The sequence below is a fragment of the Bacillus songklensis genome, from assembly GCF_042649685.1.
Lineage (GTDB): Bacteria > Bacillota > Bacilli > Bacillales > Bacillaceae_H > Bacillus_BA > Bacillus_BA songklensis.
Window position 1 is genome coordinate 1 of record NZ_JBHRZT010000007.1, and the last position, 230,686, is coordinate 230,686.

Annotated in this window: 219 protein-coding genes, 1 tRNA gene, 12 pseudogenes and 1 riboswitch (1 of these 233 cut by a window edge); of the genes and pseudogenes, 66 read left to right on the top strand and 166 right to left on the bottom strand. The window is 40.3% G+C overall.

What is annotated here, in order from left to right:
- Nucleotides 1-931 precede the first annotated feature (931 nt).
- Nucleotides 932-1,144 (bottom strand): annotated as a pseudogene (locus ACFOU2_RS00590) (LytTR family DNA-binding domain-containing protein); the annotation flags it as partial.
- A 362-nt stretch (nt 1,145-1,506) separates the two neighbouring features.
- Between ACFOU2_RS00590 and ACFOU2_RS00595 the strand changes: the two are divergent.
- On the top strand, nt 1,507-2,139 hold the full coding sequence (locus ACFOU2_RS00595) for a recombinase family protein (RefSeq protein ID WP_377911266.1): 633 nt from the start codon (nt 1,507-1,509) through the stop codon (nt 2,137-2,139).
- Between the two features lie 355 nt (nt 2,140-2,494).
- On the opposite strand, the gene ACFOU2_RS00600 is transcribed toward ACFOU2_RS00595, so the two are convergent.
- The gene (locus ACFOU2_RS00600; protein WP_377911268.1) at nt 2,495-3,961 is read right to left on the bottom strand and encodes a serine hydrolase; all 1,467 of its coding nucleotides are present in this window, start codon (nt 3,959-3,961) and stop codon (nt 2,495-2,497) included.
- A 356-nt stretch (nt 3,962-4,317) separates the two neighbouring features.
- On the opposite strand from ACFOU2_RS00600, the gene ACFOU2_RS00605 reads away from it, so the two are divergent.
- A complete protein-coding gene (locus ACFOU2_RS00605) occupies nt 4,318-4,524 on the top strand; it encodes a hypothetical protein (protein ID WP_377911270.1) in 207 nt (68 codons plus the stop codon).
- A 51-nt stretch (nt 4,525-4,575) separates the two neighbouring features.
- On the opposite strand, the gene bla is transcribed toward ACFOU2_RS00605, so the two are convergent.
- The gene (bla, locus tag ACFOU2_RS00610) at nt 4,576-5,520 is read right to left on the bottom strand and encodes a class A beta-lactamase (RefSeq protein ID WP_377911272.1); all 945 of its coding nucleotides are present in this window, start codon (nt 5,518-5,520) and stop codon (nt 4,576-4,578) included.
- A 233-nt stretch (nt 5,521-5,753) separates the two neighbouring features.
- Here bla and ACFOU2_RS00615 point away from each other — a divergent pair, with 233 nt between their 5' ends.
- Nucleotides 5,754-7,526, top strand: a complete 1,773-nt coding sequence (locus ACFOU2_RS00615; protein WP_377911274.1) for a BlaR1 family beta-lactam sensor/signal transducer — start codon at nt 5,754-5,756, stop codon at nt 7,524-7,526.
- Nucleotides 7,527-7,546: 20 nt separating this feature from the next.
- Nucleotides 7,547-7,930 carry a penicillinase repressor BlaI gene (gene blaI / locus ACFOU2_RS00620; RefSeq protein ID WP_377911276.1) on the top strand — a complete coding sequence of 128 codons (384 nt, stop codon included), beginning with the start codon at nt 7,547-7,549 and terminating at the stop codon, nt 7,928-7,930.
- 483 nt (nt 7,931-8,413) lie between these two features.
- Here blaI and ACFOU2_RS00625 read toward each other — a convergent pair.
- A pseudogene (locus ACFOU2_RS00625) lies at nt 8,414-8,571 on the bottom strand (helix-turn-helix domain-containing protein); the annotation flags it as partial.
- A gap of 1,750 nt (nt 8,572-10,321) precedes the next feature.
- Here ACFOU2_RS00625 and ACFOU2_RS00630 point away from each other — a divergent pair.
- Nucleotides 10,322-11,110 (top strand): hypothetical protein, encoded by a 789-nt coding sequence (locus ACFOU2_RS00630; protein WP_377911278.1) that lies wholly within the window; start codon nt 10,322-10,324, stop codon nt 11,108-11,110.
- Nucleotides 11,111-11,114: 4 nt separating this feature from the next.
- A complete protein-coding gene (locus ACFOU2_RS00635) occupies nt 11,115-11,579 on the top strand; it encodes a hypothetical protein (RefSeq protein WP_377911280.1) in 465 nt (154 codons plus the stop codon).
- A gap of 500 nt (nt 11,580-12,079) precedes the next feature.
- On the opposite strand, the gene ACFOU2_RS00640 is transcribed toward ACFOU2_RS00635, so the two are convergent.
- The gene (locus ACFOU2_RS00640; protein ID WP_377911282.1) at nt 12,080-12,583 is read right to left on the bottom strand and encodes a DinB family protein; all 504 of its coding nucleotides are present in this window, start codon (nt 12,581-12,583) and stop codon (nt 12,080-12,082) included.
- Nucleotides 12,584-12,817: 234 nt separating this feature from the next.
- Entirely contained in the window at nt 12,818-13,267 is a 450-nt protein-coding gene (locus ACFOU2_RS00645) for a hypothetical protein (protein WP_377911284.1), read from the bottom strand.
- A gap of 490 nt (nt 13,268-13,757) precedes the next feature.
- Here ACFOU2_RS00645 and ACFOU2_RS00650 point away from each other — a divergent pair, with 490 nt between their 5' ends.
- From ACFOU2_RS00650 to ACFOU2_RS00660, 3 genes are read left to right on the top strand one after another with little or no spacing between them, the layout of a single operon-like run.
- Nucleotides 13,758-14,381 (top strand): YhbD family protein, encoded by a 624-nt coding sequence (locus ACFOU2_RS00650; RefSeq protein WP_377911286.1) that lies wholly within the window; start codon nt 13,758-13,760, stop codon nt 14,379-14,381.
- A gap of 12 nt (nt 14,382-14,393) precedes the next feature.
- Nucleotides 14,394-15,116, top strand: coding sequence for a polymer-forming cytoskeletal protein (locus tag ACFOU2_RS00655; protein WP_377911288.1), 723 nt, complete (start codon nt 14,394-14,396; stop codon nt 15,114-15,116).
- Nucleotides 15,117-15,149: 33 nt separating this feature from the next.
- Complete coding sequence (locus ACFOU2_RS00660) at nt 15,150-15,854, top strand: cytoplasmic protein (protein WP_377911290.1); 705 nt, start codon at nt 15,150-15,152, stop codon at nt 15,852-15,854.
- A 69-nt stretch (nt 15,855-15,923) separates the two neighbouring features.
- On the opposite strand, the pseudogene ppk1 reads toward ACFOU2_RS00660, so the two are convergent.
- From ppk1 to ACFOU2_RS00675, 3 genes and pseudogenes are all read right to left on the bottom strand, one after another.
- A pseudogene (ppk1, locus tag ACFOU2_RS00665) lies at nt 15,924-17,513 on the bottom strand (polyphosphate kinase 1); the annotation flags it as partial.
- A gap of 371 nt (nt 17,514-17,884) precedes the next feature.
- Complete coding sequence (locus tag ACFOU2_RS00670) at nt 17,885-18,193, bottom strand: hypothetical protein (RefSeq protein ID WP_377911292.1); 309 nt, start codon at nt 18,191-18,193, stop codon at nt 17,885-17,887.
- A gap of 121 nt (nt 18,194-18,314) precedes the next feature.
- On the bottom strand, nt 18,315-18,476 hold the full coding sequence (locus tag ACFOU2_RS00675) for a Spo0E family sporulation regulatory protein-aspartic acid phosphatase (protein WP_377911294.1): 162 nt from the start codon (nt 18,474-18,476) through the stop codon (nt 18,315-18,317).
- Between the two features lie 760 nt (nt 18,477-19,236).
- Here ACFOU2_RS00675 and ACFOU2_RS00680 point away from each other — a divergent pair.
- The 4 genes and pseudogenes from ACFOU2_RS00680 to ACFOU2_RS00695 all read left to right on the top strand — a co-directional run.
- Nucleotides 19,237-19,860, top strand: a pseudogene (locus ACFOU2_RS00680) (DUF2278 family protein); the annotation flags it as partial.
- 45 nt (nt 19,861-19,905) lie between these two features.
- Nucleotides 19,906-20,901 carry a S8 family peptidase gene (locus ACFOU2_RS00685; protein WP_377911687.1) on the top strand — a complete coding sequence of 332 codons (996 nt, stop codon included), beginning with the start codon at nt 19,906-19,908 and terminating at the stop codon, nt 20,899-20,901.
- Between the two features lie 594 nt (nt 20,902-21,495).
- Nucleotides 21,496-23,061, top strand: a complete 1,566-nt coding sequence (locus ACFOU2_RS00690) for a sensor domain-containing diguanylate cyclase (RefSeq protein WP_377911296.1) — start codon at nt 21,496-21,498, stop codon at nt 23,059-23,061.
- Nucleotides 23,062-23,318: 257 nt separating this feature from the next.
- Nucleotides 23,319-23,498 (top strand): DUF6454 family protein, encoded by a 180-nt coding sequence (locus ACFOU2_RS00695; RefSeq protein ID WP_377911689.1) that lies wholly within the window; start codon nt 23,319-23,321, stop codon nt 23,496-23,498.
- A gap of 124 nt (nt 23,499-23,622) precedes the next feature.
- On the opposite strand, the gene ACFOU2_RS00700 is transcribed toward ACFOU2_RS00695, so the two are convergent.
- The 3 genes from ACFOU2_RS00700 to ACFOU2_RS00710 all read right to left on the bottom strand — a co-directional run bounded on the left by ACFOU2_RS00700 (nt 23,623) and on the right by ACFOU2_RS00710 (nt 25,964).
- On the bottom strand, nt 23,623-23,916 hold the full coding sequence (locus ACFOU2_RS00700) for a lytic murein transglycosylase (protein ID WP_377911298.1): 294 nt from the start codon (nt 23,914-23,916) through the stop codon (nt 23,623-23,625).
- 67 nt (nt 23,917-23,983) lie between these two features.
- Nucleotides 23,984-24,835, bottom strand: a complete 852-nt coding sequence (racE, locus tag ACFOU2_RS00705; RefSeq protein ID WP_377911300.1) for a glutamate racemase — start codon at nt 24,833-24,835, stop codon at nt 23,984-23,986.
- 424 nt (nt 24,836-25,259) lie between these two features.
- A complete protein-coding gene (locus ACFOU2_RS00710) occupies nt 25,260-25,964 on the bottom strand; it encodes an ImmA/IrrE family metallo-endopeptidase (protein ID WP_377911302.1) in 705 nt (234 codons plus the stop codon).
- A 205-nt stretch (nt 25,965-26,169) separates the two neighbouring features.
- On the opposite strand from ACFOU2_RS00710, the gene ACFOU2_RS00715 reads away from it, so the two are divergent.
- Together ACFOU2_RS00715 and ACFOU2_RS00720 are read left to right on the top strand one after the other, a co-directional pair.
- The gene (locus ACFOU2_RS00715) at nt 26,170-28,200 is read left to right on the top strand and encodes a penicillin-binding transpeptidase domain-containing protein (RefSeq protein WP_377911304.1); all 2,031 of its coding nucleotides are present in this window, start codon (nt 26,170-26,172) and stop codon (nt 28,198-28,200) included.
- Between the two features lie 76 nt (nt 28,201-28,276).
- Entirely contained in the window at nt 28,277-28,705 is a 429-nt protein-coding gene (locus ACFOU2_RS00720) for a cell wall hydrolase (protein ID WP_377911306.1), read from the top strand.
- Nucleotides 28,706-28,901: 196 nt separating this feature from the next.
- On the opposite strand, the gene ACFOU2_RS00725 is transcribed toward ACFOU2_RS00720, so the two are convergent.
- A complete protein-coding gene (locus ACFOU2_RS00725; protein WP_377911308.1) occupies nt 28,902-29,522 on the bottom strand; it encodes an aminotransferase class I/II-fold pyridoxal phosphate-dependent enzyme in 621 nt (206 codons plus the stop codon).
- 140 nt (nt 29,523-29,662) lie between these two features.
- On the opposite strand from ACFOU2_RS00725, the gene ACFOU2_RS00730 reads away from it, so the two are divergent.
- On the top strand, nt 29,663-30,277 hold the full coding sequence (locus ACFOU2_RS00730) for a LysE/ArgO family amino acid transporter (protein ID WP_377911310.1): 615 nt from the start codon (nt 29,663-29,665) through the stop codon (nt 30,275-30,277).
- A gap of 141 nt (nt 30,278-30,418) precedes the next feature.
- Here ACFOU2_RS00730 and ACFOU2_RS00735 read toward each other — a convergent pair whose 3' ends face one another.
- From ACFOU2_RS00735 to ACFOU2_RS00760, 6 genes are all read right to left on the bottom strand, one after another.
- Nucleotides 30,419-32,224, bottom strand: coding sequence for an IucA/IucC family protein (locus ACFOU2_RS00735; protein WP_377911312.1), 1,806 nt, complete (start codon nt 32,222-32,224; stop codon nt 30,419-30,421).
- A gap of 473 nt (nt 32,225-32,697) precedes the next feature.
- Nucleotides 32,698-33,990: a lysine N(6)-hydroxylase/L-ornithine N(5)-oxygenase family protein gene (locus ACFOU2_RS00740; RefSeq protein ID WP_377911314.1), complete on the bottom strand. Its 1,293-nt coding sequence runs from the start codon at nt 33,988-33,990 to the stop codon at nt 32,698-32,700.
- Entirely contained in the window at nt 33,969-34,574 is a 606-nt protein-coding gene (locus ACFOU2_RS00745; RefSeq protein WP_377911316.1) for a GNAT family N-acetyltransferase, read from the bottom strand. The genes ACFOU2_RS00740 and ACFOU2_RS00745 overlap by 22 nt, the downstream gene beginning before the upstream one ends.
- On the bottom strand, nt 34,564-36,366 hold the full coding sequence (locus ACFOU2_RS00750; RefSeq protein WP_377911318.1) for an IucA/IucC family protein: 1,803 nt from the start codon (nt 36,364-36,366) through the stop codon (nt 34,564-34,566). Before ACFOU2_RS00750 ends, ACFOU2_RS00745 begins: the two co-directional genes overlap by 11 nt.
- Nucleotides 36,344-37,867 (bottom strand): pyridoxal phosphate-dependent decarboxylase family protein, encoded by a 1,524-nt coding sequence (locus ACFOU2_RS00755; RefSeq protein ID WP_377911321.1) that lies wholly within the window; start codon nt 37,865-37,867, stop codon nt 36,344-36,346. The genes ACFOU2_RS00750 and ACFOU2_RS00755 overlap by 23 nt, the downstream gene beginning before the upstream one ends.
- Nucleotides 37,868-37,879: 12 nt before the next feature.
- Entirely contained in the window at nt 37,880-39,244 is a 1,365-nt protein-coding gene (locus tag ACFOU2_RS00760; RefSeq protein WP_377911323.1) for an aspartate aminotransferase family protein, read from the bottom strand.
- Between the two features lie 304 nt (nt 39,245-39,548).
- Here ACFOU2_RS00760 and ACFOU2_RS00765 point away from each other — a divergent pair, with 304 nt between their 5' ends.
- The 5 genes from ACFOU2_RS00765 to ACFOU2_RS00785 all read left to right on the top strand — a co-directional run bounded on the left by ACFOU2_RS00765 (nt 39,549) and on the right by ACFOU2_RS00785 (nt 42,506).
- A complete protein-coding gene (locus ACFOU2_RS00765) occupies nt 39,549-39,755 on the top strand; it encodes a heavy-metal-associated domain-containing protein (protein WP_377911325.1) in 207 nt (68 codons plus the stop codon).
- 185 nt (nt 39,756-39,940) lie between these two features.
- A complete protein-coding gene (locus tag ACFOU2_RS00770; protein ID WP_377911327.1) occupies nt 39,941-40,759 on the top strand; it encodes a TrmB family transcriptional regulator in 819 nt (272 codons plus the stop codon).
- A 55-nt stretch (nt 40,760-40,814) separates the two neighbouring features.
- Nucleotides 40,815-41,534 carry an AzlC family ABC transporter permease gene (locus tag ACFOU2_RS00775; RefSeq protein WP_377911328.1) on the top strand — a complete coding sequence of 240 codons (720 nt, stop codon included), beginning with the start codon at nt 40,815-40,817 and terminating at the stop codon, nt 41,532-41,534.
- 2 nt (nt 41,535-41,536) lie between these two features.
- Nucleotides 41,537-41,842 carry an AzlD domain-containing protein gene (locus tag ACFOU2_RS00780; protein WP_377911691.1) on the top strand — a complete coding sequence of 102 codons (306 nt, stop codon included), beginning with the start codon at nt 41,537-41,539 and terminating at the stop codon, nt 41,840-41,842.
- Between the two features lie 73 nt (nt 41,843-41,915).
- Entirely contained in the window at nt 41,916-42,506 is a 591-nt protein-coding gene (locus ACFOU2_RS00785) for an LOG family protein (RefSeq protein WP_377911693.1), read from the top strand.
- 162 nt (nt 42,507-42,668) lie between these two features.
- Here ACFOU2_RS00785 and hxlB read toward each other — a convergent pair whose 3' ends face one another.
- The 11 genes from hxlB to ACFOU2_RS00840 form a co-directional block, all read right to left on the bottom strand.
- Complete coding sequence (gene hxlB / locus ACFOU2_RS00790; RefSeq protein WP_377911330.1) at nt 42,669-43,220, bottom strand: 6-phospho-3-hexuloisomerase; 552 nt, start codon at nt 43,218-43,220, stop codon at nt 42,669-42,671.
- 22 nt (nt 43,221-43,242) lie between these two features.
- On the bottom strand, nt 43,243-44,175 hold the full coding sequence (locus ACFOU2_RS00795; protein ID WP_377911332.1) for a sugar phosphate isomerase/epimerase family protein: 933 nt from the start codon (nt 44,173-44,175) through the stop codon (nt 43,243-43,245).
- Nucleotide 44,176: 1 nt separating this feature from the next.
- Nucleotides 44,177-45,628, bottom strand: a complete 1,452-nt coding sequence (locus tag ACFOU2_RS00800; protein WP_377911334.1) for a PTS transporter subunit EIIC — start codon at nt 45,626-45,628, stop codon at nt 44,177-44,179.
- The gene (locus ACFOU2_RS00805) at nt 45,628-47,751 is read right to left on the bottom strand and encodes a BglG family transcription antiterminator (protein WP_377911336.1); all 2,124 of its coding nucleotides are present in this window, start codon (nt 47,749-47,751) and stop codon (nt 45,628-45,630) included. The genes ACFOU2_RS00800 and ACFOU2_RS00805 overlap by 1 nt, the downstream gene beginning before the upstream one ends.
- A 111-nt stretch (nt 47,752-47,862) precedes the next feature.
- On the bottom strand, nt 47,863-49,368 hold the full coding sequence (gene xylB, locus ACFOU2_RS00810) for a xylulokinase (RefSeq protein ID WP_377911338.1): 1,506 nt from the start codon (nt 49,366-49,368) through the stop codon (nt 47,863-47,865).
- A 163-nt stretch (nt 49,369-49,531) separates the two neighbouring features.
- Nucleotides 49,532-50,578: a zinc-dependent alcohol dehydrogenase family protein gene (locus tag ACFOU2_RS00815; RefSeq protein ID WP_377911340.1), complete on the bottom strand. Its 1,047-nt coding sequence runs from the start codon at nt 50,576-50,578 to the stop codon at nt 49,532-49,534.
- Nucleotides 50,579-50,592: 14 nt separating this feature from the next.
- A complete protein-coding gene (locus tag ACFOU2_RS00820) occupies nt 50,593-51,696 on the bottom strand; it encodes an NAD(P)-dependent alcohol dehydrogenase (protein WP_377911342.1) in 1,104 nt (367 codons plus the stop codon).
- Nucleotides 51,697-51,932: 236 nt separating this feature from the next.
- The gene (locus tag ACFOU2_RS00825; protein WP_377911344.1) at nt 51,933-52,772 is read right to left on the bottom strand and encodes a carbohydrate ABC transporter permease; all 840 of its coding nucleotides are present in this window, start codon (nt 52,770-52,772) and stop codon (nt 51,933-51,935) included.
- Nucleotides 52,773-53,705, bottom strand: coding sequence for a carbohydrate ABC transporter permease (locus ACFOU2_RS00830; protein WP_377911347.1), 933 nt, complete (start codon nt 53,703-53,705; stop codon nt 52,773-52,775).
- Between the two features lie 59 nt (nt 53,706-53,764).
- Nucleotides 53,765-55,315 carry an extracellular solute-binding protein gene (locus tag ACFOU2_RS00835; protein WP_377911349.1) on the bottom strand — a complete coding sequence of 517 codons (1,551 nt, stop codon included), beginning with the start codon at nt 55,313-55,315 and terminating at the stop codon, nt 53,765-53,767.
- Nucleotides 55,316-55,890: 575 nt separating this feature from the next.
- The gene (locus ACFOU2_RS00840; RefSeq protein ID WP_377911351.1) at nt 55,891-56,088 is read right to left on the bottom strand and encodes a hypothetical protein; all 198 of its coding nucleotides are present in this window, start codon (nt 56,086-56,088) and stop codon (nt 55,891-55,893) included.
- 398 nt (nt 56,089-56,486) lie between these two features.
- Between ACFOU2_RS00840 and ACFOU2_RS00845 the strand changes: the two genes are divergently transcribed.
- Together ACFOU2_RS00845 and ACFOU2_RS00850 are read left to right on the top strand one after the other, a co-directional pair.
- Nucleotides 56,487-56,825 (top strand): DMT family transporter, encoded by a 339-nt coding sequence (locus ACFOU2_RS00845; RefSeq protein ID WP_377911353.1) that lies wholly within the window; start codon nt 56,487-56,489, stop codon nt 56,823-56,825.
- A 26-nt stretch (nt 56,826-56,851) separates the two neighbouring features.
- Nucleotides 56,852-57,130 carry a hypothetical protein gene (locus ACFOU2_RS00850; RefSeq protein ID WP_377911355.1) on the top strand — a complete coding sequence of 93 codons (279 nt, stop codon included), beginning with the start codon at nt 56,852-56,854 and terminating at the stop codon, nt 57,128-57,130.
- A 240-nt stretch (nt 57,131-57,370) separates the two neighbouring features.
- Here ACFOU2_RS00850 and ACFOU2_RS00855 read toward each other — a convergent pair whose 3' ends face one another.
- The 3 genes from ACFOU2_RS00855 to gltB all read right to left on the bottom strand — a co-directional run bounded on the left by ACFOU2_RS00855 (nt 57,371) and on the right by gltB (nt 64,743).
- Complete coding sequence (locus ACFOU2_RS00855; RefSeq protein WP_377911695.1) at nt 57,371-58,366, bottom strand: zinc-dependent alcohol dehydrogenase family protein; 996 nt, start codon at nt 58,364-58,366, stop codon at nt 57,371-57,373.
- Nucleotides 58,367-58,671: 305 nt separating this feature from the next.
- Complete coding sequence (gene gltD, locus ACFOU2_RS00860; protein WP_377911357.1) at nt 58,672-60,150, bottom strand: glutamate synthase small subunit; 1,479 nt, start codon at nt 60,148-60,150, stop codon at nt 58,672-58,674.
- 15 nt (nt 60,151-60,165) lie between these two features.
- Nucleotides 60,166-64,743 (bottom strand): glutamate synthase large subunit, encoded by a 4,578-nt coding sequence (gltB, locus tag ACFOU2_RS00865; protein WP_377911359.1) that lies wholly within the window; start codon nt 64,741-64,743, stop codon nt 60,166-60,168.
- Between the two features lie 168 nt (nt 64,744-64,911).
- Between gltB and ACFOU2_RS00870 the strand changes: the two genes are divergently transcribed.
- Nucleotides 64,912-65,814, top strand: a complete 903-nt coding sequence (locus ACFOU2_RS00870; protein ID WP_377911361.1) for a LysR family transcriptional regulator — start codon at nt 64,912-64,914, stop codon at nt 65,812-65,814.
- Between the two features lie 76 nt (nt 65,815-65,890).
- On the opposite strand, the gene ACFOU2_RS00875 is transcribed toward ACFOU2_RS00870, so the two are convergent.
- A complete protein-coding gene (locus ACFOU2_RS00875; RefSeq protein ID WP_377911363.1) occupies nt 65,891-66,124 on the bottom strand; it encodes a hypothetical protein in 234 nt (77 codons plus the stop codon).
- A gap of 232 nt (nt 66,125-66,356) precedes the next feature.
- Here ACFOU2_RS00875 and ACFOU2_RS25660 point away from each other — a divergent pair, with 232 nt between their 5' ends.
- Nucleotides 66,357-66,680, top strand: coding sequence for a hypothetical protein (locus tag ACFOU2_RS25660; RefSeq protein ID WP_449237045.1), 324 nt, complete (start codon nt 66,357-66,359; stop codon nt 66,678-66,680).
- Nucleotides 66,681-66,793: 113 nt separating this feature from the next.
- On the opposite strand, the gene ACFOU2_RS00885 is transcribed toward ACFOU2_RS25660, so the two are convergent.
- The 26 genes and pseudogenes from ACFOU2_RS00885 to ACFOU2_RS01005 all read right to left on the bottom strand — a co-directional run bounded on the left by ACFOU2_RS00885 (nt 66,794) and on the right by ACFOU2_RS01005 (nt 96,173).
- Nucleotides 66,794-67,162, bottom strand: a complete 369-nt coding sequence (locus ACFOU2_RS00885; protein ID WP_377911365.1) for a hypothetical protein — start codon at nt 67,160-67,162, stop codon at nt 66,794-66,796.
- A gap of 137 nt (nt 67,163-67,299) precedes the next feature.
- Nucleotides 67,300-68,769, bottom strand: a complete 1,470-nt coding sequence (locus ACFOU2_RS00890) for an aldehyde dehydrogenase family protein (protein WP_377911699.1) — start codon at nt 68,767-68,769, stop codon at nt 67,300-67,302.
- A 186-nt stretch (nt 68,770-68,955) separates the two neighbouring features.
- Nucleotides 68,956-70,461 (bottom strand): D-alanyl-D-alanine carboxypeptidase/D-alanyl-D-alanine endopeptidase, encoded by a 1,506-nt coding sequence (gene dacB / locus ACFOU2_RS00895; RefSeq protein ID WP_377911367.1) that lies wholly within the window; start codon nt 70,459-70,461, stop codon nt 68,956-68,958.
- 217 nt (nt 70,462-70,678) lie between these two features.
- A complete protein-coding gene (locus tag ACFOU2_RS00900) occupies nt 70,679-71,188 on the bottom strand; it encodes a YfiT family bacillithiol transferase (protein WP_377911369.1) in 510 nt (169 codons plus the stop codon).
- A 278-nt stretch (nt 71,189-71,466) separates the two neighbouring features.
- A complete protein-coding gene (locus ACFOU2_RS00905) occupies nt 71,467-71,649 on the bottom strand; it encodes a hypothetical protein (protein ID WP_377911371.1) in 183 nt (60 codons plus the stop codon).
- Nucleotides 71,650-71,892: 243 nt separating this feature from the next.
- Nucleotides 71,893-72,669 (bottom strand): SDR family oxidoreductase, encoded by a 777-nt coding sequence (locus ACFOU2_RS00910; protein WP_377911373.1) that lies wholly within the window; start codon nt 72,667-72,669, stop codon nt 71,893-71,895.
- 517 nt (nt 72,670-73,186) lie between these two features.
- Entirely contained in the window at nt 73,187-73,936 is a 750-nt protein-coding gene (gene nfsA / locus ACFOU2_RS00915; RefSeq protein WP_377911375.1) for an oxygen-insensitive NADPH nitroreductase, read from the bottom strand.
- Between the two features lie 436 nt (nt 73,937-74,372).
- Nucleotides 74,373-75,515, bottom strand: coding sequence for a toxic anion resistance protein (locus ACFOU2_RS00920; protein ID WP_377911377.1), 1,143 nt, complete (start codon nt 75,513-75,515; stop codon nt 74,373-74,375).
- A 62-nt stretch (nt 75,516-75,577) separates the two neighbouring features.
- Nucleotides 75,578-76,240 carry a 5-bromo-4-chloroindolyl phosphate hydrolysis family protein gene (locus ACFOU2_RS00925; protein WP_377911379.1) on the bottom strand — a complete coding sequence of 221 codons (663 nt, stop codon included), beginning with the start codon at nt 76,238-76,240 and terminating at the stop codon, nt 75,578-75,580.
- Between the two features lie 295 nt (nt 76,241-76,535).
- On the bottom strand, nt 76,536-78,422 hold the full coding sequence (locus ACFOU2_RS00930) for a PTS fructose transporter subunit IIABC (protein ID WP_377911381.1): 1,887 nt from the start codon (nt 78,420-78,422) through the stop codon (nt 76,536-76,538).
- A 12-nt stretch (nt 78,423-78,434) separates the two neighbouring features.
- Complete coding sequence (pfkB, locus tag ACFOU2_RS00935) at nt 78,435-79,346, bottom strand: 1-phosphofructokinase (protein ID WP_377911383.1); 912 nt, start codon at nt 79,344-79,346, stop codon at nt 78,435-78,437.
- Entirely contained in the window at nt 79,343-80,095 is a 753-nt protein-coding gene (locus ACFOU2_RS00940) for a DeoR/GlpR family DNA-binding transcription regulator (RefSeq protein ID WP_377911385.1), read from the bottom strand. Before ACFOU2_RS00940 ends, pfkB begins: the two co-directional genes overlap by 4 nt.
- Nucleotides 80,096-80,405: 310 nt before the next feature.
- Nucleotides 80,406-80,579: a hypothetical protein gene (locus ACFOU2_RS00945; RefSeq protein ID WP_377911387.1), complete on the bottom strand. Its 174-nt coding sequence runs from the start codon at nt 80,577-80,579 to the stop codon at nt 80,406-80,408.
- Nucleotides 80,580-80,692: 113 nt separating this feature from the next.
- Nucleotides 80,693-81,605, bottom strand: a pseudogene (locus ACFOU2_RS00950) (MFS transporter).
- A gap of 326 nt (nt 81,606-81,931) precedes the next feature.
- Entirely contained in the window at nt 81,932-83,500 is a 1,569-nt protein-coding gene (locus ACFOU2_RS00955) for an S-layer homology domain-containing protein (protein ID WP_377911389.1), read from the bottom strand.
- A gap of 357 nt (nt 83,501-83,857) precedes the next feature.
- Nucleotides 83,858-84,112, bottom strand: a complete 255-nt coding sequence (locus tag ACFOU2_RS00960) for a (2Fe-2S) ferredoxin domain-containing protein (protein ID WP_377911391.1) — start codon at nt 84,110-84,112, stop codon at nt 83,858-83,860.
- A complete protein-coding gene (locus tag ACFOU2_RS00965; RefSeq protein ID WP_377911393.1) occupies nt 84,109-84,951 on the bottom strand; it encodes a hypothetical protein in 843 nt (280 codons plus the stop codon). Before ACFOU2_RS00965 ends, ACFOU2_RS00960 begins: the two co-directional genes overlap by 4 nt.
- Before the next feature lie 43 nt (nt 84,952-84,994).
- Complete coding sequence (locus ACFOU2_RS00970) at nt 84,995-87,412, bottom strand: heavy metal translocating P-type ATPase (RefSeq protein WP_377911395.1); 2,418 nt, start codon at nt 87,410-87,412, stop codon at nt 84,995-84,997.
- A 177-nt stretch (nt 87,413-87,589) separates the two neighbouring features.
- A complete protein-coding gene (gene copZ / locus ACFOU2_RS00975) occupies nt 87,590-87,796 on the bottom strand; it encodes a copper chaperone CopZ (protein ID WP_377911397.1) in 207 nt (68 codons plus the stop codon).
- 103 nt (nt 87,797-87,899) lie between these two features.
- Nucleotides 87,900-88,238 (bottom strand): metal-sensitive transcriptional regulator, encoded by a 339-nt coding sequence (locus tag ACFOU2_RS00980; protein ID WP_377911399.1) that lies wholly within the window; start codon nt 88,236-88,238, stop codon nt 87,900-87,902.
- Nucleotides 88,239-88,460: 222 nt separating this feature from the next.
- Complete coding sequence (locus ACFOU2_RS00985; protein ID WP_377911401.1) at nt 88,461-90,410, bottom strand: LTA synthase family protein; 1,950 nt, start codon at nt 90,408-90,410, stop codon at nt 88,461-88,463.
- A gap of 351 nt (nt 90,411-90,761) precedes the next feature.
- Nucleotides 90,762-90,920: a hypothetical protein gene (locus ACFOU2_RS00990; RefSeq protein WP_377911403.1), complete on the bottom strand. Its 159-nt coding sequence runs from the start codon at nt 90,918-90,920 to the stop codon at nt 90,762-90,764.
- Between the two features lie 19 nt (nt 90,921-90,939).
- On the bottom strand, nt 90,940-92,910 hold the full coding sequence (locus tag ACFOU2_RS00995; protein WP_377911405.1) for a beta-propeller fold lactonase family protein: 1,971 nt from the start codon (nt 92,908-92,910) through the stop codon (nt 90,940-90,942).
- A gap of 13 nt (nt 92,911-92,923) precedes the next feature.
- Complete coding sequence (locus ACFOU2_RS01000; protein ID WP_377911407.1) at nt 92,924-94,999, bottom strand: hypothetical protein; 2,076 nt, start codon at nt 94,997-94,999, stop codon at nt 92,924-92,926.
- Between the two features lie 282 nt (nt 95,000-95,281).
- Nucleotides 95,282-95,377: pseudogene (locus tag ACFOU2_RS25665) on the bottom strand (YunG family protein); the annotation flags it as partial.
- A 37-nt stretch (nt 95,378-95,414) separates the two neighbouring features.
- Nucleotides 95,415-96,173 carry an SDR family NAD(P)-dependent oxidoreductase gene (locus ACFOU2_RS01005; protein ID WP_377911701.1) on the bottom strand — a complete coding sequence of 253 codons (759 nt, stop codon included), beginning with the start codon at nt 96,171-96,173 and terminating at the stop codon, nt 95,415-95,417.
- A 143-nt stretch (nt 96,174-96,316) separates the two neighbouring features.
- On the opposite strand from ACFOU2_RS01005, the gene ACFOU2_RS01010 reads away from it, so the two are divergent.
- Nucleotides 96,317-97,693 (top strand): MATE family efflux transporter, encoded by a 1,377-nt coding sequence (locus tag ACFOU2_RS01010; protein ID WP_377911409.1) that lies wholly within the window; start codon nt 96,317-96,319, stop codon nt 97,691-97,693.
- A 157-nt stretch (nt 97,694-97,850) separates the two neighbouring features.
- On the opposite strand, the gene ACFOU2_RS01015 is transcribed toward ACFOU2_RS01010, so the two are convergent.
- Nucleotides 97,851-98,231 carry a helix-turn-helix transcriptional regulator gene (locus ACFOU2_RS01015; RefSeq protein WP_377911411.1) on the bottom strand — a complete coding sequence of 127 codons (381 nt, stop codon included), beginning with the start codon at nt 98,229-98,231 and terminating at the stop codon, nt 97,851-97,853.
- A 511-nt stretch (nt 98,232-98,742) separates the two neighbouring features.
- Here ACFOU2_RS01015 and ACFOU2_RS01020 point away from each other — a divergent pair.
- Nucleotides 98,743-99,177 carry an Hsp20/alpha crystallin family protein gene (locus tag ACFOU2_RS01020; RefSeq protein WP_377911413.1) on the top strand — a complete coding sequence of 145 codons (435 nt, stop codon included), beginning with the start codon at nt 98,743-98,745 and terminating at the stop codon, nt 99,175-99,177.
- A 415-nt stretch (nt 99,178-99,592) separates the two neighbouring features.
- Nucleotides 99,593-101,002 carry an amino acid permease gene (locus ACFOU2_RS01025; protein ID WP_377911415.1) on the top strand — a complete coding sequence of 470 codons (1,410 nt, stop codon included), beginning with the start codon at nt 99,593-99,595 and terminating at the stop codon, nt 101,000-101,002.
- 93 nt (nt 101,003-101,095) lie between these two features.
- Here ACFOU2_RS01025 and cspD (ACFOU2_RS01030) read toward each other — a convergent pair whose 3' ends face one another.
- The gene (cspD, locus tag ACFOU2_RS01030; protein ID WP_377911417.1) at nt 101,096-101,296 is read right to left on the bottom strand and encodes a cold-shock protein CspD; all 201 of its coding nucleotides are present in this window, start codon (nt 101,294-101,296) and stop codon (nt 101,096-101,098) included.
- A 251-nt stretch (nt 101,297-101,547) separates the two neighbouring features.
- Nucleotides 101,548-102,627 carry an NAD(P)H-dependent flavin oxidoreductase gene (locus ACFOU2_RS01035; protein WP_377911419.1) on the bottom strand — a complete coding sequence of 360 codons (1,080 nt, stop codon included), beginning with the start codon at nt 102,625-102,627 and terminating at the stop codon, nt 101,548-101,550.
- Nucleotides 102,628-103,165: 538 nt separating this feature from the next.
- Here ACFOU2_RS01035 and ACFOU2_RS01040 point away from each other — a divergent pair.
- Complete coding sequence (locus ACFOU2_RS01040; RefSeq protein ID WP_377911421.1) at nt 103,166-103,810, top strand: YitT family protein; 645 nt, start codon at nt 103,166-103,168, stop codon at nt 103,808-103,810.
- Nucleotides 103,811-103,923: 113 nt separating this feature from the next.
- On the opposite strand, the gene moaD is transcribed toward ACFOU2_RS01040, so the two are convergent.
- The 8 genes from moaD to ACFOU2_RS01080 form a co-directional block, all read right to left on the bottom strand.
- Nucleotides 103,924-104,157: a molybdopterin converting factor subunit 1 gene (gene moaD, locus ACFOU2_RS01045; RefSeq protein WP_377911423.1), complete on the bottom strand. Its 234-nt coding sequence runs from the start codon at nt 104,155-104,157 to the stop codon at nt 103,924-103,926.
- On the bottom strand, nt 104,154-104,624 hold the full coding sequence (locus tag ACFOU2_RS01050) for a molybdenum cofactor biosynthesis protein MoaE (protein ID WP_377911425.1): 471 nt from the start codon (nt 104,622-104,624) through the stop codon (nt 104,154-104,156). Before ACFOU2_RS01050 ends, moaD begins: the two co-directional genes overlap by 4 nt.
- A complete protein-coding gene (mobB, locus tag ACFOU2_RS01055) occupies nt 104,617-105,141 on the bottom strand; it encodes a molybdopterin-guanine dinucleotide biosynthesis protein B (protein WP_377911427.1) in 525 nt (174 codons plus the stop codon). The genes ACFOU2_RS01050 and mobB overlap by 8 nt, the downstream gene beginning before the upstream one ends.
- Nucleotides 105,108-106,400, bottom strand: coding sequence for a molybdopterin molybdotransferase MoeA (locus tag ACFOU2_RS01060; RefSeq protein WP_377911429.1), 1,293 nt, complete (start codon nt 106,398-106,400; stop codon nt 105,108-105,110). The genes mobB and ACFOU2_RS01060 overlap by 34 nt, the downstream gene beginning before the upstream one ends.
- Nucleotides 106,401-106,587: 187 nt before the next feature.
- Nucleotides 106,588-107,604 (bottom strand): thiazole biosynthesis adenylyltransferase ThiF, encoded by a 1,017-nt coding sequence (locus ACFOU2_RS01065; RefSeq protein ID WP_377911431.1) that lies wholly within the window; start codon nt 107,602-107,604, stop codon nt 106,588-106,590.
- A gap of 141 nt (nt 107,605-107,745) precedes the next feature.
- Entirely contained in the window at nt 107,746-108,765 is a 1,020-nt protein-coding gene (gene moaA, locus ACFOU2_RS01070) for a GTP 3',8-cyclase MoaA (protein ID WP_377911433.1), read from the bottom strand.
- 706 nt (nt 108,766-109,471) lie between these two features.
- On the bottom strand, nt 109,472-110,122 hold the full coding sequence (gene modB, locus ACFOU2_RS01075) for a molybdate ABC transporter permease subunit (protein WP_377911703.1): 651 nt from the start codon (nt 110,120-110,122) through the stop codon (nt 109,472-109,474).
- 233 nt (nt 110,123-110,355) lie between these two features.
- The gene (locus ACFOU2_RS01080) at nt 110,356-110,952 is read right to left on the bottom strand and encodes a molybdenum cofactor guanylyltransferase (protein WP_377911435.1); all 597 of its coding nucleotides are present in this window, start codon (nt 110,950-110,952) and stop codon (nt 110,356-110,358) included.
- A gap of 196 nt (nt 110,953-111,148) precedes the next feature.
- Here ACFOU2_RS01080 and ACFOU2_RS01085 point away from each other — a divergent pair, with 196 nt between their 5' ends.
- The gene (locus tag ACFOU2_RS01085) at nt 111,149-111,865 is read left to right on the top strand and encodes a class I SAM-dependent methyltransferase (RefSeq protein WP_377911437.1); all 717 of its coding nucleotides are present in this window, start codon (nt 111,149-111,151) and stop codon (nt 111,863-111,865) included.
- Between the two features lie 81 nt (nt 111,866-111,946).
- Nucleotides 111,947-112,204 carry a hypothetical protein gene (locus ACFOU2_RS01090; RefSeq protein ID WP_377911439.1) on the top strand — a complete coding sequence of 86 codons (258 nt, stop codon included), beginning with the start codon at nt 111,947-111,949 and terminating at the stop codon, nt 112,202-112,204.
- A gap of 178 nt (nt 112,205-112,382) precedes the next feature.
- Here ACFOU2_RS01090 and ACFOU2_RS01095 read toward each other — a convergent pair whose 3' ends face one another.
- The gene (locus ACFOU2_RS01095; RefSeq protein WP_377911441.1) at nt 112,383-113,636 is read right to left on the bottom strand and encodes a S1C family serine protease; all 1,254 of its coding nucleotides are present in this window, start codon (nt 113,634-113,636) and stop codon (nt 112,383-112,385) included.
- Nucleotides 113,637-113,795: 159 nt separating this feature from the next.
- Here ACFOU2_RS01095 and ACFOU2_RS01100 point away from each other — a divergent pair, with 159 nt between their 5' ends.
- Nucleotides 113,796-114,467, top strand: coding sequence for a response regulator transcription factor (locus ACFOU2_RS01100; protein WP_377911443.1), 672 nt, complete (start codon nt 113,796-113,798; stop codon nt 114,465-114,467).
- Nucleotides 114,464-115,828, top strand: coding sequence for a sensor histidine kinase (locus tag ACFOU2_RS01105; protein ID WP_377911445.1), 1,365 nt, complete (start codon nt 114,464-114,466; stop codon nt 115,826-115,828). The genes ACFOU2_RS01100 and ACFOU2_RS01105 overlap by 4 nt, the downstream gene beginning before the upstream one ends.
- Before the next feature lie 85 nt (nt 115,829-115,913).
- Here the strand turns inward: ACFOU2_RS01105 and ACFOU2_RS01110 are convergent, their stop codons facing one another.
- Nucleotides 115,914-116,114, bottom strand: a complete 201-nt coding sequence (locus tag ACFOU2_RS01110) for a hypothetical protein (RefSeq protein ID WP_377911447.1) — start codon at nt 116,112-116,114, stop codon at nt 115,914-115,916.
- 109 nt (nt 116,115-116,223) lie between these two features.
- On the opposite strand from ACFOU2_RS01110, the gene ACFOU2_RS01115 reads away from it, so the two are divergent.
- Complete coding sequence (locus tag ACFOU2_RS01115; protein WP_377911449.1) at nt 116,224-116,619, top strand: thiol-disulfide oxidoreductase DCC family protein; 396 nt, start codon at nt 116,224-116,226, stop codon at nt 116,617-116,619.
- 49 nt (nt 116,620-116,668) lie between these two features.
- Nucleotides 116,669-117,958: an S-layer homology domain-containing protein gene (locus tag ACFOU2_RS01120; RefSeq protein WP_377911451.1), complete on the top strand. Its 1,290-nt coding sequence runs from the start codon at nt 116,669-116,671 to the stop codon at nt 117,956-117,958.
- 355 nt (nt 117,959-118,313) lie between these two features.
- On the opposite strand, the gene ACFOU2_RS01125 is transcribed toward ACFOU2_RS01120, so the two are convergent.
- The 4 genes from ACFOU2_RS01125 to ACFOU2_RS01140 form a co-directional block, all read right to left on the bottom strand.
- Nucleotides 118,314-119,216, bottom strand: a complete 903-nt coding sequence (locus ACFOU2_RS01125; RefSeq protein ID WP_377911453.1) for an AEC family transporter — start codon at nt 119,214-119,216, stop codon at nt 118,314-118,316.
- A gap of 257 nt (nt 119,217-119,473) precedes the next feature.
- Nucleotides 119,474-120,274 (bottom strand): pyrroline-5-carboxylate reductase, encoded by an 801-nt coding sequence (proC, locus tag ACFOU2_RS01130; protein ID WP_377911455.1) that lies wholly within the window; start codon nt 120,272-120,274, stop codon nt 119,474-119,476.
- Between the two features lie 13 nt (nt 120,275-120,287).
- On the bottom strand, nt 120,288-120,953 hold the full coding sequence (gene bshB2, locus ACFOU2_RS01135) for a bacillithiol biosynthesis deacetylase BshB2 (protein ID WP_377911705.1): 666 nt from the start codon (nt 120,951-120,953) through the stop codon (nt 120,288-120,290).
- A gap of 23 nt (nt 120,954-120,976) precedes the next feature.
- Nucleotides 120,977-121,324 carry a YojF family protein gene (locus tag ACFOU2_RS01140; protein WP_377911457.1) on the bottom strand — a complete coding sequence of 116 codons (348 nt, stop codon included), beginning with the start codon at nt 121,322-121,324 and terminating at the stop codon, nt 120,977-120,979.
- Between the two features lie 300 nt (nt 121,325-121,624).
- Here ACFOU2_RS01140 and ACFOU2_RS01145 point away from each other — a divergent pair, with 300 nt between their 5' ends.
- Nucleotides 121,625-122,524, top strand: a complete 900-nt coding sequence (locus ACFOU2_RS01145; RefSeq protein WP_377911459.1) for a 5'-3' exonuclease — start codon at nt 121,625-121,627, stop codon at nt 122,522-122,524.
- Between the two features lie 101 nt (nt 122,525-122,625).
- Here the strand turns inward: ACFOU2_RS01145 and ACFOU2_RS01150 are convergent.
- From ACFOU2_RS01150 to ACFOU2_RS01160, 3 genes and pseudogenes are all read right to left on the bottom strand, one after another.
- Nucleotides 122,626-122,824: pseudogene (locus ACFOU2_RS01150) on the bottom strand (DDE-type integrase/transposase/recombinase); the annotation flags it as partial.
- 47 nt (nt 122,825-122,871) lie between these two features.
- On the bottom strand, nt 122,872-123,120 hold the full coding sequence (locus ACFOU2_RS01155) for a ferredoxin (RefSeq protein ID WP_377911461.1): 249 nt from the start codon (nt 123,118-123,120) through the stop codon (nt 122,872-122,874).
- Between the two features lie 391 nt (nt 123,121-123,511).
- Complete coding sequence (locus tag ACFOU2_RS01160; RefSeq protein WP_377911463.1) at nt 123,512-124,405, bottom strand: LysR family transcriptional regulator; 894 nt, start codon at nt 124,403-124,405, stop codon at nt 123,512-123,514.
- 212 nt (nt 124,406-124,617) lie between these two features.
- Between ACFOU2_RS01160 and ACFOU2_RS01165 the strand changes: the two genes are divergently transcribed.
- From ACFOU2_RS01165 to ACFOU2_RS01175, 3 genes are all read left to right on the top strand, one after another.
- The gene (locus ACFOU2_RS01165; protein ID WP_377911465.1) at nt 124,618-125,628 is read left to right on the top strand and encodes a TRAP transporter substrate-binding protein; all 1,011 of its coding nucleotides are present in this window, start codon (nt 124,618-124,620) and stop codon (nt 125,626-125,628) included.
- Nucleotides 125,629-125,696: 68 nt separating this feature from the next.
- Nucleotides 125,697-126,236 carry a TRAP transporter small permease gene (locus ACFOU2_RS01170; protein WP_377911467.1) on the top strand — a complete coding sequence of 180 codons (540 nt, stop codon included), beginning with the start codon at nt 125,697-125,699 and terminating at the stop codon, nt 126,234-126,236.
- Complete coding sequence (locus tag ACFOU2_RS01175) at nt 126,237-127,511, top strand: TRAP transporter large permease (protein WP_377911469.1); 1,275 nt, start codon at nt 126,237-126,239, stop codon at nt 127,509-127,511.
- 206 nt (nt 127,512-127,717) lie between these two features.
- Here ACFOU2_RS01175 and ACFOU2_RS01180 read toward each other — a convergent pair whose 3' ends face one another.
- The 4 genes from ACFOU2_RS01180 to ACFOU2_RS01195 all read right to left on the bottom strand — a co-directional run bounded on the left by ACFOU2_RS01180 (nt 127,718) and on the right by ACFOU2_RS01195 (nt 132,159).
- Nucleotides 127,718-127,915, bottom strand: a complete 198-nt coding sequence (locus tag ACFOU2_RS01180; protein ID WP_377911471.1) for a Spo0E family sporulation regulatory protein-aspartic acid phosphatase — start codon at nt 127,913-127,915, stop codon at nt 127,718-127,720.
- A gap of 119 nt (nt 127,916-128,034) precedes the next feature.
- Complete coding sequence (locus ACFOU2_RS01185; RefSeq protein WP_377911473.1) at nt 128,035-129,432, bottom strand: hypothetical protein; 1,398 nt, start codon at nt 129,430-129,432, stop codon at nt 128,035-128,037.
- 307 nt (nt 129,433-129,739) lie between these two features.
- Nucleotides 129,740-130,834 carry a zinc-dependent alcohol dehydrogenase gene (locus tag ACFOU2_RS01190; protein ID WP_377911475.1) on the bottom strand — a complete coding sequence of 365 codons (1,095 nt, stop codon included), beginning with the start codon at nt 130,832-130,834 and terminating at the stop codon, nt 129,740-129,742.
- Between the two features lie 44 nt (nt 130,835-130,878).
- Nucleotides 130,879-132,159 carry a Rieske 2Fe-2S domain-containing protein gene (locus ACFOU2_RS01195; protein WP_377911477.1) on the bottom strand — a complete coding sequence of 427 codons (1,281 nt, stop codon included), beginning with the start codon at nt 132,157-132,159 and terminating at the stop codon, nt 130,879-130,881.
- Between the two features lie 265 nt (nt 132,160-132,424).
- On the opposite strand from ACFOU2_RS01195, the gene ACFOU2_RS01200 reads away from it, so the two are divergent.
- On the top strand, nt 132,425-132,667 hold the full coding sequence (locus ACFOU2_RS01200; RefSeq protein ID WP_377911479.1) for a hypothetical protein: 243 nt from the start codon (nt 132,425-132,427) through the stop codon (nt 132,665-132,667).
- 88 nt (nt 132,668-132,755) lie between these two features.
- Here the strand turns inward: ACFOU2_RS01200 and ACFOU2_RS01205 are convergent, their stop codons facing one another.
- The 8 genes from ACFOU2_RS01205 to ACFOU2_RS01240 form a co-directional block, all read right to left on the bottom strand.
- Entirely contained in the window at nt 132,756-133,454 is a 699-nt protein-coding gene (locus ACFOU2_RS01205; RefSeq protein WP_377911481.1) for a class II aldolase/adducin family protein, read from the bottom strand.
- Nucleotides 133,455-133,481: 27 nt separating this feature from the next.
- Nucleotides 133,482-134,459 carry a DMT family transporter gene (locus ACFOU2_RS01210; protein ID WP_377911483.1) on the bottom strand — a complete coding sequence of 326 codons (978 nt, stop codon included), beginning with the start codon at nt 134,457-134,459 and terminating at the stop codon, nt 133,482-133,484.
- A 6-nt stretch (nt 134,460-134,465) separates the two neighbouring features.
- Nucleotides 134,466-134,702, bottom strand: a complete 237-nt coding sequence (locus tag ACFOU2_RS01215) for a hypothetical protein (RefSeq protein WP_377911485.1) — start codon at nt 134,700-134,702, stop codon at nt 134,466-134,468.
- A gap of 158 nt (nt 134,703-134,860) precedes the next feature.
- Nucleotides 134,861-136,132 (bottom strand): Rieske 2Fe-2S domain-containing protein, encoded by a 1,272-nt coding sequence (locus ACFOU2_RS01220; protein WP_377911487.1) that lies wholly within the window; start codon nt 136,130-136,132, stop codon nt 134,861-134,863.
- A gap of 268 nt (nt 136,133-136,400) precedes the next feature.
- Complete coding sequence (locus ACFOU2_RS01225; protein WP_377911489.1) at nt 136,401-137,213, bottom strand: ABC transporter permease; 813 nt, start codon at nt 137,211-137,213, stop codon at nt 136,401-136,403.
- Complete coding sequence (locus ACFOU2_RS01230) at nt 137,213-138,028, bottom strand: ABC transporter ATP-binding protein (RefSeq protein ID WP_377911491.1); 816 nt, start codon at nt 138,026-138,028, stop codon at nt 137,213-137,215. Before ACFOU2_RS01230 ends, ACFOU2_RS01225 begins: the two co-directional genes overlap by 1 nt.
- A gap of 40 nt (nt 138,029-138,068) precedes the next feature.
- Nucleotides 138,069-139,085, bottom strand: coding sequence for an ABC transporter substrate-binding protein (locus ACFOU2_RS01235; RefSeq protein ID WP_377911493.1), 1,017 nt, complete (start codon nt 139,083-139,085; stop codon nt 138,069-138,071).
- 574 nt (nt 139,086-139,659) lie between these two features.
- Entirely contained in the window at nt 139,660-140,427 is a 768-nt protein-coding gene (locus tag ACFOU2_RS01240; RefSeq protein WP_377911495.1) for an IclR family transcriptional regulator, read from the bottom strand.
- A 150-nt stretch (nt 140,428-140,577) separates the two neighbouring features.
- Here ACFOU2_RS01240 and ACFOU2_RS01245 point away from each other — a divergent pair, with 150 nt between their 5' ends.
- From ACFOU2_RS01245 to ACFOU2_RS01255, 3 genes are all read left to right on the top strand, one after another.
- Nucleotides 140,578-140,802 (top strand): hypothetical protein, encoded by a 225-nt coding sequence (locus tag ACFOU2_RS01245; RefSeq protein WP_377911497.1) that lies wholly within the window; start codon nt 140,578-140,580, stop codon nt 140,800-140,802.
- Between the two features lie 131 nt (nt 140,803-140,933).
- A complete protein-coding gene (locus ACFOU2_RS01250; protein ID WP_377911499.1) occupies nt 140,934-141,926 on the top strand; it encodes a PhnD/SsuA/transferrin family substrate-binding protein in 993 nt (330 codons plus the stop codon).
- Between the two features lie 199 nt (nt 141,927-142,125).
- On the top strand, nt 142,126-143,217 hold the full coding sequence (locus ACFOU2_RS01255; RefSeq protein ID WP_377911501.1) for a zinc-dependent alcohol dehydrogenase: 1,092 nt from the start codon (nt 142,126-142,128) through the stop codon (nt 143,215-143,217).
- A 268-nt stretch (nt 143,218-143,485) separates the two neighbouring features.
- Here ACFOU2_RS01255 and ACFOU2_RS01260 read toward each other — a convergent pair whose 3' ends face one another.
- From ACFOU2_RS01260 to cspD (ACFOU2_RS01280), 5 genes are all read right to left on the bottom strand, one after another.
- Nucleotides 143,486-144,802: an ATP-binding protein gene (locus ACFOU2_RS01260; protein ID WP_377911503.1), complete on the bottom strand. Its 1,317-nt coding sequence runs from the start codon at nt 144,800-144,802 to the stop codon at nt 143,486-143,488.
- A gap of 481 nt (nt 144,803-145,283) precedes the next feature.
- Nucleotides 145,284-145,652 (bottom strand): hypothetical protein, encoded by a 369-nt coding sequence (locus tag ACFOU2_RS01265; protein ID WP_377911505.1) that lies wholly within the window; start codon nt 145,650-145,652, stop codon nt 145,284-145,286.
- 45 nt (nt 145,653-145,697) lie between these two features.
- Nucleotides 145,698-146,219 carry an acyl-CoA thioesterase gene (locus ACFOU2_RS01270; RefSeq protein ID WP_377911507.1) on the bottom strand — a complete coding sequence of 174 codons (522 nt, stop codon included), beginning with the start codon at nt 146,217-146,219 and terminating at the stop codon, nt 145,698-145,700.
- 270 nt (nt 146,220-146,489) lie between these two features.
- Nucleotides 146,490-147,371 (bottom strand): cidABC operon transcriptional activator CidR, encoded by an 882-nt coding sequence (gene cidR / locus ACFOU2_RS01275; RefSeq protein ID WP_377911509.1) that lies wholly within the window; start codon nt 147,369-147,371, stop codon nt 146,490-146,492.
- A 397-nt stretch (nt 147,372-147,768) separates the two neighbouring features.
- Nucleotides 147,769-147,969, bottom strand: coding sequence for a cold-shock protein CspD (gene cspD / locus ACFOU2_RS01280; RefSeq protein ID WP_377911707.1), 201 nt, complete (start codon nt 147,967-147,969; stop codon nt 147,769-147,771).
- 462 nt (nt 147,970-148,431) lie between these two features.
- Between cspD (ACFOU2_RS01280) and ACFOU2_RS01285 the strand changes: the two genes are divergently transcribed.
- Nucleotides 148,432-148,743 carry a hypothetical protein gene (locus tag ACFOU2_RS01285; RefSeq protein ID WP_377911511.1) on the top strand — a complete coding sequence of 104 codons (312 nt, stop codon included), beginning with the start codon at nt 148,432-148,434 and terminating at the stop codon, nt 148,741-148,743.
- Between the two features lie 337 nt (nt 148,744-149,080).
- Here ACFOU2_RS01285 and ACFOU2_RS01290 read toward each other — a convergent pair whose 3' ends face one another.
- The 3 genes from ACFOU2_RS01290 to panE are packed head-to-tail and all read right to left on the bottom strand — an operon-like array spanning nt 149,081 to nt 150,711.
- Nucleotides 149,081-149,404: a MerR family transcriptional regulator gene (locus ACFOU2_RS01290; protein ID WP_377911709.1), complete on the bottom strand. Its 324-nt coding sequence runs from the start codon at nt 149,402-149,404 to the stop codon at nt 149,081-149,083.
- On the bottom strand, nt 149,397-149,762 hold the full coding sequence (locus ACFOU2_RS01295; RefSeq protein ID WP_377911513.1) for a hypothetical protein: 366 nt from the start codon (nt 149,760-149,762) through the stop codon (nt 149,397-149,399). Before ACFOU2_RS01295 ends, ACFOU2_RS01290 begins: the two co-directional genes overlap by 8 nt.
- A gap of 28 nt (nt 149,763-149,790) precedes the next feature.
- Entirely contained in the window at nt 149,791-150,711 is a 921-nt protein-coding gene (gene panE, locus ACFOU2_RS01300; protein WP_377911515.1) for a 2-dehydropantoate 2-reductase, read from the bottom strand.
- Nucleotides 150,712-150,970: 259 nt separating this feature from the next.
- On the opposite strand from panE, the gene ACFOU2_RS01305 reads away from it, so the two are divergent.
- Nucleotides 150,971-151,903: a CobW family GTP-binding protein gene (locus ACFOU2_RS01305; protein WP_377911517.1), complete on the top strand. Its 933-nt coding sequence runs from the start codon at nt 150,971-150,973 to the stop codon at nt 151,901-151,903.
- Nucleotides 151,904-152,054: 151 nt separating this feature from the next.
- On the opposite strand, the gene ACFOU2_RS01310 is transcribed toward ACFOU2_RS01305, so the two are convergent.
- Nucleotides 152,055-152,192: a hypothetical protein gene (locus ACFOU2_RS01310; RefSeq protein ID WP_377911711.1), complete on the bottom strand. Its 138-nt coding sequence runs from the start codon at nt 152,190-152,192 to the stop codon at nt 152,055-152,057.
- 207 nt (nt 152,193-152,399) lie between these two features.
- Here ACFOU2_RS01310 and ACFOU2_RS01315 point away from each other — a divergent pair, with 207 nt between their 5' ends.
- Nucleotides 152,400-152,729, top strand: a complete 330-nt coding sequence (locus ACFOU2_RS01315) for a MerR family transcriptional regulator (RefSeq protein ID WP_377911519.1) — start codon at nt 152,400-152,402, stop codon at nt 152,727-152,729.
- Between the two features lie 339 nt (nt 152,730-153,068).
- Here ACFOU2_RS01315 and ACFOU2_RS01320 read toward each other — a convergent pair whose 3' ends face one another.
- The 3 genes from ACFOU2_RS01320 to ACFOU2_RS01330 form a co-directional block, all read right to left on the bottom strand.
- On the bottom strand, nt 153,069-154,472 hold the full coding sequence (locus ACFOU2_RS01320) for an ATP-binding protein (protein ID WP_377911521.1): 1,404 nt from the start codon (nt 154,470-154,472) through the stop codon (nt 153,069-153,071).
- Nucleotides 154,469-155,146 (bottom strand): response regulator transcription factor, encoded by a 678-nt coding sequence (locus ACFOU2_RS01325; protein WP_377911523.1) that lies wholly within the window; start codon nt 155,144-155,146, stop codon nt 154,469-154,471. The genes ACFOU2_RS01320 and ACFOU2_RS01325 overlap by 4 nt, the downstream gene beginning before the upstream one ends.
- A 236-nt stretch (nt 155,147-155,382) precedes the next feature.
- Nucleotides 155,383-155,505 (bottom strand): hypothetical protein, encoded by a 123-nt coding sequence (locus tag ACFOU2_RS01330; RefSeq protein WP_377911525.1) that lies wholly within the window; start codon nt 155,503-155,505, stop codon nt 155,383-155,385.
- A 338-nt stretch (nt 155,506-155,843) separates the two neighbouring features.
- On the opposite strand from ACFOU2_RS01330, the gene ACFOU2_RS01335 reads away from it, so the two are divergent.
- Together ACFOU2_RS01335 and ACFOU2_RS01340 are read left to right on the top strand one after the other, a co-directional pair.
- The gene (locus ACFOU2_RS01335; RefSeq protein WP_377911527.1) at nt 155,844-155,978 is read left to right on the top strand and encodes a hypothetical protein; all 135 of its coding nucleotides are present in this window, start codon (nt 155,844-155,846) and stop codon (nt 155,976-155,978) included.
- Between the two features lie 228 nt (nt 155,979-156,206).
- Nucleotides 156,207-156,587: a hypothetical protein gene (locus ACFOU2_RS01340; protein ID WP_377911529.1), complete on the top strand. Its 381-nt coding sequence runs from the start codon at nt 156,207-156,209 to the stop codon at nt 156,585-156,587.
- Here ACFOU2_RS01340 and rarD read toward each other — a convergent pair.
- Nucleotides 156,573-157,502: an EamA family transporter RarD gene (gene rarD, locus ACFOU2_RS01345; protein ID WP_377911531.1), complete on the bottom strand. Its 930-nt coding sequence runs from the start codon at nt 157,500-157,502 to the stop codon at nt 156,573-156,575. The genes ACFOU2_RS01340 and rarD overlap by 15 nt on opposite strands.
- 143 nt (nt 157,503-157,645) lie before the next feature.
- On the opposite strand from rarD, the gene ACFOU2_RS01350 reads away from it, so the two are divergent.
- A complete protein-coding gene (locus ACFOU2_RS01350; protein ID WP_377911533.1) occupies nt 157,646-157,897 on the top strand; it encodes a hypothetical protein in 252 nt (83 codons plus the stop codon).
- A gap of 169 nt (nt 157,898-158,066) precedes the next feature.
- On the opposite strand, the gene ACFOU2_RS01355 is transcribed toward ACFOU2_RS01350, so the two are convergent.
- From ACFOU2_RS01355 to ACFOU2_RS01440, 18 genes and pseudogenes are all read right to left on the bottom strand, one after another.
- Nucleotides 158,067-158,654 (bottom strand): cob(I)yrinic acid a,c-diamide adenosyltransferase, encoded by a 588-nt coding sequence (locus tag ACFOU2_RS01355; protein WP_377911535.1) that lies wholly within the window; start codon nt 158,652-158,654, stop codon nt 158,067-158,069.
- Nucleotides 158,655-158,658: 4 nt separating this feature from the next.
- Nucleotides 158,659-159,030 carry a bifunctional adenosylcobinamide kinase/adenosylcobinamide-phosphate guanylyltransferase gene (locus ACFOU2_RS01360; protein ID WP_377911537.1) on the bottom strand — a complete coding sequence of 124 codons (372 nt, stop codon included), beginning with the start codon at nt 159,028-159,030 and terminating at the stop codon, nt 158,659-158,661.
- Nucleotides 159,030-159,665 (bottom strand): histidine phosphatase family protein, encoded by a 636-nt coding sequence (locus ACFOU2_RS01365; RefSeq protein ID WP_377911539.1) that lies wholly within the window; start codon nt 159,663-159,665, stop codon nt 159,030-159,032. The genes ACFOU2_RS01360 and ACFOU2_RS01365 overlap by 1 nt, the downstream gene beginning before the upstream one ends.
- Nucleotides 159,617-160,402: an adenosylcobinamide-GDP ribazoletransferase gene (cobS, locus tag ACFOU2_RS01370; protein WP_377911541.1), complete on the bottom strand. Its 786-nt coding sequence runs from the start codon at nt 160,400-160,402 to the stop codon at nt 159,617-159,619. The genes ACFOU2_RS01365 and cobS overlap by 49 nt, the downstream gene beginning before the upstream one ends.
- Nucleotides 160,399-160,971, bottom strand: a complete 573-nt coding sequence (locus ACFOU2_RS01375; protein WP_377911543.1) for a bifunctional adenosylcobinamide kinase/adenosylcobinamide-phosphate guanylyltransferase — start codon at nt 160,969-160,971, stop codon at nt 160,399-160,401. The genes cobS and ACFOU2_RS01375 overlap by 4 nt, the downstream gene beginning before the upstream one ends.
- Entirely contained in the window at nt 160,955-162,052 is a 1,098-nt protein-coding gene (cobD, locus tag ACFOU2_RS01380; RefSeq protein WP_377911545.1) for a threonine-phosphate decarboxylase CobD, read from the bottom strand. Before cobD ends, ACFOU2_RS01375 begins: the two co-directional genes overlap by 17 nt.
- The gene (cbiB, locus tag ACFOU2_RS01385; protein ID WP_377911547.1) at nt 162,021-163,007 is read right to left on the bottom strand and encodes an adenosylcobinamide-phosphate synthase CbiB; all 987 of its coding nucleotides are present in this window, start codon (nt 163,005-163,007) and stop codon (nt 162,021-162,023) included. Before cbiB ends, cobD begins: the two co-directional genes overlap by 32 nt.
- Before the next feature lie 76 nt (nt 163,008-163,083).
- Nucleotides 163,084-163,329 (bottom strand): adenosylcobinamide amidohydrolase, encoded by a 246-nt coding sequence (locus ACFOU2_RS01390; RefSeq protein WP_377911713.1) that lies wholly within the window; start codon nt 163,327-163,329, stop codon nt 163,084-163,086.
- A gap of 91 nt (nt 163,330-163,420) precedes the next feature.
- Nucleotides 163,421-164,392, bottom strand: coding sequence for an ABC transporter substrate-binding protein (locus tag ACFOU2_RS01395; protein WP_377911549.1), 972 nt, complete (start codon nt 164,390-164,392; stop codon nt 163,421-163,423).
- Between the two features lie 165 nt (nt 164,393-164,557).
- Nucleotides 164,558-164,753, bottom strand: a riboswitch (cobalamin riboswitch).
- A gap of 362 nt (nt 164,754-165,115) precedes the next feature.
- A complete protein-coding gene (locus tag ACFOU2_RS01400) occupies nt 165,116-165,472 on the bottom strand; it encodes a thioredoxin family protein (RefSeq protein WP_377911551.1) in 357 nt (118 codons plus the stop codon).
- An 86-nt stretch (nt 165,473-165,558) separates the two neighbouring features.
- Nucleotides 165,559-166,050, bottom strand: coding sequence for a VanZ family protein (locus ACFOU2_RS01405; RefSeq protein WP_377911553.1), 492 nt, complete (start codon nt 166,048-166,050; stop codon nt 165,559-165,561).
- Between the two features lie 356 nt (nt 166,051-166,406).
- Complete coding sequence (locus ACFOU2_RS01410; protein WP_377911555.1) at nt 166,407-166,904, bottom strand: hypothetical protein; 498 nt, start codon at nt 166,902-166,904, stop codon at nt 166,407-166,409.
- A gap of 176 nt (nt 166,905-167,080) precedes the next feature.
- Nucleotides 167,081-168,403, bottom strand: coding sequence for a phytoene desaturase family protein (locus tag ACFOU2_RS01415; RefSeq protein WP_377911557.1), 1,323 nt, complete (start codon nt 168,401-168,403; stop codon nt 167,081-167,083).
- Nucleotides 168,404-168,648: 245 nt separating this feature from the next.
- The gene (locus tag ACFOU2_RS01420; RefSeq protein ID WP_377911559.1) at nt 168,649-169,269 is read right to left on the bottom strand and encodes a histidine phosphatase family protein; all 621 of its coding nucleotides are present in this window, start codon (nt 169,267-169,269) and stop codon (nt 168,649-168,651) included.
- Between the two features lie 249 nt (nt 169,270-169,518).
- The gene (locus ACFOU2_RS01425) at nt 169,519-169,992 is read right to left on the bottom strand and encodes a metal-dependent hydrolase (protein ID WP_377911561.1); all 474 of its coding nucleotides are present in this window, start codon (nt 169,990-169,992) and stop codon (nt 169,519-169,521) included.
- Nucleotides 169,993-170,241: 249 nt separating this feature from the next.
- A complete protein-coding gene (locus tag ACFOU2_RS01430; RefSeq protein WP_377911563.1) occupies nt 170,242-170,409 on the bottom strand; it encodes a hypothetical protein in 168 nt (55 codons plus the stop codon).
- Between the two features lie 220 nt (nt 170,410-170,629).
- A pseudogene (locus ACFOU2_RS01435) lies at nt 170,630-170,974 on the bottom strand (SDR family oxidoreductase); the annotation flags it as partial.
- Nucleotides 170,975-172,315, bottom strand: a complete 1,341-nt coding sequence (locus ACFOU2_RS01440) for a cytochrome P450 (protein ID WP_377911565.1) — start codon at nt 172,313-172,315, stop codon at nt 170,975-170,977.
- A 271-nt stretch (nt 172,316-172,586) separates the two neighbouring features.
- Between ACFOU2_RS01440 and ACFOU2_RS01445 the strand changes: the two genes are divergently transcribed.
- Nucleotides 172,587-173,015: a DUF2621 family protein gene (locus ACFOU2_RS01445; RefSeq protein WP_377911567.1), complete on the top strand. Its 429-nt coding sequence runs from the start codon at nt 172,587-172,589 to the stop codon at nt 173,013-173,015.
- A gap of 94 nt (nt 173,016-173,109) precedes the next feature.
- Here ACFOU2_RS01445 and ACFOU2_RS01450 read toward each other — a convergent pair whose 3' ends face one another.
- The 4 genes from ACFOU2_RS01450 to ACFOU2_RS01465 all read right to left on the bottom strand — a co-directional run bounded on the left by ACFOU2_RS01450 (nt 173,110) and on the right by ACFOU2_RS01465 (nt 175,584).
- Complete coding sequence (locus ACFOU2_RS01450; protein ID WP_377911569.1) at nt 173,110-173,595, bottom strand: CcdC family protein; 486 nt, start codon at nt 173,593-173,595, stop codon at nt 173,110-173,112.
- Between the two features lie 84 nt (nt 173,596-173,679).
- Complete coding sequence (locus ACFOU2_RS01455) at nt 173,680-174,222, bottom strand: DUF2179 domain-containing protein (protein ID WP_377911571.1); 543 nt, start codon at nt 174,220-174,222, stop codon at nt 173,680-173,682.
- A gap of 139 nt (nt 174,223-174,361) precedes the next feature.
- On the bottom strand, nt 174,362-174,721 hold the full coding sequence (locus tag ACFOU2_RS01460; RefSeq protein ID WP_377911573.1) for a response regulator: 360 nt from the start codon (nt 174,719-174,721) through the stop codon (nt 174,362-174,364).
- 155 nt (nt 174,722-174,876) lie between these two features.
- Nucleotides 174,877-175,584: a cytochrome c biogenesis CcdA family protein gene (locus ACFOU2_RS01465; protein WP_377911575.1), complete on the bottom strand. Its 708-nt coding sequence runs from the start codon at nt 175,582-175,584 to the stop codon at nt 174,877-174,879.
- A 214-nt stretch (nt 175,585-175,798) separates the two neighbouring features.
- Here ACFOU2_RS01465 and ACFOU2_RS01470 point away from each other — a divergent pair, with 214 nt between their 5' ends.
- Nucleotides 175,799-175,972, top strand: coding sequence for an aspartyl-phosphate phosphatase Spo0E family protein (locus ACFOU2_RS01470; RefSeq protein ID WP_377911577.1), 174 nt, complete (start codon nt 175,799-175,801; stop codon nt 175,970-175,972).
- Here the strand turns inward: ACFOU2_RS01470 and ACFOU2_RS01475 are convergent.
- From ACFOU2_RS01475 to ACFOU2_RS01485, 3 genes and pseudogenes are all read right to left on the bottom strand, one after another.
- Nucleotides 175,967-177,775, bottom strand: coding sequence for an ABC transporter ATP-binding protein (locus tag ACFOU2_RS01475; RefSeq protein WP_377911579.1), 1,809 nt, complete (start codon nt 177,773-177,775; stop codon nt 175,967-175,969). The two genes, ACFOU2_RS01470 and ACFOU2_RS01475, sit on opposite strands and share 6 nt — an antisense overlap.
- Nucleotides 177,776-177,778: 3 nt before the next feature.
- Nucleotides 177,779-179,524 (bottom strand): ABC transporter transmembrane domain-containing protein, encoded by a 1,746-nt coding sequence (locus tag ACFOU2_RS01480; protein ID WP_377911581.1) that lies wholly within the window; start codon nt 179,522-179,524, stop codon nt 177,779-177,781.
- Between the two features lie 311 nt (nt 179,525-179,835).
- Nucleotides 179,836-179,916 (bottom strand): annotated as a pseudogene (locus ACFOU2_RS01485) (YneF family protein); the annotation flags it as partial.
- A 948-nt stretch (nt 179,917-180,864) separates the two neighbouring features.
- On the opposite strand from ACFOU2_RS01485, the pseudogene ACFOU2_RS01490 reads away from it, so the two are divergent.
- Nucleotides 180,865-181,017: pseudogene (locus ACFOU2_RS01490) on the top strand (DUF3898 domain-containing protein); the annotation flags it as partial.
- 541 nt (nt 181,018-181,558) lie between these two features.
- Here the strand turns inward: ACFOU2_RS01490 and ACFOU2_RS01495 are convergent.
- From ACFOU2_RS01495 to yneA, 10 genes are all read right to left on the bottom strand, one after another.
- Nucleotides 181,559-183,667: a sensor domain-containing protein gene (locus ACFOU2_RS01495; protein ID WP_377911583.1), complete on the bottom strand. Its 2,109-nt coding sequence runs from the start codon at nt 183,665-183,667 to the stop codon at nt 181,559-181,561.
- Nucleotides 183,664-184,032: a PAS domain S-box protein gene (locus ACFOU2_RS01500; RefSeq protein WP_377911585.1), complete on the bottom strand. Its 369-nt coding sequence runs from the start codon at nt 184,030-184,032 to the stop codon at nt 183,664-183,666. The genes ACFOU2_RS01495 and ACFOU2_RS01500 overlap by 4 nt, the downstream gene beginning before the upstream one ends.
- Nucleotides 184,033-184,147: 115 nt before the next feature.
- Nucleotides 184,148-185,254, bottom strand: coding sequence for a diguanylate cyclase (locus ACFOU2_RS01505; RefSeq protein ID WP_377911715.1), 1,107 nt, complete (start codon nt 185,252-185,254; stop codon nt 184,148-184,150).
- Between the two features lie 21 nt (nt 185,255-185,275).
- Nucleotides 185,276-185,584 (bottom strand): phage integrase SAM-like domain-containing protein, encoded by a 309-nt coding sequence (locus tag ACFOU2_RS01510; protein ID WP_377911587.1) that lies wholly within the window; start codon nt 185,582-185,584, stop codon nt 185,276-185,278.
- 197 nt (nt 185,585-185,781) lie between these two features.
- Nucleotides 185,782-185,994, bottom strand: a complete 213-nt coding sequence (locus ACFOU2_RS01515; RefSeq protein ID WP_377911589.1) for a YneF family protein — start codon at nt 185,992-185,994, stop codon at nt 185,782-185,784.
- A gap of 84 nt (nt 185,995-186,078) precedes the next feature.
- The gene (sirA, locus tag ACFOU2_RS01520; RefSeq protein ID WP_377911591.1) at nt 186,079-186,522 is read right to left on the bottom strand and encodes a sporulation inhibitor of replication protein SirA; all 444 of its coding nucleotides are present in this window, start codon (nt 186,520-186,522) and stop codon (nt 186,079-186,081) included.
- A 203-nt stretch (nt 186,523-186,725) separates the two neighbouring features.
- Complete coding sequence (tkt, locus tag ACFOU2_RS01525; protein WP_377911593.1) at nt 186,726-188,732, bottom strand: transketolase; 2,007 nt, start codon at nt 188,730-188,732, stop codon at nt 186,726-186,728.
- 352 nt (nt 188,733-189,084) lie between these two features.
- Nucleotides 189,085-189,318: a DUF896 domain-containing protein gene (locus ACFOU2_RS01530; protein WP_377911595.1), complete on the bottom strand. Its 234-nt coding sequence runs from the start codon at nt 189,316-189,318 to the stop codon at nt 189,085-189,087.
- A gap of 65 nt (nt 189,319-189,383) precedes the next feature.
- Nucleotides 189,384-190,040 (bottom strand): YneB family resolvase-like protein, encoded by a 657-nt coding sequence (locus tag ACFOU2_RS01535; protein ID WP_377911597.1) that lies wholly within the window; start codon nt 190,038-190,040, stop codon nt 189,384-189,386.
- 17 nt (nt 190,041-190,057) lie between these two features.
- Nucleotides 190,058-190,375 carry a cell division suppressor protein YneA gene (gene yneA, locus ACFOU2_RS01540; RefSeq protein WP_377911599.1) on the bottom strand — a complete coding sequence of 106 codons (318 nt, stop codon included), beginning with the start codon at nt 190,373-190,375 and terminating at the stop codon, nt 190,058-190,060.
- 145 nt (nt 190,376-190,520) lie between these two features.
- Between yneA and lexA the strand changes: the two genes are divergently transcribed.
- From lexA to ACFOU2_RS01560, 4 genes are all read left to right on the top strand, one after another.
- Complete coding sequence (lexA, locus tag ACFOU2_RS01545; protein ID WP_377911601.1) at nt 190,521-191,144, top strand: transcriptional repressor LexA; 624 nt, start codon at nt 190,521-190,523, stop codon at nt 191,142-191,144.
- 460 nt (nt 191,145-191,604) lie between these two features.
- Nucleotides 191,605-192,021 (top strand): hypothetical protein, encoded by a 417-nt coding sequence (locus tag ACFOU2_RS01550; RefSeq protein ID WP_377911603.1) that lies wholly within the window; start codon nt 191,605-191,607, stop codon nt 192,019-192,021.
- Between the two features lie 717 nt (nt 192,022-192,738).
- Nucleotides 192,739-193,623 carry a mechanosensitive ion channel family protein gene (locus ACFOU2_RS01555; protein ID WP_377911605.1) on the top strand — a complete coding sequence of 295 codons (885 nt, stop codon included), beginning with the start codon at nt 192,739-192,741 and terminating at the stop codon, nt 193,621-193,623.
- Nucleotides 193,624-193,802: 179 nt separating this feature from the next.
- Nucleotides 193,803-195,155 (top strand): MDR family MFS transporter, encoded by a 1,353-nt coding sequence (locus tag ACFOU2_RS01560; RefSeq protein ID WP_377911607.1) that lies wholly within the window; start codon nt 193,803-193,805, stop codon nt 195,153-195,155.
- Between the two features lie 243 nt (nt 195,156-195,398).
- On the opposite strand, the gene ACFOU2_RS01565 is transcribed toward ACFOU2_RS01560, so the two are convergent.
- From ACFOU2_RS01565 to ACFOU2_RS25675, 4 genes are all read right to left on the bottom strand, one after another.
- Nucleotides 195,399-195,569 carry a hypothetical protein gene (locus tag ACFOU2_RS01565; RefSeq protein WP_377911609.1) on the bottom strand — a complete coding sequence of 57 codons (171 nt, stop codon included), beginning with the start codon at nt 195,567-195,569 and terminating at the stop codon, nt 195,399-195,401.
- 183 nt (nt 195,570-195,752) lie between these two features.
- Complete coding sequence (locus ACFOU2_RS01570) at nt 195,753-196,763, bottom strand: DUF3231 family protein (RefSeq protein ID WP_377911611.1); 1,011 nt, start codon at nt 196,761-196,763, stop codon at nt 195,753-195,755.
- A gap of 127 nt (nt 196,764-196,890) precedes the next feature.
- Entirely contained in the window at nt 196,891-197,283 is a 393-nt protein-coding gene (locus ACFOU2_RS25670) for a flavin monoamine oxidase family protein (protein WP_449237042.1), read from the bottom strand.
- Nucleotides 197,225-197,635, bottom strand: a complete 411-nt coding sequence (locus ACFOU2_RS25675; RefSeq protein ID WP_449237043.1) for a flavin monoamine oxidase family protein — start codon at nt 197,633-197,635, stop codon at nt 197,225-197,227. The genes ACFOU2_RS25670 and ACFOU2_RS25675 overlap by 59 nt, the downstream gene beginning before the upstream one ends.
- Nucleotides 197,636-198,056: 421 nt before the next feature.
- On the opposite strand from ACFOU2_RS25675, the gene ACFOU2_RS01580 reads away from it, so the two are divergent.
- The 4 genes and pseudogenes from ACFOU2_RS01580 (at nt 198,057) to ACFOU2_RS01595 (ending at nt 199,667) form a co-directional block, all read left to right on the top strand.
- Nucleotides 198,057-198,129 (top strand) — tRNA-Arg (locus ACFOU2_RS01580).
- Between the two features lie 248 nt (nt 198,130-198,377).
- Nucleotides 198,378-198,538, top strand: a pseudogene (locus ACFOU2_RS01585) (MFS transporter); the annotation flags it as partial.
- Nucleotides 198,539-198,970: 432 nt separating this feature from the next.
- On the top strand, nt 198,971-199,234 hold the full coding sequence (locus ACFOU2_RS01590; RefSeq protein ID WP_377911613.1) for a hypothetical protein: 264 nt from the start codon (nt 198,971-198,973) through the stop codon (nt 199,232-199,234).
- A 298-nt stretch (nt 199,235-199,532) separates the two neighbouring features.
- Complete coding sequence (locus ACFOU2_RS01595; RefSeq protein WP_377911615.1) at nt 199,533-199,667, top strand: biofilm-forming protein; 135 nt, start codon at nt 199,533-199,535, stop codon at nt 199,665-199,667.
- Between the two features lie 50 nt (nt 199,668-199,717).
- Here the strand turns inward: ACFOU2_RS01595 and ACFOU2_RS01600 are convergent, their stop codons facing one another.
- Entirely contained in the window at nt 199,718-199,933 is a 216-nt protein-coding gene (locus ACFOU2_RS01600) for a hypothetical protein (protein WP_377911617.1), read from the bottom strand.
- A 374-nt stretch (nt 199,934-200,307) separates the two neighbouring features.
- On the opposite strand from ACFOU2_RS01600, the gene ACFOU2_RS01605 reads away from it, so the two are divergent.
- On the top strand, nt 200,308-200,463 hold the full coding sequence (locus ACFOU2_RS01605) for a hypothetical protein (RefSeq protein ID WP_377911619.1): 156 nt from the start codon (nt 200,308-200,310) through the stop codon (nt 200,461-200,463).
- A 129-nt stretch (nt 200,464-200,592) separates the two neighbouring features.
- A pseudogene (locus ACFOU2_RS01610) lies at nt 200,593-200,751 on the top strand (LysE family transporter); the annotation flags it as partial.
- Between the two features lie 116 nt (nt 200,752-200,867).
- Here the strand turns inward: ACFOU2_RS01610 and ACFOU2_RS01615 are convergent.
- Entirely contained in the window at nt 200,868-201,095 is a 228-nt protein-coding gene (locus ACFOU2_RS01615; RefSeq protein ID WP_377911621.1) for a hypothetical protein, read from the bottom strand.
- Nucleotides 201,096-201,768: 673 nt separating this feature from the next.
- Between ACFOU2_RS01615 and ACFOU2_RS01620 the strand changes: the two genes are divergently transcribed.
- Nucleotides 201,769-202,560 (top strand): hypothetical protein, encoded by a 792-nt coding sequence (locus tag ACFOU2_RS01620; RefSeq protein ID WP_377911623.1) that lies wholly within the window; start codon nt 201,769-201,771, stop codon nt 202,558-202,560.
- Nucleotides 202,561-203,245: 685 nt separating this feature from the next.
- Here the strand turns inward: ACFOU2_RS01620 and glnA are convergent.
- The 4 genes from glnA to hflX form a co-directional block, all read right to left on the bottom strand.
- Complete coding sequence (glnA, locus tag ACFOU2_RS01625) at nt 203,246-204,580, bottom strand: type I glutamate--ammonia ligase (RefSeq protein WP_377911625.1); 1,335 nt, start codon at nt 204,578-204,580, stop codon at nt 203,246-203,248.
- A gap of 70 nt (nt 204,581-204,650) precedes the next feature.
- Nucleotides 204,651-205,052: a MerR family transcriptional regulator gene (locus ACFOU2_RS01630; protein WP_377911627.1), complete on the bottom strand. Its 402-nt coding sequence runs from the start codon at nt 205,050-205,052 to the stop codon at nt 204,651-204,653.
- Between the two features lie 113 nt (nt 205,053-205,165).
- The gene (locus tag ACFOU2_RS01635) at nt 205,166-206,434 is read right to left on the bottom strand and encodes a methionine gamma-lyase family protein (protein WP_377911629.1); all 1,269 of its coding nucleotides are present in this window, start codon (nt 206,432-206,434) and stop codon (nt 205,166-205,168) included.
- Between the two features lie 13 nt (nt 206,435-206,447).
- Nucleotides 206,448-207,710: a GTPase HflX gene (hflX, locus tag ACFOU2_RS01640; protein WP_377911631.1), complete on the bottom strand. Its 1,263-nt coding sequence runs from the start codon at nt 207,708-207,710 to the stop codon at nt 206,448-206,450.
- 182 nt (nt 207,711-207,892) lie between these two features.
- Between hflX and ACFOU2_RS01645 the strand changes: the two genes are divergently transcribed.
- Nucleotides 207,893-208,516, top strand: a complete 624-nt coding sequence (locus tag ACFOU2_RS01645) for a trimeric intracellular cation channel family protein (RefSeq protein WP_377911633.1) — start codon at nt 207,893-207,895, stop codon at nt 208,514-208,516.
- Nucleotides 208,517-208,641: 125 nt separating this feature from the next.
- Here the strand turns inward: ACFOU2_RS01645 and spoVK are convergent, their stop codons facing one another.
- The 3 genes from spoVK to miaA form a co-directional block, all read right to left on the bottom strand.
- A complete protein-coding gene (gene spoVK, locus ACFOU2_RS01650; protein WP_377911717.1) occupies nt 208,642-209,604 on the bottom strand; it encodes a stage V sporulation protein K in 963 nt (320 codons plus the stop codon).
- A gap of 344 nt (nt 209,605-209,948) precedes the next feature.
- Nucleotides 209,949-210,173, bottom strand: a complete 225-nt coding sequence (gene hfq, locus ACFOU2_RS01655; protein ID WP_377911635.1) for an RNA chaperone Hfq — start codon at nt 210,171-210,173, stop codon at nt 209,949-209,951.
- 30 nt (nt 210,174-210,203) lie between these two features.
- The gene (miaA, locus tag ACFOU2_RS01660; protein WP_377911637.1) at nt 210,204-211,151 is read right to left on the bottom strand and encodes a tRNA (adenosine(37)-N6)-dimethylallyltransferase MiaA; all 948 of its coding nucleotides are present in this window, start codon (nt 211,149-211,151) and stop codon (nt 210,204-210,206) included.
- 724 nt (nt 211,152-211,875) lie between these two features.
- Between miaA and gdhA the strand changes: the two genes are divergently transcribed.
- Together gdhA and ACFOU2_RS01670 are read left to right on the top strand one after the other, a co-directional pair.
- The gene (gdhA, locus tag ACFOU2_RS01665; RefSeq protein ID WP_377911719.1) at nt 211,876-213,225 is read left to right on the top strand and encodes an NADP-specific glutamate dehydrogenase; all 1,350 of its coding nucleotides are present in this window, start codon (nt 211,876-211,878) and stop codon (nt 213,223-213,225) included.
- Nucleotides 213,226-213,764: 539 nt separating this feature from the next.
- A complete protein-coding gene (locus ACFOU2_RS01670; RefSeq protein WP_377911639.1) occupies nt 213,765-213,920 on the top strand; it encodes a hypothetical protein in 156 nt (51 codons plus the stop codon).
- 193 nt (nt 213,921-214,113) lie between these two features.
- On the opposite strand, the gene ACFOU2_RS01675 is transcribed toward ACFOU2_RS01670, so the two are convergent.
- The 13 genes from ACFOU2_RS01675 to rny form a co-directional block, all read right to left on the bottom strand.
- On the bottom strand, nt 214,114-214,494 hold the full coding sequence (locus ACFOU2_RS01675) for an N-acetylmuramoyl-L-alanine amidase (protein ID WP_377911641.1): 381 nt from the start codon (nt 214,492-214,494) through the stop codon (nt 214,114-214,116).
- A gap of 537 nt (nt 214,495-215,031) precedes the next feature.
- Complete coding sequence (gene mutL, locus ACFOU2_RS01680) at nt 215,032-216,936, bottom strand: DNA mismatch repair endonuclease MutL (RefSeq protein WP_377911643.1); 1,905 nt, start codon at nt 216,934-216,936, stop codon at nt 215,032-215,034.
- 267 nt (nt 216,937-217,203) lie between these two features.
- Nucleotides 217,204-219,864 carry a DNA mismatch repair protein MutS gene (gene mutS, locus ACFOU2_RS01685; RefSeq protein WP_377911645.1) on the bottom strand — a complete coding sequence of 887 codons (2,661 nt, stop codon included), beginning with the start codon at nt 219,862-219,864 and terminating at the stop codon, nt 217,204-217,206.
- A gap of 136 nt (nt 219,865-220,000) precedes the next feature.
- A complete protein-coding gene (locus ACFOU2_RS01690) occupies nt 220,001-220,537 on the bottom strand; it encodes an outer spore coat protein CotE (protein WP_377911647.1) in 537 nt (178 codons plus the stop codon).
- 531 nt (nt 220,538-221,068) lie between these two features.
- Nucleotides 221,069-221,503: a RicAFT regulatory complex protein RicA family protein gene (locus tag ACFOU2_RS01695; protein WP_377911649.1), complete on the bottom strand. Its 435-nt coding sequence runs from the start codon at nt 221,501-221,503 to the stop codon at nt 221,069-221,071.
- A 2-nt stretch (nt 221,504-221,505) separates the two neighbouring features.
- The gene (gene miaB / locus ACFOU2_RS01700; RefSeq protein WP_377911651.1) at nt 221,506-223,035 is read right to left on the bottom strand and encodes a tRNA (N6-isopentenyl adenosine(37)-C2)-methylthiotransferase MiaB; all 1,530 of its coding nucleotides are present in this window, start codon (nt 223,033-223,035) and stop codon (nt 221,506-221,508) included.
- 214 nt (nt 223,036-223,249) lie between these two features.
- Nucleotides 223,250-224,293, bottom strand: a complete 1,044-nt coding sequence (gene tdh, locus ACFOU2_RS01705; protein WP_377911653.1) for an L-threonine 3-dehydrogenase — start codon at nt 224,291-224,293, stop codon at nt 223,250-223,252.
- 181 nt (nt 224,294-224,474) lie between these two features.
- The gene (locus tag ACFOU2_RS01710; RefSeq protein ID WP_377911655.1) at nt 224,475-225,341 is read right to left on the bottom strand and encodes a 2-oxoacid:ferredoxin oxidoreductase subunit beta; all 867 of its coding nucleotides are present in this window, start codon (nt 225,339-225,341) and stop codon (nt 224,475-224,477) included.
- Between the two features lies 1 nt (nt 225,342).
- Complete coding sequence (locus tag ACFOU2_RS01715; RefSeq protein ID WP_377911657.1) at nt 225,343-227,082, bottom strand: 2-oxoacid:acceptor oxidoreductase subunit alpha; 1,740 nt, start codon at nt 227,080-227,082, stop codon at nt 225,343-225,345.
- A gap of 212 nt (nt 227,083-227,294) precedes the next feature.
- Complete coding sequence (locus tag ACFOU2_RS01720) at nt 227,295-228,215, bottom strand: dipeptidase (RefSeq protein WP_377911659.1); 921 nt, start codon at nt 228,213-228,215, stop codon at nt 227,295-227,297.
- 133 nt (nt 228,216-228,348) lie between these two features.
- Nucleotides 228,349-228,609 carry a stage V sporulation protein SpoVS gene (gene spoVS, locus ACFOU2_RS01725; protein ID WP_003181955.1) on the bottom strand — a complete coding sequence of 87 codons (261 nt, stop codon included), beginning with the start codon at nt 228,607-228,609 and terminating at the stop codon, nt 228,349-228,351.
- A 364-nt stretch (nt 228,610-228,973) separates the two neighbouring features.
- Nucleotides 228,974-229,768, bottom strand: coding sequence for a TIGR00282 family metallophosphoesterase (locus ACFOU2_RS01730; protein ID WP_377911661.1), 795 nt, complete (start codon nt 229,766-229,768; stop codon nt 228,974-228,976).
- Between the two features lie 137 nt (nt 229,769-229,905).
- Nucleotides 229,906-230,686, bottom strand: the 3' portion of a protein-coding gene (gene rny / locus ACFOU2_RS01735; RefSeq protein WP_377911662.1) for a ribonuclease Y. Its footprint extends 779 nt past the window's final position; 781 of the gene's 1,560 nt are visible here — the last part of the coding sequence; its start codon lies off the right edge, out of view; it ends in the stop codon at nt 229,906-229,908.

Sequence of the window (230,686 nt, forward strand, 5' to 3'; positions counted from 1 at the left end):
GGCACCAATTAAGATAACGTCTGTTTTTTTCTGTCTGTCGCTCATTTTCCCCATCCTTATCCCCTAAGTTTGCAGAAAGGATGTAGGCGCTCCTGCTTAGGTGTCACAAAAAGCCAGGCGCGACCTAGGAACACACCTTTTCTGCATCAATTATAACCTGATCATAGTATATCACTACCTGCTTTTTAGGCAGGTTGTTCTTTTAAACATTTATGATATAGCTCAGTAATTTCGTTGTCGTCTAATTCTAAGATATCATCTTCTTTTTTAAAGCACTCCTCAATAGAGCATCTTCAATCTTAATTCTCTCGATTTCTTTAAGAAAATAATACTTCAAAACATTATTCATTTCTTGAACCTCTCCTGCATTTTATAATGTAAGTGCTCTCATAACTATGCTCGATGTTAGGATTGAAATCATTTCGTGTAGCCAGCTTAACGGTAAGTAGCGTCAAAGCTTACGCGCGGTAAAAAAAGGGAATTCTATCAAAGGATGAACTCTGCACAAAATGAAGTTGAATTTATTCATAAGTTATTTAGATCAGCCTCTTAATCTCAAGGTTAACAGGATATTACTGTTCTATGATTCTAGTGAATTATTTTTGCACCAGAACCTTAATATCCGTATCAATTGACTTTGAGTGATGATGTTCCTCACGCTTTGCTAACGTAAAGGGTACCGCTTTGACATCAACAGCTCAGGTAAATCCTTTAATCTTAGTGTCATGTCTACCTTTCTCTGTCAGGATCACACGATTTGATAAACAATACTCCCGGATAACATTGTAAGCGTTTTCTATTTTTCATCTCTCTCTCTTGTATCCTTGTAAATTATTTTATCTGATAACGTTCATAAAGGATGAATTCTGGGATGAAATTAGCAAAAATTACGATAAATCAGATTATTCTTATCCTAAAACAGAAGAAATCTTCAAAACCTAGGTAGTTTTTGAAAATAACTGGTGTAGGATTGACTAACAGGAATTTTCTCTCGTTTTTTCATCACCAGCACAAACATCGAGTGGCATCAGGATAACTCTCCTAGATATGATCAACGTTAACGATATAGGATCGATGACATCACACAAAGCAATCCTTTGCTTTGGTAAAAGAAAATCGTATATTTATGGGTACCAGAAGATTCTGGTGCAAGAAATCTATGATTTTCTGAGCAGGATAATAATTGAATCCCCCTATCTAAAAAGATTATGAGGGTATTGTGTTCACATAACCCAGATTATCGGTAGTCAATGTATCTCGGACACTATAAAAACACCCTTCAGACCTTGTGTTCTGAAGGATTTTTTGTTCATATAATAGTGCTATTGGTAGCCCGACCGTGCATAAAAGTATACCTTTGTAAATACAACCTGTGAAGCTATCAAACTCAGTAAAATCAAGTTTAAAAGGGTGGTTAAAATATTTTATAAACGTTTATAACAACGAAACACCTTTATAAACGAAAATGATATAATAAAGGAACATAATATCAGAGGGGAAATTTAATTGGAAAATATTTACGGATACATGCGTGTAAGTACGAAAGAACAGAATGAACAGCGAAAATTACAAAAAATGTTAGAGAAAGGTGTGGAGGATCGACGCATCTTTGTCGATAAAGCAAGTGGAAAAAATTTTGATCGCCCTCAATACCAATTGCTGCGGAAGATACTTGGAAAAGGTGACCTTGTGTATATAGATGCTCTGGATCGGATGGGCCGTAATTATGATGAAGTCATTGCAGAGTGGAAGCATATTACACGAGAACTAAAGGCGGATATCATTGTTCTGGAAAACGAGTCTCTCTTCGACAGCCGTAAGTTCAGGGACATGGGAGATATGGGCCGTCTAATGGAAGATCAGTTTTTATCCTTACTTTCTTACGTTGCAGATCAGGAGCGCAAGAAAATTCGTCAACGCCAAGCAGAAGGAATTGCCGTGGCGAAATCCCAGGGAAGGCATCTAGGGCGGCCTCAGGTAAACTTATCAACCCTCAGTAAGAAGCAGCTATATATAATAGAAGAAACTTATCCAAAATGGAAAAATGGAGAAGTGACTGGAGTCATATTCATGGAAATGTTAGAACTGAAGAAAAACACGTTTTATAAAATCATGAAGGAATATGAAAGAGATATTTAACATATTACTGAAGTTAATAATTTGAATGCCATTTCAAAGGTGGCCGTATAAATAACCCGCAAAAGTTTAATTATAGGAGCTATTTAAACAACGGCTACCCGTTAGCCAACCATGCAGCGCTGATCTTATGCTGCATGGTTGGCTAATAGGTGTGTTGAATTAACATGTACGACAGTAAAGAATGTTATTATCAGTTGATCCCTGAAGGGCTAGTCACCAAAGGATATTCATCTGAAGATCTTTTTTACCCTGACGATAACATGCCTTATATAAATAAAGGATGAAACGAGAAGGAGCATTCTGTCTCATCCTTTATTTTTGTTTAAATTTTGGAATGGTAATGGTATGTTTAATTTTATGAGATTTTATCTGATATTTTACTAAATGTAATCGGTTTCGAGCTTAACATCAGTGGTAAGTGTAATTTAAAATGAGACAAGTTTCCTTCTACGTCTATTTCATAACCTATTAAAATATTCATTTCTGTCCCGAAAAGGTTCCACTTTGTCATAAACATGTTGTAATGATGGTGTTTCATCTCTGTATCAAAGGCTTCCCACCTTAAATATAACGTATTATTTTGTGTATACACGTTGATTTTTCCATATGCAGGATGTTCAAAAATTCCTGTATAATCTTCTAACTTATGTGTAAAAGTTGTTTCTTTTACCTGTGGAAGGGGTTCATCTAATTGTTTCATCATTTCTTTAAACTTAACAGTGTCTTCTATAGCTCGATTATGCCAGTCAATTTTATCCAGATCTAGTAATTCGTCATAAATTTGATTTGAAAGGTAAGTAGGTAGTAACGTAGTCCCAGTATTCGTTAATATAACAAGTCCAACATTTTCTTGTGGTATAAAGGAAACAAGTGCTGAAAATCCATCAATATTCCCACCGTGATGGATTATTTTATAACCACGATATGCACTAATAAACCATCCAAGTCCATAGCAATTTAGTGTTGTTTCTGGTGGAGATAAAAGTGGCTCCTCTGGAATCGGAATATGCGGTTGATACATTTGTTGTAACATATTCGCTGTAATTAGTTCATGTTTGCTCACTTTTCCTTGATTTAAGTGGAATAGCACCCATTTAGCCATATCATCGACATTTGAGTTTATACATCCCGCAGCGCCAACTGTATCGATGTTACGAAATGGCACTTCAATTATTTTTCCGTCTTTTTCAATGTACGGAAGTGCGTGATCATCTGCTTCTTGTGAGGTGGTAACTGAGAAGTTTGTCTGTTCCATATGAAGAGGTTGCAGAATATGCTCAGTTACATATTGTTCCCATGTTTGATGTGTAATTTTTTCTACCATATAGCTAATGGTTGCATACATTAAATTATTGTATAAAAAGGTTGTACGAAAAGGTGCATCTAGCTCCAAGTGTCGGATTTTTTCCATGATATCTTTTCGTCTTAATGATGATCCATACCATAGTAGATCGTGACGACTAACACCAGCACGATGAGAAGCTAAATCACGAGCTGTAATTTCTGAGCTTACTAGAGGATCATGAAGTGCAAAAGTAGGAACGTAAGTTTGAACTGGTGTATCCCATTTAAATTTTTGTTGTTGGGCAAGTAAACTTAGGGAGAGTGTACCAAATGCTTTTGTAGATGAACCAATCGCAAATAGTGTATTTGACGTAACAGGTTTCTTATTTTCAATGTCACGGTATCCAAATCCTTCAGAAAGAATAACTTCTCCATCTTTTATGATTGCGACTGCTGTCCCTGGAACCTTTAAATCTTTCATCATTCCCTTTGTATAATCACGTAAGCGACCTATAAGAGAGGATTCTATTTTTTGCATAAGTCTTTGTCTCCTTTACCATTTTTTTCTATAAATAAGTTATTCCTGATAAGGAAGAGAAAGACCTTGTTATTAACAAAGATGTCATAGTTTTTTTAGAATTTCACTATAAGGTGTGATTGACGTACCCATAAAAGTTTTTTACAAATAATAAATCCGGCATATAAAGTATAGAGGGGTTTACCACTATTATCTAAAATGTTCGTTTTTGCTACAAGTCCTATCGGTACCAATGCATTGGTAAATATTGTATCACTATGATCTAGTTTTACACATATCTCGGCTGAACCTCTACATTCCATTATTAGTATAATGGTGTAAAATAAAAGGAAGATTGTATAAGTGAGGTGTTTATAATGAAAAAACAGAGATGTACCGAACCACAAAATCCCTATATGAAACAAATTAGAGATTTATTCATTGTTACAAGTTGTTATGCTACTTATACTTTCTTCAAGATAGGTAAAAAACGATATATTCATTCAAGCTACGATGGCGAACAAGTCTTTCATGTTTTAGATTTGGAGAAAAAAGAAGTTGAAGTCTCAAAAACTTTCTTGTAGTAAAAAACGACCTTCACCCAAAGAGTCGTACTCTTTCTCTAAAATGTTAATCTATTTGTTGTTAGAAAACGCCTGAACAATCACTTTTGTAGCCTTTGCGATGAGTTCATCATTAAAGCTTGCATTCTCTGCATTGCGACTTGACATGATCGCAATAATAATCGGTTCTCGATTTGGTGGCCACACAATCGCTATATCATTTCGAGTTCCATAGCCACCGGCTCCGCTCTTATCTCCAACCTCCCAACCTTCTGGTACACCAGCTCGAATGAGGGAATCACCTGTAGTATTCCCTTTTAGCCAATTTGTGAAAATTTCTTGCTTATCGGCAGGAAGGTACTCACTGATTCCAAACACCTCAAGGGTAGTTGCAAGTGCTTTAGGGGTACTTGTATCCCGTGAATCCCCAGGAATAGCTTCGTTCAAATCTGGTTCAATACGGTCAGCCATTGTGATAGTATCGCCACTTTCTCGTAACGCCTTTTCAAATCCATCTGGTCCGCCTAATTCTTCGAACAGAAGATTTCCTGCTGTATTATCACTATACTGCATCGCTGCTTCAGCTATCTTTCCTAGACTCATCCCTTTATTCACAAAATCTTCTGTAATTGGAGAATAGGTAACAATATCTTCATTGGTGAATGTCCTTATTTCCTCAAGCACTGATATCGGATTTTGCTTTAATAAAACAGCTGCGGCTAGGGCTTTGAATGTAGATGTGTACGCAAATCGTTCGTCCTCACGAAATTCCACGGTTTCTTTTGTTCCTGTGTCAATGGCATAGACCCCAAGCCTCGCGTCATATTCCTTCTCAAGTTGTTCAAATTTCTCCATTGTGGTTTCTTTTGCCGTTATATTTTCTGACGTTTGGTTAGTTCCCCCCGTATGTTCTGTTTCTGATTGTTGTACAACCTGTTTTTTCTCATCTGAGCAGCCTACAACCATAAGTACCAAGCCTATCGGTGCTAGTATTTGATAAATCCCTCTTTTGTTCATGATGTAAAACCTCCTAATTATTTGATTAGACTCTTATGTACGAATTGAAAAAACAACCTTATTCAAGGAGTTTTAACAGATTACATTTGTAGTCCGATTACATCTGTAGTACAATATTACATATGTAATCAAATAAAGTCAACTCTTTATTTTTTCCCCATCAAGCTACTATAAATATGCTATATACCTGTTTTTAAAAATTTAAAAATTCAAGAGAGCTGGTGTTGAAGGACATGTTTTTAACTCATTTTATAATTGGCCTATTGGTGTCTTCATTTTCCGTTACTGTTATTCTACTTATACGAAAATGGTTTGGAAGACAACTAACAGCAAAATGGCATTATCATTTGTGGATGTTTCTTTTTATCGCTTTAGCACTTCCATTCATACCTACTCATTTATATAATTTTAGTTCTCTCTTTAGCGGTGGGGATACATATCAGACTAATGCGCTCAGCCCTAATACGGAAATAACTGGAACTAATATGATGCAGGGCCTACACTTGATACAAGACTTTTCTGTATCTGTCAATCGGCCGGACCTGTCCTTACTTAATATGGGAGTGATGGGATTATGGATGTCAGGGTTGCTATTATTTATTTTTACTATGGTTCGTGGATGGCTCACACTTAGAAGGATAAAGAATTATTCTTCTACGTTTTCCAATCAAGAAGTTCTCGTGCTTTTCGAAGAATGCAAGAAAAGACTACAGATTAAAAAATCAATAAAGATTGTTATTTCGAAAAAAGTCCAATCTCCAATGATATTCGGACTTTTTCAAACATATATCGTCTTACCTTCTCAGCATGAAAACTGGCTCAGCTTGAAACATTACGAGTATATCTTTCTTCATGAACTGAATCACTATAAAAACAAGGATCTGCTGACAAATTACGTGATATTGTTCTATCAAATCATTTATTGGTTTAATCCCCTTGTCTGGCTTGCTTTTAGAGAAATGAGATTAGATCGGGAAATCGCATGTGATACATCTGTTTTACATTTACTAGATGATAATTCATTTAGTGAATATGGAAATACAATCATTAATTTTGTGGATCTTTCGAAACGGTCAAGTAAGCTACAGTTAGTGACACAAATAAACGGTTCGAAGCGTCAAATCAAAAAACGAATTGAACAAATTTCTGCCTATAAGCCTGGCGCAAAGAAATCAATAAGAAAAAGCGTCTTTATTTATGTGTTGGCCAGTATCATTTTGACAATCCAATTACCTGTCATTTCCGCATTTGCGACGGAGAACGACCGATACTATTTTAATAATGACGGAACAGTTTATGAGGATTTACATCAATTCTTTAAAGGGTATGAAGGAAGCTTTGTTTTATATGATCATAGTGCACAACAATATCGCATTTATAATGAAGAGAAAAGTACGTTGCGGGTATCACCTGATTCCACATACAAAATCTATAGTGCCTTATTTGCACTAGAATCAAATGTGATATCACCCGAAGAATCCACCCTTTCATGGGATGGGACGGAGCAACCCTATGACGCTTGGAATATGGATCAGGATGTCTCATCTGCTTTACAAAAATCTGTAAACTGGTATTTCCAAGAACTAGATCGTAGAACAGGATTTGAAACAATACAATCCAATCTACAAGACATAAACTATGGAAACTCCAATGTATCTGGGGAATTAGGTGAATTCTGGCACGAATCCTCATTAAAAATTTCTCCAGTCGAGCAAGTGCAACTGCTGCAAGCCTTTTATAACAATCAATTGGGATATAAGGAAATGCATATCCAAGCTGTGAAGGAAGCACTACTCTTAGAAAAGAATGAAGAAGCTCGCCTATCAGGAAAAACAGGTACAGGAACAGTGAATGGAAAAAACATCAATGGTTGGTTTATCGGGTATGTAGAGACGAAGAACAATACTTATTTCTTTGCTACCAATATACAAAATGAAGATGATGCATCTGGAAGCAAGGCTGTAGAAATTACTTTATCAATTTTAAAAGATTTAGGAATCTATTAAAGAAAATGGAGGGGATAAATATGGAGAAAAACATTCCTAGTATATCAGAATCAGAATGGGAAATCATGAACGTGCTTTGGGATAAAGCTCCTCAAACAGCGAATGACATCATACTTTCCTTACAGGAGAGTACCGATTGGAAGCCGAAAACCATACGCACTCTTCTCGATCGATTGGTTCAAAAAGGTGTAGTAGGTGTCAATAAAAATCTAAGAGTTTACACCTTTTACCCGCTCTATACACAGGAAGAGTGCCAGCGTGCCGAGACCGAATCATTTATCAAGCGTATCTATGGAGGTACCCTGAAATCCATGCTTGCCCAATTCATTCAGGAAGATGCCCTATCTGATGATGATATCAATGAACTACGCTTTATTTTAGATAAGAAACCTAAAAAGCAATAATATTAAAAAAGACGATTTGGAATTTTTCCAAATCGCTTTTTTTGGTCGAAATCGAAATAGCGGGGGACATATTACTCATGTAATTATCGCTTTCTTCCCTGTAAATACTATGCCCGTTAGTCATAATGAACGAAACGGCCCCAGTTTGCTAAACGTAGGTTACACTTGGTCATAATGTTAGTGTCAAAAACTAAAAACCAAGTGTAGAGCTACACACGAAGGGAGCCATTAACTATGAAGGATGTATTTATTCAACTAAATTGCTTCGATAGTTTAAGTACAACCCTTCACAATCTCATGTATATTTTAAAATAAATATCCAGTTTTCTTTAAAGATGTTGTTCAATTATATAACCCGTTTACGAAACAACTTTATTGTCATTCACACCAGTGTTCGTGCAACCAGGGGCAGAATAAACATCGCTCAAGTACCCCTTGCCCTATTGGTTACTAGTTAGTCTCATTATTGTTTTGCATCTTACGTTACAGAGTCATTCTAGAGATACCAGCTTTCTCTGCAGCATCCGTGCGACTCATCCCTTGATCTATAAGATATAAAGCATAATTAACTTTTCCTCATCGGTTTTCGGTCTTCCAGGGTGTTTCCCTCGTTTTCTTGCAGCCTGAACCCCTTCCTTTGTCGGTCCAGATTCTGGTCGATTATAGAAACACGCATGTAACCAAATTTCATATGTATCCTCTCCTCTGCACATTATTGCACAAAAACACAATGAGGTTAAAATGCTAACCTGTTTTTTTTCAAAATAGGGAACAATATATATAACAAAGGTGTGTAATAATATTGAACTTTAGTTTTTAATCTTATGGATGTGACAAAAATGATTCTTTCTACCTTTTGGAGTTTCTATATAATTTTGCTTATTTCCTACTGTGTCACTAAAAAGAAATTACACTTATTTGAGATACTTTTTATATGGATGATAGTCTGGTTAATAACTCATTCAGTTTTCTCAATCATTACAGTGAATCTTGGTTATTTAAAATTGTCTGAACAACCAGAACATTATTGGCTGCATCTATACAAAAGATTAATACTCTATCCGTTAATAATTGTATGGTTCATCGATATTCAAACCAGATTTAAATATAAGGCTAAAACCATCATAATTTTTTCTTCAATTATTTTATTAACTTTGGTGGAGTATTTTTCTATCTGGAAAGGTGTGCTTATAAATAAAAATTGGAATGTATGGTTTTCACTGATTGAGTGGACTTTTACTTTTGTCTTTACCTACTTTTCGTGGTTTTGGTATAGAAGAATTTTGTGGAGAAAGGATGGTCTCTAATGTTAGACTTTCCTAAACAATTCGATATAAATGAATGGTGTATTATCCTAATTATTCTCATTAACATAATCTTATTTAAGTTACCTAAACGTTTTCCTAATGCCATAACTGTTTTAATTGTCCTTCTAAGCATTTCAATCCCAAAAATTATTAATCATACAATTGCCGTTTTACCTTTTGACCTCTATGATTTGAATGACACAAAGCGGTATGAGCTATTCGATTTAATGCTGTATGCTTGTTATCCCCCTTTTGGCTATTTATGTGTTTATTTCTATAGTAGGCTCCAAAAAAACGGTTTGTTTGTATTGCTTTATATTTTAGCATGGGCTGTTTTTGCAGTGATTTTCGAATATTTTTTGGTTATGATACAGGTTTTTAGATATAAAGGGTGGAATATATTTTACTCATTTCCAACCTATCTAATAGTAATTTCCATATACCTTATTTTCTTTAAATTTGTTTCAAACTACTATTATAAAACAATAACGCGAGAAAATTAACCTACCGATTCTTTAACTATCCTGAAAAAGTTATCTTGCTCAAAATCTAAAAAAGGCCATACAAAAGTAGACCCAGCTAAAATGGTTTTAAAAAAAAGGCTGAGCCTTCTGATTAAACTACAGTATGTAATGAAATACAACTTGGAATTAGATCCTTTCTTATATAGGTATCGAAAAAGGCTAGGCTGGTGCAACAAACCCTATTAAGATTAATCTATCCTGCGTGCTTCTCTTAAAGAGAGCGACAATTTGTGGTGCACCTGGTCGTTGTATGTCAGTCTATCCTGCGGGCTCAAGGCACCATAGTCGAACGACCTTCCTTCGCCAGCCGTATTAGAAGGATTGACAAGAATGATGAAAACTAGACTAGGTCAGTAACCATTTTCATTCATTTGATGGTGCCGCAAAGCGGCATGGTTGGCTACCATGGAAGAACGATAAACCTTCCATAAACTGTGGTGCCTCAAATCGAGGCATGGTTGGCTAACGGGACAGGTTAATAAGAACGTAATCCTTTATAATAATTCAATCGATGGATAAACTATCATTATTATCTACATATAGGAGCCTAGAGATATCGTATGAACAACTATACAAATAACAATACAGCCAGACGCTATAAGGCTCATGTAAGTATTCTCGGAACCACTCAATTGCACCTTAGGAACCCTTATATCATCGGCTGGTGGTCAGCAGCTTTTCCGGGATTTGGGCATTTGCTTTTATCAAAATATTTACGGGGATTTGTTCTATTTATATGGGAAGTGGTAATTAATCTTCAAGCAAATGTGAACTTAGCCATGATTTACTCGTTTCAAGGGAAAATTGATATGGCAAAAGAAGTATTAAACACAAGATGGCTGCTTATTTATATCCCTGTTTACCTATTTGCCATATGGGATAGTTACCGTACTACAGTTGATTTGAATAAAGTGTATCTTTTAGCTGAACGTGAGAACCACCGATATAATTCCTTTAGCATTGGGGCTATGGAGATTAACTACCTGGATAAAAGGAAACCCACTACCGCATTTATTTGGTCCCTATTTATGCCAGGTTTAGGACAACTCTACATCCATAGACTAATCACTGCTTTTTTTGTCATTATATGGTCGGTTGTTTTTTTCTACTATTCCCACACTCTTGAAGCCGTCTCCTTGCTTTTTATAGGAAAAATTCAACAGGCTACATCCGTATTGAATGGAAAATGGTTTCTTTTTCTTCCATCTGTTTACGGTTTTGCTACGTATGATTCCTATGTTAATACGGTAGAAAACAATAAACTTTATGAAGATGAACAACTCAACTATTTGAAAAGGGATTATCAAAATCCCTATTTTAAAATCTTAAAGGGAAAAGTGATGGAGTGAGGATATGCAGGTCTTCTCAACCTTTGATGAATCAACTTATTTAGAATTAGCCATTTCTTCATTAGAGCAAAAGGGAATAAAAAAAGAAGATATATTTGCTGTTCCACTACACAACCGACAAGAAGAACGTAAAATCTTTGATACACTCCATCGTTCGGACGGAATATCTCTTATTGATATAGCAATGGCACTTGCGACCGCTTTTTCAGTAATTGGAGCCAGTGTTGGATTTATTTTGGCTTGGGGTCCCATTTATTGGGGATTAATCGGTGCTTTTATTGGTTTTATTTTAGGATTGGGAATAAAGTTATTTATGGTAAAAGTTGTTAGGAAACAGCGAACCCCTTTGCGTGGTAAAAGTGCCGAAGTCATACTTATTGTTGATTGCGACGACACAAAAGCTGAGTTAGTGGAAGGAATCCTTTGGGAGCATTTGGCTATGGGAGTGGCAAAGGTTATTAAGAAATAGCCTATTTATTCTTCTGGGTCTTATTGAGCTAACGGGAGCTTGAGTTCAAGAGGGGAAGTTGCTGCAGCGACTCCTTTTTTCTTCCTTTCTATTAAAAAACGTTCGCAAAAGTTTATCAAAATCGACGAACGTTCATAAATGTTTTTTTTAGTTTTACGAACGTAAAAAATGACCGTTTTTAAGCAAAAATGAACCGTTCGTAAAAGTGTACTTTTACGAACGGTTAAAATGATGGTCAGTGGAACATGACAATAAAGTTGTTTAATTTTTGAAATAAAACACTCCACCGCACTTAAAAATATAACAATAAAGTCGATTAAATCTAAGTATTATCTCACAATCGCGCCCGATTGCTGAAGATCACTAAAGCTTCTATTAGCTGGTTTGTTCCACAAAAAAACAGCACCCCTTGTTAAAAAAATGCGATCCATCAGTTGAACAAGAAGACCGTTATTGTTCTGTCGATTCCCGTTAATCAATAGTATTTTGTTAGAATTGGATTACATTTTTGGTGCTTCCATACCTATATTAGCCCACTCCTCTTTTGACGGACCATAAATTCCGGGAACAGTTAACCCTGCCTGACGCATAAGAACAGTCATTTGTCCGCGATGATGGTTCTGATGAAGAATCAGAGTCATCAAAAAAATGGCATTTGGCTGCTGTTGTCCAAAAAAGTCATTAAGGACTTTTAGACTATCGTCAGTCCATTGATTTTTCACCGCCTGAATAAATGCATTGCTTGCCTTAGAATAGCTGTCCGCAATAAATTGAGCCGAAGTTGGAACTGGCCAGTCTTCAGACGGAGATTCAAACGTCAGCCCTGTACGCGAAGTCATCACATGAATAGCGGTAACGATATGCCAGGCAATACGTCCTAAAGTCCAATTCTGTAGAGTAATTTCCTGTCTAAGTGACTCATCGGTAAGATTATTTAGTACCCTCTGGGTTGCTCCTGCCTCATACTCCCAAGATTTTAAAAAACCATCTAATGTTTGAAACATATAAACCCCTCCTTAGTTTCATTTCAAATGATAGTTTCGATGTAATCTTGGAATTACCTTCCAAAACTACCCAAATATTTTCACTTATATTGATTAAGATTTGCAAGAAAACAGTATGAAGCTTTGTTATGCTGCTCCGTTAGCAACATAAGAAAAAGACTACCGAAGCAGCTCTGGTTCTCTAACTCTAGCCACCCGTTAAAGAAGACTGTTTTCAATTATGGATATGCCTGTTTAAGAGTAAATTTGAATTGCAGCAATAATCCATAAACTAACTGATAATATGCAAAGAGTAGTTCCTATAATAGTCGAAGTACGTTGGAATGCATTCCTTTCTCTAAAGCTCCTACTCACTTCATCCAAAATATAAAAGGTAAAAGCAATAATGGAAGCAATTATCGCCAAACCACTGTCCCAAAAATATAAAACAAGTGCTGCACCAAGGTGGATAATCATTGAAGAGACTTTTCTTTTTCTTTCATTACCAAGCCCTCTTGTTACTGCCTCAGAAACCAACGAAACAGGAAGAGCATAAAAAAGTAAGCACGGAAAAACAAAGAGTGCATATATGAACCAACCGTCCAAAATGCTTCCGTATCCTTCTGACATAGAATCTCCAACCGAAAAGATAAGTGTAATTATAAAAGCCAATAAAACAGATGTATGTAGTTTTCTTTTAAACATATAAAGAGCTCCTTTGAAGTCTAAATTCTAAGCAATAATAGTTTAATTATAAAGGTATTGGAAACTCATTTTAACGAGGTTTATTTCCTTTTTAATATTCAAGAGAGAACCCAAACCCTTCTTCAACAAACCTGCCAGTTAGCTCAAGTACATTTCTTCACAAATTTCTCTATACTTTAGTATAAATATCCCATTTCCTTATGAAGTGTTATTCAAGAAAATGGCCCTTTAATGGAACATTGACTTTAAAGTATAGCTATTAAAGAGTTAAATCCAAATTAAATAAATTGACTTCCAAGCATCCATTTTTTACTCCCTTTATTACTTATTCTCTCTACTATTCAGTCAAAAACGTTCGTAAAAGTACAATATTATAAACAAAAAAAGTCTTAGATTCTACCAAATCTAAGGCTTTTTTGATCTCCTCTTTAAGGACTTTACAATGTAACAGTGTTATGTTACATTGGTATTCAGAAAGGGGTTTTACAATATGAGTGAGGAGTTAATTTCTAAAAAGGAATTATTAGAACTGGCAGGAATATCGTACGGACAGCTGTACAGATGGAAACGAAAGGATCTCATACCGGAAGAATGGTTTGTAAGGAAGTCCACGTTTACCGGGCAAGAAACGTTCTTTCCGAAAGAAAAAATTTTAGAAAGAATCAACAAAATCCAAACGATGAAGGAAAATTTATCTTTGGATGAGCTTGCTGATATGTTTTCTCCCAATCTGAGCAATCTGGAGTTAGAAAGAGATGAATTAATAGAACGCAACATTGTTTCGGAGACGGTTATGAATTTTTACTTGGAGAATGATCATGGCGGTCTGAAATTTAATTTTTCCAAAATGCTTGAAGTTTATGTTTTAGAAAAGCTTCTGCAGTCAGGGGAAATTAATTTGGATGAAGGGAAAATGCTGCTGCAGTTATTAAAGGATAATACAGCGCTGATTAAGCAAAAAAGCTGTGAGCTGGTCATTACCCGAAAGCTCGGCGTATCATCGTGCCTTTTATTAATTAATGCAGAAGAGATTCATATTGAGCGGGGAACGAAGATGGTCGTCCGTCTTTCTCTGATGACCTGCATGGAAGAAATTAAGGCGAAATTATTATAAAGGAGAATGGCAATGGAACTAAAAAATAACGGAGACTTGGTCATTAATGGCTTGGGTTCATCAAACGGTGGTCAGTTTAACATAGTCACAGTGAATGGCAGAGGGACGATTAACAGCGATTTGGAATGCAGTGAATTTGAATGCAACGGCTCGGGGGCGATCCATGGGGATATTAGAGCGCATACAGCCAAAGTTAACGGAACTGCGAGGTTTAAAGGTACAGTCGAAGGCCAGAAGCTGACAGTGGAAGGGACAGCGAAATTTGAGAAAAATCTGTTTGTGAAAGATTTAAAGGTTTCAGGTAAAGTTACTGTTGGCGGAAGAGTAAAGTGCGAGAAAATCAAATTAAGAGGCTTGTTCAAGGTTGAGGAAGATTGTGAAGCCGAGATTTTTAAAGGTGAATATCGGTTTACGGTTGGCGGGCTTTTAAACGCGGATCAAGTAAATATTAAAATTTATGGGGAATGTAAAGCAAAAGAAATCGGCGGGCAGACGATCATCGTTAAACAACATAAAGGGTCTTTCATTGGCGCATTATTCAAACCCCTTTTTAAAGCGCAATTAGAAACGGATTTAATTGAAGGGGACAAAATTGAGTTGGAAAATACGATTGCCAAAGTGGTTCGGGGGAATCAGGTCCGAATTGGTGCTAATTGCCAGATAGGCATTGTAGAATACACAGATGAATTTTCACAGGATAAAAATGCCATAGTAAATGATGTGAGAAAGGCATAATGGGAGGAGAAGACCATAAAAAAAGGTGATAACTTGATTATCAATGGCTCGGGAAGTTATCCCGGGGGCCGCTATGATAAAATCAGCATCAGAGGCGAAGGGACGATTGTAAATAATGTAGAATGCTCGGTTTTTAATGTATATGGAACGAGTGAAGCGGTTGAAAATGTTAAAGCAGGTTTAGTAAAAATTTTTGGGGAGACAGAAGTTAAAGGCAATATCGAGGCCGAGGAAACGACTGTAATGGGTACAATGATAGTCGGCAGCAATGCACAGATGAAAAAAATAAAGGTATTCGGATTGCTCGAAGTGGGCGAAAGACTTGTTGGTGATCAAGCAACAATCAAAGGAAGTATAGCGGTTAATGGCGATGTGGAGTACGAAACGTTCGATTCCAGGGGCGGTTTTGAAATTAAGGGGCTCCTATCTGCTGATACGATAAAAATTGTCTCGAGCTATGGGGAGAGCTTTGCAGAAGAAATAGGCGGCGGGAAAATTACTGTAAAAAGAGGGGTTTGGCTGATTCCCTTCACAAATATTTCACTCTCAAAGAAGGAAGGTTTCCTTACGACCAAAGTAATTGAAGGAGATGATATCTCTCTGGAAAATACAAAGGCAGATATTGTTCGGGGCAATAAAGTGAGAATTGGGCCCGGCTGCCAAATTGGATTAGTAGAATATCGCGAAAATATGACCCAGCATCCGGGTGCAACGATAAAAACAAAGACAAAGATATAAAGGAGAAACAGGATAGTAACGAAGGAAAGTAACTTAGGATTGGTAGTGGCGGGACTATTATTGGGGATCTCTTATAGCAAATGGCGAGACAGATAAATAGTGATACTGCGGCTTTTCCATATGTCCACTTAAGTAGTTGAAAAAGTTCGTGGCATCAATCCCTATTTTTTCATTAGACGTAATCAAGCCGATGTCCGTATAGATCCTTGCTGTGGCGTTATTATAGTTACCCGTTCCTAAATGGACAAATCGTTCAATTTGTCCATTTTTACGACGCACAACGAGTGTAATTTTACTATGCGTTTTTAAGCGGGTCATACCGTAAATAACGTGGCAGCCTGCTTTTTCTAATTCTTTTGCCCACTGTACATTATTTTCTTCATCAAACCGTGCTTTTAACTCCACCAGGACGGTGACCTGCTTCCCCTTTTCCGCAGCTCGCTCAAGGCTTTTTATAATAGGAGAATCCCCACTTACCCGATAAAGGGTCTGTTTAATGGCCAACACATCTGGATCATCTGCGGCCTGGGAAATAAAATCAACAACCGGTTCGAATGATTCATACGGATGATGAAGTAAAATATCTTGTTTAAGAGCTTTGACAAACATATCTTCCTCTCCTTCTAAATCTTGAGGAGGCTGAGGAATGAATGTTGGTTCGACTAACTGTTCATGAGTGGATTGAATCGCTTTGTAAAATGAAAACAGAAACGTTAAATCGAGGGGAGCCTGAACAAAATACACATCTTTATTATGGATTTCGAGTTCCTCTTTTAAGTAGTCAGTCACCTGCTGGTCATAACCATCGCTTTGTACTTCCAGTCTGACAGCTGCTCCCCACTTGCGTTTTTTCAGTTCCTCTTCAATTTCGTGTAAAAGGTCATCGGCTCCATCTTCATGGATGGTTAAATCGGCATTACGTGTGATGCGAAAGGAAGTCACCGATTTTACTGTATAGCCCTTAAATAATTTGTGAATAAAATGAGAAATGACTTGTTCTAATAGGACAAAGACCCTTGTTCCTTCATCTGCAGGCAGCTCGATATAACGGTTTATAACGGCTGGAACTTGAACAATCGCCAGTTTTTCATTAAAAGGGAACATGCCCTCTGTTTCTACCCTCTTTTCTTCTATGACAATGGCTAAATTTAATGACTTGTTTAACAGCATAGGAAAAGGCCGGTAAGCATCAATAGCCATGGGCGTTAAAACGGGGAAAATTTGGTCATCAAAATACGTTTCTAAAAAAGATAAATCTGTCGGGGCTATTTCTGAAACCGACACCATTTTCACATTTTCTTTTGCTAATAAAGGATTTAGTTCATGTAAGTATGTATAATCTTGTTTGTCAACAAGAGCATGCGTGATCTCAGAGATAGCACCTAGTTGCTCCTTAGGTGTTAATCCTGCCTTATTTTCGGGGCGATTAAATCCGGCCTTTACTTGATCCAGTAAACCTGCTACACGTACCATGAAAAACTCATCTAAGTTGGAACTAAAAATCGCTAAAAACTTGTATCGTTCTAGTAAAGCATTCCGATCATCCTTGGCTTCTTCTAATACTCGCCGATTAAAATCCAACCAGCTTAATTCTCGATTATTATAAAAGGAAGGATCCTCTAAATTGGTCTCTGTGTTGACTTTACTTATTGTTTGCACGATTGTTACATCTCCTTTGTCACGATTACGACTTTATGGTCAAATAGAAAATATTTTCAATTTGTAAATTCAAAGTAAAATTCATGTAAAATTCACATAAATATAAAAGCTTATAAGAGGTGGTTCTAGTTCAAAACTTGGGTCTCTTCGTTTACATAGTTCCTGTTATGAACAATCGATCGTTTTAATAATTAATGAATTTTTACAATTTCTTATCATTTTCTACATAATTACACAACAAATTATTAGTATTTTTATATAGACAAGGTTGGTTTCTGACTGCTGAACTCAGAGTCCGGTTAGGAATTGACCAACTCAATGGAAACTCTGCTTTTGAATACAGACTAAAAAATTTCTAAATGATTAAGGTTTTAATCAATAACGATGTATTGACTGCAAATCAAATAAACGAAAGGTAATAAAAACATCGTAATATTAATGATCAGCCCATATTTACTTATGCTAGCATTTCGAGAATCGAGATAAGCAAGCAATACTCCAACAGGCGCAATGAACATAGGAAGCAAAATGAGTGCAAGACGAATATGTACATTTTGCATAGGGGTTAATTCTGTAAAGCAGCTCATAAAGAGGATCCATTGGCCAATTCCTATTATGAGAGAACATAATCCCCAAATAGAAAAGTCCTTTTCACATTGATGATAGACTGGACTAATCATGATAAGTGACTTTCTTCCTTCCTTGTAGAAGATGTATACAATAATAATATTATTGTATTTGTTATTTAACCTAACTCCATTGGTTCAATAAAAAATGACTAGGGCTTAAGAAGTCCGTGTATTATCTCAGACAATTTTGCAAGCCCATTTGAATGTTAATTAATCGATCAAGAATTTGACTTATTTTTATTGTTTTAGATGAAGTAAAACCTTCGGAAAGTCCGACTGTAATCATTTTTCTCCTTAAAACTTCGATTTCTTTACTTAAGTCCTCAAGGTCCATAATTTTAATTTTATTACCCCTTTCAATACTGATAGAAATATCTTACCAAATGTAAACGTAAACACTTTTCAGTGATTTACGACAAACAAAAACAATTTTCGACTTAATCTGACAAAAACAATGAAATTTTTCCTATTATTTAGACATTAACCTAAACAAATACGTTATCAAAAAAAGGGTGACAAATGACTTCTGTACTCTCCTCGTCACTATTCCTGCTCTGTAGTTGAAGAACAAAGGGTTCTGGTGCGGAAATAATTTGGCGAGAAAATAGAATCGCGAAATCAATAAGGCGGGCGGGCAGCTTCGCCTTTTTTGATTTCGGATTCATCATTCCCTTAAGGAAAAAAGCCCCTTGTAAGCGAAATATTTATTTCTTAAAATAAGAACATACGTTCCTGACAAAGGATGTTGTCTATTTAATTTTTTAATAAAAAAGGAAGGAGAAACTATATGATGTTAAAACGATAAATGTTAACCATGGCGCTTTTATTTTTCAAAAAAGTAAAGATGAAGAAAATGCCCTAAGGTAAAATAACTTTCTCATTTAAATGCAATTTACCGATTTTTAAATCAGGTACTAGAAGTTTCCTTGAGATAACTTATAAAATTCTTACTATCACCTTACTATGCATCCTCTGGAATTTTTATTATCTATAAAATTTCCATCATGATGCAGAGGTTTTTTACCATTTCTTTACCACTTATAGTTACATTTTCTCTTGATAAAAAAGTTATTCACTTAAGGAGGGTACAAGCAATGTCTTTAAATAAATATGGTGTATTAAAAGGAAGAGTACTTGATTCCATACAAGGTAAAAAGGATAGTCCTCATTATCAGGTACTCGTAGAAGACGAACAAGGTACGAAGTATCGAATTGCTATTAACATTAGGTCACAATCCTTCCCCTCTGAAGTATTATATTTTGTCAGTGAAGATTTTCATTCAGAAGATATTATCACATTACCTCAACTACAATCTGGCTTTACAGAAATCTATCATAACAATCCAGATATAGCCCTCGATTATATACGCGGAAACCTATTTGACCCTAAGAAAATGATTCCCCTGCCGGCAGATAATTCAGGACCTGATAACGATTTAAACGAAAAAATTAATGATTATATTCAAAAAGCCATTAACGAAAAAGCCATCATCTACGCTTTTGGTGCTAAATGGGGACCAGAGGATAATAAATCGGATCAGTACTTTAAATTTTCACCTGGAAATGGAATACATGATATACACATGAATCAAGGTAACGTAGGGAAATGGCAAAAAGATAATGGGATATGGCAAGATGGCGGAATCTTACTTTATTTTGAGGAATCCCAAAAATGGATTGGAATATTCCTGGCTTTTCAATCTCAGTCTTGGTGCACAGATGATCAGGGAAATGCGACGCATTCTGTTAAGGAGTGTAATCATATGAATTATAATCAAAAAACAGGTGAGTCTGATTCTACGAAGGTTCGTTTAATCCCCTTTCAAGTAGAAAGCATTAAGGCCCAAACCAATGAAATTCCATCAGGGGTTGAGCTTATTCAAGCTCCTAGTCAGTGGCAGCAAGGGTTTAAAGGGGAAAATGTAGTCGTGGCGGTGATTGATACAGGATGTCAAATCAACCATCCTGACTTACAAGGTCAAATCATCGGAGGATACAACTTCACCAATGATTACGATGGAGATCCTCATAATTTCTTAGATAACAATGGTCATGGGACTCATGTGTGCGGAACCATTGCTGCGCGCGAAAATAATCAAGGGGTTGTCGGAGCAGCTCCTAAGGCGAAGCTATTAATTCTAAAGGTTTTAACAGAGACAGGGGAAGGAAATATCAAAGACATTACTTCAGCTATCCGATACGCAATAAAGTGGAAAGGGCCAAATGGGGAAAGAGTTAGAATCATTTCCATGTCTTTGGGAGGCCCGCAAGATGATCCTTCCTTACATCATGCCGTAAAAGAAGCTGTCCAGCAGAATATCTTGGTGGTTTGCGCAGCAGGTAATGAAGGAGATGCAGATAGTCGCACAGATGAGCATAGTTATCCAGGTGCCTACCCGGAAGTCGTGGAAGTTGGATCCGTCAATTTACAAGAGCGTCTTTCTCATTTTAGTGATTCTAACAATCAAGTGGATGTGGTGGCTCCAGGTGAAAAAATTGTATCTACGTATCTTATGGATCAATATGCCGTTTTATCGGGTACATCTATGGCAACTCCACATGTTTCAGGAGCATTAGCCCTCCTGATCGAACAATACGAACAAGCCTTTGACCGTATGTTAACGGAGCCTGAGATTTACGCTCAACTTATCAAAAAGACAGTTTCATTAGGGTACTCTAAAAAAGACGAGGGAAATGGTATGATCAAACTAAATAGTCAGACTACTGTATCTACTCCACCTCTTCCTAATCTAAACTAATATGAATAAAAAAGGATATAAATTCAATATAGAAAGAGAGCAAATCTTAAGGTTTGCTCTTTTTTGGCTTTAGCCATAATTATATAAACAAATATTATCACTAGTGTTGCGTGAATTTTATTTGAATTTTCAATTTTATCATTCTTTCGATGAAGAGCCAAAAAAGTGAATACCCAAACAAAGGTGGCTTCATCCATTTGGTTTTTATTTACAATTTGACAAAAGGGACAACGACGATTTGCTCATTAAGGGATGGTTTCTCCTTCAATTTTTCGAAGCCGGATACGCGCTGGCTTCCACAAGGCGGCCCTTAACTACCGGCTAAAAGGACTTTTTCTTTGCGCAAAACGAGATTATTGAACATTTTGAGTGTTTTTAAAACTGAAATTATTTTAATGCAACACTAGTGTCTGTAATTATCTTAAAGTTTTTGCACAAGAACCAAATCTATGATTATAACTTTTAATAGTAAACAAAATCATCAAATGTTTACAATTGTTATTTATTAGTTATTGTTAGGCTTACAAAACACATGGTATATTTTATTGGGCTATTCAGAATAGAATAGCACTTTTTATTTATTGGTGAAAAGTTATGAAACCTATTAGATTGAGTATACAATTTCTTGTTTTGTCATTATTAGCTTTTGCCATGGTTGGCACCTTCGTTGGAAGTGTTATTTCTAGTGTAGTAGTAAGTAAAAATAATCTTGAAAAGAATTATTTAATAGAGAATCAATATTATGCTCAAAAGCTGGCAAACACAACGGATTCTCTTTTTAGAAATATGTTTAAAACTCTAACGATGGAGTCACAAGATAAAGAATATTTAACTACAGATTCTAAAGCGATATATAAAGAACTAGAGCATCTGTTACAATCCACTACTTTTTTTAATTCTATATGGTTTGTGAATCAAACAGGACATATCGTTGCAACAGCACCACACATGAATTTAGAAGGTACAAAGGCGAATAGAATTGGTGCAAAGCAAGCTTTAAAACAAAAAGTACCTTTAATATCAGAGCCTTACATAAGTGTGACAGGGAAGATGATATTGCTTGTTTCTGTACCAGTATTTGATGGTAATGGTTCGTATTTAGGGTTTCTTGCTGGAACCATACATTTACATGAGGACAATAGCTTAAGGAAAGTTCTTGGTCAACATCCAAAACATGAAAATGATTCGTATGTATATGTGGTTGATTCTGAAGGTAACATTATTTATCACCCCGACACTAATAGAATCAATGATAACGCCAAAGAAAACAAAGTCGTGCAGCAAGTGATGAAAGGGAATAACGGAAATCGAAAGGTTATCAATACAAAAGGGATACCCATGTTAGCTGGTTACGCTTCTTCTACATCAACAAGCAAGTGGGGGATAATCGCCCAAACACCTAAACAATCCGTAATGGAACCAACTATTGAAATGGCAAAGCAAGTAAGTTTAATCGCTATTCCATTTATGATTTTTGTTTATATACTATCCCTTATATTATTGAAAAAAATTGTGAATCCGATAAGAAATTTAGCCATCTACGCAAAACAAATTACACAAGATCCATCGGTACCGACGCCTCGCATTCCAGACTGGTATTTTGAGTTAAATGAATTAAAGCGTGCTATTTTAGTAGCCGTTGATTTTTATCAGAAAAAACTTACTTATGTTGAGAGTGAATCAAAACTTGACCCATTAACTGGTTGCTATAATCGTCGTTCTTTAGAAAAGACGATTAATGATTTGGAAATGTACTCCATTATCTTGTTTGATATTGACTATTTTAAAACCGTGAACGACCAATACGGACATCAAATGGGGGATGAAGTATTAAAATATCTATCTAAATTAGTTAAGAAAGAAACTAGGGAAAGTGATTTGTGTTTCCGTATAGGTGGAGAAGAATTTTTGATTGTTCTTCCAGGGACCGATATTGGAATTGCTCAAATCATTGCAGAGCGAATAAGAAAAAGGACTGAAACGACCATTAGCCCTATAGGAAAGGCGATTACGGTTTCAATGGGAATAGGAAGTTCACCAAAAACAGCAAATCATTTTTCAGACTTATTAAACGTTACTGACCAAGCTTTGTATAAAGCAAAACAAGGGGGAAAAAATAGAATAATCATTGCAAATAGTTTAAACAATAATAATGATTAAGAAAAACCGTCGAAAGACAGTCTGAGAGGAAATTACTTAATTTCCTCTCTCTTTATCTTTTGTTTCTTGATTTACGCTTCTAATTGCGCTTGCATAAGCTAACATAAAAATGATAAAGATTATTCCCGTAGAAGAACCCACTACGATTAAAAAATCCATTTTATAATCTTCTTTCAAAAATTTAAATTACATAATATCTATTTTGATTCTGATTAAAAGGTTATATACCCTATACATTACTAGTTAACATAATACTGATTCTCGGCAAAAAAGGGGTTGGGTATCTAAATACATATCATCCACAAGGAATGACGAAAATTGGAGACTTGTACTACATGTCGTCTGTAGAAATCATTGAAAAACCTGTAAAATACGACCAGCCCAAAGATGGTTATGATCGCACACCTGGTAAAGGCATCGGCCACCTAATCCTCTGATTTTGCTGGATTTTCAAGACGGGTCCTTTCAGGAGGATGACTCAAAAGGTATGGCTTTTTATACCTTTTGAGTCATCCTCTTTTCTTTACAAGTACTCTCTTTCAGACATAAGTATCACAGCATTTACTGTGTCTTATCATTTCTTATACTAACCTGTCCCCGGTAGTACACAATAAGAAAGCCGGGAACTTCTTCCACATACCAATCCGCGTGATTGTATGCAAACACGGCATCCCGTATTTTCCCTTCAGCTGCATCATTTGCAGCAAGATAATTTGCTGCCGAATAAATTGCATCTTCTAAGTCCATTGGATCAGCTTTTCCATCTTCATTTACATCTATGCCATATCCTCGATATTTGGCTATAACAGCCGGATCAGTTAATCGGGAATCAGGAAGGAGTATTCCCTTTTCCATAACCATCATGTTGCATCAGATAACTATCTAACGTATATAAAATTATAATAGGCGTAAAAAATCCAGATCATATTCCAATAGATCTAAGGATATCATAATTTTCTTTTAGATTGACATACTCGGCAGAAATTGCATGACCTAACCATTTTTCTGCAATATGTTCAAATGTATTGATTGGTCCAGTAGTGAAGTAGCGATGAAAAGGCGGGGATATCAATTGAGATAAAGATCCCTGATGCTGTAAGATAGCACTTAATTCCACCGCTGTTTCCTCTGCAGAACTAATAATCGATACATTTTCTCCTATTACTTCTCTAATATAGGTTTCTAAATGAGGATAGTGCGTACACCCCAATATCAATGTATCTATATCTTTATTATGAAATGGTTTTAAAGCTTGTTCTACTTGCTGCTTTACATAGATTTCATCATCCAAATGGTGTTCTACAACCGTTGCTAAGGTAGGACATGCCAAACTATATACCTTTATATAAGGATGGAGTTCTTGTAACGCTTGAGCATACATATTAGATTGTATGGTTCCGATTGTCCCAATAACTCCTACTTTTTGATGATTAGTTACTTTAATAGCAGCCCTTGCTCCGGGATGAATAACCCCTATAACGGGGATGGAAAGTTCTTTCTGTAAAGAGTCTAAAGCTGCAGCAGAAGCTGTATTACAAGCAATAACAATAGCTTTTAAAGGAAATTGCATAAGAAATTCCACTAATTCATATGTGAATTTCTTCACTTCTTCTCTTTTTCTTGGCCCATAGGGACAACGCTGATTATCTCCAATATAGTAAATGCTTTCTTTAGGCAACTGATGCATAATTTCTCTTGCAACTGTTAATCCTCCTACCCCAGAATCTAACACTCCGATAACTGGTTCTTGGATGGAATTGTACATCTCTTTCATCTCTTTCTCTTCTAATATTTAAATATATAAGTCCAATTATTTATGTGGATTTATATAAATTCCCAATACCACCTATTATACTACCATAATATGATAATGGCATTCTTAACTAGAATTGATTTGCTCTTTTTTTGTGCTGGAGAAATATGCTTGCTGTAAAAAGCAATATATTTATAAAATAAATTTGAATTTTTGTCTTTTCATCGCAGGAACCCCTCACGCTCCCCATCGTTTTCATTTTCCTCCAAGGGACGGTTTAACGGCTTCCCGTGTCATTAAATAACGGCAAAAAACGGTGTTTCCTTACTTAAGGAATCCCGTTTTTTTGTAATCATCCCTCATTTACTTATTAGTAGGCTTTGTTGAATTTCCATGTTGTTTTTTGCCTTTGTTGCAGCTAAAAGAGAGGGATAGAAGTATTCTTTTAAAAGAAATGAATGTTTTTCAAATCATGATTATTGCCAATATCATCGTTTTGTACTCTCACTATTTTACTCATCTTAGCTATTTGGCATTGCTGCGATGTAACGATTGGGGTAACAGAAGGGGATATAGGGAACATTAAATTTTTCCGATCATTATTATGAGCACGATCTCTTCTTCCTATTTGAGAATTAATATACGGACCAGAAGGGTCATCATGAATAAACTTCTTTCGCATTACATTGTAATGGTTAAATAAAACATGTCCGAATTCGTGTGCTAATGTATAACGGCCAGCGGCCTTGTCAGTTAGTAAAACACGTCCAAACAATTTATAATCCGTGCTGTTTTTAAAAGATACCAGCTCTGTTCCACCGACCCCTATAACCTTTCTAGCCCTGCCTTCAGCCAAATAATCGCCGCTCAAATAAAGAACATATATTCCAATTTTATTACCAGTAGCATTTCTGGCAGACTTGATTAAAGGATCGATTTGTCTATTCTTAAAAACTTTATCAGCTGGAATTGAACTAGCATTTACTATTAGTTTGCTTTTTCTAAAATATATACCTTTTAAAACGAATTTTATACAACCTTTCCATGCACGATTAGCATTACTAATATCTTGTTTTACTCTGTCAATATTTGTACGGGAATCAGCACCATTAACAAAAAAAGCATACACATCAACTGTATAGGTAGCCAATTCTGCTATCTCCTTTTTCATTCTTTTCGCTACTAATACAGTTTATTAATGAACAGGACAAACTGTGTGGGTATAAGCCATCATTATATAAAAGATACATTCTCCTTTTCTTCCAAACTGTAAAAACATTGCATTTCATGCACCCCTTTCTTACAATGAGAGAGACTAAGGAATATTCTACCAATCATAAAAGGGGAAACAAAAAATGAGAAAAGTGTGGAAGGTGTTGTTGTTCGCTCTCTTTCTTGTGACAGTGCTGTCAGCATGCTCCAATGAAGAGCAGGCACAGGAACGCTTCAATGAATACGCGAAACGATGGAATAAACAAGATTTTGCGGGCATGTATGAGTATTTGTCGTCAGAATCCAAAAAAGAGATTTCCAAAGAAGAGTTTGTTTCTCGGTATAAAAACATTTATAACGGTGTGGAAGCAAAAAATCTCAAAGTATCCGTGATTAAACCAAAGAAAGAACCGAAGGCAGAAGACGGAAAGCTCCCTCTTTCACTTGATTTGAATATGGATACGATTGCAGGAAACATTGCTTTTACGAAAGAAGTAACACTCATAAACGAAAAACAAAAAGACGAAAAAAGCTGGTATATCCAATGGAACTCAGGCATGATTTTTCCGGATTTAAAAAGAGATGAAAAGATAAAGGTCCAAATCCTCAAAGGGGAACGCGGAGAAATCCTGGATCGCAACAGCAGTTTCCTTGCCCAAAACGGCACAGCTGCCCAAATCGGTATTGTACCGGGAAAACTTGGTGAACAGGCAGACACTACAAAGCAACAATTAAGTAAACTGTTGAATATTTCCGTTGAATCAATCGAGAAAAAACTCGGCGCTTCGTGGGTAAAGGATGAGCTGCTTGTATCGATGAAAACGATCAGTTTAAAGGATAAAGCAACCATCAAAGCAGCCTTGCAATATCCCGGCGTAAAAGTAGGCGAAGTTCCGGCACGCGTGTATCCATGTGAAGAAGCAGGTGCCCATTTAGTCGGGTATGTGGCACCGATTACAGGAGAATTATTGGAAAAGTATAAAGATGAAGGTTACACAGCACAATCCATGATCGGTCATGCCGGATTGGAAAATTTGTATGAATCCGAGCTAAGAGCACGCGATGGAGCTGTCATTTCTATCTATGATAAAGATGGAAATAAAGTGAAGGAAATGGTGAAAAAAGAGGCAGTGAACGGAAAAGATGTGCAGCTGACAATTGACAGCAACACACAGATGGCCCTATATGAGCAGCTGAAAAATGAGGTGGGCACAGCGGCTGCCATTCACCCCAAAACAGGGGATGTGCTTGGATTGGTGAGCACGCCATCTTTTAACCCCAATGATTTTTCATTCGGAATCGACTCAAATACGTACCAATCATTGGTAAAAAATCCAGACCAGCCGTTATTGAATCGTTTTACAAAAACCTTTTCACCTGGATCGACCTTCAAGCTTATTACAGCCGCTTTGATTTTAGATCAACATGTCGTCACACCGCAAACCTCGATCCAAATTACTGGAAAATGGCAAAAAGACAGCAGCTGGGGCGGCTTTTACGTGAATCGCGTAGGAAGCTTGCCAAACGTGAACTTAAGGGATGCTCTTGTGACATCCGATAATATTTATTTCGCCAAAATGGCGGTTGAACTTGGGGCTGATAAATTCGAAAAAGGCGTTCAGGCATTTGGTTTCGGGGAAACTCTTCCTCTTGACTATCCATTTGCCAAATCCAAAATCTCAAATAGCGGAAAAATCGAATCGGACATCACATTGGCCGACTCGGCTTATGGACAGGGACAGATTCAAATGAGCCCTCTCCACTTGGCACTCGTTTACTCATCCATTGTGAATGATGGAAACATTATCGCTCCAAGATTAATAAAGGATGAAAACAAGGAAGCAGAGATTTGGAAAAAACAAGTGATGACACCACAGACAGGCCAAGTTGTGCGTGACGGTTTAATCGGAGTCATCGAGGATCCGAAAGGAACGGCTCATGATGCCAAAATCCCGGGAATGCGCCTTGCCGGTAAAACAGGCACCTCTGAACTGAAACAAGCACAAGGGCAAACAGGCGAAGAAAAAGGCTGGTTTGTGGCGGTCGATGCGCACAATCCAAACCTTTTGGTAGCCATGATGATTGACCATGTGCAAGGCCGTGGCGGCAGCCATTATGTTGTGCCGAAAGTGAAACAAGTGTTTGAGCAGTATCAAAAAATTCCCCAACATTAATTTCATTTAATTAAATAGTCATCGCCCTAACTAAAAAGCAATATTATAAAGGGAAAAACACACTGGAGGTGAAATCATGGCAGTTGTCAAAGCTACAAATTCAGATATTAACCTCTTGGCAAGATTGCTTAGGGCAGAAGCTGAAGGAGAAGGGAAACAAGGCATGCTGATGGTTGGGAATGTAGGTATTAACCGGATCCGAGCGAATTGCAGCGATTTTAGGGGAATCCGTACCATTCCGCAAATGATTTTTCAACCACATGCATTTGAAGCCACTATAAAGGGGTATTTCTACCAAAGGGCAAGAGAAAGCGAAAGACGTTTAGCCCGTCGGGTTATTAATGGAGAGAGATACTGGCCTGCAAAATTTAGTTTATGGTATTTTAAACCACCAGGCAGTTGTCCTCCACAGTGGTATAATCAACCTCATGCAGGACGTTACAAGGCTCACTGTTTTTATCAGCCAACAGGCGAAACGTGTGAAAATGTTTATAACATATTTTAAAGCATGGATCAAGATAAAACAGGACGAATTCTTTTAGGGTGCTAAATAAAGGATAGGTTTAAGCAGATAACTTCTGCTTAAATCTATCCTCTTTTATCTTATATGAGTACCCTTTTATAATGATGATTGGTAATTAAGATTCCAAATCGATTTCCTTATAACTTCAATAAAGTACCTTTACAGCGCGTCTCCTTCCCTACTTTTTCAATCTCTTAATTATTTTCGAGAGCTTGCAAATCCCCTCTTCCAACTCTTCCTCTTTTGCATACCAATAGGAAAGTCTGATGAATTGGTTTGAAAATGGATCGTATACACTTCCCGGGTTAATGAGGATCCCTTCCTGCTTGGCAGTTTCAAACAGTTTTTGCATCGAAATAGACGGAATGATTCGTACCCAAATGTAAAAGCCTCCTGAAGGAATCGTCCACTCGGCGATTTCCGAAAAGTTTGCATCAAGTGCCTGGATAGCCGCTTTTCTTCTAGATCTCAACTCTTTTCTTATCCATTCAAGGTACGAACCATAACGGCCGCTTTCCAGCCATTGTGTCGCTGCCATTTGAGAAAGCGACCATGAGTTATTAATAACTCTTGTCCCCTTCCCCGACCTTCCTTCAATCAATCCGTCAGCTATTAATTCTTCCAAGGCTGAAATGACAGTACTTCGGTTCACCTGGAACATTTCAGCAAGCTGTCGCTGTGTTGGGATTTTCATCCCGACCGTCCACTCGCCGTTTTCAATTTTTGATTGAATGTATTGTTTAATCTGTATGTATAAAAGTTTTTCGGCCGTACGATCTGGTCTCCACTCCGTGTACATATCATCCTCCTAGAACATGTCCTTTTCATCGTTTTTATTATAAAACTTGGTTGGGTTAAAAACAAACCAATTGGTTGAGGACATTTCATCTTAAATTTAATACAATTTCGATGAAGTCATTTGATTCGGGAGTGAAAAATATGATAGCTGCTATTACCCATGGATTTCTCTTAGCGTTAGGCCTTATTTTACCTCTTGGTGTCCAAAACGTTTTCGTGTTCAACCAAGGCGCCCTCCAAAAACATTATTACAAAGCCTTGCCCGTTGTCATAACGGCTTCCTTGTGTGACACAGCTTTGATTTTGCTTGCGATTACGGGTGTATCCGTCATTGTGCTGCAATTTGCCTGGCTGAAAACGATGCTGCTCATTTTCGGGATTGCCTTTTTACTGTATATGGGATGGGTATCATGGAAAAGTATCCCAAGCCCTGTCAAACACGATGACTTTTCCCCGCTCTCTGCAAAAAAACAAGTCATGTTCGCCATGTCTGTCTCCTTACTGAACCCACATGCCATTTTGGATACGGTAGGAGTGATCGGAACAAGCTCTCTTCAGTACAGCGGGGTGGAAAAAGTCATCTTTACTATCGCATGCATTACGGTTTCATGGTGTTGGTTCGCAAGCCTGGCCTTTGCTGGAAAAATGACAAGCCGGCTTGACCAGTCGGGGAAAACTTTATATATTCTCAATAAAGTATCCGCCTTGTTCATGTGGGGAATGGCGGTTTATATGGCCTTTTCATTGGTGAATTAATAATAGACTCAAAGGGTTCTCGTATAAGGCTTCGGCAAGGGCCCGTAAGGGAAATGGGCGAAGCCTTATGCGTAAATCATGTAGCATGGACCGCTTTTGTCCATGCCACATGATTTATGTGGATTTATATATCTACCGCTCTCACATTGTCGTTTGAGCTATTACCGTATGAAGGGCGTTCATGACTTTTCCATGCTCGCTCGCATGCGGACGGTCATCTCCGTCTTCATAGCCATAATCGAACATGCGATTTCGATTGAGCGCCAGCTTCGTGAATGTCGGGCGCAACAAATCAAACAGCTCGAATCGCTCTTGTAATTGCGGAAACCTTTCTTGATATGAAAGGATTTCCTCACGGACAATCCTCCAAAAACGATGTTCAGAAAATTGTTCGTTTTCTTGTAAAATGTTGCTTACATAACGGAAATGACAAATAAACAATCCGGTAAAAATAAACTGTGTCAACCCTTCAGGCGGCTCGCTGCGCAATACTTCTTTCAATTTAGGAGACAATATCTCCAGCTCCGGAAGCGACTGGTCGCTAATATTCACATCATCCACAAAATCCTTCATGATGATCCGTGCCGGTGTGTAACCTTTTAACACGAGCACCGTATTTTGGCCATGCGGTGAAAAAACCGTACCGTACTGATATAAGTAATGAAGCAATGGAGGTAAAACTGCTTTTGCAAGCTCCTTGACCCACTGCTCAACGGTAAGTCCTGACTTTTCAATTAACTTCGAGACGAATGGTGTTCCTTCATGATCGACATGAAGCAATGCCGCAAGTGTAATGGCATGTTCGCCGTCTCGCAGCTCCTTATAGACACTCTCCCTCCAAACCACACCGAGCATTTCAAGATATTGATAAGGAGCACCTTGCAATTTCGCAAATATACGATGGTCGACATTCATCGTCGCTACTTCTCCCAGCAAACCAAGACGGCATTCTTCTTTTAAAAATGAATCGTTTTCAAGTATATTTTTCATAAACTTTGTTACTTCAGGGGCAATCACCGTTCTCTCACCCGGCAGGCCCCGGTACACAAGTGTATTCAAAATGCTCATCGGCAGCTTAACATGATATTTGTCCTTATTCGTCATATTCACAAATGTGCGAATGGACTGTTGCGGAAGATACTCGTCTTCCCCTTCTCCCAATGGAATCAGCTCGTTGTTAGCAATTTCAGCAGCGAACATGGATACAACCACATTGTCCCATTGCCATGCATGGATCGGCATAAAGTAATAATCCTTTACTTGCACTCCCCTGTCCTCCAGCTTTTTCACAAAACGCTGGCGTGTTTTTCCATCAAGCTCTTGCTCTATCACACGTTCATAAGCCAACCCCTCTACTGAATGAAATGTCCCAATATTTTTATGGATGGCAACCCACGACAACTGCACTTTTTTCTTTTGCTCGGGCGCATATTGAATATAGTCATCATATCCAAAGCCAATCCGGCCTTTGTTATAAGTAATCCACGGATGTCCTGTCATTTCGCCCTCCAACTCCGCATAATCCAATTCAATCAACTCATCGGACGTTGTTGTTTTTGCTTTTAAGTGAGTATCTGCCACTAATGTGTGCAAATACTCTTTTACTAAATGTCCTGCCGTGGAACTCGTCATGGTTCCCTCTTCCTGTATGCCTAACAAAAGAGCAAGAGACAGCGGTATATCGTTTGTCCCGTCTCTTATTATTTGAACGCTTTCGGGCAAAACATAAACGCTGTCAAATAAGCGGGGCTTTGCTTGAAAGCAGTACACCGTCCCTTTTTTATCCGTCCATTCATACAATCGAATGCCCTCTGTTTCACTCAGCAGCTTTGGCATGATAATTTCTTCATACATGAACTCTTGAATCATTTTCGCCAACAGCTGTTGATCCGCTTCTTTCCAAGCTTTGTCTGTCAACGCATGTAAAGGTGCATCACAAATTTTCACGATGTCCAACTCCCTTTTTTATCATTTTAGGCGAGAAGACTCCCACTTCAAATTTTGTGCAGGGCAACGCCCAAAAATAAGTGGGAGATGAATCGCCTTTTTGCGTAGCGAAACACTCGTTCGCGTGGTATAATTTTCCTGTACAAGTTGTTCTTTGAAAACTGAAGATAGAGGGCTCTAGCAGGAAAACGTCTGCTAGGTAAAATCTTCAACGTTCTTTCGTCCCACACGTACCGAAGTTGCGAAAACCAAGCTCAAGTCGGGTGTGTGGCGAGTCAACGTACAGGATATTTAAGTAATAACCGTCGGGACGACGGGGCTAGCCTGCTAAAAAACTGGTGGATACACGGGTGTTCGCAGGAATCCTCCACTTCAAACTTTCGTTAGAAAATTAAGTGGTAGGTAGTTCAATTGTAAAGTAACAGCAAACAACTATGTACAAACCCTTTATTGCCCTTCACCATTTCTTTCCCCTATAGTCCAAACTGCTGGAATACGTTTTTTTCATATGTTCTATATACTTCTTTCCTGGCTATCCGGTTAATAATTGTCGCGTTTCGAAATGCGCCGAGTCCTAAATCAGGCGCCCCGACACCATGCGTGTGAAGCTCGCCGTTTTGAATGAATAAATGATTTTGGCCTTCCGTGTTTAACTTCATTTTATAGTCTTCTTGAAAGACAAGCTGCCCATCCTCATTCCACTCAAGCAGATGCTTCACTCCTTTTAAACAATCCGGGATATAAGGATGATAGCCTGTTGCAAGAATGATTACATCACTTTCCAGTTGCTTATTCTCTTCTTGTTCGTGCTGGTACAGTGATAAATAAAATCGTCCGTTCCATTCTTCAATGGACACCAGTTCAGTCAATGCCTGCAGATGAACGTTCGGCTCTTTGTTCCCGACCGTTCGCTCATACAATAAATCATAAATGGAGGCAATCGTATTAAAGCTAATCCCCTTATACAGCAGAGACTGATTGTTCAAGACGTTTTTTTTCTTTTCTTTCGGCAGTCTATAGAAGTAACGTGTATAATCAGGCGAGAAATGCTCCAGCCCGAGTTTTGAATATTCCATCGGATAAAACCCTTTGGACCTTGTGAACCACGACAGCTTATAATCATGATCCGGCTGTCTTGACAGAAGGTCATGGAAAATTTCCGCTGCACTCTGCCCCGAACCGATGACCGTAACCGAGTTCGCTTTCAAAACATTTTCCCGCTTGTTTTTATACTGTGAAGAGTGAAAGACCCGATCACCCAATGCAGGATGAAATTTCTCCGGAATATAAGGCTTCGTTCCTACTCCGATGACTACATGTTGGGCGTGATACGTTTTTTGTTCCTCTTCTCCATGAGAAAAAACAGTCACGCGATAATGTCCTTCCTCTGTTTGTTGGATGTTTTCCACTTCGCACCCAAACTGAAGCTGGGGAAGTTGATCCGCTACCCATTGACAATAATGATTGTATTCTGTACGCGGAATATGAAATTTTTCAAAAAAGTAAAAACGGTAAAGCCGCTTTTGCTCATGCAAATAATTCAAAAAGCTGAAAGGGCTCGTCGGATCGACCATTGTGACGGCATCTGCCATAAAAGGCACTTGCAGCGTCGTTCCCTCCAACAGCATCCCCGGATGCCATTCAAAGCGTGCTTTTTTATCAAAAAACAATGAACGGCATTCCGTTTTTTTTAGTAATGCCGCTAATCCAAGATTAAACGGACCGATTCCCACTCCAATGACGTCTAAAATTTGTTTGTTTGCCAATCTGTCCACCTTCTTTCAAACACGTCCCGTTCACATACCATCAATAAACCTGTTTTGTCAGGCAATTCTACCTCCTTGACAGGTTGAAAACCGCATTTTTTGAATACATGAATCATTTTTCCGTTTCGTATATCGGGTTCTGCTATGATTTTGCGCGTTTCGGGTACTTGAAGTTTTTTATGTAAAATCGTCATCAATAAAGGGTATATGAGCCCCTTTCCTAAAAACTCGCTCGGCCCAACCAGCAAATGAATGCCCTGGTCATATTCATCAAACTCATAATAGTTGCCGATCATATCACCTTTCACCCAGTACGACTCCCAATAACTCATCGGTACCCCCTCGAGTTCACCCACCAGCAGCGTTTGATGATCATCTTGCAGAAACTTCTGTAAATGGACCGTATAATCCGCTAATGAAATGTTTAAATTCCAAAACGGAATCACATGCTCTTCATGCATCCACGAATGAAGTCGTTCTAAATCCTCTTTCATGCTCACATGGCGAAATGAAATGACCTTTTTGATAATGGAATCGTACCGCTCAAATGGATAACGCTGTTTGACGTCGACTTTAGACTTCATACAGTTCACCTGCAGTCACAGTCAACGGGTTGGTGACATGGACGTACACGGATTGTGTCGCAAGGGATCCGACAAGCTCATCCATATCATGCACTCTCGTCAACAAATTGGCTTTGCATGGCAGCTTTTCTTCATACAACAAAGAATCCAATAAGTTGGTATGATCACCCAAAACTTTCTTTAAGTCTTTCAGCTCCTCTTTCATCACTAACAGCAATCGATGTTCCTCGATGAGACGGTTGACCCCAAATGCATTGACCAATCCGAACAAGTGATTGAAAAAAACATAATACCGGAAACGCTCCTCCGCAATCGAGTCGGCACATATCGTGTCACTCTTCTCATTTAGGCCGGGGACGAGCCGTTTTAAGTGTTCAGCCTTTGATTCCATAAAATAATAGCCTTGATTATCACGATAATAAAAGATATCAGGATAACCTTGTTCATCAAGTTTTATAATGGAATTTTGCTGATGGGCTTCCAGGGCAATTCCATATGAGGCGTACAGCCAGTACAGCGGGCGCAGGCTTACTTTCAAATAGCGTGCAAACCACCGTTCACTTGCCTGGGCGATTGAAATGTTTTCCCTGCCTGCTATTTCATAAATGATGTTGGCTAAATGGGAAGCTTCCCCTGCAACATGGTCTTGGCAAAGCGCCGCAATCAATGTCGTCCGTGAATCATTCCCCTCTTGAAACGGGTTTTCACGGATTACTACTTCAAACCCCGTTTCTTCCGTTTCAAGCTTTAACGTAATATAAGCGGGATCTTGAATAATTTGAAACGACGGATGATGTACTGTTAGCTGATCCCGTATCTCACTTTGGAGCAGACGACTCACTTCCACACCGCGTTCAAGCTCTTTTCGCTTATTGACGCGCAGCGAGTTCGTGATCTTCACCGGAATCGAAAACTTGTACATAAAGCTTGCTTCCGGATGATACACCGTCCGAACAGAAGAGGTCGGATAAAACTTTCGTCCTTGCGGCCCAAGATAGGAGAGCCTTCCCGATTGAATCTGATGGCACACATCTTCTCTTCCCAGCAGTTTTCTTGCTTGCAGCGGATGAACAGGAATCAGGGAAAAACCATCTTCCTGGCAATACTCTTCTTTAAATGATTGAGTCACGAACGGATCTTTTCTTACTTCTTCCTTTATAAGCATTGAAGCGTTTTCGGATAAAACAGAGCCTTCCTCTACGATGTCGTTGGCAGCCCGGAAATAATGGATCTGGAAAGCCCCTTTTCGCTCTGGTGCGAAGGTAGACTCTTCATCTTCATCAATGCCTTGACGGCTTTTCGGTGTTGGGTGAACTTGATGTCCGATTAACAGCGATTGTTCCGATTGAAGAAACGTTTTTTCCGTTTGGTAGCATTCTTCCAGATCGTTGCTTCTCTCTGAAATAATTCTTTTTATATTTTGATAGCTTAAGATTGTCCGCAGCATAAGCTCATCGGCTTGTACAGGTTTGTCGGATATGAGTGAGAACTCTTTTTGCATGAATGCCGTTAATATAACGTAGTCAAGCTGTTTTACTTCATCGTTCTTCACTTGATAATACATAACCGGCGAAAACAGATGACGCCCTGTCGCCGATTTATGCCGAACCGGAATATACAAGGTAATGGGCTGCCGGTTAAACGAAATAACCAATACTTGTTTTATGCTTCCATCTTCCAATGGGACAGGAACTTCGTCGGCGAGCTTCCACTCGCCTTCCCCTGTCTCCTTCACATAACAATTGATTAAATTTTGTACTGTAAGATGATTAGCAATGAACGGAATATTCATACTGGGTCTCTCCTTGCTCTTTCTCTATTTTTTCTCCCGCTTGCTTTATTCGCTCTATGTGCGTTTCCATATTACCGATGGTATTAAGAGGATTGAGCATCGTAAATTTCAAATACACTTTTCCACCTTGCTTCGTTTTAGCGATGACCAGTTCACCGCTTTGATAGAAAGTGCGGTGAAGCTCAAGGTTGATTTCATCAGCATATCGCTGGTCATGGCGATGGTGTGATGGCAGGTAGCGAAATAATACGGCATTGAGTTCCGGCTCATTCAGCACCTCAAAACAAGGTTCATTCTTCAACAGCCCCGCCGTTTCTTTCGCTAGATTGATTGTATAATCCACCATCTCTCCAAACAAATCGGTTCCCATCAATTTGAAAGTCATCACCAGCTTCAAAGCATCAAACCTCTTGGTTGTTTGCACACTTTTTTCCACAAGATTCATAATGCCGTCTTCCCGGTCTTCTTCAGGATTCAAATAATCGGCATGATAAGCAATTTGCTGGAAGTCCCGCTTATGTTTCACGAAAAAAGCACCGCAGCTGATTGATTGATAGTAAAGTTTATGGAAATCGATGGTGATCGAATCGGCTAAACACAAATCACGAACGAGATGCTCGTATTGATGGGAAAATAGCAAGGCCCCTCCGTAAGCAGCATCGACGTGAAACCATAATTGTTCCTCGTTTGCCAGTTTTGCTATATCGCTTAAACAATCTATACTCCCAAAATCTGTTGTTCCCGCCGTTGCCACTATCATAAAAGGAAGAAGTCCCTGTTGTCTTAACTGTTCGATTTTTTCCTTCGCATCGTCTGCACAAAGCTGATGCTTGTCGTTTGCCGCCACTTTTATCACGGCATTCGTTCCCAATCCAAGCTGGGCCGCTGATTTCTGAACCGTAAAATGGGCATGCTCAGAGCAAAGAATTCGTAATCTCTTCGCCTCAACCGGAAGTCCCTCCTCCTGAACATGAACCGAGAAGTTTATTTGGCATGCTTTGTTTCGGGCGAGCAGCAATCCCATATAATTGGATTGTGTCCCGCCGGTTGTAAAGACACCGTCCGATTCATGTGAATAGCCGATACGCTTCGTGAAAAACTTAATCAATTCGGCTTCAACATAGGTAGCAGCAGGGCTTTGATCCCACGAATCCATCGATTGATTGAGTGCATTAATGACGACTTCAGCCGCAAGGGACGGAAGTAATGGCGGACAATGAAGATGGGCCATGGCAGAAGGATGAGAAACCCATAAAGAATTTCTCGCGATGACGTTTTGAACCTCTTCCATCACATCATCCATCTTCTGCGCTGCAAACGGGATGTTGAGCATCTCTTTCACCCTTGATTCAATCTCTTCACGAGGGGCTCCCGAAAAAGGTTTATTTGTTCTCGTTGTTTGATCGGCAATTAACGAAACAACCTTCTCCATAATTGTGTGGTACATGATCTTGCTTTCATCGCTGGGATGAAGAAACCATTGTGCAAAGTTCGCTATCATTTTCATCACCTTCTAGTGCAATCCAAATTGGGCTTCAGCATTTGTAATGGCTTCATGGAAACGCTGCAGCACTTCATCGATTTGCTCTTTCGAAATGATTAATGGAGGCAGCAGGCGAATAACGGTACCAAAACGGCCTCCCACTTCTAAAATCAATCCCCTTTTAAAACATTCCTGTTGAATTTTTTTAGCAAGCTCGGGATATGCAGGGTAACTTCCGATTTGGTTCGGCTGTTTCGTCCGGTTAACGATTTCTATTCCCATCATAAGACCTCTGCCTCTTACCTCTCCGATTGAAGCGACTTGTTTTTGAATGGATTCCAGCTGTTCAGTTAAGTACACCCCCATTTCATGCGCATGCTCCGGCAATTGATTTTCCTTCACAAACTGTAAAGTTGCCCGTCCGGCAGCCATTGCCATTTGATTTCCCCTGAATGTTCCGATATGGGCTCCTGGCTCCCATTGATCAAGACGGCGATCGTAAAGAACGACTGAAAGCGGAAGACTTCCCCCTATCGCTTTTGACAGTACAAGCACATCCGGTTCAATGCCGGCATGTTCAAATGCAAACATTTTTCCTGTTCGGCCGATGCCCGTTTGCACTTCATCAATGATCAGTGGAATATTTCGTTCTTTTGTGATGCGGCGAATCTCTTTTAACCACTCTACTGGAGCTGGCACAGAACCTCCCTCACCTTGTACTGCTTCTACAATGACGCCAGCCGGTGTGACGATTCCGCTTTCCGGGTCATCCAACAGGTTTTCGATGTATGTACTGATAATGCGGTATCCACCTTTTCCGATACCGAACGGGCAGCGGTATTCGTATGGATACGGAAGAAAATGTGTATCCGGTACAAGTGCGTGAATCTTCTGTTTCGGACTTGTCGTCCCGCTGACACTTAATGTCCCATGTGTGGAGCCGTGATATCCCCCTTGAAACGATAAAATGGCTCTGTTGCCGGTTGCTGTTTTCACCAGCTTCAAGGCAGCTTCTATCGCATCTCCTCCGGTAGGGCCGCAAAATTGGATTTTTGCTTTTTCAGCAAATGAACGTGGTAAAGAATCGAACAATTCATCAATGAACGCTTCTTTTACCGGTGTTGTTAAATCAAGTGTATGTAATGGCAAATATGATTGCAGAACGTCTTCAATCGCTTCCCGGACAACGGCGTGATTGTGGCCTAACGCCAAAGTGCCTGCTCCCGCTAAGCAATCTATATATTGCTTCCCATCCATGTCCGTTATATAAATGCCTTCCGCTCTTTTAATCGCAAGAGGCAATCTTCTTGGATAGGACCTTGCATTTGATTCCCTTTTTTCCTGCATGATCAATAATGCTTCATTCCTTGAACGAGTTCGAACGACCGCTTCCATGATTCAACACTCCTTTTTCGAAAATCAAAATCATTACGTTTTTTAGAATTCCGATGTTTATCAATTCACTATATGAGAATGATTTTCAATATCAAATTACATCACTTAGATTAATTGATAATGATTATCATAGTCAATATAAATAATGAAAAATAAGAATATTTACCCAAAATCGAGGCTGGAACCTATTACACTGATCGAACCCACCACATATTTCTCCGGTTATAGGGTATATATACAACAGGAACAACAAAGTATTTTCAATCAAGAAACATAACAAATAAACGGAAAGGAAGAACCAAAAATGGCAAATACGACTATTTATGTGAAAGAAGCAACCGCTGAACAACCAATCCAAACATTAGAATCCATTCTCGTGCAAATAGATGGCGTTGAAAGGGCTTTGGTAGATATGGAAGATGGTGAAGTAAAGATTGAATATAACGAAGAGCAAGTTACTCAAGAACAAATTGTAAAAAGAATTCAACAGCATGGGTTACATCTTCGCTAAGGGGATGAATCGAAAGGCATGGATTGCTGCCTTTCGATTCATCCCTTTTGTTATTTCCCTTATCCCGCTTTGCAGATTTTGTCGAATTATTCATGCTTCGGCCTATTTGTAAGATATTGACACTTTATGATTAGGAATTTATTATTAGTAGTAATAAAACTAACGACTAACAAGGGAGGGTAAAAATGCACGAGGAATTGTATCACCAGCTGCAGAAACTCGGGTTCTCTCAATATGAAAGCAAGGCATATGTCACACTGCTTCAACACTCATCTATTACCGGGTACGAGGTAAGCAAGAGGTCCAGTGTGCCCCGTTCGATGATTTATGAAGTTCTCGGAAAGCTGATTGATAAAGGAGCTGCCTACATCGTTCCATCTGATCCGGTAAAATATGCCCCTGTTCCCGCGAAAGAAATGCTGGCAAGGGTTCAAAAAGAATTCTCCGAAACCGTCGAGTACCTGGAATCCACCTTGCATTCATTGGAAAGCCAGCCTGACATGGAAGTCATTGTACATATTGACGGTTATGAACAAGTCGTGCAAGAAATGCTGGGGATCATTAAGCAAGCCAAACATGAACTTTGGCTGTCCGTTTGGGAGCCGCAAGTTTCTCATTTTCAAAAGGCCGTCAATCAAGCAGCCGAGAAAAACATTCCCGTGTTCTCAATCGTGTTTGGAGCAGAAAATGAAACGTTAGGACGCACTTTTCACCATAACTATATGCTCCCTGAAGTCGTCAAAGACCGAATTGGCGGTTACCTGACCATAGCAGCGCGTGACGGTGAAGAAGTTGTCATTGCCAACTTTATGGATGAGTCCCTTCCCAGGGCTGTCAAAACAAAAAATCCGGCACTCGTCCTCGTAGCGACTGAATATATACGCCATGATATTATGATTGAGGAAATAACAAGAGAATTTGGGGCAGAAAGGCTCGATACCCTCTGGCGGAGTCGTCCTGATTTATATCAGGTTGTGACAGGAAAACGGTTCAATGTCAAATGAGCCATTTTTCCGTCCTTTTATAGTAGTTAAACATATACATCTAAGGGAGGTTAACATGAAGCAGAACGACTGGAAAAAGGGCTTTACAGACGCCCTTCCGATTGCATTTAGCTTTATTTTATTTGGAGGCATCTTCGGCATGCTTTCCGTTCAAACAGGCTTATCTGTTTTGGAAAGTGTCGGAATGTCCCTCATCGTGTTTGCAGGTTCGGCACAATTCACAGCTATATCTCTTTTATCTGATCACGCAAGCATGTGGACAATTATTCTTGTTACTTTTTTCATTAATTCACGCCATTTATTGATGGGTTTATCGATGTCGCCTTACTATCAACCGTTTTCCAACAAATTTTCGACCATTATGGCTTTTTTCCTCATCGATGAGCAATACGCGATTACGATGAACCATTTCCGTCATCATAAAGCTACACAGCGTTACATTATGGCAGTGAGTTTCACATTATATGGAACATGGGTTATCGGAACATGGCTTGGGACTTTAACGCAAAGCCTGATTCCAGACCCTGAACAACTGGGATTAGGATTTAGCTTTACGGCCTTATTTCTCGCTTTAGTTTATTTTCAATTTACCTCTCCTTTGCGAATCGCCGTCTTTATTCTGTGCGGAGTGGCGTCAGTTCTTTTTTCTTTCATCTTACCTTATGGATTGCATCTTCTCGCAGGCGGGGCCATCGCCTTTGCCATCGGTTATTTCTTTAATAACGAGAAAGTAGGCGAACAGCCGGATGAGGTAAAAGAGGGGGTGACAGCGTGAACATGTTGCTTCTTTATTTAGGGATGGCTGCTGTTACGTATTTATCAAGAAGAGCCTTTTTACGGCTTCCTGACCGCCTGTTCTCGCCGCGTTTAAAAAATGGGCTTTCCTTTATTCCAATCGGCATTTTCGCAGCACTCATTTTTGAATCATTGTTTTTAAAAGACGGCTCCTTATCATTTGAACCACTCTACCTATTTGCAAGTGCGGTTTGTTTGTTGATGATGAAGTTGAGTAAAAACGTATTTATCAGTTTTGGTGTCAGTCTGTTGGTCGTTGTGATTTTCAAAATAGGGTTCGCGGGATAAAATCAAAAGATTCCCTATTGAAGCAGAAGGAATTAATAGGGAATTTAAAGAAACTCAGGGGGAAATGATTATGATCAAACGTGTATGTGTGTTTGCAGGTTCTAACGTCGGGTTAAACCCGCAATTTGAAAAAATGGCCGAACTGCTCGGGAATGAGCTTGTAAAAGGCGGTTATGAATTAGTGTACGGCGGCTCGAATATCGGATTGATGGGCCGGTTGGCCAATACCGTTTTACAACAAGGCGGCAATGCAATCGGGGTCATGCCAAGGGGGCTTTTCCGGGGAGAAATCGTTCATACAGAACTTACTGAACTGCACGAAGTCAAAGACATGCATGAACGAAAAGCCAAAATGGGTGACCTGTCAGATGCCTTTATCGCCCTTCCCGGCGGCTTTGGAACATTCGAGGAAGTATTTGAAGTTGTCAGCTGGGGGCAGATTGGCATCCATCGTAAACCGATCGGGCTTTTGAATGTGGATGGCTATTACAATCCGCTGCTGCAGATGGTAAAAAACGGAATGAATGCCGGATTCATTCCTGCTTCTCATGCCCCATTGCTTATTTGTGAAAATGAACCTGCCATTCTATTAAAAAAATTGAAAAACTACGAGCCTATCTCCACTGCAAATAAATGGAGTGAGTTAGAGGACTTATCTTTATAAACAGCAAAAGGCTACTGAACTCCCAGGAACCTTTCATTGTTCGTGATGCATGTGCGGCTGACAAGAACCCGAAAGGGAGATTGGCAGCCGCTTATGCGTAAATCATTTAACATGAGAACGCTTTTTACTCATGCTAAATGATTTATGTGGATTCATCTATCATTACTCAAGGTTTGTATGATAGTCCTCCATTTGTTCTTCAGAAACGCCCAGCCTTTCCTTCAACAAAACGACCACAAGCTCGAAAAGCAGCAGCTGGGCCTGTTCAAACAGTGCACCCATCGGTTGGAGGGAAGTGCGCGCTTCAATATCATCTTTCATCGTCTGTGCCTCAATATGAATAAAATGATCTACATACTCCATTAAAGGCCCCTCCGTGTTGGCAGACATGAACAAAACGCTCGCTTTTTGTCTTTTCACGATCTTTAATAACGCTTCAACGGTTGCCAGGTACCCGGTCCCGGAACTCGCAACGAACAAGTCCCCTTCCTTCAGTTTTGGCGTCGTTACATCGCCAACCACATGTACTTTTAAACCAAGGTGCATTAAGCGCATGGCAAAAGCTTGAAGCATTAACCGTTCTCTTCCCAATCCGTAGATAAAAATGCGGTTTGCTCGGGCAACTTCTTCTACAAATATCTCTACTTGTTCTTGTTTAATAGATAAAAAGGCTTTTTCCAATTCTGTCAGCATTTGTCTTTTTTGCTCTTTCATCTTTTTCCTTCCCTCCCCTAAACTAAATTTCGTACCCTTTTTCCTTTAGGGCACTTCTCCAATAATTCACGCTCTCCATGATTTCCTTCTTCACGACAGCGTCATCTTCCTCAAAGGGATGCCCTATTTCTAATAAGAGGGTCATCCGTTCTCTCTCCATTTGTTCTACTGATTCTATTAACTCGGAAGCATTAATTTTACCAATCTCATTATATCTGGAGGTAAACGGCCAGTGACGATCCAACGTTCCATCCGTTTGCTGAAGATGGATGATAGAAATATAATCGCTGAGCCGTGTCATCCAGGCATATGGATTGGCATCATCCCCTGACGCCTCCCGATTGGTTGTGTGGCCAACATCAAAACAGATTGAAAGACTAGCAGCATCCCTTCCTGCCAAACCTCGTATTTTTTCGAGAAAATCCTTTATTTCCTTGATGGTAACGGGATTTTCCCTCATAATTGGTGTAGGCTCCCAATAAAAATGCTCAATTCCGTATGTTTTTGCTTTTTGCAAAAGAGAGACCAATGCTTCTTCTCCCCATTTTTCCATATACATTCGTTGTTGAATATCAAAAAATGTGTTTAGGTCCATTCCGCCAAACGGTCCGCCTGTGCCATTCGTTCCAAGCTTTTCGGTCATTGAAAAAGCATGTTCAAACCAATCTAAACCGTCAATCCTCCCTTCTAGCAGCGGGTGATAAAGAAGATTATGGGAATAAATGGAAAGTCCTGTAAATGTAGAGTGGATTAAAACATTACGTTTTTCGCATTCATTTCTTACTAACTCGCAATAGCCCTGAACACTTTCTTTTCTGCCTCGCGGATCAAATTGATCAAAGGAAAACTGAATGACATCAAGCCCAAGTTCTTCCTTAACAAATCGAATCCATTCTTTCGGATCGCCCCATCGTTTAATGGCAAAGCCCGTTGAGATCCCGAACGTTATTTCCACCTTACCGTACACTCCCCTCTTCAAAAGAATGACCGTTTGTTTGACTTTCTTTCACGATGGCGACGATGGCATCGTATTCATGAAAGTCCGTAAACGAATCCAGACAGTAACATGTTTTTTCTGGTGAAATATTCATCACAATATTCTTTAATTGTCGGTGACAAATGATGAAATCGGCCTCTTGCGGAATTTCATTGACAGAGGCATTATCGACTTGAATCGTACTTAAATTGGCTTCCTTCAATTTTTTTCTCAACATGGCTGCTCCCATTGCACTTGAGCCCATCCCGGCCTCACATACAAACAATATATAGTTAACAGGCTTGCGGAATGTAGGATGGATTGCCTGCTCTCCCTTGCTCCCCGAATCATCTTGCTCTACGAGGTGTCGAATATGGTCTAGATGTTGCAACTGATGGATTTCTGCCATTTGCTGTTCATAGTCTACATTTGAATCATTGACAACTTTTCTATCCAATAACAAATAGGCAATGAAAAAGGAAACAAAACCAGATAGGAAAATCCCTATTAAGACATAAGACAAATCAGAAGAAGGTGCCAGCGCCGCAATTAACAAAATGCTTCCTGGGGAAGGTAATGATACAAGCCCTACTCCATACCATTGAAAGAATGAATTTCCAATCAATCCGCCGACAATGAGGGCTAACACTAATCGCATTCGGCGTAATACATACGGGAAATAAATTTCATGAATGCCGCCAATAAAATGTATAAAAATGGAGAGAGTCACCACTTTCTTTTTTGCCTTATTGGTTTTCAACCAATAAGCAGTCAAAATCCCCAGTCCCGGACCTGGATTGGACTCGAGTAAAAAAAAGATCGATTTCCCTAAATCTTTTGCCTGTTGAATGCCTAAAGGCGTTAACATCCCGTAATTCAATGCATTATTGAAAAATAAGACTTTCCCTGGTTCAATGAAGAGCGATGCAGCCGGTAACCATCCCCAATAAATTCCCTTCTGCAAAAGGGCGATGACCCATTTAACTCCCGTTGACAATGTTTGCCCTACATAAAGGAAACAGGCAATAGTCAGCACAATTCCGATCATGGCCGTTACAATGTTGGAGATTAATAGTTCGTAGCCAATAGGGATACGTTGTTTTAACAGTTTGTCAACCCGGTAAATGATCCATCCCGTGAGCGGTCCAATTACCATGGCACCGATAATGATGGGAACGGAGCTCGCCAATGTTAAGCCATATGTGACAATCGATGCTACAACCGCTCCCCGTTGTCCACCCGTCAGTCTTCCCCCTGTATACGCCAATAATATGGGCAATAGCGTTTCATAAATGGGATTGACCAATAATAAGATCCGATCGTTGTAATAAAAACCGTAAATGCCGAATAACTCTCTGATTAATCCAACCACAATAATGACCGCTATGTTTTGATAAACTATTGCGCTTAGAAGCTGGCCAACCTTTCTCATTAATTGACCGGCTCCTTCAATGTTGCTTCTAGCTTTGCAAAATAAACCTGTGACAAAAGTGTTTCAACCTTGCTTCTAACGGTACTTTCATCATCCTTTAATAACATATTCATAAACGAATCTTCAATTAAATTGGCGCTTATTTCACTGATCATTTGTATATGCTCTTTTGGTGAATCCTTTGGTGCCAATAATAAAAGAAAGGTACTCACTTCTTCGCCTGCCCAGTATACCGGAGAGTGAAAACGGAACAGAGCGGCGAACAATTCTTCTACACCAGTTGTTCTAGAGTGAAACAAAGCTAACCCGTTCAATATAAAATTCCCTTGTTGTTCCCTTCTTACCAAGTCTGATAATACTTGTTTTTCATCCTTTATAAAAGAAAAGTGTCGAACACATGACATCATTTCTGACAAGTCTGCTTGCTGCTGGAAGGAGGCCACTTCGAAAATTTTCAAGTTTCTTACTATTTGCAGCATGGCTTCTCCATATTTAGCGGATGATACAACGGCAGATGGGACACGCTTTTCCTCGGGAACCAAATCATCTTTTCTTGTAGAGGAAAACGAAACTCGTTTTTGGATTTCCTGCAAATCATGTGCATCTAAAAAAGGGCTCACGATAATGTATTGACTTTGGTCAAGAAAAGGCAATACAACTGTCGACACAATCAAATCAACATCATTCTTCTCATTCATATACTCTTTTAATTCCGTTACAGACAATATGTGTTCTACTTGCAAACCTTGAATCTCTTTTCGCAGCTTGGAAGATAAATAGGTGGAGGTCCCCATGCCGCTTGCACATACAATAATAGCTGATAATTTGGGCTTCCCCTGTTCTTTTTTCCTTAATGCAGCTGCCCCAATATGCATGGCTAAGTATCCAATCTCATCTTGCGGAATTGACCGGCCTAATTTTTGTACTAATATAGAAGAAGCCTGTTCACAAGCAGAAAAAATATTATCATACCTTTTTTGAATTTCTTTCAGCATCGGATTATGGATTTGCAATCCCAATTTCAAACGATTGATGGCGGATACGAGATGTGAACATAAACCTTCGTATAAGATTAAATCTTCGGAAAGAGAAAGATGCAAACATTTTTCAACTGAGCGTATAAAACTTTTTGTTAAATCCACCCATTCTATGTCCAAATCATTTAAAGAAGCGCTGCTTGCTTGGTGTTGAAACCTGGCTCCATATAGATGAAGGGTAATATACCCAATTTCCGTTTTTGGCATCCTAATATGCAGCTGCTGTTCTAATTTCTCGGCGATGATGATGGCAATTTGAAATTCTTCTAAATGATCGACATAGGGAATAATAGGAGCATCTCCTTCTATTTCTTCATATTTCATCCTCTCGATTGCAAGAAGCAAATGGACAATCAGATTGACGTAATTGCGGTCTGATAACTTAATTGTCCCATTTTGCCCAATGGCTTCCTTCACAATTTTTTCAACTAAATGAATGTTGGGCGAGTGAATGAATTTTTGCAACCTCTTTTTTACGACCGTTCCTAATTGCAGTTGTCCAATTGCTGATTCCTCCCCACTTGAAGACATCTGAAAAATCTCAAACCATTCCTCGAACGTAATATCTTTATGAATAAGCTTTGAGCAAGCCATTCTCTTTTGGCTTTCTTCCCCTTCAACGGCAACCCCAATACCAGGTTTCCTTATAAGTTGGACCCCCATTGTTTGGCATAATTGGTCGATTTTATCCAAATCGTTGCTAACCGTCGCTTCTGTTACACCGAATTTATAACTCAAGACAAATTGTTTGATTGGTTCACGGTTCAAAAGCAATTCATACATAATGGCTTCTTGTCTTTCTTCCGGTGTGTAAAGCATATATGAATTCGCCGTTAATAACTGCTGCATGAACGACTCCTTATCACGTACAGCTCCCTCGATTTGAATCCCTGCACCAAATTTCTTGACCAATTTCAGTTGATAGGTCTTTAAAATGGCTTTTAAAGAGGAAACTTCCCGTTGAATCGTGCGGGTACTCACTTTAAACATTTCTGCCAAATACTGATATGAAACTGGTTTGGAACTCGACAATAATATTTGCAATAACTCTTGCTGGCGTGAATTCATCACGAACTGTTCTCCCATTTTTTCCCCCACATTTCTCTTTTTCTGATAAATTAGAATTTTATTTCATTATACATAAAACACTTTTATCATTGAAGACTTCGAAAGTGTGTAGGGAAAAAATCGTTTGGGCTATTTCAATCTCTTGTATAAAGGAGCGACTGTTTGATACAAAGAGGAATAAACATCATATAAACGTTCATATTTCCCTGTCAATTCCATTTCCGGCTCTGTCAATCTTGCTTCTGACGTATCAAATGGAATATCCCCAGGCCTTTTCCAAACACCAGTACCCAATCCTGCTAGAAAAGCTGCTCCTAAAGCCGGGCCTTCGCGTTCTTTATAGGCAACGAAACGGGAGGAGAATACGTTGGATAAAATTTGGCTCCATAATTCACTTTTCACCGCTCCTCCTGTCAAATACAGCTCATCATATGCCTTCGTGCCATCGAGTTGTTTGATGAGCTCCAAACACTCTTTCATACTGAATGCCACTCCCTCTAAAATGGAACGGACAAAATGGCCTCGTGAATGTTGATAAGATAATCCGAAAAATACGCCGCGCGCATCCGGATCATTATGAGGGGTTCTCTCTCCATTCAAATAAGGAAGAAAAATGAGTTTTTCCGCTCCAGGTGGGACCTCTTCCGCTTGTTTGATCAATTCCTCAAACGATTGGCCATAGAATTGGGTTTTAAACCAGCTCAATGACATGCCTGCAGATAAAGTCACCCCCATTGCGTGCCATTTATTCGGTAAACAGTGGCAAAAGAAATGTACGGTTTGAAGCTTTTCATTATGCACTTCAAATTGCGGCACCTCGTTGAATGGAACAAAAACGGTGCCTGATGTGCCAATACTCACAATTCCCATGCCTTCTTCGTATATTCCATTCCCTAATGCCGCAGCTGCATTATCGCCTGCTCCAGCAACAATTGGAATCCCTTCTGGTAATCCCGTCTCTGCATTAGCTTCTCTTGTAACAGTGCCTGCGACCTCCTGACTCTCATACACTTTTGGGAACCAACTTGGAGAAAATCCTAATGCTTCTATTAGAGCTGTTGACCAATCCCGTCTTTCGACATCAAAAAGCACTGTACCGCTTGCATCAGATACATCAGCCGAAAATTCTCCGCTTAAACGGAACACAATATAATCTTTCGGCATTAGTACACGGTGAATTTGCTTGAAAACAGCAGGTTCATGCTTTTGGACCCAGCGAATCTTCGGAGCTGTAAAACCTGGTAGAACCGCATTCTTTGTTATGTTATACATCTTTTCTTTTCCGACAATGTTCTCAATTTCCACGCATTCTTCGCTTGTGCGTACATCATTCCACAAAATCGCCGGCCGAAGTATTTTATTATGGTCATCAAGTAACACCAAGCTGTGCATTTGTCCGCTTATCCCAATGGCTGTTACTTGTTTGGGATCAATGCCTTTATCCCAAATTTCCCTGCAAGCTTTCACAAAAGCCTGCCACCAGATAAGGGGATCTTGTTCCGTCCACCCCGGTTGAGGGACTTCAAATTGGTAGGAGGCATAACCGCTTGCTTTCACTTTGCCATCTAACGTGATGACAACCACCTTTGTCCCCTGTGTCCCGATATCTGTTCCGAGCAATAATGGCTCACTCATCACATCACACCCTTTTCTTTTATATAAATCCGCCTTGTGTTATTAGCATATTCCCTTTCTCACTTCTATGTTTTATGTTGGAGCAAGGATTAACAGGTTCAAAATGCCTTTTTGTAAGGGTTTGCCAGGAGACCTGGCAAACCCTTATGCTTGGATGTATCTATTACCAGGAAGGATACACGAGTACTTTGCAATCCTCCGGACTTTTTGGTTGAGACATATAATCCACAAATTCATGCAAGTCAATTTTCTTTGTCACAAGGGACGAAACATCCACTCTCTTTTCTTCTATCATATATAGCGCCTGATAAAAGTTAAATTTTAACGCCATCGTGCCAAGATACTTCCAATCTTTATGATAGATGTCAAAAGGGTTAATAGAAATTCTCGCATTGTTTGGAGCAACACCAAACTGTAAAATCCGGGCTCCCGGACCCGCAAAGGTGAACATGTTTTCGATCACAGCAGGAATGCCTGTCGCATCGACCACAATATCAAATCCGTTCGGATATTGTTTCCCGCCTATCTTTTCTTCCAATTGGGCATCACTTTTGTAAGCAGATGTAGCACCGAGTCGTTTGGCTGTTTCCAGCTTCTCATCAGCAATATCCACTAACACGACTTCTGAAGCACCGCTAGTACGAATCGCTTGAACGAGCATGAGTCCCATTGGTCCGGCGCCGAAGATCAGCACCTTTTCACCGAATTTCACATTGACCCGTTCAAGAGCATATGCCACACATGACATTGGCTCTACTAAAGCTCCCTCTTCAAATGTCATGCTGTCCTTCATCCTATATAGGTTTTTAGCCGGAACTTTCACGTACTCTGCAAACGCTCCATTTAATGTGACACCAATCGCATTCCAGTTTTTGCAATGATTGAATTGATTATTGCGGCAATGGTAACACTTCCCACAATAAACGGACGGATCAACCGATACACGTTCCCCCAAGTACCAACCTTCAACGCCCTCTCCTATTTCAAAAACGGTGCCTGCAAATTCATGGCCGCCCACGAGCGGGTACGGCGAGATGAAATCCCCCTCTAAAATATGGTAATCCGTTCCGCAAATGCCAGAGCAATGCACCTTAACCGTTATCTCTCCCGGGCCCGGAACCGGATATGGAACCTCCTCGATTGTCATATTATGCGGTCCATTGTAAACGGCCGCTTTCATTGTCTTCACCTTTGTCGATACTGTAGTCATATTATTCCCTCCCCTTACTCTTCCACGATTCCATTCGGATAGACGACGACTTTTAAACTTTCCTGTTTATTCGTTCTTGCCCGTTCCATTGCTTCCTTTGTTTGTTCGAGCGAAAAACGGTCTGTTATCAAACTTTGCAAGTCAGATTGTTTGGAGGCCAAAAATTGAATTCCTTGCGGGTACGTATTGGCATAACGGAAAACACCATAGATATCCACCTCATTATCGGCGATGAACGGCACATTTAAGGCAATTTCGGATTGCGGAGGCAAACCGACAATGGCCATTTTCCCTCCTCTTTTTAAGGAAGCTAACGCTGATTGTAATGCTTTTGGATTTCCTGCTGTTTCAAAAGCTACATCAACACCTTTACCATTTGTCAACTTTTTGATTTCTTCAACCGGATCACTTTTTAATACGTTAATCGTATGAGTGGCACCAAGCCGTTTGGCTGCTTCTAAACGATTCTCTTCAAGGTCTGTCACAATGATGGTCGATGCTCCGAATGCTTTTGCGGCTGCGATGGCCGTCAGTCCGACAGGCCCCATTCCCATAATGGCAATAGTGGAACCAGGCTGCAGCTTTGTGCGTTTGGCGGCATGAATACCTACAGAAAAAGGTTCATTCAGCGCCGCTTCTTCAAAAGTCAACTCATCAGGGATCGGAAATAAAAAATCTTCCCGATGTTTAATGTATTGAACAAAAGCTCCGTCTACAGGCGGTGTGGCCAAAAATTGAACATCAGGACAAAGGTTGTATCTCCCTTCTTTGCAATATTCACAGCGGCCGCAGGTGATCCCCGGTTCGATTGCCACCCGATCCCCCACTTTAAATTTTGTTACACTGTCGCCAATCTCCGCCACGATTCCTGCACATTCATGTCCTAAAATAATCGGTTTTTCCACCACATATCGTCCGATTTTTCCATGTTCGTAATAATGGATATCCGACCCGCAAACTCCAACGGCCATCACTTTGACAAGCACTTCATCTCCTGTCGCTTTCGGAACGGGAAGTTCTTTGATTTCAATGTCAAATGGCTCATTCATGACCGCTGCTTTCATCACAGCAGGAGCTTCTTTTTGTAATTCGTCTTTGGCAACACTTTGTGTACTCATCTCTTCATCCCCTTTGATTTCAATATTCTATATAGGTCCAATTTAATTTTTTAACCTCTGTCACCGGTCCTTCTTCTACTTGCGCTTTTCTGTTTTTTCATCTTGAACGATCTTACAAAGGTCTTCGTATAAGCGGCTGACAAGAACCCGAAAGGGAGCTTGGCGGCCGCTTATGCGTAAATCATTTGCGTGGATGTTTTTTATCCACGTCAAATGATTTATGTGGATTGATATACTTATTTCACCGCCCCCATCGATAATCCTTGCACCAGATATTTTCGGACGGCCAATCCAGCAATGACCATTGGAGTAATAATGACCGTGCCTGTCGCCATCGCCTGTCCCCATGCGATACCTGTTTGTGTAATTAAAAGCGAAGCAGCCACAGGAATGGTTTGTGTATCATGCCCTGAGAAAATGGAAGCAAACATAAAATCATTCCAGGAAAACATCAAACAAAGGATGCCTGTTGCTACAAGACCAGGCGCTGCAGGCGGCAATGCAACTTTCCAAAATGCCTGGAATTTGCTGCACCCGTCAATCATCGCCGCTTCTTCCAGCGCAGGCGGTACTTCTTTAAAGAACACCATCATCATCCATAAAGCAAAAGGCAAATTAAATGTTGTGTATGCGAAAATTAAACCGGGCATTGTCCCGATCAAACCCAATTTTGAAAACATTAGGTATAGTGGTAAGATGACAGCCGGAACTGGTGCCATGCGTGTACTGATGATCCAGAATGACAATCCCTTTTCATTTTTGAACTTTCCCCGCGCAAGGGCAAAGCCTCCCAATGTTCCAAGAATAAGCGAAATAGCTGTAGAAACAATGGCAGCTATTAAACTATTGGATAAAAAGCTGAAAAAATTCCCCTTTTCCGAAAACATATATTGATATGTTTCAAAGTTAGGTTTAAACAGGAACTTCGGCGGCATCGAAAACATTCCTGCCTGATTTTTAACAGATGATAGGACCATCCATACAATGGGAAGAAGAGCCCAAATCAACGCAATCGTCACAAGTACATATAAAATGATATTGAGGGCAATCTTTCTCGTCTTGATAGACATATCCATTTACTCTTCTCCTCTCGCCATAAAATTGACAAAACGTTTTCCAAGAAAAATCGTTACAAATAACATGGTTAAACCGAGCGCTGCAGCTGTACCAAAATCCTGAAATTTAAACGCTATTTCCAATAAATAGTAGCCGATCACTTTTGTAGAATCCGCAGGCCCTCCTTCTGTCGTAATCTTGATGATGTCAACGAAGCGGAGAATGTCCATGGAGCGAATTAACAGGGCGACTAAAACCGTTCTAGAGATAAGCGGCAAGATAACGAACAGCAATTTTTGAACGTAATTGGCTCCATCGACTTCCGCTGCTTCCAGCGCATCTGTCGGCAATGACTGCAGTCCTGCCAACACGATCATTGTAATGAGCGGTGTCCACTCCCATACATCCATTAAAATGACGGCCGGTAAGGATGTACTGACATCTCCCAATATCTCTTTGTTTACTCCCACAAAACCTAACAGCCATGCATATAATCCATACGTAGAGTTCAACAGGAACCGTCCTAACAAACCGGCTACAACAGGGGCCACAAATACTGGAATCATCCATAATGTAACAACTAGGTTTCTCCCTTTAGGAAGTTGATAAATTAATAGAGCGACTCCAACACCAATGATAAGTTCAAGAAGTAATCCCGTTATCGTGAAAATACCCGTTCTGCCCCACGAAGCCCAAAATGTTTCATTAATGAATACTCGTTTCCAATTCTCGATTCCATTAAAAGCCGGCTGATCCATTGACAGCATAAAATCCATAAAGCTCGCGTAAATCAAATAAATAAATGGAAAGATACTGATAATGGCAAGCAAAACAATGGAAGGGAACAACATCCAGTGTTCCGTCTTAAATTTTGGAAGGTGGATGAATTTTTTAGAAACTTTAGCAGAAGCCACGGTTGACTGCTCATATACCTTTGAAGATTCAGTATTCACAAACCCACTCCTCTCTTATTTGAATAGGAAAGGGGAAATCCCCCTTCCTGCTCTGTGCCTTAGTTACCGGTTGCCTGATCACTTTGTTTAGCAATTTCTTTTACCGTTTCTTCAGGACTTTGTTTTCCTGCTAACATTTTCGATAACTCCGTAAAAATAAACGTATCCACTTGCGGCCATTGAGGAATTTTCGGACGCATATATACATTCTCTTCTTTCCATGCTTCTAGCGTTGCCATCATCGGCAGCAAGTTCGGCATTTGTTTTGCCTCTTCCGTACCTGTCTGCATTCCTTTTTGAACATCCTGTAACTCATAGACGGAGTGACGGGTTGGCGTTGATCCGCCTTGATCGGATTTTAAAATCATATATTGAGACTGCGGTGATGTAGCCCAAACTAAGAACAGCCATGCTGCTTTTTTCTCTTCATCACTTGCATATTTATTAATTCCGATTCCTGTTCCCCCGTAAATATGAGCGTTTCTTTCTTTCCCTTTCGGCAAGACAGCCCAACCAACATTACCGGCTACTTTCGATTTAGATGGATCTTCAAAGGTAGATGAAAATTCGTGCCATTCCGGTGCCATCGCTACCTCTCCCGCAGCAAATGCCTCGGCAAGTCCTGACCAATCCCATGATGTACTTCCTGGTGCAGCCACTTTTAGAAGTTTGTTATAAAACTCAGCCGATTCAATAGCAACATCTGAAGTCATTGCTGATTTACCAGGATTTGTTTTACCCACACTTCCTAAGTTGCTCTCTTTAAAATAATCTCCACCATTTGCCGCTAAAATGACACTGAAGTCACACATTAACGAATCATATTGCTTTGCCTGGTGGCCAGTACCATATTTCACTTCTGTAATGACGCCTTCTTTTGCTTTTTCCGTAATCCATTTCGCCGCTTCATAGTATTGGTCCCATGTTAAGTTCGGGCCCGGTGTCCAATCGAAACCCTTTTCTGCCATGAATTGATCTTTATACTTTTCAATGACATCTTTACGGTACGCCAATACCATCGTTGGTGCGTCGTAAGGAAGAGCATAAAGGGCATCTTTGTTACCCATATATCCATCTACTTCGAGCTGGCTTTGAATGAAATCATCGAGGCCACCTGGAAGCTGAGGCATAGTTGGTTCTTTCATAAAGTCATTTAAATTAACAAAATGCTGGGACTGCTTAGCTAAAATTTGATATGGATCCGCATAAATAATGTGATATTTTGCAGATTTGGCATTGAAATCCAAGCTTGTTTTCTCTACAACTGTACTTAAATCACTTTGTTCAATATTAACTTTAATGCCTGTTATGGACTCAAATTTGTCAATATTAGCTGCCAGAGCAGACGATGGCGGGGTGTTCTCCGAAATCACATTTAATTCAACCCCTTCGAATTGCTTCCAATCGAACCCTTCCGGTGCTGTGATTTTTGGCAGGCCTTCGACCCACCCATCAAAAGGAGCATCCACCTGTACTTCCGTGTTAATTTTGTCTGCATTTTTACTTTTCGTATCAACGGCTTGTTCTGTACTTTTGGATGAACAAGCTGTCAATAACATAGAAAAAGTAGATGCTACAATGAGCCCTTTGAACAATTGACGCTTTCTCAATCGGATTCCCCCTTCTTTTTGTTTGCTTGTATACGCTTTCATTATAGTTGCTGAAAAGAGGAAGATGAAAGACAAAGATGTCATAACTTTGTCACAAGTAAGTTGTGACACTTTTTAAAATAAACATGATTCTCCGTTTATTTACTTTTAGTAAACCATCTGTATTCTTCTAAGTACCTGAAAGGTTGTATCATAATTGTAATACTAGGCAGGAAAATCGGAGGGTGAAATGATAGCCGTTTTTAGCTTTCGAGAATATACTTTTGTCACAATGACTGGAGACAGACGGCTATGGGATCTATCCCAAAATGCAATCATTCATGAAAATTATCAAAAAGTATGCCTTCTTTCCTTAAAAGAAAATTGGCAATTGCAACGGTCGCGCATATAAAAATGTTTCAAACCTGCATTGTAGAAATGAAGCAAACGTTAAAGGAAAAAGGCCCCCCTAGAGGAAGCCTTAACGATCATTCATGACATTACTTTAGAATATACCGAACCAGTATCACTAACATCTGTGAAATGCCGTTATCCATTGAGCCGGATTGCGGAATCATCCTATCTGTTTATCCGTTTCATTCTCCTTTCTCTTCATGAGTATCCGCTGCTTGCTCATTTTCTCTACTTATTCGTGGCCTGCCCCAGAAAAATCCCCACGGATCTCTTCTCCGAGGGAGATCGTCTTCTGTGCGATCATGAACAATGTCAATATTTTTTGCATAAACAGTTAGATTATCAACATGGACTACTTTTTCTTTTTTATTATGAGACATCCTAACCCTCCCTTTCATGGCTATAATCATTTTTATCTTATTCAAGCAGGGATGTTAGCGTATAGGCGTTTTCATTGTTTTATCCTGCCTTAAAGAATTTAATCATCAAATACCTGGATCGATTCATTCATTAGATTAGGATCCTTATCACGAGACACTCCCGGATCTTTCATTTTAAAGCATGATAGTCAAAAATGTTTGGATAATAAAATCCTTCTATATGAATCCGCATACCCTTTGTAAGCTCGTTCAAGATGAAAGAACAGAAAGGCGTGAATAGAAGGAGAGCCGGGGACAGAGGTTAAAAAATTAAGCGAGACTTATATAATACAACTCCCTCTGCCTTCCATAAAACAGTATAATAAACTTTGTGATTAATATAGGGGGCGTTAACAACTATGCGTACTGAACGAAAAAAACGAATCATTGGTCTTATTTTAATTATTTCCGCTTCGGTCTTATGGGGAATCTCAGGTCCTGCTATGCAATGGCTGTTTGCCCACGAAACAGTTGACTTACCATCGCTTGTAGCCATACGGCTATTTATGGCCGGAGTGTTGATGCTCCTATTCCTGGCGGTCCGCAAAGAAAATATCTGGTGTATATTAAAGCCATGGAAGCGCCTGCTATTGTTTGGTGTTTTGGGGATTTTAGGGCTTCAGTATACGTTTGTCAGTACGATTGAAGCCGGAAATGCCGTAACAGCCACACTATTATTGATGAACATCATCAATTAAAAGGAATTTTAACCCATAATGCCGTGATGGAAGTACTGGAAGATGCACTGGGGGTGAAGGCAGGAGGCATTCATTTAACGGTCGCCACCCCGGAAAGTAAAGGCTCCCTTCATAACATTACTGACATTTTGAAACATTACAATATCGAAGGATTACTTACATTAGATAACGGGACACGGTTGTTCCGGCGAATTGGAGTTACCCTTCCTTTATGCACCCCCTCTCAGGATATCGTTACCCTGACCCATATGCTTGAAAAGAAAGGGTATCGGGTATTAGACCAAGAAATAATCCGGCGAGAATAACATAAGGGGGGGCAAAAAAGCATGTTCATTTATGCTTTTTTGCCCACCCCTCTTTGTCTATTTTACCGCTTTTGCGGCATTTTATCCATGGTTGATAGATTAATGATTTCAGCTTCTTCGACAGCCCTTTTAACTATAGGAAGGATAACCCCTTATTTCTGTTTTTTACGGGCTCCCTGGACAAAGCTCAATAGCAAGAAGGAACCGGGAAGCTTTTTACTCATTCGCATTGGAAGGCAATTACCAAGTATTTTTTAATACAACTTTCCCAATTGCTTTCTTGGACTCTATATATTCATGCGCTTTTGAGACTTCATCAAACGTAAATATATTTGGGTCGATAAGGGGATGAAGCTTCCCTTCCTCCACAACCCGGGTGATTTTCTTTAAAATCTCGCCATGATGTTTACGTTGATCTTTGTTTATGATCTTTAACAACATAAAAATAACATGTAGAGAAAGTCCCTTTGAATGCAGGAGGGACAGGTCATGAGTTGAACGGGCAGCAATGGCCAATACTGTACCATTGACCGCGGCCGCTTCAAAAGAGCGATCGAGATTTTCACCGCCTACCGTGTCAAACACGACTTCAAATCCTTTGCCGTTTGTATATTTTTGAACATAATCTTGAACAGACTCTTCTCGATAATGGATAACTGTGTCTGCCCCTAAACGATTGGCGATTTCCAGTTTCTCAGGCGAAGAGGCAGTCGTATACACTTTGGCTCCGGCCCATTTCGCTAATTGAATGGCTACGTGTCCTACACCACCGGCAGCCGCATGAATGAGTACATCTTGTCCGGACTTGATCTGCCCGCGGTCAAACAAAGCTTCCCAGGCAGTGATAGATACAAGAGGTAAAGCAGCGGCTTCTTCCATCGTCAAGTTTTTTGGTTTGTGGGCAATCAATTGGGCATCTGCAAGCATAAACTCTGCAAGTGCACCACCCGTCCCTTTAAAACCGCCCGCGCAGCCAAATACTTCGTCGCCAGGTTTAAACCCGCTGACGCCTTCGCCCACTTCCGTGACAATCCCTGCCACATCTCCGTGTAATACAGCTGGAAACTCAGGGGCAACGGCCGGAACTGCCCCGCTGCGGACTTTCGTATCAATGGGATTGACACTTGTCGCCTTTACTTGAATCAATACATGTCCCGGTAATACCTCCGGCTTTTGAATCTCTTCTAATTGAAACACTGATGGTTCACCAAAAGATCGAATAATTTGTGCTTTCACTTCATTCACACTCCCTTTCTTCTTAATTGTAAAAGAGATTTAGAGCGAAAAGCTAGAAAAATGATTTTCACCTAAAATACTGTCCATACCACTTAGCCGCTGCGTCCACTTCCGTTGGGGTTAAATAATGACCATTATTTTCCCAATGCACTTGAACAGTGGCATTTGATTTCTCTGAAGCTAAAAAGCCCATTTCTGGATGGGATTTTTCTTACATATTAACAACAAAAAAGATAGGCGGATCAGCCGTTGATTATAGACGTACCCTGCCTATCTTTTTATCTATTATGTGTTAAACCCCTTTGTTACGGTAAAATCGAGCTCCCCATCAAATAACGATCGACTTCACGTGCCGCTTCACGGCCTTCGTTAATCGCCCACACGATTAAACTTTGGCCCCTTCTTGCATCCCCTGCGGCAAATACGCCGTCAATGTTCGTTTTATACTTTCCGTATTCTGCCTTAATTTTACGATTTTCTGCTTCTACGCCAAATTGCTCAAGGAGCGGCTGGTCGGTTCCTTCAAAACCGATTGCAATTAAGACAAGCTGTGCCGGCCATACTTTTTCTGTTCCTGGAACTTCTTTAAACACATACTTGCCGTTTTCTACGACTTTTTCCATGCCAATCGTATGAAGCTCTTTTACATGTCCATTTTCATCGCCTACAATTTTTTTCGTTTGAATTAAATATTCACGTACATCAGAACCGAATTTTGCTTTTGCTTCTTCATGCCCGTAGTCAAGCGCAAATGTAAGCGGGTATTCCGGCCATGGATTGTCTAATGAACGATCATTTGGCAAAATCGGGTGCTTACCGAACTGCACTACACTAAGACAGTTTTGGCGAAGCGCTGTTGCGATACAGTCGGCACCTGTATCACCGCCGCCAATTACGATTACATCTTTTCCTTCCGCATTGATAAACTGGCCATCTTCAAAGTTAGAATCAAGCAAGCTTTTGGTCGTTTTTGTTAAATAGTCCATGGCAAAGTGGATGCCTTGCAACTCGCGGCCTTCCATGACAAGATCACGCTGTTTTTGCGCACCTGTACAAAGAATGACGGCATCAAAATCAGCTTGTAACTCGTAAGCATAAATATCTTTGCCGATTTCTGTATTTGTCACGAACGTGATGCCTTCTTCTTCAAGCAGGCGTACACGACGTTCAATTACTTCTTTTTCCAGTTTTACATTTGGAATTCCATACATTAATAATCCGCCGATGCGGTCAGCACGCTCGAACACCGTTACACTATGACCGGCTTGATTTAATTGGTCGGCAGCCGCTAGACCTGCGGGACCTGAACCGACAACCGCCACTTTTTTACCTGTCCGCACTTTCGGAATACGCGGTGTAATCCAGCCTTCCTGAAAACCTTTTTCAATAATCGTGTGCTCAATGCTTTTGATGGCAACAGCCGGATCATAAATCGATACCGTACAGGAACCCTCACAAGGCGCTGGACAAACGCGCCCTGTGAATTCAGGGAAATTATTTGTTTTTAAAAGACGGTCTAACGCTTCTTTCCATCTTCCGCGATAGACTAAATCATTCCATTCAGGAATCAAGTTATGAATCGGACATCCTGATGTCAGTCCATTTATTTCAGTACCCATGTGGCAAAATGGCGTTCCACAATCCATACATCTGGCACCTTGTCTTTGTAATGCATCATCGGAGAAAGGAGCCGAGTGTTCTTTCCAATCGCTTAGACGTTCAAGAGGGTCCCGTTCATTTGCCTCTTCACGTGTATATTCCATAAATCCTGTTGCTTTTCCCATAGTCTCCTCCTCCTTTTATTGTACGACTGCTTCTTGTTTTTTCAGTTTGACAAGTGTTGATTTCTGCTGTTTCTGTTGCTTGACATTTGCTTCAAAAGCACTCATGACCGCTTGTTCATCCGTCAATCCGGCTTCCTTCTGCTCCTGGATGCGATTCATCATTCGCTTATAGTCCTTTGGAATGACTTTCACGAATTTTTCCATCAAATCGTTCCAATTTGCAAGCACATATGCGGCTTTTGGACTTCCTGTATATTCATGGTGTTTTATGACCATCTCCATGACTTCTTTGATTTCTGTTATATCGCTAAGGGTTTCAAACTCAACCATCTCTTGATTGCATAACGCTTTAAATTCATCTTGATCATCAGCAAGAACGTACGCGATTCCGCCTGACATACCGGCTGCAAAGTTTTTGCCGACGCGGCCTAACACAACGACGCGGCCGCCTGTCATATATTCACAGCCGTGGTCTCCGATTCCTTCTACAACCGCATGGACTCCGCTGTTTCGTACACAGAAACGTTCACCAGCACGGCCTTGAATATACGCTTCACCGGATGTTGCCCCGATAAATGATACGTTACCCGTAATCACGTTATCTTCAGGCGCAAAGGAAGCATCCTTCGGTGCACGAACGATAATTTTGCCGCCTGATAAACCTTTACCAAGGTAGTCGTTTGCATCTCCATCAAGATGCATGGTCATACCTTTAGGGATAAAGGCACCGAAACTTTGACCTGCTGAGCCCGTGAAACGAAGTGTAATGGTATCTTCTGGTAAACCTTCTCCACCGTATCGCTGTGCCACTTCGCTGCCGACAATCGTTCCGACAACACGGTGGATGTTTTTCACATGGAAATGAAGATCGACCGGCTGTTTGGTTTCTAATGCCGATATGCATTGTGGAAGAATTTCAGTCATATCAAGCGATTGATCTAACTTATGGTTTTGCGGGCGGCTGAATGTACGAGCACCTTCTGCTTGGTATAACAATTTAGATAAATCCAAATATTTTGCTTTCCAGTGTGCTTTCGTGCGTTCGCTTACTGTTAATACATCTGTTCTTCCAACCATTTCTTCAACTGTTCTAAAGCCTAACTGTGCCATAAGTTCGCGCACTTCCTGCGCAATAAATGTCATGAAGTTTACGACATGGTCAGCAGTACCCATGAATTTTGCGCGTAACTCCGGGTTTTGTGTTGCCACACCGACCGGACATGTATCTAAGTGACAAGCACGCATCATAACACAGCCCATTACAACAAGCGGAGCAGTTGCAAAGCCGTATTCTTCCGCACCAAGTAATGCGGCCATGACAACATCGCGGCCTGTCATTAACTTTCCGTCTGTCTCTAATACAACACGATCACGCAATTCGTTTAGCATTAATGTTTGGTGAGCCTCTGCCAATCCAAGCTCCCACGGTAAACCAGTATGTTTAATACTTGTTTTTGGTGATGCACCTGTTCCACCATCATAACCGCTGATGACGATCACATCAGCTGCACCTTTTGCCACACCCGCTGCGATTGTACCAACACCTGCTTTGGATACAAGTTTCACACTGATACGAGCTTTCGGATTGGCATTTTTTAAATCATGAATCAATTGGGCTAAGTCTTCAATTGAGTAAATATCATGATGCGGTGGCGGTGAGATTAATCCAACACCAGGCGTTGAACCGCGAACTTCAGCTACCCATGGATATACTTTATTGCCAGGTAATTGCCCGCCTTCACCAGGTTTTGCCCCCTGTGCCATTTTAATTTGGAGCTCATCAGCGTTTACAAGGTAGTGAATATTAACACCGAAACGACCAGACGCTACTTGTTTAATTGCGCTTCGACGAAGGTCGCCGTTTGCATCAGGTGTAAAGCGGCTTGGATCTTCTCCGCCCTCACCACTGTTGCTTCTTCCGCCTAAACGGTTCATCGCAATGGCTAACGTTTCATGCGCTTCTTTACTCAATGAACCGAATGACATCGCACCGGTTTTAAAGCGGCGAACGATGGATTCGACTGATTCTACTTCATCAATTGAAATCGGCTCTCTATTTTCATTAAATGCAAATGCATTGCGAAGGAATGTTAATTGTTCGTCATTTGCCATTTGTGAGTACTTTTTAAATAATTCATAATTACCTTCACGGCAAGCACGCTGCAGTGTATGAATCGTATGCGGATTGAATGCATGGTGTTCACCGTTTCGTCTCCATTGAAGCTCACTTCCAGCTTCTAATGTATTATCTTCATAGTTGCCGCTGTATGCTGCTTCGTGACGTAATTTTGCTTCTTGCTCGATGACATCTAAGCCGACTCCGCCAATTTGTGAAGCCGTTCCGTCAAAATAACGTTCGATGACATCGTTACCGATACCAACCGCTTCAAAAATTTGCGCGCCGCGGTAACTTTGTACTGTCGAAATTCCGATTTTCGACATAACTTTTACAACGCCCTCTGCTGCTGTTTGATTAAACTTCTCAACAGCTTCCGCATATGGAACATCGATGGCATCTTCTGCAATCGCTTGTTCTAATGTCGCATATGCCAGGTAAGGATTGATTGCATCTACTCCGTAACCAAGCAAAACAGCGAAATGATGTACTTCTCTTGCTTCACCCGACTCAACAATGATGCTCACTTTTGTACGTGTTCCCTGACGCAGTAAATGCTGATGTACCGCACTGCCGGCAAGTAATGAAGGAATGGCGATATGATTTTGGTCCACACCGCGATCCGATAACACAAGAAGTGTCACACCATCTGCAATGGCTCCATCCACTGCCTTGCAAAGCTCCTCCACTGCCTGTTCTAAGTTTTCAGTAAATAAAATCGGCAACGTGCGGCTCTTGAACTCTGGATATTGATTTGCTTTAAGACGTGCAAGCTCTTCATTTAAAATGAAAGGTGATTCTAAACGAATGCGTCGGCACGCTGTTTCATTCGGGTGAAGAAGGTTACCTTCCGCACCAAGGAATGACAAAGTTGATGTTACGACTTCTTCACGAATCGCATCAATCGGCGGATTTGTTACTTGTGCGAACGATTGCTTAAAGTAATTGTATAAAAGATGCGGCCGGTCAGATAATACAGCTAATGGTGTATCAAGACCCATTGAACCAAGCGGATCTTTTCCTTCTGTGACCATTGGGATGATATTTTTTGATACTTCTTCATACGTATAGCCAAACGCTTTTTGAAGCTTCACTAAATTGTCGATTTTTTCGGCAACTTCTGCTTCTGGTAAATCATGAACCGTTAGAAGTTGATCGTTTAACCAGTTGCGGTACGGCTTTGCTTCAGCCATTTGCTCTTTAATCTCATGGTCTGAGATAATTCGGCCTTCTTCAAGGTTGAGTAATAACATTTTACCTGGGCTTAAACGATCTTTGTATAATACATTTTCTGGATCGATGTCAACAACGCCTACTTCGGATGATAAAATGAGATAGTCATCTTTTGTTACATAATAACGAGCCGGGCGAAGACCGTTGCGGTCTAAAATGGCGCCAATTTGCTTGCCGTCAGTGAAGACAACTGCTGTCGGCCCATCCCAAGGCTCCATTAAACAGCTATGGTACTCGTAAAATGCTTTTTTCTTATCATCCATGTTTTCGTCTTTTGTCCACGGCTCAGGAACCAGCATCATGGCTGTGTGGGCAGGTGTGCGCCCTGCTAATGTAAAGAATTCAAACGCGTTGTCAAGAATGGATGAGTCACTGCCATCTGTATCAAGAAGCGGCATAACTTTTTCCAGGTCCTCACCGAACACTTCTGAAACGAACTGTTTCTCGCGTGCTTTCATCCAGTTGATGTTGCCGCGAATCGTGTTGATTTCCCCATTATGGATTAAATAGCGGTTTGGATGTGCGCGTTCCCAGCTCGGGAAAGTATTTGTACTGAAACGGGAGTGTACAAGCGCAAAGCCCGACTCGAAATCCTCATCCTGTAAATCTACATAGAAAGCAGATACTTTTGACGGAGTCATTAAGCCTTTATATACAATCGTGTTGCTTGACAAGCTTGCGAAGTAAAAACCAGAGCCGCTTTCAGCTCCTGCTTTTTCAGCTTGTTTACGAATGATATATAATTTGCGTTCAAATGCGAATTGTTCCGTAAGGTCATCGCTGGCCCCAATAAATACTTGACGTACAAACGGTTCGGTTTTCTTTCCGGTAGGACCGATGTGATCGCTGTCTACCGGTACGGTTCTCCAACCAAGAAGCGTTTGGCCTTCTTGTTCAATAAGTTTATTTATTTCACGCTCATAATGCTCGCGTTCTCCAGCATTTTGCGGAAAAAAGATCATCCCGACACCGTAACGGCCTTGTTCAGGTAAGTTCATATCGTTGCATACTTTTTTGAAAAATCCATGCGGGATTTGTACCATGATTCCGACACCGTCACTTGTTTCAGGATCACTTCCTTGTCCGCCGCGGTGTTCAAGTTGATCAAGCATATGAAGTCCTTTTTTTACAATACCATGTGATGCATGGCCATTTAAATGTGCATAAAGCCCGATTCCACATGCATCATGCTCAAATTCAGGACGGTAGAGACCTTGTGCTTTTGGTAAATGGTTATATTTCATCATTTCTCCCCCGTTTCGATTTCTCTGTATTTTCAATTTGAATAATTTTCTGTATTTTCAACCCGAGTAAAATCACATGAATTTATTTTATATTCAAAAATTAATATAAACAATATATAATTTAGATTAAAACTATCTCATTTTGAGATAAGAGAATGGAGGATTGGGATGGAGTTACGACAATTGCGCTATTTCATGGAAGTCGCCAAACGCGAACATGTATCCGAGGCTGCCGAATATCTTCATGTAGCCCAGTCAGCGATCAGCAGGCAAATTGCGAACTTGGAAGCAGAGCTTGGAGTCGATTTATTTGAACGGGAAGGACGAAATGTAAAGCTCACCCCTATCGGAAAGCTTTTTTTATCCCATACCGTAACAGCAATGAAGGCGATTGACTACGCCAAGCAACAAATTGACGAATATTTGGATCCTGAGCGAGGAACGATTAAAATCGGTTTCCCGACAAGCCTTGCCAGTCACTTGTTGCCAACGGTCATTTCCGCTTTTAAGGATAAACATCCAAATGTAGCGTTTCACTTACGTCAGGGATCTTACAAATTTTTGATTGATGCCGTCAAAAGCAGGGATATCGATTTGGCATTTCTCGGACCAGTACCTGTAAACGATCATGATATCGAGGGGCATATCTTGTTTACAGAGAGCATTTCCGCCCTATTGCCAACCAGCCATCCACTTGCGGAACGGAAAAGCTTGCGTCTCAGCGATTTAAAGAACGACTCTTTCGTGTTGTTTCCTGAAGGTTTTATCCTCCATCAGATTGCCGTTGACGCATGTAAACAAGCAGGGTTCACACCGAATATTTCCTCAGAAGGAGAAGATTTGGATGCCATCAAAGGTCTCGTATCTGCCGGGATGGGGGTGACGCTTTTACCGGAAAGTACATTTTACGAGACGACTCCCCGTTTCACCGTAAAAATCCCCATTAACATTCCCGATGTAAAGAGAACGGTCGGCCTCATCATTCCGAAAAATCGCGACCTGGCCCCTTCCGAAAAGGTGTTTTATCAGTTTGTAAAAGAGTTTTTCTCCATGCTGGAGCAATATCAATAGAAGATACGGCAGGAGATGTATATTCCAATAAAAAAGGAGCCTGACAAGCAGGCTCCTTTTTATCATTCTTTTGCCTTTACTTAGAAGGATTGTTCCCTTCCATAATAGACTCAAACTTTTTCATTTCCGGATCCATTGTCGGTGTTACATGAAATGGGTTTGTTGCCTGGTGCGGATTCAGCGGATCTATATCCGCCCGAATTCCCATCTTTGATGCTTGAGTTGCCATAGCATCCTTTATCGGACCTTCCCTTGTTCCATCAAAACGAGGAGTAACATTACGAGGTTTATCACTATTTTGCGTGCGCATGACGCATCCCTCCTTTAGTACGTACTTTTTGTTAAAAGAAGCTTTCTTATACTTTTTAGGGGGATATTAGGTGAAAAAGAAGATAGAAGCAATTCCAAACCTTATTGAATTTTTTATTTGGATATTTACTACATAACAGGGATAAAAACCCAAGAACTTCTCTGGGTAAATGCATATGCTTTACTGAATAAAATTTAAGGAGGTTCTTTATATGAATGGACAATTGCACCCTATGACAATTGGAACAAATGTATCACCCCTGGAAAATCACTTAGTGGACAGTAATGATGAAAGGATTTTTGGAAGACCGTTCTTCGGAAGACCGTTCTTTGGAAGACCATTCTTTGGAAGACCATTCTTTGGAGGTCCGTTCTTTGGAAGACCATTCTTTGGAGGTCCGTTCTTTGGAGGTCCGTTCTTTGGAGCTCCGTTCTTAGGAGGATTAACGGCGGGACTGTTGGGCAGTGCCTTGCTTAGCCCTTGGTATGGATATGGATATGGATATCCTTACGGAGGCTTTGGATATGGATATCCTTACGGAGGCTTTGGGTATTAAAGACAAACGATTTAAAAAGCTCTGCAACCTGGCAGAGCTTTTTACATTGTTCCTTAACGAATTGAACGGCCATATCCCAAGTTAAAGAACCGAGACAAAGGTATCTTGAGTTGTTAATATGTGTATAAATCATTCAGCCACTTCACAAACAACCCTTTTGGAAGCTGTAAATATGGAAGGTTCTCTTCTTTCCATTCCTCTTGTTTGCATTCTTCCATCATATGCTTATACCACTGCCATGTTACATCCTGGGCGATTGCGAACGCTTTTGCTTCTTCTCGCTCTTCCGCTAGTCGGAGCCCTTCCTGCCATCTTTGTTGATTCAACATATATTCCGGACACTGTAATGTATATTTCTCGCACCAGTAGACAAGCTGTTGGTGTGTAAATTCGTTTTGTTCGTCACACACTTCATGAAGCAAAATCTTCAAATTTTCTGGTGTAAACGGTAAAGAAATGCGGTTTGTCTCTGTTGTATTCATGACTCAAACCCTTTCGATTCTTTTTCATCGCATACAATTATAAACAACAAAGAAAAAAGACGTGCATAAAACGTTGTTATACGTTCCATTATACACGTCTCTTCCCTTATTGAAATCCTCAATTTTAAAGAAAGAACTTAGTCCATATTCACCCAGACACTCTTCACTTCTGTATAGTTTTCTAAAGCATAGCTTCCCATTTCACGGCCGATACCGGACTGTTTGTAGCCTCCGAACGGGCTCGCCGCGTCAAATGCGTTATAGCAGTTCACCCAAACCGTACCTGCTTTAATGCGGTGCGCAAGGTAATGGGCTTTCTTGATATCCTGCGTCCAAACACCCGCTGCTAAACCGTAATCAGAGTCATTTGCTTTTTTAACAAGATCGTCTAAATCATCAAACGGCATTGCCGCTACAACCGGACCGAAAATCTCTTCTTTCGCGATGGTCATGGAATGATTCACATCGGCAAACACCGTTGGAGCAACGAAATATCCTTTGTCATACGGAATTGTGCCTCCTGCCAATACTTCAGCACCTTCTTCCACACCTTTATCAATATAGCTTTTTACGCGTTTTTGCTGTTCGGCTGAAATTAATGGACCCATTGTTGTTTCTTTCAATAAACCGTTGCCTTGGTTGATTGTTTGTGTAAGGGATACTAAATCCGCTACCACATTGTCATACATGTTCTTTTGAACATATAAGCGGCTTCCTGCGCAGCATACTTGTCCTTGGTTGAACATGATTCCCATTAATGCACCAGGTACAGCTTTTGAAAGGTCCGCATCCGGTAAAATGATGTTCGGTGATTTACCGCCAAGCTCAAGTGTAACGCGTTTTAGCGACTCACTCGCCTGCTTCATGATGTATTTACCGACAGCCGTTGAACCTGTGAACGCAATTTTATCGACTAACGGATGATCTACAAGCGGCGCACCTGCCGTTTTACCATAACCAGGTACAACGTTCACCACCCCTTTTGGGAATCCTGCTTCTTCCATTAATTTCGCTAAATATAAAGAAGAAAGAGGTGTTTGTTCAGCCGGTTTTAATACGACTGTACAACCTGTCGCCAATGCGGCACCTAATTTCCAAGCAGCCATTAATAAAGGGAAGTTCCAGGGGATAATTTGTCCAACCACCCCGACTGCTTCATGACGTGTATAATTGAAATAGTTTCCTTGAACCGGAATCGTTTGTCCGACAATTTTTGTCGCCCAGCCTGCAAAATAGCGGAAATGCTCGATCGCAAGAGGAACATCGGCGTTGGATGTTTCACGAATTGGCTTTCCGTTATCTAATGTTTCAAGCTGTGCTAATTCTAATTTATGTTCTTCCATTAAATCAGCTAATTTATAAATAAGACGGCTCTTTTCTGCTGTCCCCATTTTTGACCATGGTCCATCATCAAATGCTTCCCTTGCCGCTTTTACAGCTAAATCAATATCTTCCGGACCCGCCTCCGCTACGTCCGCCAGCTTTTCACCAGTTGCAGGATTGACAGTTTCAAACGTTTTACCAGAAACGGAGTCCACCCATTCTCCATTTATGTACAGTTTTTTTACACCATTTAAAAACTCTACTAATCTAGGACTTAATTCCATTCCTTTTGTACTTACGTTTTGCATTTACTTCGCTCCTATCCTATCAATTTATGGAACCGCTTACATCAAACATTCTACCATTTTTGTACAATTTTGAAAACTGTTTTTTTGTTAAGGTTTTGTTACAATAAAAAAACAGCCAGATTATTTCTCGGAAAATTCTGACCGCTTTTTCTGTTTATCTTCCTATTTTGATTGCTTTGGTTTGTATTCAGCTAATGCGATGGCTATTTTATCTTCAATGTCTTTTAAGTCGTCGCTCAAGAAATTGTTAAGGACGATAGAGAAAATCAATTCTTGACCGCCTTGTGTCTTCACATAGCCTGATAGAGATGATGAGCCGGTAACACTTCCTGTTTTCGCTTTTACATTCCCTTCAGCGGCTGTACCCTTCATACGATTGCGAAGCGTACCTCCTGCTAATCGGTCGCTGGCTCCGGCTACAGGAAAAGAGTGCAGATAGATAGGATACCAATCCTCTTGTTGGACTTCAAACAGCAATTTAGAAAGTTCATTGGCCGGCACATTGCTTACATGCGAGATACCCGAGCCGTCACGAAGGCGCACAGTATCCACATTCACCCCGATACTTCTTAAGTAATCCCGGACCACTTCAAGCCCCTTTTCCCAACTTCCTTCATTATGTACTACCCTTCCCATTTCTTTGACAAGGATTTCTGCAATCGTATTGTTGCTAAACTTCATATAAGGAACAAGGATGCCAGACAGGGGCATGGATTCCTTTGTATAAAGCAGCTCGGCATTCTGAGGTGCCGCTCCATATGCATGATCATTGCCCTTAACTTTAATTCCTTCTTTTTTAAGCGAATTCCTGAATAAGTCGAGCGCATAGCCTGTTGGTTCCGAAAGCGTAATCCATTCGCGGGCGCGTATACTTTTAGCCGGGATCATCCCCTCTACGATCACATTATTCGTTCCATGCTCACGGGTAATCGTGATATCACGCGGACCTGCTTCTTCGACCGTTGTCGTATGATTCACCATCTTAGGATAATCCGTTTGTGGAGTTAATTTAATATCGGCAGGCTGGCCTACTTTTGTTGGATATGCCTCCACAATGACCGTTCCGGCGTCAAAGTCTTCATTGGGAGAGGCTGTTAGAGCAGAAATTTGGGCTCCGTAGTAATAGGGCTCATCGTTCCACATTATGTCCTCAGAAAGCCTCACGTCATTATACCAAGTATCATCAGCTACGAGATTTCCTTCCACCTCTTTTATACCTAAACGCTTTAACTCTTTCGCCAGCTCATCAAAGTCCTGCTCTAAAAGAGTAGGATCTCCTTTTCCTTTTAAATAGAGGTTTCCTTGAAGGGTTTTTCCTTTCATTGCTCCATCACTCAACAATTCTGTCTTAAACGTATAGTTTGGCCCCAGCGTCTCAAGAGCGGCAGCCCCCGTCAACAGCTTCATGTTGGATGCGACTTTTAACCGCATATCGCCTAAACGGCTTAAAACAACATCCCCGCTTTTGGCATCTCGAATACTAACCGAGCTAATGGCACCATCCAGGCGCTCATCCGTTAAAATTTGATTGATTTGATGTTCAAGTCCCGCATACTCATCCGATGCTTGAACCCCGGAGATATCCGCTGCTTGAAACGGCATGGTTACCAAGGTCAGAATCAATAATACACCCAGCCATTGCTTTCTTTTCATCGCATTGCTAAACATATACTACCCCCTTTAAAAAATTGGTGGACCATCTTCATTCCAACTAAAAATTTGAGAAATTTTAACGAAACGGAAATCATTGTAAAAAATCAACCAAAAATCTTGTTCTTTTTTAAAGTTAAGAGCTAAAAGCATCATAAAATGTTTCTCTTATGCCTGGATATGGTATAAAATATAAAACCTGCCCTATAAATGAAGGAACAGGTTCTTAATCGTATTAATTCGCATTTACGATATGTGCGGTATGATGTTTTCCATGCCACGCATATAACGCTGTCAATGTGTATAAATCCAGCTCTTTTTCCATTCCCGGATGATAAACAGCTTTCGTGAACTCGCCTTCTTCTAAACTTTCTAGTAATAAGGCCCAGCGCTTTTGCAGGCCATCCAATAATGAAAGGGATAATTCAATCGGCGCTTCTTGAGCTTCTTTCGTAACAGCCCAGTCATTTTCTTCAAACGGTTTGATCGTTGGTGTTTCTTCTGTCAACGCAAGCTTTGTGCGAATAAAAGCGTTCATATGGGCATCCGCCAAATGATGCACAACTTGACGAATCGTCCAACCGCCTTCCCGATAAGGACTATCCAGCTGTTCTTGGGTTAGCCCGTGCACCGCTTCCCGCAGCTTTTCGGGCAGCCCCTTAATATCGGCAATTAAGCTTTTTAACTCTTTCTCATTTTTTTCTTCAGGCATTTGAAACGTTCCAATCGGATAGCGCTTATCCATATTATTTCTCCCCCTTGACTTTATAAAACCACCATTATTTTACATATAGGACATCAAAACCGTCTAATAATTTGCTCATATTCCTGTTACAACAAGCGGGCCAAATGCAATAAAACATCCTGCCTGCCTCCTGGCCTCCTCAACAAAAAAAGAAAATGCCCTATGTCTAGAGCAGTTTCTCATTACTTTCACTAAATTTTTTCAATGTACCCATAAACAAATATCATACCGAACGTCTAAATTACACCGGCAATCTCTATCCTAAAAGAAAATTCTTCTTATTCCTCTTTTGCCCCATCTTCTACAACCACTCGCAATTCTTTATAAAATAACTCATCATTGCACGTCATTTTTTCATCATGGTTCACAATCTCTTGGAGTTCTCCCGTATCGCCTTTTGCATTGATCATTTCGAGCAACTGTGTCATATCCTCCGTATGAGGCGTTTCTTGTTCTTTCATCATTACCCCTCCTTTACCCTTTTATCATCTCCAAGAGAAAAAGGTTTTACCCTTATCGCCAAGCACCTCCCGAAGGCAAAAAGGAGAGAAGCAATGGCCGAACATTTCCTCCGCTTCATGAACAGTCCAAAACAAAAAGGCCGGATTTTTTACTAATATTCTTAAATCTAATGAAAGGATGTTAGCAAAGTTCCCAGGTGACTCAAAGCATGTTCTTTATACTTCGAGTCACTTTCGTAAATTTCATCTTCGAAAACCGCCTTCTGAGTGGATGATTTGCCCTGTTATCCACTCCGCTTCATCCGAAGCTAAGAAGGCAATTAAGCGTGCCGTATCTTCAGGTTGACCAATTCTCCCAAACGGAAAACGCGGCAATAATTCCTTTTTAAGTTGATCATTGATCCAGCCGCTGTCAGTCGGCCCCGGATTCACCGCGTTGACGGTAATCCCTTTATGAGCCACAGCTGCTGAGAGCGTATAAGTTAAAGTTTCAATCGCACCTTTTGTGATCGCGTAGGAAATCTCACCTGTCATCGGACCTAATGATTGCCCGGACGTTAGATTAATGATGCGCCCGCCTATTTGTTCTTGAAATTGCTTGGCGAACCGCGAAGACAAAAGCGTCGTTGCCCGTAAATTAATGAAATAATGGGCATCCAGGCTTTCGGCCGTTATATCTTCAAAGCTATCATCCCTTGAATAACAGGCATTATTAATCAAAATATGAGGATTTCCCAAACGCTCTTTAACCGTACTTAACAACGCAGATGCTGCTTGAGGGTCGGATAAATCCAATTCCATATGATCACATCGAACTCCAAATTGTCCGATGTGATTTTTCAGAGTATGAGGCTCTTCTTTTTTCGCCTCGATATTGGTACCTTGATGATAATCGCTCCAATAAGTAAAAAAGATATCCGCCCCTTGTTTTGCCAGCTCTTTACAGATTGCCGCTCCAATTCCCTGTAAACGTAATACACCTGTTACAATGGCTGTTTTTCCGTACAGTTTATTGCCCATAAAATGTTCCCCCAAATGGAATTTTTCGCCAAACCCTATCTTTAAACAACATTCACTACTTCATTGCCACCACTTCCTCTCGTGATGCTTTTTATAAAACATTTTCTATGTCTCGTTCTATACTTTAGAGGAAACTCTATATATGTAATTAAAATGATCATATCTTCCACAGTACTTTTATTAAAGAGGATATGCCCGTTCCACGTCAATGAAAAAATGTAAATTAATTCCACAGTCCATATATGTTCCTTATCACCATCCACAAAAAAAAGAATCTTTCCATTTAACGAAAGATCCTTTTTACAAAGCCTCCCAGGAATCATTCTGGAGATTACACAGTCATTAATGATTCACGGTCGTCTCTATTGTCGTTGACATCTGTCGCATTTCGCACATTGAAATTATCTACACTACTAAAACTGTATATTATAGAAGGCTGTTCAAAATGGATGTTATAAAAGAGCTTTTCCTCGTTGCAAAAAAACACGCTGACCAGATAAGAAGTCAGCGTGTTGTTCTATCTTTTATTAAGCCCCTGTTTCTCAACAAATTGTTTCATGTACATCCTCGTCGGGTTTGACAGCATACCGGCCATTTGTCCAGTCCACGTATCTTTTCTCTCCCCGCCTGTTCGCTGTACATAATAATCTTGAATGATTTTGTTATATTCCTCCAACTGTGCCCGCAGGCGATTCTTATCTTGTTCATAGGTCTCTTCATGATAGATATGCTCAAAAGGAAGTCTTGGCTTCTTTCCAGATTCATGAAGAGGATAGCCCACCGTCATGCCAAATAACGGGACGACTCGTTTTGGGATCTGCAGCAATTGGGATACTTCCTCCAAGTGGTTGCGCAAACCCCCGATGTAGCAGATGCCCAGTCCCATTGACTCTGCCGCAACCGCTGTATTTTGGGCTGCCAGCGCCGCATCAATGACGGCGACCATAAATTTTTCCGTACTTTCAATGGAAGCTGTAATATCTCTACCTTCCATTTCTCCCAACATGTCATGGCGAAATAAATCGGCACAAAACACGAATAAATGTCCGTTTGTTTCGACATAAGGCTGATTTCCCGCCAGCTCAGCAAGCTTTCTCTTTTTTTCTTTATCTTTCACTCCGATAATTGAATAAGCTTGGATATAGCTTGAAGTAGAAGCAGCTTGGGCACACTCTACCAACGTACGTATTTGTTCATCCGTAAGCGGCCGGTCTTCATATTTGCGGATTGAACGGTGGTTCAATAATGTTTCGATCACTTGATTCATCATATATCCCTCCCATAATCATCGTACCTGCTTTTGAATGTCATTTCACGTATATTGACTTCTTATCATTTTGGTTCTCCCCCATTCGTTTTGTATCACATAGCCTGAGGACGAGTTTTCATATACACCGTTTAGTATTGCCTTTTTTATTTTTCGCTTATCACAAAACATTCATTGATAAATCAATCATGGAACAAAAATACTTTTTATCATTTTCCGAAAGGATACTCCCACTTCAAGGAATGTGCAGGGTGTAGCCCAATGAGTAAGTGGGAGATGAATTTCGGTAGGCGTTAGCTAAGTGGGAGTAGTTCAAAGCTTTGGTAAATCAACAATAGGCTTTACACCAGTTAATAAAAAGAAGGGGGTGACTCAAAAAGGAAAAAATCACCCCTTTTGAGTCACCCCGGCCCCTTCTTTCACTCTAGAATATCCCTTATTTCATATTAAGCAGTCTCGTTTTCAGTTCCTGCTCCATATCAAGCAATTCACGTTCTGCTTCCTGACGTTTCGCGCGTCCATCCTGCTGGATTTGCAGCACTTCCTCCAACGTACCCAGCAAGCTTTCCTGCGTTCGTTTTAATGTTTCAATATCTACGATACCCCGCTCATTCTCTTTTGCGACTTCAATCGTATTTTGCTTGAGCATATCGGCATTTCGCGTCAACAATTCATTCGTTGTTTTGGACACTTGGCGCTGTGCCTCCATCGCTTTTTGCTGACGAAGCAGCGTTAATGCGATGACGACCTGATTTTTCCAAAGTGGAATAGCTGTTAAGATTGAGCTTTGAATCTTTTCAACAAGCGTTTGATTCACCTCTTGAATCAGGCGAATTTGCGGGGCGCTTTGAATGGCGATTTGCCGGCTTAACTTCAGGTCATGGACCCGCTTTTCTAACCGGTTGATAAAGTGATTCGCATCATTTACTTCCTGTATCGCTAAATAGTCATTCGTATTAGACGCTTTTTGTTGCAGAGCCGGCAACGTTTCAGTTTGTAGTGCTTCCAGCTTGTATTCAGCCGCAGCGATGTAAATATTTAATGCATCGTAAAATTGTTTATTTTTCTCATATAGTTTATCCAGCATCATTAAATCACGCATAAGCAGTTGACGGGAGCCTTCTAATCTATCTGCAATTTTATCAATCTCCACATTGATGCTTTGGTATTTCGAAAAAATTCCTTGCACGGGCTTTGACAGGGAAGAAAACAAACGGCCAACGACGCCTTTTCTCTTTTTTGAGAAGTCTTCCGGATTTACTTGGTTAATTTTAAACATCAGCTCTGAAATAACTTCCCCAATCGGCCCCGTGTCTTTTTTCTGAATATGATTCAGCACAGAATGCGAAAACTGAGATAGCTCTGATTGGGCCGCTACCCCATACTGTAAAATTGCTTGCTGATTTTTATAGTCGATTTGCTCGGCCACCTTCATCGCTTTTTCTCGATGCTCAGGCGTTAACAGTTCATAGGTTGCTTTCGGTTTTGGAGCCGTTTGGGCGGAGAAGGATGGCTGCGCTTTATCGGCAAAAGGATCTAACAACAATTCATCCAAATAATCTTTTCTTGCTTCACTCATTTTCTGACAACTCCCTTTATCCACTTCTAACAGGAATTCCCCATACTGGTGGAAGTTTCACCTTATATGCCTTTATGCTTCACATTCTCTGATGAATTTGGCATCATTTGCTTTTCATCTTGAAATAACTGCTTCAGCATTTTCTGTTCAATCTCAAGGCTCATGACATCACTCGATAATGTACTCAACAGTAACCGATTATAGTTACTGGCCATTTCATCCATTAACAACTCCGTTTGGCGAAGCGATTCTTTTAACTCCGTGTTTATGACCGGCTGCTTAGTCAAAAATGTATAGCGATCTGCAAGCGTGACCGTTGCCGGCAAATGCTGTGTAAAGAAAGCTTGTACTTCTCGATATCGTGCAGGCTCATCTTCCACGATTTTGATGATGCCTTTTGCCAGCTTATACAGTTGGGAGATTTTCATCCATCCCGTAACGGATCGCACTTTGAACCGACATCCTCCAATCAACGCTAATTTCTTGCGTGCTTCTTTGACTTGATGCTTCACATATGCCGTCTCTTCCCGATAAGGATCGACCGTTCTCGCCCGCTTCCACAAAAATCTTATGACGACGAAAAATAGCGTCACAGACGGGATTCCGATTCCTATAAAAAAAGACGTCAGTAACGGTAAGTCCAGCAAGAAAACCGAAACAGGCATGGATACTAACCCGACAAAGCCGCTAAACAGCAATAAAAGCAATGTGCGAATGATTTTCATATATTCTTCACTCCGATTTGTTCTTTACATTAAATGGTACCACATTTTGTCTTTACAATCATTTTTCAGCAACCCCATTTAAACATATTCCTTCTGTAACCTGTAATTGATTATACGAATGATGCTTTAGAAAAGTTTCAATTGTGAATGATTTGTAAAAACTTCATCTGCAAAAAAAGCGGGCTCTCCCCGCTATCGGTTCATCTTCTTTCGTTTCACTCCATGTTCTTTCAAGTGATCCCTTAACTTTTGTAAATAATGAAACAGCCGCTGTTTGTCACAGCGGCTGCAATACTTATTCGTTTACAGGTTTTTTCAAGAATCCCACTAAAAGAGCGGTAACAATAGAACCAATTAAAATCGCTAAAATATAAAGAAGCGGGTTTCCTTTCACTACCGGAATGACAAATACTCCGCCATGTGGCGCCGGAAGACCAATTCCAAACATCATTGTTAGCGCTCCCGCTACTGCAGAACCGACGACGGTTGCAGGAATAACACGTCCAGGATCTGCTGCCGCAAACGGGATTGCACCTTCTGTAATAAAGGACGCTCCCATGAAATAACACGTTTTTCCCGCTTCTTTTTCCGCTTTTGTAAACTTATTTTTAAAGATAGTGGTTGCGATGGCTAAACCTAACGGCGGAACCATCCCTCCCGCCATGATGGCTGCATGCGGTGCAAAGTTGCCTGCATCAATCATCGCAATTCCGAATGTAAACGCTGCTTTATTGATAGGTCCTCCCATATCAATTGCCATCATCCCACCAAGAATTAGACCTAAAAGAACTAAGTTTCCTGTTCCCATTCCTTTTAACCAGGAAGTTAATCCTTCATTCAACGCCTTTACCGGATCAATAACAATATACAACATGATTAAACCCGTTAACAAAATACCGAAAAACGGATAAAGAAGAACAGGTTTAATGCCTTCAAGTGACTGCGGAAGTCCACTGAACACTTTTTTCAACCCTACTACAAGATAGCCTGCCAAGAAACCGGCAATTAAACCGCCTAAAAATCCTGCGCCGCCAGTTGCTGCTATAAATCCGCCGACCATACCGGGTGCAAAACCTGGACGGTCTGCGATACTCATGGCAATGAATCCTGCTAAAACCGGAATCATCAATCCGAACGCATTGGTTCCGCCGATTGTCATTAACGCTTCGGCAATCGGATGATGTGATGGATCATTTGGATCAAATGCTTTAATCCCAAACATAAAGGAAATAGCAATCAATATCCCGCCACCCACAACGAATGGCAACATATTGGAAACACCGTTCATCAAATGTTTATAAAATCCTGAACGCTTGTCTCCTGATGTTCCGTTTTGCCCGTTACCGCTTTGGGAGTTACCTGACCCTTGATACACAGGGGCCTCCTGTTTTAACGCTCGTTCAATCAGATTTTGTGATTTGCGAATTCCATCTGCTACAGGAACTTGAATGACATGCTTCCCTTTGAAACGCTCCATTTCTACTTGCTTGTCAGCAGCCACAATAATAGCCGTAGCATGTTCAATTTCTTCAGGTGTTAAAGCATTTTTTACTCCCGTTGAACCGTTTGTTTCAACTTTGATATCTACACCCATTTCTTTTGCCTTCGCTTTTAACGCATCAGCAGCCATGTACGTATGGGCGATTCCTGTCGGGCAGGCCGTGACGGCTAAAACTTTTCCTTTGGCGCTTGGCTCTGCCTCTACTTGTTCTTGTTCTTCCTCTTCATCTTTATCCCGGGCATCAATAAGTGACAATACATCATCTGCCGTTTCAGCTTCCATCAGCTGCTTACGGAAGGCAGGATCCATCAATAGGCTGGAAAGGCGTGATAATGTTTCAAGATGGGTATTGTTCGCTCCTTCAGGTGCCGCAATCATGAAAAACAAGTGACTTGGCTGTCCGTCAAGTGACTCATAATCAACTCCTGCTTGTGAACGGCCAAACGCGATTGCAGGTGTTTTAACCGCTTTTGTTTTAGCATGAGGAATGGCAATTCCCTCGCCGATTCCAGTTGTGCTTTGGGCTTCACGTGCCAAAATGGCTTTCTTGAATTCGTCTCGACCAGCAAGTCTGCCTGCTGAATCCAATGTATCGACTAACTCGTCTATCACTGCTTCTTTTGAAGAAGAAGATAAGTTCAAAACGATAGTTTCTCTCTTTAAAAGATCTGTAATTCTCATGTTCTCTCCCCCTTAGATTTCCACAAGTTCGATTTGCGGAAGCAGCTCCTCCACTTGTTCTTTTTTGCATAGCTCAAGTGAAAAGGCAGTTGCACTTCCAGATGCAACACCATAGCGAAAGGCGTTTTGTACGTCACCTGTTTGGACATATGCTGCCAAAAAGCCGCCAACGACCGAATCACCGGCGCCAACCGAATTCTTCACTTCTCCTTTCGGGACATTTGCATGAAGCGACAGCTCCTTGCTAAATAAAAGCGCCCCTTTTCCCGCCAGTGAGACAATGACATGCTGCGCCCCCATCTCAACAAGACGTTTTCCATATGGAACGGCATCTTCTACCGTTTCAATTGTTACACCAAACAGTTCCCCTAACTCATGATGATTCGGTTTGATGAGAAACGGGCGGTACGGCAGAACATTCATTAATACGTCCCCTGTGGCATCCACTACTACTTTTGCACCCTTTTTACCGCCGATTTGGGCCATTGTTTCGTAAATCGTGGAAGGAACGGATTTTGGAATGCTTCCTGCTAAAACTAGAATATCTTCTGAAGTCAGTTGTTCTACCCTTTGCATCAGCTTTGATAAATCTTGTGTATGAATGGTCGGGCCTTGCCCGTTAATTTCTGTTTCTTGTCCAGTCTTTAGTTTAATGTTAATGCGCGTATCACCTTCCACCTTGACAAAGTCAACATCGATACCGCTCGCTTTTAAACAATCATTCACATATTTTCCGGTGTAGCCTCCAATAAATCCAAGTGCCTTACTATTTACTCCGAGCCGATGGAGAACCTGGGAAACGTTAATTCCCTTTCCTCCGGGAAATTTGGCGTCCCTTTCAATTCGATTCAGTCCGCCAAGCTCAAAAGAATCAACTTCCACAATATAGTCGATAGATGGATTTAATGTCATCGTATAAATCATTTTGTCACAACCTTTATTGAAGTGTTTGTTTCGAAAGTTCTTAATAAGTCTTCATCTATTTCGTTTGTTAAAATAGTAGCCTCATGCAAATCTCCGACTTTTGCAAAGGAAATTTCGTTGAATTTCGAATCATCCGCCAGCACATATGCTTCACGCGATAAGCGAATGGCTGTTTGTTTGATTAATGCCTCTTCAGGATCCGGAGTCGTGTAACCGTAAGTTGTATGAATGCCGTTCACACCCATAAAGCATTTATCAAAGCGGTAATTTTCAAGACTGATAAGAGCCCCTCTTCCTATCATCGCTCTCGTTTTATTCTTGATTTCCCCGCCTACTAAATACGTTTTGATCCCCTTTTCAAGTAAGGCATCAAGATGATGAAGGCCGTTTGTTACCACGACAATATCTTTGCCTTCCAAATAATGTATCATTTGAAATACCGTCGTTCCGGCATCTAAATATATACAATCGCCATCTTCTATAAAGCTTGCAGCAAATTGGGCGATTTCTATTTTTTCTTGAAGGTTTTTGGCGGATTTTTCAACAATGCTCGGCTCGGATAATTTCCCTTGCAGCCTTGCCGCTCCACCATGAACACGTTTTAAAAACTTTGATTGCTCTAATTGTATTAAATCACGTCTAATCGTTGATTCAGACGAGTTAGTCAAGTCGATTAAATCTTGTATTTTTACAATTTCTTGTTCTTTTAATAATTTAAGGATTAAGCGATGTCTTTCTGGTGTTAACATCACTTTCACCTCCTCTATGAATCTCTGTATTCATATAATAGTGTAACCCCTTCCAGAAATCAATCATTTTCTTTCAAAAACAATCAAAAATTTTCAATATCGTTCATTATTCTATTTTTCCTACTATTTTTCCGAAAATAATTTATTGATAAGATAAAAGGGGTGTCGAACTGATGATGACCGTTCAGCATGACCATCATAAAAAAGGCTGCAACCATAAACTATTAAACAAGTTATGGTTACAACCTGGTGGAACGCCCCTTAACGTTTATTAGTGGACACTCGTGCCGATTTCATTCAAAGCTTCTTGTCATAAGAAATTGAGTAAGGGGTCTCCCTTTTCGCCCAACTTTCCTTCTACAGCATCTTCATAAAGCTGTTCGAGCCATTTCAGTTCTGTCTCCGCGTGCATGATGACTCCTACAATAATATACATTTTCCCTGCATTCTCCTGTTTATGTTTTGTATCGTACAGTTTTTTCATCTTTTCAAGAAAACTCCTCGATTCTTTTTCTTAAAATTTCAAGCATTTTTTCGGCTTCTCCATACGAATTCAAAGCACCGGGATTTTTTTCACCAGTGCTTTGTTCAAAAGTTTTATGATTTTGCTGCCATAGCTGGTTCTTCTTTTTTCACTTCCACACGGTCATTGCCCATAAAAAAATGGCAATAGCCGCCAATACAATGGGAATTAAGGCCAGCATAAAGGCAAACGTAATTGATGCAGACATCGCGTCAACGATTTTATCAAGAACAAACGGCGGGATTTTCGTGCGTTCACTTGCTTCAAAAATGCCCCGAGGGTCCCCGATAGAAGCCATGCCGCCTTGAGCTCCCCGCATTCCCTTAAATCCTTCTTCTAATTCTCTTGTAAATACTTAGATTGTTCCAAAAATCGTAACTCCAAGTGTCATGCCCAAAGAACGGAAGAATGAATTTGTCGGGTTGGCCGATCCCCTAAAGCGCGGGCGATTAAGAATAAAGACAGCAGGCCAAGCGGAACATTCACGTAAAAGATCCAATGCCAGCTAATATACTCGGTAATGTACGCTCCTAACAATGGACCAAGTACACTTGCTGTCCCAAATACCGCTCCTAACAAACCTGTCATTTTCCCTCGCTTTTCCGGCGGGAAAACGTCAAATACAATCGTAAAGGCAATTGGCATCAAGGCACCGCCGCCAATTCCCTGAATGGCACGGTACAGACTTAGCTGAATAATATTCTGTGCGGTACCGCACAAAATTGATCCAATTAAAAAGACGACAAGGCCAGACATGTAAAATCGTTTACGGCCGTACATGTCAGACAGCTTACCGAAAATCGGCATTCCGGCCATAACTGCGACCATGTAGGCAGAAGTCACCCAGACGAACTTATCCAATCCCCCGAGATCTGCCACAATTGTCCCCATGGCTGTGGCTACAATCGTGTTATCCATCGCAGCCATCAAAATACCCAGCAAGAGACCGGCCACTACTACTTTCAAATTACTTTCTTTACTGACCATTCATGTGCTCCTCTCATGTCACCAGCTTCTTTTAATTATAAAAAATCATTACACAAACTATTATATTTAAATTTGGGTAGTTTACAAAAAACCACTCCATTTTCATCTTTTTCCATTACAAACAAATCTCTCTTTCATTTTTTGGCTTTTTAAGCTACTTACAGTTTTTCTGTCTTTACATCTTGAATAGGCTGAAAAGGTGAAAATCTGACATGGCTGCTTTTGGCCATGTCGGATTTTCAATGTGGATTTATATAGTTTCTACTAAAAAGAGGAGACTCACAAAGTATCTCTTTTCTACTTTTGAGTCTGCCTCCTTCCTGTGTTTATTCCGTTTCAAATTCGATCGTTTCTAATCCCACATATTGCACACCGGAACCTTCCAACTCCATCGTCGATAAGATGAGGAGCTTGTTATCTTGATAGAACATATGCGCCGGCTTGCCGTATGTTTCAAGCTGGTATTTTGGCTTGAACGTTGTATAATCGTATGCTGTGATATATTCACGGTCATTCGATGTATAAAATTCTCCATACTCTAAATCAAATGCAATCGTTTTATATGCTTTATCCAATTTCCCTACATAGCTCATATCAGAATCTTTCAGCATTGTTGCACGGAAGATGTTTCCTATACTGTTAAAAATGTATTTACCGTCTGGAGAAATCGTTAAATCCGTTGCCAAGTTATAATCTCCATGGTAAGGAGAATCATATGTGGATATGAATTTTCCGTTTTCATCAAATTGGAACACATCCATATCACGTGGAGATACATTCGTATCAATCGTATAAATACGGTTTAGGGACGGATGCATCTGCATATAGCTACGCTCGTAAAGCCCCATTTCGCCCAGCTTTTCTCCTGTTGCTTCATCATAGCTATGCATGCTTGTGTGCTGACCTGAACCGGACGTCACGAAAATATGGCCCTTCCCATCAGCAGCGATGTCAAACGGATCTAAATCAATGTTAAATTGTTTTTCAACTTTCATTTGGTTTGCATCAATAATAGCAACTGCTCCTTGCTGATCTTTTGCCCACCAGTAAGAGCTATGCTGTCCTTTTAATAGTGTTACATATATTTTCCCATTGCGGTATGTCATCCGCTCAGCCGGCAAGTTCAATGGAACTGCTGTCATTTCATAGGTTTCGTAGTTTAATGCCACTACTTGATTTTCAATTGAATCCAGCACATAAATGATAGGCTCACTCGGATGGATGTCGGTATCTTGAATTTTCAGGTCAAACAATCCCTCTAACAGAGAGTCAGCCAGCATCTCGTTTTCCGGTTTAAAGTCTGAATTCAACAAACGTGCCATAAACACGGAGAAATGCGCGCGGGATAACGGTAAATTAGGTCTGAACGTGCCGTCTCCGTAACCGGTTGTAATGTTATTGGCAGCTAACGGGCTGATATATTCAAATGCCCATGAATCTGGAGTTATATCCTTAAAGTCGTATGGATAAATGCCTCGCAGTTTGTATGCATTGACTAAAATTTTTGCCATTTGGGCACGCGTCAATGTTCCCCATGGCTCGAATGTGCCATCCTGCTTTCCTGAAATAATCCCAAGGTCAACAGCTGTTGCAATGTCCCCATAACCGTAATCACCAGGCTTCACGTCTTTGAAGTTTGGATTTGGCGCATTTGTATCACTGATGCCCATTTCACGCAAAATCATTTGCACCGCTTGAAGGCGCTTAATCGGTTGATCCGGCTTGAACGTACCATCTGGATATCCATTAATGATTTTTTGATCTGTTAAGTATCCGATCTCCTCTTTATACATGGATACATCACTAAATGTAGTCGCTGCTTTTCCGCTGGTCGGATGAACAAGAAGGGAAGCGGTCAGAACGACAGTAGATAAAAATGCAAACGCTTTTTTCAATAAGTGAACCTCCCTCAAATTAATCATCTATTACTTTGTAAATCTATCACGTCAAATGAAGAAAAAAACGTGTCATTTTTACCATTTTTCTCTAAGGAAAACCTTGAAATATATTCCATCTTTCTTTTGTGTTGAGTACCTTTGTTAAACATCGGCAGAAGAAAAAACGCAATAGAAGCAAGGGCCTGGGTCGGTACAGCGAGCACCCCGACACCGTTCATGAGCGCCAAACATAAAATGATGATCCGACTCTCATACTGCATCGCTTCTTTACACTTTAGTTGTAGATAAGGTTACAAAAATAGCCCCAAAACCTTTAAGACAGGTTTTGGGGCTTTCCATTTCCTTGCTTACTATTTATTTAATCATGTTCCTTCCTTCTTCTCCCGTCATTTCCCCGTACCAACCATCATCCGGATACACGATAATGATCGGGCCTTCCTCACATCTTCCATTGCAAAGGGTTTTTGTTGTGTGAATGTCACGAGAGGCCTGCTGCCGGTGAATTTCATCCCGGATGGCTTTCGTTACTTCATCCGCCCCATTCCGTATGCAGCTTTTACCGTTGCAAAGGAGAATATGCTTGCTGAAATTACGGCTTATCTTCCTCATTTCACTTCTACCACAAATGGAAACACTCTTACTTTGCCATTTTGCTTAAATTCCGCCCAGATTTTATAAATGCCTGGTTGTTCAAAGCTAGTTTCAAAGATGGTCTCATTTTCATTTGCCGGATGAACGTGAAGATACTTTTCACCGCTTTCATCTAAAATGACGACATGGCCCATTGCCCCTAAATATGGCTCGACTTGTTTTCCATGTAGGTTGAATGTTAATGTTACATCTTTTCCCGCTTTCCATTCGCTTGAATTCAACGTCACCTTATATCCATCTACTTCTTTTTCCAACACGGCATCAGGTGTTAACTGAGGGTGCGCATGCTCCTTGCCTTCTACACCAATGGTAAAAGGAACAGGCTTTACTGCATATGCCAAGTTTTTCGGCTTAATATCGATAAACGCTTTATAGGAGCCTTCTGGCAGAGAGTGCTTTATCTTGAATGTTCCCGGTTTCACTTGTTCCGGATGGAGGTGAACATATTGTTCCAAATGATCATCTACGACAATTAAATGAAGAAGCTTCTCATGATTCACTTCCAAGTCGCTGACGGCATTTCCTTGCTGGTCTTTCAACTCAATGATGATTTCTTCGTTCGTTACACCCGCCTTGGCTGTTACTTCACTTTCCATCGCGGCATGATCACCATGACCTCCGTGATCTTCTTCATGCGCTCCCTCATGTTCGTCAGCTGCATGCCCCTCCGTTTCATGATTCTCTGTTTGTTTATGTGCATTATCGGTCTTTTCTTGACCTGTCAGGCTGGCATAAACACTATAGCCTGCAACAACAACAAGTAAATAAATAATAGCTGAGACTGCCCATTTTTTCATTTTTTTCTCCCCTTTTCGAAAGAGAGGGACCATATCCCCCTCTTTATAATTTTACCCGCTGTAAACGAAGGGCATTAAGAACAACTGAAACGGAACTGAATGCCATCGCCGCTCCCGCCAGCCATGGAGCTAAAAATCCAAGTGCCGCGACTGGAATGCCCATCGCGTTATAAGCAAATGCCCAGAATAAGTTTTGCTTAATGTTCGCAATCGTCTTTTTACTCATGAAGATGGCATCGGCAATGCTGTTTAAATCACCGCGCATCAGCGTGATGTCAGCTGCTTCCATAGCTACATCCGTGCCCGTACCAATGGCCATTCCAATATCAGCCACCGCCAGTGCCGGTGCATCGTTAATCCCATCTCCAACCATCGCAATCTTCTTGCCCAGTGCCTGGAGCTTTTTCACTTCGTCTGCTTTTCCTTCCGGCAATACTTCGGCAATAACAGATTCAATGCCGACTTGTTTCGCGATGGCTTCCGCTGTTTGCCTATTGTCTCCTGTCATCATGACGACTTCCAGTCCCATTTCTCTTAGGCGTCGAACGGCTTCTTTTGATGTATCTTTCACTGTATCGGCTACTGCTACCGTTCCGGCATATGCACCATTAATAGCAACAAGCATCGCTGTTTTTCCGTTACGCTCCAACTCTTCCATTGACTCAAGAACAAAATCGATTTCCACGTTGTATTGCTTCATCAATTTGCGTGTACCAATCAGCAGTTCTTTTTCATCGATAACGGCTTTAATCCCGTAACCAGGAATGGCCTCAAATTCAGCTGTATCTTGTAATTCGATTCCTTTTTCACGAATGCCCGCTACGATGGCCTCAGCTAATGGATGTTCCGATTGCTTTTCTGCTGTTCCCACCAGTCGTAAAAATTCCTTTTCTTCAATACCTTGAGCAACCAGCACATCTGTTAAAACAGGTTCACCATTTGTAACCGTACCCGTTTTGTCTAACACAACTGTTGTAATACGGTGTGTCGTTTCCAAATGCTCGCCGCCTTTAAATAATATGCCGAATTCGGCTGCGCGTCCTGATCCCGCCATAATGGAAGTCGGGGTTGCCAAACCTAATGCACATGGACATGCAATAACAAGAACCGCAATCAATTTTTCTAACGCTTCGGCGAAGTTGCCAGGATCCACGATAAAGAACCAGGTTAAAAACGTGACGACCGCAATTCCTACAACGATTGGTACGAAAATACCCGAAATTTGGTCAGCCAGGCGTTGAATCGGTGCTTTTGACCCCTGCGCTTCCTCCACCACCTTAATAATTTGAGCTAAAGCCGTATCACGCCCCACTTTTGTCGCTTTTATTTTTAAGAAACCATTTTTATTAATGGTTGCTCCGATGACGTTATCGCCGACCGTTTTATCGACTGGAACACTTTCACCTGTCAGCATGGATTCATCCAATGCGGAGCGTCCTTCGATAATCTCGCCGTCCACCGGTACCTTTTCGCCGGGCTTCACATAAATGATATCTCCCACGATTACTTCCTCTAATGGTATTTCCAGTTCTTTACCGCCGCGAACGACCATTGCCGTTTTCGCCTGTAATCCCATTAATTTTTTGATGGCTTCTGAAGAACGTCCTTTTGCTTTTGCCTCAAACAGCTTACCCAGAATAATCAAGGTGATTAAAACGGCACTCGTTTCAAAATACAACTCGACCATGTGAGCGGCCGTTCCGATTGATGAAATGGATAAATAGAGGCTGTAAAAGTAAGCGGCCGATGTACCAAGTGCGACCAACACATCCATGTTGGCACTTTTATTTCGCAATGCTTTATATGCTCCCACATAAAACTGCTTACCAATGATGAACTGAACTGGAGTTGCCAACGCGAACTGCACCCATGGATTCATGAGCATATCAGGCAGCCAGATAAATGACGTAAAGCTAAAGTGGCTGACCATTGCCCATAAAAGCGGAAATGACAAGATTAGTGAAAAGATGAATTTCCCTTTTTGGGTTTCAAGCTCTTTTGCCCGGAGCTCTGCCACATCTTCTTGCTTTTCACTTTTCAAGCTGGCTCCATAGCCAAGTTTCTCTACGCGTGCAATCATATCTTGAACACTTGCCGCACCCGGATCATATTCCACCGCGGCACTTTCAAGGGCTAAGTTAACAGCAGCCTTTGTAACGCCTACTAACTTGTTTAATCCTTTTTCAATGCGGGTTGCACAAGCGGCACACGTCATGCCTGTAATGGTAAACTCGGCTTTTTCACTAATGACGTCATATCCTAAATCACGAACCTTTTGTTGAAAAGCATCTATGTTTACCACATCCGGATTGTATTTAATCGTAGATTTCTCCAATGCAAAATTGACATTTGCATCCTCTACGCCTTCCATTTTCTTTAATCCCTTCTCAATGCGATTTGCACAAGCCGCACATGTCATTCCTGTAATTTGAAGATTTGCTTCTTTTATGTTTTGGCTCATCCCAATCCCTCCTATACCTACAAGGGGTATATAAAAATTTTAAATAAAAGGAGCTTTCCTTATAGCCCCACTGTCATCTCTTTTTACCAAATGAGTCGTCACGCCAAACATTGGTTTTCACCTTTCTCACATGACGGTCCGTTTCGTGATGTAATCTAAAACGGGGTCATTCCCGTTTTAGATTACATCATATCCTTGGTCATCGATCGTTTCTTTAATTTGCTCCACTGATACTTTGTTTGCATCAAACTCTACATCCACTTGACCTTCAGCTAAATGTACCGTTACCTTGCTTACACCACTTAGTTCTCCAACGCTTCCTTCAATTGCTTTTACACAATGACCGCACGACATTCCTTGAACATTTAACGTTACTTTTTCCATCCTCGATCTCTCCTTATATTTTTTATTCTTTTCAACTCAGCGTTCTTTCCTGAGTTGAACTGATTGCGGGAACCCCGTCAAAACGGAGGCTCCCTAATCAGTCTTATCTCTTCATCATGCGCTGCATGGTCACAAGCAGCTCATCGACAACTTCCATCTCCCCATCTTGAATCCGTTCAACTACGCAGCTCTTTAGATGGCCTTCAAATAAAATTTTTGCTACACTATTTAGTGCAGACTGTATGGCTGAAATTTGTGTAATGACATCATCACAATACGTATCTCTTTCAATAAGTCCTTTGACGCCGCGGATTTGCCCTTCAATTCGATTTAAGCGAGTCACCAGGTTTTTCTTCGTTTTTTCTGAATGGTGGCTTTTTCGTTCGGGGTGAGGCAAATTACAACAGCTATCATTCATTTCATTTAGCATCTCATTTTCCATATTATTTCCTCCTTACATTTATATTACCATACCCCCCTAATGTATATGAAGAGGTTTTTAAAAAATTTTATTTTTATTACCTGTTAGATATGGTATTTACACTCTTTTTAGTATGAGTTCCTGCTGCCAAAAGTATACTGACAAGAGAAACAAGAGACAATCAACATTGTTTTTTACACAGACCAATAAAAAAGAATGCCCCGCTAAACGGAGCATTCTTTTTTATTGATTATAATGTTTTGCTTTTGAGTAATCTAATGTTGAGCGGTTCACTGGTTTGAACCCTTTTACTTCATGGAAACGTAATAAGTCGCCATATACCACTTTATCTGAAAGCTCGAGTTCTTTCTTCGCAGCTTCACTGTATTGTTTTGCTGCTTCTTTATCTTCGACTAGCTCACCTGTAGGGTTTTTATACAATTTGCCATCCACTTCGGTGTATTCAGCTGTTACAAAGTCACCATTACGGAAAGGTACAATTTGATGATGCTCTGGTGACAATAAGTCAGAACCGAATTCGATGTACTCTTTTGTATCGATTCCCAATAGGTGCAATACAGTTGGACGAACGTCTACTTGACCACCATAAGTGTGGTTCACGCCGCCCTGGATTTTACCTCCAGGAACGTGGATGAATAATGGTACACGTTGTAATTGTACTTGCTCATAGTCTGTAATTTCTTCTTTGCCTAAAATCTTAGCCATTGCAGGTTTGTGATTTTCGGAAATACCATAGTGGTCACCATACATGACAACTATCGTATTATCATATAAACCTGAGGCTTTTAAATCATCGAAGAATTGTTTCAACGCTTCGTCAAAATAACGAGCCGTTTGGAAATATTGGTCCACAGATGTATCGCCTGTTGTTGCCGGTTCAATTGTTTGATCTTCCTCATCCAATGGATAAGGGAAATGGTTTGATAACGAAATGAACTTCGCATAGAACGGCTGAGGCATATCTTTCAAATACGGAATCGATTCTTTAAAGTATGGTTTATCTTCTAGACCATAGTTTAATGTATGCTCTGGTGTCATGTTGTAATAACTTGCGTCATAGAACATGTCATAACCAAGTGATTTGTACATTTCTTCACGATTCCAGAACGTTTTGTAGTTTCCGTGTAAAGATGCCGTAAATTTATATCCATTGCTCTTTAAAATCGCCGGAAGGCCTTGATACGTATTCGTACCTTTTGTTGTAAATACAGAGCCTTGAGGCAGCGGGAATAAAGAGTTTTCCATCATGAATTCTGCATCGGATGTTTTACCTTGTGCCGTTTGATGGAAGAAATTATCAAAATAAAGTGTGTTCGGATCACGAGTCAATGAGTTTAAGAACGGTGTTACTTCTTGACCGTGCAATTTATAGTTGATAATGAAATTTTGAAGTGATTCCATGGAAATGTAAATCACGTTCATACCTTTTGCTGCACCGAAATACTTATCATTCGGTTTCGCATAAGTCGCGCTTGTATAGTTTTTTACTTCAGTAATATCATTGCTGTCCGCTAACGCACGCTGTGCTGAAGACTTGGAGCTTTGAATGATATCATAAATCGTAAAATTGTGAATCCCTAAATATTTCACCAAATAGTTACGGTCAAACGTACGCGTTAATAATTGCGGACGATCTGACTCGGCAAGAGCCAAGTTTGTTGTAAAAATTAAAACGGCTGATAAAAAGACCGCTGAAACGGCTTTACGAGATAACTTTTCCTGCGGCTTTACGACTTTCATGAACATTACTACAGTTAACAAGATGAAGTCTAAGAAATAAAGCACATCATATGGTTTAATCAATGCCATTGCACTGCCGCCCAATTGACCAAAGTTTTGCGTCTGCATCAATACCGGCAATGTAATGAAATCGTTAAAGAAACGATAATATACGACGTTTGCGTATAAAACGAACGACAGAATAAAGTGAATCGTTAAATATGCCCGGTTTCGAGCTTTTCCTTTAAATAATAAAGCAAAAGCAAAGAAAAACACGGTAGAGCTAATTGGGTTTATAAATAAAAGAAACTTTTGCACCGCATTATCGATGCCCAATGTAAATTCATTTAAATAAATCGCATATGTTTTCATCCAAAATACAAAAATAATCAAAACAAACAATCCAAATGGTTTGTTTAACAGCTGTTTTGGATTTTTTAATACATTTTTCAACATGTTCACCCCTTTTTACTACTAAAGACATTCTCTATATGTCTATCTTCTTTGAAGGCTATAAAAAAGAGAATCTCCCTTACATGATCATTCGTAAGAGAGGTCGAATCGCGTCCTGTTACATTTTAACTCTTTCATTTTAAATGTCAATTATTTTATTAAGAAACTAAAATGCCAGGCCACGGCTACTTATCTTACACTTTTATACGCGAATTGTAAAGGTGGAATTTACATGTAATTAACCTGGACTTAATATAAAATCATACGTACTTTTTCGGTACTTGTCAACCGATGACACGAAAGCTTCATAATCAAAATGACTTAAGAACTATATGAATCCACATAAAGAATTTAACATGAGCAAAAAACGCCCATGCCAAGTTCTTTACGCATCCATGACAAAAGTTGATCTTTACTGAAAGGACCCGTCACGGAATCCTCTGATTTTGCCGGATTTTCATGACGGGTCCTTTCAAGAGGATGACTTAATAGGTATGTCTTTTTATCCATTTTGAGTCATCCTCTTTGACTATTCAATCGATTTGACATATTCGGCAATGGCGGTCACTTCTCCTTTTGACAGCTTCGGAATGCTGTCGTTTCCATGACGCTCAATCGCTTCTTCAATGGTCTCGGCACTGCCATCGTGGAAATACGGCGCCGTTGCCCACACCCCTCTTAAAGTTGGGGTATCAAACTTTTTTCCATCTCGCGGGTTCTGATATTGCCCGCGTGCATCTCCTTTTGAAGGAACGTCCAGTTTGTTTCCGGTTCCAATGTCATGGAGAAAATTCGTATTGAGTTCCGTTAACTTACCTTCCTCATTCACTGCCTTGGGGCTGTCCGTGAAAAATTCACCTCCATGGCAGCTCAGACAGTTTCCTTTTCCATTAAACAATTGTTCTCCTTGGCTAGCTGTATCCGTTAAACGACCATCTTTTTGTCGATAAGGGCTTTGCGGAGGTGGAAACGAGTTTGGATCTTGCAAAAAGGCGAAGATCAGATCATACATATGCTGCACATCTTCCGGCATCGGTTTGGCAGGATCAAGTTCCGTCATGCCTCCCATTTCGCCCTGTACGGTATGAATGTAATCCGCAAACTCATTGCGTGTCCCATCCCACAAAAACAGGCCCGTTTCCGTCGTTACAACGTTGCTTGGAATATTGCGCGGACCTTTTGGTGTCATGAGCGTTAAGCGGTTCATGTCCCCATCCGCATGACAGGAGGCACAGCTCATCCAATTGTTCCCCGTTATGCTTGCAGCGAATTCATCACTGTTGGCACTATAAAAAATCGTTTTGCCTTCCCGTACGTCTTTTGGAAGTGGGTCCTTTTTGATCAGCTTCACGGGCTCTCCTGTCATTTTGACCCGCGCATAAGGGCTGTCACCGCCTGTTTGAATCGTCGCCAGATCATGGCTCATGGCGTTATGAACAAAAAGGGTCTGGCCATCTTTTGAAATCGCAATTCCCCTCGGGTTATCTCCTTTGATACGACGCAGAATTTGGGTCGCATTTCCACCGCGTGTCAAATCAAAAACGACAAGATCTTCGCTTCCGGACATCACTACATAGGCTTTGCTTCCATCCGGCTGAAATGCCACATCATATGGATTAGACACAATCATGTTTTCGTTTTTCACATCACGGATATTGATTTCATCGAACAGTTCTTTTCGTTCGTCGATAATCTCTTCATCTTTTTCTAAATCAATGACCGAGACGGCCGGAAAAATGGTTTCTTCAAAGTTTATCGGCGTATCGATATTCGTCAATAAATGCGGAACGAACGCTTTTTTTCCATCGGGCGAAATGACAAACTGCTCGACGGTGTTCGGCACACCTTGACTTTTCTTGCGGTCAGGCTGGTCTGGTGACGCTGCCAGTTTGATGGTCTTTGTCACTTTTTCCTTTTCTGTATCGATGACACTAATATCGCCGTCTAAGTAATGGGGAACGTACAGCTTTTTCCCGTCTTTTGTAATAGTGACCGTTCTGGGACGGTCACCGATTTTCAATTCCTTCTTTTCTTTTCTCTCATCTGTATCAATGATCGATAACGTACCGGACTGATAATTCGCTACATAAAGCGTATCACCGTTTTGGCTCGTGACAAGCCCGTACGGCTGGATGCCGACCTCAATGGAATCCACCACTTTTTTTTCTTTTGTTGAAATGACATCTACCTGATTGTCATATAAGCACGAGACATATACGTATTGGTCATCAGGACTTAACGCCAGTTGCCTCGGTTCCTTCCCGACCGAAACTTCCGCTTGTACTTTTTTCGTTTTTGCATCAAGGATCGAGACAGTGTTTATATCCATATTGGCAACATACAGCGTATCGCCTTTGTCATTTAGCAACATATTGTCGCTATGGGCCGCATGGTCGCGAACCAATTGTTTGATCGTGACCGCCTGCTCATGCTGGCAGCTTGCAACCACGATGGTCGCTGCAGATAAAATCGTCAATTGTAAAAGTCTTTTCCACTTCATGTTGTTTCCTTCTTTACGGTTTCTTTACTTCTACGTTTACTAATACAGGAGCAATCCCATATTTTCCGTGACCTGCCTGCACTTGCGGAACATTGTCCTTGTCGGTGTTGCCAAGTTTTTTGCCGTCAATATAAGCATCTCCCGTATCCCAAAACTCGCTTGCCTGCATGCCTTCTTTTAACGATGGACCGTCAATGACCGTATCGTAAAAAGCAACATAGCGGGAGATGATCGTTTCACGATCCAGGGCAGACAATGTGTCTTGATCTCCGTCCGCGTTATATAAGTTATTTAACGCAATACGGAATACGGCGGATAAAGCCCCTGCTGTCATTGGAGTATATTTCATCTCATCTTTACTTGTATAATATAGATTCATTTCTTTATCGAGCATCTTTTCATCCATTGCTTGATATAGCTGACGGGCAGCATCACGATACTTCGTTTCTTTCGTTGCTAAAAACGCCGCTGTCAGTCCCCGAATCGCTCCTAGTTGTGCATCTAAAGTCGGTTCGCTGTCATCCTGACCTTTTCCGATCGTATAGCCATTCGCAACAAGACCATCTTCACGCTTTAACTCGTTTAAGATGAAGTCTGCTTGCTTTTGAATCATTTCCAGCGCACGCTTTCCTTCTTCCGTTCCCAGTCCTTTTGCATCCTCACCGCTTGCGTATCCGACAGGAAGGCCGTCAATGGCGCGCTGGAACATGCGGAGCGCTTCTGTCGTGTAACCGGCCTGGAATGTATCGACATGGGTTCCAGGCGCCTTGCCATCATGTTCATCGATAAAAGCTCCCGCTTCATTGTTAAAATGCATCTCATCAATATTTTTAAAGACCTGCAATAATACATCCCGGTTAACGGAATAAGGGTCAGACGATTTCACATCATTTACAATAGAACCATCTACATTTTCTTTTGCAGCGCTCGGAAACGGTTTTCCGTCAAAGACAGCTAAAAACGCTGGATTTTGTGCCTTATTTTCCGGGCGCTGATCTGTCATTCCATAAAATTCGGATGCCGGCCATAACATGAGCCATTGATCTTGCAGCATGCTTCGCGCATCTTTTACCGCTAGTTGTTTAGCACTCGGTGCCTGCTCATTTCCGTCTTCTGTCACTTCGATTTCATGCGGCAAGTAAACAAGTCCGTTGGCCGGATCGTATTTACTTCCGGTACCAGCCGTCAACTGCTTGCCGGCCGCATCATAAAATAGCCCGTCTCGAATGTAATTCAGCTTGTTCCAAATTTGTTCAGTCAGGATTGCTCCCTGCATCCCGTCAGCCGAACTTACTCCTAACGCAATGTTGGCGTCGTCATCATCTTTTGACGATGTCGCTTCAAGCTCTTCATCGCTGTCTACCTTATGTAAACCGCCCATAAAGTCTCCTGCCCAAAGCGCTTGCTTCAGGAAGGTTGCTCCATAAGCAGATGGATTCAGCACCTTGTCCATCTTTCCTCGATCCCAGCGCAATGTTTTAAAATCCACCTGATAAATCGGGACATAAGAACCGTCATCGTTTTTGGCGTAAACGCCCGTATCGATTTTTTGTGTATAGTGCGGGTCACCCGATGAATATTCGATTAACGTCGGAAACATGTTCCTAAATAACTCATCTTTCGGATAACCGACGCTGTCTGCCAGTTCGTAAAAACGTTCTCCCAATACAGTCGGTGCGTCTTTACCTGTTTTCTTCGCTAATTCCCCAACTGCAGGGCCATGGATAAGATGCAGGCCTAAACCCGATTTTTCTGTTACTTCATACATCCCTTCCTCGGAATATTCGTACGATTCGACCCCTGCTGTATAATCAAACTTAGAAGGCTTATCGAGCTTGCGTACGTCAAGTACATCTAAATCTAATCCTAATCCTTCAACAAGCGGTTCTCCTGAAAGCTCAAACTCTGCGTAAGCGAACATATTGCCCGCTGTATCGAATTTATAGTCTGCCACAGGAACAGCCAGGCTGCTTTTTTCTGCTTTTGTTTCTTCTTTTGCAGTTGTTTTCTCGTTCGAGCAGGCGCTTGTTAATAAAAGTGATGAAGCCAATGCAACTGTTGTCATTGCCTTCCACGGCTTTGTGTTCATGTTGTTCCATCCCTTCTCTTCAACTACCTTATGCAATTGATAGTGATTATCAATATTATCTAAACTTTATTATAATTCTCTTACTCTATTTGTAAATACTAAAATTTTAGAAAAATTCTTTTTGCATTTGAAAAGAATCATTTCCAACATAACATTCACTTCATTCATATTTACGCGATTCTTTTCTTCATGGATTTAGCTTAAAGACATCATTTGATCAATCTGAAACAAATACGGATCAAAAATAAAAGGAGCTCCGCCTCTTCAAAGACGGAGCCCCTTTTATTTTTGTAATAGTTGAGAAACCATTTTCTTTAAATATTTATATTGCTTTTCATTTGTATCCTGAAAAGCCTCTTCGCGGTTAGAAGGAATATCTTCATCTCTTCCATTCTATCGTTCCTCTGTCATCTTATTAAAAATTCATCCGTGATTGTCCGCCATCTACGTTAACACTGGCTCCCACGACCCACGATGCTTGATCAGATGCCAAAAACACGGCTACATTGGCTACTTCGTCCACTGTTCCAAAGCGCCCTGCCGGGATTTCATCCTTCACAAATTGTTTGATTTTTTCAGGATTTTCGTCCAAACGTTTTTGCCAATTGCCGGTTGGATGCAAAATGCTGCCCGGTGCTACACTATTCACCCTAATGCCAAATGGAATCACCTCATCTGCCAATGATTTCGTAAAACTGATGAGCGCTGCTTTTGCATTATTGTAAGTCACCTTCCCGCCGCTTTCCCGGCCAAAAATGGATGTGATGTTAATGATGCTCCCGCTTCCCTGCTTTTTCATCTCATTCACTGCAAGTTTGCTTAAATGAACCGCTGAAAAATAATTTAACTCCATGGCCTGATGAAACAGTTCCATGTCCGTTTCCAGAGCAGAGCTGCCATTGCTGCCTCCTGCATTATTAATGAGAATATCAATATTGCCATAATCTCTTATATATGTATGAAAGAACCGTTCTCTTTCCTCTTCTTTCGTTAAGTCCGCTTGATAAATGGCAACGTCCCCAAGTTCCTGTTTAGCTGCTTGTAATGATTCCTCGCCCCGGGCTGCAATGGCGACGCTCGCACCTTCCGCCAAAAAGGCTTTCGCAATGCCTTTTCCAATCCCTTTTGATCCTCCTGTAATAAGAACATGTTTACCGTTTAATCGTAAATCCACCTTGTTTTCCCTCCCGCTTTCTGTTTCCTTCATCATATCATCTTTCCCATTTTTTTCAGAGTCGAATGCTTCTTGGTCTTCTTTTCCGTCATTCATGATATAATTCTTTTGTTACCAACAATTGAAAAGTTGAGGTTTATGTGATGAGACAAACATTTTCAAATAAGGAAAAACTCAAGCAATTCGCTTCCATTCTATTTCCGATATTAATTACACAATTTGCCATGTTTTCAATGAACTTTTTCGATACGATGATGTCGGGAAGAGTGAGTGCGAACGATCTTGCCGGAGTTGCCATTGGATCAAACCTTTGGGTTCCGATTTTTACGGGATTAAGCGGTATTCTAATGGCGACCACTCCGGTTGTGGCTCAATTAGCCGGAGCGAATGAGAGAGAAAAAGTGCCATTCTCTGTTACACAAGCAATGTACGTATCAATCACAATGGCCCTTGTCGTATTAGGAATAGGGGGACTTTTTCTTGATTCAATATTAAATAATATGAACTTGGAACAAGAAGTACGGGAAATCGCCAAACAGTACTTGATGGCCTTGGCGGTCGGTATCATTCCCCTGTTCGTTTACACAGTATTGCGGAATTTCATCGATGCTCTTGGCCAAACGAGGATAACGATGATTGTCACTTTGTTGTCTTTGCCGATTAATGTCTTCTTCAACTATATGCTTATTTTCGGTAAATTCGGGTTCCCTGCGCTTGGAGGAGTCGGAGCCGGGATAGCAACCGCTATTACGTATTGGGTGATCTTTATCATTACGCTTTTTATTACAGTGAAGATGACTCCATTTTCCACTTATCGGTTGTTGCGGAAGTTGTATGCCCCTTCCTTGAGGAACTGGAAAGAATTATTGAAAATCGGACTGCCAATCGGCTTTGCGATTTTTTTTGAAACGAGCATCTTCGCCGCGGTCACTCTGCTTATGAGTGCCTATGATACAAACACAATTGCCTCTCACCAGGCAGCGATCAACTTCGCTTCCTTTTTATATATGATTCCGTTAAGCATTTCTATGGCTTTAACAATTGTGGTTGGCTTTGAAATCGGAGCAAAGCGATATCGGGACGCCCGCCAATACAGCCGCATGGGAATCTCAATGGCAGTCATGATGGCCTTTATTTCAGGAACCTTTTTATTTTTTATACGGGAGCCGATCGCTGGATTATATACAAAAGATACAGAAGTATTGTCCTTGACTTCTCACTTCCTATTATATGCGATCTTCTTCCAGCTCTCCGATGCCTTACAAGCGCCGATTCAAGGTACGCTGCGCGGCTATAAAGATGTAAACGTAACCTTTATTATGGCGCTTATTTCGTACTGGGTAATCGGGCTGCCTCTCGGCTATATGTTAGCAAACTACACCAATCTCGAGGCATTTGGCTACTGGATCGGATTGATTACCGGCTTAGCGGCAGGTGCCTTAGGGCTTTCCTATCGTTTGGTTTCCGTTCAGCGCCGTTTTAAGCTGCTAAATGAACCAGAAGAAAAATCTGCCGTCTAGTCAAAAACCTGCTTTCATCTTTCTTCATTCTTCATTATCGTCATTAAATATCGAGATTCTTTATCTAGAAGATAGATTGATAATCAACGATACATGGGGTTCCATTGCCCTTGCATGACAAAAAGCTGTATTCCTGCTTGGGAACACAGCTTTTTGATTATACAGGACCAAAATTATCACGAATCGCCTTTTTCAGCATCGCTTCACAGCGTTCCAGCTCCACTTTCAGCTGTTGCTTGTAACGCTGCGCTTTTTCATAGCCTCCATCTGTAAACGTATAATAGACGACTTCCTGGAATTTCATGCCTTCTTTTTTTCTTTTCACTTGTTTTAAAACCCCATCTTCAATTAAATCATGCAAGGCCTTATACACTTCTGAATGATTTGGACGAAAGCCGTATGAACGAAACTCATCGCGCAAGACGTCGAGTAGTTTTAACCCATATAATCTTTCCTGTTCGGTCATTGTAATCATATAAAGTTTTAAAAAAGCACGCTGCTTCACCAAAAAGCCGCTCGAACTTCTCTTTTCTCCCATTGCCACCCTTCCTTCCTTTTTTCTCTTCTTATGTAAACGTTGCCTATTCATTCCTGTGTTCTATTATCTTCTTTTTCAAAATCTTCTCTGTTCTAATTATACGTGATTTTCGACCATATCCCTTCTAATTTGCTCGAAAATTCGTCATTTTTCATCTTACATGCCTTCGGCGTACACAATTATTCTAGTAAAAACATTCTCGCAGGATGCATGGGGGGGTACAGGGGTGCAGACAGAGCGTCTTATTCATAGTCTTTCGACGTACAGGATGTACTAGCAAAGGCGCGGCGATTGACGTCGCGTTCTTAGCCTTTGTTCCTCGGCCTCTCATATGATTCGTGTTTGTTCTTATATACAGGTCACACTAAATGGTTAGCCGCAAACTTATTTTATAATTTTTCTTTTAGAACATATTTTTATTAAATAAACGATCTGTGGATAAGCACATTTTCTCTTTTCTTTTCATAAAGTAATATAGACCTTTAACGAGAAAGGATGGAGGAAATTGTCGATGAAAAAACAGCCTTCTCAATTAGATTGGTCATCAGTTCATAAAAAAGTGGAGGATATTCTTGGTGATCAATTTTGGAAAGATATTCAGAAAATGATGCCTGCCCGTTATCCAAATTGTGACCTGTACGAAACCGAAACGACTGGCGTTGTGGTCGTTGAGCTCCCTGGCCTGCAAACCGCTAAAGATATAACCATAAAATTACAAGGCGACCACTTAATCATTGAAGGAACGGCTCCCTATGTTTATCCCGTTGAGGCAAAGGAATTAAAATTAAAAGAGCGATTCCGTGGTCCTTTTTCACGTTCCATTCGTTTACCGTTCCAGTATTCAGAAGACCAAAGCATCTCAGCCCGCTATAAAAACGGCTTGCTTGAAATTGAAATTCCAAAACAACACGAAACCACTCCTATTTCGATTACATTCGATGAATAGCATCATGCGACTACTGTCCTTTATATCAAAAAGCCCGGGAATGACTTCCGGGCTTTTTGCGGTCTTCTTTCCAACTTAGCGAGACGGTGTTGCAATTTTCATAATATTACAACGAAACCGGATGGTAAATGAAATAAAAACTACTCGCATTATGAGCCCGCAAAGGTTCACAATTTGCGTGGATTTATCTATTTAATGTGAGACGAGAATAAATGGTGTGCCAGCAGGAATAATAAAAAAGATTCATATTAAAAGGACGTGGGAACACGTCTTTTTTCTTTTACAAAATGAACCGGATTCTTTTACATCATGATTGGAAAATGATGATATAAGTTCATTCGCTTCTTCGTTTAACTGTATGGGTTTTTACATGAATGATAAAAATGACCATAACCATAAAAGGAGGTTTTTCATCATGAATCAAAACAAACTCGGTTTTTGGGTGTTAACGGCACTGGTAGTCGGCAATATGGTCGGCTCAGGCATTTTTATGCTGCCCCGCTCACTTTCGGAAGCGGCAAGTCCTGCGGGTGTTATGCTTGCCTGGTTGTTGACAGGGGCAGGTGTCTTAATGACCGCTCTCGTGTTCGGTAATCTCGCGATTAGCAAGCCGAACTTAAGCGGCGGTCCGCAAATTTATGCAAAAGAATTATTCAGTAAATATAAGAAAGTCTCCCTATTGTCGGGATTTATGTCTTCATGGGGATACTGGATCGGAAACTTTGCGGGGAACGTCGCGATAATTACGACATTTACCAGTTACTTATCCACTTTCTTTCCTATCTTAACAAGCAAAGCCGCTCTTTTTACTATTGGCTCCTTTACCTTAAAAGTTGGGAACAGCCTGACATTTCTTGTCTGCACTGTTCTCTTATGGGGAACTCACGTGTTTATTTTGCAAGGCATAGAAGGTGCCGGGAAGCTGAATTTTATCGCGACGTCTGCCAAGGTAATAGGGTTCCTGTTGTTCATTATCATCGGATTGTTTGCGTTCCAAAAGAGCAACCTGCTTCCTTTTGTCGCACCAAGGATGGATGAAGCAGGCCGCTCCCTTGGATTGCTCACACAAGTGAACAATGCAGCAGTTTCCACATTGTGGGCCTTTCTCGGCGTCGAATCAGCCATTATCTTTGCATCTCGGGCCAAAAAGCAATCAGATGTGAAGCGTGCGACGATTCTCGGCTTGCTCCTTGCTTTAGCGATATATGTCGGGATTAGTATCCTTGTGATGGGGATGCTCCCACAGGAACAATTGATTCGTTCGGAAAAACCATTAGTGGATGCCATCTCCGCAATTTTAGGACCAATAGGCGGTTATTTACTAGCTGCACTCGGATTAATTAGTTTATTCGGATCCACGATTGGCTGGATTTTGCTAAGTGCGGAAATCCCTTACCAGGCAGCAAAACAAGGATTATTCCTTCCGCAGTTTTTAAACGAAAATGGAAAAGGAATGCCCGTCTATTCATTAATCGTTTCCAACGGTTTAGCACAAATTCTAGTATTTTCGACCATCTCCAGTTCTATTTCGGCAGCATTTGATTTTGTGATCTATATTGCCACACTCGCCTATTTGGTTCCTTATTTGATTTCATCTCTTTTTCAGTTAAAATTGGCCCTGACAGGAGAAACGTACGGGCGGAAAATGGGGCGGGTCATCGATAGCGTCATCGCGTTATTTGCAACCATTTACTCTGTTTGGGTTATCATTGCCGGCACATCTGATTTGAAAACATTTATGCTCGGCCTGACATTGCTCGCAAGCGGAATCATCTTCTATCCGCAATTGCGGAGGAATCATCAAATGAAAACATTTGAGAAATAACACTTTAAAAAGAGACTGCCCAGTTAGGGCAGCCTCTTTTTAAGAGATGGGCAAACGAAAAAGAGAAGGAATCCCCCTTCTCTCGAATGTCCATTATTTTTTTATCACGTTAGCAGCTTGAGGTCCACGATTACCTTCAACGATTTCGAAAGAAACTTCTTGACCTTCTTCTAAAGACTTGAAGCCTTCTCCTTGAATAGCAGAAAAGTGTACGAATACATCGTCTCCACCTTCAACTTCGATGAATCCAAAACCTTTTTCAGCGTTAAACCATTTTACTTTACCGTTTTGCATGTAAAAAATCCTCCTAAAATGTACCTTTATGCACATATCTTTTTTCAACCAATTTACAAATAATAATAAGAGTTAAAAAACTGTAACCCCTAAGAAGATTTAACCTTGCTATCTCCCTTGAAGTTACAGCTTATTAAATCTTTCTTATATTAAAAGTAAAATGGTTTAAAACCACTATATCACTTTTCCAGCTTAAAAGCAACCAACGGTCTAATCGAAAAAAGAGATGAACGATCACCTTCCTTATTCTTTTAGCGGCGAGAAGCACCCACGTACATTTTACGGATCAATTCATCAAGTACTTGAATTACGCTTTGTGATTGCTTGACCATCCCGATTCCCTGTCCTGCCCAAAGGGACATATAATTGGGGTTTTGTCGGGCAGCTGCTCCTTTGCGTAATCCGCTTGTCAAATCATGCTGCATCGGATATGGAAGGATACAATCCTTTTGATGTTCCATTTCCTCCATAAACGTATTGCGGATACCACGTGCATACTTTCCCGAAAAAGCCTTAGTCATCATCGTGCTTTGCTCATCGCTGTTGATGACTTTTTCTTTATAGACGGGATGCGCACCACTTTCTTCTGTCGCCAAAAAGATCGTCCCTAGTTGTACTCCCTGCGCTCCCAATGAGAGAGCTGCGTTTATCCCGCGCCCGTCCATAATGCCACCCGCGGCAATGACCGGAATGGTTACACAATCAGTTATCCGAGGCAGCAATGACATGATTCCTATCTGGACATCTTCTCTCGTATCCGGAAAGCTGCCGCGGTGTCCCCCCGCTTCACTGCCCTGCGCAACAATGGCATCCATCCCGCTCTCTTCCAATACAATTGCTTCAGCTGCCGTTGTAGCCGTACCGATAAGAAGCACACCCTTTTCTTTCAACCGTGAAACCACTTCTCGAGGAGGTGCTCCAAACGTAAAGGAACAGACAGCCGCCCCTTCTTCGATAATGGCGTCAATCTGGTTGTTAAAAACGGTAGAATAATCCCGGATGACGGGCTCCTCTCTTATGTTTAAATTTTCAAAATAAGGCTTTAATACTTCTAAAGCCTTTTGCCTTTGTTCCTCTTTCACTTCCAGCAGATCAATAGACGGCACGAATACGTTCACATTAAACGGTTTATTGGTCAACTGTTTGGTATCCCTAATGGCTTCAGCCATTTCACTTGCTGACATATACCCGGCCCCAATCGACCCCAGCGCCCCGTAATTGGAAACAGCGGCCACCAGTTCGGGTGTTGTAATTCCACCTGCCATTCCCGCTTGAACAATTGGATATGTAATCTTGAATTTCTTGATAAATACGTTTTCGTTCCAGCTCATACTTTCCTCTCCTATCATCATTTTGGTTCTCTTTTAATAGTTAAAGGGAGAAGCTCTTTTTTCCTCTTCTTTTCTATATAAATCCACATAAAGAATGTAACATGGACAAAAGCGGTCCATGCTACATTCTTTACGCATAAGACTTCGCCAATTCCCCTTACGGGCCCTTGCCGAAGCCTTATACGAAAACCTTTTGAGTCTATTCAGGATGCTCAAACAAAGGAACATAAACAGGATAACATCTGTCATCGAGCCTTCTTCTATTTGCATTTTTCTGTTCTCTCACCTTGAGCAGGCTTACAAGGGTTTATGTGGATTTATATATAAAAATTGCATAGCAGAAAACCTAACATAAGTGAAGATATTATTTAAATATTCAGTTATTATCATTTACAACAACAAAAGATTGAAAACGAAAGCATCCTGTTATTTAATAATAGTATGTGTATTTTTTACAAGAATAATAGTTTTTACGGTTCATATTCTTATATTTATAATTTTTTGTGTATAAAAATACCAATAAAGGAGCGGCATAAAGATGAAAAAGCAATCACTTCTAATTATAATGGGATGTCTCCTCGTTGCATTGGGTATTAAAGTGCTCACATCTTCCGAACTTGTGATCGGCGGCACAGCGGGCATGGGAATGATTCTTCAGCATCTCACACCTTTTTCGTTTGGTACGTTGTTTTTCTTCATTAACATCCCTTTTTATTTTTTATCTATTATTCAGCTTGGTCTTCCATTCACCATTAAAAGTTTCATTAGCGTCACCATTCTTTCGATTATGTCGGAAGCACTCGACCATGTATTTACATTCACCATTCCTTTTCCGATTATTAGTTCGTTGACAGGCGGTGTTTTAATCGGTTTCGGACTGATACTTTTATTCCGCTGCGGATCATCGCTTGGCGGTGTGAACATGTTGTGTGTATATCTCGATAAACATTACGGGGTTAATCCGGGAAAAACCATTCTTGCAACAGATGTCATTATTGTCGGGTCGGCATTTTTTATCGTCGGTCTCGAAAAAGTATTGTACTCCATTGTAGCCATTTTGGTGATGAGCCGCATTCTCGGTCGGTATCATAAAACGGCTCCACTCGAGAAGAACAATAAAAAGCTGCTTGAAAACGAGAACAGCAGCTACGAGACTTTTTCATCAGAAACAAAATCCTCCTAATTGCCAAAAAACCTGTACAATTATGTACAGGTCCCTTTTAATATATATATTTCACCATTTCTGGAGGTACTATTGATTACTGCTACACTATTTATCTTGGACTATGGAGACTATTAACCTCCGCTCACAGGCGGGATAAGTGCTACGGCATCTCCAGCCTTTATGACATCATCATCCATCGCATATTCTTCATTGATGGCAATCATGACACGCTGTCCCTGATTCCAGCCATATTCTTTTTCTAATTTTTCTTTTAACGCCGCAACCGTCAACTCTGTTTCATTGATGGTTAGTTTGTCTGTGCCGAACTGTTCTTGCAAGTGGGCAAATAATAAAACCGTAATCATTTGCTGTCCTCCATTTCCGGTTTCCCTGTTGGATATGGTGTTTGTTCCAGCTGATCGCCAATCCACATATCGCCGTCTTCCCAGTGTTCTTTTTTCCAAATAGGGACAATTTGTTTAATGCGTTCAATGGCGTATTCATTGGCATCATAGGCATCTTTTCGATGGGGCGTTGATACGGCAATTACTACAGCAATATCTGAAATATCCAATCTCCCGGTTCGATGGGTAATGGCCGTTTTCGCCTCGGGCCACTTCTCCCCAATCTCCGTTCCGATCTTCTCAAGCATTTTTACCGCCATCGCTTCATACGCTTGATATTCTAGATATAACGTTCGTTTTCCCTTCGTAAACTCCCGGACGGTTCCAATAAAAGTTGTCACCGCTCCTGCTTCTCTTCTTACGACTTTATCGATTACTTCTTGTACGTTAATAGGCTTGTCGATTACTTCAAATAATGGTTTATCCACGACTTTCTTTCATCCTTTCTACGAGCCAATCTATATAAATTTGTTCTTCCTCTATATAAAATAGCGGCAACGTACCATGTGCATATGAAGGGAGCGGTACCCAGCTTATAATAGCGGCAATATTCGGTGCCGAACTAATTAAAGGGAGATCCTCCAATGAACGGATCAAAACGACTTTGTCATATGATTCCCTTTTATAGCCTTCTATCAAAATCAAATCGAGTGAAAATCCTTCATAGATTTGAATAATTCCCTCTAGCGGCCACTCTTTTTTTCCTGCATGAATTTGAAGCATCCCCGCTCCTTCCACGCCCGTCACCATGGCTCCCGCTTTCCGATGATGGAACGTATCTTTTTGCTCGTCACCTAAAGCGGGTGTTCCTCCATGACCATGATGCTTAATCGTTCCGACGCGCCACCCTTCTTGAGTACATCTTTCGATAAGCTTGGCTGTCAGCGTTGTTTTCCCGCTGTTTTGATAACCTACAATTTGGAAGATAATGGGCTTTCTCCCCAAGGCCACTCACATCCCAGCTGATCGTCCAACAATAATGCTTGAACCTTCATCCCTTTTTCAAATCCTCTCGTTCCGCCTGGCAGCACCATCAACGCATTTGCGTCGGCCAAAGAGGAGACGACATTGGATTTATCCAACCCGGACGGAGCGACGAACAATCGAGCGTTGTCGTATGACAGCTTGCTTCGCACAAATCTCGTGAACGGATTCGGTTTTGGAAAATCGGCTCCCAATACAGCTTCTACCATTTGCAAATGCGGCTTGGATGAAAATAAAAAGGTGCGCACAATCGGCCGAACAAACAGTTCAAACCCTACATAACAGGCAGACGGATTGCCCGATAATCCAAACAGCAGCTTCCCGTTCAACTCGGCTACCGTTGTCACGCTTCCCGGTCTCATTGCCACTTTATTAAACAGTACGTTTGCTCCCAGCTGTTTGTAAATGGCCGGCAAATAGTCGTAATCGCCGACAGAGACTCCGCCTGTTGTAATAAGCATATCGACATCGCCCAACGCTTCTTCAACGGATGCGAAGCTTTTCTCGAAATCATCCGTTACTTTCCCGATATATTTAGGTGTTGCACCCGCTCTGATGATTTGAGATGCAATCATATACGCATTACTATTGCGAATTTTCCCCGGTTCAAGCGGTTCATGCACTTCCAACAATTCCGTTCCGGTTGCCAGCACGCCGATGACCGGCTTTTTGGCTACAGGTACATGGGAATAGCCGAACGTCGCCAGAAGTGCCATCGTTCCGGGATTAATCATGGTTCCTTTCGGAACTAATGACTCTCCCTCTTTTACATCCTCTCCTTTAAGAGACAGATTTTCGCCGCATTTGACGGAACGTTTAAGCGACATATAATGTTTACCGTCTCTCTCCTCTTCCGTTGTAATCTCAAGCATCACGACAGCATCACAGCCGCCTGGAATTTGGGCGCCTGTCATGATTCGAACCGCTTGAAACGGTCCCACCGTTTCCGTAAAAACAGAACCTGCTCCGATTTGCCCTGCAACTTCAAACTCTACCGGGTTTTCCAAATTCGCATGTACTGTATCTTCAGAACGAATGGCAAATCCGTCATATGGGGAGCGGTCAAATGGAGGCACATCGTGATCTGCTACTAAGTCCTGCGCCAAAAGACGCCCGTAACTATCTTCTAACCGAACCCACTCAAGCGCACCCTCTTTCGCGAATTTCATCACATGCCGCACCGCTTCGGCAACCGCAATCGGCTTTCTTCTTTCTACCATCTCTTTCACTCCAATGCTTCTTGTTCTATCCTCAATCCTTACATGCCCTTAACAGTATGTAGTTCCTCAATTTCCTGATCATCATTTTTCACGAAAAAGACCTTTTGGCAAAATGCACAATCTTAAACAGACAGGTCTTTTTCGCAAGTAGACCTTAATCGCCCTCTGTCATGCCGGATTCTGCTGATTAGCCTAGATAGCGATGATACAATGTCTTGGCTTCATTTACATCTTTCGTTCCATGGACGAACACGCGGCCATCCCGGAAAATGACGAGTCTGGCAGTTTCCAGCGACAATGAAACGAGATACGGATTTCGATCCACTTTTCCTTCTTGCGCCAATTGATCCGCAAGCTTTTCCAAATCATATTGGACGGGCTTTGGCGGTCGAATTTGAACTGTGTCCCTGCCGCATAGCAATTCCGTTTTTGTTTGATTCTCAAATGAAAGAAACGGATATGTCCGGTTGTCACCGCAAGACAAACATGTCGCCTTTTTCACTTTTCCGACTTTCACGGCGGTGTACTGATTTTTCCACAAATCAAACGACACAAGCGTTTGTCTTAACGATCCTTCATCTTCCACCAATATTTTTAGTGCTTCCGACAACTGGTAAGCGACGACCATTTGTACAGCAGGACTGATAATGCCAGCCGTATCACACGTCATTCCACCGAGTGGTACATGTTCAAGCAGGCAATGCAGACAAGGCGTTTTTTGGGGAATGATTGTATAACTCATTCCATAACTGCCGACACACGCCCCGTAAATCCAGGGGATATCATGCTTTTGTGACAGGTCGTTAATGACCATTCTTGTATCGAAGTTGTCCGTTGCATCCAAAATTAAATGAACATCATGTAAAAGCGGTTCCAATTTCTCCGCCGTTCCATCGATTACGTGCGAAACAATTTCCACATTTGAATTTACTTTACATAAGCGTTCTTTTGCGGCCATCGCTTTTGGCATTTTGCTTCTTGCATCATCTTCATCATAAAGTTGCTGGCGCTGCAAATTGCTCCATTCTACATAATCCCGATCCACGATCGTCAGCCTGCCGATTCCCGCCCGTACAAGTCCTTCCGCGCTCGCAGTTCCCAACGCCCCTGCCCCAACAATGAGCACATGCTTATCGGCTATCTTTTTCTGTCCCTCTTTTCCAATAGGCGAAAAGAGCTCCTGCCTGGAATATCTGTCATTCACGCTGCTGCCCTTCCTCTCTGAACACATATTGACGGATGGTTCGTCATCCGTCTTTTATTTTCTATATAAATTCATGACGGTTCATTTTCAGGAGGGTGCCACGAAAGCATTTTTTATGCATTCGCGGCACCCTCTTTTCGATTAGCCTCCAATATAGGACATTTCAATTCTTTTTCGGTTTTTGGCCGTCTCTTCTGTCCGTTCGTCGGAATAGCGGTCTTTTCTGGTATTCCATACTTCCGTAACAGCTTTTGCTATTTCTTCATCCGATGCTTCCGATCTGACCATTTCTCTCAAATCAAAGCCTTTTGTCGCAAACAAACATGTGTACAGTTTGCCTTCGGCTGAAATACGGGCACGTGTACAACTTGAACAAAACGACTCCGAAACCGATGTAATAAATCCGACTTCCGTATTTGTTCCTGCATAACGGTAACGTTTAGCCACTTCACCGAAATAAGTAGGTTCCATCGGTTCAAGCGGATACACAGCATGAATCCTCTCGTAGATCTCTCTTTTGGAAACGACTTGCTTAAAGTTCCATCCGTTCGTACTTCCTACGTCCATGAATTCGATAAATCTTAAGGTAATGCCCTTGTCTTTGAAGCAAGAAACCATTGGAATGATTTCATGGTCATTCATGCCTTTTTTTACGACCATGTTTACTTTTACTTCAAGACCTTCCTCACGTGCGGCTTCAATTCCTTTTAACACCGCTTTTGTGCTCACACCGCGTCCATTTATTTTTTTGAACAACTCATCATCGAGCGCATCGAGACTAACATTCACTCGCTGTAAGCCAGCTGCCTTTAAATCGGCAGCATGCTTGACTAAATACACTCCGTTTGTCGTTAAACCAATATCCTCAATGCCGTCAATGTTCATCAGCTTTCGGATCAAAACAGGCAAATCGCGTCGCAATAAAGGCTCTCCGCCCGTTAAACGAATTTTCTTTACACCAAGCCGCGCAAAAACCTTTGCTAAACGTTCAATTTCTTCGAACGAAAGAAGCTGCTCCCTTGGCATAAAGGCATAATCCCGATCAAAAATTTCAGCGGGCATGCAGTACGTACAGCGGAAATTACACCGGTCTGTAACGGAAATACGCAAATCTCTCATTGGACGCTGTAATTGATCATATATTAATGAATCTTTCATCATTGTCTCTCCCAACTCTCGATTGTCCTCTAAACACCATTATAATTGTGCTGAACTAGTCTACTGTAAAGAACATCACAAAAGGCCCTTAATTCGTTAAGAGCCTTTTGAATTGATCACTGGTGTATTTTCGGCACATTCAAATTGTTTTACATAGGGCCTCATTAAAGTTTATGTTCATATTTGGCTCATTTGAATAAAACGAAATGAAAAAACTGAGGAAAACATGAATGGCTCCACTTCTTCATTTCGCTTTATTCCCTTTCAGCTTTAACTGAAAACACACAAAATAGCCATTTCGTACAAATGAACGAAACATTTTAAACATCAACATCATTCTTTAGCAAAACCTTACATAAAAAGGAAAAAATGTTCACTTGTTTGAACATTTTATTTTTGGATGTTTGGGTGCATAGAAATGCCGAAGCATTATTAAGCTAACAACATTAAAACCAATTTACATATAAAAGGCTGTATTCATTGAGCCGTTATTTGAAATAAGGTACTTATCAATGACAATGGCTGGAGTAAATTATACCACACTCCCCCTCTAAATTTCCAATCACACGGTAAATGCTCAGTTAGCTCTTTTCTTTTTTTCAGGAAAGAACTATGTTAAGTCCAGTATTAACTTTGACTCAGTTAAATAAAAGAAAGGTCAAGGATTTTCTTGTTAGGATGGAGGCCGCCCACAAAGTGAAATTCCCCTTTATTTTAGCCGTGAGCTCATCCATAAAAAGAAAAAGGAAATGATAATGGACACCGCTACCCATAACCAAAGCTTTTGCATATCTCCCGTTTCGTAAGCAACATAAATGGCAACTGGAACGGTTTGTGTTTTTCCGGGAATATTGCCTGCAAACATAAGCGTTGCTCCGAATTCGCCAAATCCGCGTGTAAAGCTTAGAACCACACCTGAAGCTAGCTGCCTGATTGCAAGCGGAATCTCCACCATCCAAAACACCTTCCACTCTCCCGCTCCATCCACTCTGGCAGCATTCGTGATATCCCGATCGACGGATAAAAACGCCTGTCTGGCGCTCTGAAACATTAACGGAAAGGCTACTACAATGGAAGATATGACGGCTGCCCACCATGTAAACATAACGGATTGTTGAAAGGCTCCAAACATTTTTCCTATGAAGCTTTGGCTGCCGAAGACAACAATCAACATGAGCCCTACTACCGTAGGCGGCAGCACTAAAGGTATCATCAATATCGTTTCTAGCGCTATTTTTCCTTTAAACGATTTTCCTGACATCCATTTTCCCGCCAACGTTCCGCAAATCGCTGTAAAAATGACTGCCATGACGGATACTTTTATCGATAAAAAAACGGGAGACCAAAAATCCTGCATGATATTTGCACCTCTATTTGCCACAAATCTTTCACTAATTTTCCTATTCTTTCATAAGTGAGACTATACTAAAATGCATTCACAACTATTTTGAATCACTAACTTTCTCACCATCTTTACCAAACTTTATGATAACGAGTTCTATCGTAGACGTAAAGAGCGGATAACGACAATGTTTCATCCTTACATCGATCTCCCTTTAACCAATTTTGTTCGTTAATTAAGAATCGGCCATTTCACATTCGTTTCTTATGTGTTAATGATTGAAACGCCGACTGATCATTGATGTTTTCAAACTCCTTGCCGTCAATTTGCAGGTCTTTCTCTGTCACCCATTGTACACGGCAGCGGTCAAGAAGCGATTTCATCCTGTAGTCACCATCAATGAGCAACTCCTCTAAAATTGGTTGAACCCTCTGATGATAAATCGCAATCAATGGCTGAAACCTCCCGTTAATGACGGGAATCACCGCATCGACATCTTCGTTTATAAAACGTTTCATGCGCTCGATAACAGAGGCGGTCATTCGGGGTGTATCGCAAGGAATCACTACATACCACTCCCCTTCATATTGCTTCATTACCGTATAAATTCCCGCCATTGGCCCTTTTCCTTGAAATGGGCCAATATCCTCTGCGAGATGTGTCTCTCCATTTTGTTCAAACCGCTCTGTTAAATCAGGATGACTGACAATCATCATTTTATTTGTATTTGGTTCCAATGCTTTCTTCGCCCGTTCATAAAAAAATTGATCTTTATATATGGCAAATGCTTTCGGTTTCCCGAATCTCCTTGATATTCCTCCTGCAAGCAAAATCCCGATCATGTTCATTCTTGTACCGTCTCCTTACTTTTTCACTTTTTACTTATGATACCAGCTTTTCAATTGTAGCTAAATTGTAAACGCTGCGTCAGGTGTGACGTACTTCACAAAAGCCCCTCTTTTCGTCTGCTCCAAAACATTCCTTATTCCCTTTTGCCCTCTCCCCTCATATACTGTCATATACACTGAAACAGAGGTGAAAAACATGGATTTTCAATACATGGATATGCTCGCATTGTTAGGAGTCGGGGGTGCACATCCTGGAGGGCTGCATTTGACAAAACAATTGTTGGAAGAAGAAAAGATTACAAACGCCACAAATATTTTGGACATTGGATGCGGGACGGGGCAAACGGCTGCCTATATTACATGGGATTACAACTGCTCTGTTACGGCTTGTGATTTAAATGAGACGATGGTTGAAAAAGCAAATCAGCGTTTTGAACGGATGGACTTTCCTTTTCGTGCAAAGATTGAAAATGTGGAACAGCTTTCGTTTGCAGATAAAACGTTTGATTTTGTCCTATTAGAATCTGTTGCTGCTTTCACGGATGTTTCATTGTCCTTGACAGAATGCTGCCGGGTACTGAAAAAGAACGGCGTGCTTTTGGCGGTTGAAATGGTAAAAGACCCGAAACTCTCCCAGGAAGACGAGGAAGTGATTAAACGCTTTTATAACTTTCGTTCCGTTATGACAGAGTCGCAATGGATGGAACAACTAACAAAAGCAGGTTTCTCTCATATAACCATTGTCAACGGATTAGACATGGGCGGAGAGGAGCACAATCTTGATTTTGGAATAGAATTTGATTTATCACCTAATATTAATCCTAGTGTCTTTGAGTTGCTGGATGAACATGAGCGTTTGACAGAACAATTTAGAGATTTACTGGGTTTTCGCGTATTTCGCTGCATTCGGTAAAAAAACGGGATACTCGTCCATACCGCTTGTACTCCCTTTTCATAATGTAAGTATGAACAGATGAAAAGGAGGTACAAAAGAATGAGTGCTGGAAACTATTATCATCTTTGCTGTCGTCATCAAGGTCGTGTCGCACGGATTACTGACCGCTACGGAAACGTGCATGTGGGGCGGATTGCACGAGTAACAAGAAGCAGAGTGTATATCCAACCATTAAGACGCCGCGGCGGCTACGGCTGGGGATATTATGGATATGGAGGCTATTATTACGGCGCACCATATGGTCTAGCTTTAGGGTTCATTACTGGTTTCGCTTTAGGCGCAGCTCTTTTCTGGTAGTAAGTAGATGCCCTCATGGAATTTTTGCATGGGGGTTTTAACCCTTTATCATTATTCTGATGTCTTTTTATCCTTACAGTAAAATTTCCATCGATAAACTACAAAAAATGGATGTTATGTGAAGAACATCCATTTTTTGTAATAAAAAGACGTTGGATTCATTTATTCTCAACTGCTCTTATTGATTCGTCCCTCTCTCTGACATTTTCAACGACACATTCATTTGCCGGCCTCCACGATACAATTCAATTTGCACCCGTTCGCCTACCTTCGCTTTCGTATAAATGTATTTCCTTAATTCTCCGATGCTTTTAACATCCGTTCCATTGATCGATACGATCACGTCCTTTTCTTTCAGTCCAGCTTCCGCTCCTGGTGAAAACGGTTCTACCCCCGTAACGACAACACCGCCGGAAACGCCGCTAGGCAAATTCAATTCCTCTCTCTGGACGTATGGCGGCAATTCGCTGACATTCTCAAGGCCGATACCGATGTATGGGCGTTTCACTTTCCCATTTTTCATTAAATCATTGACCATTGGAATGACATCATTGCTTGGAATCGCAAAACCAAGTCCCTCTACTCCGCTTTGCGAGATTTTCAAGCTGTTGATTCCGATGACTTGCCCGGCACTGTTAATTAACGCTCCACCGCTGTTCCCCGGGTTGATGGCAGCATCCGTCTGGATGACATTTAAATCCCATTCACCTTCCGAAGTGGAGACAGGGATGGTTCTTTCTGTTCCACTGACGATCCCTTGAGTGACCGTTCTGGAAAATTGAAGACCGAGCGGATTGCCGATAGCGGTCACTTGCTCACCCGGACGAAGCTTGGATGAATCACCGAAACTTGCGACTTTGTCGACATACTTGCTTTCGATCTCCAAGACAGCCAAGTCTGTCAACGGATCGGCACCCACTATTCGCGCCTGCGTCTTTTGGCCGCTCGCCAAGGTTACTTCTACCTTGTTCGCTCCTTCGATGACATGGTTATTTGTTACGATATACGCCCGATCACCGGTCTTTTTAAAAATAACTCCTGATCCTGTTCCGGTCTCTGTATCCTGTGTATCGTTTGAGAAAAAGTCTTCTCTTTGTTGATAGTTGACCACTCCTACGACCGCTTTTGAAACCTGATCGATTGTATCCACCATTCCGTTTGAATTTGACGAAGTCGTTTGGACTGGCATGTCTGCTTTAGACTGTTCACCGGATGGCGATACGGCTGCCTGATCGGCTTTATGGTCCAGCGGTGAGGCGATCAGGCCAAGCGAAGATCCTGCAAAAAGAGTAATGGCACTACCGATAATCGCTCCCGTCATGGATGAGAGCAAAACATTGGATTTACGTTTGCTTTTGGTTTTCTCCTTTTCTATCGCTGCATTTCTTTCCTCTTCTATGCTTTTGTTTTGTTCGTTTTCATATATCTCCATCTTGATTCCTCCTTTTTGGCATCTTTTTTACTTGTTGTCTTTACTATAGGTCAAAAGTTTGGGATAAAAATGAAAAGATTATGGGAAATTGTCAAAAAGTTCTTCATACATGCAAGGAAATAGTATAATGAGATTGGAAAAATGGTAGGAGTGAGAACAATGTCATTTACTATATATCTTGTTGAAGATGAAGAAAATCTAAATCACATATTAACTTCATATTTAGAAAAAGAAGGCTGGAATGTACGATCTTTTTTGACTGGAGAGAAGGCGAAGTCATTCATTGGAACACCTCCCCATCTATGGATCTTGGATATCATGCTTCCAGATATTGATGGTTATCACTTAATTCGGGAAATCAAGGCCGTTTCACCTGATGTTCCTGTCATCTTCATTTCAGCGAGGGACGAAGACATCGATCGGATTCTCGGTTTGGAAATGGGAAGTGACGATTATTTGGCCAAACCTTTTCTTCCACGCGAACTCGTGATTCGCGTTCAAAAACTGCTCACGCGCATTTACGGAAATCCTCCGAAGCAAACAAATTCCCTTACTGTAGAACCTTATACGATTGATCTGGATGTACGGATGGTGTATATGAACGGCGAAAGTATTGATTTAACTTCGAAAGAATTTGACCTATTAGCTTCACTGGCCCAAAACCAAGGCCAGGCCTTTTCAAGGGAACAGATTTTAAATCACATATGGGGAGAAGACTATTTCGGGACAGATCGTGTCGTAGACGACCTTGTGAGAAGGCTGCGCAAAAAACTGCCAGAACTGCGCATTGAAACCATTTACGGATATGGATACAGGATGACTAAATCATGAGAAATAAACCTTTAGCACTGCAAATATGGTTTGTGATTTCCGGCATCCTCCTTATCACTTCGATTCTGTTGGCGATTTTATTTCCGACAACTCTCAGAAACTTTTTTACGGATGACATTTATACGAAAATCGAAAGCGAACAGCTCACTTTGATAGAATATGGGCTTTCAGGCAGAATCGAGGAGTGGTCATTCGGAATCGATGATGAACCTTCCTTAAGCAATCGAACCGTCGATCATATCCTTCTTCCCGTAAACCCTGATCTCCTTGTTATTTCAAGAGTGCTTCCGGCCGAATTTCTGGAGGAAGCCCAGCGGCTGGCAGCCGCTCAAGAGGAGGCGGTACACAGATACTCAAAAGATTTAGGGGATAAGACATTGTTTTATGTGATTCGAAAAGCAACGGTAAACGGAGAGCCGGCCTTTTTATTGTCGTATACATGGGATTCTTATCGCAATGACCTGGTGCACACATTATTTAAGCAGCTCCTTCTTATCATGACCGGGGTTTTCTTATTAAGCTGGATCCCATCCATTTGGCTCGCCAAATATTTGACCCGGCCGCTTGTTACACTTGAACAGCATGTTAGAAAAATATCCAAGCAAGAGTGGCATGAGCCCATCATTGTTGATCGCGGCGACGAGATTGGAAAACTGGGGCTCAGCATTGAACAAATGAGGGAAAAACTCGTTCGCAAAGATGAAGCACAGCAAGCGTTGCTGCAAAATATTTCCCACGATTTAAAGACACCTGTCATGGTCATACGGAGCTATGCCCAATCAATCAGCGACGGCATTTTTCCGAAAGGGGATTTGCCGGGAACGGTCAAAGTCATTGAAGACGAAGCCGAACGGTTGGAGAAAAAGATCAAGGACTTGTTGTACTTGACGAAGCTGGATTATTTATCAACCCAAAAACCCATGAGACATTCGATTGATTTTGCCGCCCTTATCCACGAAGCGGTTGAGCGCTTTCGCTGGACCCGCATGGACATAGAGTGGGAAATGGACCTTGCCCCTCTTCATATCCTCGGAGATTATGAGCAATGGGATAAAGTCATTGACAATCTTTTGGAAAACCAATTGCGTTACGCCCATTCCCGTATTGGCATTTCGCTTAAGAAGAAGCCTTCGGAAGGAAAAGCAATTGTTTTACTTAAAATATGGAACGACGGCCCTTTTATTGAACCGACTGTTTTGGAAAACATGTTTCAGCCGTTTTCCAAAGGCAATAAAGGAGAATTCGGGATTGGCTTAAGCATCGTCAAGCAAATCGTCTCCTTCCATGAAGCAGAAATCTGGGCCGAAAATGAGGAAAATGGCGCGGCTTTTTATATTCAAATTCCTTTAAATGAAAACTAGGTGACTTATACAGTAAAAAGCTTTTGATTTTGAGGCTGTCTCAAAAGTACGCTTTTTGTACTTTCGAGACAGCCTCATATTCTTTTTACAGACTATTATTATCGTTTTGCTGCTGAAGTTCTTCCTCTGCAATGTATTGATTTGCCTCTTCCAATTTTTTATGCTCATCAACCGAATCACCTGCATAGTAAGAGCGGGAACCAAATGGGTTTTCACTGTTCAAGTCTGAACGAATGCTGATTTCAGGATTTAATGGCGTGTCTGTCAAGATTTCTTTTTCCTTCATATGCTAACACCTCCGTTTTTGCCAGTTTACCCATTTCCGTTGTTTTCTTTTCAATTCATTGTGATAATACACTATAATAAGATGAATTTTATATGAAGGTGGATGACGAATGAAGCGAATTGTGTTATTTGATGGTGTCTGCAATTTCTGTGATGGTGCCGTTCAATTTATCATTAAACGCGATCCTGAAGGCATTCTTTCTTTTGCTTCTCTCCAATCAGAGCCAGGACAGGATTTACTCACAAAACTTCACCTATCGGCCGATACATTCAATAGCATGGTTTATGTAGAAGGAACTCGTTTTTATACTAAATCGACAGCCGCCCTTAAGATTGCCCGTCAATTAAGCGGTCTTTGGCCGCTTTTATATGGATTCATTCTTGTTCCTAAACCAATGCGAGATGCTGTATATGATTTGATTGCCAAAAATCGGTATAAGTGGTTCGGTCAAAAAGAAGAGTGCATGATTCCAGGCCCTGACATTCGAAAAAGGTTTTTATCATGATGACATTGAATACATATACGGATATTTAAAGATGAGAGGAGATTAAACGGTGAATATAGGAGTAAAACGATTTGTCCCGCTCTTTTTGGCACTTATCCTTGCGCTAAGTATATGGTCACCCGCTTCAGCTGAGGAGAGAGGTATCCATTACGTTGTATTGGGTGATTCGTTAGCAGCGGGCCAAACCCCTTATAAAAAATGGGAGAATGGATACGCCGATTATATTGCCCATTTTTTATACAAAAAAAAACAACTGGCAAGTTATACGAAGGAATTCGCGGTATCTGGTTATACATCGGGCGATTTACTGAAGGATATTGAGACGAATAAACAAAGAAAAACGGCTACCATTCAAGAAGAGATCGCAACAGCCGACATCATCACGATACAGGTTGGGGCCAATGACTTTTTGCGGGAAGCAAAATTTGATTATGCCAATGGAAAAGTGACCCTCGATCCGGAAAAAATACCTTCCCTTCTTTCACAAATGGAGAAAAATGTGACTTCCACTTTACAGCATATTACAATCATGAACCCTTATGCGAAAGTGTATGTTCTCGGTTATTATTATCCGTTTGCACATATGACGAACCTTGAGCAGGAACGTATTCTTCGCATGATGAATTCTCTTCTGAACAGTTCTCTACAAGGGACAGCAGCCAATAACGGCGCAACGTACATTTCTTATGACAACTTATTTGATGAACATGCTTCTGTTTTTCTGCCAAACCAAAGTGACATCCATCCTTCGCTTAAAGGGTATCGGTTGATGAGTTCTCAATTCCTTACACAATCGGGTTTAGGCGGCCTCTATCGCGATGTTCCGCAAAGCTTTTGGGATGCATCGGAAATTTATTATTTAGCGCATAATGATATTCTATCAGGGGAAACCGAAAACGAATTTATGCCAAACCAGACGATTACAAGAGCGGAAGCGGCAAGGGCCCTGTTTTCAGGAATGACCCTCGATATCGGCATCACTCAGGAAATGCCGCCTGATTCAGGATTTAAGGATGTACCTCAAACACATAAAGATTATTATGCCATTGCAAAATTAACAAAAGCCGGTGTTTTCAACAAAAGTGAATATTTCTATCCGGATCGTCCGTTGACCCGTGCACAAATGGCAAAAATTTTCACATTGGCCTTTGATTTGGAACCAAAGCAAGCCAACTCGTTTAAAGATGTACCGGCATCGTTCTGGGCAAAAGATTATATCCATGCCCTTTCATCCAACAATGTCACAACCGGCTACAGTGATCAAACGTTCAAGCCGAATCATTTCACAACCCGTGCCCAGTTCGCCGCGTTTTTATACCGCAGTATACACATAAAATAATGAAAAATGAAAGCACTCTAAAACATTCAAGAATATCGCCAAGGAATCATAAGAGTTTTGTCCAGAAGAAACGATGAATCCAAATAAAAAATGCTTGGAATCGTCCAAGCATTTTTTATTTCCTGCTCTACAAAACCGCATTATCTATATAAGTCCCACTTAATTTTTTCACCTCTGATATTGAGCCTTCTTCTCTTCGCACTTTTTATTCTATCTCCTTGAATATCTTACAAAGGTTCTCGTATAAGGCTTCGGCAAGGGCCCGTAAGGGAAATGGGCGAAGCCTTATGCGTAAATCATGTAGCATGGACCGCTTTTGTCCATGTTACATGATTTATGTGGATTCATATATTTCCTATAACACTATCATAAAAATGACTGGCAATGTCGCCAGACTAAGCGAGGTACTAATGAGTGTGGCACTCGACACAAAGTCAGGCTCCGTGTTGAATTGCAGTGCATACATGGTCGTGTTAGCGGCCGTCGGCATGGCGGCCATAATGATCATAATTTGTTTCATCATGTCATCTACAGGCAGGAATAACGTAAACAAATAAGCAATCACCGGTGAAACCGCAAGCCTCAAAATCAACGACAGTGAAAGTTTATCCTTCGCCAAATTTTTAACCGATATTTTTGCAAGCTGCATCCCCAGTACAATCATAATAGTTGGAATGGCTGCATCGGCCACTAAATCGACCGCTTCCTGAACGGAACTGCCAAGCGGAATATGAAATAGTTGAAATACTGCTCCTAAGAGCGCGCCGTATACAATCGGCATACGCTGAACGGCACGCACGGCTGAACGAATCCCGTTTCCTTCGGGGCTTCCTTTTGCTGCATAATATACACCTACTGTACACATGACCATTTGCTGAATGACCATTAAAATAATCGCATGATCAAGCCCCGCTGCCCCAAACAGCAGCAATACAACAGGCGTTCCGTAGTTCCCATTGTTCATAAAAGCGGAGGCCAAAATCAGGCTGCATGTTTCTACAGTAGAGTACTTGCGAATAGATGCAATGATGTACACAATCACAATCAAAGCAAAACAAAGACCAAACGTGTACGTGGTCATATAAACGTAATCCACGTCAAATTTAGTCGTATAAAACGTTCGAAACACAAGCACAGGCGACATTAGATAAAGCGCCATTGTTGAAATGGTTTTCGTTTCAAATCCAATTTTCTTTTGTCCGATAAAACCGAGGGCGAAAATCCCGAAAATCGGCAGTAGCACCTGAAAAAAACTCATCACGTTCACCTTCGTTACGTTGATTTCTCGTTCATGGAATCAAAAAACAGTTAAGTGCATAAAGACCATTTAACATTTCCAGTTTTTTGATGATAAATCTATGATACTGCTAATTTTACAGATAAGAAAGCCTTCTTTTAAAAAATTCGGAATAATCAAGCGGCATTACATTTGATTCGCCATGGGGAATATGAAATTGGCCTCCTGACGGATAAGCATTTTACTCACAAAAAATAAGCATCCACAAGTGTGAATGCTCATTTACCTAATGCTTTTCTATTCGTTGCTTCAATCGCTTTTTGGACGATATCGCCAAATCGATGTTCGGCAAACACCTTCAGCCCTTCAGCCGTTGCGCCTCCCGGTGTCGTCACTTGCTCACGAAGCATCGCAGGCTCCTTTTCTTTTTTTAGCATCAATGCCGAGCCGTACAGCATTTGAATCACCAGGTCACGCGCCGCTTTTTCTTCCATACCGTATCCTTTTGTCGATTCAATTAAATGCTCGGCAAACTGGTAGAAAAATGCCGGGGCGCTTCCAGTAATTGCGGTTAGATGATGAATTTCCTCTTCCGTGCACTGCTGGGATTCACCCATGCCTTTTAGAAGCATATGAAGCACTTTTTTATGTTCCTCTGTTGCGAAAGAGCCCATCGCATACAGAGAGATGGATTGCCCGATCGCAGCGGCAGTATTTGGCATAATCCAGGCTACCGGCGTGTGAAGCGGTAAATGTTCTTCCAAGAAAGACGGCCCGATTCCTGCAGCGATTGTTACGACGAATTGACCTGTCAGAAAGCCTGAAAGCTCTCCCAGTATGTTTTGATGAGCAGCAGGCGGAGCGGCCAACACAATCACGTCGGAATTAGCGACTTCAAAGCGCCAATCATGGGTAGTGGTTACCCCATATTTTTGTTTTAAACGCTTCAATCTCTGTTCGTCTCGCTGATTAGAGACAATAATTTCTTCAATCTTAGATTTGTTCGTCTCAAGAAGCCCCGCGACAATGGCTTCTGCCATCCGTCCTGCTCCAATGAATAACACTCGTTGTTTCTTCATCCTTTAAATCCTCTCATTGTTTAAAACGATATGTCCAAAACTCTTCTTTTGTTAATAGCCTTTCCACAAACGGGCTTTTCACCAAGTCTTCAGTCTTGATGCTGCCGATCATTCCTTCGATTTGAGAACGATGCGCCTGCAAAGCGGCAATTTTCGTGTCTTTCACTTTTTCAATGTTGATGACCACATCCGGCTCCCCCAACACTTGGCGGCAGTCTTTAGAAAATGCATGGGCGAGCACAACAGGACGTTCATTTTCAGGCATCATGGATACAGCACGGACGACAGCGGCACCTGTTGCGTTATGATCGGGATGAACGGCATATCCGGGATAATGAGTAATAATATAAGTTGGCTTTACTTCATCAATGACCGCCTTGATGTTATTGGCAAATTCTTCTTCATCCAAAAATTCTAACGTTTTATCACGCAAGCCAAGCATACGTAAATCTTCGATGTCAAGAACCCGGCAAACATCTTCCAGTTCTTTCTTACGGATTTGCGGCAGCGTTTCGCGGTTAGCGAACAAGGGACGGCCCATGTTTCGTCCCATCTCGCCCAATGTACCACATATGTATGTTACTGATGTTCCGTTTTTGCGAGCTAAAGCCACAGTACCGGCCACTCCAAATGCTTCATCATCCGGGTGCGGAAATACAACGAGTATATGACCTTTCATTTCCATGTTCTGATTCTCCTCCCTTACGCAAACGGCCTTTCACTTATTTGTAAAGCAACAGCTAACTGACCATCCCGGTTATGCCCGGCCATCAGGAGACGTCCCTGGCCATCAAATTCCCAGTCAGTTAATCCTTCAGCATATACCCATCCGTGGTCAAGCTCCAGACCGACGCGAAATGGACCCTTACCGGTGATTTTTCCTTGTTTGACGTTTACCGCTGCATTTCGAATAAAAGCCCCCACATTTATCACTTGCTCATTAAAATGAGAAGCATACGCTCCATTCGTTGTTTCTAAATGGATATATACGGTTTTTTGAAAAAAGCTTTCCAGTCGTTTCTGGACAGCCTCTTTATTGATTGGCTGCATTTTATCCCGTACCTCCTTTAGGCGAAATAATTATGTAATCTTAATTTTTAATTCTAACCGTTCACACTGCCGTTGCCAAATATCTTGTCCGAAAGATAGTTACACTTCTTCAAAACGAAAGTCCTCAAACCCGTGCATATCGGTTTCCATGGTAACCAATCGCTTGTTAGAAAGCTGCCATAATGTACACGCTCTTTGTTTATGTTATCCAGCCTATGTTCAATTTCAACATAAAAAATGTTAAAATAAAAGACCTTAACTTGTCATTTCATTTTACTTAGAAGCAAAAGGAGACTTTTTATGCACAACCAAACATTGCTGCTTATAGATGGGTTTAATTTATTAAGCCGGGGCTATTTTGCCACCTCTTATGGAAGAACTGAGGAGGAGTTACAAAAGAATAGTAAAGGCGTTTATACGAATGCTCTTACGATATTTTTCCAAAAAATGCTTAACCTCGTCAATGAGTATCAAGTTACTCACTTAGCTGTGGCATGGGATGTAAAGAGAGAAGAGACAAAAAGAAGGATAGATTACGATTTTTATAAAGCAACACGTTCTGAATTACCTGCTCCTCTTATTCAACAGTACGAAATCTGTAAAAATGTATTAGACAATATAAATATTGAGCAGTTAATCACTCCTCCATACGAAGCTGACGACGCCATTGGCACGGTTTCTTCAAAGTGGTCTTCAGAGACTAACGGACACTGCTATATATATAGTAATGACCGAGATCTCTTTCAGCTGTTGAATGAAAATGTCTCACAAGTTATTGCAGGTAAAAAGGGAGACATCGTTTACACGATCAATCACTTTAGGGAAGATTATTCCATAGAACCAAATAAATGGGTTGATGTTAAAGCGTTATTAGGTGATAAAAGCGATAACATTCCAGGCTGCCCTGGGATTGGAGAGAAATCCGCCTTACCTCTCATTCAACATTACGGCTCATTAGAAAGAGTATATGACCATGTGGAAGAATTAGATAAAAAGTTCAATCGCTGTAAGAAGAAGCTAGTTGAAGGTAAAGAAACTGCGTTTATAAGTAAACAATTGGCCCAGATTATTTGTGATATCCCAAGTTTAAAAGAGATAAACTTTGACAAATTAAAGTTAAATGTATTAAATGAAAAATTTCTGTCTGAACTTGAAGATTTAGAATTAAGAATAAGAATGGTCCATATCAATGTTTTTTGACCCATCGGGAAATATTGTGGAGTTTATAGAAAGAGAAAGGATTAAACAAGTAATGGATCATCCGTTTGACGGTAATTCCTTATTGTGTATAAGTGAAATCGTACAGGGTCAATAAAGTTCTTATATACTGTCATCACACGAGGCTTGGAAACATGAAAAACAGCCAAGGCTTTTTTTGAAAAAGTGCTTGGCTGTTTTTGTATTTCTCGATTCGCTAAGAAAAAGGCCAATCGTATTTGCTTCTGAATCCACAGCACGATACAGATACATCTATTGGTCCTTTACTTTTATATACTTTTGAAGATGAATGGCAAAATATCGAGGTTTTTGCACCAGGACCCCATTTCTTATTCGAATTTGTTTGCATCGCTGTTAAATGGTTCATTAGCTATTTTAATAGATTCAGTAGGGCAGCCTTCGAAAGCGTCCTCCACGTCGTCGAGCAATACGTTTGGAATTTCTGCGATTCCCTGATTGTCATCTAATGTGACAAAAGCAATACCTTCATCATCATAGCCATAAATGTCGGGTGCTGCAGCTCCACATGCTCCGCATCCAATACAAGTTTCTTTGTCTACAATTGTGTACTTTGACATATTTATCTTCCCTCACTCCTACCCCAAATAATATGAAATTGTATAAATAGCAATAATTCAAATAATTTTCATATTATTTGATTTTATTTTCTTAAATGATAGGATACAAAAAAATACTATACAAGACCGTTGTTCTTTTATGTGGAACAAAAAAATAAAAAGTGATGTAAGGAAAAATTTATCTTTACTAATCAAATTCGGTTTTCCATACGCAAAACAAATAAAGAGGATGACTCAAAAGGGATAAAAAGACATACCTTTTGAGTCACCCTCCCGAAAGGACCAATTTTTGTCATTGATTAGAGACTTATGGGACATCCCCTTTCAATAAGGTGTTTTATTTGTGCTTACTATTTTTCTGACTATGGAAACCAGATTTCGTTAAAGAATATCAAAGTTGCGAAAAAATTCTTTTTGAAGTTTGTATAATCGTTTCTTTTATATTTTGAGGTAATTCCGAATGTAAAAATAAGTAAATGGGGGTTGGCGGAAGAGATTTATTAAGAGTGACTTTCTTAAGTTTTCCATTCTTAAGTTCTTCTTGTACGATAATCTCCTGTAAAAAAGCAACGCCCAATCTTTTACGAACCATCATTTTTAACCATCCTACATTATTAATTTCTACTTCTTTATATTCTTTTAAATGATTTTTCTCTAGAAATTGTCCTATGATCTTAGTGGTAACAAACTCGCGATTGTACACAATAATACGTTCGTTCTCCAAATCCGACGGGACAATTTTATCTAATTTTGTAAGAGGATGGTCAGGTGCACAAACAAGAATATTTTGTTCATCGGCAATCTTGATTACCGAAAGATCTGGATGGTTCTCTTTCGGATGAACGTAAGCAAATCCAATATCAATTTTTCCGGTGCGGATATCTTCAGTGATTTGCTCTGTCGATCTAATTTCTATCGGAAATTCAAATCCAGGAAAACAGTCATATAAAATTTTTAATATTTCCGGCATGATTTCTACACCCATGTGATTCGTACAAGATATTTTTATTTTTTGGGAGTGTACAGGTTTTTCTTTAAGTATATCTTGTGCTTTCTCGATGAGTTGAAAGGCCTCGTGAAAATAGTGATAAACCTTTTTACCGGAATGTGTCAATGTTGTTTTCTTTCCATTTTCCCTTTCAAATAACGTACTATTGAGCTCCTTTTCAAGTTGTTGAATACGAACACTGATAGTAGGCTGGCTAATATATAGAGCATCTGCTGCAGCTGAAAAGCTGCCTTTTTCTACCACCATTAGGAACGCTTCAATGTTTTTTAATTCCATCGTTGTTTTTTCTCTCCTTAATTGATAATAACATGAGCCTATTAATAATATTAATACATGACATACAAACTATCAATTTGAATTTTCCTTCAATTCGGAATAATGTTAAAAATAAACAGTTTAAAATTTTTAAAAAATACATGTTATAGTTTAAGGAGGTTCGAATTGTGTGAAAAAGTATTGAAATAAACTTTTAAAATAGGGGGATAAGTATGATAAAAAATCTTTATTTATATTTAGCGTTATTTGTAAGCGTTATCAGTTTATCTGCCTGTAGTCAAAATACAGGGCAAGCACAAAATGCAGAGTCAGGAGAACATACCTTTAAATTGACAACAATTGTCCAGCCTACTCATGTATGGGCAAAAACAGCTGAGAAATTTAATGAAGAACTCCAAGCGCGTTCTAATGGACGAATGAAAGTAGAAATATATCCCTCCAGTCAGCTCGGTCAAGAAAAAGACATGATTCAACAATTAGAGACCGGAGTGGTAGACTTCGGATTTATTACCAATGCCTACCTGTCTACAAGAGCGCCTTATTTTAACGCTTGGTTCCTTCCATTCTTATTTGATAGCACAGATGAGGCAATCCAAATGAGAGACTCTGAAACAGCCAAAAAAATGCTAGATAAGTTAGGAGAACAACGAATCATTGGGATGGATTATCTATTTACAGGAAACCACCACTTTTTAATGGCAAAAGGAGCGATTGATTCTCCTGATGATCTTCAAGGACAGAAAATGCGTACTACCGGAGCTTCCATTATAAATGAAACTTTCGAACAGTTTGGCGCAACTGCAACGTCTATTCCAATTAACGAAATTTATACTGCTCTCCAAACTGGAGTTGTTGGAGGAATACATGCAAGTGTGGATGGGATTATTACACAAAGGTTTCAAGAGGTTGCCGAGGATTACTCGTTGATTTCTGCATTTGCTTTTCCTGCCATAGTTGTAGCTAGTGAGAAGACGATGAATAGTCTATCATCAGAAGATCGAAAAATTGTTAATGAAGCAATGAAAGCGGCGGCTGATTGGGGAATTCAGGAGGCGGTTAAAGTTGATCATGAAGACTTATCTAAACTAAAAGACGCAGGGCTGAATGTTCACGAAATAGCAAATAAAGACGAATTTAGAAAAGCTGTTAATGGCATATATGAAAAATATTCCAAACAGGATCCTTTGATCAAACAATTTATCAAAGAAGTGCAAGAGAAATAAAGGTATTTAAAATACTTGCTACGATCTAATCAGTTCCATTAAAAATAAGTACTAGGGAGGCAATATCCTTGAAACTTATAAAACATTTAAGTGACATTGTGTTTAAAATTGAAAAGATATCAGTCATTATTTTAGTCGGCCTGATGTTTACTTCGCTGACAGCCGGAGTATTATTTCGTTACTTCCTCAAAATGCCGCTGCATTGGGCTGATGAAACGGCAATCTTTAGCCTTGTTTGGTTAACGTTTATCGGAGGGAGTATGAGTATCAAACATGGACATCTCGCTGCGGTGACCATTTTCATGGATCGTCTACCAGGAAGAGTCCGAAATATGTTACTTTGTATTTCTACTACCTTGGTCTTGGGTTTTGGGATCCTTCTCCTTCTAGTTAGTATAGAATGGGTTTTACAACCTACTATAGGTTTTCAGAAATCTCCTATTATGGAAATACCCATGATTTATCCTTATTTAAGTGTACCTATAGGGATGCTTTTCTTATGTATTCATTCCCTGAATTTGGTTGCTGAAACTTTAATGGGAACAGATCAAGCCGAGACTTTAACTGAGACGGATCGTACTGATTCTCTAGCTGATGAGGTGATATAAATGGCCGTTACAATGGGTGCCTTTGCTTTATTGTTGATGATTGGAGTGCCAATATCAATCGTTTTAGGAATTGCAAGTGTTGTCTATGTTTTTGCTACTGGAAGTATGGGATTGCTGGATGCTCTGCCACAAAGATTATATTCCGGGATAGAAACCCATGGATTGCTTGCTATACCATTATTTATGCTCGCAGGAGAACTGATGAACCTTGGTGGCATTACCAATCGATTAATCAAGTTTGCTCAAAATTTGTTTGGACATTTCAAGGGCGGTTTGGCTTATGTAAATATTGTAGCTAATATGTTTTTGGCTTCAATATTAGGTTCATCATTGGCACAAACTGCGATGATGAGCCGGGTTATGGTACCAGCCATGCAAAAGGTGGGATATACGAAAGAATTCAGTGCTGCTACTACAGCATCAGCCGCCATGCTTGGTCCAATCATTCCTCCGAGCATGCTGTTCATTCTTTATAGCGTAGGGGCTGGTACTTCGGTCAGCAAGATGTTTATGGCCGGTATTCTTCCGGGAATCCTGTTAACTCTAGCATTTGCGTTGCTAATCGCCTATTTAGGATATAAGAATGATTTTCCTAAATCCGAAAAGCAACCATTTAAAGAAATATGTATATCATTTCTTCAAGTCATACCTGCTTTGATTATTCCCGGTGTGATCATTTTAGGAGTCACTTTAGGAGTGTTTACTGCTACAGAATCAGCAGCAATTGCCTGTGCTCTCGCATTTATAGTAGGGATCGTTTTCTATCGTGAATTAAAGTTGGGTGATATTCCAACGGTATTTATAAATACAGCAAGATCTACAGCTACTGTAACATTATTACTCGCTATGGCCAATTTATTTGGTCTCGTTCTCACTTTTGAGCGGGTTCCACAAATTCTTGCCCAATGGATGGGTTCCATATCAGAAAACCCTCTAGTTTTCTTATTGATACTTAATATTTTTTTATTTCTTGTTGGAATGATCATGGATGGAATTGCTTCCATTGTTATTCTAGTTCCCATTCTAGTCCCAATTGCTAAATTGTTTGGAATTGATCTAGTTCACTTAGGTGTGATCATTTGCATTAATACTGTTATAGGGAGTCTAACTCCACCTGTGGGTGCTGGTTTATTCGTTGCGTCTACCGTAGGAGAGGTAAAGCTGGAATCTTTAATTAAACAAGTATGGCCTTTTCTATGGGTATCTGTAGTTGTTCTATTTATCTTGACTTACCTTCCTGACATCGTCTTGTGGCTGCCGCGTCTATTCTCTTAATCCCAGAAGCCAATCGTTTTATCCTTGTATACTTGTTCTTACTATTCCTATTATCTGTGTCAATCGCTCGTTTAAAAATAAAAGGGGGGCCCATAAGTAGGACAGCCCCTTTCTTTTGTGAAATATGTAAAAGAAATCGCTCTTTTGTTAGCAGGTAAGTACCATCAAACACCTACAAAAGGAGCGATTTCTTATGTTTATTGATATTACCTTTCAAGTATTATTTCTGCTTCGGGACACCCTTTATTAAAAATTTTTTGTAGAGAGAGAATTTCCTCGTCTAATAAACAGCTAACTTGTAAGACTTCTGGATCGGATATCCCTTTATATTCAGCTATATCGTACATTTTTGCTCTTAATTGTTGTATATTATTAGTCAATTCCAGAGCCCGATTCAGTATCATATAAAATTTCTCCTTACATTATATATATTGATTTACGAATTAGGATGTGTGAAATTGAATTTCATTCATACCGGAGGAATTAAAGAACAGTCTTACTTAGATACTTGAAGGTTTCAAATCTAAACCAACAAAATAGCAGTTGCTAAAATAAGCGAAAATCCAATGGCGTACACCAGGCTCCATCTGGCAATACGGAATGGAGCTACATCAATTATGGATGACATAAGCCCAAGAGTTCCACTAAATGGTCCCATATAAAACGTCATGACTGCCCCACCCAGAAAAGCGATCGCCATCTGTTCTGGTGTAATTCCCAGAATGGCCGGTTTTAAGGATTGGGCCAGTAAATTGACGACGACAATCGGATGCATCCCTATATAGGCTAACAGCAGCGTAATATACGGAATAAGAATTAAAAATAAATGTACCCCAACCAATTCCTTGAATTGAACAAATAGTTCATTGACCAAATAATCATTTCCTGAATAGTGAAGAGCCTGAACAAAAAATCCGGCACTTAGAAAAATGGCAAACGATTCACTCATCTCTCCCACTTTTCTTGTAAAGTGATGTTTCACCTCCAGCCAAAAGGCCTGATTCTTCCTTAGCGAAAGACACCATATCCAAGCGAAGGGAACAGTTAAAAGCGTGACGCTCACCACCAACCCCAATGAAAAAATAGCATCGATACTGACAATCAGAAATAAGAGCAATACAATCGCGAACAGGATTTGAAGCATCTTACGGCAGCGGAATGGATGATCATCGAGTGACACATGTTCTTCAGCGGCAGCTGTTTCCCGTTGTCCAACGCCGGACTGTCCATAGTCTTCCATCATGCTGAAAATAATCCAATTAAAGACCAGCGTTACTAAACTGATGAAAAATAGCATCGGGAAAATGTGGAGCCACCGAACCTCCGTGGCATAGAGAACGACCCCTACAATTCCCGATAAAGGAGTCCACATAATAGGTAAAGAGTATCCATGGATAATGCCGCTAGCCAGAAAACGCTTGGGCTTTCCGATTGGCCAGGCCTCCACAGCGGATTTTATGCTGGAATGGACGATCGGAATAGCGGCCATATTCAAAAAACTTCCGAGGAAATAAGATAAACCGGTTACAACGCGATACAATTGAGAGATTGATTTTACTCTCCTTTGAAACAATTGTTCGAAAACCTTCCTGTACCCTCCGACCTGTATCGGTATGGACAATAAAGGAACGATCGCAAAGAGGGAGAGCAAATAGAGCATGTCACCATAAAGCTTCACGTAGGATAAAAAATCAATTCCTTTACTCCCAGCCATCAACGTTCCCAAAGCCAAAAATACAACAGACATCAGCCGGGTAAAAAAATGGCATGATCGAAGTGAGAATGCAATAGCCATTATAGAAACGATTGACAACATAAAGCCTAATCCTTTAAATGGGGCCAGCTGAAAGACAAGAAACAGAACCACAGCAAGTGTAAAAATAATAGATTTTCCATAAATCGAGAAGCGTTGTATTTTCATCCAGTCATCCTAAAAAGGGAGATCACCGATTTCCCTCGTAACCTTTCTGCTAAATTTTCCATTCTGTTATTTCTTTACATTGGAGTAATCAACAAGGTCAGAGGCATGAATGTACCGTAAACCGCCTTTTTCCTTGAACTTGGGCAGTTCATCCTCAAATAGGTTCTGGCAGCGAAAAAAATCAGATAACAAAATCTAAATGAACATGGACTTTTATATGACTCGGATTCCCCTTTCTTATTTGAGCAACGTAATTACTAAAAAAGCCCCTTTGTGTCTAAAGGAGCTTTTTTAGATTGTTTATTATTTACATCCATGGAGAGACGGTAACTAATAACCGGGAAGAGTCAATCTCTCCTGCGGCTGTTCTTAAAGCTAGATCGGTCTCGCTTAATCTATAATTGTGCGAGTTCATAATCCCGAGAGGAAATTTTCCGGAGGAGATGAACTCTACCGCCATTTGTACCGATTTATAACTATGTCCGCGAACTCCTTTAATAGTTAAAGTTTTGTTGTAAATGATATCTAGATCAAATTCATTGAAACGTTGGTTTTTCAAAGCTCCTAATAACACTGTACCTCCTGTTTTTGCGACTTCTAATGATGAGATGACAGGTTCAGTTCCTCCACTAGTTACATCAATAACCAAATCGGCCATTTTTCCATTGGTTATTTCATAAACCTTTTCAATCAAATCCTCTGAACTCACATTAACCGCATAATCAGCACCTAATTCCAGAGCCAGCTTCAAGCGTTCAGAACTACTATTTCTTCCAGTAATAATGACCGTTTCGGCTCCAGCTGCTTTTGCCGCTAAAGCACACGCCAGCCCTTGCTGACCTGGACCTTGGATAACGACGACATCCCCAGGACCGACTCCTCCTATGATTCTCATCCATTCAAATCCATTAGATAAAGGCAATGTTAATGCCGCCTCAATTGCCGGAACATGAGAAGGAAGTTTGTGGATGACAGCGTTAGGATGTAAATACATATATTGGCTAAAACCTCCATAAAGTGATGGTTCCATAGCAATTGGAGTGGCACCATACCTTATCCCATCAACTTTTGGATTCGTGTTAGAACATAAGCGATATAAACCTGTCCGACATAGCTCACATTGGCCGCAAGGGATATACTCTTCCATGACAATGCGATCGCCTTCTTTAACCCCCCAGCGCTTGGAGGCTAATTCACCAATTTTGTGTATATGGCCAACTACATGGTGACCTAAAATCATCGGTTCTCTTAAATTATTATAATAAGAAACATCCGTTCCACAGACGCCGACAATTTCTACCTTTAAAATACCTGTATCTGGCCCGACATTCGGTAAAAGGACTTCTTTGATTTCTGTATGTTTTGTATCGGTTGCTACCGCAGCTAATGCTTTTTCCACCATAAAAACCCACCTCAATAAAAAATAATAGTTGTTTACTTCATCTATTAAACAGCCTCAAAGTCCTTTTCTCTTAGTTCTAAAGCTTCCTTTGCTCCTTCTTGAAATGGTACGCCCTTTGGAAGTAAGACAGAAGCAGAACGAATTCTATGACTACTAGGATCCAGAGCCGGTAACTTTCCTCCATTTTCCAGTGCCTTTACTGCTTTTAACAAACATTGTCGAGCCTTTATAATAGCTGTATCACTAGTTCCTAACTTTTCTTGTGATCGGTCAACAATAGGCCCCGCACTTACTTGAACTGCATGATCCTCCATTCCTACACCAAATATACCCGCAAAAGATTCGCCTCTTTTTTGCATTTCCCGATCAATAAGAAAATCATTTTCTTTATTTGCTTTTGTGCGGAATGTACCTGGTATCAATGATGGATGAATTCCAGCCCCAGATTTCATCTGTTGAATTTCTTCTTCTGTCAGATCACGATCTGGTGTCCAGCTCCAACTCCATACCCAACAGTTTTCATCATCGATAGGTACCCAGGCATGCCCTCCTCGTGGAGCCCCGGCAAACGGAGGTATCATTGTATAAAAAGGCATAAGAAACTGTGTAATCCTCCAATAAAAGTTTTCCTCATCAGCCTCTCTTCTTGCACCGATTAATAATCCATAATCAGTATCCGCAACTTCAAAGCGGGGCGCAGTATCTTTCGCTAAGAATGTTGTGCTGTTACTTTTTTTAGAAACTCCTAAGCCTCCAACTGAACCGGAGTGAAGAATAGATACATGGCTAGAATCAATTCCGCCTTCTAAAGCTTGAAAAAAATTACATTCTTGTATTTTTCTAGAAATATAGCGTTGACTATCAGAAACTAGCATCCACTCTTGTTCTGGTAATTCCGGTTTAGATTCAGGCGGTCCCATATATGTCCAAATAACTCCACCGCGTTCCTCACAAGGATATGACTTAATTTTAACTTTATCCTTAAACTTACTTTCTGGCGGTTCAGAAGGTAAGTCGACACAATTTCCATCAGTATCGAATTTCCACCCATGGTATGCGCATCTAAGCCCACAGTCTTCATTACGACCGAAAAAGAGAGACACTTTACGGTGTGGGCAGAATTCATCAACTATTCCAAGTTTTCCATTTGTATCACGAAACGCGATTAATTCCTCTCCTAAAAGCTTAACTCGTACCGGTGGACAATCCGGATGAGGAAGTTCCTCTGCTAAAAGTGCTGGGATCCAGTATTGTCTAAGCAAATTCCCCATCGATGTTCCAGGTCCAGTTTTTGTTAATAAGTAATTATCTTTAGTAGATAACATATCAATTCCCCTCCTAGGTTTCATTTATATTCTATTTTTATTTTCATACATAAATAAAGCGTTTTCAAATTGATTCTTTTTATCTGGCTCATAGAAAACATTAATGGCTTTATGAACACGACTAACATTATTAATAATTTTTATAGGCTAAATTAAAACCATCAATTTGTCTGCTGTTGATTTCACGTATATAATGAAAAGAAAATTAAGAATATTTATTTATTAGTTTGTATATCAAAGTTTTCAGGAAAGAAGGTTAAAATTGATGAATGATAAAGAATTTGAACAATTAATTTTAAAGTGTTATAGCAACAAAACAGTTGCCATTCTTGGATATCAAGATAATGGAGGACAGCAACGAGCACATTTTCTTAGAAGTCATGGAATAGATGTAGTCATTGGTCTTCGAATTGGTGATGAAAATTGGGAGTTGGCAAAACAAGATGGCTTCACCGTTTTACCGGTGTGGGAGGCGGCTGAATTGGCTCAAGTAGCTCAAGTCTGGTAAAATTAAACATTTATATAAATCCATTGAAAATTGAAAATCCGTAAAAATAAAAGAAGTGGATTTTGTTATCCACTTCTTTTATTTTTCATCAATTACTCGGGTTCCGATGCAAAATGCAGTGATGATAATCCCAAACTTTCTGTATGTTGTTGGGCTGCCAAAGAAATGGTGCCATACCCCGTATTTCTTCTTCTTCCAAGGAATGAGCATAACCAAGCTGACTGGCCATGTACTGCCGGTATGCATTCTCTTCCAAAAAAACGCTGCGGACAAAGGTCTCCATAATATTATCACCGACGATTACCGCACCATGGGCCTTCAACAGGACAATTGAATGTTCCCCCAGCTTCTCGGCCAGTTCATCGGCAACGTCAAAGTCGCTGATGGACCGGGATTTGGGAAAGACCGGGATTCTTCCTAACGTCGCTCCTTGGATAATGACAGGACGCAATGGGATTTTGGCGATCGTAAACAGAGTGGACCACTGCGGATGGGTATGGGCAATGGCTTGAACATCCTTTCTCTGCTTGTAAATTTGAGTATGAAGCGGATATTCATTGGGTGGTCGTCCGTCTCCTTCGATGATCCTTCCTTGCAAATCGATCGTAATGATATCCTCTTCGGTTAAGGAGCCTCTGCTCGCTGCGGCGGAGTTGATTAAAATGAATTCCGTTCTCGGGATCCGGACACTAAAATGCCCGTTAAAATCTATATGTTTTATCCTCTCCATCATACGGATCGCATCAGCCAGCTGTCGCTTTAAAGCATCAATAGAATGATCTTTCAAACGCTATTTCCCCCTTGCCTGCCATTTTCAACCTATCGTGATCAAACCTGCCCCCATCATCGCGATGATAGATGCAAAAATGACGGTTTTTGTTATTCCCTCGTTGGTTTTAAAGACCCACGAAGATAAAAATAAAGTAAAGATTACGTCCATTGAGGCGATTAAGGCTACTTGAGAAACGCCGCTGTGCGTCAAAGCGGAAAAATAAAAAATTTGTCCCAACGAAGTAGCCATTCCCGCTCCAAACAGCCATGGACGAAAACCCGAAAAAGCCGATCGGATCGATTGCCGGTATCGTTCCTGAAACAAAGACAAGGTTAAAAATATGATGATTCCGGCAAACGCCCCTATCATAGTGCCCAAATAAGGGTCCGGAATCTCCGCTAACCCTTCCTTTCTGACCACGTATCCGATCGAATAGGCCAATGCGGATATCAGACCAAACAAATACCCTAAACTGGCGAATACTTGAATCCACCTGATCCATGCGTTTTTCTGGATTCCTTTCTTAATCAGCCGCCCCGTCTGACGATTGGTTTCGGTTGTCACCGCCAACTCCTTTTTAGCCTTTCCAGCGGCTGCAAAGGATTCATATATCAATGTAGCGAAGCTGCCAAAGATAAATACCATGCCGATGATCATAACAATATTTAATGACTCATGGAGAAACAACACGCCGATCAGCACGGTAAAAAAGGGATTTAAACGTTTGATGGCGGAAGCTCGTACGGAGCCCAAATGCTGGATGGATGTAAATAACAACGTTCGTCCGATAAATGCTGTCAATAGACCGGCTAAGACAAACCACCATATTCCTTTGGCTGTAAAAGTCATCCCATCTTGGAACAGGCCCCTCCCAACGGCAATGATCCCGGAAATCAAGAAAGTGATCACGATCGATAGAAAAACACCGTTGTCAACGGATTTCGATGTTGTCCCTTTCTTGACCATCACATTAGCGCAAGCGAATGTGAAAGCGGCCAACAAGGCTAGTGATTCTCCCATGCTCCCCTACCACACTTGAATAATATTCGCCGATTCTACCGCTTCCCACAGCGTCTTCACATCAAACCCGGCGCGTTCCGCCTCTGCCCATGCTTCATCGACAGGCCTGAGGCCGATAACTACAGAAATCTCATGTTCTCGCAGCAGCCGGGCATATTCCTGTCCTTCACTGCTGTATCCTAGAATCGCAATTGTTTTTCCATACAAATAATCCAGAATCTGAAACTGTTTTGATGGTAACATCTAAAATTCCCTCCCTGTTCAATTATTTCTATATATCTTCGTTTCATAAGTGAGTAATTTTATTGTACATAGCATAGTAGTTTAATAGGGGGTTTAATCTCGTCTGGATTAGACGATGGACCTTTGCTTCCTGGTTCAGCAAAGGCCCATCGTCATTTTTAAAATTTTGCTTGCATGTCTTCCGCTAATCCTTCTCTCCAATCGATTCCTTTTGGAAGGAACCGGTCACACGCCCGCACATTGCGATATGTTTCCGGATTGACTCCTTTAGGCTGGCGCCCTTCCTCTAAATCTCTTATTGCTTCCAGTAACATCTGCCGAGCGGCAATGATAGCCAAATCGGCGGTTCCCAATCGCTCTTTTGTGCGGTCAATAAACGGCTTTTCCATCGTTTCTTGGAGTGCATAATCCTGAGTATTGACCCCTTTAATACCTGTAAAGGTTTTCGTACGTTGAAGCTCACGATCGATCAGGTAATCATTTGAAGGATTCCGCTTTAAGCGGTATCCAGGTAATACATCATCTGGCCCTCTCCCAAATAGAATCTCTTGTTCCAAGGAAAATTTAGGATCTAACGGAATAGACGGCTCACTCGTGTATTTAAAGTTCCATACCCAAACGCTCTCATCATCAATCGGCACCCAAATATGGCCTCTGACAGTCGGATAATCCTCTCGACTTCCATCATGCCATTTAATCATCTGCCCTCGCATTTGTTGGGCCGGCATGATAAACTGATAAGCGCGAATGTAGTTACCATCATCCTTCAAGTCACGGATGCCGACATACCGGAATCCATAATCAGTTTTGTCTACTTCTAATTTTGGATTAGTCGCACGGCTGCGCATCGATTTTTTATCTTGGATATTATTGTTGTGGGCAAACGATGAATGGGATGTATCAATTCCACCTTCAAGGGCCTGCAACCAGTTGCAGCCTTCATATGTTTTAGATACTTGGAAATGGGTGTCAGGAGCTCTCAACCATTCGAAGTCCGGATAACTCGGCTGCTCACCCTTCCCCATATATGTCCAAATGATCCCGGATTTTTCCCATGTCGGATACGAAGTTAGTTTTACCCTATGCTTAAATTTGCTGTTATCCGGTTCATTCGGCATGTCCACACAGTTGCCGGCCTGGTCGAATTTCCATCCGTGATAAACGCATCTAATTCCACACTCTTCGTTGCGCCCCCAGAATAAATGGGCCCGACGATGTGGACAATAAGCGTCCAAAATCGCAACCTTTCCTTCCGAATCGCGAAACGCAACCAATTCTTCACCTAACAATTTTAGTCTTACTGGTGGACAATCCGCTTCTGGAACTTCTTCCGTTAACAAAGCCGGAATCCAGTAACTCCTGAACACTTCCCCCATCGGAGTCCCTGAATTTGTTCTACAAAGCTTTTCATTATCTTCTTTCTTTAACATGATCCTCGCCCCTTCTGTACCATATAATTCAATTAGTTTTGTAATCTCATTATAAAATGGCCGTTTTACCGTCAACATACAAGGTTCCTGTATGCGGAACATGAACAAAAAAATTTTTTCAATAAAAAATTTTGGGGAGCGGTTAACTCATCCTCGATTTTCACACCACCGCATGTACCGTTCAGTATATGATCGTTCATCAAGTTTATAGGTTAATGCCCATGTTAGACACACAAGAAAGGGACAGTGATCCACTGTCCCTTCATGACTAACGATGCCGCCATGGTGCCAATTTCTTTTCTAAAACCTTTAACAGCTCCGTCAGCAAAACCGATAGAACCATTAGAACCACAACATAAGCTAAATATTCAGCAGTTTGGAATAGCTCGGAAGCATGCCGAATAGCAAAACCGATTCCGATATTCCCCGCCAGCATTTCAGCAACTACGACAGCGATTAACGCCCGCCCAATAGCCAAGCGGATCCCCGTGATCATTAACGGAATGGCTGAAGGAAATATAACTTCTTTAAACATCTGAAACTCACTTGCCCCGTAGGAGCGAGCTGCCTTAATCAATGACGGGTCAGTCATTTTGACTCCCGACATCGTGTTAATCAAGATTGGAAAAATAGATAAGGCAAAAACCATCATAACTTTAGACAAGGTTTCTAAACCGAACCATAATACAAACAGCGGAGTCAAGGCAATCATTGGAGTAGTATACAGCGCCGTAACAAAAGGGTCGAAAGCCAGTTCAAGCTTTTTCCAATAGCCCATCATCAGCCCAATCGGAATACCTATTAGCGCCATAGCAAACCCCAAACCGACTTCTATCGCGCTCACGGCAAGATGTTTGAAAACCTCCCCAGTGAGCGTAAACTCCCACGCTTTCATCATGATGCTGCTCGGCCAACTGAACATGAACGGATCAATCAGCTTCAACCGACCGCATAACTCCCAAATAGCTAATATAATGATCAATGTCACCGTTGGATAAGAAATGGCCGGAGGGATCCTTTTTACCTTTTTTAAAGAAGATGGAGCACCTATGATATTTCCTGAGACTTCCGTTTTTTGCATTATGCTTCCCCTTTCCTGTATTGTCTTCTTACTTCCCCTTTGAGATGATCCCAAATGGTTTGCTTATATTCTTGATATTCCGGTAATGCTTTTGTTTCCAGTGTTCTTGGGTAAGGGATATCAATTTTCACTTCATCAACAATCTGTCCAGGGCGGACCGACATAAGGAAGATTCGAGTAGATAAAAATACCGCTTCATCAATAGAGTGGGTAATAAAAATCACCGTTTTCTTCTCGTGAAGCATGATCTTTAGGACCTCTTCCTGCATAATTTCCCGCGTTTGTTCGTCTATCGCAGAAAATGGCTCGTCCATGAGCAATACCTTCGGTTCGACCGCAAAGCCGCGGGCGATTCCTACCCGCTGTTTCATTCCTCCTGAAAGCTGATGAGGATATTTTTGTTCAAACCCTTCCAAACCCACGAGCTTTATATAGTGCATGACCCGATCGCGAATTTCACGATCTGACTTCCCTTCCAGCCGCAAGCCAAAAGCGACATTCTGATACACTGTTTGCCATGGCATTAAAGCGAAATCCTGAAACACCATCGCCCGATCACGGTCTGGCCCATGTACAGGAGAACCGTTTACAAAAATGGTTCCTGATGTAGGTTTAAGCAAGCCATCCAACGTATGAAGCAAAGTACTCTTTCCACAGCCGCTCGGCCCGATGATAGAAATAAACTCCCCTTCATAAATCTCCCCGGAAACATTCTTTAAGGCATGAACTTGGTTGGGCTGTCCCTCATTGTAAATCACATTAAGTGAACTAAATTTTAGAATTGGCGTCTTCGTTCCTGTCAACGTTTCAATCATTGAACTCACCTCTATCATACATAATCAACATACGACCTCCTCAGTTAGTTTGCGAAATGGTTTCATCAACTAATTGGTTGATAGACACATTCCCTTTTAATGTCCCGGCTTGTTTGGTTGTGTCAATCGCCCATTTTATCCCTTCAACACTCGCTTCTCCTTTATCCGCTAATGCAGGCAGAACAAAATCCAGCGACTTTTGGGCATCTTCCTTTTTCATGTTTAATTGATCCATGAGCAGTTGGACCATTTCATCACGATTTTGCGGATTTTTGGCATAATCAGTCGCTTCAGCTACAGCATCCATAAAACCTTTTGCCGCTTTCGGTTGATTTTTCAAGAAATCGCCATTGGCAAGCAGCATGTTGTGATTGTAATTTTTTAACTCATCCCTCATCAAGGCTAATTTCTTCAATCCCGCAGCATCCGCTTTTAAATCTGTCGGCTGGCTTAAGATCGTCATTTGCGCCTGGCCGCTCATTACTGTCTGCAGACGAGTAGAGTTTTCTCCCGCTTCAATAATGCGAACATCCTTGTTCGGGTCCAAACCATTCTTCTTCAGCCACCAGCGCAGCTGAATGTCAGTTCCGTTACCGGGACGATTGGTTGCCACAACTTTTCCTTTCAAATCCTGCGGGCTTTTAATATCCTGAGTACTGTAGATCGAATACATTGATTGATTGTCTAGCGTTCCGATCATCTTAATATTTGCCCCTTGCGCTACTCCAGTAATAACAGATTCAGGCAAACTTGATATGACCTGAAAATCCCCTGTCTGGAGGCCTCGAAGGGCTGTTACCCCGCCTTGCACTTGGGTAAATGAAACGTTGATATGGTGCTTTTGGAATAAATCACGCTTTTCAGCTACGAAAAGCGGAAGATAACTGGCATTCGAAGAGGGAAGCCCCACCTTGACGATGGTCCCTTTACTAGAGACATCCTTTGCTTTTGTATCTGAAGCTGTTTGAGTATTGCTACAACCGATTAACAACGTGCACAAAATGAATAAATAAGCAATCATAATTGAAACTAGCGCTTTTTTTGAAGATTTCTTCACGAAAGAGTCCCCCTACGATTTTTTAATAATCCCAAAAAGAGATTTACTCTTATAGTTCTAAACCCACATTTCCCAGATTCTCTCCTCCTTTCCGCGAGGTAACCGTTTTCATTTATTTGCGTAAGAGTTAAAACAATGGAATCATTGTGCGCTACATATCTATTACTCCTTTCCCCTCTAAAAATTGGAAGTTTTCATAATTGTATTTTTATCTTCTCACAAAACACATAAATGAGAATAATGACGTTTCTATATGTGGAACGTCTACACAAAAATTTTTTCTTAACCGAATCAATTCATAACCCGGACCGTAGATTAAAAAAGTTTTGAGATCCGAAAAATAGCACCTTTCAAGTATTCCTTACAAACATGTGCTAAAAACTTGATAGTTCTGTAAAGGCACAGTTTGCGAGGAATACTTATGAAGTTGATTCATCATCAAACAGAAGGTTCCTTTATGTGGAATGGATATATTTTTATTTATATAACAAAAGAGGATGATTGGAATCCGCCACTCATCCCCAGACTCTTCATATACAACGGGCTTTTGAATAAATTTATTCGAATACCAGTCTTAACAATCCATCCCCAAGCGTTCCGTAATCAGCCGGCTGCAAGTCCGCATTTCACTAACATATTGCTGGATCTGATTGGGATAGAAATTGAATTTTGAGCCTGTCACACTAATGGCCGCTATCATTTTTCCCATATCATTATATACTGGTACCGCCACAGAAGAGATTCCATTTCTCAACTCTTCCATTGTAACCGCATATCCCCTTTTCTTGATATCGAGAATTTGTTGTTTCAATTCACGAGGGGATGTAATGGTTTTATTCGTATATGCAGTTAAACTGCCTTCAATTACCCGTTCAATCTCTTTTTCATTCTGATTGGCTAACAGCATTTTACCTACTGCCGTACAATAGCTGGGAACCCGATCACCAATCTGGGAAATGGTTCCGTTATCTTCATCGTGAATTCTCTTACATAAATAGACAATTCCTCCCTTGTCATAAACGCCCAGCCTCACAACCCGGCGGATTGATTTGGCTAACTTGTCCAATATTGGAAGCGCTACACGGCGCAGTTCCATAGAATGATAAACAGTGAATCCTAGTTCAAAAGCGGCGATGCCCAAATGATATTTTTGAGTTTCCATGTTTTTTTCTACCAAGCCGCATTCATTTAATGTCTTCATCAGACGAAACACGGTACTCTTTGCCAATCCTAAGCGCACACTCAGTTCGCTAATCCCTAATTCAGTCTCCGACAACGAGAATGTCTGTAAAATGCGGACGGCATTATGAACCGAAGATAATACTTCTACTTTCTCTGACATAAAACCCCCCCTAAATATCGTAAACTAGTTCATGTAGAAGAAAGAATTTGCCACAAAATATTTAAAATATTTTAAATATAATTAAAATTTAACAGAAATAACTACTGGATTCAATATATCAAAGCCATCTCCTTCAAGAAGGAATAGCTTATGGAGTTAAAGGGCCCTCACTGGGATTCCATTCCTTATCCCGCAAAGAATGCGTTGCGCAAATTTTCGCCGGAAAACCCGAAATCTGCTCTTCTTCCTGGGACAAAGAAAAAATACGGTCAGCCGGGGACACAATTTGACTGCCCTTTTCTTTATGAGCGGAGGCATATCGTTTCTAGAATCCTAATTGATAGCAAATCGTTCTATAGAAAAAAGGTAGGTTAAAAACAAAATCAAGAAATTTTGTGCCGTATGGAAGAACGGCTTGTTTCACGTTCAAAAAATTCAAGCCATAATAAATAAAAAAACAAATTCTTATTCTACTTTAACTGGAATTAAGAGAAAGGGTGAAACAAATGTCGAAATTAACATTAAGCTTTGCATGCTGGGATTATGACCGAATTCACGCATTGACCGATGGAACGGTTCAAGTAAAAGGAATCGATTTAAATTGGCTGAATATGCCGGTGGAAGAAACATTCTGGAGAATGATGCGCCATCAGGAGTTTGATATTTCTGAATTATCACTGTCTTCTTATTTGATTGCCAAAGACCGCGGGTATCCTAAATTCACCGCCATTCCGGTATTTATGTCACGTTTTTTCCGTCATTCCGGCATTTATATCAATAAAAATTCGGGCATAAAGGAACCAGCCGATCTACGCGGCAAACGGGTTGGGATTCCCGAATACCAATTGACGGCTTGTCTGTGGATTCGCGGAATTTTACATCATGATTACGGTGTTCATCCAGCGGACATGAATTGGTACACTGGCGGGCAGGAAACTCCGGGTCGAATCGAAAAAGTGAAGTTGGAGTTGCCTCCGGAAATCAACATCCGGCCGATCGGCGAAGACCAAACCTTGAACCAAATGCTTGAATGGGGAGAAATTGATGCTCTGATCGCTCCGCGCGCACCATCTTGCTTCTTGAACGGATCGCCTAACGTGCAGCGTTTATTCCCCGATTATGTGTCTGTAGAAAAAAATTATTACGAAAGAACGGGAATCTTCCCGATTATGCATGTGGTTGCAATCAAGGATGAAATCCTGGAAAAACACCCGTGGGTAGCGGCAAATTTATACCAGGCTTTCGTGGAAGCCAAACAAAAGGTCTATGAAGGATTCAATCAAACGGCGGCATTGAAAGTCACCTTACCTTGGTTCGTATCCGAATGGGAAAATACCCGGAAGCTGATGGGGGAGGATTTCTGGCCGTACGGCTTGGAGAAAAACCGCAAAACGTTGGAGGCGGCCGTCACCTATTCCTATGAGCAAGGGATGATTAAAAATCAATTAAAAATTGAAGATCTGTTTTCAAAGTCTACGTTGGAAGAATATACGCTGTAACCGCAAGCGGGGAGCCGATGAAGATCAATCTAGGGACAATGTGTAAGCAATTCACCGATTATTTGGCCAATTTTCTCGTTTTTATGGAAGGAATCCGAAAAAGCACTTATTTGTGAGATGGCCAGTCTTCCGGAAACTAGAATGTCGTGCTGAACCGTCAACCTCAGTAACGACAATAGATGATATAGGAGGGATAGGAGTGGCACAAAAAGTATTAGCAGCAGTAGCGGTAGGTGAAAAGCAAACGGAGCTACAGGAATTTGAAATTCCGGAGTTGTCCCCCGAGGAAGGAATCCTGCGAGTGGAAATCGTAGGCGTCTGTGGAACGGATGTCTCCTATTACCGAAAAAACCAGGAACCTAGAATCCTAGGTCACCATGTCGTCGGATACATTGAAAAAATCGGTGAAGTAGCCGCAAAGAAATGGGGAGTCAAAGAAGGCGATAGGGTTGCCATGGAGGAGTACATTCCATGCGGGCAATGTGAATATTGCCGAACAGGAATCTATCGTTCCTGTCTATTTACCGATCCCCGGGCAGGTGGAATCCGCTATGGGACGACTCCCGTCTCTCAGAATCCTTCCTTATGGGGAGGATTCGGCCAATATCTGTATCTTCATCCGAACGCAGTCGTCCATAAAATGGCGGAACATGTCCCGGCGGTAGAAGCAGCGCTTACGCTTCCTTTAGCGAATGGTTTTGAGTGGATGAGCATTGTAGGTGGAGCAAAGCCAGGCAAAGTGATTGTCATCCAAGGACCCGGACAGCAAGGTTTAGCCTGCGCTTTGGCGGCCAAGGCGGCTGGAGCGGAAGTGATCGTAACTGGCCGCAGCACAAGTCTTCGCCGCTTAGAGTTAGCACGTGAACTGGGTGTGGATCATATCATCAATATCCAGATTGAAGATCTCGTTTCCCGTGTGCATGAAATCACTGGAGGTAAAATGGCGGATATCGTATTGGATGTGACTTCAGGCGGAACAGCACCGGTTATTTCCTCGTTGGAAATCGCCAAAAAGGGCGGCACTGTAATCTTTGGAGCATATAAATACCAAAAAATCCCGGAGTTTAATAGCGATTTAGTTATTCAGAAAACGCTAACGGTAAAGGGCGTCCGCGGGCATAGTTACCAATCGGTGAAGATGGCGACGGAGTTTATAGCTTCCCGAAGGTTTCCGCTCAGCAAGATGCATTCCCATAATTACGGATTGAATCAAGTCGACCAGGCATTGAAGACGGCCGGCGGAGAAGGAGAGCCATCCCCACTTTTGGTTACAGTGTCTCCCTGGTCGTAAACGAATCCATTATTCAAATTGGAAGGAACGACCCTATCTACTGTCATAACACGAGAATTACAAACATGAGAAGCAGTCAAGTCATAGATTCATCTTTCCCGGCTAAATAGCTGTGTGCGTGCATATTTAATTTTTTAACCTCTGTCATTGAGCCTTCTTCTATTTGCACTTTTCTGTTCTCTCACCTTGAGCAGACTTACAAAGGTCTTCGTATAAGCGGCTGATAAAAACCCTTAATGTCGATTGGCAGCCGCTTATGCGTACATCATTAAACATGAGAACGTTTTTTGCTCATGTTTAATGATGTATGCGGATTTATATAGGCTGAGTGTTGATAGATTGGGATTTTAATTGAGAAGTATGTCCCTTTCCCTTCCTCACTTGCCACGCTGATTTTTCCATTCATCCCCTTTATAATACTAAACGAAACCATCGTACCAAGTCCTGTCCCCTTTTCCTTTGTTGTAAAATACGGCTCACCAAGGCGATTCATTTGTTCCTGTGTCATACCTTTGCCCGTATCACAAATATCGATTTGTATATTGGGATGGTTATAGCTTAGAAGTATTTGCAGTTCTCCACCATCTGGCATCGCTTCTATTCCATTTTTCAACATATTAATCAAACATTGTTGGAATTTTTTTCTTTCTCCCACAACAAAATATTTTTCATTATTCAATAAAGATAGCCTTATTCGTACCGTATTCATATTAGCTAAAGGGGTAATGACACTTACAGCATGCTGAATCTCCTCAAAAACATTTATTTTTTCTTTCTTTTCAAGTATTGGTTTCGCAAATGTTAAATAATCATTAATGATTTCTGCCGCACGATCCAGTTCTTGTATCGCAATATCTACATACTTCTTTCTTGTCTGTAAGGATACATCCTCAGATAACATTTGCACAAACCCTCTGCTTGCTGTGAGTGGATTCCGAACCTCATGAGAAATGCTTGTTGCAAGATGACTGACAACTTCTAATTTTTCTGCTTTTATTACCCTCTGTAACACATCAAAATTTGTTCTTATTACTTCCCAAAGAATCGTAGTAATGAACATGCCGATTACATTGATAACAATATACTCTATCCAAATAGTTGTTCCAATGTTGAGCCCAAGTATTTGTTCTGAAAAAAACATTGATGTCATTAATGAAACAAAGATCAGTGAACCGCTTACCATCAATTTTTGTTTTACAGACATCTTTAAATAGTATTTGGATAAAAAGAATACCAAAACAACTACCAGTGATAAAGAAAGGAGTGTTACATAAAAGCCATCTCCACCCATAGGATAGCGAATAATTAAAATCAAAGATAACAAAAAGAAACCTAATTTATATCCACCGTATAACGTTCCTAAGATAAAAGGAATCCTGCGAAGATCCAGGATAAAATGCTCTCCTAAAGCAACAGGAAATAGCATACACAGAACAACGGAGACAACAGGAAAAACCGCAATCATCCAATCCTTTAATTCTTCAAATCGATACGCATATTTTAATAGATAAAACATTTGCACTAAAAATAAAGAAAGGAGGATAAATAAAAAGTTGATAAGCAAATCCTTCGTTATAAGGTCCATACCCGCACCGAACTTTCAATTAAAGATTTTATACCTTAATTCCTATATTAACATTTCTAAGCACACAAAAGATTCATTTCTTTTGTTTCCTGCTTTTTTGTTAGAACCATTTTACAAATAATAAAGACAATCGTACAAGTTTTTTTAAAAAAAATCTCATAAGATAAATTAAACACGATATAGAGGGAATGATGATACTTTGAACATAGAAGGAAAACATATTATCATTGATGCGTTTCAGTGCGGTTTCTCTCTTTTCAAAAACGATTTATGCTTTTGGTTCTGGTGCAAACATAATCTGGTAGACAAATAGGACCTCATTTGTTATGGCTCAAGGTTTGCAAACATAAAAAGCAGCCGAGGCTTTCTTGAAAAAGCGCTTGGCTGCTTTTTATCTCTTGACTCACTTAGATAAAAATCAATCGTATGATTGTTAACAAGACGATTTCTGGTTGATATCAAAACCATCTGTTATGTTAAATCACGCCACCGAAACACCTACTAATGACTCAGGCGTTTGGCCAAGTGATAAAAGACTAATTTTATTATATCCGATCTTAGGATATTTTTTTAATAAATCCTTCAATTTTTCAGCACCGTTTTTTTCCATTAATGCCCTTACCTCATTTTGATACATGCTTATAACAGAGGATTGGACGGAACGTGGTGCATATTTACCCGGATCTTCATTTGTAATTAAGCATCCCATATAATGATATTTGAATTGTAATTGTCGTGTCAGATGAATGACATGTAACCAAATTTCAAAAAGGGCTGGTTCGGATTCCCTGATTTTCTCTAGTTCAGCTTTGACTGCTTTTAATTCGGCAAGACTTGATATGGATACCATACGATCGTCCCCTTTTATTTAATTTCCTTAAAATAATTTCTTGAACTACTCAACATCCCATGGTTTTTCAACTGTGATAAATCCAGCTAGATCTTTACTTTTTTGTCTTCTTAACTTACGCATTTCTGCTCTGTCTTTCCCTGTTTCATAAAGAAACTTTTCTTCCGCCGTTTCAGGCAAAACACCCGGCACTTCAATAGGTTTTTTATTTTCATCCAAGGCTACAAAAGTCAGAAATGCAGTAGCGGCTATTCTTCTCTCACCGGTCATCATATCTTCTGCAATAACTTTACAAAAAATTTCCATTGATGTCTTCCCTGTATAGGAAACAAAGGATTCAATACATACTGAATCGGTTTGTTCAATCGGGCATAAAAAATCGATGGAATCTGTTGATGCTGTTACACATTCTTTTGCTCTTGAATGTCTGCGAGCTGACAATGTTGCACAACCATCAATTTTTTTCATCAGAATTCCACCAAAAAGTGTATTATAGTTATTTAAATCACAGCTTAATACTTGATCTGTATTAATAATGCGACTTTCCTTTGCTTTTTTTCGTTCCATTGTATTTGTTCCTTTCTGTCTTAAATCATCTGTCACAAAAGGTCAGAACATAACCAACTCTCCTAAAAAGTTCTTAGGGGTCCCTTTTCTTAAAGTGTATAATGGAACATTTTGTGAGTAAAATGGTTATATTTCATCTAAACTATAGACGATATCTATGTAAATGCTTTCAAATATGCGTTATGTACATGAACCTTAAAAATAAAGACGGTTCTTTCACCATGCCGCAAAGAACCGTCTATCATTCATATTCTGACTCCAAAAGGGACATCATCTTTTTAATTGCTCTTTAGTAAACCGTAGCCATTCCTTTGCAGCATACGAAAGATAATGATCCTTCCTCCAAATAATTGCAAGTTTCCAATTTATAGAGGGATTGACTACTTTTATGGTTCGGACGTTGCTTTCAAGATGGTGACAAATGCCTTCAGGTAAAATTGTTACACCCAGCTTACAGGCGACCATTTGTTCAACAGAATCCCATCGAGAGCTTTCAGAAATAATATGGGGGGTGAATCCAACAAGGTTGCAGGAAGAGATGATTCGATCACGTAATACAAAGTCCTTATTAAACAAAATAAAGGATTCACCGTCCAGTTCTGCTAAATTAATTTCCTTTTTATCTGCTAACGGATGTGAGGGATGGACGATTAACCTCATATCCTCTTCCACAAACGACAGATCATGAAACAAATCATTATTTGTTGGGAGAACGACGACGCCAAAATCAAGTTCATCGGCTGCGACATCCTCTTCTATTTTCTTTGAACCATTTTCAACTAATTGAAAAGTGATGTCTGGATACTGCTCATGGAAACTGCCGATCATACTTGGAAAAAAACGAGAATCGATAATGGGCGGTAAACCAATCCGAATAAATCCTTTCTTTAACCCTAAAAGGGAATCAAGTTCAACTTCTAAATTTCGAAATGCTTTGTCAATTACCTGTGCCTGCTGAAAAATAACGTGTCCTGCATCAGTTAAAGTTAGTTTCTTTCGAGACCGCTCAAATAATGTTACACCCAGTTCATTCTCAAGATTTTTAATCATTTTACTGATGGTAGGTTGAGTGATAAATAAATGATCAGCTGCACGGGAAAAGCTATTCAAGCGAGCAACTTCAATAAAATACTGTAAGTGCTTGATATCCAATTGTTTTCACCTTCTTATAAGAGATTCATAGCTTCGAGTATGTCATATACTAAGTATACTCTTGCTAGGCCGTGTTTGCGAATCCTCTTGCTATGCACGGTTTATTCTTGATCTTGGTTTATGTTCTTTATAAGTTGTAGGGCGACTAAAAAAAGTCGCCTTATTTTTTTGATAGGCCATATATAAGATGGTGAATGAGCATTTATCATTCAAGAAGTTTTATATTAATGCGAAAATCCATTATGAAATGATCTTCTGGAGACCCAAATTTGTGCACTTTCGAATAAACTGACCATTATTTATTGAAGTCTTACCCATATTTATACTTTATCCTTTTTAATAAATGAAAAAGCAGCCCATTGACTGGACTGCTTTTATGATTCGTCTATTCGTCGAATTATAATTTTACAACGTTAGCTGCTTGAGGGCCACGGTTACCTTCAACGATGTCGAAAGAAACTTCTTGACCTTCTTCTAAAGTTTTGAAGCCTTCACCTTGGATTGCTGTGAAGTGTACGAATACATCGTCGCCGCCGTCAACAGAAATGAAACCGAAACCTTTTTCGCCGTTAAACCATTTTACTTTACCTTGCATAATAAATGAGCCTCCTAAAAACATGAAAAAATATAACCATCTTACCACTTACATAAATCCAATATAGCAGTACGTCCAAGGTGAGAAATGTTTCATCACTGCATGAAAACGACTTGATTATATTAAAATTTACATACGAAGTAAACAGTTAATGTAACTATACCATTTCATGATTCTGTAGTCAAATAATTCTTTTCCTCTCCCTTCGGCCATACATCTTATTATCATCATATATTATGCACATATTTTATTGCCTAACCATAAAAATCTGCCTATTTATAGGTATACATGGCAATACTGGAAAATAAAACATTGTATGCCGGGTTTTAAACGTATATAATCTTGAATGGAATGGGATATGCCATAATGTGAAGTTCTTGTTAATCTCCACTCTGAGGTCTTTTTTGACAAAAAGGAATCCATCGAAAATAAAAATGTACAATCACAAAAATTGAAGGTGTAAAAGTGAGAAGACGATTCATTATACCCGCAATGAAAACAACAGCCCTTATTTTTCTTGGCCTGCTTATTTTATTTCATACAAAAAGGGTTATCACTTCCCTGCCCGTTACCATCGCAACTGGCCTTGGCATTTTTCTTCTATTCGTCCTTAGTGATTTATTTTTCGAAAAAAAGCCATGGTTTCTAAAGGGGATCCAATTATATATGTCTGTGATGCTATTTGTCATCGCAGCTTTGGAGATGCATCATATTGTCAGCTCAATCTGTGTGCTTTCAATCATCATCCTTCCCCGCCTCTTAAATGAACTGCTTTAACGTCCTTTGGTATGTTAAAGCCGGGAGGTTTCACTATATAAATCGAAGACCTTTGTAAGCTCGTTCAAGATGAAAAAACAGAAAAGCGCAAATAGAAGAAAGCCGGGTGACAGAGGTTAAAAACTTAAATTGGATTTATATAAAAAAGAACCTTTCACGAAAATGTTGAATGAAAAGGTTCTTTTTTAGTCGTTTAGTTTACTATCATCTTTTCTTTCATTTCAAAAAAGATGCTCTCCCCTTCTCTATTCATTCAACTAACGCTTACTGATGAAAGAATAAGAACGGATTTTCCGCTTGCACGTCCTGTGCGTTGAAGTCCCCACCGAGTGAAATTTCACTTTATATGACCGGAAGCAAGCTTGGAGAGACGCAGCGCTTCTTGGACACCGAATTTTTCCGTTAGCTTCACGCTTTCTTTGGCCGCTCTTTTAATGGTAATGCCCCTGGCGAGTAGATTGACAAAAACTTTAAGAAGCAGCAAGTCTTCCTGTATGAATACATATCTCCGATGCAAATCTTTCCGAAAGACATAACCGGTGTAATTTAAATGCTGACAGTAAAAAAAGAGTGTCTCCACTGATAGGCCCAACTTTTCCGCTGCTTCTTCACTGTTTAAAAAAGCCTCATATCTGCGACTGAACGACTCTCCCTCAAGTATAGATAAATTCTTTCTCTCTTCTTTTCTTGTAGTGCGTGAAAAGCTTGATACAGCCGCTGTGAATAGTCTTTATAAACGGGTGATGGTCACTTGCTTTTGGATAATAAGCGCGGGAAAGCATGATTTTAATCATTTCAAGACTAGCAATTTCCCCTTCTACGGGAATCATCCCAATAAATTCAATTTCTGGTTGATATTTATAAATTGAAGCTTCAAGATTACTCGTGACACACTCGATATAAAGAAGCTCTCCCGATTCATCAAATAGAAAGGCAAGCCCCTCTTCCTTTTTTATTCTGTGCAGCTCTTGCTTATGAAACAACTTACCCAAAACTCCCATACTTGCAAGATCGATCACTCTCTTGTCCATCTTGCCCTCACACCTTTTAACTCGACATCGTCATTTCATAGATTTTCAGATTTTGATATACCACTTCAAGAAGTGGAGTTTCCAATCCATGTTTGTTCGCCAACGTCAGTAAGTATCCTTGCAAGTGGTCCGCTTCAACCAAGTATCCTTTTTCCATGTCCCGCTGCATCGACGATTTCATTGCATACGTCATGTTTTTCATCGTTTTCATGTGTTTTTGAACAATATCTTCATGAATCGGAGCTTGTTCCGCTCTCATAATATTCGCTGCTTCTGTACATAATTTTTCAATGAATGACCATCCGTTTTTCACGTCGCGAATTGGACCAATAGGAGCACGCATTAGTGTTGTGACACCTGATAAAGTTGTGATGAATAAATATTTATGCCACATATCTTGAACAATATGTTCACTCAAACGAAAGTTGGCTTTCGTATTGCGGAACGCTTCATTTATGTATGTGATGCGGGTTGTTTTCTCTCCTGAAAATTCACCGAACACCACGTCATGAATCGGACTTGTTTGCACCACTTCTCCTTTTTCATTTAGCGTCGTTTCAATAAAACATAATCCTCCGATGACTTTCTCTTTCCCGAATGCCTCTTGCAGCGTTTCTATATGCCCTACCCCATTTAATAGCGGTAAAATGACGGTTTGTTCGCCTACATACGGCTTCAAGTCATTGATGGCAGACTGTAAATGATACGATTTCGTGGAGACGAGAATAAGATCAAACGGCTGCGAAGGCTGCCCTGTCACAAGCGTTTGAGGATGCAAAACAACATCTCCATGGATGCTCTTAATGACTAATCCCCTCTCTCTTAATTGCTGATTGCGCTTTTCACGAACTAAAAACGTTACATCCTCTCCTTTTTCCAACAAACGGCCTCCGAAATAGCCGCCTACCGCTCCTGCTCCCAACACTAGTATCCTCATTCTTTCATCCTCTCCTTGCCCTCTTTTTTCCTTTTATTCTATCATAATTATCTAACTTTTCTTTCTTTTTTTACACACCGCTTATCGATTCATTTACATTTTGCATTTCGTGACTATAATAAGTGATGGAATCTATTTTATATCACGGTTATCAATCTTGATTATTATCATTTTCAGTTGAGGCTGAAAGCGTGCGAAAAATAGTAAAATCAACATCGCCCTTTAACAAAAACAAAGTATATGGTCAGGAGATTGTTTAATGAAAAAAGTAGAAATATACATTTTATCCGGCTTTTTAGGAAGCGGGAAAACGACACTGTTGCAACAACTTTTAAAACAAGAAAAAGAGAAAAAACGCCGCATTGCCGTTGTAATGAACGAATTGGGCCAAGTTTCGATTGATTCCAATGCCATCCCCGGAGATACTCCCTTAAAAGAATTGCTAAACGGCTGTGTATGCTGTACCATCCAGGGACAACTCGAAACACAGATTCATTCCATGCTGCAAGAATATGAACTGGACGCCATCTATATCGAAACAACCGGGGTTGCCCACCCTGTAGAAGTGTTGGATGCTTGCATGTCCCCTCTATTTGCAGCGCAAATTGACATGAAGGGGATTATTACGTTAGTCGATGCGAACCGCTGGAAAGATCGAAAGCAGTTGAGCATCCGGCTTCAAACTTTATTAGTCGAACAAATTCGCCATGCGGACTTTATTTTGATCAATAAAGTGGACATGCTAACAGAATCCGAGCAAGCATCTTTGTTATACGAAATCCAATCATTAAATGCAAATGCCGGGTGTGTATTAACAAGCCATGCCAGCATTTCACTTGAAGCGATACAGGGACGTACCTTTTCCCTAAAATCATCCCATGAAAAAACGCACGTACACCATCATCTCCATTTAAAAACGTTTGTATATGAACAAGAAAAGCCTTTTGACTTGGAACTGTTCGAAGATTGGCTTCGCCGTATGCCTGATACTATTTATCGAATGAAGGGATATTTAACGTTCACTCACTCAAATGACTTATATATGTTCCAATATTCTTACGGAATGCCCATTTATATGAAGGAAGTCATGAAGCTGCCGACAATTCTCGTATTAATTGGCGAAAATTTAAACCATCAACAAATTCAAGAACAACTAAAACAATTAGAAGAACAATCCGCTGATTTGTCCTAAAGCGGCGTTAAAGTTTATTGTTGATTTTCGGCTCATTTTCAACTTCCTCTGAAAGTGTGCGAAATAGAAAAACACTAAACATCAACATTGTTCCTGAAAACCTATCCTAACAAGCCACAAAAAAGAGCGTCCGATAACTTCAAGGACGCTCTTAACTATTTTGCACCTTTCTCAATAACTCATACGCATACCTGCCTGCAAGCTGTGTTAAATGTTCCCATTTTTCATCTCTCTTTACATCCAGCTCTACAATTTGCCTCGCTAATTCCAATATCTGTTGCTGATCCATTTTTTGCATCTCCATACTCCTTCTCCCCTTTGACCTTTGTTGGATTTAATTTACCATCCTCATTCATGCTCCTCAATATAAATGTTACTTTTCCTTACATCATCTTTCGCAAATATAACGTAAACATGTTAGAATATTTCACACAATAAACTGATTAACATTCTGTTTTTCTATACTAAAGGAAAAGACCAAAAGAGGTGAGCACATTTGACAGGAAATGATTTCTCTTACCGTGATAAAAAAGTCATGTCTATCGGGATTGTCAAAGAATTGACAGGGTTGTCAGAACGTCAAATTCGCTATTACGAAAAACGGAAACTTATTTTTCCTGATCGAACGACAACAGGCATCCGAAAATATTCCTTTTCGGATGTAGATCGCTTAATGGAGATTGCAGATAAGATTGAGGAAGGGGTACAAACTCACGAAATTCGATCCGAACTGGCCAAGCGTGATGAAAAACAAAAAACGAAAGAAGTACGAGAGCAAATGATCAAAGGTCAATTAAACGCCCATTTTCACTATCGTAAATTGTAAGCTATTCTTCCATCATTCCCATTTCTCCGAAACGATACATTCAAAACACTCGTGAAGCATGCTGATAGAAAGACAAACTGACACCAAACTTTTTTATAAAAACCTATTTAGCACTGATTTCTAGCCAATTCACAAAAAAGAGCCGCCATGAAGGGTTTCTCCTTCCCATGACGCCTCAGCTCAAAAAGGATAACTGAAAGTTTACAGTCTTTTGTTATCCTTTTCTTTCTCATTAAATCCATCTATTGCTCTATCATTCTATTATTTCAAAAGACCACTACGACCGCAAGCTTATATAATCACCAAAAATGGATTTGTCCCAATATGCTACGCTTTATGCTATTGAGACATTTCCTCTTTCGGAAAAGAGAGCTTCACCGTTGTTCCTTTCTCTTCTCTGCTTAATATGTCAATACGACCGTTATACTTTTCCATCATTTTCTTGGCAATGGCCAACCCTAACCCACTTCCTCCTTTTTCTCTGCTGCGGGCCTTATCAACTCGGTAAAACCTCTGAAACACTTTACCGATTTCTTCTGCCGAAATCCCTATTCCCCAATCACTTACCAACACATCCACTTTATCCTCATCATCTGTTATTTCAACCCGAATCCACTTTTCCATCGGAGAGTATTTAATTGCATTATCAAGTACGATCATGAGAATTTGACTAAAGTGATGTTCTGTTATTCGTATATACAGAGGAGTGCGGTAGGGATGGAAGTCAATTGTAAAATGAGGCTGAACGGCCGCTACGTTTTTGACAATTTTACCGGCAGTTTCGTTCAGTTCAATCACTTCTTCATCCGTCACCACTCGAATGTTTTCGGCTCTTGATAACTCCAACAACTCCAACACTAAATGTTTTAGACGATTTGTTTCGTATAATGCAGCATCAAGTGATTCCTCCAAAATGACGGGATCTTGCTTCCCCCACCTTTTTAGCAAACGGAGATGTCCTTCCAATACTGCAATCGGAGTACGAAATTCATGGGAAGCATCTTCTACAAATTGTTTCTGTTGTTCAAAAGCACCTTCGATTTCATCCATCATGCCATTGAACATGTTCGTCAACTCAGACAGTTCATCTTTTGCATCCCTTTTCTCCATTCGCTGCTGAAATCCTTTTCTTTTAATGCTCTTCATCATCCTTGTCAAGTCGTTGATTGGGGCAAGAAATTGTTTTGAAATGAGCCACCCTAACAAACTGCTGATTACGACAGCACCCATTCCAAAAAATGTCATAATCGTAAAGAAAGCGTTTGTAATTTGATCAAAACGCTCCAATTGACGGACAACTTGAATGGTTCCTTTCTTCCCTTCAATCATGACAGGCGCCCTCATAATGATGGCGTGATCATTGTCTACATAATAATGTTGGCGCTCCCTTTTCTTTATCGCCTTGTCCCGGACATTAAAAGACGGGGAGACATCATTTGAAACGTCAGCAATTACCCTGCCAGCTTCATCCATCACCGTAATCCTTTGATTTTTCTCGTTTAATGCCTCGATAAATGAATGACTTTTTCGTATAGACGCTTTCGTTAGGCCCGGACTTTTCTCATCATAAAAAGCAACAAGTTCCTCTAACGTCTTCCCCACCATTTTCTCTTCCTGCTTTAACATCCAATTGTACACAATATGATATTGCAAAAAGGTAAATAAGAAAAAGGAGACAAAAATAGTAACAGAAGATAAAATCATGAATTTCCATTTCAAAGATGCATTACGAAACCTTTTCATTGCCGCATCACGTATCCTATTCCTCTAACTGTTTGTATGTAGCTCTCTTCTCCAGGAGTATCTATTTTATTCCGCAAATAACGGACATACACATCTACAACGTTCGTTTCCACTTCACTCTCGTATCCCCACACTTTGTTCAACAACACTTCCCGCGTCAGTACAACATTCATATTTTCCATAAATGTGAGCAATAAGTCATACTCTCGTTTTGTTAGATTCAATACTTCTTCTCCTTTTTTGACCAAGTGGGATTCAACTTCCATTTGAATATCTTTATATGTTAATATGGACGAAGGAGAGGACGGCGAAGACGGCATTCTCCGAAAAAGCGCGCGAATACGAGCCAGTAATTCTTCGATCGCAAACGGCTTTGGCAAATAGTCATCCGCCCCGCTGTCAAGACCTGACACACGGTCCATTACACTATCACGCGCTGTCAGCATCATAATCGGGGTCATCTTGACCGCCCGAATACGGCGGCAAACTTCTATCCCATTCAACTGCGGCAACATAATATCAAGCAAAATCAAATCCCACTCTTCTTGAAGCGCCAACTCCAGACCGCTCCTGCCGTCATGAACGACCGATACCCCATAGCCTTCATATTTCAGCTCAAGCTCAATAAAACGCGCTAAATTTCTCTCGTCTTCAATCAACAAAATCTTCTTCATACAAATCCTCCCTACTCACGAGCATCTCCCTTCTTATCTTACCTTATGTTGACAAATAATCTGCATTAAAAACATCTATACGCAAAATAGACCTTTCTTTAAGCAGCGAACTTAACAGAAAGGTCTATTTCGCAAGAAAGAGCCGATCGCCTCATACGCAATACAATGGCGCTTCCTTCCGCAGCTTTGTCAGTTTTTGTAAATACACTATGCTTATGTTGAACTTGATTTGAGCATCAGGATTCTTTGTGAAAGAACATATCGATAAATGCCTGTGTTATCTCAACGGATTGAAACAGTGCAATTGATAAAGCTGCCGCCGAGAAAAATACAAGTGGTACAAAACGAAGCCACATCATGGCCAATCCCTCCTTAATGGTTCACATGAAAATTCCGACTCTAGATTTCTTATCCAACTCTTCCCAACATCCACGCATCACACTACGTCTTCCGATTTTTGTGAACAAGCTTTTAGGAAATCATGACCCTCCCGTACGATCATTTTTGATACAATGTGTACGAATCAAAAAGCGAATGCCCTTCATCATGCCCCATTATTTATGGATATATTCCTTCCCTTAGTAGCTGATGTGACCTCATTATAAATGAACAACTTTAAGTTTTCCTGTGAACTAGATTAAAATTTGATGAGAAATTGGAATACTGGACATAATAAAACAAAAAGGAGTCTAGAAACATGTGGATTGTGACTATTTTTTACAATCGCAATGATTATAAAATGTATGAATTCGATAATGAATATGAACTCGATGCATTTTTGCAACAGTCTCATGACGGCGCGGTATATGTAACGGAATTAATTGATTTTTGAACGACCTGCATTAACGTTTATAACCTTTGGTTCTTTCGCGCAAAACAGGCATGTTGCACAAATGAACCAAAGCAGCAAACATCACGATCGTTCTCCAACAAAACTTTGAGCAAAACGAAGTCCTTCTACGAGTCACATACTTTCAGCCAAGACCCGGCAAAAATGATTATCGGACAGCATCCTTAAATGTTAGAATAATAGAAAAATGAATGGTAAGGGGAAACCGCCATGATTGAATCGATTCTGCAACATAAATGGCTGTTTTTAGTTTTGGGGGAAATGTTCTTTTCTGTTTGCATTATTTGTTTCTTAACACTTAGATATTGGTTTCATCTGAATCGTTTAAGCTTCCTGTTCATTGTTTTGCTGCTTCTAAGTGACGGTTGGCTCTTCCTGCTGGGACTACTGGATTATACGCAAACAAGATCGGTCAGCCTTTTTCAAATCATCACTATTTTGTTTATCCTCTACGCCTTAACAATCGAAAAGACCCGTCATGAAAATCCAGCAAAATCAGAGGATTCCGTGACGGGTCCTTTCAGTAAAGATCAACTTTTGTCATTGATTAGAGACTCATGGGGACAGCCTCTTCTATCATGCACCAAGTGAACGGCTTTTTCTTAATTTCGGCTGATGGTTCATCATAAATTTCGTCTTTGCCAACGAAAAAATGATGGATCCGGTCCAAATAAACGAGAACGCCAGCATATGCACTTTCGAGAAGTGCTCATGGAACACAAACACTCCTAATATAAGCGTAATCGTTGGAGCAATATATTGCAAAATGCCGACCATGGAAAGCGGAATAAGCTTTGCCCCTTTCGCGAAATAGAGGAGCGGTACAGCTGTCGCAACACCGGCACCAATCAATAACGCATGATTCAGAAGGGATGCCGTCCCAAAACCGGCCTCTCCTTTTACGAACAATAAGACAAGATACGCAACCGCAAGCGGTGTAACCATTAACGTTTCAAACGTTAAGCCCATGGTAGAATCCATCGGAATCATTTTTTTCGCAAGTCCATACAGCCCAAAGCTTAACGCAAGTATAAGGGCAATCCACGGAAACTTTCCGTAATGACCCGTTAAAAACAAAACCCCCGCAGCTGCTGATACAACTGAAATAATTTGCCATGAGTTCAACTTTTCTTTCAACACGATGATGCCAAGCAAAATGCTGACCAAAGGATTAATATAATAACCGAGGCTCGCTTCAATAACATGACCATGGTTGACCGCCCATATGTAAACAAACCAGTTAATACTAATGAGCAGTGAAGCGGCTGCCAATGAAAAGAACGATTTAGGCGACCTCATTAGCTTTTTAAACTCACGCAGGGACTCTCCGATACGTCTTCCTGCCGCCAATAAAATCATCATAAAAATAAATGACCAAAAGACGCGATGCGCCAAAATTTCCTCTGACGGAACCTGATCTAACAGCTTCCAATAAAGAGGAAGCACTCCCCACATCAAATAGGCGCCCGCAGCATAGACAATTCCTGTTGTTTGATTTTGCTGCAATCTATTCGCCTCTCCTTTCCCTACGAATTGACACTATTCATGATTATAGTCCCTTTCCTCTTGTTTTTACAATCTTTTTGTTCCGAATTTCGAAACATATTTTTGGCAAAATCAGAAAAGCTAAGAAGAAAGGAGGGAAATTCATGCAAGGCTCCATTTTACGCGGGGACGTAGACGCTAGTACACATCAATTTACGATTACAGAAGTGAAGCACGTTCCGACCCAATCTTCTTTATCCCTTGAAAAGGCGAATTCTCTTTATCGTCGGATTGAACAGCAAGATATGCATGAAGGTATGATGATTACCGTGAATGATGGATGGCCCATCTTTTTAACAAGCAGTGAAGTCCAGCTGCTCAAGCAGGATTTACAGTCCATTTTGCAGCAATTATAAAAGGGGATGACTCAATAAGCTCAACAAGAGGATAATCCTTTTTTAAAACTGAAATGAACCGTCAATGAGATCCTTGATTTTGCTGGATTTGTCATAACGGTTCATTTTCAAGAGGCTGACTTAGGAACCATGTTCTTTACGCTTCCTAAATCAGCCTCTTTTTCATACATCACGCATCTTTCGTTTCATCTTTGTTGTTCGAACGAAATACTTTTGCACTGCGAACATATTCGACATCCTTGATCCCCGCTCTTGCATTGGCCATTCTTGCCGCAGCAAAGAAATAGTCGGATAAACGATTCAAATATCGCATGACCGATTCATTAACGGGATGCTCTTTTTGAACGGTCACGACAAGACGTTCCGCTCGTCGGGCGATAGTGCGGCAAATATGAAAAGTCGCAGCTGCGGGTGTCCCGCCTGGTAAAATGAATCGTTCAATCGGCGGCGCTTCGTTCATATAGACATCAATCCTGCTTTCGAGCTGCTCAATCATCGATTCATTCACTTTATACGGATGACCTTGTTTGGCAAACGCTAAATCACTTCCGCAATCGAACAGCTCATGCTGGATGTTGATCAATTCCTCTTTTACATCCTGAAACATTTCACCTTCCAGCTGACAAATTGCCTGTCCAACAAAACTGTTCAGTTCATCAATCGTGCCATACGCTTCCACACGATTATCGTCCTTGTCCACACGACCGCCGATTAAACCCGTTTTTCCTTTGTCACCTGTTTTTGTATAAATGTTCACTTTTTCATTCTCCCTTCAATCGAGTCGAAATTCCATACCATATTTGATCCACTCTTTCGGCTTTCCTTACAATCATTTGATACACATACCCACATGCATCACGCCACTTTCTGTCTTCTTCATCCATCGGAACAATCCCTTTTCCTATTTCCGTCCCGAGGAGCACAAGCCTGCTGCACTGTTTCTGCCAGTTAGATAGCTGCTGCTCAAAAAAAGCGACCGCTTCATCTATTGAAAAGCCGTTGTGAATAAGTTCGCTTACCCACGTTTCTATTCCTTCTAACACGACCACACCTTCCCCATAAATCTCTTTTGGAAAGGATGGCTGCTCATAAGCAGATATCCACGTTAATGTATCATTGTTATATACATTCATTACCCATCTTCTTTTTCCATTAAAGGCACCGCCGAATACGAAATGCATGACTGTCTGCTCCTTGCCGTTTGTAATGTGTGCACCCAGCGTATTCCTTCACCGGGGGAAAAATGCCAGTCCCAAAACCCCTTCTTTTTTGAGGAAAAGGCAGAGGCCAACAACTTTAGGACCCCGCCATGAGTCATGATGACAAGATGGGTTCCTTTTTGGGAAAGCAACTTATCAACAGACTGTTCCCAGGCTTTCCATACCCTATGTGTAAACGTCTGAAAGTCTTCCCCGTTCTCAGCAGGCATACGCAAAGGTTCACTTAACCATGATTGGTATGCTTGTCGATGCTGCAGCTGCTCGTGTGTCTTACCTTCCCAGTCTCCAAAATATAACTCACGCCATTCTTCCATAGGGACGTACGGCACGTTTGGGTACAATAGAGCGGCCGTTTCTCGGCAGCGCTCCAAATCACTTCCAACTACCAAGCCAGGGAATTCGGGATAAAATTCACGCTCGTCCAGCAGCTGTTTTTTTCCATTTTCGGATAAAGGTTGATCGGTCCATCCGATGTATGCTTTCTGCTCGTTTCCCGCTGTCATCCCGTGACGAATACATGTAACAACCAAAAGCTCATCCAAAGCCATGTTTCGCCTCCTTCAATCGCCGCACCGATTGTATCACCGGTAATACCTCCGAATTGTTTTCTAATAAAAGCTCGATAAAGACTGCCAAACACCACCATTAAACCAACAATAACGAACATAATGACTTTATTTTCCGCCATAAAGAAAAAGAATACAATAAATAATACGCTTTGAACGACATACCTATTTCTGAGGGAAGGTGTGACTCCTTGCTGAAAATAAGAGGCCAATCCTGTTTTTTTGGCTGTCTGCTCGGACAGCAGAAACCATCCGGCCATCAATCGCGGCAAAACAAGAATGACTGCCAGCATCGACCAGGTGACTTCACCCTTCAAAAGCAGTTCGTATATAGATGCCCAACGGATTGCTAATAAAAACAGAAGGGACAAAACCGCAAACGAACCGATATGGGGATCGCTCAAGATTTCCAATTTTTTGCCCCTTTCACGTCGGGAAAAATACGCATCGCTTACATCCATCCATCCGTCAAGATGCAAGCCACCCGTCATTCCAATACAAGCCAGAAAAACGAGTAAACTGACGACTGCACCAGAAGTGGCTGCTTTTGTAAAAATAAATAAGAGAAGAAAAAGGACTCCTGCTATCCCCATTCCGATAAAAGGAAGGAGACAAATCGTTCTTGCCGCTCGTCTTTCCGTCCACTCCACCGTTTTCGCGGCAGGTAATACGGTAAAAAATTGCAAGGCCATACGCCCGATGTTCATCCACTCTTTCATCCTATTTTCCATCCATTCCACGAACCTTTTTTCACTATTAACTGTCCTGCTTCCGCTGCTATAGCGAGGTCTGCTGTCTGAACAAGCCACTGATGAAAGGATCCAAGCAACTTCATATATGTAAACGTCGGATCCTGCAATACTCCTCCCTCAAACAAGTCATTAGAGACGATCACAACATGATCCACCCGCTCGTTAATAGCTAATACGCCCTGTTTCATCGTCTGTATTACACAAGATTGAAACGCGGGATTCGCCCATTTGTCATTAGATATAAACAACTCATTTGCCAGCCAATTTGTTGCACAATCAAGTAAAACGATATCATCGCCCGTTAAATCCGGAACAATATGTTGTAAATCTCTCGTCTGCTCAATCGTTTTCCACCTGATGGAGGATCGTTCCCGTTCAACTTGATGGAGCCTCATACGCTCTTTCATCTCTTCATCGGTAATAAGGCTTGTTGCTACATACACACACCTGGAATGTTTTTCTCTCAATCGATCAACAAGCGTTTCGGCCCATGCTGATTTTCCGCTGCGAACGCCGCCGCTAACAAAAATGAACATAACCAGTCAGTCCTTTTTTGATTACCTGTACTAGCCGCTCATTTTCTAACCTCGTTTTTACAGCTAAACGAATAAAGCGACCGTCCAAACCATTGAAGTTTTCCGTGTGACGCGCTACAATTCCCTCTTTTGCCAAATAAGTTAACCAGCCCCGAGACGACCATCCGTTTGGTATGGAACAAAGAAAGAAGTTAGTGACAGAAGGTGATATGATGAGCCCCAGTTGCAAGAGCTGTTCCATAAGCCATTCCCGCTCTTTTTTGACAAATGCAATCGTTTCTTGAACAAATGATGTCTCCCGTAAACAAGCCACTCCGATTTGCTGTGCCACACCGTTGACACTCCAAGGCGGCTGCCGTTCAGATAAAAGCGAAATCAGATTAGGAGAAGAGATGATATACCCGAGCCTAATACCGGCAATATGGAACATTTTCGTCATCGATCTTACAAGGATAATCGGGTATCCCTTTTTTAAGTAAGGGATAAAATCGATAGGCGAATCAACGAAATCAAGAAATGCTTCATCAATGATCAGGATGGTGTTATGCGCTTTTGCTTGCTCTAATAAAACCTCCCACTCATCCAAAGGATACATCACGCCTGTCGGATTGTTCGGATGGCAAATCCAAATCGCATCCGCTAAAGGAACGGCATCAAGCAATGAGCCTAAAGACCACTGCCACCCCTCTCGTTCATCCAGCGGGACTGATACGATATCACAACCGAATACCTCGCATGCCTGGCGATATTCTACAAATGTCGGGTCAACGATTACCGATTTTTTGCCTGTCAATAAACCAGCAATAAGAAAAAAGGCTTCTGCCGCTCCGTTTGTTACCAACAGTTCGTCCTGCTTGATGGTCAGATGCAGAGCCAGCCCAACTGTTAGTTCTTCTGCCTGGACGGATGGGTAGGAAAAAGCCGCCTTTTGCATGAAAGGCCACAATTCCACAATACGATTGGGCACGCCGAGCGGGTTAATGTTGACACTAAAATCTATGACACTCTGTTTCTCTTCCACCTTTAATTCCTGTAACAATAAATGCGGATTAGCTCCATGTGAGGGCAGCAATAAAAACACCTCCTAAACTTATCAGGCATAATACAAATCCGAAGACAGTCCGTCTCATCATTTGAACAGCCTCCATGATCATTGCGGTCGATAGTTCAGCAAGCGGGTCCCCTATCTTGGGGCGGTGTGAGGAAATACCTTCATACGTATTCATGCCGCCTAATTGAACACCAAGCAAAGCGGCCATTGCACTCTCCCCATATCCGCTATTTGGACTCGGGTGCTTTCGGGCATCCCGCTTGATAAGAGAAAACACATGCCGGACGGAAAATTGACTATGGCCAATATTCATCACAGCCATCACAAAAGCAGTAAACCGGCTCGGTATATAGTTCAATACATCATCACATTTAGCACTGAAAAAACCGAATTGCCCGTAGCGCTCATTTTTATACCCAACCATCGAGTCGCACGTATTGATGGCACGGTAAAATAACGCGAGGGGAGCACCGCCTAGAAACGCAAAAAACAGAGGAGCCGTTACTCCGTCACTTGTATTTTCCGCCACTGTCTCTACCGTCGCCCTGGCGATCTCTTGTTCTGTCAAGTGCTCTGTATCACGGCCAACAATCATTCCGACTTCCTTACGCGCACTCTCTATATCCCCTGCAGCCAAAGGTTTGGCGACATTGACAGCCGCTTCCATCAATGACTTTTGCGCAATCGTCGTATAAATGATAACAATTTCTATGAAAATACCGATCATAAGATGGAGTTGATAGGCTGAATAAACAATGACTCCACCAAGCCCTATCGTCCAAAAAGCCATACTTGCCACAATAACCAAACCTCTTATTTTTTTCTTTTCCCCTCGATTCAATTTATCATCCAGCCAGGAAATCCACTGCCCGAACCATCGAACAGGATGCGGCCAATGATGCGGGTCTCCAAGAAGTTGATCTAGCATGACGGCTCCCGTAACCCCCGCCATCCGTGTTAAGATGAATACGATCATTCCCTCCATTCTTTTTGTCGTCCTCCTCCCAATGCTTTGTATAAGCTTATATGAACCAATTTTCCGACTGTTGTTACAACGGAAGTCACATTGACCTTCTCATCTTGTGCCAGATAAGAACGACACGCCGATGAAGCCGGACGGCCGTCATAAACCCGACCGTGCCATCCGCCTCCATGTATCTGCTTTTTAAAAATTCGGTAAATTCTCGTTTTGGTTCGTCACAACAATAATTTTTATCTACATACCGATTATAAAAGGTATTTGCCCATTTCACCCCATCTCCCAACACACCGCAGCTATATGTATAATAAAGATGTTTTGTTTGCATGAGAAGAATATCTGTTTTTTCTATTAATGATAGATTTGAAAATGGGGGCAAACCTTCAAACTTCCTTGAAGGAAAATGCCCCCATAGCTCTTTAATTGTACACCTCAGGATAAACGGCTTTTGCCAGTTCTTGCAGCCCTTCCGCTAAACGCGGGCCCGGACGTGTAACCTTATCAGAATTTACATCCAACACCTTTTTCTCCTTTACAGCCGTTACATTTTGCCATGCCGGACGTTTCAATACTTTTTGGGCCGCTTCTTTGTCATAGTAGCCGTAAGTGGTAATGATGACATCCGGATTTAGCTGGACCGCCTTTTCCTCTGACATCATAACCCATCCTTTTTCATTTTCCGCTGCATTTTTCGCTCCAATGATGTTCAACATTTCATCCATGAATGTGCCTTTTCCTGTCGTATAAATCTCAGGCTCTCCCGATACCTCGACCCAGACCATTTTACGGTCTTTTTCATCAATCTTATTTGCTTTTTCCTTGATTGCCGCCACATCAGCTTTCATATCTTTTACGATTTTCTCTGCTTCTGTTTGCTTTCCCGTTAATGTTCCCATCGTAATAATAGAATTATATACTTGTTCAAACGAAGTGGCATCTTTCACCACAAACACTTTTACTCCCGCATCTTCCAGCTGTTGAAATGCATCTGGTGAACTTCCCATTGCTGAGGCATGGGCAAATACAATATCTGGCTGAAGAGATACGATTTTCTCCACGTTAACGTTCGTATCTCCAACCTTCTCTTTTTTTAATGCTTCTTCTGGATAGTTATCGTAATTGGAGACGCCGATTATTTGCTTATTTAATCCCAGTTCAAACAAAATTTCCGTATTGCTTGGTATTAAAGAAACAATCTTCTTCGGTTTCGAATCTAACGTTACCTCTTTACCACGTGCATCTTTCATCGTTACCGGAAAGTCTTGTACAACTTTTTCCCCAATTTGTTTTGTTTCCGATTGTTTTGTATTGCTTTCTGCCGCTCCACCGCATGCCGCTAAGAACATCATGAGTGCTATAAGCAGTGTCAGCAGCCTTCCATGTTTTAACATGATGAAACCCTCCTTCAAAATGCTGAAAAATAAAAAAACCTTGCTTCCGAAGAAAGCAAAGCGGCTGTGATCATAGTCGACTATGTACAAAGGCGATTTTTTCTTGATCTCCTAAAGAGATTCAAACACGACTCTTCACGAACCTGCTTCCCTTTCCTCGAAGGCTGGACAGATTACAACAAGGCAGGTCTCCTGACTTACACCTTAACAATCACACCTCCTTCCCATCAATTGCAGGCGACAGTGGTAAATGGTGCGATTTTAGTGATTACAGTGGCGGGACCGTGCTGGATTTTCACCAAACTTCCCTTTTAACCCAATAATTCTTCCAATTATCAGGACCTTATTGAACAGCTATTTGATTTTCACCATATTAGTATAGCGCACGACATACAGATTGCAAAGATTTTCTTTTGACTTCGATTTTTCTTTAAACACCATTTATCCTGTCATCGTCCTCATGCGTTCGAAGAAAAACAACAATCCATAAGAGCCCGATTCTTCCAACTAATTGCCAAAGGGTAATTCGTTCCTGATGAAGGAAAAGCGCATTTTTCTAATGCATTCAATCTAATTTTGCACATGAATTTTTTCCAAATGCCCTTATTAGAACTGGAAAAGTCATAGATTCAAAGAACAGTACCTTGACAAAAAAAAGACCCTCTTATTTTCCTCAGAGAGCCGTTGTTTAGTGACTATTTCTTTTTATCGTCAAGATTCAACTTATAGCTGTTCTAAAAATTCTCTCACGGCATCCGGAGTTTTTGCATTGGCACTATGCAAATGAGCTAATTTTTCACCATTTTTAAATACTAACAATGACGGGATTCCCATTACGTTTTGCTCTTCTGAAAGTTCGGGGAACTCGTCACGATCAATCTTAAACCAATTTTTATCTTTGTTTTCTGCAATGATTTCATCAATGAACATATCAAGACGTTTACAATCAGGACACCATGTTGTAGTGAAAATTCCTACGGTTAGTTGATCTTGAGAGATTTGCTCGCTGTATTCTTGTTTTGTATTGATTTGTTTCATTATTTTCCCCCCACGCTTTTTGTTCTTTTTTATTATACGCATTTAGTTCTTAGTACTCAAAAAATTTGTTTTTCGCCTACTACTGCCTTCCTTTTCATTTCATCCGTTTATGGAGTAAACAAAATGGGTCAACCTTTTTTAAAGAAAGCTTGAAGAGACAATGTTTCTGATATTTCCTTGCGCCTTTGACATGAAGCGAAAACAAAAATACTGATTAGACAAACGATACAAACGGCGGAATCAAATAAAAAGTCAATAAATCTCCCGCTTCTTCCCACTACAAAAAACTGATGAACTTCGTCGGTAAATGCAAAGAGTGTCGTCCATAACCAAGTATGAAAATACCTCATTTTAGTTTGCTTCATATTTAAAAACATGAAAATCGTCAGCAAAGAAAAGAACAAAATATGCCCCAGTTTATGGAGGATAAATTCTGTTTGAACCACGTTTATCCATGGGAAATAAAAGATACTTTTCCCATCAAACAAAAAAGAGAGAGTAACACCTTTTTCAAATTGGGGTTTGTTCATCCAAGTTGAAGGATCTGATACGATTAAATGAGGAGTATTCGAAAAATAGAAAATCCCAAACATCGTCAACCATAGTAACCACTTTTTCACTATTCGCTCCTCCCTTCAACATACCGATTGTTCATTGTCCCATTGTACAAAACGAAAATAGCTAATGCAAGTCACTCCCTATTGTATTCACTTTTTGTCCCATTTCGAACTAAAAAAGCGTACCTGTCAAAGGTACGCTTTTTTTTAGTTGCTGTCGCAATATCCACACCAACCATATATGTCATCCAGCCCATCAACCCTATGTAGTCACAGTTTTCCCTACTTATCATTATAGTATAAGGAACGGGATGGCCAATAGGAATGCAATGGGCTGGTCCAGTTCCCCCTCTAAAAAAATAGCAATTTTTGCGGAAGTACCCTAACAAAAAAAGGGCAACCTTCGCCCTTTTTTTAGGTTAAAGTATATCTCGGGTCCCCGGCATTTGCGGAAACATCCCCATCATACTTTGATCAGGGGACATCAGCGATTGACCCGGCATCATCGGTTGACCCGGCATCATTGGTTGACCCGGCATCATTGGTTGCCCCGGCATCATCTGTTGACCCGGCATCATTGGTTGACCCGGCATCGTCTGTTGGCCCGGCATCATTGGTTGCCCCGGCATCATTGGTTGCCCCGGCATCATTGGTTGCCCCGGCATCATTGGTTGACCCGGCATCATCTGTTGACCCGGCATCATCTGTTGACCCGGCATCATCTGTTGACCCGGCATCATCTGTTGGCCCGGCATCATCTGTTGACCCGGCATCATCTGTTGACCCGGCATCATCGATGGAAACTGCATCCCATAACCCATCGTATAAGGCGTTCCCATTCCTTGCTCATCGCCATAAGGATATCCGTACATCTGTCCGTAAAAAGGACTCATACGGTCGTAATAACCTTTTCTCATTCGTTTGACTCCTTCCGTATATCATCAGTACAGTTTACACTATTCAATCTGTACAAAAATAGGAATTCGTCCCGATTAAATTAGGCGTTTATCCGTAATTTAAATGTTGATGCATAAAAAAGCGATTAGCTGGGAACGGTGTGCTCCTTCAGCTAATCGCTTTCACCATGAAAAGATTACGAAATATAACGGTTTTGGGCTTGCGGTTTTTCTAAAATTAATTGACTCACTTGATACGCACTAGAGAACGATAATTCAGACAATTGGCCTTCCCCTTCACACCAGTCTCCGGCAAAGAACAGGTTTCGGTAAGCCGGGAAGAAGGTTGGCATCGGCTCCTGGTAAATGGTCCATTTTAGCTCCTGAGCGGATGCTCGCTTTGAAACACGTGGAACAACAAGCTCATCGCGCCAGCCTGCAAAATGCTTATCATACAATTCTTCAATTTTTTGCTGTACCTTTGCCGTATGCTCTTTGTCTTCCGCTTCACTTTTTGATATATAGGCAATGGCCTGAAGCAACTGACCGCCTTCCGGCACACATGTTTCATCATAGAACGATATGTCGGTAATGAACATGCGATTCTTTTTGTCATAAATATACGTATATGGCACTTCAATCCTCTTCTTAAGTCCGACATCATATACGAATACATATGTAGGTTCATAGCTTGCATATTGTTCGATAAAATGCTGAATGTTTGAATCTACAAATAATTTTTCCAATTCTTTTGGCGGGATACAGAAAATAAATTCGTCTGCCTCAAAGCGTTCCTCGCTCGAAATTACCGCTGTTACACGATTGTTGTATGTTTCAACAGACTCCGCTTTTTTCTTGGTCAAAATCGTTCCGCCGTTTTCTTCAATTACACGGACAAACTCATCAATGAGTGCTTCCCAGCCCCCGCCTATATAGGCAACCGGCTTATTTGTTGTGAATAAACGCTGATAATACTGGAAATATACATCTGACGGAATTTTTTCCGGCTCGTTTGTGAAAAAGTTGGATGATGCCAGCGTCAACATCATTTCTTTTACTTCATCACTGATCTTGCGCTCATCCAGCCAATGTTTGATGGATTGATGTGGATGACCTTTTTCTAAGTGAATTAATGTTTTAAAAATCTCAAAGGTAAATTTAATTTTATCGACACCTTTTAACAGTTTTGTGCGGAACAATCCTTGAATGTTAGCCGGCACGTCCGTTAAATCCGTTCCGATATCATATTTTGCTTTCGTCGGTTCAAAATCACGCCAGTTAATATGAATATTTAACTCTTTTTCTAATTTGCGCAAAAAAGATGTATCACGACCATAGATCGCATGAGCACCAAAGTTGAACGAAAACCCTTTAATCATTAGAGTAACAGCTCTTCCCCCGAGTTTTCCCCTTTCTAACAGGGTAACTTTCTTTCCTTTCTTCGCCAGGTAAGCCGCTGCAGAAAGGCCTGCCAATCCACCTCCAACAACTAGGACGTCTGTTCGATTGATGTCGCTCATCGCAATTCTCCTCCCCTATTTAAAACAAGCGGTTGGACAATTTTGTAACCGCTATCATTTACTATTAAAAAAATAAGCTCCTTCTTATCATATACTAACTATCGACTATTTTCTACCACGGAAGTGTTGAAAATTAAGATTTTTCTAAAAAACTTTTTCTTTATGAATCTCCCATCTAGCAAAAATCAGAAGCACGTTCATATTTATCAGCTCCGCCCTCCCAACACGTATTGAAGTCAGCCAATTTATCTTTGTCGATTTAACGAGGGCGGCACGTACTCATCGCTTCCCCTTTCTCCCTGAACATATGTCGTGCAGTAAAAATGATGGCGGCATGGCGGATATTCTCCTTTCCATCCTTGCTTTTTCAGTTCTTTTGCCACCATTCTATTAAAAATCCCATGCCCCACGAAAACAACTTTTCCATGGATCCGGGCATATTCACTCAATATTTCACTCGCTTTTTGTGCTCTCCTTACTGCCTGCCTATACGTTTCTACCTTCCCTTTATAAAGAACCATCCAAAGGAGGCGAAAGAAAAAAGCCCATGTATGCGGTTTTAGGCGAATGAAGGATGGGATATGTTCAAAAATAGGCAGTTCCGCTTCTCGAAACATATTCGATTCCATCATCTTTTTTTCCATACCCGGCAAAATGGTCCGGGCAGATTGAACGGTGCGGACAGGCGGACTTGTAATCATAAGAGCAGCTTCCCGGCATTTTCTGATCGTATCGAGTGAAACTACTGTATCTTTAAACATACCCATCTGATCATAATTTTGAATCCATTTCTTGAATTGCGTCACATTACATTTTTGATGACTTTTACAACAAGACGGACCATGCCGAATGAAGCTAATCTCCACAGCTATCTCTCCAGTCAGTTTTTACTTATAAGACCGGACAATGCGTTAGATTGTTTCATATGAAAGATTCTTACAACCAACAAATCATTCAAAAATTGAACGAGCTTACAAAGGTTCTCATATAAGCGGCTGACAAGAACCCGTAAGGGAGATTGTCAGCCGCTTACGCGTAAATAATTGGACATAAATGCTTTTTATTTATGTCCAATTATTTATGTGGATTTATATATTTTTCATTCCTCCTCTTTATTAGAATAATTGATTGGTATAAACGATATAAATACTAGCAAAAACAGCCGCATAAAAAATAAGGGTTTCTGAGAAACTTCCTGTTTCGTACGTGAGCGGTGATTTAAATCTCTTTTTAGAAAGAGGAGAAAACAACGGCACTCCTTTTCGTGAGAAAAAGTCTCCTACGATATGAAAAATATATCCAATGCACATTCCAAGCACAAATGAATTCGGATATACCTTGTACAAAAAGGAAAAAGTGATCCAAGCAAGCAACGAGTGGGTAAACCCCCGATGACCGAGTGCCTGTTTGATCAACTTAGACAATCCGAATGTTCTTCTTCCTATATAAGAATTCGGCTCATCAATATCAGGAATTAAACTCCCTAACGCAATTCCAAGTACATATGTAACGGTAAACGGCACATCTGTCGCGGCCGCTATTCCTGCTCCAGCAGCTATCGATGTGGCGACATGTGTATGATACCTCAACTGTATCACCCTCTCTCTTTATGTTGAATGCCTATCACAAACTTTATACTTGAAGATTCGATCCCCAAATCCATACATACGTTCCCCTCGAATTTCTACTATATGCAAAATCATTCCATTTGTCAAAAGTCTTTCGATGGAACAGGCAAGAATTACTCGCTCCTATAAAACAAAAAGGGCTGTACCCTGCAGAGCCGCATACTCTCACATATGCCACAAAATGAAAAACCCGGTCAGTGCCGAGCTTTTTCAAAAAAATTGAATACCAATAAAACCGATTACCATAATGATCAGACTAATAATCATACGTACTCTGTTTTTCTTCCGATCACCTGTTTTCTGCAGAACTGAATAAGCGAATGTACTTGCATAGAGGATAAAGCCTAAAAACCCAAAGATAACGACATAAGAAAACATAATAAACCTCCGTTGTTTCATCCTGGTCTCTTGATTGTACCATGAACCGAATCATGCTAAAAAATGAGATGGCCCTAGTCGGATAAAGCATCGGACTAGGGCCTTTCTTTAAATACTATTTCCTGCTCTATTGTTAGGGGAAAGAAGTACATGAAGCAATTTTATCAGCGTTCCTCCACGTTAATATGAATGGATTGTCTATGCTCTCGTAAATTTTCTCTTATCCGTTTACTACCTTTCCTCCGTTTATATGGATAACTTGTCCGGATACATAAGAAGAATCGGCATTTGATGCAAGGTAAACGTATGCCGGTGCAAGCTCTTCCGGTTGTCCAGGCCGTTTCATTGGAGTATCCTTTCCAAATTTGCTCACTTGTTCCGCCGTAAAAGTAGAAGGAATAAGCGGTGTCCAAATCGGACCCGGGGCCACACCGTTTACCCTGATTCCCTTTTCGGCTAGCTGCATGGAAAGCGAACGTGTAAAGGTTGTAATCGCCCCTTTTGTAGCAGAATAGTCAAGCAATGTTTTATGTCCTGCATAAGCCGTAATGGACGAAGACAGGATTTAATGTTCTGAAACAACCATCCTGATCCCGTTCTTCGGCCGCAGTGTAATTAAAGGATCCGGAGCCACTTCAGGACAGTCTTCACATAATTCCAAGCGGTATCGCTGCAAAATCGTCCCCATGACTAATACGGCCTCAAGCATTGCAAAATGGTTTCCGATGCATACGCGCGGACCTCCGCCGAACGGAAAGTATATAAAATCTGAAGCCGGCTTTATGCTCCCATCTTCAAACCGTTCTGGCTCAAAAACAGTCGGATTCGGGAAATATTTCGATGACCGCTGGATGATATAAGGACTCATGATCAATGTATCTCCCTTTGAAAACTCATATTCACCGATGCTTACGTCCCTTATCACTTCACGCCCAAATGCCCAGGCCGGAGGATAAAGACGGAGGCTTTCCCATACGACACTTTGCGTATAAGTTAATTTGCCCATATCTTCGTACGATGGTAAACGTCCTTCTAACACCGTTTCAATTTCTTCATGCACTTTTTCGGTTTTCTCAGGATGTTGGGAGAGTAAATAAAAGCTCCACGTCAAAGCGTTGGCGGTTGTTTCATGACCCGCGAGGAAAATCGTCATAACTTCATCTCTTAGCTGCTCATCTGTCATTCCCTCTCCGGACTTTTCATCCCGTGCTTTCATGAGAATCGACAAAAGATCTTCCCGGTCAATGTCTTTCTGCTCCCGTCGATGAGCGATGATTTCATAGATTACTTGATTAATGGCATCGAGCGCTTCAGAATATGTTACATTTTGTTTTGTCGGCCATGAATGGGGCACTTTAAAAATAGAACGGATTCGCTTCGTTACAGTCTTAAGGGCTGTATCTATGTGTTTTCCGACTTTTTCATGCCCTTCTCTTATATCCATATCAAACATCGTTTTGGTGATAATGGATAAGGTAATATTCATCATATCCATGTTAATTTGCCGTTTTTCCCCGATATCCCATGAAGAAATGTGGTCTTTTGTGATGGAAACCATATCATCGGCGTATGTTTGAATATGCTGTTTTGTAAAAGCCGGCTGCATCAACCTGCGCTGTTGCAAATGAAATTCCTCTTCACTCGTTAATAGCCCTTCCCCGACTAGCGACTTGAGCTCTTGAAACGGTTTTGATTTATGAAAATAATGCGATTTTGTTATCAGGGCTTCTCGAATCATTGAAGGATTCAAAACTAGATAATATGTTCGATTTAATAATCTATATACAATAACATCCTCGTGCTCATACTCGTTTTGCAGGTTTTCTAAAAACACTAAGGGATTTTTGCGGAATGAAGGCAAAAATCCCAGCGGAGATATGGTTGTCGGTCCTTTTACAATTTGCATCTTATAGCACCTCATTTATCTTTAAATCGTTTCAGTTATATGTATGAGGATTCCCAATCCATTATCCCGGAATTTGTGTTCATTTGTAAAAGCCTGTAAGCTGTGGACTTTCGTGATTTCCGCAAATGTTCATCCCATGAAGAAGTGCCGAGAAAAAGTCTTTTTCAGCTTTTTGGCCCCTCGTCTTTTGCTCTTTTATTTATGTGCTCATTTGTGTAGAATAAAAATAGATTAATAGATAGCAGGGAAGACGACACATAGAGGTGGAAAGATGCTAAACGGCTGGTTTTTATGGTTTATTTTATTTTGGGTGGTATTTTTAATCTCGATGTTTGCCATCGGCGGCTTCTTTATGTTCCGAAAATTTTTAAAGCGTTTACCAAAGGAAGACGGGATGTCCGAATTGGATTGGCAAGACCATTACATAAAGAAAACAAAGCATCTATGGGCAGAAAAGGAAAAGTTGCTTTTAGAAGAATTGGTCAAACCCGTGCCTGAGTTATTTCGTGATATTGCTCGCCAAAAAATTGCAGGGAAAATTGGTGAACTGGCACTTAAAGAACAAGCCGAGTCCATCACAGAAGATTTGATTGTGAGGGGATATATCATCGCTACACCAAAGCGCGATCATAAGTTTTTATTGAAAACCTTGAAAGAACAAAAAATTGATGTATCACCATATCAAGGCCTATTTCATTAAAAAATGCTTCTCCTAAAAGGGGAAGCATTTTTTCATCGCGTTAACCGGGAGCAAATCAACTAGTCACCCGCAAGTATGACGATTACTGATGGTTTTAGATCGTTGTATGAATAGGGTCCTCATCCTGAATCTGACGATGAAGCTTTTTATAGTTGATATACATAGCAATTCGCCATGGCACTATCATGCCGAACGCCAGAATCCAAAACATACCGCTTAACTCGCCTACGTCAATGGTTGAGCTTAAATACGTTTTTAAAGCAATCCTTAAACACAATAATCCAATTAAGATAAAGACAAACGCCTTGGATCGTTTTAAATAGATCGCATCGTCTTTCACTTCAAACTTGGATGTTTTAATCAGGAAAATGGAGAAAAACATACCAAGTAACAACGCTTCCAATAACTCCGCCATTGTTACACGAAACACAGGGAATACAAACATTAGAGCACCGGTGCTCATAAAAATTGGCGGCAAAATAATCTTTTTGGCATTCGTCGGTTTGGAAGAAGCTTTCATTCTTATAAACAGCACAAATACCGCCATAAAAACGGCAATTAAGGATGATACAACTACCACGGTAATCCTTCCTTTGCGTAAAGATACACTCGTTTCTATTATAGTTGAAAATGGGTCAAAAAGGAAACGGGATAAACGAAAAGTTTATGATGCACTGGAATTTCTCTTCGGTTTATTTTTCTTTAAAGAGTTCAGCAAAAATCCGCCTTTAAATTTCCTTGGCTCATACGAGATAATAAAGGCACGGGGTTCATATTTCTCGATAAGATCCAAAAGTTCCGGTTCACGGTTGCGTTTTGCCAAAATGTCCAGCTTATAGCGTGCACTGTCCCTTCCTTCTCCTTGAAACACCGTAACTCCAAATCCCTCTTGACGAAGGCGGTTGATTAAACTCTCGTTTTTGTTCATTAGATTCACTGATAATGTTGTATACCCAATAGCTAACCGGTTCTCTACGTAGCTGCCGATGATAATGCCCAGCCCAAACCCGACTGCGTATACAACCATGGCCAGGGTACTCTGTTCTCCTGAAAAAACCAACGATAGTCCAAACACGTAAATAAGCGCTTCTAGAAATCCGAAGACAGAAGCATACATGCTCATTCCTTTTACAAGGAAAATGGTCCGCAGCGTTAAAATAGGTACATATATTAATTGAAGCAGTAATATCAATAAAATTTCTTTCAAAGAAGACACCTCTGCGTTTCGCTATATTTGTCATTGCCTCCCATTTTAACATTGTCCCCTCTTTGGATGCTACCCTTTTCATGTTAAATTTTTGTTTTAGTCCAAAAATAAAAATGAGGAGTACCCCTCATTTTTATTTTTACCCTAATACTCTTTTCATTGCATCCAGCACCCGGATTTCATCAAACGGCTTTACGATGAAATCCTTTGCTCCGGCTTCAATGGCCTCGACCACCATTTTTTGCTGCCCCATTGCGGAACACATAATGATTTTTGCATCCGGGTATTCATCTTTTATTTTTTTGACGGCCTCAATTCCGCTCATTTGAGGCATCGTAATGTCCATTGTCATCAAATCTGGCTGTAATGTACGATAATGGTCAATGGCTTCCTGCCCATTCTCTGCTTCCCCAATCACTTCGTAACCCGCGTTTTGTAAAATGCTTGCTAATGTTTTTCTCATAAACCTGGCATCATCGACGATTAACACTGTTACCATCTTTTTTCCCCCATTTCACAACAACACTCACCACAAATCGTTCATTTGTACTAACCATATTTTCGTAAACAGGACTTTTTTCACATATAACTATTTCCACTTTATCAATATAATGGTAGTTTTTCAATAAAAATGATGTGACAAACATCGAGTGTTTAAAATCCTGTAAATCCACCGAAAAGGCTGCTTGTATAGACAATAAGCTTTGTCATCCAATCGAAATACAATACAATTCCCATGCCAATCATCACATAACCACCCACTTTTACTATCGAAGTATTATGTTTTTTAATCCAGTTTAACTTTCCGATGAAAAACGACAAAATAAAAAACGGAATGGCGAATCCTAGTGAGTAAGCCGTCATATACAAAATTCCCGATCCAGGATTTGTGGCAGCCAATGCAATAACCGAGACGAGAATCGGACCTGTACATGGAGTCCATCCGGCAGCGAAAGCCATGCCAATTAAAGCTGATCCGACATAACCGGAAGGTTTATTGGTAAAAGTCAATTTCTTATCTTTCATTAAAAAGGACGGTTTGAATATACCAATTACAACAAATCCAAAAAAGATGATGAAAATGGCCCCTATTTGTCGAAGAAGGTCCTGATAATCCATAAACCATCTTCCAACAAGTGACGTCCCAAAACCGATCGCAATAAAAATAAGGGAAAATCCTATTAAAAAGAAAAGTGTATGTAATAAGCTTTTTCGCTGGAGCATCGCGTTATCTTCTTTAATTTCACTGACCGACACACCTGTTATATAAGACAAAAAAGCCGGGTATAACGGTAAACAGCAAGGCGAAATAAAAGAAAGAAACCCTGCACCAAATGCTAAAAAGATATTAATATCTGTCATAGTCGCACCCCTTTTATACATTCCATGCTCTATTCTATCAAATATCTCGAAAGAACGTTGCCCATCTTGCAAAAAAATGTTAACACTCCATTAAAAGTGACTTCATAGCAAAAAATGGTAAATTTTACACTTTACCCAGTGAAAAAACTTTAAAAATGTACCATTATCTTGTATAATTAGGAAAAGATAGCTTCTACAGAAGGGAATCGAGTTTGTGTTCAAACATGATATCTTGCAGGAAATCGAAAAAAAAAGAGAAGAACTCATTCGAGTTGTTCAACTAAATGGGTTTAGTTCACATCAAACCATTCGTCACAGCCAAGAACTAGATGCTCTTTTGAACTTATACAATGAACGATTTTTAGGCCAAAACACAGTCTCCTCATAAATTGGGAGACTGTGTTTTTTTTGGTTGGCAGGAATGGCTTTCCGCTAATCCGTTTTGAAGCAAATACATTTTGTAGTACAGTCCTTTCTTTTCCAGCAGCTGTTGATGGGTTCCCCTTTCTACCACTTCCCCTTTATGTAGCACTAATATCAAATGAGCATTTTGGATGGTAGATAATCGATGGGCGATAGCGATGGTCGTTCTACCTTCTTTCATTCGACTCAGGGCCGTTTGAATGGCTTCTTCTGTTTCCGTATCGATATGGGCGGTCGCCTCATCGAGCACTAAAATCTTAGGATTTCGGACGATGGTGCGGGCAAAGGCAATCAGCTGACGTTGACCGCTCGAGAAATTCGTTCCTCTCTCCGCTGCCTGATGCTCATATTTATCTGGAAGCGCTTCAATAAAACGATGTGCCTGCACAAATTGAACAGCTTCTTCGATCGCTTCTTCACCTATCGTATGATCGTGCAATACAATGTTATCTTTCACCGTCCCGGCAAATAGAAAAGGATCCTGCAGCACGAGCCCAATTTTTCTTCTTATTTCTTCATTTGTCAGGTCATAAAGGGAGTAGCCGTCTATCGTAATTTCTCCCGCTTTAATCGGATAAAAGCGAAGCAATAAATTAATGATGGAACTTTTCCCGCTTCCTGTATGTCCGACTAAAGCAACCGTTTCCCCTTCTTTCACCTTAAACGAAATGTTCTTCAAAATATCCCGCTTGCCATCATAAGAAAAAGTAACATTTTTGAATTCAATGATTCCTTTCCTGATAGTTGGTGTCGAAGCAGAGGATGATTCCATTGACTGTTCTTCCTCATTAAGCAAGGTAAAAACACGAGAAGCAGATACAATGGCCTGCTGATAAATAGATAGGCGCATCATCATTTGATTGACAGGCTCAAAGAATCGTTCCAGATAATTAACGAATGCATAAAGGACACCGACTTCAATCGGGCTTGTTTGAGAGGCAATACCAAAAAAGCTGAGCACAAGCAGTAAGGTTAACACATAAATCAAATCAACCGCAGGGCGAAGCAACAATCCATCAAGCTTTATACTTTTTAATCCGGCTTGATAATGTTCTTCATTGACAGCGGCAAATTCACGGAGCAGGCGTCTCTCCTGGCGAAAAATCTGGATGATATTCATTCCCTGCAGTGATTCATTTAACTTTGTATTCAGCTGGCTAAGCTTCTCGCGCATTTGATAATAAAAAGTCGAACTAAAACGGCGATATGTTTTCATTAATCCGTAAATGACAGGGAATAAAATGAAACAAAACAGAGCAAGTTTCACATTCAAGAAAAACATGGCAATAAAAATTCCGATTAAAAAGAATCCATTTTGAACAAACGCCGCGGCAACATCCACAAACATCTCTTTAATAGCTTCCGTATCATTTGTAACCGTTGAAACGATACTGCCAACAGGGGTTTGATCAAAGTACCTCATAGGAAGCCTCTGTACTTTTGAAAAAACATCGACACGAATATTCTGGATAATACGAAACGCGATTTCATTGAATTTTACTAATTGAAAATATTGGACCATCACCTTTGCAAGGTGCAGGAGTATATAAGCCGCGCCTAAGAGAACAAGCGATCTGGTTTCCAGTTGGCGCGGCACTAAATAATCATCAATAAAAACTTTAACCAAAATAGGACTAATAATATCCGCTGCTGTTGCCGACAGCAGCAGCAAAAATGCAAGGGTGAATGATCGCCGGTAAGTTTTTGCATATACGAGCAACCGCCTTAGGACGTCCCGCTGCTCTTTTTTTGATATGGTATCCTTCATCTTCTACCCTCCAAGTTCTACTTGGTTTTCAAGTTGTTGACGAATATACATGTCCTGATACCAGCCTTCAAGTTCCAATAGCTGTTCATGTGTGCCAGATTGAATGATCTCTCCTTCATCCAGCACAAGAAGTAAATCGGCATGTTGAATCGCACTTAAACGATGGGAAGTGATAATTGTTGTTTTTCCCCTTCGGTTATTTTTCAATGATTGCACAATGGCCTCTTCTGTCCGGGCATCTACTGCCGATAAAGCATCATCCAAGATAAGAAACTCAGGGTTCAGTAAAATAGCCCGGGCAATAGAAATTCTCTGTCTTTGCCCTCCTGAAAGCGATACCCCTTTCTCTCCGACCATCGTTTCATATTGATGCGGGAACTCCATAATCTCTTGGTGAACATAGGCCATCTCAGCCGCTTTCTGGATTTCAGCGTACGAAGCATCAGGGCGGGCAAAGGAGATATTGTCGGCTATGGTTGCCGAAAATAGAAAATGATCCTGTGGTACATAGCCGATTGAAGAGCGAAGGGCCTTTAGTGAGTACTCTTGAATGAGATGTTCATCGAAACGAATGGCCCCTTTATACCCTTCAAACTCTCGAAGTAGTAGTTTTAACAGCGTTGTTTTGCCAGCCCCTGTTTTTCCGATGATTCCTAATGTTTGCCCCTTCTCCAAATAAAAGTGAATATTCTTGAGGGCTGTCTGATGGGTATGATAGGAAAATGATTGAATGGCCACCTCCAAGTCTCCTTTTGGAGGAGTTGTAATAGCTTGTTCCACTTCCTTGATCTCCGGATTTTCTGCTAATAAAGAAGAAACACGATCATAAGAGGCTCTTCCGCGCTCCACAATATTAAATAACCAGCCGAAAGCAAGCATCGGCCAAATCAATAGTCCCAGGTAGGTGGTAAAAGAGATTAAATCCCCGAGTGTTATTTCGTTTTGAAGGACCATCTTTGAGCCGAACGTAAGAGCAAGAAAAAAAGAAAAACCTACAATCAATGAAATAGTAGGATTAAATAAGGAATCCACTTTTGCTACTGCTATATTTTTCATGACGATATCTTTTGATTGGGCTTTAAAATCCTTTATTTCATCCTTTTCTTCTCCAAACGTTTTCACAACCTTTATTCCACTTATACTCTCTTGCACTTTATCGTTTAACGAAGAAAAAGCTTCTTGAGCTTTATGAAATCGTTTATGCAACAGTGTTCCATAATAGCAGGTTGACAGAGCCATCAGCGGCATAGGAATCAGGCTGATAAGGGTTAGTTTCCAACTAATAGCTGCAGCCATTGTCAACAATACGAAACCGCCTGTAACAAGGGAGTCGACAAATGTTAATACACCGGATCCCGCTGTTTGCTGAACTGCCTGTACATCATTGGTTGCATGGGCCATTAAGTCTCCTACTCGCTTTCGCTGATAAAAGGAAGAAGACATATTAGTAAAGTGTTCAAATAATTCATTTCGCAGTTTTCTTGCAAGACGAACGGAAGCGCCGAACATCATGATGCGCCATATATAGCGGGCTATGTATGTGATAAGGCCCGACAAGCCCAAAATAATCACGGCCTTCCAAAGTTTTGAACCCGAAATGGTTCCATTCCTTATTTCGTCTACCACATAGCCAACCACTTTTGGAGGAATGAGCTCTAATAATGCGACAACTAGCAGAAAAAAAACACCAGTTATATAAGCTTTCTTTTCCAATTTGAAAAACCACCATAAATCTTTAAAGATGCTCATATCATCTGTTCACCTCCAATCGGAAAGAATAAGATTTATCAAGCAAATAAAGCCGGTCACTAAACTTTAACGAATTTTCTGATTTTTAAACTTGATTAGTATTCCTATAAAACGAAATACCATTCCATATAATATATGTCTACCTCTCTCCTCTTAGCATCTCTTAAGCGGGCAGTTACTGTCTGTTAAAGAGATAGAAAAGTTGGCTCTAAAGCTCCTAATCCATTCCGGGAATGACTTTCATAGAATGGATCGTAACGACAACCAAAATAAAAGACACTCTATCTTCACTTAGAGTGCCGCGACTATTGTCATTTAATTTGTTTGTTCATCGCTTGTATCATTTGGTTAATTTTCTTTTGGGATGGCTTCATGCCCATTTGCATCAAAACCTTGATATATCAACGTTTCTATCCACTTTTTAACCACTTTTTCAGCTTATGAAAAATATACCATCAATCGTTCAAAATGTCCGCAATCTGAGGAATTATTTCTAAAATGTGGGGACAGAACAGCTACCCCTATCCTGCATATCTAGCCATACACTCATGCCCCTCCACATTTACTCTATACGTGCGGACAACACACGTTAAAAGCCGTCTATTGACAGTCTTCGAGCCTTTTCAGTATTTTCTCCGCCCTCTCATTCAAGTAGGATACCTTTGAAGCCCAATTTCAGAACCTGCCTGTCTGATACTTCACCCTTATAAAGAAACTCATGATTCTTTTATATTTAGGCTGTTAAAGGGGTTTGTTGATTTCCTTCTTAAACGGGGTTAGTTTAAAAAGAAATGCCGTTAAAATTAACAAAAAGAGTGGAATGGTGGAATTAATATATGAAAATTCCCTTCAGTCGGATTGTTCTCGTTAAATTCGTTCATGAATAACTTCCTTTGTGGAAAACTATTCCTAGAAGGAGGTGAATAAATTGAAGTTATTTCAAAATTTTTGTATTGGTTTCATAAGTAATCTGATTGCTGGACTTTTCATGAATCTCTTTCTAAAGAGTCGTAAACAAAAAGCTTGTATTTGTTCATGTTGAAGTTAATGTCATTAGCCTGAATCGCTATTGGTTCGGGCTTTCTCGTTTCTAATAAAATATCGGATGGATGGAATTAATCCTTCAAAAGAAGACAGAGAAGATAGCGAATATTTTATGGGAGATATTGTCTAACAAGTGATATGGTACTTATTATAGTTATTTTTTAAAGAAGGAATTAGAAAAAATCAATTCCTTTTGTTCGTCAACCTTGACACCCGATTGGTAAGAATCCTGCTACATTTATAAGGGCTGCTCCACCAAAGCATGGGGTATCCCCTGATAAGCATGGTATGAATCCAATGTTTCCGTTAACGGATTGCTTTCGAATTTCGGAGAAGCCATCCATATCGCCAAAGTGAACGGGCGCTATGTGACGATTATCGAATCGGATTCGATTCTTTTTGAAAAAGGATTTTCTCCGATTGAGTTTTTGAACCCTATTTTTCAGTGAAACTCCACTTTTAAGGAATTGCTATACCCATTAGTTAAATAAGACAAAGGAATTTCATTTACACAACTAAATTTTCTCTCTTTAAAATCTCTCTTTTTTTCCTATTCACTATTTTTTACCACAGCTGTTGAAGAAACAAGCTTGAGGTACTTAACTACAACATATCCCACCTTATTATTGTAACGGATTTCTGCCCAGCCACCTGGCTTCGTGGCATGTATGTAAGTTACATTCCCGCTTTTTTCAATGAATATCCTCCGTTTCTGACGTTTAAATCGACTCTGAATAGTAAAATCTTAGTGTCTTAAAATATCTGTATAGAGATTAAAGCACAAAGTAAAAAGCACCCATGCAACTGAGTGCTTCCTGCGTTTTTTTGATGGCGGTTAAGAACTCTTATTTAAGCCGAGTTTCTCCCTATCTTATTTATATTTTTGAAGTTAGAAAACAAATTGACTACTGGAACAGCATCCACAAAAAAATGCTCTAAATGAGCATCTAGGTTATTATTAGCTTCTATTCTATTTTAATATTGCTCTTATTAAACTAACACACTTGTTCGTGAAATAGAATCATAAAAAATGGAGTTGCGGCTTATTTCCCCTTTGATTAACATTTGCTCAAATTCTTCAATTGGACAAGGCTTTGAAAATAGGAAGCCCTGTATGTGATGACAGTTTTGTTTACGTAAGAATCGCAATTCCTCTTCTGTCTCAACACCTTCTGCAATGACATCCATTTTGAGATGTTTTGCCATCGTAATCATGGCAGTTGTAATACCCGCATTTTCAGATTCGCTTGAGATATTTCGAATAAAAGAACGATCAATTTTAATGCCATCCAGTTTAATTGATTTTAAGTAAGCAAACGAAGAATAACCTGTACCAAAATCATCCATATAAATTTTGATACCTAAATCTTTTAATTCTTTGATTGTTTGTATGACATCATCTTCAATTTTCATTAAAGAGTTTTCCGTAATCTCAAATTCAAGAAAATTTCCATCTACTCGATATTCGTCTAATAGTTGGCGGACATTTTTCGTGAAGTCTTTTTGCAAAAATCTCTGAGCACTAATGTTTATACTTACTGGAATAAGCGGAATTCCTGCTTCCCGCCACGCCACCAATTGCTCGCAAACTCTTTTTTTCATCCATTGGCCGATAGGAATGATCAGCCCTGTTTCTTCTGCCAGGGGAATAAATTCTGAAGGAGGAACCAATCCAAGCTTAGGGTGGTTCCACCGGATCAGTGCCTCGGCACTTATTATTTTTCCAGTTTTCGCATCCACTCGTGGTTGTAAATAAACCATAAATTCATTGCCATTTAATGCTTTTCGTAAATCTCTTTCTAAGAAAAAGGATTGGTAACTCCTTACATCGATAGAAGTGGAATAAATTTGATAGGTATTACGCCCTTGATCTTTTGCCCTGTACAGAGCAATATCTGCGTTTTTCATTAATTCTATTACATTTTCTCCACCTGTTGGAAAAACACTGATCCCAATGCTGGCTGTGACAATAAGTTCGAAATCCTCAATATAAAAAGGATCTCTTAGACGGTTAAGAAGAATCTTAGCCATTTGAACAGGTTCTTCGGGATGTTCGATTACAGGACAAAGAACCATAAATTCATCTCCGCCCATTCGAGCAACAGAACGATTTCCCTTAATAATCTCCTTCAAACGAAATGAAACTTGTTCCAGTAGTCGATCTCCTATGAAATGTCCTAGCGTGTCATTAATATGTTTAAAGCGATCCAAATCTATAAACATAACCGCCAGCTTTTGTTTATTTTGTTCTGCGAAAGTTAATGATTCATGAAGCTTTTCTTCAAACCACCTTCGATTAGGAAGCTTGGTTAATTCGTCATGATAAGCCAAATAAGCATTTAATTCCTGCAATTTTTTTTGCTCGGTAATATCTTTGCCAATGGAATAAACCGCGTTTATCTCATTGTCGACAATAATTGGAAAATAGGTCAAGTTTAGGTGAATCTTTTGACCATTCCCGTTGATCAAGACTGTATCAAAGCTCTGAGGTTCACCTTTTAGGGCTTTTTCAAAACAGTGACGACGAATATCACGATACTCTTCCAACATGATATCTGTAGTCGATGTTTTTTGCAGACTTTCAAAAGAATATCCCAGTAGCTCCTTTGCCTTTGGATTCATATTGATGATATTTCCTTTATGATCAAAGGATATAACCGCACTTTGACTATGTTCAAACAGAGATTGATAAAGCAGCTGGTTTTCTAAGAGTCTTCTTTGAATGGATTTTAGTTCCGTTACATCATGTACGGATCCAACGATTTCCACCACCTCATTGCCTTGTTCAATAGGTGACAAATCGATGAATAAAAGCCTGCCGCTAAGTTCTATTTCATAATTTACTCTATTTCCGTTAAATGCCTTTTCATATTGGGTATGTTTAATAGCTGCAATTTCAGGTGAAAAAACATCATTAGGTGCTTTATTAAATAGAATTTCTGTATTTATGCCTAATTGATTAAGAAGCTTCCCTTCTGACATGGTATAAATAAAGTTTCCATTCTCATCCTTTCTCACTTTAAATACACCATTTTGCAGGTTTTTAACGGTATGATTAAAGTCATCTTTCAGTTTTTGAATCTGATTATTCTCTGTCATATTTTTCCAATACCGATAAGCCCCTGAATCTTTTCATCTATTACAATAGGTGTTGCTGTTATATAAAGGTCTATAAATTTTCCACTTTTCGTTTTAAATGAAGTTTCAAACCTCTCAATGTTCCCCTTTTTTACATTTTCAAAGTATTTGCTGATTCTCTCTATGTCATCCACTTTCAATAAAGTAACAAAAGACATTTGAACTAACTCTTCTCTTGAATATCCAGATAAATTCACGGCTGAATCATTAACGTATAGGAAATTGCCTTCTAAATTTAATACATAACTTGCATCAGGATTCGAATCGAAGAGTGATTTATACAATTCAAGTTGTGAATAGCTAATGTGGTGTATCTCTTTAAGCAAATCGATCCCGCCTCTGTTAAAAATCTTCGTACTTAAAAATACCATGTTGGTAATTTATATTGGAATGGTAAATGTTGAACAAAATATAAGCATTACATTGATTGCTCATGGTGTATCATACCGTGTAGCTTTCTAAATGTGGGTAATGGAAAATCCAGTTTCTTCCAGTTCGTTTTGCCATGTACAGTCCTTCGTCCGCTTGATGAATCAGCTGTCGAACAGAAATCATGTTCTTTTGGTTGACAGTAGCGGAACCGATGGAAACCGTTACTTTTAATTCCACATCCTCATTTATTAAAAATACGCTCTGTTCTACATTTTTACGTATTCTTTCTGCAATCGTTCTAGCAGAAGCGGAATCACAAGCCGGCATGATTACACTAAATTCTTCTCCTCCATTACGGGAGACTACATCCACAGAACGGCATGACTGCATAAGAATATGACCAATCTGTTGCAGTACTTTATCCCCAGCAGGATGACCGTACATGTCATTTACCTGCTTGAAATGATCAATGTCTATATATAGTAGAGATAATTCTTCTTGATGTTCTTTTACCTTTAAGAAGGCAGAATCTATAGCATGATTAAATAATCGAACATTATTCAAACCAGTGAGGGAGTCTTTTTCAGCACCCTCTTTCAATCTTGCATAGTCGTCATCGCTACGCCAAAGGTAGGATTTAAACAGATAAGTTCCATAAGTAGCACAAACAACAGCAAGGGCATATTGGGCGAATACGATCAATGCTTTTCTAAAATCGGGTATAACGAAGTCAATTGTAATACCGAGAATGGCGACGAATGAGACAGCCATAAAAATCCACTTTTTCTCTATTTTCATGCTTGAATGAGAAATGAAGGAAAAGGCTATTGCAGATACAGTAAGAACAACGATGTTAACTAGGGCAGAGTGGGAGATTGGATACAATGCTAATCCACAAATAATAATGATGCTTGTCGCCACAAGAGTGGAAACCCATCCACCAAGATAAGCCGCTATCATCATAGGAATACTTCTAAGATCAATAAGCACACCGCCTTCTAAGGGAATGCCAAATTGCATGAGAAGTACACCGAATCCCCCTTGTAAAACTCCAACAAGGTTTCTCCTTTTAGTGGGGGACATGGATGAAACTTTGGTTCTATAAAGATATTGATGTATCAGAAAAATCCCTGTACATAATATAGAAAAATTTATAAAAAAGTCTTTTAAAACCATTATCCTCAACAAAATCCTTTCCTAATGATACTCATTTACTACTATTGATTGATACAATAGGTAATTCTCTCCTTTGTTTATCTTAAATGCTTTTATCATCTTGAACATGGAGACAATGCTTTGCGGTTGCAGTCCATCCTTTTGTTTAAATCTCAAATAGGCTTTTAAGTCATGTGATGTAATGCTTTCTAATTCTGTGATTGCTCTTTTCTCTTTTAAGAAAAATTTTAATTGCTTGTACTCCTGACGTTTGTTTTTCATCGTCTTTTCTGAATATTCTTTGGCTTGACAATGATACAGATATTCCTCTAAAACATCTTCTAACAACAAACAAAAAACCACCTTTCTTTGGTTTAGTTTCCAACAGAAAAAGTGGTTTTGGTATTTAAAATGAAAGATTAACCAAAAATGAGAAAAATTTTGACGAAAGATTCACTCTACAGGGATATGCGGAGGAAAAATTCATTCTCAAAATTTCTACCAACCAAATGAAAAACCCTTGTTCTATAAGGGTTTCAAGTTACTACTCATTTAATTTGTTTGTTCATCGCTTGCATCATTTGGTTAATTTTCTTTTGGGATGGCTTCATGCCCATTTGCATCATCATCATTTTCAACATTTGCTCATTAATTGGCGGATTTTTCTTTAAATAGCTCATCATATATTTACGAGCAATGAAAAATCCTAGTGCTATCCCAGCTAAAAGAGCTAGAACACCAACTAGAATAAGTTGCCACATAGTACTATTTCCTCCTTCGTGTTGTCTAAATTACAGTGTACTAAACCCAGTGTCATTATACAATATGTGAATGTGATTTTCCCTCTATTTTATGCAAATTTTTCGCTGTTTAACAGGGTTTAGCCACCCATAGACATGATTTTCAAAGTTCATCGCCAAAAAACATGGACTTATTTTTCTCAATACTTCAAAAAATCCAGCCTCCGCTTCAACGGTTCCTTCTGCTTCCATGTAAATATACTCATGCTTTAACAATAGACGCGCCAAACCGTTTTCTGTTTTAAATCCATATTCTCCACTGGAAAAAGAGATCAAGCCATGACTATGCCCTAATTTGTTTTCTATCATTAATTGCAACTGCAAAATGGGAATTTTTTTTGTAATATACTCAATTTGCTTCTTTACATATATATCATGGTCTTTACCGGACGTTTTATACTCTAAAAACAGCTGATACATGATATCCTCTTTTTGAAAGTAATGAATTGCAAATTCATCTTCTATTAGGTAAATATCATATTTCCTCATAGACCATCCCCCCATTATACATTCTCTTATCCCTATTGTATAATGCATGCTTTGCAAGGCTTGTCTATTGGCGGAAAAATGATGCACTCTTTTTGTCGAACCTGTTCTGATTCCGTCATGTTCTGCACTCTCTCCTACACGGTAATCGATCCTATAATAAAGAAAAAACAAGCCGGAAATGCCGGCTTGTTTTTCTCTCAAGGCTATTGATTTAATAGTCGTTTTACTTGTGCTACGACGTTTTCTGCCGTGAAACCATACTCTTTCATGATTACATTGCCAGGAGCAGAAGCACCAAAACGATTGATGCCGATCACAATACCCTCATCACCTGTATAACGTTCCCAGCCAATTGTTGATGCCATTTCAATGCCCACACGTTTTTTCACAGACTTAGGAATAACACTTTCTTTGTACTCTGCTGATTGGGCTTCAAAACGATCCCACGAAGGCATGCTGACAACCGATACATCGATTCCTTCAGATGCCAATGCTTTTTGCGCTTCTACTGCTAGGCCTACTTCAGACCCTGTCGCTAAAAGCAGCGCGTCCGGCTGTTCTTTGCCTGCCGGTGATACAACATAGGCACCCTTTGATACACCTTCATACGCTTTTTCTTTTGTTCCTTCTATAGTCGGAAGGTTTTGGCGTGTTAAAACAAGTACTGTTGGTTTATCCGTTGATTCTACCGCTAAGCGCCAAGCCGCAGCTGTTTCGTTTCCATCTGCCGGGCGGATGATTGATAAATCCGGCATTGCGCGCAAGGCAGGAAGCTGTTCAATCGGCTCGTGTGTAGGACCGTCTTCTCCAACCGCAATACTGTCATGAGTAAATACGTACGTAACAGGAAGTTTCATTAACGCAGCAAGACGGATAGCCGGGCGCAAGTAATCAGAGAATACAAAGAATGTACCGCCAAATACTTTTAATCCGCCATGTAAGGCCATACCATTTAAGGCTGCACCCATCGCAAATTCACGAACGCCAAACCAGATGTTACGACCGCCATAGTTGGATGCCTGGAAGTCATCTCCACCCTTGATCGTCGTTTTGTTGGAACCTGCCAAGTCAGCTGATCCCCCAAAGAAAAACGGAACTGCTTTTGCAACAGCATTTAACGCTTCACCTGAAGAAGCACGAGAAGCAAGACTTGTACCTTCTTCATAAACCGGCAGCTCTTTCTCCCATCCTTCCGGAAGTTTTCCTGCTGCCGCCAATTCGAATTGCTCCGCTAATTCAGGATATTTTTCTTTATATTGAGCGAACAATTGATTCCATTCTTCTTCCTTCTTCTGACCCGCTTCTGCAATGACAGAACGAAAATGATCATACACTTCCTGTGGAACATGGAAGTCTTCTTCAAAGGTCCACTTGTACGCCTCTTTTGTCATCTTAAGTTCTGCTGCTCCAAGCGGTGCACCATGTACATCCGATTTTCCTGCCAGGTTGGGAGAACCGTAACCGATTACTGTTTTTACCTCAATCAATGTAGGACGATCCAAATCAGATTTCGCTTCCTCCAGCGCTTTAGCAATTTCCTGGATATCATTGCCGTCTTCTACACGAATAACTTGCCAGCCATATGCTTTAAAGCGCTGCTCTACATTTTCGGAGAACGCAAGATTTAGCTCGCCGTCCAATGAAATGTCATTTGAATCGTATAACACAACTAGACGACCAAGTTTTAAGTGAGCGGCTAATGAAGCAGCTTCTGCTGAAACACCTTCCATTAAATCCCCATCACCACAAATGCTGTATGTAAAATGGTTCACAATTTCTAAGTCTTCTTTGTTGTATGTAGCAGCTAAATGACGTTCTGCCATCGCCATTCCGACAGCCATGGCAACCCCTTGACCCAGAGGACCAGTTGTCGCTTCAACGCCCGGCGTATGGCCGTATTCTGGGTGTCCAGGTGTTTTGCTGCCCCACTGGCGGAAGTTTTTAATGTCATCCATTGATACATCATAACCAGCAAGATGTAATAAGCTGTATAACAACATAGAACCATGTCCTGCTGACAACACAAAACGGTCACGATTAAACCAATGTGGATTTTTTGGATTCTGATTCATGAATTGCGTCCATAAGGTATATGCCATTGGGGCAGCTCCCATTGGCATTCCCGGATGTCCTGAGTTTGCTTTTTCAATTGCATCGATTGACAAAGTACGAATCGTTGCAATGGATAGATCTTCAATACGATGTTCCATCTTGTTCCATCCTTTCATTTAAGAACTATGCTTCAATCACTATCATACTAATGATTACTTATTTTGTACAACAATTCACACAAAATTGCTATCACTTTTACATTTTCTGTGGAAAAAGAAACAATTATACAGAACCAAACGGAATAAAAAGGGGAATGGCTCAAAAGGCCGAAAAACCATACCTTCTGAGTCATCCCCCGGAAAAGACTCGGTGCAGAAAATCCAACGAAATCAAGAATTTTTCTGGCGAATCCTTTCTGTAAAAGCATTTCTGACTGCCTCCCTATAACTTACGGGGACAGTTTCTTTCACGTACGTATATATAAACCATTTTGCGGCATAGGTTAATGAATTAATGCATGCGTTTCCTCTTTTTGCTTTCTTTGAGCTTATTAGGTGTGACATCATTCCCTTTTTCATCAACAACTTTAATAGAGTGAAGATGGTTGGTCATAGACTTACGAAACTCTTTCAAATATTCTTGGCGAAGCACTTGTTGTTCTCCAGCTTCTTCCGGTGTAAGTCCTTCACTCTTTGACTTTTTTGATAAAAAATTAATTCGTGCCATTTTTTCCGGTGATAACATCCATATAACTCCTTATTATTTTCTTCTACCAAGTATATGTAGTCATCTTACTAAACCAATTTCTATTAAGCAAGTGATTCATCTTGATTCTTTATGTACTCTTGATAGCGTCGATGTACAGTCGCTTTTGACACATGATAACCGAATCCCCTTAATGTAGCTGTAATTTCCTCAAAGGTCATTTCGTTTCGTCGTAAACGAACGATTTCTTCAATCGGTACTTCTTTTCGATCTCTTCCTGCATTTTCCCCGACGTTTTTTAAGTTTTTCTCCGGACGGTAGCCTTTTTCAACGGCACGTCTCATTCCTCTGCGAATTTTAGCATTATGAAGCTTGCGCTGATATTCTTCCACAATGCTAATAATTTCAAGCATCATGGAATCTGACTCTGACAGCTGAAGCTTCCCGTAATGACTAATGGTATATACTTGAATGTTCTCTTTGATGAAAAAATGCAATAAGGCGATTCTTGCATGACCTCTTCCAAGCCTTGTTTCATCCTGTACGAGCAAGACATCTATCTGTTCTCGCTGCACTGCTTCGATTACTTCCATCATACCGTCACGATCAATATCAAAGCCGCTTGCCTTTTCCTCCACTATTTGGGCAACCTGGAATGAATACTGATCTGCAAGTTGCAACAGCTCTTCTCTCTGACGCTCAAGGGATGTCTCTTGTGTATCTTTTTCCGTACTGACTCGACAGTAAATGATTGCTTTCAATCTCTATCACTGCTTTCCTAATTACTTGCCAACATTTGTCCTTCTTGAAAATCTTTCTTTAAAATTGGGATATAAATTTTTTCACCTGGCATAATCGTTTTATATTCAAGATGGTTCTCCGTCTCTACCCATTCCACAAACTCATGTGAGGATAAATGATGCTGTTCTCTATACTTTTGACCCAATTCCCACAGAGTATCTCCTGCACTGATGGTAATAGTTGCATAGTTTTCAAGGTTAGGACCTTTGGCGAACGATGTTACGAAATAGGTAAACACTGCTAAAATCATAAAAAAGATTGCATAGTATGTAAAGGTCTGTAACGCCTTATTCAATTCCATCACCCCATAATCAGAATATCTGTTCTCATTTTAATACGAACATTTGTTTTGAGTCAATATATTTTCGAACTTATGTTTGTATCCAATTTATATACATGTTATAATGAAACCAATTAAGTCGTTGATTTGAGGTGAGAGAATGACAAAGTTATCAAAACGACAACAAGATATATTAAGCTTCATCAAAGAGGAAGTAAGGTTAAAAGGTTACCCCCCTTCTGTTCGCGAAATCGGTGAAGCTGTCGGCTTAGCATCAAGTTCGACTGTACACGGCCACCTCGCCCGTCTTGAAAGCAAGGGGCTTATCCGCAGAGACCCGACAAAACCGCGTGCAATTGAAATATTGGATACAGAGGAAACAAACCATATTGTAAAAGCGAATGTCATTAACGTACCGATCATCGGGAAAGTTACGGCTGGCCAACCTATTACCGCTGTCGAAAATGTAGAAGAGTACTTTCCTCTTCCTGATAAATACGCAGCGCCTGATGAGCAAATATTCATGCTGGAAATTATGGGTGACAGTATGATTGAAGCCGGAATTTTGGATGGCGATTATGTAATTGTCCGCCAGCAGCAAACGGCTAATAATGGAGATATTGTTGTAGCGATGACAGAAGAGGACGAAGCAACTGTGAAGCGCTTCTTCAAAGAGCAAAACTACATTCGTCTGCAGCCTGAAAACTCCACAATGGAACCTATCATTTTAAATAATGTTTCTATTTTAGGAAAAGTAATCGGTGTCTATCGCTCTATCCATTAAGAGACTGATCCATGGCATTCCAGAAACTCTTTCCGCCTATATCATTCACTTCCTTTCCATCATATCGTTTGTGACTCTGATAAGATGGCGGGATGATTCTAGAGAATGATCCAGATACTTGGTATCAAGTTTTGGGTTATTCTCTTTTTCTTGGAATATAAAACGAATGAAATGCGTTGGAATGAATCAAACAATGGTAGATTTATACGTTCTATGTAGATAGTAACTTACTTATTATTAATGAAACTCCATATCAACCTTCTTTCGATCATCTTTCATTAATTTAGGCATTTTCGCTTCAAGAACCCCAATCTTATAAGAGGCTTTTACACCTTCATGCGATACAGTGGTTGGAAGTAATACAGTCATTACCTTATTACATAATCGGATCCGTCAGTGAAAAAAGCGTATGTTAATAATTTGCATACCTTTTGGCAATATTAGCAATGAGGTGTTGTTAATGGTAAATAAATTAGCGGTATTTTTATTTATAATGCTTTTGTTCACACCCCATGTTATGGCTCAAAATAATAAAAACGTTGAAGTTTTAAACATCGAACATAATCGTGTAATAAAGACTGTTGCATCAAATCCTGCAATACAAAAGGAAGGCGAAAAATACCTAAATCGAATAACCGATATATATCGGAAGTTCAGGGTTATCCCAAACGAAGGTTATATGATTAAAATTCCATTGGAACCTTCTGTAGCGATACAAAATCAATGGATGAATGACTTAGTAAATGAAGTAATTATTATTGTTGGAGAACAGGAAGAACCTTATTTAATGGTTTTCGATGATGAAAATAATCCTCGCTTTTTCACCTTTAAAGGTGATATCGATGTTTTATTAAAAGCTTTAAACTTCCGTTCTTAAGACCTTATTACGAAATGTCTTTTTTAGGATTCATCTTTAACTAAATATTCAAATTTGGATATAAAAAATACACCCACAAATAATGTGAGTGTATAAAACAGAATCATAACATTTTGCATGTTTCCCTTCAACAAATATTCTTTATTGTAGTTGAAGGGATTCTCACACAGACCATTTATTCTCTTTAGTTGCTTATTCTAGGGGTGTTAAGTCTGATAGTTGCATTAACAAAACTTCAAATCTGTTATTTTCGTTTTTGATTTCGCAATAACCATTTGTAAATATAAACGATTCTATACAATCAATAATTATTATATCCCTTCTCTGTTTCAATAGCTTCTTTGTCTCCCACTCAAGCTACATTTCCTGCTTAATCTTTCGACATAAGCCGAGTTGCTTTCTTCTATTCATGGCTTGCATAAAATAAGTCAAGATCTAGATGAGCTACTCAACGAATTCCAAACTTGCATAGGTAGCCAATCTTAATTTATAAACCTTGAAACAAAACCCAGTATTCTTTGTTGGGAAAGACTTGGTACCGGGGCTTTATTACATTGTGCATTACTTATTACATATCTTATTTATTGTGCCTAAAGTATATATCTCAAAAATCTTGCGGAAAATACATAAATACTTGTGCTATGGGATTATATTAAATTTCCTCGAGTTAGCTTCGAGGGAGTTAAGCTGCATTTTTTATATTAATGAGGTGTAGGTATGGACAATTTTTTAACTTATACTCAAGGATTTTTAGACTATATAGAGAAATTTCTAATCTTACGAATCGCATTAATGGTCTTATTCTTAATGACCATTTCCTTTCTTATAAATCGCACGATTGACTGGTTTTTTAAAAAATCAGATTTTTTTAATGAAGAAATTGAAAAGACTATACAAGGTGTTATTCGCTCAACCTTAAGATATGGAAGCGCTGCAATCGTTGTCATATACCTAATAGGGCAATTTATAGATATTAAAGGTCTTCTTGCGGGCGCAGGGATTGCAGGTATCATTTTAGGTTTTGCCGCACAACAAATGTTAAAAGACATTCTATCAGGTATCGTCAGATTGTCTGACAAGGAATTCCGAGTGGGCAACTATGTGACATTCAATGAAACGCATTCAGGCACAATCGAAGAAACGGGCATTCGTTTTATGCAAATTCGTGAATGGTCAGGGAAACTCCTTACTATTCCGCATGGAGAAATAAGGACAATCCAAAATTATAACAAGGGTAAAATGCGTGTCATAGAACAAATAACTGTAAGTTATCAGGAAGACCCTCGGAGAATCAAGGAATTATTAGAAATAGTATGCAGCATCTGCAATGAGAAGTATGGTCAAAGCCTATTAAGACTAGAGGATGGGACACCTGAAGAAGATTTTCAATATCTTGGCATAACGGACTTAAATCCAAATCTTAAATTCGTTGGATATGAATTTTGTATTGTGGGCTTAGTGAAACCAGAATATTATTTTGAAACTTCACGCAATGTTAGGTTTGAACTAATGGCTACATTTCATGAAAATCAGGTATGTATGCCAGCGGCAAATGTGTTATATCGGGCGGAAAGGAATGCTTTTCAAACTACCGATAACTGAACCATTCAACAGATATTAGAATGCAACTTATTTAACAATAAGTAATCAATTGAATCTTATAAGTATATTGCCATATTGTTATGAGCTTTTCTTATTGAATATAAAAAACTTCTTTGTTTCCATAACCTGTCTTAATAGGGTATAATAACTTGTTTGAACCGTAATAAGGGGGTTAATAGATGAAAAGTAGAACTTCAGTAATGATAAGTATTGTTCTTGCTATGTTGGTAGCATCAATCGATACAACCATTATGAACACAACGATGCCAATCATCGCAAAAGAGTTAGGGAGATTTGACTTGTACGCCTGGTCGTTTGCGTCCTATATGATTGCAAGTACCATTCTCTCCCCTGTGGCTGGTAGATTATCCGACATATTTGGCAGGAAAAGAGTGTTCGGATTCGGGATTACATTATTTCTAACCGGATCACTCCTTTGCGGGTTATCTGCAAATATGATTCAATTGGTCATCTTCCGTGCTATTCAAGGGATAGGAGCAGGATTCATGATGCCGTTCCCTGCAATTATTGCCGGAGACCTCTTCCCTGTAGAGAAAAGAGGGAAAATCCAAGCCTTATTTACAGCAATGTGGGGGCTTTCCGCCATCCTCGCCCCTTTACTTGGAGCGTTCTTCGTCGAGTATATGACATGGAGATGGATATTCTTTGTAAATTTACCAGTTTGTTTAATCGCATTTCTGACGCTTTTACCTTACAAAGAACATTATCAGCCGAAAAAAGCGAGCGTGGATTATATTGGAGCCATCCTATTCGCTGTCGGTGTAACTTTTCTTCTCTTAGATACTGTCGTTGAGGAGAATAAAATTCTATATTTTCTATTGGGAGCAGTTTTTATTGTTATTTTTTATTTTTATGAGAAAAAACAGACTTCGCCAATCGTTCCGCTCTCTATGTTTAAAAATAAGACCATTTCATGGATTAATATTAATACATTTATTGGTACCGTTGCTTTATTCGGAACATCCAGTTACATTCCATTGTTCTTACAAAATATTGCAGGGCTCTCGCTATTTATGAGCGGTGTGGCTCTTCTTGGTGTTGCAGTTGGATGGATGTGCGTATCGGTACCTGCCGGTAAATGGATTCTAAAATATGGATATCGTATCTTGTTGATTATGGGGAATGTTTTATTGTTCTTCTCAGGAATTTTATTAATTCTGTTAAATGAAAATCATAGTTTTTGGTATGTATTCGCTGTAATGATTGTTCAAGGATTAGCTTTCGGTTTACTATCCACAGTTGGATTGATTGGATCCCAACAACTAGTGGGAGGACATGAAAGAGGGATTTCCACTTCATTCTTCATGTTTTGCCGAAACATGGGTACGGCAATTGGAGTAACGATTATGGGAGCGTTATTAACAAGTGAAGCAGATTTTATGGAAGGAATTCATCATCTATTTATATTCGGTTTCTTCGGAAGTATTTTGGCTTTACTAACATCATTCCTCATTAAGAATGATACATCTAACAAAGAAAGCAATATGGTTGCCGGAAGTAAAATAAGTTAAATTATTTACCTCAAGGGATGCATCTGCATTCCTTTATTTTTTTGAATATGCCATTGCTGAAGATATATTATTTATGTTATCTAAGACCAGTTTCCCCATTTAGTTGTTTCTTCTTCAACCTTCTCTGTTAGTATAACAAAAAGAGCAATCACTTTATTAGGCAATTGCTCTCGTTAGTTCAAAAAGAAGAAAAAGAAAAACATCTTATTAAAGAAGGATTAATATCTAATTGAATCTTAAGAATTAAAATTCTTCATCTTTCCTTTGTAATTCATCAATTCCAGGGAACCCGCCGTACCCCAATGATACTTCTCTAGAAAATCCATCAGGGATGCCTCCATCATTTGTAAGACCTTGAGGATTAACTGATCTTATATCTTCTCCGATTTGATTAAACTCACGTTTCTTAGACATATTTGATTTCCTCCTTTTTCTATAATCAACTATTAGTTTGTGAAGAAATTTCTAAATAATGATTGGTAATGATTTCCTAAAATCAATATTAATCCATATAAAGGCCATTATATTAAAGAAAAAATCATAAGATTTTTGGTCTCCATCATCAGTCGTGTTGTTAAGAAAATTTAACATTTGCGATTAATCCTTAGAAAGCATGTCCCTATTTAACGCAACGGGCGGCTTTTCCATCCATTCATTCTTAATCATTAAAGACTTTATATCTGCCTCATATTGGTATACCTGTGCAATGATCTTTCCGTATGTTGTTTTTAAATCTTTCCGTGTGCTGACTGCTGCACTGTATCCGTAATTGGCAACTCCGAATCGATTTAATTGATCAATGTGAAAGGTAATTAGCTTATCTGAGAATGGAGAAATTTTTGAATCCAGCACATGAGTATCCGAAGTCATCGAAACTGGTAGTTCATTTTGTATTAATATTTCACTTAAATCTTTTATGATAGTGGAAGATAATTCTTTGCCGCGTTCCAATAATCGTTTTAATTCAGGATTCGTTACAGATTGAATAAAACCAGTCAATAGATTTTTGCCTGTATAATTCATCAAAATATTTTTATGCAGCTCATTCGCTTCACGAGCGGTTAACTCTCGTTTATCACTGAAAAAGTTTCCTAAAAAACCCTTCTCTGCTAACGGCTTGATTTCATGTATAGATGTAATTAAAGGCGGACGCACAAAAAGACCTTTTTCTAAAAGCAGTGACACGGAACTTTCATAAAGATTCATCACATTTCTCATTCGCTCATGATAAAATTGTCTGATATCACTTCGGGCCGAATCGGCAAGTACCATAGCGGTTAAAGGCATGCCAACCTTCGCCATATTATTTAAATAAAATAAGATAAATCCATCTGTAAACATTTTCGGAGCGTTAGGGTTTAAATCTTCATTAAAACTAAATCCCTTTGGTATGGGATAGTTTTCGTTTTGAAGGACAGTTTCTAAGACATTCATGTCCGATTTAGCGGTTGATAAAGCACTCGTACATACTGATTTTATATCTTCCGATTCGGTTGTTGATTGAAGGTATTCCAAAACAACTGCCGATAAGCTGTTATTCATGTATTGTTCCCAGCTATGCGCTAATTCACCAGATGTTAATTTGGGTCGTAGTTGATCTGTTGACATCGTTTACATAACCCTCCTTTTTATATTATTATGTTTCAAGTGATTCCATTAAATACGTTTACAAGAGGGGATGGGCCTTCATTAGTTGAAACAGAAAATACCTGAAATCATTGATGGTTTTAATCGTTCACTCATTGGCGAAAGTATTTGGTAAATCATTAACCTCATGTGCGACTCTTATACCGGATTCTACTGCACCTTGAATCCAGCCAGGGGAGGTAGAAGCATGTTCACCCGCAAAATGAATCCTTCCTTCAGGAGCAGAAATGAAGGGTGCCAGTTCTATCTGCTGTTCAGGTTTAAACATCGAGAAAGCTCCGCCGGAATACGGATATTGGGCCCAACTGTGGGTGATTCCTGTTATAAACTCATTATATATATGTTGACCGTGCACGGTTGCTAAATCATCGAGTGCATTCCGAATACGATCGGCTTCCGTCAAGCTGTCCCAAGGTAACGTGTCATCTTCCCATGTGTAACTGGCTAAAATGACTCCTGACCCGGTTGTACCCGTTGGCATAAATCAAATCGTTAGGGGTACTATTGATAAACATGTTAACCGGCAAACGAAATTTGTTTATATATTCCAAGACTAAATGATGAGTAGCAGGAATACGCATTGCGCCAAGGTCTAAATATAGGTCGTCAATAAATGGAGATCTTGCCGTGTAAACACGACCTCCCACTCTGTCGTTTGCTTCTAAAATTGTCAGATGATGTCCCGCTTCTTTTAATAGTGAGGCTGCAACTAATCCTGCCATACCGGTACCCACGATAATGATTTTTTTAGGAGCTTGTGTTTTTTTCAGTCCATGTCGGATTGTTGAAATCATTTGACTAATTGACAATGGAGAATTCATGTTTATAGGCATCTCATCGCCCCTCTGTCAAATATATAATCATTCATTGAATTTTATTCAACTTCAGAGATACCTAGAAGAATATTCTACGTTTCACAAACATTCTTATTCCATTTGGAATTCCTTTGAAAAAACACTCTCCATTCTCATGTTCGTTAGGTCCAAGCAATTATAAATTAGATTCCATTTCGTTAAGATGAAAAAGGTTGGTTCCATATTCAACCATAAAGGAAACTTTCGCAATACAATAAGCGTACCGGGCAAAATAGTTCAAAAAACCAACAAAAAGGAGTATTATTTAAATGTCGGCTATATATTTTTCACTTCTTTCAGAGACTAGAAGATGTGTTTTTCTAGTCTCTTTTGGTGTCATACTTGATGGTTTAATTTTTTGACTTATATTAGCCGATAATTTATAATTAAAAAATCTACTGTCCCGGTAGCTCAGTAGGATAGAGCAACAGCCTCCTAAGCTGTAGGTGTGAGTTCGAATCTCGCCCGGGACGTTTTATTTAAAGTTTTTTGCATAGTGTTTCCCCTTCTTTAAATAGCCATTTCCCCTTTTACATGCAAATGATGTATCTGTCGCTTGAAGCGCCCCCCTCCTGTGAATTGTTATTTTATCTACCCCAAAGTAAAGCAATAGCGCCAAGTAATCCGATCAAACCAACAAAACCCATTACTATAATTCCAGCATCCACATTCTGCACCTCTCTCTATCATCTACAATTGGTTATGAAACATTTTTTGTTCATTTATAACAGGCTTTATTACTTTAAGGGTCAGCAATCGTACTCTCATTCGAGCAGGGCAAATAACAGCCTTATCTGATGCGCACTTTTATTTTTGCCATTGCCGTCCAGTTTCTCACTTGTAGGCTTTATCATGATTGGATTAGGACTAGCACCGATATTCTTTTAAGGGAGAAAAATACAAGTCTGAAAAAATCAGCCAAAATAATATAGATAAAGGACATTCGAGTTTTTTTGAAAACCTCCATGACTACGCCATTAAGGAATAGTATATACCCGATTTAAATACCCATTCAGATTTGAAGTTATATCGGCCGTCTCTTTTCTAAAATCATTAAGTCACTTCAAGTCTTGATTTATCTAGGTTCTCTTTGTTTGTATTAACGGGTAGTTTTATATAAAATCAATTGATCATCATAAGTTCGTGACTCGGAAACTTTGAATCGGTTAGGTAAACGAATTTTTGAATGATGATTCCACAGCAGTGGAATTTTTTTGTTTTAAACGAATTCGTTAAACATCCAAGTTTTAAAATGCAATCGATGATAATACAAATAAATTGTTCGATTTTTTTATTTTAAAGGAGTGGATGAATATGGGAGTACGTCCACGTTTATTAGGCCTTACGATAAACCCGGCTTCCATTGTCCTGCCGGACGGTACAACGCAGGAACTCACTACCTTAAACGTGCGGGCTACCGAGTATTCCGTTGGCGATAGCGGACCGAATGCCATGCCGGCCAGAGCCTGTGGAGGGTACCACTCTTTAAAAGGTACGACAAGATTAGGTGAATTCTTCCATTGGTCCTTATGTTTTAATTCTAGCATCTTTAAAACTACCATTTTGAATTTGACATAATGAATGAATAGATTCGTTTTGTAATACAATTAAATCGCGCAAAATTGTATAAACTCCCACCTCCTAATCTTTTCAGCACCTAAACGATCTATCTCCTGCGAGTTCCTTATAATCCGATCCCTTTTATGTGAATTTATCATTTGGTCGTGAAACTTAACCTACCTTTGTGTTTCCTCATGCCCAGTTCGTACCCTTCACCAATTTTCATTTATTTTTATGAATTACATCCAAAGTATTAGACAGAATAACTAAGGAATGATATTACTACACCTATTTCCTTAGATAAGGCGGTGAAAACATGACAAAAAAAGGGATTCAAAATTCAAGTGTTGAACAATTGAAAAATGACCATGAAACCGAGACTGCTTTCAAAGTAGATAATCCTAAGAATCATGGAACAAAGAAGAACCAGAAAAGCGACACTGCTCTTTAACAGAGCCCGCTTATAAAAAACAAAAATAAAAGAGACCTCTTGAGTCTCTTTTATTTTTGCTTTTTATTAATTACATATTCAAGATAATCAATAAACTTTTTGTATATATCGATTTCAGTTTCTAACACTTTAAACTCCGTATATTCTTTTTCATTTAAACTATAAGAGTCCTTGTTGTATCTTTCTCTATATGGCTGCACTGTTCGTTCCCTGTCATTTAACCTTTGTTGATAAGAATGGATAACATCCTCCATTTTCACCTTCACTTTAAAGTCCCCCTTGGTTCCATAAAATGTTTACTCACTAACATTTATATGGGATAAATGGGGAATGGACACAGTTATATACACTTATTAATGAGCCTATTTTAATTGTTCTGAATAAAAAGCAAAGAGGCACTTTATAGCGATCTTAGTTTAAATAAAACCCGTCTTTTACTGTAACGTTAGCATACATTCTAATCCAAATTTTGCTGCACCTCCATGCAATTTCAACTACTTATTAAAACATCTAAACTGTATATTGCTTCCAATTGATTGTGCAGTTGTTCCTGTATTCGGATATCCTCATTCAAATTTTCTAATCGTACTTTTATAAATTCAAATAGAATAACAAAAACTAACAGCTGGAGGTGTATGTAATGACAAGAAGATTGATTGCGGACTTAAATGACAAGCAGCGGGAAAAGGTTAGAGCATTAGAAGAAGAGTTAGATGTTGAGCTTGTTCCTTTCACAAGAAGTGATAAAGAAAAACAGGGTGAGTACTATGATTTGTATGAGGATGACCGGCTCTAGCCGCTGCTAAAAAGCGACAGCTTTAATCATGGGCTTTCCCTTGTCACTTTGTTTCCAAATAAATCCCCCCTTAACACCAGGCAGTGTCAAGGGGGTTATCTATATTAATACATGGACATATCTTCCACCGCTGTATTAGGGCTTTCAGCGATTATTGTGAAATCAGCTTTATTATTTTCTGTCTTCAAATACGTTGGTGCTGTCTACTTAATTTATCTAGGCGTTAAGACACTATGGTCATTGAGGAAAAAGGAAGAAGCAGCGACCGCCGAAATGAACGCAGAAAGCACTAGCTCTAGAAAAGGCTCATAATTAAATTGTTTTTATAAAGGTAAGACCCTTGAGTTTCCTAAATTTAAGGGTCTGATTTTGTTGCCAGAATAAAAAAGATCTAGTACATGCGGCTAGATCCTCTTTGTAACATCTTCTCTTATTGATTCAATAATATTGTCTGATAAATTTGCCGGAATGGATGTATCATCCTCAAAAAACCAGGTATTAATTATTTCAAGGTCTGCTTTTTTAAACGTAATGCTATAATCTTTATTATTGTGAGTAAAATCAACTGTGACCGATTCTTCGCCTTGAAACCCGTCATCAATAATCATGTGTTTTATTTCATATGGCTTCACGATGTACTCTCCTTTTTATTATTCTTTTAATATGTATAGAATGAACTTTATATTGTTGTTTATTCATTTTTTCAACCAACCTGCCTAGATTCTCAAATCGAAAAGGCAGCATCACTATTAAAGTAACGCCACCCGTTCGTTGAACAAGCAAAGGAGCTGCCGCAGCAACCCCCACTCTTGAACTCCCCCCGTTAGTCATAAAACTCAGAAGAATCATGATGTTAGTTCTTAATTACCTTTGCCACTCCTAGAGCCAAATGCTTCCAAAGTATTTCTTCCACTGAGTAAAGCAACCATATCCAGCATGCAAACGCCTCCAATATGTTGCGATAATGCAACATAATAGGGATTATCGGACGTTCATTAACTGACATTTAGAACAGAATCGGACAACCTTTCATATTATGTATTATCAAGAAAAAAGAGAAAGGTAAAAATAAGAAGAAATTCCCATGAATGCAGATGCAACTTATGATGTACTCCTCTCGGTCCTTGCATACCAAAGATTACGCTAACTCTTCCCCGGTCTCCTCTAAAAAGATTTAAAATCCTCCTGTTTTACTGGCTATGATTAGCGCCCTTTGATTGCTATTTTTTTATCTATCATATTTTTTGACAAGCACACAATCACTTTTTCTATTAACGAATAACATATATAGAAAATAAAGAAAGGATGATTAAAATAAAAAATTATTGTATTTATTACAATCATAGAGATGGTAAGTATTATTTGGACAAATCCTATCCTCACAAGAAAAATAAGAAATGCCCTTATAAAGAGTTTGACTTAGCAGACGATAACCACCGAACCGTTGCTACAGGCACTTTAGATGTTTGTATAATCGTTTTGCCAGGGGCTCAAGTTGACAGAAATCCTACGGATACTCAGACCACGATTCCCAATCGTGTAAGGAGAGAAATAGCTGCTGCCAATAGGATATGGCAAAGACGTGAAAATGGGAGACTTGTCCAAGGTGTCAGATTCAATGTAGTACGTTCATTTGTTTACCTAGAAAATATCAGTGGAATAGTTAGCAATGCAGAAAATTTCCCGACCAGAGAAAATAGTCATATGACAATGGTACAAGCCATGCTTAGAACTGGACGAGCAGTTTGTCCAAACGCTGATGTATACGTATTTTATATGAATGGAAATAGATTTGGACCAATTAATTCTGATTATTCATCCACTGTTGCCATAACTTATAACTCTTTCCCAATTATTATTATGACAAATGCAAGTACAAGTGATTATCTTCTTGCGCACGAATTGGGCCATTTTATGTTTATCACCAATCGTTTTAATAGGACAGCGGATCCAGAGCCATTTAGTACAACGGATAGAAATCACAATAGAACACCTACTAATCTTATGTTTCCTAGTCCTGATTCTTGGCCGCCAGTTCCAGATATTACAGCTGACCAGATATACAAAGCATTGAACAGTCGTGTCTTTTACGACTAATATTTCATTATTTATCGGACTCGTTCATGAAAAAGTTTTTCTAACAGCTCATGAATCTTAGAAAATCCCGGTACTGATCCAGGATATATGTTGTTGAATATGCTTCTATAACACAGCTGAAATACGAATTAATTGTAAAAGAATACCTGCCCTTTCATAAATGAATCTCCTTTCAATTAAACGGAACCTTTGCCCCCCCATACTCCTGTCCCATAAAGATTTCCCTTGTAGATAGAATTAGCTGCATGTCCATTTTCCTTTCGGCAAAGAGTGGACCCCATTATAAACTTAATCAATTTTCTTAAGCAACATATTTTTAAAAATGAATAAAAAGGAGTATTATGTAAATGTCGGTTATATATCTTTACACCCCTTGTAGAGAGCGGAGACTAGAAAGGATTACCCTTTCTGGTCTCTTTTGGTGCAAAAAATATGACCAATAGAATCTACCTTCCATTCTGTAATGAGGTAGTAAAATCTAATCCTTTTGCGAATTCTATAAATAGGAGCGTTAACCTGTCCCGGCAGTAGTTTCCTCCAATAGGAACCCCCAATTCCCACTGCTGTCGATAGGCTTTTAACACTCCAAAATGTGGTCAACGGTAGCTTTCAACTGAAAATTAAGCATAAAAAAAGAAACCTTGATATGACTGCGAATGCAGTCGTACCAAGGTTTCTTGCTTTATTAATACATGGACATATATTGTTCGCGTTCCCAAGGATGGACTTGTGTACGGAACATATCCCACTCGATTTCTTTCGCTTCTACAAAGTGTTCAAAGATATGTTGACCCAATGCAGAAATGATAACCTCATCTGATTTCAAGTTATCCAATGCTGCCGCTAAAGTTGCAGGTAAATCAACGATACCAGCTGCTTCGCGCTCTGCCTTAGACATCACATAAATGTTACGGTCAACCGGTTTTGGAGCTGCTAATTTGTTTTTGATTCCGTCAAGACCAGCTGCTAACAATGCAGCTAATGCTAAGTATGGATTAGCTGCCGGATCTACGCTGCGCACCTCAACGCGTGTACTTAAGCCGCGAGAAGCCGGGATACGGATTAACGGGCTGCGGTTACGTGCAGACCATGCTACATAACAAGGAGCTTCGTAACCTGGTACTAAGCGTTTGTACGAGTTCACTGTCGGATTTGTTACAGCTGTAAAACTTGGTGCATGTTTTAAAATACCTGCGATAAAGTGCTTAGCTGTATCACTTAATTCTAAATCGCTTTTTGTATCGTAGAATGCATTCACGCCGTCTGTGAATAAAGACAAGTTGCAGTGCATACCAGAACCGTTTACACCGAACAATGGTTTTGGCATGAATGTAGCATGTAAACCGTGCTTACGTGCAATAGTTTTAACGACTAATTTAAAAGTTTGGATATCATCGCAAGCTTTTAAAGCATTCGCATATTTAAAGTCGATTTCATGTTGGCCTGGTGCTACTTCATGGTGGGAAGCTTCGATTTCAAAGCCCATTTCTTCGAGTTCTAATACGATATCGCGGCGGCAGTTTTCACCTAAGTCTGTTGGAGCTAAATCAAAGTAACCGCCTTTATCGTTTAGTTCTAATGTTGGTTCGCCTTTTTCATCCAACTTGAACAAGAAGAACTCTGGTTCTGGCCCTAAGTTGAAGTCAGTGAAACCTAGCGCTTCCATCTCTTTTAACATACGTTTTAAGTTGTTGCGCGGATCTCCTTCAAATGGTGTGCCATCTGCATTATAAATATCACAAATAAAGCGGGCTACTTTACCTTTTTCGGAAGTCCAAGGGAAAATAACGAATGTATCAAGATCTGGGAACAAGTACATATCAGACTCTTCAATACGTACAAAACCTTCAATGGAAGAACCATCAAACATCATTTTGTTATCAAGTGCTTTCTCTAATTGGCTGACTGGGATTTCTACGTTTTTGATCGTACCTAAAATATCAGTGAATTGAAGTCGAATGTATTTTACATTCTCCTCTTGAACTATTCTTACAATATCGTCTTTTGTGTACTTTGACATCGTTTTATCCTCCCCTTATTCACTCAAACTATATTTATAAGTATACCCCCTATTGAAGTATACAAATACCTTAATGAAAAAATCTGGAGATGTCTCCTTGATTTAAAGCAGCACGGTTAAAGCGGCCTGCCTGCATCAATTCGGCACGAAGAAGTTTCCGAAGTTCTTCATCAGAAAGTTCTTTGCTCGTTTCTTTAATAGGCTCGTTCGGCTCAAGCTTCCCTTCCGCTTCTTTCACCTGGAAAATCTGCCTGATTCCTGCCAGATTTACACCTTGTTCAATGAGAAGTTTAATTTCTAGTAGTTTATCTATATCATTGAAAGAAAATAAACGTCGATTCCCTTCCGTTCTTGCCGGAGCAATCAGTCCATTTTCTTCATAATAGCGAATCTGACGAGCGGATAACTCTGTTAATTGCATGACAATACTGATTGGAAACAGCGGCATATTACGTCTAATATTGTCACCCATCTCAGTTCCTCCTTCGTCTAACTTATTTTTATTTTATGTCATGTTAGATTTTCTGTCAATAAAACGTTATATTTTATTACATCATTTTTTTATGATTCAGCAAGAAGACTTTCTTACAACTGAATTAACTTGTGTTCAATTAAACGATCGATCGCTGAACAAATGGCTACTTTAACATGGGCATATGTCAAACCTCCCTGGATATAGGCAACATAAGGAGGACGAATTGGACCATCTGCTGTCAATTCAAGACTTGCTCCTTGAATGAACGTACCCGCTGCCATGATCACATCGTCTTCATATCCAGGCATGTAGTTCGGATATGCTGTAACATGGGAGTTGATCGGCGAAGCGTACTGAATCGCCTGGCAAAACGTCACCATCTTATCACGATCATCAAACCGGACCGATTGAATTAAGTCGGTACGTTTATCATTCCATTTCGGTTCTGAGTTTAAACCGATTTTTTCAAGCATGGCTGAAGTAAAGACAGCTCCCTTTAACGCTTGTCCGACCACATGGGGAGCCAAGAAGAATCCTTGGTACATTTCCTGTAAGCTATAAAGAGTAGCCCCCGCTTCCGCTCCAATACCCGGCGTCGTCATACGATAGGAACAAGCTTCCACCCATTCTTTTTTCCCGGCTATATATCCTCCGATTTTAGCCAATCCGCCTCCCGGATTTTTAATAAGTGATCCGGCCATCAAATCCGCTCCAACATGTGTCGGCTCCATGGTTTCGACAAACTCTCCGTAACAGTTATCTACAAATACGACGACGTCCGGCTTGATCGATTTGACAAATTCAATCATTTCTTTAATTTCTTCCACCGTATAGGAAGGACGAACACCGTACCCTTTCGAGCGCTGAATCCCAATCATTTTTGTGTTTTCATGAATGGCATTACGCACTGCTTCGTAATCCACTCGCCCTTCTTTTGTTAAGTCAACAGCTCGATAACCGATATTGAACTCACGAAGTGACCCTACGCCTGAACCGCGAATTCCGACGATTTCTTCTAACGTGTCATACGGCTTTCCCGTCATATAAAGAAGCTCATCTCCCGGACGCAGCACACCAAAGAGCGCAATTCCAATCGCATGGGTACCTGATATAATTTGCGGGCGGACAAGACAGCTTTCGGCTCCAAATACATCCGCGTACACCCTTTCAAGAGTGTCACGTCCCATGTCGTCATACCCGTATCCGGTGGACGGGATGAAATGGGAATCACTCACTTTGTTTTGTTGAAAACTTTTTAACACGCGAAATTGATTAATGTCAATTACTTCATCAATTTTTTCATGTACTTCTTTTATTTGTGCTTGTACTTCTTTCGCTAAAGCCGCAATGACTTCGCCGTTTTTTAATTGTTCGAACATGCTTTAACTCCTTTTACTTATGATACTCTCTTAGTTGTGAAAAGACAGGATGATCGCGGTGTACATGCCCTTGACACGCGTATACGTTTCGTTCTTCACTGAACCGGATAAAATCGATGATGGTTTCCGCCTTTAATGTCGCCAGCAATTTCCCTTCATGGGCTGGCAGCATCACATCATAATGTTCCATTTGCTGTTTCATATAATGTTCAAGCGTCATCCCCAGCTTTCTTAAATCTTCTGGCCTCAATGCACTCATGGCAAGCGATTGATTTGTCGTTGGCACAAAGTCAGGATGCTGAATATCCTGTTTGTTATAAACCGTCAGCATCGGGGTTCCGGATACCTCAAGCTCCTCCAACAGACGTTGAACCGTTTTTTGATGATTAAAGTAATCAGGATTTCCTGAATCGACCACATGCAAGATAAAATCAGCTTCTTTTACTTCCTCCAACGTGGAACGGAATGCGGCCACAAGCGTCGTAGGCAAATCCTGAATAAAACCGACCGTGTCTGTTAACAGGACATTGTAACCGCATGGCAGCACATACTTTCTTGTCGTCGGATCCAATGTGGCAAATAACTGGTTTTCCTCATAAATGCCAGCCGCGGTCAAACGATTGAACAACGTGGATTTTCCGGCGTTCGTATATCCTACGATTGCGATTTGGAAGGTATGATTGCGCTTGCGGCGCTCACGATAGCGTTCTCGATGATGCACGATCGTTTCTAATTGATTCTTAATTTCATCAATGCGGCGGCGAATATGACGACGGTCACTTTCCAGCTTCGTTTCACCAGGCCCTCTTGTTCCGATACCGCCTCCAAGGCGAGAAAGAGACGTTCCTTGTCCTACTAATCGCGGCAGCAAATACTCCAGCTGGGCTAACTCCACTTGCAGTTTCCCTTCCCGTGTTTGAGCACGCTGGGCGAAAATGTCCAAAATTAGCTGTGTGCGATCGATAATCCGTGCCTGCAGCTTCTCCGATAAGTTTCGAATCTGACTGGGCGATAATTCATCATTAAAAATGATTAAATCAGGTTCAAGTTCTTCTTCTAACTGAACCAGCTCTTCAACTTTTCCTTTTCCGATATATGTAGAAGGATGAACACGGTCACGCTTTTGCGATGTCCTGACAAGTACTTCCGCTTGGGCGGTTTCCGTCAAAGACGCCAGTTCATCCATCGAATAGTTAAAACGAAAATCATCCAATTGATTTAATTGGCACCCTACTAAAATGGCTGTTTCTTTTTCATTTCTCAGTTCAATGACCAAACAAATATCCTTCCTTTACTATAAAAGTTATAAACTATTCCTATCATACCAAAAACAAACTGAATTCTCCACAAATGGTAGATATGACAGGCTTTTTTCAAAAAAGCATTGAAATTCGGGCATGATGAATTTAAAATTTGAGATGGTTTATATCTATCATTCAACATAAGGGGGATGGAGACATGACATGGGAAGTTTTGAGCATTATCGGAACGATTGCTTTCGCTGTCAGCGGGGCCATTGTCGCAATGGAAGAAGAATACGATATTTTAGGCGTGTATATATTGGGAATTGTAACAGCATTCGGCGGGGGAGCCATTCGTAATTTATTAATTGGCGTACCCGTATCAGCCCTTTGGGAACAGGAAATGTTATTTCAAATTGCCATTTTATCGATGACGGCCGTCTTTTTGTTTCCAAATAACTTATTAAGGCATTGGAAAAGATGGGGAAATTTCTTTGACGCCATTGGATTATCCGCTTTTGCCATTCAAGGGGCACTGTTTGCCGCTGAAATGGAGCTCCCTTTAAGTGCTGCTATTGTAGCGGCTGTCCTGACAGGAAGCGGCGGAGGAATAATTCGTGACTTGCTGGCTGGCCGAAAACCAGCCGTGTTAAAAGAAGAGATTTATGCGGTATGGGCCATTATCGCCGGGATGGCAGTAGGACTTCGTATTGCGAATTCTCCGCTTGAACTTTACGCTCTATTTTTCATCATCACCCTCTTGCGTGTATGCTCTTATACGTACAATTGGAACTTGCCGATCAAATCACTTCATGTACACAAGCAAAATCATTCTTTATAAAATGAAACTTCCCCGGTTGAATGGGATAACAGAACGGATAGACCGGCACGGTTTCACTTTATCTTTTCTCAATGAAAAGGGTGAGTGAAAGGCGCATTTTTCCGATGCCTTTCGCTCACTTTTTTTCACCTCGTCCTCACTGAAGGATCATGTAAAAGTAAATCAACGCTTTTGATCGTCATTAAGTCGTCTCTCCTGTATGTCTCACCAACCAGTAAACGCATTGCCTGAGCCCGAATGGCTTTTTCGATGATATTGCGTATATAGCGGCCATTACTAAAAGCTGAAGACGTATGGCTTTTTACCATCGTTAGATGATCGCGCAGCTTCCACTCCGCTTCTTTTGAAAGTATATACTCCCTTTCCTTTAACATCAGTCCGGCAATCTCCATCAGTTGATTCACTGTATAATCCGGGAACTCAATGACAAGAGGGAAACGAGACTGCAATCCTGGATTTAAGGATAAGAAATGGTTCATTTCTCTTGAATATCCAGCTAAAATCAGCACGAATTCATTTCCTTTATCTTCCATATGCTTCACAAGTGTATCAATTGCCTCTTTGCCAAAATCCTTTTCTCCCCCCCTTGCGAGCGAGTAAGCTTCATCGATAAACAAGATCCCCCCTAATGCCTTTTTGACAAGGTCTCTTGTCTTTTGGGCAGTATGCCCGATGTATTCCCCTACTAAATCTGCGCGCTCTGCCTCAATCAAATGCCCCTTCGACAACACGTTCATGTTATAGAATAGTTTTCCAAGCAGTCTCGCCACCGTTGTTTTTCCCGTGCCCGGATTTCCTTTAAACATCATGTGCAGCACTTGCTTTCCTGCTTTCAATCCTTCTTCTTCCCGTTTTTTATTGACATACAGCCACGCATAGATTTCTCGGATTGTTTTTTTCATCTCTTCCAAGCCAATCAATGTACCCATTTCTTTTTCAATTTCTTCCAATGCGGCATGTTGAATCGGCTCTTCTTTTTTTAATTTAGTGGAAACTGGGGCGGGCGATATCTTCTTCTCTTTTTTTGTTTCATTATTTAAGACAATATTTATTTGCCCGTTGTTTTTAAGAGTGATTGGCCGTTCCAAAAGCATTCACCTCTCATTCTCCTACTAACCTTATATGTGTTAGGTGAAAGTTGATCATCTGTCGAGCTCTCCGTTATGAATAAAGAAACCTTCACTCATAGCCGGTACATAGATTGGTTATCTTTATATTGTATGATAAGGTGATTCATGTATATGTATAAGAATGTTCATTCGAAAGCTGTAAAAAATCAACATAGTTTTTTGCCAATCATCCAAAAAGAAAAAAGAGTTATCCCGAATGTGCAGGATAACTCCTTACCATAATCATCTAATCAATATTTCCGTTTAACCGTAGAGCCAGCTGGAAAAGGGTGTCCTTATGTTTCAAGACACCCTTTTTCCTGCTACTCTAATTCAACTGTGACGTTCTTCGTTGGAACAAATGTCGAAATAGCATGTTTATAAATTAACTGTTGCTTACCTTCAGATTCTAATAAAACCGTAAAGTTGTCAAACCCTTTAATTAATCCTCTTAACTGAAAACCGTTAAGTAAGAATACTGTTGCATAGACATTTTCCTTACGACATTGATTTAAAAATTGGTCTTGAATGTTGATCGATTGTTTCATCGGTCGGCCTCCTCTTTTCTCTATAAAGTACTAATTCGCTTCTTGTTGAAGCTTTCCTGCAATATATGTAAAAATTTCATCGAACTTTTCACTTAACGTACTATCCGTTAAGTCAAACCATTGAACAGGCATTTTATTGCGAAACCATGTTAGCTGACGCTTCGCATATCGTCTCGAATTTTGTTTTAATTGCTCGATTGCTTCTTCTAGTGTAAGACGATTCTCCAAAAATTCATATATTTCTTTATACCCAATTGCCTGGATAGACTGTGTATCTCTAATCCCGGCTTCATATAATCTGGTGACCTCTTCTAATAGCCCTTTCTCCATCATGATATCGACCCGCTCATTAATGCGCGCATACAACTTGTCACGATCCATCGTCAATCCCACCAATGCGACATCGTATAAAAGAACCTGTTCCTGTGCTGCGATATGCTCGCTAAACGGCTTTCCGGTTATTTCATATACTTCAAGCGCCCGAATGACGCGGCGTTTATTATTGATATGTATCTTTTCGGCACTAACAGGATCGATTTCCTTTAATCGGTTGTACAGGATGTCTATCCCTTGTTCTTCCGCCTCTTTTTCCAATCGTTCGCGAATATGTGAACGACTTTCTATCTCGTTAAATTCATAATCATAAATGACAGACTGAATGTAAAGGCCGGTTCCGCCCACAATCATCGGCATCCGCCCTCGTGCTGAAATCTCTTTGATTTTCTCACGAACAAGCTGTTGGAACTCTGCTGCCGAGAACGATTCTTCAGGATCTTTGATATCAATCAAATGGTGAGGCACACCCTCCATTTCTTCTTTCGTAATTTTAGCTGTACCAATATCCATTCCCCGATAGATTTGCATGGAGTCTCCTGAAATGATTTCTGCATTCAACGCCTTTGCCAGCATAATGCTTAATTTCGTTTTCCCGACAGCCGTAGGGCCAATTAACACAACCAGTTTCTGTTTCTCTCCCAAAATGCAACACTACCTTCATTATTTGTTTCCATCATCCTATCATGCCCATCTTTTCAAAACTTATTCATCGTTAACCGTGTTTTTCACGGTTAACGATGAACTTACATCACGCGTTCAATTACCAATACCCACATTTATTCAAAAAAACACATTTTAATATATTAGTGGGCATGTATGGTATTTAACATTTTTCATTATCGCATATTTTCAGTGGTTTTCAAAAAAATATGGCCGTTTTGGTGGTCAATCACTTTTGGCTACCAAAACAACTAATCAATACATGTCTTCCTTTGTTCAGATTCACATTCTATAAGATATATTATTACTCCTTTAATCAGCTTTTCAATTATGCAACCTCTAGAGAAATTTAAACAGATCATTCATTATAAACGAAGATGCCCAAAGACTTATTGTTCTTCCATGGGAGGACTATCAAGAACAGATATTGGGACAAGGAAGGGAATCAAAGAGAAACACCCCCCATGCCTCCACCGTTACCGCACCCAGCAGTATCAGCAGAACCATATTTCGCTAAGGGAAAAAAAAACAAATACCAAAAAGGCGGAAAATGGTAGGAGATTAGTCTTTTTATTCAGTCAAGCCTTTTGTCTCAAACATATAGTGTTATTACCTTTAATGAGGAGGTAATGATTATATGGCAGAAAATAAAAAAGGCGGCAAAAAATGTCGCCAAGCTACTTTACAGGAAGCGAAACAGGATCCGATGCAAGTTGCAAAAGATTATGTAAATGAAGTATATGAAGCGGTAAAAAAGCGTAATCCTAATGAAAGCGAGTTTCATCAGGCCGTTAAAGAAATTTTTGATTCTCTTGTACCGGTATTTACAAAGCATCCTAAATACATGGACAATGGCATACTTGAAAGAATTTCGGAGCCGGAAAGAATCATTACATTTAGAGTTCCCTGGGTAGATGATCAAGGAAAGGTAAGAGTGAACCGCGGATTCCGAGTACAGTTTAACAGTAGTATCGGACCTTATAAGGGCGGCATAAGATTCCATCCTTCCGTGAACGCCAGTATTATCAAATTTTTGGGTTTTGAACAAATCTTTAAGAATTCTCTAACCGGCCAACCGATAGGGGGAGGCAAAGGAGGAGCCGATTTTGATCCTAAGGGAAAATCCGACGGAGAAATCATGAGATTCACCCAAAGCTTTATGACGGAACTCTGTAAATACATTGGACCTGATATTGACATACCCGCTGGTGATATTGGAGTTGGCGCAAGAGAAATTGGGTTCATGTTCGGACAATACAAAAGAATTCACGGGGGCTATGAAGCTGGAGTATTAACAGGAAAAGGACTTGAATACGGCGGAAGTTTGAACAGAACAGAGGCTACAGGATATGGTACAGTCTACTTTGTAGAGGAAATGTTGAAAGACAAGGGACTTAGCTTTGCAGGAAGCACAGTCGTTGTATCAGGTTCTGGCAACGTTGCCATCTACGCCATCGAAAAAGCGACCCAATTAGGTGCGAAAGTTGCGGCATGCAGCGATTCTAATGGTTATATTTATGATCCGAATGGTATCAATCTTGAAACGGTAAAAAGACTCAAAGAAGTCGAAAGAAAAAGAATAAGCGAATATGTGAAAGAACATCCGCATGCAGAATACTATGAAGGGTGCATCGGAATCTGGTCTATCCCTTGTGATATTGCTCTGCCATGTGCTACCCAAAACGAAATCAATGATGTATCAGCACAAATCTTGATTGCAAATGGTGTAAAAGCAGTTGGCGAAGGTGCAAACATGCCATCGAAACCTGAAGCAATTAATGCATTCCTGAGTAATAATATTCTCTTCGGTCCTGCAAAAGCTGCCAATGCGGGTGGCGTAGCCGTTTCTGCGTTAGAAATGGCACAAAACAGCATGAGACTGTCTTGGACATCCGAAGAAGTCGATGTAAAATTGCATGAAATCATGATAAACATTTATCAAAACAGTATGAAAGCCGCAGAAGAGTACGGCTATCCAGGAAACCTAATGGTAGGTGCCAATATCGCTGGATTTATTAAAGTTGCCGATGCAATGGTGATGCAAGGAATCATTTAATAAAGAATTTGCAAATTGAACTGGAAGATTCCGTTGAAAACTTGCCTTAACCGGAAAAAGACAGTTTTTCGCTCTCCATGTGTATTCTGTGTGTCCCACATGTGTCTTGCATGTGCGCCTACCTGTGGACGTGTCATAGAAAGCATGTCAACGTGTCTTCCATGTGCGGACGTGTTATTCGGTGCACACGGGCGTGTCACCTACATATCACGTGGAAAATGTAACATTCATTATGTTTCATTCAACCATTCTTGACTCCATAGCAAAATTAAAAGGGGCTGACTCAAAAGCCTCCAGATGACGGTAAGCATCCATTTTTTCTCATTTTATAAGGTTCATCCATATGAGATCCCCTTACGTTTCCTTTATCTCTAATCTAATTGAGTTGTTATTGAGATAACAGGCCATTACTCCAACAAGCGGTGATGCTTTTTTGCTATGTTAAAGTTTGTTGTTGATTTTCGTTAACACAATGTGGTTAAAATGCTAACCCGAATTTTTTTCAAAATAGGGAACAGTATATAACGGAGGTGTGCGTAATGGACAATGCAAGGAAGATGGAGCAATTGCTTCGTGATTACGGCTATCCTGAGGAAGCGATCCCAAGTTTATTGAAAGAAATTGGGACATTGAGCTACGAAAAGGTGGAAAAGCTTATAATGCCATATCACGACATAACCGCCAATAAATCCTAACCTTCAACTAGCCGACCCTGATATTAAGGGGTACGGCTATTATTTTCCCTTAAACTTATCAAAGATGACTATTGGTTATAAAGTTGAAATTACATAGAATTGACACTCCAATAATGCCTAGAAATAGAGCATCAATAGAAGTTGTTAAGAAATTGCTTTTCTATCATAACAGAAACAAAAGAGAGTAAAATCATTACTTTTTCCCCCGGTCTGCTGTTTGACCGTATGCTCTCATAGCTTGAAGGATTCTCGAATGTAATATATTTTGAAAAGCAATAGTAGCTTGACTCGGTTGACTATAGATAAAGGTTTCAAAGCCTGTGCCTCCACCGGCATTAATATGGATAGACACAAATAAATCAGCATTAAACCGTTTCGCTATATTAGCACGTTCCTGTAATTTAATAAATCGATCATCTTCTCTTGTCATACCGATTTGTACTTCATAATAGTTGAGGAGATATGTTTTAGCATATTGAGCAATCCTTGAGGTTAAATCCTTCTCTTCCAATCCATTTCCTACCGCTCCCGAATCACTACCTCCATGACCTGCATCTAACATGACTTTTTTCATATCTTGTCCCTCCTTAGTACCATATTATGAATATTTAAACAATCGTTATGGACCTTTAACACGTTAAAACAGCCCTTTTTCTTTTAATATCTCTTTTTGAGCCTTAGTTCTCTTAGAAACAAGAATGTTTTTCCATACGGCATAAAGATTACTTACTAAGGCTGCAAACGCAGCAATCATAAAAACAAACGCGTCAACGCTCTCTTATGTAAACCAACCAATGGTACCTAAAAATAAAAGGACGGCTGTTAAGAAGCCGTCCAAGAAGTGTGAAGATATCTTTTTTAACTTTTAGTTCCCCCTATTTAAAGAATTGTTGAGCAATGAGCGTGATCAGGCCAAAAATTCCCCCGCTGCTTAATACAGCAACGTATCATTGACTTTGAATAAATATAGTCATGCGACAGAAAATAGGCAACGTGAATCTATTAAAAGCTTTTCACAAGCCTTCAAACTCCAGGGTTCACACGAATGTGGCCAAAACATAAACAAAACCGACAAAACCCTTATAAGAATAAGGTTTCTGTCGGTTTTTGTTTACATCACGCGCTTGAACATCTTCTCCATTTCATAGGTAGAATAATGGATGATGATTGGTCTTCCGTGAGGACATGTAAAAGGATCGCTTGAATTCCGCAGCGTTTCAAGCAAAGTGAATATTTCATCCTCACGCAAATGATGGTTTGCTTTAATCGATCCCTTACAGCTCATCATAATAGCTGCCTCTTCCCGCAATTTCAGGATGTTCACCTTTCTCACCGTTAGCACCTGCTGGATCATCTCTTCTATGATTTCCTTTTCTTCTCCTTTTGGAAACCATTGCGGATGGGAACGAACAATGTAACTATTGTGACCAAACGGCTCCAAAAAGACGCCGACTGCAGCCAGATCTTGTTTATGTTCCTCGATAATCATCGCCTCATTGGCTGAATACTCTAATGTAATCGGCATAAGAAGTTCCTGTACTTCCGCTTCTACATTGGCCAATTTATCACGAAAGTACTCATACTTGATTCGTTCCTGGGCAGCATGCTGATCAATAATATACAGCCCTTTTTCGTTTTGGGCCAATATATACGTCCCATGCATTTGTCCAATCGGGTACATAGGAGGGACTCTGCTTTCTTGTACCTTTGTTTCACTGGTTTCTGTCGCCCTTATTTCCTCCACCATCTCTTCCCCGAATGACAAATCGTCTGCAGTAAAGGAAGAAGAAGTCTCTTGTATTGGTTTATCAAAAATTGGGTTTTCATTAAATGCCGTCTGCGGCAATTGCTTCTCTTTGTAAACGTGTTCTTTGACCGTCTCTTTTATCGGCTGGGATATAAAAGAAGGTCCGGAAACCGGCATGCTCACCTTTACGTCTTTCCGTTTTGCTTCATGTTCAAACATAAACTGCTGCTGCTCTTCCTTTATGGGAACCATTTTCTTTTTCGGAGTGACTTCCGGGATGAGCTGCTGGCGTTTAAACGCCCCCCGAATATTTTCCTCAACGAGAGAAAATAACTCCGCTTCCTTGCTTAAACGGACTTCCAACTTGGAAGGATGGACGTTGACATCGACCAATAGCGGATCCATCTTAATGGATAGAAAGACAATCGGATAACGGCCAATCGGAAGCAGCGTATGATAGCCTTGCTGAATGGCTTTTAGTAACGGGTAGTTTTTGACATATCGGCCGTTGATGATCGTAGACATATAGTTTCTGGATGCCCTTGTAATCTCCGGCAGGGCGGCATATCCTTCCATTTCATAATCGAGTGAATCGATTCGAACCGGTACCATTTTTTTCGCTATGCTCATTCCATAAATGGACGCGATGACTTGACGAACATCACCGCTGCCATTTGTATAAAGCAATTGTCTTCCTTGATGGGTCAGCCTTATCGACACTTCCGGATGGGCCATCGCAATACGGTTGACCACATCGGTCACATTCCCGAGTTCCGTATTGATTGTTTTCATATACTTTAAGCGAGCAGGCGTATTGTAAAAAAGGTGGCTTACAGTAATATCTGTTCCTTTTCGGCTTGATGTCAGCTCATGCAGTACTACTTCTCCGCCTTTTAGCTTTAAGTGCGTCCCCGGACCTTCTCCTGTACTGGTCTTTAACTCCAGTTCAGAAACGGAGGCGATACTCGGTAATGCCTCTCCCCGAAATCCAAGTGTCCGAATTCGGAATAAATCATTTTCCGTCTTGATTTTACTTGTTGCGTGCCTCTTAAATGCGGTCAAACAATCATCATTTTCGATTCCATCTCCATTATCGACAATGCGAATCCTTGAGAGCCCCGCTTCTTCCAATTCAATTTCAACAACAGTACTATTCGCATCAATAGCGTTTTCCAGCAATTCTTTTACAACAGAAGCCGGTCGTTCAACCACCTCTCCCGCTGCAATCTTATTCGATAAATCATCCGATAACTGAATGATTCTCGCCATCGGTTCCACCTCCGTTTCCCCAATTCTTATAAGTCTGCGTCATCATCTTCTTGTTTCAATCATGTTCCAGTCTAAAAGATAGGTTATAGCTTTTCTTTTTTAGGCTTTCCCCACAAAATGTTTCGGTACAGTTACAAAGATAACTGCATGTTTTTATTCGGATTGAATCATCAACGAAATCCGTTGGTTTTATGCCATTTAACTTGATGATTCAATCCGCGGGGTTGACATAAAAGGAGAGATTTTCCCCTTTTGGATTACCTTCTTTTATTTTTTCTTTAATTGCTTTTGAAGTTCATACATCTTATTTAACGCCTCAAGCGGCGTCATCTCTAATATGTCAAGGTCTTTCAGCTGGTGCAAAATCGTTTTTTCACGCTTTGAAAGAGCCGGCTCAACAGTTTGAGTGGTTTTTTGTTCATGAAAATCAAAAAATGAAAGCTGATTTTCTTGTGTTACCTGCTGAGGGATTAGCTGAGAAGCAGCGGCTGTTTCAGGCTGTGATTCTTCTCGCTGCAATGGGATATCAAGATCATGAACCGGTTCTTCCCCTTGCTGTTCAAGCTTGTCCAAGATAACACGTGCACGCTCGATAAGAGGGGCCGGCAGTTCTGCTAATTCTGCCACATGAATACCGTAACTTTTATCAGCTGCGCCTTCTTTAATTTTATGAAGGAACACAACTTTCCCGTTTTTCTCCACGGCACTTACATGGACATTTTTCACGCTGGACAATTCTTCTTCCAGTACAGTCAACTCATGATAGTGAGTCGAGAATAAGGTTTTACAGCCAATATGTTCGTGTACATATTCGATAATGGCCTGTGCTAATGCCATCCCATCATAGGTAGACGTCCCGCGCCCAATTTCATCAAGTAAAATTAAACTCGATTGAGTGGCCTTTGTCACCGCATTTTTCGTTTCCAACATCTCAACCATAAACGTACTTTGTCCTGAAACTAAATCATCCGCTGCCCCGATACGTGTGAAAATTTGATCAAAAATCGGCATGACTGCTTCATCCGCAGGAACAAAACAACCGATTTGCGCTAAGACAGCCGTTAAGGCCACTTGGCGCATGTACGTACTTTTCCCCGACATGTTCGGGCCCGTAATTAATAAAATGGAACGGTCATTGTCCATATAACAATCATTCGGGACATATTCTTGTGAGTTCATCACTTTTTCCACAACCGGGTGGCGCCCGTTTTGAATGACGATTTTTCCATCTTCAGAAAACGAAGGTTTCCGGTAGTGGCGTTCTTCACTAATTTTTGCAAAACATTGAAGAACATCAAGTTCGCTTACGATTTTCGCTAATGCCTGCAGTCTCGGAATGAATGCTTTAACTTCTTCGCGAAGATGCAAAAACAAATCATATTCCAATTGAACAATTTTTTCTTCCGCTTCCAATATGAGCGCTTCTTTTTCTTTTAATTCCGGAGTAACAAAACGTTCTGCATTAGCTAACGTTTGCTTGCGCTCATACATCCCTTCCGGCAATAAGGCAAGATTCGCTTTCGTTACCTCGATATAATAACCAAACACACGATTATATCCAATTTTCAATGACTTAATTCCCGTCTTTTCACGTTCACGCTGTTCAAGAGCGGCAATCCATGACTTTCCGTGTTTACTTGCATCCCGGTATTGATCAAGCTGATGATGATAACCATCTTTAATGATATCTCCCTCTTTAACGGAAAGAGGAGGGTTATCTTTTAATCCATTTTCCAATAAGGTTTCAAGTTCCTCGCACCGATCTATTTTGCCCGCCAGTTCATGCGCATAAGGATGATCCAAACGGGAAACCACTTCTTGAATGCCCGGCACTTTTTGAAGTGATTTTTTCAATTGGATCAAATCACGTGCATTGACATTTCCAAAAGCTACGCGTCCTGCCAAACGCTCCAAATCATACACTTCTTTTAATAACTCACGCAGTTCTTCACGCTCAAAAAATTGATTCATAAGCGTTTCTACCATATTCAAACGGTTTTCAATATGTTGTGGATTTAATAACGGACGGTCAACCCACTGCTTTAACAAACGTCCGCCCATCGCCGTAACCGTTTGGTCCAACAGCCATAATAAGGAACCCTTTTTTCCTTTGGTCCGAATTGTTTCCGTTAACTCCAAGTTTCGTTTTGAAAATAAATCAATCTTCATGAACTCGTTAATTTGATAAAATTGCACCGGCTGCAAATGATCTAATGAGCGCTTTTGAGTGCGTACTAAATAGTGAATGAGACGAGAGAAAGTTTGGACTAATTTTTCCTGTTGAATATTTCCGATTAAAGATTCAAAGTTTTCAAGGCTAGAAGTTTGTGATTCAAAAGAAATGGTTATTGCTTTTCGTTCCTGCAGTTTTTGCAGATGCTCGGCTGAAAAGTCCGAATCTACGACAATCTCTTTTGCTTCTTGCACATAAATTTCAGCAATGACTTCGTCCCAGCTTCCCGAAATGATGGTGACACTGTTTTCACCCGTTGATAAATCAGAAAACGCTAAACCGTACGTGCTGTCTTCAAATTGTGTGACAGAACAAATATAGTTATTTTCCTTCTCTTCAAGCCCAGCCTGCTCCATCAGGGTTCCAGGTGAAATGACTTGAACTACTTCACGCTTGACGACACCTTTCGCACTTTTGGGATCTTCTACTTGCTCGCATATAGCGACTTTATATCCTCTTTCAATTAAACGGTCAATATAATTTGTCGCAGAATGATACGGGACACCGCACATCGGAATACGCTCACTTCCGCCTCCATCACGGCTTGTTAATGTGATTTCCAGCTCTTGAGACGCTTTCACGGCGTCTTCAAAAAACATTTCATAAAAATCGCCCAGGCGAAAAAATAAAAAGGCATCTTCATAATCTGCCTTTATCGTTAAATATTGTTGTATCATCGGCGTATATGTTGCCATGTGAATCCTCCATGCTATCTATCTTAAATTTCATTCATTAAAGAATGGAATGGTTGTATATGTATTATAACATACTCTTCAACATACAATATGGCTCACCTCCTCAAGAGATGAGCCCTTAATCATAAAACGTTCATTATTCTTCGTCACCGAGGATGAAATCTGTGTTTAGAGATTCGAATTCATCATCATCCACATCAAAATCGTCATCATCGGAGCAACCTTCCGGATCTACGGCAACGCATACTTTTGTTTCGCCAATGACTTCAGCCAATAATTCCCTTTCTACTTGTACCAACACTTTATTTCCATTAGGAGAAATTGTACATTCCAAGCAGTTTGGCTGCTGCAGTACGCGTACAATTACTTCACAATCATCACTGACGGCATCTTCATCTTTGTAACGGAGCTTTATGACGTCTTTATAAGCTACCGTCTCTGTACATACTTCCGTTTTCGTATTATCTCTGTGTGAATACCATATATTTATATCGTATGTTCCCTCTACTTCCACTGCATTTCCACACTTTTCTGCTCTATACTGATGATTAATAACCCAGCAGCCAAGAATACTTGTAGGTCTGTTGGGTGGTGCAATTGTGTGGGATGACTGTGTAAACTTTCTCCCTTTGCCGACGACCGCTTTTGTAATAATTTCTCTATAATGTGACATGCGAACATACCCTCCTCAAACAATCTTCATTTCATCCTATGCATGTTTTATAACAAATTTGCATTTTATTTTGTAAAACTAAAAAAGCATAAAAACCGCTATAGTTCATTGTATGCTCGCATGTGCCAAGAATGACCTACTTTTCAAAAAGGGCGAGAATCCAAAAACACCCTCGCCCTTTTTGAAAAGCATAAGGGTTTGACAAGTTATCTTATAATCTCTTGTCAAACCCTTATGCAAATAAAAAAGAAAGGGCGGTGAATACCCGCCCTTTTCGCTTTTCTTTGTTGTCTAGCTGCGAAAGCCAAGCCGTACGGCTGTTTCACTTCTTCCTGCGGAGTCAAAAAGCGACTCCTTCTCAGAAGCTCCAACATCCTATCGGCTTAAACGGGCTTTCTCCGCTTTTCTTAGTTGTCTAGCTGCGAAAGCCAAGCCGTACGGCTGTTTCACTTCTTCCTGCGGAGTCAAAAAGCGACTCCTTCTCAGAAGCTCCAACATCCTATCGGCTTAAACGGGCTTTCTCCGTTTTTCTTAGTTGCATGAACCCATTCCGTTTGTTGCGCGCACTTTGGAACCTGTCTCACCACGGAGCAGGTCTCCCCCGGTCGATTCGATGATATGGTCTGTTACATGTTTGGAGATCGTGCTTGCCACTAATTGTAACAAGTCGTTTACAACTACTTGCGACTCTTGGAAATCTTGAATGATTGGAAGTTCATCTAATTCTGCTTGGATTGCATCAATTTTAGCTTCAACTTGCTTTAATGCTTCCGTTTTACCGTAATGCTGAAAGTTGACGGCTTGTTTTTGCAAACTTTTAATGCTTGCAATCATCTCCCGCACTTTTTGGTTTTCGTTTAATTGTGCTTCAGCACGCTTGAAAAATTCTACTTCTTCTGTTTCTGCAATCATGTTGGCAAGTTCCCTGGCGCGTTGTACAATTTCGTCTTTTGTATATGGTGCCATCTTTATTTCACCTCTGCGACTTCTTCTACCATTTCCCCATTTAAAGACCAAGTTTTAGCTTCAGTAATTTTCACTTTGACAAGTTGACCGATCACTGATTTTGGCGCTTTAAAGTTGACAAGTTTATTTTTTCGAGTGTACCCGGCTAATACATCCGGATTGTTTTTACTTTCACCCTCTACTAGTACTTCGACAACTTTCCCCTCATATTCCTTCAATTTCTGAGCAGAAAATTCATTGACAACGGCATTTAAACGCTGTAAACGTTCTTTCTTCACTTCCATTGGTACATTATCCTGCATTTTGGCCGCTGGTGTACCTTCACGCGGTGAGTAAATGAATGTGTAGGCACTGTCGAATCCAACTTCACGATAAAGTGATAAGGTTTCTTCGAACTGCTCTTCTGTTTCATTCGGATAGCCAACAATGATATCTGTTGTTAACGAAACGTTTGGAATTGCTTCTTTAATTTTACGAACAAGTTCTAAATATTGTTCACGTGTATATTTACGAGCCATGATCTTCAAGATTTCAGTGCTTCCTGATTGAACCGGCAAGTGGATATGGTCAACTAGGTTTCCGCCTTTTGCCAACACTTCAATTAAATGATCATCGAAATCACGCGGATGACTTGTTGTAAAACGAACACGAGCGACATCAATTTTACGGATTTCATCCATTAAGTCACCTAAACCGTACGTGATATCTTCGAAGTCTTTTCCGTATGCGTTAACGTTTTGTCCTAATAGGGTAATCTCTTTATAGCCTTGTGCAGCTAAGTGACGGACTTCTTGGATAATTTCTTCCGGACGGCGGCTGCGTTCTTTACCGCGAGTATAAGGAACGATACAGTACGTACAGAACTTATCACAGCCGTACATAATGTTTACCCATGCTTTAATGTTACCTTTGCGCACCTTTGGAAGGTTTTCGATAACATCCCCTTCTTTAGACCATACTTCAATTACCATTTCTTTTGATAAATAAGCTTCATTTAAAATGTTCGGTAAACGGTGAATGTTGTGCGTACCAAAAATCATGTCTACATGCTGGTGTTTACTTAAAATTTTATTAACAACTGACTCTTCCTGTGACATACAGCCGCATACACCTAAAAGAAGATCCGGTTTTTCTCTCTTTAATTGTTTTAAATGGCCGATTTCCCCGAACACTTTATTTTCCGCGTTCTCACGAATCGCACATGTATTTAAAAGAATGACATTCGCATCTTCTAAACGATCAGTTGGTTCATAACCGAGTGCCATGAAAATACCCGACATAACTTCTGTATCATGCTCGTTCATTTGGCAGCCATACGTACGAATGTAAAACTTGCGGCCGTCTCCCATACCTCTGAACTGCTCATCAATCTTGAAATCATGATGGTATTTAACTTCTTCTTTTCCGCGTTTTTTTGCATCCTTTAATGAAGGAGGCATATAGACTGTTTGGAAATATTTGCTGTAATCCTTTTCGGATTTTTTGTCCGAAGGATTAACTTGCGTGCTTTCTAGACGTTGTTTTTCGTTCATTCTAATTCTCCTTTCAACTATTTAAAAGATAGTCACATTATCTTAGTATATATCTTCCTCCTCTAATACACAATAAGAGGATACATGGAAGTTGGCCCTCCAGTTTCCTTTAGGGCCAACTTCCGTGAAAAAGAAGAAAAGAGTAGTTTCAAAACACTAAAGATAGAAGTGAACCTCAATTGTGCAGATAATCTGAACATTCCGCAATTTATAATTAAGGTATTAAAATGACCTTGCCGCAATTCCCTTGTATCATTAAGACAAAAGCTTCTTCAAACTTTTCAAGCGGGAACCGGTGGGTGAGCAATGGAACCATATCCACTTTTCCTGATTGTAATAGCTGTGAAACTTGCTGCCACGTTGAAAACATCTTTCTTCCAGTGATTCCTTGAACGATAACGCCCTTAAACACGATATCATTCGTCACATCGATTTCTACAGGCCGGGTCGGCAAACTTAAAATAGAAACACGCCCGCCATTTGTAACCATTTTGAATGCTTGATTGATTGCAGCCGGATTCCCGGACATTTCACAGATGACATCTACACCATAGCCTCCTGTTGACTTGATGGCTTGCTTTACAGGGTCTTCTTTTATGGAATGAATGACAATCGTTGCACCCATTCTTTTGGCCAGTTGCAGTCGATATTCATTCACATCGAAGGCCAATACCTTTGATGCTCCGGCTGCTTGCGCAATGCTGATCGCCATTAATCCGATGGGGCCGCAGCCGATGACAGCCACTGTCTTTCCTGTCATTTCTCCTGAGAGGACAGTATGTGCAGCATTCCCCATCGGTTCCTGGATCGCTGCCACTTCATAAAGCATATTTTTTGGATTTTTCCAAATGTTACGTTCAGGTAACGCCACATACTCCGTAAAACATCCATTTGTATCCACCCCGATAATTTTCGTTCTCAAGCAAATATGGTACTGTCCCCTTAAACACGGCGGGCATGCGCCACATACTAAATGGGTTTCAGCCGATACCTTGTCACCCACTTGAACATTGGTAACTTTTTGTCCCACCTCGACGACTTCTCCTGCAAATTCATGACCGAATATATAAGGAGGGTGAACACGGCTTTGCGCCCACTCATCCCATTTGTAAATGTGAACATCCGTACCGCAGATGGATGTGGCCTTAACACGCACCAACACCTCGTTTTCCCTTAAGGTTGGAATATCTACTTCCTCCAGCCTGCCCCCCGCTCCCCGATGATGTTTCATTAATGCTTTCATTTGTCCTCTCAACATGAACACTCTCCTACCCTTAAGATGCCTTCTTATTGATATTTTTTATATTATTCTCTTCTCTCAAATCTTGTACTTAAAGCTAACGTGTCCATGTGAAAAAGATATGCGAGCACATTAAAGAGGGTAGAAGGAAATAAAAAAAACCCTGCTTAGCGGATAAGCTAAACAGGGATTCCTATTCTTACATAAATTCAGCAACTAGTTTGTTGAACTCCTCTTCAGGCAAGTTTAAGTCTGCATGTACAAGAGGTGTTTCACTGTATCCATGAGCAAGCTCCTGATAAGATTTTTGCTCTTTATTTTGATAAATCAGACCAGTTACTAAACCTTTTTTGTCCATCAATGTTTGCATTGCCATGTTACGGTTGCCAGGATCGTAATTTTCAACAGAGCTTAAGCTTGTTAAGTTTTCTTTGAACCAATCGTAAGTATTCACTTTGTTATAGGTTACACAAGGGCTGAATACGTTGATTAATGAGAACCCTTTATGTTGAATACCTTGTTCGATTAAAGAAGTCAACTCTTTTAGATCACTTGAGAAGCTTTGTGCAACGAATGTCGCACCAGCCGTTAAAGCAAGCTCCATAATGGAAAGCGCTGATTCAACTGACCCTTGCGGCGTACTTTTTGTTTTAAAGCCAACTTCACTGCGCGGTGAAGTTTGACCTTTTGTTAAACCGTAAATTTGGTTATCCATAACGATGTATGTGATATCGATGTTACGGCGAATAGCATGTACTGTATGACCCATACCGATTGCAAAACCGTCACCGTCACCGCCTGAAGCGATAACTGTTAAATCGCGGTTTGCCATTTTTACACCTTGAGCAATTGGCAACGAGCGGCCATGAATGCCGTGGAAACCATAAGAGTTAATGTAACCGGAAATACGTCCAGAACATCCGATACCGGAAATCACTGCCAACTCATGCGGCTCAAGACCCACGTTAGCAGCTGCACGCTGAATAGCCGCCTGTACAGAGAAGTCACCGCAGCCAGGGCACCAGTTTGGTTTTACACTATTACGAAAGTCTTTGAATGTCGCCATTTTAGAACAACTCCTTGCATTTTGAATAAAGTTCATGTGGTAGGAATGGATTTCCATCGTACTTCAATACGTTTGAAATCTTCTCAGCGTGCCCTACATTCATTTTCATTATATTTGCAAGCTGTCCTGTTGCGTTATTTTCCACGACAGCGACTTTTTTAGCTGACTGCACAAGAGGTAAAATTTCGTCTGTTGGGAATGGATGAATCAAACGAACATGTGCATGGTTTACTTTTAATCCTTCGTTTTCTAAAAGAACCATAGCCTCTTCAATTGCGCCTCTTGTTGAGTTAAAACCAACGATTAGAAGATCAGCCTCTTCATGTTTGGCATCTTTATGTACCGGTGTTTTAAAGTTGATGTTCTGGGTTTTGCGAAGACGTTTGTCCATCTGCGCTCTGCGGTTTAGCGGTGCTTCAGACGGCTTACCGGTTTCATCATGCTCTACCCCTGTTACGTGGTGAATACCGTTTGGTACGCCAGGAACAACACGTGGTGACACACCGTCTTCTGTTACTTCATAGCGCTTGAAGTATCCTTTGTTTTCTATCTCAGGTAATTGAGGATTTAGCTCAAGCTTACCGCGGCGAATTTCAACTTTATCATATTCTAACGGTTCTACCGTTTGTTTACCTAAAGAAAGCTGTAAATCCGTTAAAAGAATAACCGGACATTGGTATTCTTCTGCAAGGTTAAACGCTTCTACTGTATCATAAAATGCTTCTTGTACGGTACTTGGTGCCATTACGATTTTTGGAATTTCACCATGAGTACCATAGATCATCGCCATTAGATCTGATTGCTCTTGTTTTGTCGGAAGACCTGTACTTGGACCACCGCGTTGTGTATCTATGATAACGACAGGTGTTTCGGTGATACCCGCTAAACCGATTGCTTCCATCATTAATGAAAGACCAGGACCCGCAGATGCTGTTAATGCACGAACACCCGCATAGTTTGCACCGATTGCCATTGTACATGCCGCAATCTCATCTTCTGTTTGAATAACCGTTCCACCAAGTGCTGGAAGCTTTTTAATCAAATATTCCATAATTTCTGACGCTGGAGTAATAGGGTATGCAGGCATAAAACGTGATCCCGCTGTAACTGCGCCTAACGCAATAGCATCATTACCGATCATGAACAAACGTTTTTTGCCGTCTGCTTTTTCAAGCTTCATTGTTTGGACGTTGTCGCCAAGTTGTTGTTTAATAAATTCCGAACCTTGACGAATCGCTTCCATATTCTTATCTACAACTTGTTGGCCTTTTCGACCGAAGATTTCTTGAACCATTTCCTGGAACACTTCAATATCTAAATCGAGCACTGCACTTGATGCTCCAACTGCTACCATGTTTTTCATTAAGGAAGTTCCAAGTTCAGTTGCAATCTCCGTAAATGGAACTGAGTATAAAGTAACGGCAGTATTTTCAGGAATGGTTGGATTAAATTTTGCATCCGCGATGACAATCCCGCCGTCTCGAAGTTCGTGGAAGTTCACATCAATTGTTTCCTGGTCGAAAGCTACTAAAATATCAAGGTCGTCAGAAATAGAGCGAACTTGAGTCGTGCTTACACGAATTTTATTGTTAGTATGACCACCTTTAATACGAGATGAAAAGTGGCGATACCCGTATAAGTAATACCCTAAACGATTTAACGCGATGGAGAAAATTTCCCCTGTACTTTCGATGCCTTCCCCTTGCTGTCCGCCAACTTTCCATGAAAGTTGTTTTACCATATCTTACACCCCTTTAATTACGATGATCCTTACAAGTATTAGTGTAGCACTTCTCCAAGCAAATCACTAGAATGAAAACTTTTAGTCTATAAAAATCTATCTCATTGTTTGGATATGTACTAATCGTCTACAATTCTAGACCTATCATCAGAAAATTGCAAGCCTTTCCAAAGATTTATTGACGAAAATATGACTATTTTTAGATTTTTTTGTTACTTTGGGATTCTTTTATAGAAATTGTGAAAAAGGAAGTTATTCACTTGCGAATCAGAATAATATTTCAACAGCCGATTTTTCAACTCATCGTATCCCCGATAGTTATGTAGCCCGTCCGGTGTTTCACTGATACCGTCAAAATCTGAGCCAAAACCAATATGATGCTCTCCGCCAAGGCCGCACACATAATCAACATGCCTCAACACATCATCAATGGTCGCATCTTGTCGCTCCGTCAAAAATTCAGGCACAAATGTAATTCCAATCACTCCATTTTTTTGGATGATTGCTTTTATTTGATCATCTCTTAGATTCCGAGGATGGGGACAGAGTGAATAGGCGTTCGAATGGGAAGCAATGAGATAATCGGCCGTCTCAATGACATCCCAAAATCCTTTAATAGATATATGGGATACATCTGTCCATACCTTCTCCTCATTATTTGCCTGCACAATTTGTTTTCCGAAGGAAGAAAGGCCAGCTCCTCTTTCTTCTAGAATTCCGTCGGCTGCAGCATTGCTATAATTCCACGTCAATCCGACCGCGGACACCCCAAGGCGGAATAACGTATACAAACGGGCCAAATTATGGCCAATTGCATCACAGCCCTCAAGTGTCAACACCGCTCCGATTTCATCCTCTTTCAAATAATCGATATCTTGCTTTGTGCATACAAGTTTCATATTAGGAATCGATAAGATGTGCGTATGGAATAGCTGAACCATTTCAAGCGCTACATCAAATCGCTGTTCATACGTTACACTTTCCGGAACATAGATAGCAAACAACTGCACTTTTGCACCCGTTTCTTTTAACGTTTTAAATGTCACATGTAAGATATGATTATGTAAAAAAGATAAATGGGGGTTCATCCATAACTTCATCAGCACATCACAGTGAGCATCAAATATTTTCATAAAATATCTCCCTTTTCTCCTGTACTTTGTTGATAAGTTAATATAAAAAAGAGCAGTAAAAAGACGGAACATACAAAAATGGATCAAAAGTGCACGTACACTTTTGATCCATCCCCTTCAATGCCTGCTATATTTAGCGCGGCTCTACAATTAATTTAATTGCTGTTCGTTCCTCTCCATCTATCTGAATGTCCGTGAATGCCGGAATACAAATTAAGTCAACGCCGCTTGGTGCTACAAATCCTCTTGCAATCGCTACTGCTTTTACCGCCTGATTTAATGCTCCTGCCCCAATAGCTTGAATTTCTGCTGCACCTCTTTCACGCAATACTCCCGCAAGTGCACCAGCTACAGAATTTGGGTTAGATTTTGCTGAAACCTTTAATATCTCCATTCCGAGCTCCTCCTTATTCTTTACAATGTATGCTGAGCGTTCATTAGAACATTGGGTTATTGATTTCATTGATACTATATTCACGATATTTGGAACGTATTCCTGCTTTCCCTTCCTTTTTTTCAAAAAATTCAATCATTTTTTCCGCTGGAGTTCTTGCATTCATTCTCTTTTATCCGAAATAAGGCTATACCATCACCTTGTATAGAGAAGACCTCATGTTATTAAACTAAAATGAACCGTCAAAGAAATCCCAAAACGGGTTTCTCATGACGGTTCATTTGAGAGAATGACTCATAAGTTCACAAATGAGTTTCTTTTGCTTTGAATGCGCAATAGGAACGACTCGTTTCTTGCTTCATCATCATTCAAAAAAAGGATAATCGTCGTTAATTAAAATTCGATCAATCTTCTTTGCCTTACCAGTTTTTCGATCAACATCGATAACGACCGCACTTAATTGTTGGCGGCCTTCTGTTACTTCAAAACGGACAGGAAGATTCGTCAAAAACCTTTTGATGACGGCTTCACGTTCCATTCCTAAAATACCATCGTAAGGACCTGTCATCCCTACGTCCGAAATATAAGCTGTTCCATTCGTTAGAATACGATTATCAGCTGTTTGGACATGTGTATGTGTCCCCACCACAGCTGTTACCTTTCCATCTAAATACCATCCTAATGCCTGTTTCTCACTTGTAGCCTCCGCATGGAAATCTACAAAAATCACTGAAGCACGCTTTTTCGCCTCTTCGATTAGTTCATCAGCCTTTTTGAACGGGCAGTCAATGGGCGGCATGAACGTGCGCCCCTGCAAATTAATGACAGCTACTTCTTGGTTATCACAAGTAAAGTACACAATCCCCTTCCCCGGCACTCCTTCCGGGTAATTGGCAGGACGAACCATCTGTTTGGCATCATCTATAAAATCAAAAATATCTTTTTTATCCCACGCATGATTACCGAGCGTTACCACATTTGCTCCCAGTTCTAGAAAACGTCGGTAAATTTTTTCCGTAATCCCCTTTCCATGGGCCGCATTTTCTCCGTTCACGATCGTGATAGACGGCAAATACTTTTGTTTTAATTTAGGTAAATATGTTTCAATCATGTCGCGACCTGGAGATCCGACTACATCTCCGACAAAAAGAATTCTCATTATAAAGCCCCTTCTATGTAGTGTAGTTCAATTTTGTTAATAGCTTATTATAGCACAAATGCTACCTTCAAAGCACATTAAGTAAAATACAAAAAAGGCCGAGAACACAAAACAGTCGTTCTTGGCCTTTTCTTGCTCTATTTTGCATATTCGACAGCGCGTGTCTCGCGAATAACCGTTACTTTAATATGACCAGGATAATCCAATTCCTCTTCAATACGTTTGCGGATATCGCGTGCTAATCGATGAGCTTCTAAATCATCAATCGTATCTGGTTTCACCATGATACGAACTTCACGTCCGGCTTGAATCGCAAACGATTTCTCTACACCTTCATATGACTCTGAAATCTCTTCCAGCTTTTCAAGGCGGCGAATATAGTTTTCAAGCGTTTCGCTTCGTGCACCAGGACGTGCGGCTGATAAAGCATCTGCCGCAGCAACAAGAACGGCAATAATAGACGTTGGTTCCGTATCACCATGATGTGAAGCAATAGCATTTATAACGATTGGATGCTCCTTGTATTTCGTCGCTAATTCTACCCCAATCTCAACGTGACTGCCTTCTACTTCATGGTCAATGGCTTTTCCAATATCATGCAGTAAACCTGCTCGTCTTGCCAGCACTTCGTCTTCCCCTAATTCGGCAGCCATTAAGCCTGCCAGGAAAGCCACTTCCATTGAGTGCTTTAAGACGTTCTGTCCGTAGCTTGTTCTGAATTTCAAGCGTCCTAAAATCTTGATTAAATCCGGATGGAGACCGTGAACACCTACTTCAAACGTAGTTTGTTCACCCACTTCGCGAATATACTCGTCCACTTCTCGACGAGACTTTTCCACCATTTCTTCAATTCGGGCAGGGTGAATACGTCCGTCTTGAACAAGTTTATCAAGAGCGATTCTCGCAGTCTCACGACGA

Bases quoted from the DNA above. Each gene is read 5' to 3' on its own strand.
- ACFOU2_RS01530 (WP_377911595.1), bottom strand. From the start codon at position 189,318: ATGTTATCACCGGAAAAAATGGCACGAATTAATTTTTTATCAAAAAAG.
- ACFOU2_RS00825 (WP_377911344.1), bottom strand. From the start codon at position 52,772: ATGGATATGTCTATCAAGACGAGAAAGATTGCCCTCAATATCATTTTA.
- ACFOU2_RS01230 (WP_377911491.1), bottom strand. From the start codon at position 138,028: ATGATTGAAACGTTGACAGGAACGAAGACGCCAATTCTAAAATTTAGT.
- ACFOU2_RS00800 (WP_377911334.1), bottom strand. From the start codon at position 45,628: ATGAGAAAGGTTGGCCAGCTTCTAAGCGCAATAGTTTATCAAAACATA.
- ACFOU2_RS00650 (WP_377911286.1), top strand. From the start codon at position 13,758: ATGAGTGAGGAGTTAATTTCTAAAAAGGAATTATTAGAACTGGCAGGA.
- ACFOU2_RS01250 (WP_377911499.1), top strand. From the start codon at position 140,934: ATGTCGAAATTAACATTAAGCTTTGCATGCTGGGATTATGACCGAATT.
- ACFOU2_RS01410 (WP_377911555.1), bottom strand. From the start codon at position 166,904: ATGAGAAAAGGTTATTACGACCGTATGAGTCCTTTTTACGGACAGATG.
- ACFOU2_RS01505 (WP_377911715.1), bottom strand. From the start codon at position 185,254: ATGGTTTTAAAAGACTTTTTTATAAATTTTTCTATATTATGTACAGGG.
- ACFOU2_RS00720 (WP_377911306.1), top strand. From the start codon at position 28,277: ATGGCAGTTGTCAAAGCTACAAATTCAGATATTAACCTCTTGGCAAGA.
- ACFOU2_RS00940 (WP_377911385.1), bottom strand. From the start codon at position 80,095: ATGTTAACACCAGAAAGACATCGCTTAATCCTTAAATTATTAAAAGAA.
- dacB (WP_377911367.1), bottom strand. From the start codon at position 70,461: ATGTTTAGCAATGCGATGAAAAGAAAGCAATGGCTGGGTGTATTATTG.
- ACFOU2_RS01730 (WP_377911661.1), bottom strand. From the start codon at position 229,768: ATGAGAATTCTTTTTGTCGGAGATGTAGTCGGATCTCCAGGTCGCGAC.
- gdhA (WP_377911719.1), top strand. From the start codon at position 211,876: ATGCAAGTTGCAAAAGATTATGTAAATGAAGTATATGAAGCGGTAAAA.
- ACFOU2_RS01175 (WP_377911469.1), top strand. From the start codon at position 126,237: ATGGCCGTTACAATGGGTGCCTTTGCTTTATTGTTGATGATTGGAGTG.
- ACFOU2_RS01475 (WP_377911579.1), bottom strand. From the start codon at position 177,775: ATGAAGGATACCATATCAAAAAAAGAGCAGCGGGACGTCCTAAGGCGG.
- ACFOU2_RS01195 (WP_377911477.1), bottom strand. From the start codon at position 132,159: ATGTTATCTACTAAAGATAATTACTTATTAACAAAAACTGGACCTGGA.
- ACFOU2_RS01160 (WP_377911463.1), bottom strand. From the start codon at position 124,405: ATGGAATTAAAAAACATTGAAGCGTTCCTAATGGTGGTAGAAAAAGGC.
- ACFOU2_RS00640 (WP_377911282.1), bottom strand. From the start codon at position 12,583: ATGTTTCAAACATTAGATGGTTTTTTAAAATCTTGGGAGTATGAGGCA.
- ACFOU2_RS01350 (WP_377911533.1), top strand. From the start codon at position 157,646: ATGCAAGGCTCCATTTTACGCGGGGACGTAGACGCTAGTACACATCAA.
- ACFOU2_RS01445 (WP_377911567.1), top strand. From the start codon at position 172,587: ATGCTAAACGGCTGGTTTTTATGGTTTATTTTATTTTGGGTGGTATTT.
- bshB2 (WP_377911705.1), bottom strand. From the start codon at position 120,953: ATGAAAGGTCATATACTCGTTGTATTTCCGCACCCGGATGATGAAGCA.
- ACFOU2_RS01595 (WP_377911615.1), top strand. From the start codon at position 199,533: ATGACAAAAAAAGGGATTCAAAATTCAAGTGTTGAACAATTGAAAAAT.
- cspD (WP_377911417.1), bottom strand. From the start codon at position 101,296: ATGCAAAACGGTAAAGTAAAATGGTTTAACGCTGAAAAAGGTTTTGGA.
- ACFOU2_RS01210 (WP_377911483.1), bottom strand. From the start codon at position 134,459: ATGGGAGAATCACTAGCCTTGTTGGCCGCTTTCACATTCGCTTGCGCT.
- ACFOU2_RS01440 (WP_377911565.1), bottom strand. From the start codon at position 172,315: ATGCAAATTGTAAAAGGACCGACAACCATATCTCCGCTGGGATTTTTG.
- glnA (WP_377911625.1), bottom strand. From the start codon at position 204,580: ATGTCAAAGTACACAAAAGACGATATTGTAAGAATAGTTCAAGAGGAG.
- ACFOU2_RS01570 (WP_377911611.1), bottom strand. From the start codon at position 196,763: ATGTCAACAGATCAACTACGACCCAAATTAACATCTGGTGAATTAGCG.
- ACFOU2_RS01325 (WP_377911523.1), bottom strand. From the start codon at position 155,146: ATGAAGAAGATTTTGTTGATTGAAGACGAGAGAAATTTAGCGCGTTTT.
- ACFOU2_RS00845 (WP_377911353.1), top strand. From the start codon at position 56,487: ATGCGTACTGAACGAAAAAAACGAATCATTGGTCTTATTTTAATTATT.
- ACFOU2_RS01635 (WP_377911629.1), bottom strand. From the start codon at position 206,434: ATGTTCGAACAATTAAAAAACGGCGAAGTCATTGCGGCTTTAGCGAAA.
- ACFOU2_RS01495 (WP_377911583.1), bottom strand. From the start codon at position 183,667: ATGACAGAGAATAATCAGATTCAAAAACTGAAAGATGACTTTAATCAT.
- ACFOU2_RS01140 (WP_377911457.1), bottom strand. From the start codon at position 121,324: ATGCAGCCAATCAATAAAGAGGCTGTCCAGAAACGACTGGAAAGCTTT.
- ACFOU2_RS00905 (WP_377911371.1), bottom strand. From the start codon at position 71,649: ATGAAAGAACAAGAAACGCCTCATACGGAGGATATGACACAGTTGCTC.
- ACFOU2_RS00600 (WP_377911268.1), bottom strand. From the start codon at position 3,961: ATGCAAAAAATAGAATCCTCTCTTATAGGTCGCTTACGTGATTATACA.
- ACFOU2_RS00910 (WP_377911373.1), bottom strand. From the start codon at position 72,669: ATGGGCAATAAACTGTACGGAAAAACAGCCATTGTAACAGGTGTATTA.
- ACFOU2_RS01390 (WP_377911713.1), bottom strand. From the start codon at position 163,329: ATGCAAACAAAACATCTTTATTATACATATAGCTGCGGTGTGTTGGGA.
- ACFOU2_RS00685 (WP_377911687.1), top strand. From the start codon at position 19,906: ATGAATTATAATCAAAAAACAGGTGAGTCTGATTCTACGAAGGTTCGT.
- ACFOU2_RS01190 (WP_377911475.1), bottom strand. From the start codon at position 130,834: ATGGTGGAAAAAGCATTAGCTGCGGTAGCAACCGATACAAAACATACA.
- ACFOU2_RS00965 (WP_377911393.1), bottom strand. From the start codon at position 84,951: ATGAAAAAATGGGCAGTCTCAGCTATTATTTATTTACTTGTTGTTGTT.
- ACFOU2_RS01260 (WP_377911503.1), bottom strand. From the start codon at position 144,802: ATGGACCTTATAACGAAGGATTTGCTTATCAACTTTTTATTTATCCTC.
- ACFOU2_RS01215 (WP_377911485.1), bottom strand. From the start codon at position 134,702: ATGTTACCATCAAAACAGTTTCAGATTCTGGATTATTTGTATGGAAAA.
- mutS (WP_377911645.1), bottom strand. From the start codon at position 219,864: ATGGCAACATATACGCCGATGATACAACAATATTTAACGATAAAGGCA.
- ACFOU2_RS01340 (WP_377911529.1), top strand. From the start codon at position 156,207: ATGATTGAATCGATTCTGCAACATAAATGGCTGTTTTTAGTTTTGGGG.
- ACFOU2_RS01690 (WP_377911647.1), bottom strand. From the start codon at position 220,537: ATGTCACATTATAGAGAAATTATTACAAAAGCGGTCGTCGGCAAAGGG.
- ACFOU2_RS01590 (WP_377911613.1), top strand. From the start codon at position 198,971: ATGGGAGTACGTCCACGTTTATTAGGCCTTACGATAAACCCGGCTTCC.
- moaA (WP_377911433.1), bottom strand. From the start codon at position 108,765: ATGATGAAAGATTCATTAATATATGATCAATTACAGCGTCCAATGAGA.
- ACFOU2_RS01025 (WP_377911415.1), top strand. From the start codon at position 99,593: ATGAATCAAAACAAACTCGGTTTTTGGGTGTTAACGGCACTGGTAGTC.
- ACFOU2_RS01620 (WP_377911623.1), top strand. From the start codon at position 201,769: ATGATTAAAATAAAAAATTATTGTATTTATTACAATCATAGAGATGGT.
- ACFOU2_RS01675 (WP_377911641.1), bottom strand. From the start codon at position 214,494: ATGAAAAAAGTCATGTTAGATGCAGGTCATGGAGGTAGTGATTCGGGA.
- ACFOU2_RS01010 (WP_377911409.1), top strand. From the start codon at position 96,317: ATGAGACAAACATTTTCAAATAAGGAAAAACTCAAGCAATTCGCTTCC.
- ACFOU2_RS01670 (WP_377911639.1), top strand. From the start codon at position 213,765: ATGGACAATGCAAGGAAGATGGAGCAATTGCTTCGTGATTACGGCTAT.
- ACFOU2_RS00655 (WP_377911288.1), top strand. From the start codon at position 14,394: ATGGAACTAAAAAATAACGGAGACTTGGTCATTAATGGCTTGGGTTCA.
- ACFOU2_RS01465 (WP_377911575.1), bottom strand. From the start codon at position 175,584: ATGACAGATATTAATATCTTTTTAGCATTTGGTGCAGGGTTTCTTTCT.
- ACFOU2_RS00820 (WP_377911342.1), bottom strand. From the start codon at position 51,696: ATGAGTACACAAAGTGTTGCCAAAGACGAATTACAAAAAGAAGCTCCT.
- racE (WP_377911300.1), bottom strand. From the start codon at position 24,835: ATGAAAGAGATGTACAATTCCATCCAAGAACCAGTTATCGGAGTGTTA.
- ACFOU2_RS01555 (WP_377911605.1), top strand. From the start codon at position 192,739: ATGGACAATTTTTTAACTTATACTCAAGGATTTTTAGACTATATAGAG.
- hfq (WP_377911635.1), bottom strand. From the start codon at position 210,173: ATGAAACAATCGATCAACATTCAAGACCAATTTTTAAATCAATGTCGT.
- nfsA (WP_377911375.1), bottom strand. From the start codon at position 73,936: ATGAATCAAGTGATCGAAACATTATTGAACCACCGTTCAATCCGCAAA.
- ACFOU2_RS00615 (WP_377911274.1), top strand. From the start codon at position 5,754: ATGTTTTTAACTCATTTTATAATTGGCCTATTGGTGTCTTCATTTTCC.
- spoVS (WP_003181955.1), bottom strand. From the start codon at position 228,609: ATGGAGATATTAAAGGTTTCAGCAAAATCTAACCCAAATTCTGTAGCT.
- ACFOU2_RS00945 (WP_377911387.1), bottom strand. From the start codon at position 80,579: ATGAAAAAACTGTACGATACAAAACATAAACAGGAGAATGCAGGGAAA.
- ACFOU2_RS00780 (WP_377911691.1), top strand. From the start codon at position 41,537: ATGTTGCTTCTTTATTTAGGGATGGCTGCTGTTACGTATTTATCAAGA.
- bla (WP_377911272.1), bottom strand. From the start codon at position 5,520: ATGAACAAAAGAGGGATTTATCAAATACTAGCACCGATAGGCTTGGTA.
- ACFOU2_RS00670 (WP_377911292.1), bottom strand. From the start codon at position 18,193: ATGATTAGTCCAGTCTATCATCAATGTGAAAAGGACTTTTCTATTTGG.
- ACFOU2_RS00840 (WP_377911351.1), bottom strand. From the start codon at position 56,088: ATGTCTCATAATAAAAAAGAAAAAGTAGTCCATGTTGATAATCTAACT.
- ACFOU2_RS01015 (WP_377911411.1), bottom strand. From the start codon at position 98,231: ATGGGAGAAAAGAGAAGTTCGAGCGGCTTTTTGGTGAAGCAGCGTGCT.
- ACFOU2_RS00850 (WP_377911355.1), top strand. From the start codon at position 56,852: ATGGAAGTACTGGAAGATGCACTGGGGGTGAAGGCAGGAGGCATTCAT.
- ACFOU2_RS01225 (WP_377911489.1), bottom strand. From the start codon at position 137,213: ATGCAAAAAACGGAAGTCTCAGGAAATATCATAGGTGCTCCATCTTCT.
- ACFOU2_RS00960 (WP_377911391.1), bottom strand. From the start codon at position 84,112: ATGAGGAAGATAAGCCGTAATTTCAGCAAGCATATTCTCCTTTGCAAC.
- ACFOU2_RS01560 (WP_377911607.1), top strand. From the start codon at position 193,803: ATGAAAAGTAGAACTTCAGTAATGATAAGTATTGTTCTTGCTATGTTG.
- lexA (WP_377911601.1), top strand. From the start codon at position 190,521: ATGACAAAGTTATCAAAACGACAACAAGATATATTAAGCTTCATCAAA.
- ACFOU2_RS00745 (WP_377911316.1), bottom strand. From the start codon at position 34,574: ATGAAGTCTAAAGTCGACGTCAAACAGCGTTATCCATTTGAGCGGTAC.
- ACFOU2_RS00875 (WP_377911363.1), bottom strand. From the start codon at position 66,124: ATGCGCACGCAAAATAGTGATAAACCTCGTAATGTTACTCCTCGTTTT.
- ACFOU2_RS01180 (WP_377911471.1), bottom strand. From the start codon at position 127,915: ATGATACTGAATCGGGCTCTGGAATTGACTAATAATATACAACAATTA.
- ACFOU2_RS01310 (WP_377911711.1), bottom strand. From the start codon at position 152,192: ATGGATCAGCAACAGATATTGGAATTAGCGAGGCAAATTGTAGAGCTG.
- ACFOU2_RS00770 (WP_377911327.1), top strand. From the start codon at position 39,941: ATGCACGAGGAATTGTATCACCAGCTGCAGAAACTCGGGTTCTCTCAA.
- ACFOU2_RS01515 (WP_377911589.1), bottom strand. From the start codon at position 185,994: ATGTGGCAACTTATTCTAGTTGGTGTTCTAGCTCTTTTAGCTGGGATA.
- ACFOU2_RS00750 (WP_377911318.1), bottom strand. From the start codon at position 36,366: ATGAATATTCCGTTCATTGCTAATCATCTTACAGTACAAAATTTAATC.
- ACFOU2_RS01200 (WP_377911479.1), top strand. From the start codon at position 132,425: ATGAATGATAAAGAATTTGAACAATTAATTTTAAAGTGTTATAGCAAC.
- ACFOU2_RS01080 (WP_377911435.1), bottom strand. From the start codon at position 110,952: ATGAACATGATCGGGATTTTGCTTGCAGGAGGAATATCAAGGAGATTC.
- copZ (WP_377911397.1), bottom strand. From the start codon at position 87,796: ATGGAAAAAGTAACGTTAAATGTTCAAGGAATGTCGTGCGGTCATTGT.
- ACFOU2_RS01565 (WP_377911609.1), bottom strand. From the start codon at position 195,569: ATGTCTAAGAAACGTGAGTTTAATCAAATCGGAGAAGATATAAGATCA.
- moaD (WP_377911423.1), bottom strand. From the start codon at position 104,157: ATGATTACGGTTTTATTATTTGCCCACTTGCAAGAACAGTTCGGCACA.
- ACFOU2_RS00920 (WP_377911377.1), bottom strand. From the start codon at position 75,515: ATGAGTGAAGCAAGAAAAGATTATTTGGATGAATTGTTGTTAGATCCT.
- ACFOU2_RS01335 (WP_377911527.1), top strand. From the start codon at position 155,844: ATGTGGATTGTGACTATTTTTTACAATCGCAATGATTATAAAATGTAT.
- ACFOU2_RS01185 (WP_377911473.1), bottom strand. From the start codon at position 129,432: ATGAAAATACAACGCTTCTCGATTTATGGAAAATCTATTATTTTTACA.
- ACFOU2_RS00805 (WP_377911336.1), bottom strand. From the start codon at position 47,751: ATGGGAGAACAGTTCGTGATGAATTCACGCCAGCAAGAGTTATTGCAA.
- ACFOU2_RS01155 (WP_377911461.1), bottom strand. From the start codon at position 123,120: ATGTCAAAGTACACAATTGTAGACAAAGAAACTTGTATTGGATGCGGA.
- ACFOU2_RS00760 (WP_377911323.1), bottom strand. From the start codon at position 39,244: ATGGAAGCGGTCGTTCGAACTCGTTCAAGGAATGAAGCATTATTGATC.
- ACFOU2_RS01550 (WP_377911603.1), top strand. From the start codon at position 191,605: ATGGTAAATAAATTAGCGGTATTTTTATTTATAATGCTTTTGTTCACA.
- ACFOU2_RS01240 (WP_377911495.1), bottom strand. From the start codon at position 140,427: ATGTCAGAGAAAGTAGAAGTATTATCTTCGGTTCATAATGCCGTCCGC.
- ACFOU2_RS01110 (WP_377911447.1), bottom strand. From the start codon at position 116,114: ATGAAGGAAAAAGAAATCTTGACAGACACGCCATTAAATCCTGAAATC.
- ACFOU2_RS00870 (WP_377911361.1), top strand. From the start codon at position 64,912: ATGGAGTTACGACAATTGCGCTATTTCATGGAAGTCGCCAAACGCGAA.
- ACFOU2_RS01395 (WP_377911549.1), bottom strand. From the start codon at position 164,392: ATGTTAAAACATGGAAGGCTGCTGACACTGCTTATAGCACTCATGATG.
- ACFOU2_RS00980 (WP_377911399.1), bottom strand. From the start codon at position 88,238: ATGGAAAATGAGATGCTAAATGAAATGAATGATAGCTGTTGTAATTTG.
- ACFOU2_RS01375 (WP_377911543.1), bottom strand. From the start codon at position 160,971: ATGTTCATTTTTGTTAGCGGCGGCGTTCGCAGCGGAAAATCAGCATGG.
- ACFOU2_RS25675 (WP_449237043.1), bottom strand. From the start codon at position 197,635: ATGCCTATAAACATGAATTCTCCATTGTCAATTAGTCAAATGATTTCA.
- ACFOU2_RS01125 (WP_377911453.1), bottom strand. From the start codon at position 119,216: ATGAGTTTTTTTCAGGTGCTACTGCCGATTTTCGGGATTTTCGCCCTC.
- ACFOU2_RS00675 (WP_377911294.1), bottom strand. From the start codon at position 18,476: ATGGACCTTGAGGACTTAAGTAAAGAAATCGAAGTTTTAAGGAGAAAA.
- ACFOU2_RS01710 (WP_377911655.1), bottom strand. From the start codon at position 225,341: ATGGCGACATTCAAAGACTTTCGTAATAGTGTAAAACCAAACTGGTGC.
- ACFOU2_RS01460 (WP_377911573.1), bottom strand. From the start codon at position 174,721: ATGGTAACAGTGTTAATCGTCGATGATGCCAGGTTTATGAGAAAAACA.
- ACFOU2_RS00700 (WP_377911298.1), bottom strand. From the start codon at position 23,916: ATGGAAAAGGGAATACTCCTTCCTGATTCCCGATTAACTGATCCGGCT.
- ACFOU2_RS01320 (WP_377911521.1), bottom strand. From the start codon at position 154,472: ATGAAAAGGTTTCGTAATGCATCTTTGAAATGGAAATTCATGATTTTA.
- ACFOU2_RS00900 (WP_377911369.1), bottom strand. From the start codon at position 71,188: ATGGATAAGCGCTATCCGATTGGAACGTTTCAAATGCCTGAAGAAAAA.
- ACFOU2_RS00725 (WP_377911308.1), bottom strand. From the start codon at position 29,522: ATGTACACGGAGTGGAGACCAGATCGTACGGCCGAAAAACTTTTATAC.
- ACFOU2_RS01245 (WP_377911497.1), top strand. From the start codon at position 140,578: ATGGAGTTAAAGGGCCCTCACTGGGATTCCATTCCTTATCCCGCAAAG.
- gltD (WP_377911357.1), bottom strand. From the start codon at position 60,150: ATGGGAAAAGCAACAGGATTTATGGAATATACACGTGAAGAGGCAAAT.
- ACFOU2_RS00730 (WP_377911310.1), top strand. From the start codon at position 29,663: ATGATAGCTGCTATTACCCATGGATTTCTCTTAGCGTTAGGCCTTATT.
- xylB (WP_377911338.1), bottom strand. From the start codon at position 49,368: ATGAGTGAGCCATTATTGCTCGGAACAGATATCGGGACACAGGGGACA.
- ACFOU2_RS00815 (WP_377911340.1), bottom strand. From the start codon at position 50,578: ATGACTACAGTATCGACAAAGGTGAAGACAATGAAAGCGGCCGTTTAC.
- ACFOU2_RS01715 (WP_377911657.1), bottom strand. From the start codon at position 227,082: ATGGTAAAACAACTTTCATGGAAAGTTGGCGGACAGCAAGGGGAAGGC.
- ACFOU2_RS01430 (WP_377911563.1), bottom strand. From the start codon at position 170,409: ATGTTTTCTTATGTCGTTATCTTTGGGTTTTTAGGCTTTATCCTCTAT.
- ACFOU2_RS01720 (WP_377911659.1), bottom strand. From the start codon at position 228,215: ATGAAAATATTTGATGCTCACTGTGATGTGCTGATGAAGTTATGGATG.
- cbiB (WP_377911547.1), bottom strand. From the start codon at position 163,007: ATGGAGGGAATGATCGTATTCATCTTAACACGGATGGCGGGGGTTACG.
- ACFOU2_RS01270 (WP_377911507.1), bottom strand. From the start codon at position 146,219: ATGGAACGAAAAAAAGCAAAGGAAAGTCGCATTATTAATACAGATCAA.
- ACFOU2_RS00715 (WP_377911304.1), top strand. From the start codon at position 26,170: ATGAGAAAAGTGTGGAAGGTGTTGTTGTTCGCTCTCTTTCTTGTGACA.
- panE (WP_377911515.1), bottom strand. From the start codon at position 150,711: ATGAGGATACTAGTGTTGGGAGCAGGAGCGGTAGGCGGCTATTTCGGA.
- ACFOU2_RS00635 (WP_377911280.1), top strand. From the start codon at position 11,115: ATGCAGGTCTTCTCAACCTTTGATGAATCAACTTATTTAGAATTAGCC.
- blaI (WP_377911276.1), top strand. From the start codon at position 7,547: ATGGAGAAAAACATTCCTAGTATATCAGAATCAGAATGGGAAATCATG.
- ACFOU2_RS00630 (WP_377911278.1), top strand. From the start codon at position 10,322: ATGAACAACTATACAAATAACAATACAGCCAGACGCTATAAGGCTCAT.
- ACFOU2_RS00925 (WP_377911379.1), bottom strand. From the start codon at position 76,240: ATGAAAATCATTCGCACATTGCTTTTATTGCTGTTTAGCGGCTTTGTC.
- ACFOU2_RS00990 (WP_377911403.1), bottom strand. From the start codon at position 90,920: ATGGATAAAAAGACATACCTATTAAGTCATCCTCTTGAAAGGACCCGT.
- ACFOU2_RS01220 (WP_377911487.1), bottom strand. From the start codon at position 136,132: ATGTTAAAGAAAGAAGATAATGAAAAGCTTTGTAGAACAAATTCAGGG.
- ACFOU2_RS01400 (WP_377911551.1), bottom strand. From the start codon at position 165,472: ATGCGTATAATAAAAAAGAACAAAAAGCGTGGGGGGAAAATAATGAAA.
- ACFOU2_RS01020 (WP_377911413.1), top strand. From the start codon at position 98,743: ATGAAAAAACAGCCTTCTCAATTAGATTGGTCATCAGTTCATAAAAAA.
- ACFOU2_RS01095 (WP_377911441.1), bottom strand. From the start codon at position 113,636: ATGGAGATATATGAAAACGAACAAAACAAAAGCATAGAAGAGGAAAGA.
- hxlB (WP_377911330.1), bottom strand. From the start codon at position 43,220: ATGAAAGAGCAAAAAAGACAAATGCTGACAGAATTGGAAAAAGCCTTT.
- tkt (WP_377911593.1), bottom strand. From the start codon at position 188,732: ATGGAACATCGTATTGAAGATCTATCCATTGCAACGATTCGTACTTTG.
- ACFOU2_RS01105 (WP_377911445.1), top strand. From the start codon at position 114,464: ATGAGAAATAAACCTTTAGCACTGCAAATATGGTTTGTGATTTCCGGC.
- pfkB (WP_377911383.1), bottom strand. From the start codon at position 79,346: ATGATTTATACGATGACATTAAATCCATCTATCGACTATATTGTGGAA.
- ACFOU2_RS00645 (WP_377911284.1), bottom strand. From the start codon at position 13,267: ATGTTTAAAAGAAAACTACATACATCTGTTTTATTGGCTTTTATAATT.
- ACFOU2_RS00970 (WP_377911395.1), bottom strand. From the start codon at position 87,412: ATGAGCCAAAACATAAAAGAAGCAAATCTTCAAATTACAGGAATGACA.
- ACFOU2_RS01695 (WP_377911649.1), bottom strand. From the start codon at position 221,503: ATGGCACCATATACAAAAGACGAAATTGTACAACGCGCCAGGGAACTT.
- ACFOU2_RS01605 (WP_377911619.1), top strand. From the start codon at position 200,308: ATGACAAGAAGATTGATTGCGGACTTAAATGACAAGCAGCGGGAAAAG.
- ACFOU2_RS01115 (WP_377911449.1), top strand. From the start codon at position 116,224: ATGAAGCGAATTGTGTTATTTGATGGTGTCTGCAATTTCTGTGATGGT.
- ACFOU2_RS01360 (WP_377911537.1), bottom strand. From the start codon at position 159,030: ATGAATGTATATAACAATGATACATTAACGTGGATATCTGCTTATGAG.
- ACFOU2_RS00765 (WP_377911325.1), top strand. From the start codon at position 39,549: ATGGCAAATACGACTATTTATGTGAAAGAAGCAACCGCTGAACAACCA.
- ACFOU2_RS01060 (WP_377911429.1), bottom strand. From the start codon at position 106,400: ATGGTAGAAAGAAGAAAGCCGATTGCGGTTGCCGAAGCGGTGCGGCAT.
- miaB (WP_377911651.1), bottom strand. From the start codon at position 223,035: ATGAACGAAAAACAACGTCTAGAAAGCACGCAAGTTAATCCTTCGGAC.
- ACFOU2_RS25660 (WP_449237045.1), top strand. From the start codon at position 66,357: ATGACAATTGGAACAAATGTATCACCCCTGGAAAATCACTTAGTGGAC.
- ACFOU2_RS01415 (WP_377911557.1), bottom strand. From the start codon at position 168,403: ATGAGCGACATCAATCGAACAGACGTCCTAGTTGTTGGAGGTGGATTG.
- ACFOU2_RS01000 (WP_377911407.1), bottom strand. From the start codon at position 94,999: ATGAACACAAAGCCGTGGAAGGCAATGACAACAGTTGCATTGGCTTCA.
- ACFOU2_RS01630 (WP_377911627.1), bottom strand. From the start codon at position 205,052: ATGGGTGACAATATTAGACGTAATATGCCGCTGTTTCCAATCAGTATT.
- ACFOU2_RS01305 (WP_377911517.1), top strand. From the start codon at position 150,971: ATGAAAAAAGTAGAAATATACATTTTATCCGGCTTTTTAGGAAGCGGG.
- ACFOU2_RS01100 (WP_377911443.1), top strand. From the start codon at position 113,796: ATGTCATTTACTATATATCTTGTTGAAGATGAAGAAAATCTAAATCAC.
- ACFOU2_RS01165 (WP_377911465.1), top strand. From the start codon at position 124,618: ATGATAAAAAATCTTTATTTATATTTAGCGTTATTTGTAAGCGTTATC.
- ACFOU2_RS01035 (WP_377911419.1), bottom strand. From the start codon at position 102,627: ATGAGCTGGAACGAAAACGTATTTATCAAGAAATTCAAGATTACATAT.
- ACFOU2_RS00930 (WP_377911381.1), bottom strand. From the start codon at position 78,422: ATGAGAATTACAGATCTTTTAAAGAGAGAAACTATCGTTTTGAACTTA.
- gltB (WP_377911359.1), bottom strand. From the start codon at position 64,743: ATGAAATATAACCATTTACCAAAAGCACAAGGTCTCTACCGTCCTGAA.
- ACFOU2_RS01330 (WP_377911525.1), bottom strand. From the start codon at position 155,505: ATGATGTGGCTTCGTTTTGTACCACTTGTATTTTTCTCGGCGGCAGCT.
- ACFOU2_RS00755 (WP_377911321.1), bottom strand. From the start codon at position 37,867: ATGATAGCGAACTTTGCACAATGGTTTCTTCATCCCAGCGATGAAAGC.
- tdh (WP_377911653.1), bottom strand. From the start codon at position 224,293: ATGTTGAGAGGACAAATGAAAGCATTAATGAAACATCATCGGGGAGCG.
- ACFOU2_RS01085 (WP_377911437.1), top strand. From the start codon at position 111,149: ATGGATTTTCAATACATGGATATGCTCGCATTGTTAGGAGTCGGGGGT.
- ACFOU2_RS00885 (WP_377911365.1), bottom strand. From the start codon at position 67,162: ATGAATACAACAGAGACAAACCGCATTTCTTTACCGTTTACACCAGAA.
- ACFOU2_RS00775 (WP_377911328.1), top strand. From the start codon at position 40,815: ATGAAGCAGAACGACTGGAAAAAGGGCTTTACAGACGCCCTTCCGATT.
- ACFOU2_RS01480 (WP_377911581.1), bottom strand. From the start codon at position 179,524: ATGAGCATCTTTAAAGATTTATGGTGGTTTTTCAAATTGGAAAAGAAA.
- sirA (WP_377911591.1), bottom strand. From the start codon at position 186,522: ATGAGGAAATATGATATTTACCTAATAGAAGATGAATTTGCAATTCAT.
- ACFOU2_RS00890 (WP_377911699.1), bottom strand. From the start codon at position 68,769: ATGGAATTAAGTCCTAGATTAGTAGAGTTTTTAAATGGTGTAAAAAAA.
- proC (WP_377911455.1), bottom strand. From the start codon at position 120,274: ATGAAGAAACAACGAGTGTTATTCATTGGAGCAGGACGGATGGCAGAA.
- ACFOU2_RS00995 (WP_377911405.1), bottom strand. From the start codon at position 92,910: ATGAAGTGGAAAAGACTTTTACAATTGACGATTTTATCTGCAGCGACC.
- ACFOU2_RS01645 (WP_377911633.1), top strand. From the start codon at position 207,893: ATGACATGGGAAGTTTTGAGCATTATCGGAACGATTGCTTTCGCTGTC.
- ACFOU2_RS01365 (WP_377911539.1), bottom strand. From the start codon at position 159,665: ATGGCTTTGGATGAGCTTTTGGTTGTTACATGTATTCGTCACGGGATG.
- cobS (WP_377911541.1), bottom strand. From the start codon at position 160,402: ATGAAAGAGTGGATGAACATCGGGCGTATGGCCTTGCAATTTTTTACC.
- mutL (WP_377911643.1), bottom strand. From the start codon at position 216,936: ATGGCGAGAATCATTCAGTTATCGGATGATTTATCGAATAAGATTGCA.
- ACFOU2_RS00690 (WP_377911296.1), top strand. From the start codon at position 21,496: ATGAAACCTATTAGATTGAGTATACAATTTCTTGTTTTGTCATTATTA.
- ACFOU2_RS25670 (WP_449237042.1), bottom strand. From the start codon at position 197,283: ATGCCAACGGGTACAACCGGGTCAGGAGTCATTTTAGCCAGTTACACA.
- ACFOU2_RS00605 (WP_377911270.1), top strand. From the start codon at position 4,318: ATGAAAAAACAGAGATGTACCGAACCACAAAATCCCTATATGAAACAA.
- ACFOU2_RS01145 (WP_377911459.1), top strand. From the start codon at position 121,625: ATGCACAACCAAACATTGCTGCTTATAGATGGGTTTAATTTATTAAGC.
- ACFOU2_RS01040 (WP_377911421.1), top strand. From the start codon at position 103,166: ATGAAAAAGCAATCACTTCTAATTATAATGGGATGTCTCCTCGTTGCA.
- ACFOU2_RS01265 (WP_377911505.1), bottom strand. From the start codon at position 145,652: ATGGTATCCATATCAAGTCTTGCCGAATTAAAAGCAGTCAAAGCTGAA.
- ACFOU2_RS01090 (WP_377911439.1), top strand. From the start codon at position 111,947: ATGAGTGCTGGAAACTATTATCATCTTTGCTGTCGTCATCAAGGTCGT.